The sequence below is a fragment of the Bradyrhizobium sp. 930_D9_N1_4 genome (assembly GCF_052076015.1).
GTDB lineage: Bacteria > Pseudomonadota > Alphaproteobacteria > Rhizobiales > Xanthobacteraceae > Bradyrhizobium.
The window spans coordinates 7089701-7320386 of the sequence record NZ_CP197236.1; the positions used below are offsets into that span (position 1 = coordinate 7089701).

The window sequence follows — 230686 nt, forward strand, 5'->3', positions numbered from 1 at the left end:
GCCTCGCCACCGCGATGGGTTTCGGACTGATCTGGTACATCTGGTGGCTCGCCGCCGTGAGCTTCATCGCGATGCTCGTCGTCGGAATCGGTCACACCTTCAACTATCACCGCGACTTCGACATTCCGGCCGACGACGTCGTCCGGGCCGAGGACGCGCGCACCAAACTGCTCGCCGGAGCCAAGTAAATGACTGTCGCCGTCAATCCCTCCCAGACCGGCGAGCCGGTCTTCTACCTCGCCGACGAGCATCCGCATCCGGAAGGCTACAGCACGTCGCTGGGCTTCTGGATCTACCTGATGAGCGACTGTCTCATCTTCGCGATCCTGTTCGCCACCTTCGGCGTGCTCGGCGGCAACTACGCCGCCGGTCCCGCGCCGAAGGATTTGTTCGAGCTGCCGCTGGTCGCGGTCAACACCTCGATGCTGCTGCTATCGTCGATCACCTACGGTTTCGCGATGCTGACGATGCAGCAGAACAAAATCGCGCAGACGCAGATGTGGCTGGCGATCACCGGCCTGTTCGGCCTTGCCTTCATCGGCATCGAGCTCTCCGAGTTCGCCCACATGATCCATGAGGGCGCGACGCCCCAGCGCAGCGCCTTCCTGTCCGCCTTCTTCACCCTGGTCGGCACCCACGGCCTGCACGTCTCCTGCGGCCTGATCTGGCTGGTGACGCTGATGGTGCAGGTCCAGAAGTTCGGCCTGATCGAAGCCAACCGCCGCCGCCTGATGTGCCTGTCGATGTTCTGGCACTTCCTCGACGTGGTCTGGATCGGCGTCTTCACCTTCGTCTATCTCCTGGGAGTTCTGCGATGAACACCGATACCCACACAGCTGGCGCGGGCGGCCATCACCACGACACCGGCCACGCCCACAGCACGTTCTCCGGCTACATGCTCGGATTCGTGCTCTCGGTCCTGCTGACCGCGATCCCGTTCTGGCTGGTGATGAGCGGCGTGCTGCCGAGCAAGCAGATCACCGCGCTGGTCATCATGGCCTTCGCGGTCGTGCAGATCGTCGTGCACATGATCTACTTCCTGCACATGAGCCCCAAATCGGAGAACGGCTGGACCATGATGGCGCTGATCTTCACGGTCGTCATGGTGGTGATCGCGCTGTCCGGTTCGCTGTGGGTGATGAACCACCTCAACAGCAACATGATGCCGATGCATCAGATGAGCGGCATGAAGTGAGCGACACCGGGACCGTGACGAGCATAGCGAAGGACGCGCGCCGCAAGGCCGTGCGTCCGCGCCTGTGGCTCACGGTCCTCTCGCTCGCGGCCTTCGTCGTTCTCATTGCACTCGGCGTCTGGCAGATCGAACGCCGCGCCTGGAAGCTGGCGCTGATCGACCGCGTCGAACAGCGCGTTCATGCCCCGGCACAACCGATCCCCTCCCCCGCGTCGTGGCCCGCGGTGTCCACTGCGAACGACGAATATCGGCATGTCAGCGTCACCGGCCGTTTCTTGCATGACCGCGAGACGCTGGTTCAGGCCGTCACCGAGGAAGGCCCGGGCTATTGGGTGTTGACGCCGCTTCAGCGCAGCGACGGCACACAGGTCCTGGTCAACCGTGGCTTCGTGCCCTCCGACAGGCGCGACGCATCGACGCGCCGGGACGGCAATCCGGACGGCCCGGTCGACATCACCGGCCTCCTGCGCATCACGGAGCCCAAAGGCGGCTTCCTCCGGAAAAACGTGCCCCAGCACAACCGCTGGTACTCGCGGGATGTCACCGCGATCGCGGCGGCGCGCGACCTCGACCACGTCGCCCCGTTCTTCGTCGACGCTGACGCCGGATCACAAACCGCGGGCGGGCCCATCGGCGGATTGACCGTGGTCCGCTTTCCCAATAACCACCTGATCTACGCGCTGACGTGGTTTGCCCTGGCTTTCATGCTGGCCGGCAGGCTTTTCGTCACATTCGGCGGCGGGCTGTTCCGCCGTAAACGCATCGTCCGCGAACCGGATGGCGATGTCGCCCGCAGGACGGGATCAGATGCTGGAACGATCGTCGAGCAGACCTGACGACGGAAAGAGCGAGCTGGCCGTCACGCTGCAATCGCAGGCGGACGCGCGCAGCGAGCTGATCGGCGCGGCGCCCACCGACGACGAGACCAATCGCAAGAACATGGCGCTGCTGATCCAGCTGCGCTGGACCGCGGTGGTCGGCCAGATCGTGACCATTGGCGGCGTGCATTTCGGGCTCGGCATTCCCCTGCCCCTGGAGCGGATGGGCGCTGTAATCGGCGCACTGATGCTGCTCAACGTCTCCAGCCTGATCTGGGTGCGCCACCGCGCCGCCGTCTCCAGCAACGAGCTGCTGGTCGCGCTGATGCTCGACGTTGCCGCGCTGACCGCGCAGCTCTACCTCAGCGGCGGCGCCACCAATCCCTTCACCTCGCTGTTCCTGCTCCAGGTGACGCTGGCCGCCGTGCTGCTCGATGCGCGCTCGACCTGGTCGCTGGTGGCGTTGACCTGCGCGTGCTTCGTCTGGCTGACACTGGCCTACCGGCCGCTCGAGCTGCCGCCGAACCCGCTCAGCGAGACCTACACGCTCACCGTTACCGGCATGCTCTTGGGCTTTGCGCTCAATGCCGTGCTGCTGGTGGTGTTCGTCACCCGCATCAACAGGAACTTGAGGGACCGCGACGCGCATCTGGCGGCGCTGCGTCAGCATGCGGCCGAGCAGGACCACATCGTCCGCATGGGCCTGCTCGCCTCCGGCGCGGCGCATGAGCTCGGCACGCCACTCGCCTCGTTGTCGGTGATCCTCAGCGACTGGCGCCGCATGCCGGATCTTGCCGCCGATCAGGAGCTCGCCGAGGACCTCTCGGAGATGGAAACCTCGCTGCAACGCTGCAAGACCATCGTCACCGGCATCCTGGTGTCGGCCGGCGAAGCGCGCGGTGAAGGCTCCTCGCCGACGACGGTGGCGGCCTTCGTCACCGCGCTGGTGGACGAATGGCGCGACGCCCGCTCGGCGCGGACGCTCTACTTCACCAACATTTTCGGCGAGGACGTCGCGATCGTCTCGGATATCGCGCTGAAGCAGGTGATCTTCAACGTGCTCGACAACGCCTACGAGGTCTCGCGCGGCTGGGTCGAGCTCGTGGCCGAGCGCGAGGGCGACAATCTGGTGCTGTCGATCAGCGACCGCGGGCCCGGCTTTGCGCCGGAGATGCTGACACAACTCGGCAAGCCCTATCAGTCGAGCAAGGGCCGCGCCGGCGGCGGGCTCGGCCTGTTCCTGGTGGTGAACGTGGTGCGCAAGTTAGGGGGCAGCGTGACCGCCGAGAACCACAGGAAGCGCGGCGCCACGGTGCGCCTGACGCTGCCGCTCGCCACGCTCGCGATCGGAGGCAATTTTGACGCCTGACCGTTCGCTCATCGTCGTCGAGGACGATGCCGGCTTTGCGCGCACGCTGAAGCGCTCGTTCGAGCGCCGCGGCTATGATGTCGTGCTGGCTGCATCAATCGAGGACGTGCGAAAAGTGCTGGAGGAGCGTTCCTTCAGCCACGCCGTGGTCGACCTCAAGCTTGGCGGCGCCTCTGGCCTTGCCTGCGTCGAGCTGCTGCACACGCACGACCCGGACATGCTGATCGTGGTGCTGACGGGCTTTGCCAGCATCTCGACCGCCGTGGAAGCCATCAAGCTCGGTGCCTGCCATTATCTGGCAAAACCGTCGAACACCGACGACATCGAGGCCGCCTTCAACAAGGCCGAAGGCAATGCCGAAGTCACGCTCGACGCCCGCCCGACATCGATCAAGACGCTGGAATGGGAGCGTATTCACCAGACCTTGATCGAGACGGATTTCAACATCTCGGAAGCCGCGCGGCGGCTGGGGATGCATCGGCGGACACTGGCAAGGAAGCTCGAGAAGCGGCCGGTGAAGTGAGCCGTCGCGCCGCCTACGCCGCGCCCCAATATTCCCTCGCCGTCTGCACCACCAGCGCCAGCTTGGCGCGCTGGTCGGATTCGGTGATCAGATTGCCCTCGACCACGCTGGCGAAGCCGCATTGCGGGCTGAGTGCGAGGAACGACGGATCGATCAGCTTGGCGGCCTCGTCGAGCCGGCGCTTCAGTGCATCCTTGTCCTCGAGCTGCGCATGCTTGGTCGTGACTAGGCCGAGCACCACCTGCTTTCCCTTCGGCATGAAACGCAGCGGTGCGAACGAGCCGCTGCGTTCGTCATCGTATTCGAGCAGGAAGCGGTCGACGTTGAGCAGCGCGAAGCAGGTATCGGCGAGACCTTCGTAGGTGCCCTCCGCCAGCCAGGTGCTGCGCGCGTTGCCGCGGCAGATATGGATGCCGATCGTCGTCGACGGCGACCGCTCCGAGATGCAGTCGTTGATCAGCCGGATGTAGCGCCGCAGCCGGGCATCAGGGTCGTCGCCGTCGGCGATGATCTCGGCGCGCAAATTGGGATCGAGGAAGTAGCTGAGCAAGGGATCATCGATCTGGATATAGCGACAGCCGGCCGCTTCCAGCGCGGCGATCTCGCGGCGGTAGACCGCGGCGACGTCGGCGAAGAAGGCCTCGATATCGGGATAGACTTCGGCCGAGACCGACTTCCGTCCGCCATGAAAGTGCAGCCGCGTCGGCGACGGCACCGCGATCTTGGCGATCGCCCTGGCGCTCTTCTGGACGAAGCGGAAGTCATCGACCAGGATGGGCCCGGCCGCGCCGACCTGCCCCGACACCCGCACCGATTTCGGCACGTAACGCGGCGCCTCATTGGTCGCAAAGGCCTGCCCTGCCCCCGCGGTGATCTCGACGCCTTCGAGCTTGCGGACGAAATCGATCCACCAGTTCTCGCGCCGGAACTCCCCGTCGGTGACGACGGGAAGCCCGAGCCCTTCCTGATACGAAATGACGTCGGCGATCGCGCGGTCCTCGATCGCGTGCAGCGCGGCTGCATCGATCTCGCCAAGCTCAAGGCGACGGCGTGCGGCGTGGAGGACGTCCGGGCGGAGCAGGCTGCCGACGGTGTCAGCGCGGATTGGAGCGTTGAAGGGGGCGTTCGTCATGTCACCTTGGCCGATCATTTCGCTTCCGACGCCCCGTGCGCCGGGTCCTTCACATTCGGAAAGGTCTCGAACTCCATGTTGTAGAGTTCGCCGTCGTGGCGCTCGACCTTCCGCATGTAGATGTTCTGGACGATGTCGCGCGTCGCGGGATCGATCGAGATCGGGCCGCGCGGGCTGTTCCAGCTCTGCCCCTTCATCGCCGCGATGAGCGCATCGCCGTTGGTGTCGCCCTTGGTCGCCTCCACGGCACGATAGATCAGCTCGAGCGCATCCCACGCACCGACAGCGACGACATTCGGGCGCATGCCGGGATTGGTCGCCTTGAACTGCGCAACGAAGGCCTTGTTTTCGGGCGAGTCGTGACTTGCGGAGTAGGGACCGCCGGTGACGGCACCGAGCGCCGCATCGCCCATGTTGTTGAGGAGATCGTCGTCGGTGAGGTCGGACATCGCGACCAGCTTCATTCCGGCCTTGTCGAGGCCACGCTCGACGAACTGCTTCATGAAATTGCCGCCAGCACCGGTCGGAACGAACACGAACAAGGCGTCCGGCTTGGCATCGGCCGCGCGCTGAAGGAACGGCGCGAAGTCAGGATTGGCAAGCGGGACCTTGAGCTTCTCGACGACGCGGCCGCCATGGGCCTCGACGGTCTTGGCGAACCATTCCTCGGCGTCCAGGCCCGGACCGTATTCGGAGACGATGCTCACAAAGGTCTTCGGGCCTGATTTCGGCGCCCACTGACCGATGACGCTGGCGATCTGCGGGATCGATTGCGAGGTCCGCACGATGTAGGGCGACTTCTCGACGATCGACGATGTCGCGGCGACCATGATCACCTGCGGCACCTTCGCCTTGGCGGCAAATGCCGCGGCCGAAAGTGCCGCCGGCGTGTTGCCGAACCCGGTCAGGATCGAGACGCGATCCTGCGCGAGCAATTCCTGGGCGAATCTGTTGGCGTTGTCGGGCGCGCCGCGATCGTCGCGAAGGATGAACTCGATCTTGCGGCCGGCGACCGTGTCACCCTTCGCCTGGGTGTAGGCCTTGATCGCAGCCTCGATCTGCCTGCCGTTCGACTGGAACGGTCCTGTCATCGGGATGATCACGCCGATCTTGACCGGATCCGCGGCATGCGCCGCTGCGACCGTTCCGAGAGCTGCGATCGTGACGATAGCCCAGATCTTCAATTGCTTCCTCATTCATTCCTCCCCTGCGTTGTCGTTTTTTGTCACCAGAGCTCGATGGCGTCGCGCTCAGCGCGCTTCCTTCGCTGACAGGCGATGCATGATGCGGCGCGCCATCAGGCCCGGCTTGTCGGGGGCAAAGCTCAGGTCGAACTGCGCTTCGCCATCGGTCCGCACCACCTCATTGATCCATTCCAGCGCCTCGACGTCCTCGTGATAGGCCTGGGAATGCGCCTCGAACATGAACCTGTCGATCTCCAGGTCGCCGGGGCGATAATCCCGCGAGTTGAACCACCAGTAATGGATGGAATTGTTGGTCTCCGGCGTGAAGACGTGGGTGATGTTGTAGCGGTAGAGCGCGGGCTGTCCCGGATCGGGCGCGCCGTCGCGCACGCTGGCAAAGGCGGTGTGAAGCGCCGGTGAGACGAAGCGCGCCTCGGAGGCGCGGTCGACGCGCTTATGCATGATGTTGGCCGGCTTGCCGTAGACGCCGGGCGGCGGCGCATCCTTCAGCTCGCGGCGGATCACGACCTGGTTGTTCTCCGTGGAGACGCTGAGTTTCGAGCGCGCGTATTCCGGCGTGCCCACCGTGCCCGGATGCAGGAACGGAAAGTGGGTCTGGTCGATGAGATTTTCGTGCATCGACACATAGTCGGACTTGATGTGGAAACTGCCTGTGACCGTGCCCCAGGCGGGATCGCCGAGCCATGAGGTGTCGGGGATCAGCGCCTCGTCGGCGAGATCGGGTGCACCCATCCAGATCCAGGTGAGCGGGCCGCGGTCGACGATCGGGTAGGTCTGGACGGTTGCGGTCGCAGGCGCCTGCGTCAGCGCCGGCATATGCGCACAGACACCATCAGGTCCGAACTCCATGCCATGATAGCCGCAGACCAGACGATCGCCGACCAGCTTGCCGCGGGCGAGCGGAAACGACCGGTGCGGGCAGCGATTGCGCATCGCGACGGGCCCGCCGGCCTCGGTCCGGAACAACGCGACGTCGACACCGAGCAGCTTTCGCGCCAGCGGCGTGCGGCCGATCTCGCTTCCACGCGCGCAGGCGTACCAGCAATTGCGGATCAGCGGCGTGGCATGGTTGGCGAAATCGCCAGGCTCCCGCGGCTCCATCGCAGCGAAGACGGCCTCGTCGGTCGGTCGGGGCAGGTCGATCGTATTCATCCGCTTTCAACCTTCCCTGGGATCGCTAGACGTTGAGCGCAATCGCGCGGCCGGTGATCCGCGAGCAGCAGATCGCGATCTGCCCGTTGGCGCGGTGTTCCTCGTCGCTGAAATAGCGGTCGCGATGATCGAGCTCGCCATCGCACCCCGCGACGTCGGTGATGCAGAGACCGCATTCGCCGCGACGGCAGCTCGACAACGTATCGACGCCGGCAAGCTCAAGCGCATCGAGGATCGTCGTTCCCGCCCCGACCCTGACGCGGCGACCGCTCGACAGCCGTACCTCGAAGTCCCCGTCATCGGGCCTGTGCGCGGCGTTGAACACTTCGAAGCGGACGCGCTCCTTCCGCCAGCCAAGCGCGGTAGCGGCATCTCGCAACGCTTCGATCATGGCTCCGGGGCCGCAGACATAGACCAATGTCTCGGCAGGTTGGCCGGACAGCAGGCTGACGAGATCGGGAATGCCGTCGCGGTCGCCCTCGTGGAGGGTCAGGCGATCACCGCACAGGCCTTCCAGCTCGTCGACATACGCCATCACGCAGCGCTTCTGCCCCGCATAGAGCATCGTGAAATCCACGTTTCGCATTCGCAGCGAACGCGCCATCGCAAGCATGGGCGTGACGCCGATGCCGCCGGCGACCAGCAGCGTGTTCGCCCGATGCCGCGACAGCCGGAAGGCATTGATCGGGCGCGAGACGGTCAAGGCCGTGCCGGGACGCAGATTGTCGTGAATGAATGCCGAGCCGCGCGCGCGGTCCTCGCGCTGCACGGCGATACGCCAGAACGGTTCGGGATCGTCGCGAAGCGTGAGGGGACCGACGATGGAATAGTGCCGGACGAAACGGTGCTCACCGCCACCGACATGCAGCTCGATATGGCTGCCGGATTCGGCCATCGGCAACGGGCGTCCGTCCGCGCGACCGATGCAGAATTCGGCGATGCGCCCGGTGAGGGCACGGCGCGCGAGCACGACAGCATCGATACCCTTGCCGGACATGGGGCCTCCCGGGCAACGCCGACAGTTCGGCGTCACGGTGATTATGGTCCCTAGCTAGCAGGATCATGCATCGGTCGATTATGCAGGTTTTGAAATAGACCTTGCAGAAACTGAATATTACAATCCCAGCCAGCATGCAGAGAACACCCGTCCTCACGATCAAGCAGGTGCGCGTCATCAGCGCGGTGGCGAGCTGCGCCAGCCTTGCTCGTGCGAGCGAGCAGCTCAACGCGAGCCAGAGCAGCCTGTCGCGGTCGATCGCCGAGGTCGAAGGCCGACTGCACCAGCAGCTGTTTGCGCGCGGCTGGACCGGCATGGAGCCGACCTCGCAGGGCGAGATCGTCATCGCGCGCTGCCGCCACATGATGTCGAGCATCCAGACCGCACAGGAGGCGCTCAAGGCGGCCGGCGCTCGTATTGCCGACCTCGGCCATCACCTCGCCTGGGACTTGCTCAGCGCTGTCAGCGCGATCAGGAAAACCGGCAGCGTGTCCACGGCCGCCCAGTATCTGGAGCGGTCGCAGCCCGACATCAGCCGTGCGCTCGCCAGGATCGCCGCGGCAACAGGCCGGCCACCGTTCGAGCGCACGCGTTCGGGCATGAAGGCGACCGCCGACGCTGCCATCCTTGCCGATCTCCACACAAAACTTCTGATGGACGTGATGACGCTGCCGGGGCAGCTTGAAGCGCTATCCGGCAAGGTCACGGGCCGCGTCGCCGTCGGACTGCTGCCGTTCTCGGAACAGGACATCGTCGTCAAGGTGTTCGGCGAGATGCTGAGCCGGCACCGGCATGTCCGCCTCCAGGCCGTTACCGGCAGCTACGCCGCCTTGATCGACGGATTGCGCCAGGGCGAGCTGGACTTCGTCATCGGTCCGCTGCGCGCGCCGCCGCCTTACGACGTCCTCGAGGAGCGACACCTCTACGACGAGTTCTTCGCCGTGATTGCTCGCGCTGATCACCGGCTGGCGAAGGGCCGCCGCAAGCTGAAAGACCTCGTCGGCGAGAACTGGGTGGTCGCGCCGCACGGCACGCCGACGCGGCGCTATTTCGAGGAGCTGCTGATCGGACAGGGTCTGGTGCCGCCGGCGCAGACCTGCGAGATCGTCACCTTCGCGCTTGCCGAGCAGATGGTCATGAACAGCGACGTCATCGCTCTGCTGACCTATTCGCCCGCAAAGCTGAAGACCATTGCGAAGGGGTTGAAGGCGCTTGCGGTCGAACTTCCTTCCAACTCACGCGCGATCGGGCTGACCTATCGCAGGGACCAGCCGCTGACTGCGGCGCAACAGACATTCCTGGACATCCTCGGCCAGAGAGCGGCGAAGCTTGCGCGCGCGAGGTGAAGCCCAGGAGGCGCACGGCTCGGGCACCGATTGGGCCACTGGTCGCGGAGCCTTCGATCTTGACCGCCCATTGGTGCTGATCAATGATCCCGGCGGCAAGCAGCGATGGATCGATACATCCTGAACGTGAATTGCACTGTGCTGCCGTGATTGCATGTCTGTGCGCATACGCACAGACGCCGGTTGTTTTTACCTGTCATTTTTTCGGAGGGTCAGATGTTACTGGCGCACGCACGATGGTGTCTGCTTCTTCTCACCGCAAGCCTGTCTCCCGCACTGGCGCAGAGCGCTGCGCCGCAGTTGCGCGGCAAGTCTGTGACGGCGGGATGGACCGAGGAGCGGCTTCAGCGCCTGGGCGGCATGGGCGAATTTGCGCCAAAGAGTTTTGCGCACACGCTCAGCGCTTACGTTTCGACGGAGGGCCGCGTGTTCGCGCGGCGGACGGTTTTTGGAGGCGGCAACAAGGGCAGGCCGAAAGCGGGCCAGGCCAGCAGTGTCGGATCGGACGGGCCGGGAGGCCAGCAGGCCCGGGTGAGCGGCCGGTCCCTGATCGTGACGACGCAGTTCGCCGGCGGCGTGCGGCTGGTGCGGATCGAGTTCAACGCGGATTTCTCCGGCTGCACTACCAATGTGGTTCTCGGCCGCGAGAACGGCACCGCGATCGCGCGGGGGCGGTCGCTGATCAATGGCGCGGCTCTCGAGATCAAGGAAGCCCATGTGAGCAACACCAGCTGCTCGATTCAGGCCGGCAATGCGTTCGAGCGCTAGGGCAAGATACCGGAACTGCATCCTGCGATTCCCGATCATAATGAGCACCGATCCATGACGACGTCGTACAATCTCACCATCGCGCTGGCCGCACTCGCGGTGCTTGCAGCCACTGCGTCGGGCCAGGCCGAACCGGCCGCACCCAATTGCGTCTATGCGAGCAGGAGCTACAGCGACGGTGCGTTCCTGTGCGTACAGAAATCGGTCGCACTGATCTGCCGCTCGGACGGAGGACGCTTCACCTGGACGACCGTCACCGACAAGGATCTGGCCGATCGCTGCACGGCTCCGGCTGCCGCACCCGCCGCCCGCCCGCGTCACGCACGAGTCCGGACGGCCTATCGCGTGCATTACCGCAATCCCGCGATCGGCGCCGCCAAGTGTTTCGACTTCAACGGAAAGCGATATTGCGAGTGAAGTCGCCCGCGGGTTGACCCGCGCTCGGCCGGACTGCCGCCAGGCCAAGCCCTGATCACCCCGCAAGAAAAAAGCCCGGCCAAACGGCCGGGCTCTTGATGGGTTGCAATCGACGCGACGAGAAGCTTACGCGGCCTCGTCGGCGACGGTGGTGTCGTCGCCATCGGTCTCGTCAGTATCGCCCTCGGCATCCGTCTCACCTTCGGCGGCTTCGGACTTGGCGCCGGTGCGACGCGGGCTCTTGGCGAGCTGGGCCTCGATCTCCTTGACCGCTTCGGTCTCGGTCGAGTGCTGCACCACCGCGATCTCGCGCGACAGACGGTCGAGCGCCGCTTCATAAAGCTGGCGTTCGCTGTACGACTGCTCCGGCTGCGACTCCGAGCGATAGAGATCGCGCACGACTTCCGCGATCGCGACGATATCGCCCGAGTTGATCTTCGCTTCGTATTCCTGGGCGCGACGCGACCACATGGTACGCTTGACGCGGGCACGGCCCTTGAGCGTCTCGAGCGCCTTCTTGACGAGGGCGGGCTCGGACAGCTTGCGCATGCCGACGTTGGCGACCTTGGCGGTCGGAACGCGCAACGTCATCTTGTCCTTGATGAAGTTGATGACGAACAGCTCGAGCTTCGCGCCGGCGATCTCCTGCTCCTCGATGGCCAGGATCTGGCCAACGCCGTGAGCGGGATAGACGACGAATTCGTTGGCCTTGAAGCCCTGACGCTGGGTCACGACCTTCTTTTCCTCGACCTTCGGCGCAGGCGCAGCAGCCTTCACGACCGGCTTGGCGGCAGCGACGGGAGCCTTGGCAGGAGCAGCAGCAACAACAGGAGCCTTCGGCGCGACGGGCTTGGCAGCGGGAGCTTTGGCGGCAGCAGGCTTGGCAACGGTCGCTTTCGCGGCCGGTTTGGCAGTCTTGTGAGGCATTGCGCTTCTTTTGTTCTTCGAGGACTTTGCAGCCGGCGGCGCCTTCGCAGCGGTCCGACCCTTGGATGCGCTACGGCTGGCCGTGGCGACTTTTTTGGCCTCCTTATGGGAAGCCCTCGCTGAAGTACTCTTTTTACGCGTTTTCTGTGACACAGCCTGCGCGCGGAAACTGCCACGCCCCTGTTCGACATTTGGTTTCACGGGAACCCAACGGGGCCAACTGGGCTGACCGGGGGTTCAGCTTAATGTGCCCAATATAGCACATTTCCCGCAAAAATCAATGGTTTAGGGGTCTTCAGGGCTGGTTTTCGGCGCTACGGACGGTATTAGGGTTAAGTTTGGGCGGGATTTAGTCCCCGGAGCCCGGGTTCGGAGAAAAATATTTCTCGAACTTCCCTTCCTGACCGTCGAATTCCTTCGCGTCGGGGGGTGATTCTTTCTTCTGGGTGATGTTCGGCCAGGTCTTGGCGTAGTCGGCGTTGAGCTGGAGCCACTTTTCGAGGCCCGGTTCCGTGTCCGGCTTGATGGCGTCGGCTGGGCATTCCGGCTCGCACACGCCGCAGTCGATGCACTCGTCCGGGTGGATGATGAGCATGTTGTCGCCCTCGTAGAAACAGTCGACCGGGCAGACCTCGACGCAGTCGGTGTACTTGCACTTGATGCAGTTTTCAGTGACGACGTAAGTCATCCAACGCTCCGAAAAGCTTATTCAAAAGTCGCGGCTTGCGTAGCGCGGATGGCCCGGCGCTGCAAGGTCGGGAAGCCTCGATCATGACGGCTTTATGTGATTGATCGACCAAGAAATGAATTCAAAGCGCAATTAATTGCGCAGAGACGTTTGATTGCCTTCACCGAGCTCCTCGTAGAGCACGCGCGCCGAGGCCGCATCGCCGCGGCGCTCGTTGAAGCCTGTGACTTTCAACACGCGCACGGTGCGATCGAGCGCGACGGTGATGACGTCACCGATCTTGATCGCATGGCCCGGCGATCTCTCGCGCTCACCGTTGACACGGACGTGGCCGGACCCGACGAGTTCGGCCGCGGAGGTGCGCGCCTTCACGACGCGCGCGTGCCACAGCCATTTGTCGATGCGCTGCCGCTCGGTCGTCGTGGGATTACTCCTTGCGCCCCGAGAGCTGCTCCTTCAGCGCGGCGAGCTTTGCGAAGGGCGAGTTCGGATCGGCGGGACGATCGCGCTCGCGCGGGTTCGCGCTCGATGCGTAAGGACGCAGCGACGGTCCGCCCTGACGATCACGGCCACCCTTGTCACGGTCGCGACCACGATTGTCGCGGCCCTTGTCACGATCGCCGCCGAACTTCTTGTTGTCGCGATTGCGATCCTTGTCGCGGTCCTTGCCCTGGAAGCTGCGATTGCGGTCGTCGCGACCCTCGGGGCGAGGTGCGCCTTCAGCACCACCTTCGCGCGGCTTGCGGAAGTCCTTGGCCCCATCGCGGCGATGACCGCCGCCGTGACGATGACGCTCATTGCGCTTCTCACCGTCGGCGGATTGCGCAGCTCCGCCCTCGGCGGGCGCGGCGCCTGCTTCGGCACTGGCCTGCGGACGCTGGTTGTTGTTGTGACGCTGGTGGCGATGGCGCTCGTGACGCGGCTTGCGGTCCTCATGACGACCGCCCGGACGCCAGACCTCGACGAGTTCGGGCTCGGCGGGCGCAGCGGCGGCCTCGACAGGCGCGGCGGCATCGGGCGATGCGGCGGCTTCTGTTGCGGCGGTCTCGGCCGGAGCGGTTTCAGCGGCAGCCTCTTCAACAGCAGCCTCGGCGGGCGCAGCAGCTTCTTCCGCCGGCGGCGCGATGCCGGGGGCGTCTTCGGGCGTCACGGGCGTTTCAACTGACGCTTCGAGCGCCGGCTCTTCCCTTGCGGGCTCGTCGTGCTGCTCCATGCCGGGTGCGTCTTCGACGGTCACAGGCTCGGCGGCGGCCTCGATCGCGGTTTCGGCGGGTGCGGCAGCGTCTTCGGTCGCAGTCTCTGCATTCGCTTCAGCAACCGGCGTCTCGGCAGCGGGCGCAGCCACCGGCTTCACCGGCAGCGGCGGACGCTTCTCCATGCGATAGCCGAGCGCACGCAGCACCGAGGCAAAATCCTCGCCGGCAGAGCCGGTGAGCGAGGTCATCGCCTGCGTCACGACAAAGCTGCGGCCGTCGAACGCACCGGCGGGCTTTTCGCCGGGCGAGTTGTCGCGCCAGGCCAGCGCCGGGCGGATCAGATCGGCAAGGCGCTCCAGGATGTCGACGCGGACGGCGCGCTCGCCGGCCTGCTTGTAGCCGAGCACGCGATAGGCATCGCGCGGCAGCTGCTTGTCGACCGGGAACGAGGTGCGGCCTGACGAGGCCAGATGCTGCGCGCCCGAGAGCGAGGACAGATCGACATTGTCCTGCTTCAGCGCCCAGAGCAGTGCGGCCAGCGCACGCCCGGCGGGTTTGAGCAGGCCCGGGAAATAGATGTGATAGGCGCCGAAGCGGACGCCGTATTTGCGCAGCACGGCGCGCGAGGGCTGGTCGAGATCCTTCAGCTCGTTGGCGATCTTCGGACGTTCGAGCACGCCGAGCGCCTCGACGAGCTGGTAGGCGATGCCGCGGGCAATGCCGGTGACGTCCTCGGCCTTGGACAGCTCGAACATCGGCCCGAGCAGCTTTTCGATATGCGTCTTGAGCCAGAGCTCGAGGCGGGCCTGCACCTTCTCACGCGGCGCACCCGTGAGGCGCTCGTCGGAGATGATGCGGACGCGCGGATGCAGCGCCTCCTCTGCGGCGGACAGCCGCGCCACGGCATCACCGGTCCAGCGGATGATGCCTTCCGAGGTCAGCACGAACTGGTCGTCCGGCGCGTTGCCTAGCTTTTCGGCGCGCGCGTTGATCTCGCCGGCGAGCACCGCTTGCGCTGCAGCCTGCAAGGCTTTCGCATCCGAGCCTGCTTCCGCAGCGTCCGGTGCAAAGGTGAAGCCATCGAGGCGGCCGATGACATGGCCTTCGACGATGACTTCGCCGGTCTTGCCGATTTCAGTATTCAAGCTCGTGTTCTCCCGCAGGCGGCGCATCAATACACTGGTCCGGCGATCAACGAAACGCTCAGTCAAGCGTTCATGGAGCGCATCCGATAATTTATTTTCGACCTCGCGGGCGATCCCCTGCCAGCGTTCGGGGTCTCGCAGCCAGTCCGGGCGGTTGGCGACGAAGGTCCAGGTGCGAATCTGCGCGATCCGGGCCGACAGCGTGTCGATATCGCCGTCCGTGCGGTCGGCCTGGTCGATCTGGGCCGCGAACCAGGAATCGGGGATGCAGCCCTTCTGCATCAGGAAGCCGTACAGCGTCGTCACCAGCTCGGCATGGGCCGCCGGCGACAGTTTTCGGTAGTCCGGGACCTGGCAGGCCTCCCAGAGGCGTTCCACGGCGTCCTTGCCATGTGCGACATCGCGCACCTCGGCGTCGCGGGCGGCGTGGTCGAGCACGCGCATGTCTTCCGCGATCGGCGCGCGGGTCAGCGCCTCATGGCCGGGGCCGAGGTTCAGGGACACCTGGAGCGCGCCGAGCGAGGAGAAATCCAGCTTCGAATTGCGCCATTGCAGCATCTTGACGTTGTCGAAGGTGTGGTTCTGCAGCGCGTTGACGAGCTCGGGCTCGAACGGGGCGCAGCGGCCGGTGGTGCCGAAGGTGCCGTTGCGGGTGGCGCGGCCGGCACGGCCGGCAATCTGCGCGAATTCGGCCGGCGTCAGGCGGCGGAACTGGTAGCCGTCGAACTTGCGGTCGGAGGCGAAGGCGACGTGGTCGACGTCGAGATTGAGCCCCATGCCGACGGCGTCGGTGGCAACGAGATAATCGACCTCGCCGTTCTGGAACATCTCGACCTGCGCATTGCGGGTGCGGGGCGAGAGCGAGCCGAGCACCACCGCAGCGCCGCCATGCTGGCGCTTGATCAGCTCGGCAATGGCGTAGACCTCGTCGGCCGAGAACGCGACGATCGCGGTGCGGCGCGGCTGGCGCGTGATCTTGCGGTCGCCGGCGAATTCCAGCTGCGACAGGCGCGGCCGCGTGATCATGGACACGCCTGGCAGCAGCCGCTCGATGATCGGGCGCATGGTGGCCGCGCCCAGCAGCAGCGTCTCGTCGCGGCCGCGGCGGTTGAGCATGCGGTCGGTGAAGACGTGGCCGCGTTCGAGATCCGAGGCGATCTGGACCTCGTCGACGGCGAGGAAGGAGACGTCGAGATCCCTGGGCATCGCCTCGACGGTGGACACCCAATAGCGCGGGTTTCTCGGCTTGATCTTCTCCTCGCCGGTCACCAGCGCGACGGCCTCGCTGCCGACCCGGGCTGCAATCTTGTTGTAGACCTCGCGCGCGAGCAGGCGCAGCGGCAGGCCGATCATCCCCGAGGGATGCGCCAGCATCCGCTCGATGGCGAGATGGGTCTTGCCGGTGTTGGTCGGCCCGAGCACCGCAGTGACGCCAGCGCCGGGGAGCCGCTCGGAAGCGAAGGGGGAGGAGGAAAAGGGCATCTGGGGGATTAGGTAGTGCCGATTTGGGCGAATGTCAGTGCCGGATGGGGCGGGGTGGAGGCTCTCTGTCAGTCATGTCCCCGAACGCGGCAGTGGAGCCCCTTGCTCCGCTGTCATGCCCCGGCTTGACCGGGGCATCCAGTACGCCGCGGTCCGTCCGCTCAACCACAACTGCCCCGGCGTACTGGATCGCCCGGTCAAGCCGGGCGATGACGCCGTGGGAGTAGGAGCGGCTTCCAAAAATCCCGCGCAACTGTCTCACTTTGCGACGCTTTTCCCTGTGACCTTAAGCTTCGGAACGAGTCTAGAACGAATCGCGGCCGAATCGCTGACTCCCCGTTGAGTCCCGTTCCGTTCACGCAACATGTCGCGGGAGTCTCATTTGCTCCGCACTAGATGGAGTTTCGCCCTGCCGTACAAGCGACGATTTGATGACGGAAAGCGTTAAGTTGGGGACGGCGCGGAGTCGAATCAGAATCGGGGAGGAGTCAAATGGATTCCCGGTTTGGGGCTGCCTCTAACTCAATTGTGCGAAAACAACCCCATGCACAGTAGAGAAGTCATTGATTTTGTTGCATTCCATTCGCAGCGTGAGAGGCAACCCGTTGATCCGTCATCCTGAGGTGCGAGCGGAGCGAGCCTCGAAGGATGCGCGGCCTGGATCGGGCGGCTGGCGCGATTATTCCCTGGCGGCATAAGCCGGGCTGTCGCCCTTCGAGGCTCGCCGAAGAGGCGAGCACCTCAGGGTGACGGTCTGATAGGGGACTACGCGGCGAAAGACTTACTGCGTCTTCGCGACCTTGGGCGGCTGGGCTGAGGTCAGGAAGCTCGTCGCTTCCAGCATCGCCGGCCCCAAGGGCGTCGGGACCTTGAGCCAGAACGGCACCAGGATGCGCGTGCCGGCGACCGGCGCGAAGGCGATCTCGATGTTGCGCTGGGCGGCGAGGTATTTGATCACGGGCCGGTCGGGGATGTAGCCGGCGACCGGCACGAAATACAGCGAGCAGACCACGACCGGGCCCTTGTAGCCCTTCTCGGCCTTCACGGTCTCCATGCGCTTGAAATCGAGCTTGAGCTCGTAGCGCATGCGGCCGTCGAACACGGCGGCGCTGCCGTGGCAGGCGTCCGGCGACACGGGGTCGCCGGTGCCGGGCGCGCGCACCAGCGAGGCCGTCATCGGATCCCAGACGCCGCGGCGATGCGCGTCGGTGACGACGATACGGTCGGCATCGACGGGCGGCTCCGGCACGATGCCGAACTCCTTCACATTGCCCTTCTCGAGGGTGATGTGGATCTCTTCGGTCTTCTTCGAGGTGGTGGTGGAGGCCTGGTAGCCGGTCGCGACCAGCGCGCCGTTGACGACGCGGCCCTGCGAGGCGCCGGTGCCGGACCCGCCCGCGAACGATTTCAGCAGCCCCGAGGTGCCGCCGGAGGCCGCGGCCGCGAACACGTCGTCGCCGATATCGATATTCCAGGCGCCCTTGCCGACCGGAATGCCCGCCAGCGTCGCCTCATATTGCGCCTCGAGCTTGCCTTGCGCCGCCACGGGATCGGCCCCCCACGCCACCGCGAGCCCGCACAGGGCCGCGAAAGCCAGCCGGCCGGCACGGGGACTGACAAAGCCCCTGGGCAGTTGGAGGGTGGATGCGAGCACGAAACAGTCCAATCGGGGCGCGAACGGTTGTTACTTAAGCCAAAAACCGGGGCAGACAATGTGTCCGGGCGTATCAGGCGCGGAACTCCACCGGACTTTTCAGGGGCGATTGCGCCCTTTATGTGATGGTAAGGCGCGCTAATCATTGCCGTTTTGGTGATCGGGCGCCGCGGGGCAGGACCGCGCACTCTCTCCACGCCCTCCACTGTCATGCCCCGGCTCGACCGGGGCTTCCAGTACGCCGCGGCCCCTCGACTCGAGCTCCGCTGGTGGAATACTGGATCGCCCGGTCAGGCCGGGCGATGACATTTGTCGCAGGGCATGACGCGAGCATGAAAACCGCCCCAAAACCTTGACGTCCCGCCGCATCCCCCCTATACGTCCGCCGCTCCCTGCAAGGACGAAAGAATTAGCCCCCGTGGCGCCCCGAATGGCGGCCGCACTCAATGGGGGTTCGAACCTGAGGATTTCTACCATGTCTCGCCGCTGCGAACTGACGGCCAAGGGCCCCCTCGTCGGCCACAAGGTCAGCCACTCCAACATCAAGACCAAGCGCCGCTTCCTGCCGAACCTGGTCAACGTGACCTTCATCAGCGAAGCCCTGGAGCGCAACGTGCGCCTGCGCGTCTCCACCAACGCGGTGAAGAGCGTCGACCACAATGGCGGCCTCGACGCCTTCCTGCTCAAGGCCAAGGCCGACGTCCTGTCGCCGCGCGCCCTTGATCTGAAGCGCGCCATCCAGAAGAAGGTCGGCCCGACGACCGCGCCGGCGAAGAAGGCCAGCTGAGACAAGTTTTCGAATTAGGGCGGGGCTTGCGTCGGGTGGCGTAGGCTTGGCCGAGTAGAGTTTTGTGAAGCGGCCGGATCGGAAGATCCGGTCGTTTTTGTTTGTGCGAGCGGCGGCATTATACCTCTGCCTACCTTGCCCTGAATTCATTGCCCGCTATGATCGTAAAAAACGATAATTCAACTAGGGGGGCAATTGGTTGGGGCTCAACGTTGATGAATTGCGGGCTATCGCGCAGCAACGCGACCGATATCAAACGCAGCTGTCTCGCCTGAAGGCGACAGGCAAGCAAACGTCCTGCATTGAAGCGGCCGTTACCAGCGCCTGTGAGACCCTGGGCAGTAAGACGACATCATTCGTAATCTACGGCGAGCCACAGAGCGGCAAAACCGAGATGATGATTTGTCTCACAGCGAAGCTCTTGGATGACGGGCATCGAGTTGTGGTGCACCTCCTGAACGACAGCGTGCAGCTTCTCCAGCAAAACCTAGATCGCTTCCAGCGATCGAAGCTTTCACCTGCAGCTCGCAACTTCTCGGAAATTATCGACCCAGACTACTCACTATCGACAGGGTATCACGTCATTTTTTGCAAGAAGAACGCAAGCGACCTTACAAAACTGAACCAAAAGCTGGAGAAAATTGGCAGCAAGGTCATTGTGGACGATGAGGCTGACTTCGCAACGCCGAACGCTCTGATCAACAAGAGTGACGTAACGCGCATAAATGCCTTGATCAAAAAACTGATCAGCCACGATGGAATATACATCGGGGTCACAGCAACGCCAGCGCGGTTAGATTTGAACAATACGTTCGACAACGACAACGAGAAATGGGTCAATTTCCCGCCTCACGACGCCTACACAGGCCAGGACATTTTCTTCCCACTAGAGGCGGACGTGCAATTCTCGCTCCATGCGCTGCCCGACACCGATGACAGCCCAAAGTATTTACGTGAAGCGATCTTTCGATTTCTTGTGCGGGTCGCTGCTCTAAACTTGGCAGCCAAGTCCGACGAGAACTTCTCAATGCTCATCCACACGAGCGGGAAGAAACTCGATCATAAGTCCGATAAGAAACCCATCGACGACGCGATGAATGCACTGACGGATGTCCACTCTAAAAAATTCGAGAACTACACGCACGAGATAGACAAGATCGCAACCAAGCTGTACGGCCCAGAACAAGCCAGCAGCATTGTCGCTTATATCGTGAAGAACTGCGACCAAACCAGCACTGTCATTATGAATAGCGAGAGGGACAAGAACGTCGACTTCAAGTCGGCGACATCGCCAGCTGCAATGTTCACATTCGTAATTGGCGGCAACATCGTCTCCCGAGGGGTCACGTTCGACAATTTGCTTTCAATGTTTTTCACAAGGGACTCAAAGCACAAGATCCAGCAAGACACCTACATTCAGCGCGCTCGAATGTTCGGATCGAGAAAGAAGCATCTCCCCTACTTTGAACTCACCATTCCTCAGCAACTTTATCTCGATTGGCAACGCTGCTTCGCTTTTCACAAACTAGCCCTCGAGGCGATCAAGACCAAGAAGGGCTCCCCCGTCTGGCTGGCCGATCAAAGGATCGCCGCCGTCGCATCGAACAGCATTGATAAGGCTAACGTGCTCCTTGATAAGGGAGAGATGACGTTCCCAATCTTTGATTACTCTCCCGACGTTGAACAAATTATTGCGGGCACTAATGACCCCATCAGCAGCCTAAAGAGACTGCAAGAAAAAATCGGCAGCGACGCATTGCCCGACTATCTCATTAGCTACGTGCAGAGAATTCTTCCTAAGGGACCCGCTTCCATAGCGCTTCACAGTTCGAGCAAAATTGAAGGAATGAAAGACGCGGATCACGAGAAAATTGAGCGAAAGAAGGGTCTATTTGGTCAGGTCAAACGTGAGTTTCCCGAAGCCGTTCACCACTTCAAGATATTTCGGAACGAGAAGAACAAGGCGCGAGTGATTTATAAATTCGACGGCAACATCAGCTTTTTGAAGAATGTAAAAAATGTTGGATGAATACGAATTCTATCAAGGCGTCGTTTTGCGGCAACTTGCTGTGGGAAACGATTACTCTATGTCAGTCTCGTTCCGGCCATTTGTTCGAGAAGGGCGCGTAAATGCATTCGTTATGAACGGGCGCGTTGGCGTTTACATGAAGCATTCATCCAAACGAATGTCACCATGGCGCTTTACTTTCAATATCGACCAAGCCGCCGACCTTCTTGATCTGGAACACAAGTTTCCTGACTCATTTGTGGTTTTCGTTTGCGGAACGGATGGTCTCGTGACGCTCTCGTTCGCTGATTTGCACAGCATCGTCAGCTTCCAAGAGAGCGAGAACGCATGGGTCAGCATATCAAGGCCCCCGCGAACACAGTACGAACTGGCCGGAAATCGTGGTGAGCTGAAATACAAGGTTGCCCGAGGAATAGGTCTAATTCCCGAGACCCTGAGGGCGCGGGTGCGTGAGCGCTACGCCGCCAGCTAGGGCTGATCGCCCGATTTGCCCGCCTAACGTCAAAAAGCTAGCCATCTCGCCCCTCGCAAGAATCGCATTTATGAGCAACGCTTACACAAAGACTATTCAGCAAGCGCTTGGGCGCAATCCTGTCCATCCATTTCCGGCACGCATGGCCCCCGGCATCGCCCTAGATATTTTATCTAGCGAGCCAGGACGAATTAGAGTGCTGGATCCAATGATGGGCTCTGGCACCGTGCTCGCAATGGCTCGCGCAAGTGGCCATTCAGCGATCGGGATAGATATCGACCCTCTAGCTGTTCTGCTTTCGCGCGTTTGGACTACGGCGGTAGATCCTCGCGAAGTACGGCGCATAGCGGCGGCCGTATTGACGCGAGCGACGAAGCTATCTGACGCACTCCCGGTTCGGGACTGCTACCCCCGAACAGCCGACCTCGAAACCCGGAGGTTTATTCGATATTGGTTCGACCCGTTGGCACGGCGTCAACTGACAGCCTTGGCCTTCTCAATTCATGGAGTCAGGGACAATAAAGTAAGGGACGCTTTGTGGTGTGCATTCTCGCGCCTTATCATTACAAAGCAGGCAGGCGCCTCGCTAGCTATGGACTTGTCTCACAGCAGACCGCACCGAGCGTTCGAGACCGCCCCGATCAGGGCTTTCGACAAATTTCTCTCTGCCGTCGAGCTCGTTCTAAAGAGCTCCATTTCGCAAAACCAGAAGGAGCGCGGCCCCGCTACGATTACATCACAGGGAGACGCCCGGAAGCTCCCGATCTCTAGTAGGACCATCGACCTTGTCCTGACCTCACCTCCCTACCTCAATGCAATTGACTACATGCGCTGCAGTAAATTTTCCTTGGTCTGGATGGGACACACAATCGGAGAGCTAGGGGATATTCGGACCGACAGCGTTGGCACCGAGTGCGGCGACCGCAATGCCGTCGGCGACAAGGAAATTGGAAAAATCATTTCTGACCTGCGCTTAACACCTAAATTGGCGCCCCGACATCAAGCAATACTCGCCCGTTACGTGGATGACATGATGGGAGCTGTACGCGAAGCCGCCCGGGTTCTGTCGCCGGGAGGGAGGGCCGTCTACGTTGTAGGAGAGAATACAATTCGCGGGACGTTCATCCCCAACGCCAAGATCGTCGCTGCGGTGGCCGAGCGATCGGGTTTGCAGACCGAACGACGCCATGCCCGCACGCTTCCTGCGAATAGACGATACCTCCCTCCTCCGGCGCCAAAACATCCAACCGATTCGATGGATGGCCGAATGCGCCGGGAGGTAATTCTTTCGTTCATTAAGCCATAGCCGCCCAAATGGACGCATTCGAACAAGTCGTTGCAGAAATCCTCTGGCTGCAGGGTGGGCGTTGGGGGTCCAATTGCTCTTTGTGAATAACAGCGACGATTGAACGACAGGTTATTCTTCGGTGACACTCCATTTTCCGCTATGGCAGCATCACCCGGAGGCACACCTCATGGACCACCCGTTCTGACCCGAGCCGAAACACCTCGTCTTCTGCTGTGATGCACCGGCAATGAGATTCGAAGAATATCTCCAACGTCCGAAGCTCTATCGCTGCCTGCGCAAGACTGACAAGTCTCGCTTCCCCGCCTCCCCTACCCCCGAAAATCAATGCTCCGCAGCACGATCCCCGGCGGGGTGCCCTCGAACTCCGTGGCCTGATACTTCCGGCCCGTGCAGGCTTCGATGCGCTCGCGCAGGCGGATGAACTGCTCTTCGCGCTCGCTCGGCCGCGCGCGCGGGCCGCGTTCGAGGTCGTCCATCGCGGAGGTCGAGATCGCGCAGGCGACCTCCCGCTCGCCGTCCTGCATCGAGAACTGGACGATGCCGCGGTCCTGGTCGTGGCCGATGAAGCGGCTGGTCGTGAGTGTCATGGGGTTACTCCTGGACTGCGCGCGCCGGCCCGGCCTGGTGCGCAATTGCGCACGGGGAGCTGGGACCCATTCCCCGGTCGGTTTGATTCAAGCACGCCGTGGCACGTGCAACTGCAACAACTCAATTCCGTGGCGATGGGTCCCGGATCTGCGCTTCGCTTGTCCGGGACGACACCGGTGCGGCGGCCGTCAGTCGTCCTGGTGCTCCCCCGAGAGCCGGACGAAATCGTCGAGCAGCGCCGCCACCAGCGCGCGGTGGCGGGTGTCCTCAGTGGGCAGGCTCGCGGCATAGAGGTTGAGCAGATGGCGCGCCTTCACCGCGGCCTCCGGCCACGACAGCGCGGGCACCGTCAGCATGCGATTTTCGAGCTCGGCCTCGCGCTCGCGCAACTCCCTGACCTGGGACTCGACGTCGGCCAGCGCGCGGCGCAGATCGGTCGCCTTCTGGGCGGCCATGCCGCGATGCTTGTCGAGCTCGACCGGGATGTCGGTCATTGGCGGTGCTCGCGGTCGGCGGTCTGCGCAGCGGCGAGGTCGACGGAGCCGATCGCGAGCCGCTCGGTGGCGCCGCGCACAGTTTCTGCCGGCACGGTGATCAAGGTGGCGACGCGGCGCCAGACCGGGAAGGACAGTCCCTCGATCGTCTCCTCGTCGGTGACGACCTCATAGCGGCCCGCGGGCAATTCGCGCCCGATGCCGCGGATGTGGAAGGGATGCATGAAGGTGACGGTTTCGTGCCGCGAACGGATGGACATGCGCGCCTGCCTTTTGTCGCAAGTGGCCCCCAACCGACGCCGACTGCCGCGACCATGCGCCCATTGCCCGGCAATAGCCAACGCTTTCTTCTGCCGCACCTGCGCATCGCCTGCTTTAGCGCTCGCTATTGCCCCGCCGTGGGCGCACGATGCGTGAAGGGATGCTGCCAGCGGACGAACCGAGCGAACTCGAACCCCGGAGGAGACCGACATCATGGCCAAGGGACAGCAACGCAGCAATCGCGAAACCAAGAAGCCGAAGAAGGACAAGGTCAAGACGAACGCCGCGGCACCGAGCCGCAAGGAGGCGGCGTGGCAGCCGGAGATCGGCTCGGGGAAGAAGAAGTAGGGGCTGCGTTTCCTTCTCCCCTTGCGGGAGAAGGTGCCTTGCCGAAGGCAAGGCGGATGAGGGGTTGTTTCCCGGAATTCCGACGCGCTGGATTCACCCGCGCAGAGAGACCCCTCACCCGTCTCAATCGCGCTGCGCGCGATTGATCCACCCTCTCCCCGGTCTGAACACCCGCAAGGGGAGAGGGAAAGGGGCCCGTCGTCTCTTCCCCGTCGCGCTTTTTTGCTATACTCGCCCCGGTAGCATCACCGGGAGGGGCTGACCTGTGGAGCACGACGACCCGCATCGACCTAAATCCGAGCCGAAGAACCTCGTCATCTGCTGTGACGGCACCGGCAACGAGATCTCCGAGAACATCTCCAACGTCCTGAAGCTCTATCGCTGCCTGCGCAAGACCGACAAGACGCAGCCGCGGCAGATGGTGTTTTACGATCCGGGCGTCGGCACGGTGACGGAGCCTTCGACGTGGCACCAGATCAAGGCCGACGTCAATCTGGTGCTGGGGCTCGCCACCGGCTACGGGCTCGACGACAACGTGCTGTCGGCCTATTGCTTCCTGGTCGAGCATTATGCGCCCGGCGACAGGATCTACCTGTTCGGCTTTTCGCGCGGCGCCTACACGGTGCGCGTGCTGGCGGGGCTGATCCACAAGATCGGCCTGATCTCGCCGGAGCAGGCGAACCTCGCAGGCTCCGGCCTCGTCGCCTACAAGCAATATTCCGGCACCGGGCGCGGCAACGACGTCGAGGACCTCAAAGACGTCGATTTCGACGAGCAGGGGCCGCTGCCGAAGGACGAATTCGACCTCGCCGCGCAATTCGCGCGCATCACCTCGACGCGCTGGGCGACTATCCATTTCATCGGCGTCTGGGACACGGTGGCGAGCGTGATCGTGCCGCGGCGCGACAATTTCTTCTTCGTGTTCAGCCTGGAGGAGCTCGCCTTCACGCTGCGCAATCCGAGCGTCAGGACCTTCCGGCAGGCGATCGCGATCGACGAGCAGCGCTGCATGTTCCGCCTGAAACAATACGAGGAGCCGCAGGATTATTGGAGCAACCGCTACGTGCCCGACGAGAAGAAAGTGCCGCAGGACATCCTGCAGGTGTGGTTCGCCGGCGTGCACAGCGACGTCGGCGGCGGCTATCCCGAGGCCGAGAGCGGCGAGTCCAAATATCCGCTGATCTGGATGATCGCCGAGGCGGAAAAGGCCGGGCTCAACTTCAACAAGCGCACCGTGAACCAGCTCGCCTGGGGCATCCAGCGCAAGAACTCGCCGTTCAAATACGTTCCGCCCGAATACACCGGGAAGGTGGGCCAGCTGCACGATTCGATGACGCCGGGCTGGCGCGTGCTGGAGTGCATTCCGAAGAGCGCGAAGTACAAGGAATGGCCGGAGCGGAAGGTGGTGCTGGGCTTCTACATCCCCTGCTGCGAGCCGCGCGTCATCCCCGAGGGCGCTCATGTGCATGAGAGCGTGGTGAAGCGGATGGCGGTGGAGCCGGGGTATCGGCCGGTGAATCTGCCGGCGCGGTATGAGACGGTGCCGATGCCGGTGCCGCCGGGGGTGGAGGGGGTGGAAGCCTCGTAGAGCGTACGCTCATCATGCGCGACAACATGTCTCGCCGCCGATCCGCCTGTTCGCGCAGAGATTGTGAACTGCTTCATGCGCATCGACGCACCGCGTTTCCTATCCTCCCGCTGCCCCCATCCGAGGGACATCACGCAGGGAGAGGTTCTCATGACGAAGTTCGCAGTTCCCATCGCACTCGGCATTGCCGCCGCGCTGCTGTGCACCGTCACGGCGGAGGCCGCCGGCAACAAGCATTACGGCGTGGTCTGCCTGAAGAACGACACCAGGGCCAACATCGCCTATTCGTTCAAGCTCGGAGACAGCGGCTGGACAAGTCGGTTCCTGGCGCCCGGCGACCGCTGGAAGTTCTCACATCGCTACGACATTTCGAACGAGAACTCATCGCCCTCGATCCATGTCCGCTACGACGCAGACGCCTCGGGCCGCAAATTCTCGCAATCCAAGAAGCTCGAGCGGCGCGCCGCCGTCGGAGACACCTGCCAGGAAGCGAACGTCTACGCCTTCCAGTACGAGGCCGCCAACCGCAGCTTCATCACACTGGAGCGGACGCCTTAGTGGGACGATCGCGTCCGCCACGTCAGGCAGGGCCGAGGTTGCGGCGGGCTACCCGGCTACCGCCGCATTCTCCATTCGCGGCAGCTTTTCATTAAAATTCTCTGCCTCGCCTTAGCCGGATCGCATCATCTGCATTCCATCATCGGGACCAACCAGCCGCCGCGAGACCTGCGGAAATTGGAGGAGAGTGCCAATGCATCCGCGCCGACATGCCCGCGTCAAACCCGCAGGCCTGGTGTCCCGCCAGGCCAAGATCATCACCGACCCGCGCGCGCCGGTGATTGTCTGCACGCTGATCGACTATTCGCCCGGCGGGGCCTGCGTCGATCTCGGCGGACAGGTGAAGATCCCCGATCGCTTCGAGCTGCTGCACGTCAACACGAAAAAGCGCTGCCGCATCGCGTGGAAGCGCGGGACGCGCGTGGGCGTGGTGTTCTGAGGGAAAGCGCCGCCCTATTTCCGCATTCTGGCCTTCGCACCCGCGACGATCTGCATGGCTACGCCGGCGACCCAGCCGAACAGCACGAGCCAGGCGAAGCCGGTGTCCGGCTCCAGCCGCAGCACGATGACGCCGACGGAGGCAAGTGCTGCGAGCGCGGCGCAGAGGGTGCCGGCGGAGCTCAGTAACTCCGCGGCGTCGATGGCGCTGTGTTCCTCGTCGAACGGAAGCTGCGGCGTGTCGATGCCGAGATAGAAGCCGATGGCGCCCAGCGCCATCATGAGCAGCAGAAAGCCCTGCGTCGTCAGGTGCGAGATCGCCGAGCCCACATAGGCGCCGACGAACAATCCGCACGCCGCCCCCGCCATCGCGAGGCCCACGCGCTCGAGCACATGGGCAGTCTTGCGAACGCGAAACCGCATGATCGGCCTCCGTGAAGCCCCGGATGCGCGGAGGTTAGGCCAGTTTTGCGGTGCGTGGAAGGTGTGGAGAGTTACGGATGCGTGAGGGGGCGCGACCTGGACGTGTGGCACACGCCTGCCTCCCCATCGTCATTGCGAGCGCAGCGAAGCAATCCAGAGTGTTTCCGCGGAGAAAATCTGGATTGCTTCGTCGCAAGGGCTCCTCGCAATGACGCGTGTGTGGCCATACCGTCGCGCCACACGCGCGCTCACCGCGCTCCGAACGTGGTCTTGCCGAACAGCGCCTTTTGCGTCGAGGGCTGCGAGCGCCAGAATTGCGGAGGCGCGTCGACCTCGCCGCCGAGCTCGGCGCCGGCGTGCCAGCCCCAGCGCGGGTCGTAGAGCATGCCGCGGGCGAGCGCGACCATGTCGGCCTTGCCGCTCGCGACGATCTCCTCGGCGTGCTTGCCTTCGGTGATCAGGCCGACGGCCATGGTGGGCAGGCCGGTCTCGCGCTTGATGGCTTCCGCGAACTGGACCTGGTAGCCGGGGCCGAGCGGAATCTTCTGCAGCGGCGAGACGCCGCCGGAGGAGGCATCGATCCAGTCGACGCCGCGCGCCTTCAGCGCCTTGGCGAATGCGATCGTCTGCGCCAGATCCCAGCCGCCCTCGACCCAGTCGGTCGACGACACCCGCATGCCGACCGGCCTGTCGGACGGGAACACGGCGCGCACCGCGTCGTAGACCTCCAGCGGAAAGCGCATGCGGTTCTCAAGCGAGCCGCCATATTCGTCGGTGCGTTTGTTGGAGATCGGCGACAGGAACTGATGCATGAGATAGCCGTGCGCGCCATGCAGCTCGATCGCGTCGATGCCGAGCCGCGCCGCGCGCTTCGCGCTGTCGACGAAGGCGTCGCGGATGCGCTTGAGGCCGGCTGCATCCAGCGCCAGCGGCGCGGCTTCGCCCTCCTTGTGCGGCAGCGCCGACGGCGCGACCGTCTGCCAGCCGCCTTCGCTGAGCGGAATCAGCTGGCCGCCGTCCCAGGGCCGCGCGCTGGAGGCTTTGCGGCCCGCATGCGCGAGCTGCATCGCGATCGCCGTGGTCGAATGCTTGCGCACGGAGGTGAGGATCTGCTTCAGCGCCGCTTCGGCGGCATCGCTGTAGAGCCCGAGGCAGCCCGGCGTGATGCGGCCGATCGCCTCGACATGGGTCGCCTCGATGCAGAACATCGACGCGCCCGACAGCGCCAGATTGTTGATGTGGGTGAAGTGCCAGTCGGTGGGAACGCCGTCGTCGGCCGAATACTGGCACATCGGCGACACGATGATGCGGTTCTTCAACGTCAGGCCGCGCAGCTTGATCGGGGAAAACAGGGCGCTCATGCGGGGAGTTCCGGAGGATGAGAGGAATGGAAGCAATTGCATGAAGTGTAGTCGCCCGACGGCGAATTGCCAGTTGCGTGGTCGGCATGGCCGCCCGAAGCGCCATGCATTGCGGTGAGGGTCTGGCGGGCCCTACTCCACCAGCGTGAACTGCAGCAGCAGCGTGCGCTGGAGCATCGAGAAATTGTCGTCGGAGACCAGCGTCAGCACGGTCTCGCCCTCCGCCGTCACATGGGCGTCGATGCCTTCCATGTTGTCGACCTCGTGGCCGAGATCGGCGGCGAACAGCGCGGGGCCGTCGACCAGCGCGTTCGGCGCGATCGACTTCAGCGGGATCGCGCGGATGCGGATGTTGATGCCGGTGAACCAGGAGAACTTGCGTTCGAGGATGAGAAGATCGCCGGAGGGCAGCAGCGTGGCGTCCGAGATGTCGAACTTGTCGGTGCGGCGCACGCTGAACTGGCCGGGCGACGGGCCGCCGATCAGGAAGGCTGTCAGATTGCCGTCGGCATCGAGCCCGCGCTCGGAGAACGCGATCAGCGTGCCCGCGAGCGGCTGGCCTTTGGGGACTGCGACCATCGCCTCGAGCCCCTTGTTGGTGGGCAGCTTGCGCAACGCCGGCGGCGTCGGCAGCAGCTCACCGCGGGCGCTGGTGCCGCCTTTGGCGAAGTCGTAGCGCATGATCTGGTTGACGCGCTCGAGCCCGACATAGACGAGGTTGCCGTCGCGCGCGAGCGACTCGGTATCGTACCAGAGCCGCTTTTCCGTGATCGGCCGCCCCTCGGCGTTGAGCATCGGCGCGGCCTCGACGTCGTCGAGCGCGACCATCTTGCCGCCGGCATAACGAATGCTGCCGGTGAACCAGCCGCCCTGGTCGGAGATCGCGAGGAAGCGCTCGCCCTTCGCATCGAGCCGGATGCCGGACAGGCCGCCGAAGCCGCGATAGGGCGAGGTTAAAACGAGACCGCTGCGATATTGCAACGAGCCGAAGCGCACCCGCGAGCGATCACGCGGTTCGAAACTGGGAATCTGGCGTGCGTTGACCTCGACGCCGGTCCGCTCGGCGACGCCGTGCTCCACCTGCAAGACGCGCGGCGGCGGCTCGGTCGTGGGCTGCGCCTGCGCGACGCGGGACAATGCGAAAGTGGAAAATCCCGCCGCCGCGTGGGCAATGAAGCTGCGGCGGGATCGATGGTTGCTCACGAATGCAGTTTGCGTCGCGGGCGACCGGCCGGCTGCGTGGGCGCGGTGTTGGTCTCGCTGAAGAGTTCAGCGAGCTTTTCGGTGATGGCGCCACCGAGCTCTTCGGCGTCCACGATCGTCACCGCGCGGCGGTAGTAGCGCGTCACGTCGTGGCCGATGCCGATCGCGATCAGCTCGACCGGCGAGCGGGTCTCGATTTCCTCGATGATGTGGCGCAGGTGCCGCTCGAGATAGTTGCCGGGATTGACCGACAGCGTGGAATCGTCGACCGGCGCACCGTCCGAGATCATCATCAGGATCTTGCGCTGCTCGGGCCGGCCGAGCAGACGCTTGTGCGCCCAGTCGAGCGCCTCACCGTCGATATTCTCTTTCAGCAGACCCTCGCGCATCATCAGGCCGAGGTTCTTTCGCGCACGGCGCCAGGGAGCGTCGGCGGATTTGTAGATGATGTGCCTGAGATCGTTGAGACGGCCGGGACTGGCCGGCTTGCCGGCGGCAAGCCACGCCTCACGCGATTGCCCGCCCTTCCAGGCGCGCGTGGTGAAGCCGAGAATCTCGACCTTGACGCCGCAACGCTCCAGTGTGCGCGCGAGAATGTCGGCGCAGGTCGCGGCGACCGTGATCGGGCGTCCGCGCATCGAGCCGGAATTGTCGAGCAGCAGCGTCACCACGGTGTCGCGGAACGTCGCCTCCTTCTCGTGCATGAAGGACAGCGGGTGATAGGGATCGGTCACCACGCGCGACAGGCGCGCGGGGTCGAGGATGCCCTCTTCGAGATCGAAATCCCAGGCGCGGTTCTGCTGCGCCATCAGGCGCCGCTGCAGCCGGTTGGCGAGGCGGGCGACGATGCCCTGCAGATGCGCGAGCTGCTTGTCGAGATAGGCGCGCAGGCGCTCCAGCTCGTCATGGTCGCAGAGATCCTCGGCGGCGATGACCTCGTCGAATTTCGGCGCGAAAGCGTGATATTCCGGCCCGCGCGGCTCGTTCTTGCCGTGCGAGTTCGGACGCGTCGCCTCGCCCGGCGTCTCGTCGTCACCGAGCTCGCCGTCGTCGAACGTGTCCGAGGTCGAGGCCTGCGCGCTTTCCATCGCGCTGTCACTCATCTCTTCCGAGGACGCCTGTGCCTGGTCGGCGCTCATCTCCTGCGCGGCATCGGAATCGGGGGACCCTTCCGCGCCGGACTGATCGTTGTCGCCGTCCTGGTTCTCGTCGTTATCGTCATTGTCTTCGCTGTCAGCGCCACGCTCGTCGCCGAGCTCGAGCGCGGTCAGCAGATCATGCACGGCGTCGCCGAACCTGGTCTGGTCCTCGACGAGGTTATCGAGCCGGTCGAGCCGCTTGCCGATCTTGTCTTCGAGAATCGGCCGCCAGAGATCGACCATCTTCTTCGCGGCCGCCGGCGGCGCCATGCCGGTCAGGCGCTCGCGCACCAGCATCGCCAGCGCGTCGGCCAGCGGCGCATCGGCGCGGTCGGTGATCTCGTCGAACTTGCCGCGATGGAAATGATCGTCGAGCATCGCGGTGAGGTTCTTGGCAACGCCCGCCATGCGGCGCGCGCCGATCGCCTCGACGCGGGCCTGCTCCACCGCCTCGAACACGCCGCGCGCCTGCGGATTGCCCGGCATCAGCTTGCGATGCAGCTTGGCGTCGTGACAGGCGATCTTGAGCGCGATGGAATCGGCATGGCCGCGCACGATCGCGGCGTCGCGCTTGGTCATCTTGCGCGCCGGCTCGGGCAGCCGCGCCTTGCCGGGCGCCAGGCCCGGGCGCTCGGCAGCAAAGCTGACGTCGAGCTCGGGCGCTTTCGCGATCGCCTTCAGGCAGGAGGCGACCGAGCGCTTGAACGGCTCGGTCGGCGCTTCCTTGGTGTTACGGAATTTGGAATTTGATGATGATGTGCTCATAGCGACTTCGTAAACGAGTGGCGCGTCACGCCGCCGGGATAGCCCTTGAGGGTGCCGAATTCCGCGTACCCTTGGGTACGATAGAAGCCCGGCGCCTGGAAACTCATCGTGTCGACATGGGCCTGGACCGCGCCCTGTCGTCTTGCCTCGTCCTCGATCGCCGCGATCAGCTTCGTGCCTAAACCCTTGCCGCGCTGTTTCTGGTCGATCCAGAAATACTGGATGAACAGAACCGTGGCCCAGAGATGCCCGACGATGCCGCCGACGATCTTGCGGCCGTCCTTCAAGGAGACCGCGATGCTTTTGACCCTCTGCTTGCCAAAGTGCTCGTCGTTATAGGCGCCGAGCCCGGCGAGCACAGCCTTCTTGGTGGTCCCAATGGTGCGCTCGACGGTGATGGTTGGCATGGTCTAGCTGAGCGCCACGTTGACTGCCGATTCCGGCAGCTCCGCATTGAAGCAGCGCTGATAGAACTCGGCGACCAGGGGACGCTCGAGCTCGTCGCACTTGTTGAGAAAGGTGACGCGGAACGCGAAGCCGATATCGCCGAAGATGTCGGCGTTTTCCGCCCAGGTGATCACCGTGCGCGGGCTCATCACCGTCGACAGATCGCCATTGGCGAAGGCGTTACGGGTGAGATCGGCAAGGCGAACCATCTTGTTGACGATGTCGCGGCCTTCCGGGGTGCGATAATGCTTGGCCTTGGCCAGCACGATCTCCACTTCCTCGTCATGGGCGAGATAGTTCAGCGTGGTGACGATCGACCAGCGGTCCATCTGACCCTGGTTGATCTGCTGGGTGCCGTGATAGAGGCCCGAGGTGTCGCCGAGACCGACCGTGTTGGCGGTCGAGAACATGCGAAACGCCGGGTGCGGCTTGATCACCTTGTTCTGGTCGAGCAGCGTCAGGCGACCGGAGACTTCCAGCACGCGCTGGATCACGAACATCACGTCCGGGCGGCCGGCGTCGTATTCGTCGAACACCAGCGCGATGTTGTGCTGGAGCGCCCAGGGCAGAATGCCATCACGGAATTCGGTGACCTGCTTGCCGTCGCGGACCACGATGGAGTCCTTGCCGACGAGATCGATACGGCTGATGTGGCTGTCGAGGTTGACGCGCACGCAGGGCCAGTTCAGGCGGGCGGCGACCTGCTCGATATGGGTGGATTTGCCGGTGCCGTGATAGCCGGTGACCATCACGCGGCGATTGCGGGCAAAGCCGGCGAGAATGGCGAGCGTGGTGGCGCGGTCGAAGCGGTAGTCGGAATCGACTTCGGGCACATGAGGATCGACGGCGGAATAAGCCGGCACTTCAAGATCACTGTCGATCCCGAACACCTGGCGCACCGACACCTTCATGTCGGGCAGACCGGAAACTTCCTCAACTTTGGACATGGCGGCGGTCGTCATCAATCCTCCGAGGTCCCGGGCGGTCCCGAGACCAGTTATTTGCACGTTGGCTGCGGCTGGGTGCGCCTGCGAACCTATCAGAGACAACGTGCGGGCAGAAGCCCGCGCCCCAATCAAAGTTCCGCTGTCTTTTCATTTAGATAGGCAAGGAACGCAGTTTTTGAAAGGCTGCTCTGCGAATCACGCGCGAATTTCGGGCAGGGTCACGGGCCTGCCCATGCGAATGGCACATTCACCGCCTCTCCTTATTTATGTAGGGTCTAAACCCCTTCAGGGCCTCCCTTTCAGGCCCGAACCCCTGACACCGCGCCGATACGAAAGACGTCGTGACATCCTTCCTTGATCCCCTCATCTCCTTCGTTTCGGCCCATGCGTGGCTGGCCTACCTGACCCTGTTCCTGGCAGCGCTTCTCGAAGCCGTTCCGGTAGTGGGATCGGTGATCCCCGGCTCGACCATCATCCTGGCCCTGAGCGCACTGGTTCCGGGCGGGGACCTGAAACTGCAATGGGTGCTGCTGGCCGCCGCGTTCGGCGCCGTGCTGGGTGACGGCTCGGCCTACTGGATCGGGCACCGGCGCCAGCGCGAGATCCTGAACACCTGGCCACTGACCAATTATCCGCGCGTGGTCGAGCAGAGCGAACGCTTCTTCCATCGCTTCGGCACCTGGGCCGTGTTCTTCGCCCGCTTCGTGCCGCCGATCCGCGCGTTCGTGCCTGTTACTGCCGGCGCGCTCGGCATGGCGCCGGCCAGGTTTTATGCGGTCAACATTCCGGCGATCCTGTTCTGGGCGCCGGCGCATGTGCTGCCGGGCGTGCTGGCCGTGTCGGCCCTGCATGAATATGCCGGGCCGCATCACGGGCATCCGTTCAAGCACATGTGGATTTTGACCGTGGCCGGCGTCGCGATCGTCGTGGGCGTAGCGGTCTGGATCTATCACCGGCGGAATGGCGGTACTGTCGCCGGTGCGAAGCCGCCAGCCTAGACCTGCTGCGTCCGAGCACTTCGACCTCAACCTCGCCGCCGCTAGCGTGGGAGGGCGGCTTCCGGCGGCACGACGACTGAACCAAGCGGCACATCCAGGGAATAGATGAATCCGGCCGGTTCGTAGGCGAGTTGCACCCGACCGCTCAGTTGCTGGCCGAGAGACTCCATCATGCGGGTGCCGAAGCTCCGCCGCGTTGGAGGCACGACCGCCGGCCCCCCTCTTTCCGTCCACACAAGGCGGAGCCGTTGCTTCGGCTCATCCATCGTCCATGCAATTTCGACCCGCCCGGTGGCGACCGACAAGGCCCCAAACTTGGTGGTGTTGGTGCACAGTTCGTTGAAGGTCATGGCAAGCGCGATGACCGCCGGGGAGGTAATCCTGATGTCGGGTCCGTTGAAATGAAAACGCCTGTCGCCCTGACCGTCATAGGGCTCCGTCGCGCTGCTCAGCGTGTGAGTCAGGCTGGCATCTGCCCAACTGACCCGCATCAGCAGATCGTGCGCTCGTCCCAATGCAATCAGCCTTCCCTCCATTGCCTTCTGTCCGTGCTCAATGCTGGGGGCTGCGCGGAAGCTCTGGGACGCGATAGCGCTGACCATCGACAGAGTATTCTTGACGCGATGGTGAAGTTCCCCGAGGATCAGTTTCTGCAATTTGTCTGCGGCTTCTCGCTGCTCGGCATCGATCCCGGCCTGGACAAGGAGGGTCTGCGCGTCAATCCCGGCCTGTTCAAGCAGCAGGCGAAGACTGTCGTTCTCCGCGGAAAGGACGGACTCCTGCGCGGAGCGGGCCGCGGAATCAGCCGTCGCCTCGGCGTGAAGCGCCTGATCCGCCGGCCAGTCCGTTGGTCGGGGAACAATCTTGAGCGCCCCCGCACCCACCATCTTCTGCAACTCGGCAATCATCTGCTCGACGCCAAGCGGTTTGCCGAAGAAGCGGCTGTTCTGCGGCCTTTCCGCATCAGATGGTTTCACTTGACCTGAAACCAGTATGATCTTGATCGAGGGCCAGCGGTCGTGCACCGCATGCGCGAGTTTCAAGCCGTCAATGCTTCCGGGCATCTGGATGTCCGTGAATAGCAGCGAGATGTCCGAGCGGGACTCAAGAATCGATATCGCCTCGTCGGCGTTGACGGCCTCGACTGGATGAAAGCCGGCATCCTCCACGATGTCCACTGCGCGCATGCGCAGGACCATTTCGTCCTCGACGATAAGCACGTTCGGCACCGAATCTGTATCTGCTGACATGGATGGCCTCACGCTTTTTCAAAGGAGCTGGATCGATCAGGAAAATTATTCGCGAACGGCGAAAGGACTTGCCCAGTTACTCAGCGGCTCGACGCGGTCCGTGATGAATGCGTTTGTCGCACGAGACGACAGGCATTCGCGGCTTCCTTCAGCGCGTCATCTCCGATGAACGGATGAGGGGAATCCGCCTTATCGGCGGGTGCTCACAAGACGAGCTTCCACGATTTTTCCGCCCAAGCCCATGTCTTGCAAACAAGCGGCGGAGAAATCGGGCCAGGTCTGTGTGGAGCAATTCGAAACTGCGGCCCGGACTTCAAGTCGGTCACCTTTGGTCATCGTGACGACCTCACTCGATTGCACCTGGGGGGTGAAACCCGGGAGGGCGATAACCAACGCCACGAGGAGCGAGAACATCGCCGCCGCCGAGAGTAATCTAACCATTTTGGGCTGCTGACTTTTTGATCTTCGGTCCCGCCGCTCTCGGGGACCATGTTGGCAACAACCTGATCGACAGCCGGTTCCACGAAAACAACTTGTATTTGTCCCGGCTTGCAACAGTGCCTGTACAATTAGCAGCCGGCCCAATTTCTATCCGCAAGCGCTAACTGGCCCAATTCGCTCTGGCGAATGAACTGGCACGGAGCTCCTTAGCTCTTGAGTGCGGTAACCGTCCCTCTTCGCCCCGGCGCCGGTCCCACATAACGCGCCCGCGGACGGATCAGCTTGCCGAACTGCAATTGCTCGCTAGCATGCGCGATCCAGCCGACGCTACGGGCCATCGCGAACAATGCGAGCTCGCTGCCGGCAGGCAGGCGCAGCGCGTGCACGAGGACCGCGAGCGCATAGTCGATGTTGACCAGCTCGCCGGTGGCCTCAATGATCCGCTCAGGCACTTCGCGCGTGAATTTTCGCGGCGCGCCGGCGCGGGTGAGCGCGTTGAGCAACGATTGCGCGCGGGGATCGCCGCGCTTGTAGACGCCGTGGCCGAAGCCGGCAAAGCGCTCGCCGAGCGCAACGCGCTCGCGCACCATCGGCGCGACATCGCGGTCAATCAGCGTCTTGACGAGCTGCGAGGCCAGCACGCCGGCGCCACCGTGTTTCGGACCTTTCAGCGCGGCGAGGCCGGCGATGACGGAGTCGTAGAGATTGAGACCGGTCGAGGCCGCACAGCGCGCAGTGAAGGTCGAGGCGTTCAATTCGTGATCCGCCAACAGCACCAGCGCGCGGCGGATCAGATCGGGGGCGTGCTTGTTGTCGGGCGCCCAGGCTTTTGCGATCTGCTGATGCAGCGGCTCGGATGAGGGCTCGGCGTTGAGCATGGTCGCGACCAGCAGCCGGACGATGCGGCCGCCAACCATGGCGCGGCCATCGGGCGCGCGGGTGAAGGCACGCGCGTCCGCGCTTGAAGCGAGCGCGAGCACCGCGATGGCGCGGTCGATCGGCGCGGCGCGGCGCGCGGCGTCCGCGATCGCGCGCATCTCCTCGGAGATCTCTGGCTGATTGTCCTGTGCGAACGGATCGACGTCGGAGACATCCCAGAGCAGCGTCGCCGTGTGCTCCAGCGTGTCGTTCTCGGCGAGGTCGACGCAGTTCACGCCGCGGTAGATCGCGCCCTCCTCGGTAATGGTCGAGATCTCGGTATCCATCACCGGCAGATCGGCATCGAAGCTGCGCAAGCCCCGCGGCTCCGGCGACGGCACCCGGCGCTCCTTCAGGGCGCGGACGTCCTCGGCGCGGTAGCGGTTTTTCCGCGAGTCGGGCGTCGGCTCTGAGCGGATCAGGCCGCGGCTGACATAGGCGTAGAGCGTGGCCGGCGAGATCGCGAGCTCGGCGGCGGCTTCCCGGGCGGAGAGGTAGAGGCCCTCGGAATTTTTCATATTGAATTATGTAATCAAGATTGATCAATCTGTCGAGAGGCCCGATTTTTCCCTGGTGCAGTTGCAAAGGAGATTGGGCCATGAACATCCACCTCACCAAAAGCCAGATCGGGCTGGACGGCATTCCCGCGGCCGAAACCGTGCTGAGCCATGTCGACGGCGAGCGCGGCGAGCTGATCATCGCCGGCGAGCATGTCGGCCGCCTCGCCGCTATCTCGAGCTTCGAGGGCGTCACCGCCCGGCTCTGGAACGGCGCCAGCAAGACCAGCTTGAGCGAAGCCAATGTGCGGGCGAGTCTCGGCGCTGCCCGTGAGCGAGCTTTCGCGCGACTGCCGGAGCTTTTGCCCGCGACCGGCGGCATGGGCATCGTCGACGGGTTCCGCGCCGCGGTCGCAGGACTTCGCGCCGAGCACGGCCTCGAACACCAGGCGACCATCGTCGGCGCGTTTCCGGTCATCGCGGGCGCACTGGTCCGGCGCGCCAAAGGGCTTGATCCGGTCGCGCCCGATCCGGACGCCAGCCATGCCGCCGATACGCTGCGCATGCTGCTTGGGCGTGTGCCTGAAACGCGGGAAGTCGCCGCGCTCGATGCCTATCTCGTCACCGCCAGCGACCACGGCATGAACGCCTCGACCTTCACCGCGCGCGTGGTGGCCTCGACGCAGGCCGATCTGTTCGCGGCCGTCACCGCGGGCTATTGCGCGCTGACAGGGCCGTTGCACGGCGGCGCGCCGGAGCCGGTGCTGGAGATGCTCGATGCGATCGGCTCGCGCGAGCGCATTCAGCCCTGGGTGGACGCGGCGCTGGCGCGCGGCGAGCGGATGATGGGTTTTGGCCATCGCGTCTATCGCGTGCGCGATCCGCGCGCCGACGTGCTCAAGACCGCGGTCGAAGCACTGGCGTCCAACGGCACCGATTTGCCGTTCGCCGGCGAGGTGGAGGCCTATATCCGCAGCGCGCTCCGCAAGAAGAATCCGGAGCGGCCGCTGGAGACCAATGTGGAATTCTTCACCGCGATCCTGCTCGACGCGCTGGCGATTCCACGGCAGGCGTTCACGCCGATCTTCGCGGTGGCGCGCAGCGCGGGGTGGACCGCGCATGCGCGCGAGCAGCAGCGGACGGGGCGGCTGATAAGGCCGAGCTCGTCGTATGTCGGGGCGATGCCGGAGTGAGGAAGTAGCGCGGATGGAGCGCAATCCGGGCTACGGAGCCGTGCTCCGCATTCAGGAATCGTAGGGTGGGCAAAGGCGCACTTGCGCCGTGCCCACCATCGATCCGAAATTGCAAAGAAAGTCGTGGGCACGCTTCCGCCGTCGCTCTGCGAGCTATGGCGGACAAGTCGCTTTGCCCACCTTACGGCACTTGCGCGAGGGGAGAGCCCTAGGCCTCCCGCACCACCGTCTTCAGATAATTATACGCCTTGATGATCTCGATCAGGCGGTCCTCGGTCGAGCGGTCGCCGCCATTGGCGTCGGGGTGGTGCTGCTTGACCAGCGCCTTGTACTTGGACTTGACGTCGGCGAGCGTGGCATCGGGGCCGAGGCCCATGACCTGGAGCGCCTTGCGCTCGGCGTTCATCACCTTGCGCGTCTCGGCCTTGGGCGGGGCCTGCGGGCCGCTGCGCGAGTTGGTGCGGCCATTGATCTCGGCGAACATGTTGAGCGGATCGAACGCGCCCTCGATCTCGACTTCCGCACCCTTCTTGCCGCCGTTGGCACCCATCTTCCAGGTCGGACGGTGACCGGTCAGCGCATCCTTCTGGTAGCGCGCGACGGCGTCGGCATTCATGCCGGAGAAGAAATTGTAGTTCTGGTTATATTCGCGCACGTGATTCAGGCAGAAGTGCCAGTACTCACGCTGGTTGTCGCGGCCCTTGGGCGCGCGATGGGCGCCCTTGTTCTGACACCCGGCCCATTCGCAATTGACCACGGCGTCGCGCGGCTTCACCTCCGGCTGCTTGCCTTTCGGCTTCACGCGGATGGAGTCGAAGAACTTTGATGAATCGATCGGCATGGCTGACTTTGACTACGCAATGCAAAAACCTTCAAGTCTTGACATTGCAATTAGGACAAAACCCCGTAGCACTTCGGCATTTTCAGGATGGCTGCCGGTGGGCGGCCTATGCAATTGACGGGGCCCTTGCGCACGCTTTAATGGCACTCATGGCCATGAAAGATACTATCAGCAACAAGTTGCAGGAAGCTTTCACGCCGGAAAGCCTGCAGGTCGTCGACGAGTCACATTTGCATGAGGGCCATGCCGGCCATCGGCCGAGCGGCGAGACGCACTTCCGCGTTTATATCGTGTCTGCCGCCTTCAAAGGGAAGAGCCGGGTCGACCGCCATCGCATGATAAATGCGGCGCTGGCCGCGGAACTCGCGGGCAGCGTCCACGCGCTGGCGATCCACGCGCAGGCGCCGGGGGAAGGCGGGACGTGACCAAGTCGGCGCTCCGACTGCGCTTTCTCACCTCATCCTGAGGAGCGCGCCCTTGCGCGCGTCTCGAAGGATAGAGGCCCCCGCTGCGGCATCTCGGCCTGCATGGTTCGAGACGGCGCTTGCGCGCCTCCTCGCCATGAGGGTTTAAAACGACGTTCCCGCCCGCCTCGGCTTCGTCTCTTCCACCTCCGCGTCGCGCGGCACCGGTGAAATACGGAGCGCGGTGATGCGGTTGCGTTCGCGGCGCAGGACGCGGAAGCGGAAGCCGTGGAAGGTAAAACTCTGGCCGCGGTCGGGGATCGAGCGCGCTTCGTGAATGACGAGGCCGGCCACCGTCGTGGCCTCTTCATCGGGCAGGTGCCAATCCATGGCGCGGTTGAGATCGCGGATCGGCACCGAGCCGTCGACCACGACCGAGCCGTCCGGCTGGGCGCGCACGCCGGCGACCACGACGTCGTGCTCGTCGGAGATGTCGCCGACGATTTCTTCCAGAATGTCTTCCAGCGTCACCAGACCTTCGACTTCGCCATACTCGTCGACGACGAGCGCGAAATGGGTTTTTCGGCGCCGGAACGCCTTCAACTGCTCGGACACGGGCCGCATCTCCGGCACGAACCAGGGCGGCAGCGCGATGGTGGAGACGTCGATGCGGGAGGTGTCGCCATCGGCGACACGGATCGCGCGCAACAAATCCTTGGCGTGGAGCACGCCAATGATGTTTTCCGGCTTCTCGCGCCACAGCGGAATGCGGGTGTATTCGGTCGCCAGCACCTCGCGCACCAGCTCTTCCGGCGGCAGATCGGCGTTGATCATCATCATCTCGGTGCGATGGATCATGACGTCGGAGACCTGGAGCTCGCGCAGGTCGAGCAAGCCACCGAGCATGTCGCGATCCTGCTTCTCGACCTTGCCCTCGTGATGCAAAAGGTCGACCGCGCCGCGCAGGCGTTCGGTCGGCGACAGGATCGCCTGGTGCTCGCCGGCAAGACCGAACAGGCGCAGCAACATGCGGACGATGACTTCGACGATCCCCAGCAGCGGCCCCAGCACATACATCGTGATCCGCATCGGGCGCGCGACCGCCAGCGCCATGCGGTCGGGCGCGTTGATGGCGATGGTCTTGGGCAGCACTTCGGCGAAGATCACCACCAGCACGGTCATCACGCCGGTCGCATAGAGCACGCCGACATCGCCGAACCAGGACGTGAAGATGCTGGTGGCGAGCGCGGATGCACTGATATTGGCGATGTTGTTGCCGAGCAGCAGCGCGCCGATCAGCCGCTCGCGCATGTCGAGCAGTTGCGAGACCACGTCGGCGTCGCGGTTGCCCTGCTTGGAGAGCCGCAACATGCTGGCGCGCGAGGCACCGATCAGCGCGGTCTCACTCGCGGCAAAGAAGCCCGAGACGAGAAGGCAGAGGACGACGATGGTGAAGCCGAGCCAGTCCATGCACCACTCGAGAAAAAAGTTCAGCCGCGCATCACGCCTTCTGCGCGAGCTTGTGTTGCAGGAAATCGCGCACCGGGGCCGGCTCGACGTCCTTGGCGATCACGGCGCGTCCCACGGCCTCCAGCAGGATGAAGGTGAGCTTGCCGCGCTTGACCTTCTTGTCCTGCGCCATCAGGGCCATCAGCGCGTCGGCGTCAGCGAGGCCTTCCTGGGCGAAACCCGCGATGTCCTGCAAGCGGGTCGGCAGGCCCGCTTCGATGAGATGCCGCTCGACGCGGGCCGCATCGCCCTCGCCGATCATGCCGAGTTTTGCGGAGAACTGCGCCGCCAGCGTCATGCCGATCGACACGCCCTCGCCGTGGAACAGGCGGTCGGAGAAGCCGGTCGCTGCTTCCAGCGCATGACCGAAGGTGTGGCCGAGATTGAGCAGCGCGCGCTCGCCGGTCTCGCGCTCGTCGCGCGAGACGACACCCGCCTTGGCGCGGCAGGAGGTCGCGATCGCATGCTCGCGGGCGGAGCCGCCCGTGAAGATGTCGGCGTGGTTCTTCTCGAGCCAGGCGAAGAAGGCTTCGTCGCCGAGCACGCCGTATTTGGCGACCTCGGCATAGCCGGCGCGGAACTGCCGCGGCGACAGCGTGTCGAGCACGGCGGTGTCGGCAATCACCAGCACCGGCTGGTGAAAGGCGCCGAGCAGGTTCTTGCCCTGCGGCGAGTTGATGCCGGTCTTGCCGCCGACGGAGGAATCGACCTGCGCCAGCAGCGAGGTCGGGACCTGCACGAAGTCGACGCCGCGGCGCAGGATCGCGGCTGCGAAGCCGGCGAGATCGCCGACCACGCCGCCACCGAGCGCGATGACGAGATCGTTGCGCTCGATCCTGGCGGCGATCAGGGCCTCGCTGACCTTTTCGAGGCCCGCATAGGTTTTGGAGATCTCGCCTTCCTCGACGACGATGCGCGAGGTCGGAATGCCGCTCGCCGCGAGCGATGCTTCGGTGGGCTCGAGCCAGTGCTTTGCCACCGTGCGATCCGTCACGATCGCGGTGCGCACGCCGGGGCGCAAGCGCGCGACCCGTTCGCCGAGCGAGGCCAGCACGCCGCGGCCGATGACGATGTCATAGGCGCGGTCGCCCAGCGCGACGTCGACATTGACTGGGGCGGAATGTTTCAGGGGCGCAGTCATCGTACGGCACTCGCGACGTCGGCAGGTGGTGGGGCGGCCTGTTCGCCGCAGAGATGGGCGCGCAGGGTCTCGATGGTCTCATCGACGATCCTGTCGTGCGGCACGTCGCGCGAAGCGATGGTGAGATCGGCATGGCCGTAGACGGGCTCGCGCTCGATGAGCAGGCGCGTCACGGTGCCTTCGGGATCGGCGGTCTGGAGCAGCGGGCGGTCCGCACGCCGGCGGACGCGGCGCATGATCACGTCAGGGTCGGCCTTGAGCCAGATCGAGATCGCCCTCGCCGCGATGCGGCCCCGCGTCTCCTCGCGCATGAAGGCACCGCCGCCGGTCGCCAGCACGACGGGTCCGCCGTCGAGCAGGCGCGCGATCACCCGGGCCTCGCCGTCGCGGAAATGCGGCTCGCCGTGGCGCTCGAAAATCTCGGGTATGGTCATGCCGGCCGCCGCCTCGATCTCGGTGTCGGCGTCGACGAAGGGCAGCTTGAGCCGGGTCGCCATGCGCCGGCCGATGGTGGATTTGCCCACCCCCATCATGCCGACGAGCACGATCGAGCGCGCCCCGAGCGCCGACAGGATGTCGGCCTCAGGCGAAGCTGGTATCGGCAACGCGGCGTCAGACATGGATCTCGCTCTGGATCTCGCTCTGGACCTTGCTCTGGGTCTCGCTCAGCCTGCCGCCAAAGACGGCATCCTTTGGCCACCTATACGACCCCAAAGGGGGGCTCGCCAGTGGACTCTTGCCACGAAACGGCGAACATGTTGGATGATTTCATTGGTTAATTTGCCACGCCTCGAGACCTCACCCGATGCCCAGCCTGTTCCGCTTCCTGACGGTCGTCGCCGTGCTCGCCGGCATCGTCTATGGCGTGGTGTTCGCGCTGGCGAATTTCGTGAGCCCGAAGTCGCGGGAAATGACGGTGACGATCCCGCCGGATAAGTTTCTCAAGAAATAGGAGCTAGCCTCCTGGGCATGCGTGCAAAGCCCTCTGACACCAAGCTCACCGGCCTGTTCCTCGACATGCTCGCGGCGGAACAGGGCGCCGGCCCCAATACGCTCGATGCCTATCGCCGCGACCTCACCGATTTCTCCGAGTTTCTCGGCCGCGTCGGCCATACATTCGCGGACGCCGGGACGCAGACACTGCGTGACTACCTCGCCGACCTCGACACCCGCGGCTTCAAATCCACCAGCGTCGCGCGACGACTGTCGGCGATGCGGCATCTCTATCGCTTCCTGCTGAACGAGCGGATTCGAGCTGAGGATCCCGCAGCGATCCTGTCCGGCCCCAAGCGCGGCCGGGGCCTGCCAAAAGTGCTGTCGATTGCGGATGTCGACCGCATGCTCCGTCGCGCGAAGGAATTGAGCGAGGCGGAGGATGCTTCGGCCGCGAAGCGGCTGCGCGCCTTGCGGCTCTATTGCCTGCTCGAGGTGCTCTACGCCACGGGCCTGCGTGTCTCCGAGCTGGTGGCGCTGCCGCGCACGGCAGCCAAGCGCGACGCGCGCATGATCGTGGTGCGCGGCAAGGGCAACAAGGAACGGCTGGTGCCGCTCAACGAGGCCTCGCGGCAGGCGATGGCGGATTATCTCGGCGCAACGGAAGCCGCGAAGACGGAGAAAAAGAAAGACAGTCTCGCCGCCTCGAAATGGCTGTTCCCTTCCTTCGGCGAGAGCGGACATCTGACGCGGCAGCATTTTGCCCGCGACCTCAAGGAGCTCGCGGTCGCCTCGGGGCTTCAAGCCCGGCTGGTCTCGCCGCATGTGCTGCGGCATGCGTTTGCCAGCCACCTGCTGCATAACGGTGCCGATCTGCGCATCGTGCAGACCCTGCTCGGCCACACCGATATCTCGACGACGCAGATCTACACCCATGTGGTGGAGGAGCGGCTGAAGAGCCTGGTGCGCGACCTGCACCCGCTGGCGGAGAAGTAGACCGGTCTCGTGCCCCCATGAAACCGCCTTGACTTCGGCCACATCTCCGCAGAAAGAGCCGGGGCTCACGATCGATTTGGCCGCTCCCGGGAGCGCACAGGCCAACTCATTGAAGAAGCTACACTTCTTTCCGCGACACCGAATCCGCTTCGACGCCTCGCCCCGTCCTCCCTATATTGAGTTGATGCCAGATCAGATGCGCAGCTATCTCGACTTCGAAAAGCCCGTCGCCGAGCTCGACTCCAAGGTCGACGAGCTCAGGACGCTGGCCGCCTCCGGCACCGACATCGCCGAGGAGATCGGGAAGATCGAGGACAAGGCGGCGCAGGCGCTGGCCGACCTCTATCTGAACCTGACGCCGTGGCAGAAGACGCTGGTCGCGCGGCATCCGCAGCGGCCGCATTTCAACGATTTCATCAAGGGCCTGATCACCGAATTCACCCCGCTCGCCGGCGACCGCAAGTTCGGCGAGGACGAGGCGCTGGTCGCCGGCTTCGGCCGTTTCCGCGGCGAAGCCATTTGCGTGATGGGCCAGGAAAAGGGCGATTCCACCGAGAGCCGCATCAAGCACAATTTCGGCATGGCCCGGCCCGAGGGCTATCGCAAATGCGTGCGGCTGATGGAGATGGCCGAGCGGTTCGGCCTTCCCGTGCTGTCGCTCGCCGACTCCGCCGGCGCCTATCCCGGCATCGGCGCCGAGGAGCGGGGACAGGCCGAGGCGATCGCGCGCTCGACCGATGCCTGCATGGCGCTGACCGTGCCGAACGTCGCCATCATCACCGGCGAGGGCATGTCGGGCGGCGCCATCGCCATCACCACCGCCAACAGGGTGCTGATGCTGGAGCACGCGATCTACAGCGTGATCTCCCCGGAGGCGGCGTCCTCGATCCTCTGGCGCGACGGCTCCAAGGCGCAGGAAGCCGCCAACAACATGAAGATCACCGCCCAGGACATGCTCCGCTTCGGGGTGATCGACAGCATCCTGAAAGAGCCGGTCGGCGGCGCCCACCGCGACCCCGCCGCCATGATCGCGACCACGGGCGACGCCATCGCCAAGGCCTTTGATGAGATGCGCGGCCTGGACGGCGACGCCATCCGCAAGCAGCGCCGGCAGAAATTCCTCGATATCGGCCGGAAACTGGGCTGATTCGGACGGTTTTGGTGCCGTAGGGTGGGTTAGCCGAAGGCGTAACCCACCACTGTTCGCGTCCGCAGGGACAAAAGAGGTGGGTTACGCTGCGCTAACTTTGGTCTCTCAGGAGGTTGTCCATCTGGTCTGAACCGAGGAAGCTGAGGTTGCGAAGCTTCAGTATTCCAAGGAAAGACCAGATGAACGTCCACAAGAATGCGCCTTTGACGCCCAAAGGTCGAGAGGCGATGGTGCGCAGCGTCGTCGAGGGCGGGCTGAGCCCAGCCGACGCGGCCCACCAGTTCAACACGACAGCGAAGACCGTTGCCAAATGGGTCAAGCGGTTCCGCGCGGAGGGTGTCGAAGGGTTGCGGGATCGCTCCTCGAGGCCTCTTTCATCGCCAAGCCAAACCCCGCCAGCCACGCGCGCCGCCGTCGAGACGTTGCGCCGGCAGCGCCACACCGGCAAGCAGATCGCAGCCGAGGTTAAGGTGTCGCCGGCCACTGTCAGCCGCATCCTTCGTCACTTGGGATTAAGCCGGATACGCGATCTGGAGCCCGCCGAACCGGTGCGCAGGTACGAACGCGAGCAGCCCGGCGAACTCATCCATATCGACATCAAGAAGCTCGGCAGGTTCGTCAGACCAGGCCACCGCATCACACACGATCGCCAGATGGGCGAAAGCCGTGGCGCCGGCCACGAGTTCGTCCACGTTGCCATCGACGATGCATCGCGCCTGGCCTTCTCCCAGATCCGGCAAGATCAAAAAAAGGAGAGCGCCATCGCCTTCCTCAAGGAGGCCGTCACCTACTACCGCAGCCTCGGCATGAAGGTCACCGGCATCATGACCGACAACGGCTCCTGCTACCGCGCCAAGGCCTTTGCCAGAGCGTGCAGCAAGCTCGGCCTCAAGCACATCTTCACCAGGCCCTACAGACCGCAAACAAACGGCAAGGCCGAGCGCTTCATCCAGACAGTGCTCCGTGAGTGGGCTTATGCTCGGGCCTACGACACCTCAGATCAGCGCGCCAAAAACCTGCCAATCTGGCTTCATCACTACAACTGGCATCGCCCGCACGGCAGTCTGCAAGCCAAACCACCCATCAGCCGCCTCGGCCTACCGATGGACGACCTCCTGAGATTCCACAGCTAACCCACCCTACAAGTCCGGTCGGCTACCCCCGGTAACCCCGCGTTAACCCTTTTTTTGCCCAAATCAGCGATCTGAGTCCCAATCGGGCCGGAAGGCCCAAGTAAGGCCCAAAGTCGCGTCCATTTAGTCTTCGTTGACCATGCCACTGGGCCAACGGGCTCGTGATCCCCGCTCGGGTTGCGACCACATGACCCAGAGGTTAGAATTTTAATCAATGGCTTCAGGGCATAAGCGCTGGAGCATGGTTGCGAAAAGCCCGTCACGGCGGGTCCGGATCTCCGGTCCGATCATGCTTCGAATTTGGGGTTTGCGCTCCTTGCCCGGCACGGTGTGGGGTCCATCTTGATTTCTCGTTCGCTTGCTCGCGCGCTTTTGGCTTCGGTTGCGCTGATGACGGCCAGTGTTCTGCTGGCCGGCTGCGACACCGACCAGGTTTCGCTCGCGACCAATGCCAAGGCCAATCAGCCGGTGCCGCCAAAGCTTCTCGCCGCGATGGTCGAGAAGAACATGGATCTGCAATCGCCGATCTTGGTCCGCCTGTTCAAGCAGGAGGCCGAGCTCGAGGTCTGGAAGCAGGCCCGCAACGGCCAGTTCGCGCTGCTCAAGACTTATCCGATCTGCCGTTGGTCGGGCGATCTCGGACCGAAGGTGCGCGAAGGCGACCGCCAGGCGCCGGAGGGGTTCTACTCGATCAATCCGAGCCAGATGAATCCGCAATCGGCCTACTACCTGTCGTTCAACACGGGCTATCCGAACGCGTTCGACAAGGCGCTGGGCCGTACCGGCTCGCAGCTGATGGTCCATGGCGACTGCTCGTCGCGCGGCTGCTACGCGATGACGGACGAGCAGATCGCGGAGATCTATTCGCTCGGCCGCGAGTCGTTCTTCGGCGGCCAGAAGGCGTTCCAGCTGCAGGCCTATCCGTTCAAGATGAATCCGGTGAACATGGCCAAGCACCGGAACAACCCGAACATGCCGTTCTGGAAGATGATCAAGGAAGGCTATGATCATTTCGAGGTGACGCGGCAGGAGCCGAAGGTCGATTTCTGCGAGCGCAAATACGTGTTCGACGCCGCAAAGCCGGCGGACGCCAAGCGCGATCCGGTGTTCGACGCGTCGGCCAAGTGCCCCGTCTATGTGATCCCCGAGGACATCGCCAGCGCCGTGCGCGAGAAGGACCAGCGCGACCAGGCCGAGACCAACAAGCTGGTGTCGCGCGGCACGCCGATGGCGCGCATGAACACCGGCATCGACGGCGGCATGAACAAGATCTTCGCCTCCAAGATTCCGGAAGGCTCGACCGGCCTGTCCGAGCGCGCCGAAGGCTCGACGCTGGAAATGCTGGCGATGTCGAAGGCACCGGGCACCATCCCCGGCCACGTCAATCCGCCCAAGCCCAATCTCGACGCGATCGCAGCCGCGCCGCAGGAAGAGCCGGTCGTCGCGGTCACCGCGCCCACCGCCAACACGCGCGTCGCCACAGCCGCACCGGCCGAAAAGTCCGGAGGCTTCTTCTCGAACCTAGGCCGCAAGATGGGCATGGGCGCCGCAGACACCACCGCGACCACGCCTCCGCCGCAGGCGACTGCATCCGTGGCCCCTGCCGCGACGACCACGACGCCGCCAACCGCAGCGTCGAGGCTGAAGGCCGCCGTGACCCGCATCATTCCCGGCCATGACAAGTCGAAGGACGCGCCGAAGCCGGCTGTCGCCGCCGCCAAGCCCGCCGAGCCGACGAAGCCCGATACCCGGCTTGCCGCAACGCGTCCCGCACTGAAGCCGTCGGTGGATGGTGGTGCGGGTGAAGCAGCGCAGATGATGGGATCGGCGCCGGTGGTGTCCTCGAACTCGTTCGAGAGCCGCTTTGGGGCGGTAAAGTAAGGGGCTCGCCCCGTCCGTAGTCTCTCAGGTCCATCCCAGCCTGCCGCCGTCATTCCCCGCGAAAGCGGGGAATCCAGTATTCCAGAGGCACCAGTTGTCGATCGAGAAGCCGCGGCGTACTGAATGCCCCGCCTTCGCGGGGCATGACAGTTGAGATGGGGTGAGAGCGCTGGACCTCATTTACAGAGGGTAGCGGGTCCTACGGCGCCAGATACCGCAACAACTCCGGATTGCCCTTCACATCCCCCGCCGCGCCTTGCAGCGCGACCCGTCCGCGGTCCAGCACGTAGGCATAGTCGGCGACGCGCAGCGCCAGATCGAGATGCTGCTCGACGATGATCACGGCGATGCTCTTGGCGAGCTCGATCAGGCGTTCGGTGATCTCCTCGATCACGCCGATCCAGACGCCTTCGGTCGGCTCGTCCAGCAGCAGCAGTTTTGGATCGCCGAGCATGGCGCGGCCGATGGCGAGCATCTTGCGTTCGCCGCCGGAGAGCGTGCCCGCGGGCTGGTCGAGGCGCTGGCCGAGTTTTGGGAAGATCGCAAGCACGTGGTCGACGGCGTCGGCCTTCTTGCTCGCGAGCGAGCCCACCGCGAGATTGTCGCGCACCGACAGGCGCGCGAACACCGAATGCTCCTGCGGGACGTAGCCGATGCCGGCGCGCACGCGCTCCTGCGTGGCGCGGCGGCTGATGTCGCGGCCGTCGAAGGCGACCTCGCCCTTCCACGCCGGCAGCTCGCCGACGATGGTCTTCATCAGCGTGGTCTTGCCGGCACCGTTGCGGCCGAGCACGGCGACACCGCCGCGCCAGGGGATGCCGAGGGTGACGTCGAACAGGACCTGGCTGCGGCCATAGCCGGCGTCGAGATGCTTGATGTCCAAAAATTCAGGCACGGCGCAGATAAATCTCCTGGACGGATTTGTTGGCCTGGATCTCGGACACGGTGCCTGACGCCAGCACCTTGCCCTGGTCGAGCACGGTGAGGCGATCGCAGATGTCGCGGATGAAATCGAGGTCGTGCTCGACGATGACGAGCGAGCAATGCTTCTTGATCGGCTGCAGCAATTCGCCGGTGACGCGGCGCTCCTCCAGGCTCATGCCGCCGGTGGGCTCGTCGAGCAAGAGAAGTTTGGGCTTGCCCGCGAGCGCCATCGCGATCTCCAGCCATTGCTGCTGACCGTGCGAGAGCGCCGCCGCCGCATCGAAGGCACGGTCGGCGAGGCGAAACTGCGTCAGCATGGTCATGACTTGGTCGTGCAGCGCGCCGCGCGTGCGCGAGAACACCAGGTCGAACAGCGAGGACTGCGCCTGCAGCGCGAGCAGGATGTTGTCGTACAGCGTCAGCGACGGCAACACGGAGGTGATCTGGAACTTCAGGCTCATGCCGGCGCGTGCCCGCTCGGTCGGCGTGAACGCGGTGATGTCGGTGTTGACGAAGGAGACTTTGCCTTGCGTCGGCACTTCGGCGCCCGCGATGCACTTCATCAGCGTGCTCTTGCCGGAGCCGTTCGGGCCAATCAGGCCGTGAAACTCGTTCTCGCCGACGCTGAGCGCAGCGCCGTCGAGCGCGGTGAGCTTGCCGAAGACTTTTTTGATGCCGGCGGCTTCAAGGAGCATTGCGCTTCTCCTTTTCGATCGCCTTGACGTTCTCTTTGGGCCTGGCACCAAAGCTGCCGACCCGCTCGCGCTCGCCCAGCACGAAGCTGATCAGGCCGAGCGGCCGGAACAGGATCACGAGCAGCAGCAGCAATCCCAGAATGATCGGCCAGATATCGCGGTAATTGTCCGACAGCCAGAAGCTGACGCCCTCGACGATGACGGCGCCGATGACCGCACCGATCAGCGTACCGGAGCCGCCGAACAGCACATAGAGCACCACTTGCGTCGAGACGACGACGCCGACCATGTTGGGCCAGACAAAACCTTCGTGGAAGGCGTAGAGGCTGCCAGCGAGGCCCGCGATGGCGCCGCCGATCGCGAAGATGATCGCTTTCAGATGCTGCGCCTTATAGCCGAAGAAGGCGATGCGCTGCTCGTTCTCGCGCAGGCCTGCGAGCGCAAGGCCGAATTGCGAGCGCACCAGGAAGCGGCAGAGCAGGTAAACGACGACGAGGATGCCGAGCACGAGATAGTAGAAGGGCGGGCCTTCCGAGAATTCGTAACCACCGAGCGACATCGGCGCGATCGAGGGAATGCCGTTCTGGCCGCCGAGATAGTACCAGCCGCGCGCAAGACGGTCCGCGGCGTAGGAGCCGGTCAACGTGCCCAGCGACACGAAGATCACGCTCGAGGGATGCCGCCCGAGCAGCAGGAAGCCGCCGAGCAGCAGCGCGAAGGTGAGGCCGATCAGCGTGCCCGCCGGCAGCACCAGGAAGATGTTGGTGATGTCCAGGTCGCGCGCCAGCAGCGCGACGCCATAGCCGGCCGAGCCGAAGAACAGGGCCTGGCCGAAGCTCATGATGCCGGCATAGCCCCAGACCAGGTCGAACGAGAGCGCGAACAGCGCGAGGATGATCACGCGCGTCGCGAACACCGTGAGGTAGTCCTGGAGCACCATTGGCGCGAGCAGCGCCGCGACGAGCACGATGCCTTCCACGATCGGCAGGACTTTTCGCCCCGAAGCAGTTTGCTTCGCTGGTCCGTGCTCAGCCATTGCGGCATCCGTCTCCCCGCCGATCCCGGCGGGGACTGCCTGCTTCATTGCGCCCATCGACTTCGGCATTCCGCTTTAGCACTCTTTGGGATCGACGAGACCGTTGCTGCGTTCAACGATCTCGTAATTCCCGGCCTTGGCGACCGCCGTGTACATCTTCATCTTGCAGTGCCGCTTGCCCGGCACCATTTCGGCGGGTCCGCCCGGACCTTCCGCGATCTTGGCATGATCGAGCGCCGCGGCAACCGAGTCGCGGTCGACCTTGCCGGCTTCCTTGACGGCGGCTTCCCACAGCTTGAGGCCGCGATAGGTACCGGTGGCGGCGCTGCCGGCCGCGAACAGGAAGTTGCCCGGAAAGTCCTTCTCGTAGGCCGCCTGGATCTTCGCGTCGAACGGGTTCTCCTTGGTCAGCACCTTGAAGTAATCGAGACAGCTCGCGAGCCCTTCGATCTCGGCCGCCTGATTGATGTTGAGCGTATTCTCGTCATAGTAGACGCAGGCCAGACGCCCACCGTTCTTGAGGAAGCCGGCTTCATAGAGCTGCTTGAAGAACGGGCCGACGCCCGGCGGGATGACGGTGTTGAAGACGACGTCGACCTTGTTGGAAATGATGCGGTTGACGGTCGCGGAGAAGTCGACCTGGTCGAGCGGATAATATTCCTCGAACACGACCTCGCCGCCGTTGGCCTCGATCACCTTGCGGGCGTAGACGTTGAGCGTGTGCGGCCAGACATAATTGGCGCTGGGCAGTGCGAACTTCTTGCCCCCGTTCTTGATCAGCCAGGGGATAAACTCGTCGCACTGCTGTGCCGGCGTCGGCCCGGTGCAGAACAGATAGGGCGTGCACTCCTTGCCTTCGTAGAGCTGGGGATAGATGTAGAGCGTTTTGCCGCGCGCCACGATCGGGTCCTTGATCGCATTGCGCATCGACGAGGTGATGCCGCCCAGCACCATGTCGACCTTGTCGCGCTGGATCAGCTTTCGCACGTTGCCCACCGCGACCGACTCGTTCGAGGCGGTGTCTTCGATGTAGAGCTCGAGCGGACGGCCGAGCAGGCCGCCGGCGGTGTTGATCTCCTTGATCACCATCTTGGCGACATTGGCGTCCGCGTTGCCCGCGTATGCAATCGGCCCGGTGAGGTCGGTGGCGATCCCGACCTTGATCGGGCCTTCCGCGGCATTGGCCCAGGGCGCGGGAATCACCCAGCTGCCGACACCGGTCGCGACCGCGCCGGTGGCAAAGGCAAAATTGGAAAGAAAGCGGCGGCGCGAAAGCTGAGTACGATCGAACATGACTAAACCCCTTTTCCAGCGATGAGGCCCTGCGGCCGGAATTTGATGAAGACAATGGCGAGAACGAAGACGAGGACGTCGGCGACGACGGGCGCCATCACCCATGGCAGCGCGGCACTGAGCGTGCCGATGACACCGGCGCCCGCGACCGGCCCGATGAAGGAGCCGACGCCGCCGACCATGACGGCGACAAAACCCTGGATCAGGAAGCGCAGGCCGAGATCGGCGTAGAGGCTGAACACCGGCACGATCAGCGCACCGGCGAGACCGGCGAGCGCGGAGCCGAACGCAAACGTGGCGCCGTACATCAGGGGCGTGGAGATGCCCGAGGCGCGCGCCAGCGAAGGATTCTCCAGCGTGGCGCGCATGCGCAGGCCGAAGCTCGTGCGCGACAGCAGGAGATAGCAGCCCGCCATCACCAGGAGTGTGATGACGATGATGGTGAAGCGCCAGGCCGAGATGTGCATGGCGCCGATGTCGATGGAGCCGCCGATCGGCTCCGGCACGGTGAGATAAAAGCCGCCGATCAGGCCGCGCACGGATTCGCGAATGATCAGCCCGAGCGCGTAGGTGCCGAGCATGGCGACGATGGGCGCTGCGTAGAAGCGGCGGATGATCAGCGCCTCCAGCACGAAGCCGAGCGCACCGACCACGAAGGGCGCGGCGACCATGCCGGCCCAGATCGGCAAGCCCTTTGCGTAGGCGAGATAGGTGATGTAGGCCCCGAGCAGGACGAACTCGCCCTGCGCGAAGTTGAAGATGCCCATCATGCTGGCGATGATCCCGAGCCCCAGCACGATCAGGACGATGATCGCGCCGAAACTCAGGATCTCGAACGCCGCGACGAACGCGTTAGCCATATGATGCTGTTCCGTCCGCCCGTATCAATGACCAGCTCACATCTTCTTCCAGTCGCCGATCTGCTCGAACGCATGGGCAGCGCGGTAGATGGTGGATTCCTCGAACATCCGTCCGACCAGCATCAGGCCGACCGGCAGGCCGTCGACCATGCCGCAGGGCAGCGACATCGCGGGATGATGGGTGATGTCGAATGGCGCGGTATTCGAGATCATCTCCAGCGCGCGGGCGACGTAGTCTTCGCGGCTGGCGGTCGGCTCCGGCAGCTTGGTTGCCTTCATCGGCGTGGTCGGCAGCAGCAGCAGATCGTAGTCCTTGAACGCCTTGTCGTAGGCCGCGGTCAGGCGCCGCGAGATGTTGAGCGCCTTGCCGTAATAGCGCGGACCGAAATTGTTGTTGATGTAGGTCCCGAGCAGCAGAAACAGCTTCGTCGTCTCGGACAGCGAGTCCGCCTGACGGCGCCAGCCGCGGTGGAAATCCATCAGCGTGGTCGAATAGAGGTCGGACCGGCTCAGGCCGTAGCCGTCGCCATACATCATGGTCTGGGTCATGCCCTCGGTGCCGATCGGCGTCCAGATCGCGGGACCGACGAGATGCATCGGGATCGAGACGATCTCGACGGTCGCGCCCAGATCCTTGAAGCGCTTTGCGGCTTCGCGAACGCTTTCGTTGACCGCGGCTTCCGCCGTCGCCTGCTCAAAACCTTCCTTCAAGATGCCGATCTTCATGCCCTTGACGCCCTGGCCGAGCGCCTTGGTGTACTCCTCGACCTTCGGGGCCTTGATGCGGGGATCGTAGCCGTCATCGCCGGCGAGCACTTCGAGCAGCAGCGCGTTGTCGGCGACGGTCGCGGTCATCGGGCCGGTGTGATCGACAAACACCTCGATCGGCATGATGCCGGTGTAGGGCACGAGGCCCCAGGTCGGCTTCATGCCGTAGGTGCCGCAGAACGAGGACGGCATGCGGATCGAGCCGCCCTGGTCGCCGCCGATGGCCATGTCGACCTCGCCGAGGGCTACGACGACGCCTGAGCCCGAAGACGAGCCGCCGGCCGAATAGCCCATCTTGTGCGGATTGTGCACGGCACCGACTGCGTTGGTGTGGCTGCCGCCGGACATGCAGAAAGATTCGCAATGCACTTTTCCGGCGATCTCGGCGCCGGCATCGAGCATACGCGTGACGATGGTGGCGTCGAAATCAGGGACGTAGCCTTCGAGCGTCGCCGAGCCGTTCATCATGGGAACGCCGGCAAGCATGATGTTGTCTTTCAGCGCGACAGTCTTGCCCTTGAGCTTGCCGCTAGCCGCACCCTTCACGGTCGATTTGCGGTACCAGGCGTTGCGCGGATTCTCTTCCGGCGAGGGCCGATAACCCGGCGTGCGCGGATATTTCACCTCGGGCACCTCGTCCGGCATCGCGCCGACGAGATTATAGGCTTCGATCGAGCCCTGCATCAGGCCGCGGAACGAGGTGACGTCATCATCGGTCAGTGAAAGGCCGCACTGGTCGGCGACATCGAGAAGTTGGGCGGGCGTTGGAAGAACAACAGTCACGGCACTCTCCTGAGGCTTCTTGATCCCTGGCGTTAACGGAAGCCGCTCAGCCTGCGCCTGCACGGCGCGGGCCAACCGGCTTCGCCTCGATATTACAGACGGAAATATTTTCCTTTTCAAGTATTATTTCGCAAATCGACTGCGACGGATGAACAGCCTGATATCAGAGCGTCTTGACCAGCCTGAAGTCGAGACCATCGGCTTCAGCGAGATACATCGGCATCTCGGCGCGACCATCGCGGATGGTGACGGGACCGCGGCCGGCCGAATAGACGGTGTTGCGCGCGGCTTTCAGCAGCGGACGAAAGGCGAGCGAGCCGGCGCGGTTGGCCACGGACTCCAGGAAGCGCAGCCCCTCATAGTTCGACTGACCGACCGAGCCGACCGGGGGAGCATGCGGGCCGAACATGGAATAATAGGCGCCGAGGAATTCGTCATTGGCGCGCGAGACCATGCCGTTGAAATAGCCGGAGGCGCAGAACAGATTCTCTGTGTTGTCGGCGCCGATGCCGAGCAGCACGGTCTCGTCCATCGCGCCCGCCAGCCGCAGCGTCGAGGTGGCAAGGCCGGCTTCCGCGAAGGCGCGGTTGAAGGTGATGCTGTCGGTGCCGATCAGCGAGATCAGCACCACGTCGGGCTTGGCGGCATGGATGCGCGCCAGATGCGCCTCGTGATTGTCTTCGCCGACGGGGACGAACTCCTCGCCGACGACCTGGCCGCCGGCCTCCTTGATGTAGCGTTTGACCGAACGATGCGACTGCCACGGCCAGACGTAATCGCTGCCGATCAGATACCAGCGCGCCGCCTTCTTGACGTCGGCCAGCCATTGGATCGCCGGCCGGCTCTGCCAGCGCGGCGTCTCGCCGATCGCCATCACGCCCGGCGTGCGCTCGCCGCCTTCATAGACCGGCGTGTAGATGTAGGGGATGCGGTTGCCGGTGACCTTGCGCAGCGCAACGCGGACCGCGCTGATATGCGAGCCCATGATGAGATCGACCTCGTCGAAGGCGATCGCCTGCTCGGCGCGGCGCACGACATCGTCGATCGGGCCGCCGGAATCATAGATCGAGAGCTCGAGCTCGCGGCCGAGAATGCCGCCGCGCTTGTTGATCTCGGCGACCGCGAGCATCGCGCTGTTGGTGGAGGTCGGCCCCCAGATTCCGGGCGAGCCGGTGAAGGTGAGGAAGTTGCCGATGCGGAGCTTGTTGCGCGCGCCGCGGCGCTTCATGAAATGGGAATCGAGCGGAGACAGGTCGAAATCAGCCGCCGAGGACGACAGATTCCTGAACAGCAAAGACGGCGGCAACGCCGGACCGCCTTGAGCCGGGAAGTTTACCGTCGCGCGCACGCCAACTCCTGTCCGGTATCAGACCTGAAAGCACATTGAGCAGGCGGCCGCGGCTTCCGCCCTTTTGTTAGGCAAACATCCTATTTTGAAAATATTGAATATTCAACAATTGAAGTGCATATAGAAGCAGCATCGATTGCAAGACATTCACTCATTTGGGTCAAGACGAAGTCTTAGCCGTGGCAAAACCGAACACTCCCATCACCGAACACCTCGCTTATCTGCTTGCGCAAGCTAACCGGGAGATCAACCGGCAGCTCGAACTCAGGTTGAGCAAAGAGGGCGTTCCCGTCGAGCAGTGGCGCATCCTGAAAGTGTTGTCGGACGGCGACGGCCATTCGATGGGCGAGCTCGCGGACGCCGTGCTGCTCAATCATCCGACGCTGACCAAGATGATCGACCGCATGGTCTCGGACACGCTAGTCTATCGCGTGCAGGATCCAAACGACCGCCGCAAGGTGCTGATGTTCATCTCCGACCGCGGCAAGGTGCTGTGCAAGAAGCTCAACTCACTCGCGGTCGACCAGGAGGAGCACATCCTGGAGAGCTACGGCGACAAGTCGACGAGCGAGCTCAAGCGGCTGCTGGAGAGCTTGATCGACAGCTCGAATTGACGCTGGGGTGAGACTTGGCTTTCACCACGCGCGCAACTGTCATCGCCCGATTTAATCGGGCGATCCAGTATTCCAGAGACAACTGTGATTGAACCGAGAGGCCGCGGCGTACTGGGTCGCCCGGTTAAACCGGGCGACGACAGCGGAGGATGAGGCGGGAGCGTCGCGCCTCACCCATCCATGTCAACGGCTAGCCGTACCGCCCGTGGCAGTGCTTGTACTTCTTGCCTGAGCCGCACGGGCAATCCTCGTTGCGGCCGATCTTGCCCCAGCTGGCCGGGTTCTTCGGATCGCGCAGCGCCGCGTCGGTGGCCTGTGCTCCCAGCGAGACGTTGGCGATGGCCATTTCGTCTTCGCCGGTGTTGGGGTCGAATTTGTGCGCTTCCATCGGCGGCAGCACGGGCGCTTCCTGCTCCGGCGGGACGATCTCGACACGCATCAGCTGCGCCGTGACGGCCTCGCGCAGATGCGCGCTCATCTCCTGGAAGAGATTGAAGGCTTCGGTCTTGTACTCCTGCAACGGATCGCGCTGGCCGTAGCCGCGCAGGCCGATGACCTGGCGCAGATGGTCGAGCATGATCAGATGCTCGCGCCAGAGATGGTCGAGCGTCTGCAGGAGAATGGTCTTTTCGACGTAACGCATCACGTCGGGACCCCACTGCCCGACCTTCGCCGCCATGTGCTCGTCGGCCTTGGTCTCGATGCGGGTGAGCAGCTCCTCGTCGGCGATGCCCTCTTCCTTGGCCCACTCCTCGACCGGCAGGTCGAGATCGAGCACGCGCTTGAGCTCTTCCTTCAGGCCGGCGACGTCCCACTGCTCGGCATAGGCATGCTCGGGCACGTGCTTGGCGACGAGGTCGTCGATGAAGGCGTGGCGCATGTCCGAGACGGTCTCGGCGACGCTCTCGTCCTTCATCAGATCGACGCGCTGGTCGAAGATCACCTTGCGCTGGTCGTTCTGGACGTTGTCGAACTTGAGCAGGTTCTTGCGGATGTCGAAGTTGCGGGCCTCGACCTTCTGCTGCGCCTTCTCCAGCGCCTTGTTGATCCAGGGATGGATGATCGCCTCGCCTTCCTTGAGGCCGAGACGCTGCAGCATGCTGTCGAGACGGTCCGAGCCGAAGATGCGCATCAGATCGTCTTCCAGCGACAGGAAGAACTTCGAGCGGCCGGGGTCGCCCTGACGGCCGGAACGGCCGCGCAGCTGGTTGTCGATGCGGCGGGATTCATGGCGCTCGGAGCCCATGATGTAGAGGCCGCCGGGCTTCTTCACGGTCTTGGCGGGCTTCGAACCCTTCGCCGGCTCGATCTCGACCTCTTCCTCGGCCTTCAGCACGATGTCGCGGAAGTGCTCGATGTCGGCCTTGATCTGCTCGATCTTCTTCGCCTTCTCGGCCTCGTCGGTGATGTCAGCAGTCTCCTGCTGGATGCGCATCTCGAGCGAGCCGCCGAGCTTGATGTCGGTACCGCGGCCGGCCATGTTGGTCGCGATCGTGATCGCGCCGGGCACGCCGGCTTCGGCGACGATATAGGCTTCCTGCTCGTGGAAGCGCGCGTTCAGCACCGCGAACAGTTTGGCAGGCTTGCCGGCGCGGGCGGCGGCGTACAGCTTCTGCATCGAATTTTCGTTGCCGAAATCGATCTGCCGGTAGCCGTGCTTCTTCAGATATTCGGCGATCACTTCCGATTTTTCGATCGAGGCGGTGCCGACCAGCACCGGCTGCAGCCGCGCATTGGCGCGCTCGATCTCGGCGAGGATCGCGGCGTATTTCTCGTTCTGGGTGCGATAGACCTCGTCGTCCTCGTCGAGGCGCCCCACCGGCACGTTGGTCGGGATCTCCACGACCTCGAGCTTGTAGATGTCGAACAGTTCGTCGGCTTCGGTCAACGCCGTACCGGTCATGCCGGCGAGCTTTTCGTACATCCGGAAGTAGTTCTGGAAGGTGATCGAGGCCAGCGTCTGGTTTTCGGGCTGAACCTGGACGTGCTCCTTGGCTTCCAGCGCCTGGTGCAGGCCTTCCGAATAACGCCGGCCCGCCATCATGCGTCCGGTGAATTCGTCGATGATCACGACCTCGTCGTCGCGGACGATGTAATCCTTGTCGCGCGTGAACAGCGTGTGGGCGCGCAGCGCCTGGTTGATGTGGTGCACGACGGAGACGTTCTCGACGTCGTAGAGCGACTCGCCCTTGAGCTGGCCGGCATCGCGCAGCAGCCCCTCGATCTTCTCCATGCCGCCTTCGGTGAGCGTCACCGTGCGCTGCTTCTCGTCGACGTCGTAGTCGGACTTGTCGAGCCTGGGCAGGAACGAGTCGATGGTGTTGTAGAAATCGGAGCGGTCGTCGAGCGGGCCGGAAATGATCAGCGGCGTGCGCGCTTCGTCGATCAGGATGGAGTCGACTTCATCGACGATGGCGTAGAAGTGCGGCCGCTGGACCATGTCCTCGAGCCGGTACTTCATGTTGTCGCGCAGATAGTCGAAGCCGTATTCGTTGTTGGTGCCGTAGGTGATGTCGCAGGCATAGGCTGCCTTGCGCTCGGCATCGTCGAGACCGTGAACGATGACGCCGGTGGTCAGGCCGAGGAAGCCGTAGATCTGGCCCATCCAGCCGGAGTCGCGGCGGGCGAGGTAGTCGTTGACGGTGACGACGTGGATGCCCTTGCCGGCGAGCGCGTTGAGGTAGACCGCGAGCGTTGCGACCAGCGTCTTGCCTTCGCCGGTCTTCATCTCGGCGATGTCGCCCTCGTGCAGCACAATGCCGCCGATCAGCTGGACGTCGAAATGGCGCTGGCCGAGCGTGCGCTTGGCGGCCTCGCGCACGGTGGCGAAAGCGGGAACCAGGAGGTCGTCGAGCGTCTTGCCCTCGGCAAGCTGCTGCCTGAACTCGGCGGTGCGGGCCTTGAGCGCCTCGTCGGAGAGTTTCGAGACCTCTCCCTCCAGCGCGTTGATCGCGTTGACGCGGGACTGATATCCCTTCACCCGCCGGTCGTTGGCGGAGCCGAAAAACTTGCGGGCGAGCGCGCCGATCATGCCTAGTTCCTGTGTTCGCGATTTAACCGCGTTGCAGCCAAGAAGTTGTCACCCGCCTGCCTATCAACTCACCGTGACGCCTGCTGGCGTCAGAGCCCGGACTGCGGGGGGTCATCCGCCATATGGGTGGGAGTTGGGCTAGTCTGGGTTCAACGGCCAAAAACGCAGCAAAATAAACGCCATCGCCATGGTCGCGACCGGGCAGAGATATGGCCCGGTCAGGGCCTTGTCAACGGCGGGTGCATTGCGGCTAATTCATCATTTTGACAGACTTTTCGCGTTGCCAAGCCCCCCTGAATTGGGCGAGTGTCCGCCCGCTTCGAGCAGCCCCCCTGCTTCAACAAAAGGATTTTCCATGACCACCTCGTTCCCGGTAACCAAAACCGGCCTGCGCTTCGGCCTCGCCACCGCCCTCGTGGGCTGCCTTGCGCTGGCGCTGATCGCGGGTCCCGGCCGGGCCGCCGACGATCCGGTGCTGGCGAAGGTCAATGGCGCTGAAATCAAGAAGAGCGACGTCGCCATGGCCGAAGAGGAACTCGGACCGAGCCTCGCCCAGATGGACCCGGCGACCAAGGACGAGAACGTCCTGTCCTTCCTGATTGACATGAAGATCGTCGGCAAGGCCGCCGAGGACAAGAAGGTCGCGGACGGCGAGGAGTTCAAGAAGCGCCTGGCGTTCGCCCGCAATCGCCTCCTGATGGACAGCCTGCTCGCCAACGAGGGCAAGGCCGCCACCACCCCGGACGCCATGAAGAAGGTCTACGAGGAGGCCTCCAAGCAGATCACCGGCGAGCAGGAAGTGCGCGCCCGCCACATCCTGGTCGAGACCGAGGACGAGGCCAAGGCGGTGAAGGCCGAACTCGACAAGGGGGCCGATTTCGCCGAGCTGGCCAAGAAGAAGTCCAAGGATCCGGGCTCGGCCGATGGCGGCGATCTCGGCTTCTTCACCAAGGAGCAGATGGTGCCGGAATTCTCGACGGTCGCCTTCGCACTCGAGCCGGGCAAGATCTCCGACCCCGTGAAGTCGCAATTCGGCTGGCACATCATCAAGGTCGAGGAAAAGCGCAGCCGCAAGGCGCCGGACTTCGAGCAGGTCAAGGCCCAGATCGAGCAGTACGTCACCCGCAAGGCCCAGGCCGACTACGTCGCCAAGCTGCGCGCGGAAGCCAAGGTCGAGCGGCTGGACCAGCCGGCGGCGGATGCCAAATCGGACGCGAAGCCGGCCGATGCGGCGAAGCCCTCCGACAGCAAGATGGCGCCGCCTGCGAAGAAGTAAGAATTCGCTGTCACTTCGATGACGTGAAGAGTATCTAAGCCTTTGTGATGCCCGGCCCCCGCGCCGGGCATCTGCATATCCAGATCCCACCAAGGCGCCCCAAGATGTCCTCAGCCGTCTCTCCCCTCGCCCCGACAAGCGTTCCCGACATGCCCACCATTGCGGGCGTCCGTCTTGCGACCGCCGAGGCCGGCATCCGCTACAAGAACCGTACCGACGTGCTGCTGGCGGTGATGGACAAGGGCACCGCGGTCGCCGGCGTCTTCACCAAGTCGAAGTGCCCCTCCGCACCGGTGGAATGGTGCCGCGCCAAGCTGAAGGGCGGCAAGGCCCGCGCACTGGTGGTCAATTCGGGCAACGCCAATGCTTTCACCGGCAAGACCGGCCGCAGTTCCACCGCGCTGACCGCGAAGATCGCGGCCAAGGCGGTCGGATGCAGCGAGGGCGAAATCTTCCTGGCCTCGACCGGCGTGATCGGCGAGCCGCTGGACGCAACCAAGTTCGATGGCGTGCTGGGCACGCTCGCCGAAACCGCCGAGGCTGGTGACTACCTCGCTGCTGCCAAGGCGATCATGACCACCGACACCTTCCCGAAGGTCGCGACCGCGACCGTCAAGCTCGGCAAGGCCAAGGTCACCATCAACGGCATGGCCAAGGGCGCCGGCATGATCGCGCCCGATATGGCGACGATGCTGTCCTTCATCTTCACCGACGCGCCGATCGCACCGGCCGCGTTGCAGGCGCTGCTCAAGGCCGGCGTCGAGGACACCTTCAATGCGGTGACGATCGACGGCGACACCTCGACCTCGGACACGCTGCTGGCCTTCGCCACCGGCGCTGCCGCCGAGCATGGCGCACCGAAGATCAGCCGCGCCAGCGATCCGCGCCTCAAGGCCTTCGTCAAGGCGTTCAACAAGGTGCTCGCCAATCTGTCCGAACAAGTCGCCCGCGACGGCGAAGGCGCGCGAAAACTGGTCGAGATCACCGTCGAGGGCGCCAAGACCAAGGCTTCCGCACGCAAGATCGCGATGTCGATCGCGAACTCGCCGCTGGTCAAGACCGCGATCGCCGGCGAGGACGCCAATTGGGGCCGCGTGGTGATGGCGGTCGGCAAGGCCGGCGAGCCGGCCGATCGCGACAAGCTCTCGATCTCCTTCAACGGCATCCGCGTCGCCAAGAGCGGCGCGCGCGATCCGTCCTATGACGAAGCGCAGGTGTCGGAAGCGATGAAGGCGCCGGAGATCGCGATCAAGGTCTCGCTCGGCCTCGGCAAGGGCCGTGATCGCGTGCTGACCTGCGACCTCACCAAGGAATATGTGGCGATCAACGGGGATTACAGGTCGTAAGCGGACGCCGATGGCCGATCTCAAACTGACACTGGTGGTGGCCTGCGCGCTCGTCGACGCCGACAAGCGCGTGCTGATCGCGCAGCGCCCCGAGGGCAAGACGCTCGCCGGCCTCTGGGAATTTCCCGGCGGCAAATGTGAGCCCGGCGAGCGGCCGGAGCAGAGCCTGATCCGCGAGCTCCACGAAGAGCTCGGCATCACCGTCGCCGAGCCCTGCCTGGCCCCGCTGACCTTCGCGAGCTACGGCTACGAGACGTTTCATTTGTTGATGCCGCTCTACATCTGCCGGCGTTGGGAGGGACAGGTCGCGCCGCGTGAAGGCCAGACTCTGGCCTGGGTCCGTGCCAACAAGCTGCGCGACTATCCGATGCCCCCCGCAGACATTCCGCTGATTCCGCATTTGATTGATTTGCTGATGTGAGCGCAGACCTCATCCTGAGAGCCTGACTCAAAATAAGTCATTGAGATATCAAGCTCTGGCCAGTCGACGAGAGAGCAGACGGATGCTTGCGATGAGGACCCATGCCTCCGCGCTGGCGATGGTTGCCTCGAAGTCCTTGGCAAGCCGTCGATTGCGACCGAACCAGGCGAACGTACGCTCAACGACCCATCGTCGGGGTTCGGCTTTGAACGTTCCAACGCTTTGCGAGCGGGTGACGATTTCAATGGTCCATTTGCCCAGGTCAGCGATGGCATCGAGCAGCTTTGGACCACGATAGACGCGATCGGCGAAGATGTGGCGCAGGCCGGGGAACAGGCGGCCGATGATTCGCAGCAGCGGAACTGCGCCGTGATTGTCTTGAAGATTGGCGGGATGCACCTGCACAGCTAGCAAGGAGCCCTCGGTATCGGTGACGATATGACGCTTGCGTCCTTTGACGCGCTTGGCCATGTCAAACCCGCTTGGACCGCCACTTTCCGTGGTCTTCACACTCTGGCTGTCGATAATCCCAGCCGTTGGCGTAGGTTCGCGTCCTTGCCGTTGCCGAACGCGTTGGACCAGCGTGTCATTGATCGTGCGCCACAAGCCAGACCCGCGCCACTTGTAAAAATAATACTGAACCGTCGAGCACGCCGGGAAGTCCTTGGGCAGTGCTCGCCACTGGCAGCCGCTAGCGCCAATGTAGAGAATTGCATTCATGATCACGCGGAGACTGATCTTTCGCGGACGGCCGAGCCGACAGCAGACAGGCATCAACGGCTCAAGCAAACTCCACTCCGCATCCGTCATGTCACTTGCGTAACGAAGTCCATCGCGCCGATATTGTTCGCGGGTGATTTCGGTCCAACACATGTTGTGCTCCCTCGAGTCTTCGCAAACACGAGAGAATCACAACGGGCTGAAATCACTCAATTTTCTTTTCCGGTCAGGCTCTGAGGAGCGCGGAACGCGCGTCTCGAAGGATGGCCGCACGGCAAGAGCGGGGCCTGCATGGTTCGAGACGGCGCTGGCGCGCCTCCTCACCATGAGGATTACTCCTTCCCCGCCTTCTTCACCGCCTCTGCCAGGCTCGCTTTCGCTGATCCCGGCTTGAGCGGCTGCTGCTGGCTCGCATGCGGGGCCCAGCCGGACAGCCAGATGATGTCGAACGTCGCCCGGATGCGGCCGTCGGAATCGGCAAAGCGTTCAGCGTAGATTTCGGCCATCCGCAGCAGCGTCGCGCGCCGGCTCGGTGTACGGCGCCGCTCGATCAGGACATTGGCCGCGCCCATCCTTCTAAGATCCTGCATCAGCGCGAAGGCATTGGCATAGCGCACCACGACACGGTCGACATCGGTGACCGGCAGCGCGAAACCGGCCCGCTGCAACAGCGCGCCGATGTCTCTGAGATCGGCGAACGGCGCCACGCGCGGCGACACGCCGCCCTCGCATTCGGCTTCCGCCGCAGCAAAGGCCTGTCGCAACTCGGTCAGGCTGTCGCCGCCGATCATCGCGGCGAGCAGCAGGCCGTCCGGCTTCAGCGCGCGGCGGATTTGCGCGAGCACCCCCGGCAGGTCGTTGACGAATTGCAGCGCCAGCGCTGAGACGACGAGGTCGAGACTCTCCGGCGCGAAGGGCAGTTTTTCCGCGCCCGCTTCGTCGAGCGCGATGTGCGCGATGGACGGAAACCCCGTGAGCCCCGCACCGGGCGTCCAGAGATCGGCCGCAGCACGAAACTCCCGCATCACGGCGGCCAGCCGGTCGGTCATGTCCTCTGCAACACGATCGAGCAGGAATGTCGCCTCGCCCTGCGCATGCGCACGCCGCTGCCGCGCATGCAGAAGAGCGCGATCGAACAATGCGGGCGGGGTTTGCGGGGGCTGGGCCATGCCGCTGGTTACGCTGATCCAAGTCGTTCTGGCAATCGCTCTCGTGTCCCGGGCGCGGTGCGGCACGCCCCGGCGACGCGAAGCGTCGTCCGGCGTGACGCTCCGCAGAACCGGGACCCATGCTTCTGCGCGCGCGGCTTTCTGGGCCCCGGCTCAGCAGTGCAGCGCTCCGCGCCGCACTGCGTCCGGGGCACGAGAGTGTTGCTTGAGCAGACAAGCGCAGAACGCTAGCCTGCCCGCATGGAAGCCGACGCTGCCACCTCCCGCTCCATCACCGCCCCTCTGCGTGCCGCGTGGACGGCCGGCCGCCACGTGCTGTCACGCGCCGCGCGGCTTGCGCTCGACGTTGCGCTGCCGACGCTGTGCGTGTCCTGCCGCGAGCCGGTCGATGGCGAGGGTGTTTGCGCGGCCTGCTGGGCAAAACTGTCGTTCATCGAGCGACCCTATTGCCCGCGGCTCGGCATCCCCTTTGTCTATGATCCCGGCCCCGACATGCTGTCGATGGAGGCCATCGCGAGCCCGCCGGCTTACCAGCGGGCGCGCGCGGCGGTGCGCTATGACGACGTCGCGCGCACGCTGGTGCATGCGCTGAAATACCAGGACCGGACCGATCTGGCGCCGGCCATGGGGCGCTGGATGGCGCGCGCCGGCGGCGAGCTGCTGGCGGGCGCCGACATGCTGGTGCCGGTGCCCCTGCATTGGCGGCGGGCTTGGCGACGCCGCTACAATCAGTCCGGGGCGCTGGCGCGGGTCATCGCGCGGCAGAGCGAGGTGGTGGTCCGGGGCGAGGTGCTGCGCCGGGTGCGCGCCACCGAGCAGCAGATCGGCCTGTCGCGAGCCCAGCGGGCCACCAATGTGCAGGGCGCATTCCAGGTATCTCCCGACCGTCAAACTGAGGTCCAGGGCCGCCGAATCCTCCTGATCGACGATGTCCTGACCACGGGCGCGACGCTGGACGCCTGCGCGCGGGCCCTGCTCCGCGCCAAGGCGGCCCAGGTGGACGTGCTGGTCTTCGCCCGGGTTGTCGAAAGCCGGTGAAGTCCCATATAATTCAATGAATTCATGACATGAGAGCGCCAGGCGACATGACCGCTGCTGTCGAGATCTACACCAGGCCGGGCTGCGGCTATTGTTCCGCCGCCAGATCGCTGCTGACCCGCAAGAAGGCGACTTTCACGGAGTTCGACGTCGCCAAGAACCCGTCCTGGCGCGACGAAATGTACGATCGCGCCGGCGAAGGCTCGACCTTCCCGCAGATCTGGATCGGCGGAACCCATATTGGCGGCTGCGACGACCTCTACGCGCTCGACCGCGAGGGCAAGCTCGACGGCATGCTCGAAGGCGTAAAGGCTGTGTCATGAGCGAGAACAGGACCTTCACCGCCGCGATGATTCAGATGCGCACCGGCCTGCTGCCCGAGCCGAGCCTCGCGCAGGCCACCAAGCTGATCCGGCAGGCTGCGGCCAATGGTGCCGACTATGTGCAGACGCCCGAAGTCAGCAACATGATGCAGCTGAACCGCACGGCGCTGTTCGAGCATCTCCAGAGCGAAGAGGACGATTCCTCGCTGAAGGCCTATCGGGCGCTCGCGGCGGAATTGAAGATCCATATCCATGTCGGCTCGCTGGCCCTGCGCTTCTCGGAAGAGAAGGCTGTCAACCGGTCCTTCCTGATCGGGCCCGAGGGCAATGTGCTCGCGAGCTACGACAAGATCCACATGTTCGACATCGTGCTGCCGGACGGCGAGACCTATCGCGAATCCGCCAACTACCAGCCGGGCGAAACCGCCGTGATCTCCGACCTGCCCTGGGGCCGCGTGGGTTTGACGATCTGCTACGACGTGCGCTTCCCCGCGCTCTACCGCGCGCTGGCCGAGAGCGGTGCGTCCTTCCTCACGGTGCCGTCGGCGTTCACCCGCAAGACCGGCGAGGCGCATTGGCACATCCTGCTGCGGTCGCGCGCGATCGAGACCGGCTGCTTCATCTTCGCCGCGGCCCAGGCAGGCACCCACGAGAACAAGCGCGAGACCTACGGCCATTCGCTGATCATCGACCCCTGGGGCGAGATCCTCGCCGAGGGCGATGTCGAGCCCGGCATCATCATGGCGAAGATCGATCCGGCCAAGGTCGAGACCGCGCGCCGCGCGATTCCCTCGCTCCAGCACGGCCGCCGATTCGGCGTCGCCGATCCCAAGGCCGGGCCGGACCATCTGCATCTCGTGCGGGGATCGGCATGATCCGCTACGCGCTTCACTGCGACCGACACCACGAATTCGAAAGCTGGTTCCAGAGTTCGTCGGCTTACGATTCGCAGGTGAAGCGCAAGCTGGTGACCTGTCCGATCTGCGGATCGGCCAAGGTCGACAAAGCGATCATGGCTCCGCGCATCGTCGGCAAGAAGGGCCGCGGCCCTGCAACGCCGCCGCCGGAGCCCGCCGCTACGCCTGTGCCCGAGGCTGTGCAGTCCGGACCGACCTCGCTGCTGATGGCGCAGGAGCGCGAGCTTCGCACCAAACTGAAAGAGCTGCGCGATCACATCGTCAAGAACGCCGACAATGTCGGCGAGAAGTTTGCGAACGAAGCCCGCGCCATGCATTACGGCGACAAGGAGCATCGCCCGATCTATGGCGAGGCCTCGCCGGACGAGGCGAAGTCGCTGATCGACGAAGGCATCGAGGTGTCGCCGCTGCCGACGTTGCCGGAAGATCGGAACTGACGCTCTCGCTTCTCGTCATGCCCGGGCTTGTCCCGGGCATCCACGTTCTTCGTGCCGTGGCATAGAAAGACGTGGATGGCCGGGTCAAGCCCGGCCATGACGGCGGATAGAGGTCAGACGCCCACCAGCAGCGCCACGCCGGCCACGATCAGCACGATGCCAAAAATCTCGCGCGGCGCGATCGGCTGCTTGAACGAGTAATAGGCCACGGCTTGAGCGAACAGCACCTCGATCAGCGCGAGCGTGCGGACATTGGCGGCGGCCGTCAGCGCAAAGGCCAGAAACCAGAACTGCGAGGCGAAGGCGCCCATGAAGCCGGCGAGCAGCGACGGCTTCCACAAGCCGAGGATCGCCTGAAGCACCTTCGGGGCGCGCCAGAGCAGGTAGATCGTCAGGATCAACGTCTGCACGAACAGGCCGAACACCAGCGTAAATGATGCCGACGTGACGAACGACACGCCGGGCACATTGATGATGGCGCCACGAAAACCGACCGCGGACAATGCGAAGGCCGCGGCCGCGACGAGGCCGGTGATGGTCGGCTTCAGCTCGGCAAAACTCTTCTCGCCGCCTGGCCGCAGCGCCGTAATGACGACGCCGATCGTCGCGATCATGATGGCCAGCACCTTCAGCCAGGTCAGGTGATCGCCGAGGAAGACGAAGCCGAAGATCGCGGTCTGGATCGCCTCGGTCTTCAGGTACGCCGTCGTCACCACGAAGGAGCGGTCGTTCATCGCGAGCAGCATCAAGCCGGTCGCCACGATCTGGCTGAGCGCCCCCAGCAGCAGCCATGGCCAGAATACGGTCGGCGGCATGCCGAGATGATCGCCGGTCGCAACCAGCACCACGCCCAGGAACAGCAGCGAAAACGGGAATCCGAACAGGAAGCGGATATTGGTCGCGCCCCAGGTCCCCAACGGCTTGGTCAGCGACCGCTGCATCGCATTGCGCGCGACCTGGCCGAGCGCCGCGACGACGGTGAAGGGAATCCAGAGGCTGGTGATGGTGAGCATGGGTGGGGATGATGGGAGGAAAAAGGCGCGGCCAACCTGCAAGCTGCCGCCTGCGCGGTCAACCATTTGGACGTCATGGGTGCGATGCCCGCGCTGACGATGGTTGGGTTGTCGCGACGCCTCCTTGCGCCCCCACCCGCACTACCTGCCATGCGCCCGCGTTCATGGACAAATAACCGCTGTCCCCGATAGTTTGCGCGCCTCCAGAGTTGAAACGGAACTGCAATGGTCGACGTTCTCGCCGCACCGCAACAAGGCAAGGCGGACAGCGCGCTACGCACCCTGACCGGGATCTCGATCGCGCATTGGGTCAGCCATTTCCATCTGCTGGTCCTGCCGATGCTGTTTCCGTTCCTGAAGAGCCAGCTCGGTGTCGGCTATGTCGAGCTTGGCTTCGCACTGACCGTATCTGCCGTCGTCTCCGGGCTGACGCAGGCACCGACCGGCTACCTCGTCGATCATTTTGGCGCGCGCAGGATCCTGCTGGCCGGGCTGGCGCTCGGCGGCTTCGCGCTGATCCTGCTCGGCCTGCATCTCAGCTACACCTCGCTGATCGCCTGCGCTGTGCTGCTCGGGCTCGCCAACAGCGTCTACCATCCCGCGGACTACGCGATCCTCGCCGAGCATATGGACGAAGCGCGGATGGGCCGCGCGTTCTCGATCCATACCTTTGCCGGTTATCTCGGCGGCGCAGTCGCGCCGGCCATCGTCGCCGCGCTCGTCACGGTGTCCGGCGGCACGGGTGCACTGATCGCATCGGGCACCATCGCCGTGCTGGTGGTGCTGCTGCTCGTCGTGATGAACATTCCCGATGCCGGCGCGCACAAGACGAAGCCGGGTGCGGCGAATGCACCGAAGCAGGCCGTGATCACGCCGGCGCTTGTCACCCTGACCGCGCTGTTCATGCTGCTCAGCCTGTCGGTCGCCGGCATCAACAATTTCGGCGTGGTCGCCTTGATGAGCGGCTATGGCACATCCTACTCCGCCGCCAATATCGCACTGACCGCATTCCTTGGCTCCAGTGCCGTGGGCGTGCTCGCAGGCGGCTTCCTCGCCGACCACACCGAACGCCACGGCTATGTCGCCGCCGCTTGCTTCGGCGCGAATGCGCTGATCGTGCTGTTGATCGCGCTCGTGACGCTGCCGGGCTGGGCTTTGACCGTGACGATGGCGAGTGCGGGCTTCCTCTCCGGCGTGATCGCGCCGTCGCGGGACATGCTGGTGCGCAATGCCGCCCCTCCCGGCGCCGCCGGCCGCGCTTTTGGCATCGTCTCGACCGGCTTCAATCTCGGCGGCATCGTCTCACCGCTGCTGTTCGGCTGGATCATGGACCAGAGCGCGCCGCACTGGGTGTTCGGGGCATCCGTGATCTTCATGCTGGCGACGGTGGTGCTGTCACCGTTCACGGAGCGGAAGCCGGTGAAGGCAAATTGAGCCGTCAGTATCGCCACAAATTCAACTGTCGTCCCCGCGAAAGCGGGGACCCATAGCCACAGGGAGGAGTCGTCGCGCGAAGCTGGACATTCCGAGTCTTCGCAAAACTGCTCCCTGTGGCTATGGGTCCCGGATCTTCGCTTCGCTCGTCCGGGACGACGGCCGAGAGAAATTCGCACAAGAACAAATCAAAACGGGAAGAGACACCATGAGCACCCCTGATCTCGTGATCCGCGGCGGCACCGTCGCGGATGGAAGCGGCGGCGAGCTGTTCGAGGCCGACGTCGCCATCACTAGCGGAAAGATCAGCGAAGTCGGGAAGATCTCTGCGAAAGGCAACGAAGAGATCGATGCACGCGGCAAGCTGGTCACGCCGGGCTTCGTCGACGTTCACACGCATTACGACGGGCAGGTCACCTGGAGCCAGGACATCACGCCGTCCTCGCAGAACGGCGTCACCACCGCCATCATGGGCAATTGCGGCGTCGGATTCGCACCTTGCAAGCCGGCCGATCACGTCCGCCTGATCCAGTTGATGGAAGGCGTCGAGGACATTCCCGAGCCTGTCCTGAGCGCCGGCATTCCCTGGGCATGGGAGAGCTTTCCGGATTACATGAACTGGCTAAGCAAGCGCGATTTCGACATCGACGTCGGCGCGCAGCTGCCGCATGCCGCGCTGCGTGTCTATGTCATGGGCGAGCGCGGCGCGCGCCGCGACCCTTCGACGGAGGAAGACAATGCGGCGATGGCCAAGCTTGCGGGCGAAGCGGTGCGCTCGGGCGCGCTCGGCTTCTCGACCTCGCGCACGCTCAACCATCGTACCTCCACCGGTGATTTCACGCCGACGCTGAAGGCGGGCGAGGACGAGCTCACCGCGATTGCCGGCGCGATGCACAGCCAGGGCCGCAGCGTGCTGCAATTCGTGCTGGATCTGTCGACCCTCCACGAAGATCTGCCGATGATGCTGCGGGTCGCCGAGGCCACCAAATGCCCGATCTCGTTCTCGATCACGCAGAACGACAAGGCGCCGAACCGCTGGCGGCAGACGCTGGACGAGATCAATGCGGCGGCCAGGCGCGGCCTTTCCATCACCGCACAGATCGCGGCACGCCCCGTTGGGCTCTTGCTCGGGTTAGAGCTTTCACGCAACCCGTTCCAAACCCATCCTAGCTACAAGGCGATCGCGCATCTGCCGCTGAAGGAGCGGCTGGCGGCGCTGCATCAGAGCGAGGTGCGCAAAGCAATCCTGAGCGAGACGGCGACCGCCACCGACGATCCGCTGTTCTTCCGGCCGAACTACGACAAGATGTTTCTGCTCGGCGATCCCCCTGATTACGAGCAGCCGCCGGAGAACGCGCTGGGGCCGCAGGCGCGCAGGCGGGGCCGGCAGCCGGAAGAGCTCGCCTACGAGGCGATGCTGTCGGACGAGGGCCGCGGCATGCTCTACGTGCCGTTCCTCAACTATGCCGACGGCAATCTCGATGCGACGCGCGAGATGCTGATCGATCCGCAATCGGTGCCCGGCCTCTCCGACGGCGGCGCGCATTGCGGCATCATCTGCGACGCCAGCTTCCCGACCTATCTGCTGACGCACTGGACCCGCGACCGCACGCGCGGCGAGAAGCTGACGATCCCGTTCGTGGTCGCGGCACAATCGCGCAAGACTGCGCTGTCGGTCGGCCTCACCGATCGCGGGCTGATTGCTCCCGGCTATAAGGCCGACGTCAATGTGATCGACTACGACCGCCTGCATCTGCATCCGCCGAAGGTGCATTACGATCCGCCGGTCGGCGGGCGGCGGCTGTTGCAGGATGTCGACGGCTACGAGGCGACGATCGTCTCGGGCGTGGTGACGCGGCGGCAGGGCGAGGCCACGGGACGCCGGCCGGGGAAGCTGGTTCGGGGTGCACAGGGATTGGCGAACTAGCGCTGTGAGATGCCATGAGGCGCGAAGGCCGCGCCTCACTCTCGCTGTCGTCCCCGCGAAGGCGCGGACCCATACGCCGCAGCAATCGTTTTGCGAAGGCTCGGAGTTACCTACTCACCCCAAACCACTCCCTGTGGTTATGGGTCCCGGATCTGCGCTTCGCTTGTCCGGGACGACAGTGTGCTTGGAGCAATAGCTCGCGCTTATGTCGGCGACACCGCGCCCTTCAGCGGCGCAGCCTGCGCCGCCGCGCCACGGGTCAGCCTGGCCTTTTCCGTGTTCGGCCAGAGCAGCAGCAGGCCGATGACACCGGAGCCGACCATCACCACAGCGTTGATGGTGAAGCCGGTCATGTAGCCTTCAAGCATGTTGCCGGCGCGCTGGATCACGGTACCCATCACGCTCGGCGCGATGATGCCGGAGAGCGTGTAGAGCGCACCGTAGATGGCGAGGACCGCACCGCGCTGCGACGCCGGGGTGAACTCACCGAGCATCGGCGGGCAGACGACATAGATCGCGCCGCACAGACCGGAGCCGACCACGAGCAGCGCGATCTGGAGACCAGCGCCCGTCGCATGCGGCATCGTCGCCAGGATCAGGCCGCCGAGGATCAGCGGCACCGAGCCGAGCACGCCGCGCGAGATGCGCGTGGTGTAGCCGCGCGCCATCATCACCTGGGAGATCCAGCCGGTGAGAATGACGATTGTCGCGCCGAACACCCAGGGCAGGATCGAGACGAAGCCGGCCTGGCTCTGCGAGAAGCCGAGGCCCTTGACGATGAACGGCGTGAACCAGGTGAGGCCGAGCGACAGCGCCCAATAGGCGCCGAAGGTCGCGATTACGCAGCCGAGGAAGGTGCGCGAGGTCAGAAGCTGCACATAGGGAATTTTCGGCTCATTGGCCGCGAGAGTCTGCGTATCCTCGAGCGGGCCTTCCTTGCCGAACGTCAGCCACGCACAGACCCACATCAGGCCGACGACACCGAGCGCGCCGAAGGCGTAGTGCCAAGAGTGATTGACGATGACCCAGTTCAGCGCGGGCACCGCGAGGATGACGCCGAAAGCCGAGCCTTGCGACAGGATCGCGGTCGGCAGCGTGCGCTTCTCGTCGGGGAACCATTTGTAGATCGCGTGCGCGGCGACCGAGAAGGCCGGGCCTTCACCCGCGCCGAGCACGATGCGGCAAATCAAGAGCGTGGTGAACGAGACGGTGCCGACCATCGGGAACTGCGCCAGCGCCCAGATCACCGCCAGCACCAGCAGCACCCAGCGCGTCGGCACCTTGTTGACGATGAAGCCGACCACGATGGCGGAGATCGAGAACAGGAAGAAGAACGAGGAGCCGAGCAGGCCGAATTGCTCGGCGTCGAGCTTCAGGTCGGTCATGATCGGCACGCCGGCGAGACCGACGACGATCTTGTCCGCGAAGTTCACGACCATGAAGAGAAAGAGGAGAAAAGTGACGGTCCAGGCGCCCTTCGGCGTTGGCTTTGCCGAATCCCCGGATACCCCTGCCGTCCTGCCCGCCGCACTGGGCGTTCCCTGAGCGCTCATCGTTCTCCCCGTATGTCTTCTTGTCGGCACTTTTTTTGATTTGGCCGTCTTGCGAGCTAACAACGGCTTGGAAGCCAACGCAACCCGGCATTTCCACGGCAAGTGTGCTACGCAACATTTCCATTAATTCCGTCCGGCGCACCGATCTTGCTGACCATCCGAAACCTCTCAAAGACCTTCGCCTCGGCCGGTGGGCCGGTCCATGTGTTGCGCGGTGTCGACCTCGATCTCAGGGCCGGCGAACGCGTCGCGCTGACGGGCGAGTCCGGCAGCGGCAAGAGCACGCTGCTGCACTTGATTGCCGGGCTCGATGCCGCCGATGGCGGCTCGATCCGGCTGGCGGAGACCGAGGTCACAGCGCTCTCCGATGCGGGGCGCGCTGGGCTTCGGCGCGACCGCATCGGCCTCGTGTTTCAGCAGTACAACCTGATCCCGAGCCTGTCGGTCGCGGACAATCTCGCCTTCCAGGCGCGGATCGCGGGCCGGCATGATGCGGCGTGGTCCAAGGAGCTGATCGAACGGCTCGGACTCGGCGATCTCCTGAAGCGTTATCCAGAACAATTATCAGGCGGCCAGCAGCAACGGGTCGCGGTCGGGAGGGCGCTGGCAGTAAAGCCCTCGCTGCTGCTCGCGGACGAGCCGACCGGCAATCTGGACGAAGACACTGCCGACGACGTGCTGGCGCTGACGCGCGATCTCGTCACGCGCACCGGCTGCGGCTTCCTGATGGTAACGCACAGCCTGCATCTGGCCGGCACGCTCGACCGCCACGTTACCTTGCATGCAGGACGGATCGCATGAGGCGCGCGCTGTGGGTCCTCGCCGTGCTCCTGAGCCATTGGCGGCGGCACAAGATGCAGTTCGCCACGCTCCTGATCGGACTGATCGCGGCAACGGCGCTGTGGAGCGGCGTGCAGGCCATCAACCAGCAGGCCCGCAACGCCTATGACCGCGCGGCGGCGACCTTCGGCGGCGTGCGCACGGCGATGCTGGTCGCGCCTACGGCGACGTTTTCGCAGGAGCTGTTCGTCAAGCTCCGGCGCGCGGGCTGGCCGGTCTCGCCGGTGCTGGAGGGCCGCGTCCAGATCAACGGCCGCTCGGTGCGGCTGCTCGGCATCGAGCCGGTGACGATGCCGGCCGATGTCGGCAATGCTCCTCGCCTCGGCGCCTCGGATCTCAGCAGCTTTGTCGCCGCTCCCGGCCAGACGCTGGTCGCGCGCGAGACGTTGGCTGACTTGCACGAACAGGAGGGCGCAGCGCCGCCGATCAGCAGCGGCGCAAAGCTGCCGCCGCTGCGCGTGCTGTCTCAGCTGGTGCCCGAAGTGCTGGTTGTCGATATCGGCGTGGCGCAGCTTCTGCTGAACAAGCCGGAGCAGGTGTCTCGGCTGCTGATCGGCAAGCCCAAGGGCAAGCCGGCGCCGTTGGCGAGTGTCGTCGGCGAACAGTTGCAGCGGGTCGAGCCGAATGCGGAGACGGAGCTGGAGCGCCTCACCGACAGCTTCCATCTCAACCTCACGGCGTTCGGGCTGCTGTCGTTCTTCGTCGGCCTGTTCATCGTCAACTCCGCCGTCGGCCTCGCCTTCGAGCAGCGGCTGCCGATGCTGCGGACATTACGGGCCTGCGGTGCCTCTGCACGGTTGGTGAATACAGTGCTGGTGATCGAGCTGGTGGCGCTGGCACTGGTCGCAGGCCTGATCGGGCTCGTCTGCGGCTATTTCATCGCAGCGGCGCTATTGCCCGATGTCGCGGCCTCGCTGCGCGGGCTTTATGGTGCGCAGATTCCGGGGCAGCTGACGCTGCGATCCGAATGGTGGCTGGCCGGAATCGGCATCAGCATTGCCGGTGCATTGGTGGCCGCCGCAACCAGCCTGATCAAGGCGATCAGGATGCCGGTGCTGGCGACCGCGCAGCCGTATGCCTGGCAGCAGCGGCAGCGCCGCTGGCTGATCCTGCAAAGCCTGGCGGCCTGCGCCGTGTTCGCAGTCGCGCTGCTGTTGCTTCACTACGGACAATCGCTGATCGCAGGCTTTGGTGTGCTGGCGGCACTGATGCTCGGCGCGGCGCTGATCCTGCCGGCCTTCCTGGAGATCATCCTGCTGGCAGGACAGCGTTTCGCGCGAAAGCCGCTCGCGCTGTGGTTCTGGGCGGACAGCCGGCAACAGCTCTCGGGACTGTCGCTCGCGCTGATGGCGCTGCTGCTCGCGCTCGCCGTCAATGTCGGGGTATCCACCATGGTGGAAACGTTCAGCCGCACCTTCATCGGCTGGCTCAACGGACGGCTCGCGGCCGACGTCTACATCAGCGCTTCCGACAATGCGCAAGGCACGGCGATCCGCAACTGGCTGAAGGAGCGCAGCGACGTTCAGGCGATCCTCTCGGGCGGGCGTGCCGAGTCGCAGGTTCAGGGCCAGCCGGTGGAGTTGCTCGGCCTGCCCGATCACGCGCTCTATCGCGAGCGGTGGCCGCTGCTGGAGACCGCGCCGCGCGGCTGGAGTCAGCTCGTGCCCGGCAATGCCGCCTTCATCAGCGAGCAGTTGAGCCGCCGGCTGAACGTCCGCGTCGGCGACGTCATCGAGGTGCCGACATCAGGCGGGAGCTGGGAGCTCGACATCGCCGGCATCTATGCGGACTATGGCAACCCGAAGGGACAACTGACCGTGAACGTCGCGGCACTGATCCGGCACTTTCCGCAGACGCCGCAGACACGGATCGGTCTCATTGTTGCGAAGGAGAACATCCCCGGGCTGATCGCGGCTTTACAGAAGCAGTTTTCGCTCGACGACCGCAGTGTGGCCGATCAGGCGACGGTGAAGGCGGAATCGATCCGCATTTTCAACCGCACCTTTGCGGTGACGTCAGCGCTCAATGCGTTCACGCTCGGTGTCGCCGGCATCGCGCTGCTGACGAGCCTGCTGACGCTGGCGAACTCGCGCCTGCCGCAACTGGCGCCGCTGTGGGCGATCGGAATCACGCGGCCGCGCCTCGCCGCGATCGAATTGACCAAGACGCTGTCGGTCGCGCTGTTCACGTCGCTGCTGGCCGTGCCGCTCGGGCTGCTGGTGGCGTGGTGCCTGATCGCGATCGTGAATGTGAAGGCGTTCGGCTGGCGGCTGCCGTTCCAAATGTTTCCGCTGCAATTGGTCGAGCTGGTCACGGTCGCGCTGATCGCTTCGCTGTTGGCCGCATTGCTGCCGATGATCCGGCTGGCGCGGATGCAGCCGGCGAGCCTCGTCAAGGTGTTTGCCAATGAGCGCTGAGAGGATATCGCGGCGCGCTTTTGCCGGCGGCATCGCCGCGCTCGCGCTCGCACGCCGCGCAAGCGCGCAAGGCTATGCCGGCCTCGGCGAGACCGCAGACGGCTTTGCGAAGGTGACGCCGGGAAAGACCTTTGCCTTTCCGGCCGATCACGGGCCGCATCCGGAGTTTCGTATCGAATGGTGGTATCTCACGGCGAACCTCACGGATAGCAGCGGCGCGGCATGCGGCCTGCAATGGACACTGTTCCGGCAGGCGGCGCAGCCGGGACCGCAGGGCGAAGGCTGGGCCAATCAGCAGATCTGGATGGCGCATGCCGCAGTGACGCGCGCCGATACCCACCGCTTCAACGAGGTGTTTTCGCGCGGGGGCGTGGGGCAGGCCAACGTCACGGCCGAGCCGTTTGCGGCCTGGATCGACGATTGGGAGATGAAAGGATCCGAGCGCACCGACGATCGCACTCTCGCCCCGCTGGCGCTCAAGGCCTCCGGCACCGACTTCAGCTACGCGCTGACGCTGGAGGCCGATCGTCCGGTCGTGCTTCAGGGCGATCGCGGCTACAGCCGCAAGTCGGAGCGCGGGCAAGCGTCGTATTATTACAGCCAACCATTCTACCGCGCGCGGGGCACGCTCGTCATCGACGACAAGCCTGTCGATGTGTCCGGCCAGGCCTGGATGGACCGCGAATGGAGCAGCCAGCCGCTCGACGCCGACCAGACCGGCTGGGACTGGCTGTCGCTGCATCTCGCATCCGGCGACAAGCTGATGCTGTACCGATTGCGCCAGAAGGATGGAAAGGACTACCCGTTCGGCAACTGGATCAGCGCCGCGGGCGATACGCAGATGATTGCGGGCAACGATATCCAGATGACACCGAAGGCGACGACGGAAGTTGCCGGACGCAAGCTGCCGGTGGAGTGGCAGATCGCGATTCCGTCGCGCTCGCTATCGATCTCCTGCAAGCCGCTCAACCCAAAAGCCTGGATGGGGACTGGCTTCTCCTATTGGGAGGGGCCGATCAGCTTTGCCGGCACACATGACGGCGTTGGCTATCTCGAGCTGACGGGCTATTGAACCCCGATCTGTCCGAGTTCTGGTTTGGACGCGTTTTCTTGACGCGAACCAGTATCCACTTCGCTCGAAAACGCTTTAGGGAAACCCGCGATGTATCATCTCACCGCCCTCGTCACGCTGTTGGCGATTGCATTTTATCTCTTCGTCACGATCAACGTCTCGCGGGCGCGGTCGAGGACCGGCGTCAAGGTGCCGGCGGCGTCAGGACATCCCGATTTCGAACGTGCCTTCCGGATCCAGGCGAACACGCTGGAATGGATGCCGATTGTCCTGCCGGCGCTGTGGCTGTTCGCGGTCTATATCGGCGACGCCATCGCAGCCGCGATCGGCGCGGTCTGGATCATCGGCCGCATCGTTTATTTCATCGGCTATTCGCAGGCGGCGGCGAAGCGCGGCCCGGGTTTTCTGATCCAGGCGCTCGCAGCGCTTGCGCTGTGGGCGGGGGCACTGGGCGCGGTGGTGTTGCGGCTGGTGTGAGGTGGGCCCGCCTCAATCTCAGTCGTCGTCCCGGACAAGCGAAGCGCTGATCCGGGACCCCATACCCACAGGGAGTGGTTTGACGACGACTCGGAGTGGGCATCTCGCCCCACACATCTCCCTGTGGTTATGGGTCCCCGCGTGCGCGGGGACGACACCGAGGGTGTGGTGCGAGCGCTGTGCTCCCTCCCGCTACTTCGTCAGCGGGCAGCCGCTGTCCTTGGCCGCGAAGAACGCCTTGTCGCCGGGGACGGTGGCGATCAGCTTGTAATAGTCCCAGGGCTTCTTCGATTCAGACGGCTTCTTGACCTCGAACAGATACATGTCGTGGACCATGCGGCCGTTCTCCAGCACCTTGCCGCCCTGCGCGAAGTCGTCGTCGACCGGGAGCTCCTTCAGCTTCTTGGCAACCGCGTCCGGATCCTTGCTGCCGGCAGCCTTGACCGCCTTGAGATAGCTCAGCGTCGCCGAATAGGTGCCGGCCTGGATCATGTTCGGCATCCGGCTGGTACGCTTGAAGAAGCGTTCGCCGAAATTGCGGGTGCGGTCGTTGAGATCCCAGTAATAGCCTTCGGTCAGCACCAGGCCTTGCGCAGCCTGCAAGCCGAGGCCGTTCACTTCCGCAAGGGTCATCAAGAGGCCCGCGAGCTTCTGGCCACCGGAGACGATGCCGAACTCGGCCGCCTGCTTGATCGAATTGGTGGTGTCGAGGCCGGCATTGGCCAGGCCGACGATCTTCGCCTTCGAGCTCTGCGCCTGCAGCAGGAAGGAGGAGAAGTCCGACGAGTTGAGCGGCACGCGCACCGAGCCGACCACCTTGCCACCATTGGCCGTAACGATCTCGCTGGTGTCTTTTTCCAGTGCGTAGCCGAAGGCATAATCCGCGGTGAGGAAGAACCAGCTGTCGCCGCCGGCTTTGGTCAGCGAGCCGCCGGTGCCGACGCCGAGCGCGCGGGTGTCATAGGCCCAGTGAAAGCCGTAGGGCTGGCAGGCATCGCCCGTGAGGCGCGAGGTCGCGGCGCCGACGACGATGTCGATCTTTTTCTTTTCCTTGGAGAGCTCGTGGATCGCGAGCGCGACCGAGGAGGTCGTCAGCTCGGTGATCATGTCGACATTCTCGACGTCATACCAGCGCCGTGCGATCGAGGCGGCGAGATCCGGCTTGTTCTGGTGGTCGGCGGTGACCATCTCGATCTTCTGACCCAGCACCTCGCCGCCGAAATCCTCGATCGCCATCTTGGCGGCTTCGACCGAGTATTTTCCGCCGTAATCGGCATAGACGCCGGACTGGTCGTTGAGGATGCCGATCTTGACGCCCTGAGCGGAGGCCGGCGCCGCCAGCAAAAGGGCAGAGGTGGCGACAGCGGCCAAAAGTGCTGATTTCATACGTTGGCTCCCAGCAGTTTTCTGTTTTGAAATCGCGCGGATACTAGTCAAGAACCCCGGGCCTGCCCATCCATTTCGGCGTAGGCCGTTAGTATGGAGGGCGCGTCACAAAATTGGTGTCGTCCCGGGGCGCGCGCAGCGCGAACCCGGGACCCATAACCACAGGGAGAGGTTTGACGAAGACTCGGAGTGACACTTCGCCCCAAACTTCTGCCTGGGGTTATGGGTCCCCGCCTGCGCGGGGACGACAGCGGAGGTGTGGATAGGCCTGTGGCCATCACCAACACTTAAGAAGCCACCACCTCCGGCTTTTTCCCCTCGTTCCGCCCCTCGGCCAGGTTCCGCACCACCACATAGAAGATCGGCGTGAACAGCAGGCCGAACAGGGTGACGCCGATCATGCCGAAGAACACGGCGACACCGACGGCCTGCCGCATCTCGGAGCCGGAGCCGGACGAAATCACCAACGGCAGCACGCCAAGGATAAAGGCGAAGGACGTCATCAGAATCGGCCGGAGCCGCAATCGGCAGGCATCGATCACGGCTTCGAGCCGTGGCTTGCCCTCCTTCTCGATGTCGCGCGCGAACTCGACGATCAGGATCGCGTTCTTCGCCGCCAGTCCCACCAGCACGACGAAGCCGATCTGGGTCAGGATGTTGACGTCCTGCCCCATGATGCGCACGCCGAGGGTGGCAGCGAGCAGGCACATCGGCACGATCAGAATCACTGCGAATGGCAACGTCCAGCTGCCATATTGCGCGGCGAGCACGAGATAGACGAACAGCACGCAGATCGGAAACACGTAGAGGCCCGCATTGCCGCCCGTGATCTGCTGATAGGACAGATCGGTCCATTCGAAAGTGAAGCCGCTCGGCAAGGTATCGTCGGCGAGCTTCTTGACGGTGTTGAGCGCGGTGGTCGAACTCACGCCCGGCGCCGGCTCACCCTGGAGCTCGGATGCTGCATAGAGGTTATAGCGCGCGACGCGGTCGGGGCCGGAAACATCCTTGAACTCGACCACGCTGCCGAGCATCACCATGTCGCCGTTGGCGTTGCGCGTGCGCAGGCGCGAGAGATCGCTCGGTTCCTTGCGGAACGGGAAATCCGCCTGCGCCGTGACGTGGTAGGTGCGGCCGAACAGATTGAAGTCGTTGACATAGGTCGATCCGAAATAGGTCTGGATCGTGTCGTTGATGTTGGCGATGGGCACGCCGAGCTTCTGCGCCTTGGTGCGGTCGATGTCGACAAAGAGCTGCGGCGTGTTGGCCGAGAACGGCGAGAACACCGTCGGAGCGAGCAGCAACGGCGATTTGCGCGCCGCGCCGACAAGTTCGTCAGTGGCCGCAGCGAGCAGCTCGGGCCCGCGGCCCTGGCGGTCCTGGATGCGGATGGTGAAGCCGCCGCCGGTGCCGATGCCGGGCACGGCCGGCGGCGGAATCACGATGATGAATGCACCCTGGATCGCGGAGAGCCGCTTGCGCAGCTCCGCCGTGATGGCGTTCGCGGACAACCCCTTCTTCATCCGCGCCTCCGGCTCGTCGAACACCGGAAACAGCGCGGCCGCATTGCCGGCCTGCGTGCGCGTGGCGCCGGAGAAGCCGGCGAACGCGGCGACGCGGATGATGCCCGGCGTATCCAGCGAGATGCGTTCGATCTCGCGTACGACCTCTGTGGTGCGCGCCAGCGAGGCCGCACCCGGCAATTGCACGGAGATGATGACGTAGCCGCGATCCTGCGCCGGAATGAAGCCCTGTGGCGTGGTCGCAATCAGCCAGCCGGCGCTGCCGATCAGCGCGACATAGATCAGGATCATCACCACCGAGTGCCGGATCACGAAATTGGCGAGGCCGGCATAGCCATGCGCGAGACGATCGAACACGCGGTTGAAGACGCCGGTGAAGGCATTCCAACCCCGCGCGACGAGATTCCAGGCGGCCGGCGGCCTTTTCTCCTCATGTGGGGTGAGGATCATCGAGGCCAGCGCCGGCGACAGCGTCAACGAGCAGAAGCAGGAGATCGCAGTCGCGACCGCGATGGTAACGGCGAATTGCTGGAAGAACTGCCCTGAAATGCCGCCAATGAACGCGGTCGGCACGAACACGGCGCAGAGCACCAGCGCAATCGAGACCAGCGCACCGCCGACCTCCTCCATGGTCTTGAGCGCGGCATCGCGTCGACTGAGGCCATGCTCGAGATGGCGCTCCACATTCTCGACCACGACGATCGCGTCGTCGACCACGATGCCGACGGCGAGCACGAGGCCGAACAAGGTGAGATTGTTGATGGAGAAACCGAGTGCCGCCATCACCGCGAAAGTGCCGACCAGCGAGACCGGGATCGCGATGATCGGAATGATCGCGGGACGCCAGCCCTGCAAGAACACCAGCACCACGATCACCACGAGCAGCATGGCCTCGTAGATGGTCTTGATGAGTTCGTGGACGGACTGCGCGATGAACTCGGTCGGGTTGTAACCGATGTTGTAGTCGAGACCTTTCGGGAAGCTCTCCTTGAGCTTCGTCATCGTGTCCGAGATGTTCTTTGCCGTCGCGAGCGCGTTCGATCCCGGCCGCTGGGTCACCAGCATGGCGACCGCCGATTTTCGCAGCAGGAAACTGTTGGTGGAGTAGGCGAGAGCACCGAGCTCGATGCGGGCGACGTCGCGCAGGCGCACGGTACGGCCGTCGGAGCTGGCCTTGATCAGGATATCCTCGAACTGCTTCTGGTCCTTCAGACGGCCCGTGAAGGTGAGGTTCGGCTGGAAGGCACGGTCCGAGATCGGCGGCTCCGCGATCTGGCCGCCCGCGATCTGCACGTTCTGCGCCCGGATCGCCGCCAGCACCTCGGTTGAGGTCAGACCGAGATTGGCGATGCGATCAGGATCGAGCCACAGCCGCATCGAATAATCGCGCGCGCCGAAGATCTGGATGTCGCCGACGCCGTCGATGCGCAGCAGTTGGTCGCGGACCTGGAGCAGCGCGTAATTGGAGATGTAGAGCTGGTCGAACGTATCGTCGGGCGACAGCATGAACACGACCATCAGGATGTCGGGCGAGTTCTTGCGCGTGGTGACGCCGTTGCGCTGGACCTCTTCAGGCAAGCGTGGCTGCGCGATCGCGACGCGGTTCTGCACCAGCACCTGGGCCTTGTCGAGATCGGTACCGAGCTTGAAGGTGACGGTGATGGTGAGCTGGCCGTTCGAGGTCGCCTGGCTGTAGAGATACAGCATGTCCTCTACGCCATTGATCTCCTGCTCTATGGGAGCTGCGACCGTGTCGGACAAGGTTTGCGCGGAGGCGCCGGGATATTGCGTGGTGACCACCACAGTCGGCGGCACCACTTGCGGATATTCGGACACCGGCAGCGTGGTGTAGGCAAGCGCGCCGACGATCAGCAGCACGATCGACAGCACCATCGCGAGGATGGGCTGGTTGATGGAGAGACGGCCGAGATTCATGATTTGCCACCGGCCGGCGCTGGAGCAGTCTGCGGGGCGACCTTGGCGCCGACGCGGGCGCGCTGGATGCCGTTGACGATGACGCGGTCGTCAGCCTTCAGCCCTTCGCGGATCACGCGCAGGCCGTCATCGAGCGGACCGAGCACCACGGGACGCGCCTCGACGGTGTCATCGGGCTTCACGACGAATACGATCTTGCGGGACTGGTCGGTCGCAACCGCGACGTCGGGAATCAGCAGCGCCTCATACGGCGCACTGCCGATCAGGCGGACGCGGCCGAACTGGCCCGGCAGGATCGAGAGATCGGTGTTCTTGACCACGGCGCGGCTGCGCAGCGTGCCAGTGGAAACATCGAGCCGGTTGTCGAGGAAGTTGATGGTGCCCTCATGCGAGGGCTTGGCCTCGCCGGCAAGCGTCACTTGCACCGGGTTCGCGGTGTCGCGCGAGCTCGGGCGCCGACCTTCGAACCACAGCTTGCTGTATTTGATGAAGGTCGCCTCATCCATGTCGAAATAGACGTAGATCGGGTCGAGCGCGACGATCGAGGTGAGCAATGTCGAGGTGCCGGTGTCGCTGCCCTGCACGAGATTGCCGGGGCTGACGAGATGGCGGCTGACGCGGCCGGTGAGCGGCGCGGTCACATGCGTGAACTCGATATTGAGCCGGGCGGCCTTCAGCGCACCCGCGGCCTGCGTCTCCGCGGCGTGCGCGGCCTGCAAGGCCTGGCGGCGCTGGTCGACGGCCTGCTCGGACACCGCGCTGCTCTGGACCAGGCTCAGGCCGCGGTCGAGCTCGCGCTTGGCCAGCTCCACTTTCGCGCGCGCGTCGGCCAATTGGCCGTCGGCCTGCTCGGCGACCGCCTCGAACGGGCGCGGGTCGATGACATAGAGCAGTTCGCCCTGACGCACGATCGCGCCGTCCTGGAATTCGACGGAGTTGACGAAGCCGCCGACACGGGGACGCACCTGCACCTCCTCGACCGCCTCGAAGCGGCCCGTGAACTCGTCCCAATCGGTGACGGTGCGCTTGACCGGCTGGGCGACGGTCACCGGTGCGGGTGGTGGGGCAGACGCTTGCGAAGCCGGCTTGTCGCAACCGGCGAGAGCGAATGCCACCACAAGAAGGCCGGCAACTGCGTAAGGCATTGCTTGGGCCTTGGACTGAACGAAATCGTGCGTTTTGACAAATGACTCGCGTCCGTCCGGTCCAGCCATCCCAGGTCCTCGCATAAAAACCGCGGAAAACACAGGTTACTCGCCTGCACGCGGGCGGCACAAGATGGGTGGCAATGATGAACTCTTCAAGACCAAAGCAAGTGCAATGCTTCGAAGCACGCCCTGGCCGGATGGCGGGTTGACAGGGAGAGAGGTGAGTGCGCGCGGCGACCTTCCTTCGCCTCTCCCCGCTTGCGGGGCGAGGGGGAAGAAGGGCCCAGCGCCTTCGCACATGACGGACGCGGCGGGCTCGGCTAGACTTCCCCCACAAAAACAAGACGAATTGTCTGGGGAGGACAGGCGTGCACCAGGGACGTGTCGTTTACGGCGCGATCGAGGAGGTCGTGTTCGGCCATCCGGCCGCTGAAGCCATCGTCGCGCAGATGGACCGGCTGGGAACGCGCCGCGCCTTCCTGATGGTCTCAGGCACCCTGAACCGTCAGACCGACGAAATCGAGAAGATCAAGCAGGCGCTCGGCGCACGCTGCGCGGGCCTGTTCGACGCCATGCCGGCACACACGCCGCGCGAGGCGGTGATCGCGGCCGCCAATGCGGCCCGCGAGGTGGGCGCCGACCTGATCGTCACCGTAGGCGGCGGCTCGATCACCGACGGCGCCAAAGCCGTGCAGCTCTGCCTTGCCAATGGCATCGACGATATCGAGGGCATCGAGCGTATCCGCGTGCACAAGGGCGTCGCACCCGAGATGACCGCGCCGACGGTGCGCCAGATCAGCGTTCCCACCACGATCGCCGGCGGCGAATTCAGTTCGATCGCGGGCGTCACCGACCGCAGCACCCATGTGAAGCAGATGCTACGGCATCCGCTGGCCGTGCCGCGTGCGACCATCCTCGACCCCGGCATCACCGTGCACACGCCGGAATGGCTGTTTCTGTCCACCGGCATCCGCGCCGTCGACCATTGCGTCGAGGCGATCTGCTCGCGCGAGACGCATCCTTATGCCGACGCGCAATCGGTCAAGGGCCTCGCCATGCTCGCCGACGCGCTGCCGCGGGTGAAGGCGCACCCCGCCGACCTCGATGCGCGGATGGACGCGCAGATCGGCACCTGGCTGTCGATGGGTGCGCTCGCGGCCGGCGTCCCCATGGGGGCGAGCCACGGCATCGGCTATGTGCTGGGAGCGGCCTTCGACGTGCCGCACGGCTACACCTCCTGCATCATGCTGCCCGCGGTGATGCGATGGAATGCGAGCGCCAATGCCGAGCAGCAGATGATCGTCGCGGCCGCGATGGGTTATCCCGGCCACGATGCCGCCGACGTGCTGGATGCCTTCATCCGCTCGCTCGGCATGCCGCGCAGCCTCTCGGACGTGCGCGTGTCGCCGGAGAATTTCGATGCCATCGCCGAACAGGCGATGCGCACGAACTGGATCCCGCGCAATCCGCGCAAGATCGACGGCCCGGCGCAGGTTCGCGAAATCCTGCTTCTCGCCGCATAGTTTTACAGCCGGAGGATTGATGTACCCAGGTCAGCATGCCCGCCTGCGCCCGCTCCAACCCGCCTTCATCATGGCGGGGACCGGCGAGGCCGTCACCTATCGCGAGCTCGATGCGCGCAGCAACCGGCTGGCACATCTGTTCCGCCAGCACGGATTGAGACGACTCGATCACTATTCGATCTTCATGGAGAACAATTCGCGCTACCTTGAAGCCTGCGGCGCGGGCGAGCGCTCCGGGCTCTATTACACCTGCATCAACTCGTTCCTGACGCCGGGCGAGCTCGCCTATCTTCTCGTCAATAGCCAGTCGAAAATCCTGATCACATCCGTTGCAAAACTCGACATCGCGCGCGAGGCGATCAACGCCTGCCCCGACATCAAGCTTTGCATCGTTGCCGACGGACCAGGCGAGAGCGACCGCATCGTCGGCCTTGCCGAGGTGACAGCCGGCCTGCCGGCGACACCCATCGCGGATGAGTGGCTCGGCACCGCCATGCTGTATTCATCGGGCACGACGGGCCGGCCGAAAGGAATTCTGCGGCCCCTGCCGGAGGAGCCGCCGAAACACAATCTGCCGCTGTTCGATTTCCTGACCAAGCTTTGGCACTATCGCGAGGGCATGGTCTATCTGTCGCCGGCGCCGCTCTATCACTCGGCGCCGCAAGCGGCCGTGAACCTCACGATCCGCATGGGCGGCACCGTGATCATCATGGAGACGTTCGATCCCGAGCGTTATCTCCAGCTTGTCGGGCAATGGGGCATCACCCACACCCAGCTGGTGCCGACGATGTTCTCGCGCATGCTGAAGCTGCCGGAAGAGGTGCGCAGCCGCTACGATTTGTCGTCGCTGGAGATCGCGATCCACGCCGCCGCGCCCTGCCCGGCGCTGGTGAAGGACGACATCATCAAATGGTGGGGCCCTATCATCCACGAATATTACGGCGCGACCGAGGGCCTCGGCTTCACCGCCTGCAACAGCGCGGAATGGCTTAGCCACCGCGGCACTGTCGGCAAGGTGCTGCTCGGCGACCTCCATATTCTCGACGAGAACCTGCAGCCGTGCCCGACCGGCACGCCGGGCCAGGTATGGTTCAAGACGGGATCGCCGTTCGAATATTTCAACGATCCGGAGAAGACGAAGGAGGCACGCTCGGCCGACGGCAGCATGAGCACGGTCGGCGACGTCGGCTATGTCGACGAGGATCGCTTCCTGTACCTGACCGACCGCGCGACCTTCATGATCATCTCCGGCGGCGTGAACATCTATCCGCAGGAATGCGAGAATCTGCTGATCACCCATCCGAAGGTCGCGGATGCCGCAGTGTTCGGCGTGCCCAATCCGGATCTCGGCGAAGAGGTGAAGGCGGTGGTGCAGCCGATGCCGGGCGTGATGCCGGGAGAGGCCCTTGCCGAGGAACTGATCGCCTTCTGCGGCGCCTCGCTGTCGCGGCAGAAGGTGCCGCGCTCGGTCGATTTCGAGAAGGAACTGCCGAGGTTGCCGACCGGGAAGCTTTACAAGCGGCTGCTGCGGGACCGGTATTGGGGAAACAAGACGTCGCGGATCGTGTGAGCCCCCGCTGTCGTCCCGGGGCGCGACGAAGTCGCGAACCCGGGACCCATAATCCCAGGGAGGAGTCGTCGCGCAAGACCGCAACTCCAAGTCTTCGCGAAACTACTCCCTGTGGCTATGGGTCCCTGTGTCTTGGAAGTCTGTCAGGATGGGGTTGGGCGGGAAGCCGTTGGGTCCTAGGCGCTTGACGCCGTGAGCCGGCTCGGTCTCCCGCCCGTTCCATTACCAACCTGAACAGTTGCACGAGGCTGCGCCAACAGACCTCGCATCACAGGGACAGGCACCATGATCATAACCCTTCGTTGCGTCGGAATCGACGTCTCCAAACAATATCTCGACATCTTCGATGAGGCCCTGGGCGTACCGGAGCGCATCGCCAACGCGACGCAGGCCATCATGCAGATCGCGGCGCGTTGGCGATGCGATGTGCTAGTCGTCTTCGAGGCGACGGGTGTCTATGACCTCGAGCTTCGCGAGGCACTGAGTCAGGCCGGCATCCGCTTCGCCCGGATCAATCCGGCCCGAGCCCGCGACTTCGCACGCGCCAGCGGTCAGCTCGCCAAGACCGATCCGATCGATGCGCGGATGCTGGCAGCCTTTGCCCGGGCCTTGCAGCCGGCAACCGAGCAGGCCGCCAATCCCGCTCGCAACGCTTTGGCGCGGCTTGCAAAACGGCGGGATCAGCTGGTTCTCATGCGCGCGCAGGAGAAGAACAGGCGTAGCGAGGCTGACGACCGTGCCATGGCCGAACGCATCAGCCGCCTTATCGAGGTTCTCGACAGCGAGATCGCCGAGATCGAGACCGATATCAAGGGACTGATCAAGGTCGAGCCAGAGATCGCGGAGGATGCGCGGTTGATGCGCTCACTACCTGGTGTGGGTCCCGTGGCTTGCATGCAGCTCATCGCGAAGATGCCGGAACTGGGAAGTGTTGGAGCTAAGCAGATCGCGGCGCTCGCAGGCCTCGCCCCCTTCAACGTCGACAGCGGAGCCTTCCGCGGCAAACGCAAGATCGCCGGCGGCCGAAAGCGCGTTCGCGACGCCCTCTACATGGCTGCGCTCAACGCGGTCCGCCGGGCCGATCCCTTCAAGGCCTTCTACGCACGGCTTCGGCAGGCCGGCAAACCGGCCAAGCTCGCCCTCATTGCCGTCGCCAGGAAGCTCCTGACCGTCCTCAACGCAATGATGCGCGACAGGAAACCCTACTTGAAGGCCTGCCCGACATAACACCCGACATAACAGTTGCCGGATCGGCGCTCCGCTCGTCCGGGACGACAACGGAGCTTGTTGAGACGATAGCGCGCTACAGCTGCACAGGACCTGCTCTTCGCACCCGCACTCTCACATTATGAGAGAATGAGGCCTGCGGCCTTCCGTCATCCGAAGTGTCGAGAGGATGAGCAGCCTTGCGGGTTGCCTCACTGCGCCAGCGTCGCTATCGTCCGACAAACAGGCCGGAAAGGCCGTTGTCCAGGGAGGATGAGCATGCGGAGCGTGTGGGCGCTCGCCGCGATGGCGGCGCTATCTGTGCTGACGGCCTCGACCGCCACGCTCGCCAGCGAGCCCAAGCAGGGCGGGATCCTGCGGATGTATCACCGCGACAGCCCCGGCAACGCCTCGATCCATGAAGGCGCGACCTACTCGCTCAATGTTCCCTTCATGCCCGTGTTCAACAACCTCGTCATCTACAAGCAGGACGAGGCCCAGAACAAAATGGAGAACATCGTGCCCGAGCTCGCCGAAAGCTGGGCCTGGGTGAACGACAACAAGACACTGACCTTCAAGCTGCGCCAGGGCGTGAAATGGCACGACGGCAAACCGTTCACGTCCGCCGACGTGAAATGCACCTTCGACATGCTGATGGGCAAGGCGCAGCAGAAGTTCCGGCAGAACCCACGCAAGACCTGGTACGAACAGGTCAACGACGTCTCCACCAACGGCGACCTCGAAGTCTCCTTCAACCTGAAGCGGCCGCAGCCTTCGCTGCTGGCCCTGCTCGCCTCCGGCTACACGCCGGTCTATCCCTGTCACGTTTCGCCCGGCGACATGCGCACGCACCCGGTCGGGACCGGCCCGTTCAAGTTCGTCGAGTTCAAGGCCAATGAATCCATCAAGCTGACGCGGAACACCGACTATTGGCGCAAGGGCCGGCCCTATCTCGACGGCATCGAGTTCACCATCATCCCGAACCGCTCGACCGCCATCCTCGCCTTCGTCGCCGGCAAGTTCGACATGGCCTTCCCCACCGAAGTGAGCATTCCGCTCCTCAAGGACGTCAAGTCGCAGGCGCCCAACGCGGTCTGCGTGGTCGAGCCCAACAATGTCGCGACCAACATCATCGTCAATTCGTCGGCACCGCCGTTCGACAATATCGACATTCGCCGCGCCATGGCGATGTCGCTCGACCGCAAGGCCTTCATCAGCATCATGTTCGAGGGGCAGGGCGACATCGGCGGCACCATGGAACCGGCTCCGGCTGGTCTCTGGGCAATGCCGAAGGAGATGCTCGAGAGCATTCCAGGCTACGGCCCCGACGTGAAGGCCAACCGCGAGGAAGCCAAGAAGCTGATGCAGAAGGCCGGCTACGGCCCGGACAAGCATCTCGCCGTCAAGGTCTCGACCCGCAACATCCCGGTCTACCGCGATCCCGCGGTGATCCTGATCGACCAGCTCAAGAGCATCTATATCGACGGCGAGCTCGACGTGGTCGAGACCGCGAACTGGTTCCCGAAGGTCGCGCGCAAGGATTACATGCTCGGGCTCAATTTGACCGGCAACGCGGTCGACGATCCCGACCAGTCGTTCTACGAGAACTATTCCTGCGGCTCCGAGCGCAACTACACCAATTACTGCAACAAGGAGATCGAAAAGCTGTTCGACGTGCAGTCGCAGGAGACCGACGTCGCCAAGCGCAAGAAGTTGGTGTGGGACATCGACAAGAAATTGCAGGAGGACGTCGCCCGCCCGATCATCTTCCACGCACGCACCGGGTCCTGCTGGCAGCCTTACGTCAAGGGCGTGACCGTGATGTCGAACAGCTCCTATAACGGCTACCGCTACGAGGATGTCTGGATGAACAAGTAGCGCGCTGACGGATCGACGGGAGGGCGCGAGATGTTTGCCTATCTGGTACGGCGCCTGTTCCTGATGCTCGTGACCCTGTTCGGGATCTCGGTCGTCATCTTCTTCCTGCTGCGCATCGTGCCCGGCAACATCGTCGATATCCTGTTTGCGGCGGCCGGCTATGTCGACCCCGCCGACAAGGCCAATCTGGAGAAGGAGCTCGGCATCGACCAGCCGCTGATCGTGCAGTACTGGCACTGGATCAGCGGTTTCCTGCGCGGCGACTTTGGTTACTCCTATGTCTCGGAGAAGCCGGCGCTCCAGGAGATCCTGCCACGGATTCCGATCACCGCGCGGCTCGCCGGCCTGGCGCTGTTGTTCTCTGCCTCGATCGGCATTCCCTTGGGCGTCATCAGCGCGGTGAAGCAGGGCACACGGCTCGACTACGCGCTCCGTGTCGTCAGCCTCAGCGGCTTGTCGCTGCCCTCGTTCTGGCTGGGGCTGCTCATCCTCACCGCGTCGGTAGCGATGTTCAACCAGATGCCGATCTTCAATCCCAATCCGGCGACCTGGCTCGAAGCGTTCGCAACCTATGCCGTGCCCGCCGCCGCCGTCGGCTTCCGCAGCGCCGCGCTGACCATGCGCATCACGCGCTCCTCGATGCTGGAGGTGCTGCGCCAGGACTATATCCGCACCGCCCGCGCCAAGGGCGCGTCGGATGCCGCGGTGAACTACCATCACGCACTGAAGAACGCGATCCTGCCGGTCATCACCGTGATCGGCATCGAGGCGGCGTTCCTGATCGGCGGCCTCATCGTCACCGAGACCGTGTTCAACATTCCCGGCGTCGCACGCTTCCTGGTCGAGGCGATCCGCTGGCGCGACTATCCGATCGTGCAGAACCTCGTGATGCTGATTGCGGTGGTGGTGGTGAGCGCGAACTTCATCGTCGACATGCTGTATGCGGTGTTCGATCCGCGCATCCGGTATACGGATTAGGAGATCAGCTTGGCCACGATTGACTATGATCTCGAATTGCGGCGCGCCGGGGCGCATGCGACCGGCGGTTGGCGGCGCGTGCTGTTTCTGATGCAGCGGCACGTGCTGGGCGCGGCCGGGCTCGTCATCATGACGCTGTTCGTGTTAACCGCGATCTTTGCCGACTTCATCGCGCGCTACGATCCCCTGACGATCGACGCGGCCCGTGCGTTGGCGCGCCCGAGCGCGGCGCACTGGATGGGCACGGATTCCTTCGGCCGCGACGTGTTCAGCCGTATCATCCACGGCGCGCGTATCTCGCTCGCCGTCGGCATCGGCTCGACCGCGCTCGGCGGCACGATCGGCGTGATCGTCGGACTGACGTCGGGATACCTCTCCGGCTGGGTCGATCTCGTATTCCAGCGCGTCTCCGACGTCCTGCAGGCGCTGCCGCTCCTGGTGCTCGCCCTGATCATGACGGCCGCGCTCGGACCATCACTGCCGAACGTCATCATCGCCATCGCCATCCCGCTGATCCCGACAGTGTCGCGGGTGATCCGCGCCAACACGCTGGCGCTGCGCGAGTTGCCGTTCATCGAGGCGGCCAAGTCGATCGGCATGAGCGAGGTGCGCATCGCAGTCCGCCATGTGCTGCCGAACACGATGGCGCCGCTGATCGTGCTCGCGACCGCCCAGCTCGGCTCGACGATTCTCACTGAGGCTTCCCTCTCCTTCCTCGGCCTCGGCATTCCCGAGCCTTATCCGTCCTGGGGCCGCATGCTGTCGGAATCCGCCGCCGAATATGTCCGCACGGCGCCGTGGCTGGTGATCTTCCCGGGCATCGCGATCAGCCTCGCCGTGTTCGGCGCCAATTTGTTCGGCGACGCCCTGCGCGACATCCTCGATCCCCGGCAGCGCGGCTGATGACGGAAAAATCCGATCTCGTGCTCGAGGTGAAGAACCTGAAGACGGTGTTCTTCACCAACTCCGGCCTGTTCAAGGCGGTTGACGACGTCTCCTTCACTGTGAAGCGGGGCGAGACGCTGGCGATCGTTGGCGAATCCGGTTGCGGCAAGAGCGTCACCGCGCTGTCGCTGATGCGGCTGGTGCCCGATCCTCCGGGCCGCATCGTCGGAGGCTCGATCTCACTCGAAGGCACCGATCTGTTGGCGCTTGATGAAGCGCAGATGCGCGCGGTCAGGGGAAATCGCATCTCCATGATCTTTCAGGAGCCGATGACCTCGCTCAACCCGGTGATGCGGATCGGCGACCAGATCGCCGAGGCGGTGCGGCTGCATCGGCGTCTATCGAATAGAGAGGCCCAGGACGTCGCGGTCGAGATGCTGCGGCTGGTGCGGATTCCCGAGCCGGTACGGCGTGCGAGGGAGTATCCGCATCAGCTCTCCGGCGGCATGCGCCAGCGCGCCATGATCGCGATGGCGCTGGCGTGCCGGCCGGCGCTGCTGATCGCGGACGAGCCGACCACCGCGCTCGACGTCACCATCCAGGCGCAGATCCTGGCGCTGATCCTCGACCTTCAGAAGGAGCTTGGCACGGGCCTCGTCCTGATCACGCATGATCTCGGCGTCGTCGCACAGACCGCGCAGCGCGTCATCGTGATGTATGCGGGGCGGAAGGTCGAGGAGGCCAGCGTCGAGGCGCTGTTTGCTGCACCAAAACATCCCTATACGCGCGGGCTGATGGCCTCGATCCCGGCGGTACCGGCATCCGGCGCCGCGGCGCAAGAGCGACTGAACGAAATTCCCGGCACCGTGCCGTCACTGGTCAGGTTACCGAAGGGCTGCGCATTCGCGCCGCGATGCACGCTCGCAGTGAAGCGCTGCGAAGCAGAATATCCGCCGCTCGCGGATTGGGGCGGCGGCCATCTCGCGGCCTGCTGGCGCGCAGCGGAAGTGGCGGAGGTGGCATGACCAAGGCTCTGCTCGAAGTCTCCGATCTCAGGAAGTATTACCCGGTGCGGGCCGGCGTGCTGCGCCGGCAGGTCGGCACCGTGCACTCGGTCGACGGCGTCTCGTTCTCGGTTCATGCCGGCGAGACGCTTGGTCTCGTCGGCGAATCCGGCTGCGGCAAGTCGACCGTGGCGCGCAGCGTGTTGCGGCTGGTCGAGCCGACCTCGGGCCAGATCCGCCTCGACGGCGAGGACATCACGTATCTGTCCAAGACCGCGCTGCGCCCGTACCGGCGCTCGATGCAGATCGTGTTCCAGGATCCGTTCGCCTCGCTCAATCCGCGCATGACCGCGGGCGACATCGTCGGCGAGCCGCTGGCCGTGCATGGCCTTGCCACCGGCAAAGAACTGGAGGCGCGCGTCGCAAAACTGTTCGAGCAGGTTGGATTGCGGCCCGACCAGATGCGCAATTTCCCGCATCAATTTTCGGGCGGCCAGCGGCAGCGCATCTGCATCGCGCGGGCACTGGCGCTGGGGCCCCGCCTGATCGTCTGCGACGAGCCGGTCTCCGCGCTCGACGTCTCGATCCAGGCGCAGGTGATCAATCTCCTGATCGACCTACAGAAGCAGCACGGCTTCTCCTATCTCTTCATCGCGCACGACCTCGCCGTGGTCGCCCATATCAGCCACCGCGTGGCCGTGATGTATCTCGGGCGGATCGTCGAGATCGCCGGCAAGGACGAGCTGTTCCGCAATCCCAGGCATCCTTACACGCAGGCCCTGCTCGCCTCCGTGCCGATCGCCAATCCGCTCGCGAAGCGGCTGACGCCGCTGGTAGACGGCGACGTACCGAGCCCGGTCAATCCGCCGCCCGGCTGCGCGTTTCACACCCGCTGCCGGTTCGCGATGGAGGGATGCAAGGTCGACCGGCCGGCGCTGATCGATGCGGGCGACGGCCATCAGGTGGCGTGTCTGCTCAATGACGGCACGGGGCGGGGACAGTAGATCCGCTCACGACTACGGCAATCAGAGCGAGAGTCGACAACTAGACGCGACCTGAGATACCTGTCTGGTCGCTCGTCGGTGCTCCATCCATGATTCGTCTCATTTCAGCTGTGGCGATCCTTCTCGTCGGAGGCGCGTTGGCCTCCGCTGTCTGGCTCGCGCCACGATACGCCGCATCCCGGTTCTCCTCCTTTCCTGGCGGCATCGAGCGCGCAAGGCTGCGCACTACGACCATGGCGTTCGTTCTCATGAGCGTTTTTGTCGTCTCCGGAGGTTTGGCTTTGGCCGGCGTTGAGCCGTGGATTGCCGTGATCATCCCTTTTTTCTCGCCGATCGGTCTCGTCGCCCTGTTCGCCGGAGTGTTCATCGAGGCGCACATTTGGGACGAGCGGCTTCGGGCCGCGGCGCGATCGCCCGATGCCTTGGCCAGGCTTGCGGCCGAACGAGAGGCAAGCCAGACGAGGCAGTGGCAAACGCAGATCGAGCGACTCAAGCTGGAGTTCACTATTATTCCAGGCGAAGGCATTGAAAAGCGTTTCGACGCACTCCAGCGCGAAGGCTACGCTGCGGGATTTTCTCCTCTGATTCTTTCCCCGGCCGCCTGGTTGCTACCCCAGGTGACACGCCGGGAATGGATCGGCGCCGCTCGCCAGACATTGAAGATGCGGCGTCCGGTCGAGGATTTCTTTGAGGACGCGTATCGCAATCTTGACGGGGAAAAGAGGGAGGCCCTGGACGAGCTATCGTCCCTGACTCCCGGCTCCGAACATAAATTGTCGCAGCCGGTCGTCGAGCAGATCGGGGCGATGTGGACGATCTTCGACCTCTCGAAGCAGCCGATCGAGCCGTTCAGGGAGGTGGCGGCCTTGCGCATTCCAACCACCAGGAGCTGGAGAATTCCGGTGTTTCTGCTCTACGGCGGCTGGAACGATGCCCCCTCGCCCGATGACATGATGGTCGTCGCACAACATTGGCACATGAGGTTTGGTGCCGACATCTGCGCGATCGGCAGCGGATCGCTCGAATTCAGGGTGAGCCGCCCGCCCGCCAGCTTCCAGGACGCGTTGGGTCTTCTGCGCGAACAATTGTTGTTCTGCCAGGAGACGCTTGAGAACTATCAGTTTTCGCGCGAGGCGATCGAGTCCGATGTGATTGCGCTGACAACGAGCAGGCATTGGGTGTTCTGGTGGGATTGACCGGCGAGCCCGTAGCGCGGGTCAGCGCTACGGGCTCCGCGAAACATCAGCAGCGCTCGTCCACCCTGCGGTCGCGTAACGCCCAGATCACGGGCAACGCCGCAAGCGCAGCCGAGAGATGCTTGAGGGTGTGGCCCGAGACAAGGTGGCCCGTCGCTTCGAAGATGGTCACGTCACCCAGCTCGAAAAGCTTGGCCAGCACATAAAAGACGATGACGCCACCCAGCGGCATGCCGAGCGCACCTGGCCTTGGCCGTGTCAGCGCCAGTCCCACGGCGAGCGCCATTCCGCCGAACTGCACGACCACCCACGGCGTGAGATTCTCGCGTGCCACCCAGGCCGCGAGCAGGCCCGCAATCATCATCAGCACCAGCACAGCCTCGCCGGCGCGCACGCTGACGCGCTCGCTCGCCGCGATGCCCAGAAAGCCCGCGAACGCCACCGCCATGCCGAGACGATCGGCCACGAGCCGTTGCGGCATGTCCGGGTCCAGATGATAGAAGCCCGAGCCCAGGCAGGTGAGGATCAATCCCACGAAGAACCAGCTTGCGCCCACGGGCGCGTCATGGCGGCGGCGCAGCCGCTCTGTGCCCCAGACGCCCAGCGCGAGGAAGGCGAGGTTGCTCAGGACATCGCCGGCGTTGGGCACGCCCAGCCAGGAGCGCATGTCGACGAAGTGCGGAATGTGCCAGCCGGCGGCCGGCAGCGCGGGCGCGAAGAGCGCCGCCAGTGCGAGCACAAGGAACGCGCCGATCAGGTATTTCTCGCGGAGTTGAAGTGCAGGGAATGGGTATCGGCGGGACACCGACGGGAGCAGGGCATTGGTCGCTTGGACTCGGCTATCGGCGCGCAGCATGCTTGGCCTCCACATAATATGAACATTGTTCAATGTTTGTAGCCTGAAATTGAACTATGCTCAATAGAAATGTCGTGGAAACGCATCCCTGTAAGATCGCATTGAAATCATTAGAGATTCAGACGATTCCTCTCCGTCCGTCATTGCGAGCGCAACGAAGCAATCCAGGCTGTCTCCAAGGATGCAGTCTGGATTGCTTCGTCGCTTCGCTTCTCGCAATGACGGCAGAGACGCTACCCGGCCCCGATCTCGGCAACGATCCTGCCGGTCGTCACCTGCTCGCCTTCGGCAACATCGATCCCGGCGACCACACCGTCGATGCCGGCCTTGTGGACGTGCTCCATCTTCATCGCCTCCAGCGTCAGCACCGGCTGGCCGGCGATGACGCGGTCGCCCGGCTTGACCAGCACAGCGACGACGCGGCCGTTCAGGGCGGCGCGGACTTTTCCATCGCCACCGTTGGCCGCCGCGGCCTTCGGCGCGGAGAGCGTGAGATCGGTGACCGCAAGCGGGATGCCGCGGTGCTGGACGTAGAGCCGGTCGCCGTCGCGCAGGAATTTTGCGCTGTCCATCACGCCGTCGTGGCGGAAGCGGATGGCGTCGGAATCGAGTTGGTCGATCTCAAACTTGTCTTGCCGGTCGTCGGTGGCGACGGTGTAGCTGCCGTCGCGCTCCCGCGTCACTTCGAGCTCGTGCGTATGGCCGGAGATATCGAATTTTGCAGGAAGCGGGAACGTTGCCGACAGGCTCCGGCCAACACGCCATGACGGCGCGCGCGGATTGGTGACATAGAGCAGCAGGCCCGCCAGCGCCGTATCGAAGGCGGCGTCCGCCCGGGGAGCCAACAGCTCGTCGCGATGCATGCCGATGAAGGCCGTCGTCGCCTCGCCTCTGGCAAAGCCGGGATGACGCAGGCAGGACATCAGGAACGCCTGATTGGTGGTCACGCCGAGCGCAGTGAGGTGCTCCAGCCCGACGATCAGCCGGCCCCTCGCCTCCTCGCGGCTCGCGCCGTGGCTGATCATTTTCGCGATCATGGAATCGTAGAACGGCGGAATCTCCGAGCCCGATTGCAAGGCGTGCTCGACACGGATGCCATCAGGCACCTGCCAGCGCGCCATGCGGCCGGACTGCGGCATGAAATCCTGCGCAGCATCTTCAGAGCACAGCCGGACCTCGATCGCATGGCCTGAGAACTTGATGTCCTGCTGCTTCACCGGCAACGGCTCGCCGCGCGCGACGCGCAATTGCAGCTCGACGAGATCGAGCCCGGTGATCGCCTCGGTGACCGGATGCTCGACCTGAAGACGCGTGTTCATCTCCATGAAGTAGAATGCGCCGCTGGCATCGAGCAGGAATTCCAGCGTGCCGGCGCCTTCGTAACGCAGCGCCTTCACTGCGGCGACCGCGACCTCGCCCATTTTCCCACGCAACTCCGGCGTGACCGCGGGCGACGGCGCCTCCTCGATCAGCTTCTGGTGCCGCCGCTGCACCGAACAGTCGCGCTCACCAAGATGGACGGCGTTGCCGTGGCTGTCGCCGAACACCTGGATCTCGATGTGGCGCGGGTTCTGGATGGCGCGTTCGAGGATCACGGTCGGATCGCCAAAGGCGGCTTTGGCTTCGGAGCGCGCGCTACGCAAAGCATCTGCGAAAGACACGGCATCCGTGACGAGCCGCATGCCGCGTCCGCCGCCGCCCGCGACCGCCTTGATCATGACGGGGAAGCCGATTTTTCTGGCCTCCGCGAGCATGACCTCGTCGCTTTGGTCGGCGCCCTGATAGCCGGGCACGCAGGGAACGCCGGCCTTCTTCATGATCTCCTTGGCGCCGGCCTTGTTGCCCATCGCCTCGATCGCCTGCGGCGACGGGCCGATGAAGACGAGACCCGCATCCTTGCAGGCTTGCGCAAAACCTTCGTTTTCGGCGAGGAAGCCGTAGCCGGGATGCACGGCATCGGCGCCGCTGGCTTTTGCGGCGGCGATGATCGCGGGAATGTTGAGATAGGATTGCGCCGGCAAGACTTCGCCGATGCGCACGGCCTGATCGGCCTCTCTCACGTGGAGCGCATCGCGATCGGCATCCGAATAGACCGCGACGACGCCGAGGCCGAGCTGCCGCGCGCTGCGCATCACGCGCAATGCGATCTCGCCGCGGTTGGCGACCAGAACCCTGAAGAACGGCCGGTGCTGCACTGATCCGTTCCTCATGGCCGAGCCACCGAGAATTGCATGCGCTGGGGTGTGTGCGAATCGCCCTCGCGACAGATTGCGAGCACTTCGGACAGGACCGCGCGCGTATCGCGCGGATCGATCACGCCGTCGTCGAGCACGCGCGCGCTGGTCGAGAACACGTCCATCTGGCCGTCGAACACGCCGATGATTTGCGCCTTCATGGCATCGAGCTTGTCTTTCTCGACCGGCTTGCCGCGGCGGGCGGCGGCGGCTTCCGTCACGATCGCCATGGTTTCGGCGGCCTGCTCGCCGCCCATCACGGCGGTCCTGGCGTTCGGCCAGGAGAAGCAGAAGCGCGGATGGAAGCCGCGGCCGCACATGCCGTAATTGCCGGCGCCGAACGAGGCACCGCAATAGATGGTGATCTGCGGCACCGTCGCCGAGGTTACGGCCTGGATCATCTTCGAGCCGTGCTTGATCATTCCGGCCTCTTCGTAGGCCTTGCCGACCATGTAGCCGGTGGTGTTGTTGAGATAGAGGATCGGCGTGCGGGTCTGGCAGCAAGCCTGGATGAAATGCGTCGCCTTGTTGGCGCCGGCGGGATCGAGCGGACCGTTATTGGTGATGATGCCGATCGCCTGGCCCTCGATGCGGGCATGGCCGCAGACGGTGGCCGGGCCGTAGTTCGGCGCCATCTCGGTGAAGTCGGAATCGTCGACGATCCGCGCGATCACCTGCTTCATGTCGACCGGGCGCTTGTGGTCCATCGGCATGATGCCGAGCAGCTCCTCCTGGTCGTAGCGCGGCAGCTTGAACTCCGACGCTGTCCTGCCCGGCCGCTGCCATTCCAGCGCCGCCATGATCTCGCGCGCAATGCGCAGCGCGTCGCGATCGTCCTCGGCGAGATAGTCGCCGAGGCCGGAGATTTGCGTGTGCATCTCGGCGCCGCCGAGCTCCTCTTCCGTGGCAATCTCGCCGGTAGCGGCCTTCAGCAGCGGCGGCCCGGCAAGGAAGGCGCGGGTGCGGCCGCGGACCATGACGATGTAGTCGGACAGGCCGGTCTGGTAGGCGCCGCCCGCCGTGGAGGAGCCGTGCGTGACGGTGACGACCGGCAGGCCCGCCGCCGAGAGCCGCGCGAGGTTGCGAAAGATGTTTCCCCCGCGGACAAAATCCTCAACGCGATAGCGCAGCAGATTGGCACCGGCGCTTTCGACGAGCTGGACGTAAGGCAGCTTGTTCTCCAGCGCCAGCTCCTGCACGCGGATCGTCTTGTCGAGGCCGTAGGGCTGGAGCGCGCCGGCATCGATGCCGGAATCGTTGGCGCTGACCATGCAGCGGATGCCCGAGACGAAGCCGATGCCAGCGATGACGCCGCCGCCCGGCACGCTCTTGGCCGCGTCCGGCACGTCGAACATGTAGCCGGCGAGTGTCGACAGTTCGATGAAGGGCGCACCGGGATCGAGCACCAGCGCCACGCGCTCACGCGGCAACAGCTGACCGCGTTTGTGGAAGCGATCCTTAGCCGCGGCCGACGCCGCCCGCGTACGCTCTTCCAGCGCGCGCATGCGGTCGATGACACCGAGCATGCCGTCGCGGTTGGCGTGGTAGGCGGCACTGCCGGGGGAGATAGTGTTTTCGAGAATGGACATGACTCTATCCTACCCGTCATTGCGAGGAGCGAAGCGACGAAGCAATCCAGTCTGTTTCCGCGGACGCACTCTGGATTGCTTCGCTTCGCTCGCAATGACGGCTGGGGCTGCGTTCAGCGATTGGTCCCAAAGATCTTCCGCGCCTCGGCGGGGCTTGCGATCTCGCGGCCGGCGCGACGGGCGCAGGCGGCGATGGCCTCGATCAGCTGGCCGTTCGACGTCACCTTCTTGCCGTCGGCGAGATAGAAGGCGTCCTCGAGACCGGTGCGGAGATGACCGCCGAGCTCGGCGCAACGCTGGTGCAACGGCCAGATCTCTTCGCGACCGATGGCGGTGACCTGGAAATGTGCCTCTGGGCGCTTCAGCTTGATCAGGATCGGCAACAGTTCGGGATCCGACGGCATGCCGGACGCTACGCCCATCACAAAATTATACTCAAGGGGGCCCTTGTACATGCCAACCTGGGTGTACATGCCGACGCAGCGGACGATGCCGACGTCGAAACATTCGAACTCGGGGATGGTGCCGACCGCGTTCATGACGTCGAGATAGTCCTTCACCTTCTCGACAGCATTGTCGAACATCATCGGCGGCCAGGCCCAGCTATTGTCGGCTTTCACCTTCAGGTAATTCAGCGAGCCGGCGTTGCAGGCCGCGATCTCCGGCCTGGTCTCGCGGATGCAATCCAGCGCGCCGCTGTAATTCGGGCCCGAGACCCCCGAGGTGTGATTGATGAGGACGCCGGGGCAGGCTTCGCGGATCGCCTGCTGGATCTCCTTGCTGACGCTCACCTCCCAGGACGGCAGGTGCCCCTTGCCGGGGGCCTGCTGGCGCAGATGGATGTGCATGACGGACGCGCCCGCATCGAACGCAGCCTTGGCTTCGCGCGCCATCTGCTCGGGCGTCACAGGCACGTTGTGCTGCTTGGGGTCGGTGAGCACGCCGTTCAGCGCGCAGGTGATGACGGCCTTGTCGCTCATGCCAACAATATCTCGCACGTTGGGAATTCAACGTTTGCGATCATGTGATGCGCGGCATGCGGCTTCTTGCGCGGAGAAGCTAGCTAAACACGAGCTCTCGTAGGGTGGGCAAAGCGAAGCGTGCCCACCATCTTTGCCAGTTGCCGAGAAGTGGTGGGCACGGCGCAAGGGCGCCTTTGCCCACCCTACGGGAGCGGCGACTAACTCGCCTCCGCCAGCCTGACCGTCTCGCTGCTGCGATAGATCGCGAGATCGCGCGAGCCGACGAAGATCGCGCGCGGCTTCAATCCGTAGAAGCGACGGATCGAATGGCTGAAATGGGTGCTATCGGGATAGCCGATGTCCTGCGCGAGATGGGCGAGGTTGAGGTCCTGGTTGGCGAAGTGCAGCAGATGCCGCGCGCGCTTCCAGGCACGGAAGGAGCGGAACGAGATGCCGGTCTCCTCCTTGAACAGGTGCAGGAAGCGCGAGGCCGAGAGACCCGCCTCGGCTGCACATGTATCCGCCGTCACCGGTTCACCGGAAAAGCGCTCGATACGCGCGACCGCACGCGTGACGCGCGGATCGAGCACACGGCGGGGCAGCGACTCGCCAAAGCACATCTCGTCGAATTCAGCGGTGGTGATGTCGTTATAGCGGCGCTGGCGCAGCAGCGTGTAGGCCGCAACAATCTTGCGAGCGTAGACGGCCCTGTCAGGTCCCATCAACCGCGCGGCCAGGTCCTCGATCACACCATCCGGCATGCTTTCCGGCTCCAGCGTCACGCTGATTGCAGTGCGATAGTCGCTGGCGATGGAATGAAGCTGGTTCGGCAGGGTGACGAACAGCTCGCCGGTCGCTAGAGCGTCGTCGATGGTGAGATGCAGGCTGCCCTTCACCGCAACGTAGACGTGGCAGCAGCCGGGGGTCCGCTTGCGGGGGCGTCCGAGCAGGCCGGCATAGAATACCCGCTCCGGCGTGATCAGCATGAGATGGTCGGATTCGCGACCGTTATCTTCCATTGGGTATCCTCCTCGCGCGGCTCTATGGCCGCTGCGGACGGAGGTCACCTTAGCGGAAATTAGGGCGCTGTCACGACGCGATAGCGCTGTCATTGCGCGCAAAACATCGCCAGCCCCGGACGGCCATTCACCGTCCGGAACCGTTGTGAGACAATAATCCCGGCCTTCGTCGACTTACGCCCTCACGCGCGGCGCAACATTCTGCTCGGCTCCGGCCTTTTGCTCCGCAGCAACCGCGCGCTTGAAACCATCGCGCTGTTGCAAACGCGCCCAATAGGCTGCGACATTTGGCCCAAAATCCTTGGCGAGTCCGATATTGTCGGCGAGGCGCAGCGCGTAGCCGATGACAATGTCAGCGGCGGTAAAGCGGCCCGCGCACAATGTTTCGGCACTGGCCGTCGCTGCCTCGACCGCGCGCAGGCGTCCCAGAAACCATTTGGCATAATCGCCGGCGACCTGCGGATTGCGGCGCTCTTCCGGCTCGAGCTGGGTGTATCGGAGCACCAGCGTTTGCGGGAAGGTTAACGTGGCGTCGCTGAAATACATCCAGTTCAGGAACGCGCCATAGGCGGGATCCGCGACGTCCACCATCAACGGCGTCGGGGCGTATTTGGAGCCGAGGTAATGGCAGATGCCGGAGGACTCCGTCATCTTGGCTTCGCCGTCGACCATGAAGGGAATCGTGCCGAGCGGATTGATCGCGAGATACTCTTTCGCGAAGACCCGCGGCGGGAACGGCAGCATCTTCAATTCGTACGGCAGCCCCATCTCCTCCAGCATCCAGAGCGGACGGAACGAGCGCGCGGCGTCGCAATGATAGAGCGTGATCATCAGGCGTTCCCTTTACTACCCGGCAGCGTACCCATCATCTTGCACAGGACCATCAGCATGACCTCGTCGGCGCCGCCGCCGATCGAGGTCAGACGGCTGTCGCGATAGGCGCGGCTGACCGGCGTCTCGTTGGTAAAGCCCATTCCGCCCCAATATTGCAAGCAGGCATCGGTGAGCTCGCGGCCGAGCCGGCCGGCTTTCAGTTTGGCCATGGTCGCAAGTTTCGTGACGTCCTCGCCGGCGACCAGCTGCTCGGCGGCGCGATAAATCAGCGCGCGCAGCAGTTCGACCTCGGTCTGCATCTCCGCGAGCTTGAAGTGCACCACCTGATTGTCGAGGATCGACTTCCCGAACGCCTTGCGGTTGCGCGTGTATTCAATGGTCTGATCGATGATGTATTCATGCGACTTAAGGCAGGCGGCCGCGCCCCAGAGCCGTTCCTCCTGGAACTGGATCATCTGATAGGTAAAACCCTTGCCCTCCTCGCCGATCCGGTTGCGCTTGGGCACGCGGACATCGTCGAAGAAGATCTGCGCGGTGTCCGACGAGCGCATGCCCATTTTGTCGAGCTTTCGCGCGACATTGACGCCCTTGCTCTTCATGGGCACGCATATCAGCGACTTGTTGCGATGGACGGGACCATCGCCGGTGTTGGCGAGCAGGCAGATCCAGTCGGCCTGGGTGCCGTTGGTGATCCACATCTTGCCGCCGTTGATGACGTAATCGTCGCCGTCCGAGCGCGCACTGGTCTTGATCGAGGCGACGTCGGAGCCTGCACCCGGCTCGGAGACGCCGATGCAGGCGACGTAATCGCCTGATATCGAGGGCGCCAGAAATTCGCGCCGCAACTCGTCAGAGCCGAACCGCGCCAGCGCAGGCGTCGCCATGTCGGTCTGCACCCCGATCGCCATCGGCACGCCGCCGCAGGTGATCGCACCCAGTTCCTCCGCCATCATCAGCGCATAGGAATAATCGAGCCCCGAGCCGCCGAACTCGACCGGCTTGTTCAGTCCGAGGAAGCCGAGGCTGCCCATTGTCTTGAACAGCTCGTGCGCCGGGAAGATGTCGGCCTTCTCCCACTCATCGACATGAGGATTGATCTCGTTGACGATGAATTTTTGCAGGGAACGGCGGATGTCGTCGTGGTCGGCGGTGAATAGCATTTTGTCAGCTCAACTCTCGGTCTCTCTCATGTGCTCGTCATGGCCGGGGACGCTCACAGCCCCATCTGCCTTGACGCCAGATCCTTCATGATCTCCTCGGTGCCGCCGCCGATGGCGTTGACCTTGACCTCGCGGTAGATGCGCTCGGCCTTGATGCCGCGCATGAAGCCGGCGCCACCAAAGATCTGCACGGCTTCCGAGGCGCAGAACGCCATGGTCTGCGTCGCCTGGTTCTTCATCATGCAGATTTCGGCCACCGGGCTCTCGCCCTGCTCCAACCGCCACGCCAGCAGCTCCAGCATCGATTGCGACGCCGCGACCTTTTGCGCCATGTCGACGATCTTGTGCCTGATGACCTGATGCTGGGCGAGCGGCTTTCCGAAAGTCTTGCGCTCCTTGGCGTAGGCAATCGCTTCGTCGAGGCAGACGCGCGCGAAGGCAGTGCAGCCTGCGGCCATGCCCATGCGCTCACTGTTGAAATTCCGCATGATGATCTTGAAGCCCTGGCCCTCCTCGCCGATCAGGTTTTCGGCCGGCACGCGGCATTCGTCAAAATGCAGCGTCGCCGTATCGGAGGCCCACCAGCCCATCTTCTTCAGTTTTGTCCTGGACAGGCCGGGCGTATCGCCCTCGATCAGGAGCAGGCTGACGCCGCCGGCGCCTTCGCCGCCGGTGCGCACCGCAACGGTCAGATAATCGGCGCGCACGCCCGAGGTGATGAAGGTCTTCTCGCCGCTCACGACGTAGTGATCGCCGTCGCGCCGCGCCTTGGTGCGGAGGTTGGCGACATCAGAGCCGCCACCCGGTTCGGTGATTGCCAGCGCGGAAATCTTCTCACCTGCCAGCACCTGCGGCAGCACGCGCGCCTTCACCTCCGGCCGGGCCGCCCGCGCGATCGGCGGGGAGCCGATGGTGTGGCTCATGAGGCTGGCGCTGACGCCGCCGGCACCTGCCCGCGCCAATTCCTGGCTCGCCACGATCTTCATGAACTGGTCGGCGGCGATCCCGCCATATTCCTCGGGGAATCCGAGCCCCAACAGGCCGATCTCGGCCGCCTTGCGATAGAGCGCGCGCGGGAATTCACCGGCCTCGTCCCATTCATGGGCGAACGGGGCAATCTCCTTGTCGACGAAGCGGCGCATCACATCGCGGAAAGCGTCATGCTCGGCGGTATAGAACGGGCTCTTCATCGCACTCTCGCTCGGAGACGGATTCGTCGCGTCAACCATGGCCGGAACCTCGGCGGCTCACTTGCGCGGAGTGGCTGATCCACGAGAGCCGCTCCAGACTGGCCCGGGCCTAGCAACTCAACGCAAGACGATTTTCGCCGCGCGCAGGCCAACTCCCGGGCAAAAAAGACGTGCTGCACAAACTCCGGCTGGCCCCAGGGCCACGCCGGGATTGGTGCGCGGCAACAGGGACGTGAGGCGGCAAAGACCGCCGAGGGAGGAACTTTTGGCCGTTCGTTACTACGACTGGATCGCCCATCATGGCCGCCGCACGCCCGGCAAGGTCGCGGTCATCGACCTCGCAAGCGAGCGCCGCTTTACCTATGCGCAGCTCGACGCGCGCATCTCCCGTCTGGCGGGATTCCTCCGTGACACGCACAAGATATCTCGCGGCGACCGCGTCGCCGTGCTGGCCCTGAACACGACCGACACGCTGGAAGTGCAATTCGCATGCGGTCGGTTAGGCGCGATCTTCGTACCGTTGAATACCCGCCTCACCGTTCCCGAGCTTCAGTTCATCACCGGCGACTGCGCGCCTGAGGTGATGATCCACGACACCGATCTCGCCGAGACTGCGCTGAGCGTCGCAAAGCTCTGCAACATCCCAACCAGCCTGCTGCTCGGACCCGGCGGCACCTATGAGGCCGGCATCGCGGCCGCAAAGCCGCTCGCCCGGCCCGAGGAGGTCACGCTCGATGATGTCTCGACCATCATGTACACGTCGGGCACCACGGGTCATCCGAAGGGCGCGACCATCACCCATGGCATGACCTTCTGGAACTGCGTCAATCTCGGTGGACCCGCCTGCATCGGACCGTCCTCGGTGCTGCTCACCGTGCTGCCGCTGTTCCACACCGGTGGACTGAATTGCTACACCAATCCCGTGCTGCATGCCGGCGGCACCGTGATGATCATGCGCGCCTTCGATCCCGGCACCGCGCTCGGCCTGATCAACGATCCCGCGCAGGGCATCAACGTGTTCTTCGGCGTGCCCGCGATCTACCAGTTCATGGCGCAGCATCCGGCCTTCGCGACCACCGAGCTCGGCCGGCTGATCGTCGGCGGCGTCGGCGGCGCACCGATGCCGGTGCCGCTGCTCAAGGTCTGGGAGGCGCGCGGCGTTGCGCTTCAGCAGGGCTACGGCATGACCGAGACTTCGCCGGCCGTGCTGGTGCTCGACCGCGAAGATGCCGCACGCAAGGCCGGCTCCGCCGGCAAACCGGTGCTTCATACCGAGGTGCGCATCGTGCGACCCGACGGCAGCGACGCCGATGTCGGAGAGCTCGGCGAGCTCTGGGTGAAGGGGCCGAACATCACGCCCGGCTACTGGAACAGGCCGGAGGCGAACAGGAATTCCTTCACCGACGGCTGGCTGCACACCGGCGATGCCACGCGCGTGGACGAAGAAGGCTTCTACTACATCGTCGACCGCTGGAAAGACATGTACATCTCCGGCGGCGAGAACGTCTATCCGGCGGAGGTCGAGAACGTCCTGCACCAGCTCACCGCAATCGCCGAAGCCGCCGTGATCGGCATTTCGGATCCGCAATGGGGCGAGGTAGGCCTTGCCATTGTTGCGGTCAAACCGGGACAAAGGCTGTCCGAGGCGGATGTCTTCGCCCACTGCGCCGCCAATCTGGCGCGCTTCAAATGCCCGCGGCAGGTGCGGTTCGTCGATGCGCTGCCCCGCAACGCCACCGGCAAGATCCACAAGCCGACCTTGCGGAAAGAATTCTCGGTGGCTTCCGAAGTCGACAAGAAAGTCGCCAACGCCTGATCAAAGCGCCCCTCTCGCGGGCGCTTCTTCTTTTGTGACGTGCCTGCTCGAACCAGAAGAAACCGAACCCAGAAGAAACCCCAAGGAATTTTCATGAACAAGAAACTCTCTTTGCTTGCCGCAGCAGCAGCGATGACGCTGCTTGCGACCCAGTCGGCCCATGCGCAGAAGGCGTACGACACCGGCGTCACCGACACCGAGATCAAGATCGGCAATGTCGAGGCCTATTCGGGTCCCGCGTCCGCCTACGGCGTCATCGGCAAGACCGAGGAAGCCTATTTCAAGATGATCAACGATCAGGGCGGCATCAACGGCCGCAAGATCAACTGGATTTCGTATGACGACGGTTATTCGCCGCCGAAGACCGTGGAGCAGATCCGCAAGCTGATCGAGAGCGACGAGGTGTTCCTGGTGTTCAACGCGCTGGGCACGCCGACCCAGACCGCCGTGCAGAAATATCACAATTCCAAGAAGGTACCGCAGCTCTTCCTCGCCACCGGCGCAAGCAAGTGGAACGACCCGAAGAACTTCCCCTGGACCATGGGCTTCCAGCCCAGCTATCGGGTCGAGGCGCAGATTTTCGCGAAATACATCCTGAAGGAGAAGCCGGACGCCAAGGTCGCGATCTTCTATGCCAACGACGATTTCGGCAAAGACTACCTCGCCGGCATCAAGGACGTGTTCGGTGACAAGGCCTCGAAGATGATCGTGGCCGAAGAGAGCTACGAGACGTCCGAGCCGTCGATCGATGCCCATATCGTCAAGCTCAAGGGCACCGGTGCCGATGTCTTCGTCAACATCGCGACCCCGAAATTCGCAGCTCAGGCCATCAAGAAGATCGCGGAGTTGGAGTGGAAGCCGATGCACCTGATGACTGATGTCTCGGTGTCGATCGGCGCAGTGATGAAGCCCGCCGGCCTCGAGGCATCCGAAGGCGTGCTGTCGGCCGGCTATCTGAAGGATGCGTCGGACCCGCAGTGGAAGGATGACGAGGGCATGAAGAAGTTCATGGTCTTCATCGACAAGTACATGCCCGGCGCGAACATCTCGGACGCCAATCTGGTTTACGCCTATGCCGCGGCGCAGACCATGGTGCAGGTGCTGAAGCAGTCGGGCGACAATCTGACCCGTGAGAACGTGATGAAGCAGGCCGCCAGCCTGAAGGATTTCGCCCCCGACACGCTGATCCCCGGCATCAAGATCAATACCTCGTCCACGGACTTCGCGCCGATCGAGCAGCTCAAGATGTGGCGGTTCAAGAAGGGCCAGTGGGAGCTGTTCGGCGACATCATCAGTGCCGAAACGGGCGGCTAGCTGACTGAAAGCATCAGCCTGCAAACACCGAATGGCGGCCGAAAGGCCGCTATTTTTTTTCGGCGCGGGCGACTTCGATGGCCGCAATAGATAGGCCAAGACGGCGCGAGTCGCCGACACCCCGCAACACGGGGCATACCCACGCAAGGGTGGCAATGCCCGACGGCGGCAGGTCAACCCGCAGTGTAAAGCTGTCGCGACCGACGACGATCGCGGTGGAATCGACGAGTGTGCCGTCGAGATAGAAGTACACCCCGATCTGATCGAGCGACGCACGAAGAGCCGGACCCAGGATGCGTACGATGTTGCGCCCCGAAGCTCCTGCGATGCGGACGGCAGCCTCCGGCTCACTCCAGCAAAACGCGCTGCCGGCTGACGATTCCATGCAGTGGAAGCCGATTTGAGCAAGAACACAATCGCCGAACAGTCTTCTCGGTGGGCCCGCGCGCGAGCAGATGCGGCGGATACAATCGAGCCTCTGAAACCGGATCAGCGATGCGATATACCGCTTCATCCATCTCCCGGTGGCCGCGCTTGCTCCGACCGCGCTCAACACGGTCAGGCTCGTGCGCGCATGCAGGACGGCGATCCGCGCGGCCAGGCGGGCGCGAACCTCGTTGAGCAGCGCAGGAGCGGCCCAGCGCCGGAAAGCCTGCAGCATTTCGTCGGGCCGCTTCCAGCCACGGCCCGCAAGGCTGTAGCGCACGAGCGCGTTCAGCGCATGGCGAGCGATCGCGAAGTCGAACTTGTCCCGTTCGCTCCATTCGATTGGAATTTCGATCAGCTCGCCGCCAGGATCGCGACGGGCCTCGCTGAGATAGCGAATCTCGCCCTGCACGAAATCGAGGGTAAATATTTCGAGCTCGTCGAGCTTGCCGACATAGTAGTGATGAACCCGGGCCTCATCCAGATATCCGACCATGTGTCCGCGCGCGTAGTAGCTGGCCGCAAGCACCCATTCCGCAAAATGGCCGAGATCCGTACGCAGGCCACCACATTCCTCATAGACGTCACGTCGCGTCACGAAACACTGGTCGAGCACCTTGAGCCAAGGATGCAGCTTCATGCCGAATTCGATGTCGGACTGATACATCGCAGCTTCAGCACGCGACAGAACGTTGTGGCAAATCGGGACCGACTTGCAGGAGAATCCCGACCAATCGGGATGGTCTTCGATGGCGCGGATGCACAGCGCGAGCACATCGGGCTCGGGACGACAATGCGATTCCGTGAAGAACAGGTAGCGGCCACGGGCCCTTGCCGCGCCGAGCGCGCTCAACTCGACGTCGTGAACAGACTCGCTGTATTCGAGGCGTGCCTCGGTCCCGGTCAGCGCCTCAATATCCGCACGAAGCAGCAGGTCAGGCGGTACGATCAGGATGATTTCGTACAGGCGTCGGTCGACATTTTGCGATGTCCAGCCGAGCCAGGATTGCCGCCACTGCCCGCGGTGGTCATCCAGCGGGATGATGATCGAGAACAGCGGAGATTCGCCGCCGTCGCGTGCGGGCGCGTCCTGCATGCCCTCTTATAGACGCAGGCGGCGCCGTTCCGGGCACTTTCTTGTGGACTATACCGACAGAAACAGCGCGAACGACTCTTCTACCGTACGGCGCAGATGCCGTTGATACACTTCATAGTTGGCATCGCCGGGCGCGACCCGTCCCAGCGAAGGCTTCGGGAAATTCCGGAGCGGGACATAGGCGATGGGCGCTGCAATCGGCGTCAGTTGCGAGCCGGGGCCGGCGCGGAGCGTCGAGATGATGCCGTACATCGCGCCGTCAACCGTCGGCCGCGACACCGTGATCACGCGGTGCTGACCGTGCTTGATGATGACGAGATAGATGAAGCCGGACTGATGCGGCACCGCGACCTCACCGGTGTGCTCATAGGCGGCATCTGTCCGTTCGCCCTCGCGGAAGACCAGCGCGGACACCTTCGGCTCCCAGACGATCTCGGTGCGGTAGGCGAAGATCGCATCCTTGTCGCCGAACGACGGCCGCAGCGTGACGTAGACGTCCTCGAGCCAGGTCACCGCGCGATGCGAATAGGAGCCGAGACTGTCAGGCGCGACATCGTTGGCGGCCACAGGCGTCGCCACGACGGCACTCTTGCGCAAGGAGACGCCGAGCGCCTGCTCCAGCCGCACGGTCGTCGCCAGCGTGAACGGCCGGCGACCGCCGAGCACCTTCTCCAATGTCGACAGGCTGAGCTTGGCCTGCTCGGCCAGCGCCTGCCGGGAGATCCGGCGCCGCGCAAGCTCCTCGCGAATGGTTTCCGCGATCTCGCGGCTCTGCTCGTCCGAAAGCTGCTTGTCGTCCTGCGTTTGCATCATCAGCCCTGCCTTGGGGCGCCAGTCTAGCAGGGCGGACAAGTCAGCACAAAACCGCACATGACCGCCTCGACGGCGGCCCGTCCGGGCCGGCCGGGGCGGAACATTGCCGATCGTTCTGCTCGCGAAGCCTGCCTTCCCGGCAGAAGCTGACAGCCAGCGAATATCCCTCGGGAGCAGGCGAAAATGGATACCTACGACGAAGCCGACAGTAACGAACACCCCATGCTGGGCCGGCTGATCCAGGTCGGATTGTTTCTGCTCGTGCAGGGCATCGCGGTGATGATCGTCGCGTTCGTCGCCCTGCTGGTGAGTTTTGAGCCCGGATGGTCGGCGACAACGGAGCCGACGCAGCAGGCGAGCCTGCTCCAACCCGGTGACGCCAGATCCGGCTCGCTGCTGCTGAAGGAAGATGGCGCCTATACCGAAGCGATCCGCCTCGGCATCGACGTCGACATCACGGTATCAGGCCCGACGCTGCGTGCCCGCGTCACCCAGATCTTCCGCAACCCGACCAAGGACTGGGTCGAGGCGACCTATGTCTATCCGGTGCCCAGCGGCGGCGCGGTCGATACGCTGAAGATGGTGGTCGGCGACCGCGTCATTATCGGCGACGTCAAGGAGCGGCAACAGGCGCGTGTGATCTACGAGCAGGCACGCCGCGACGGCCGCAAGGCCGCGCTCACCGAGCAGGAGCGGCCGAACATTTTCACCAATTCGGTCGCCAATATCGGCCCCGGCGAAACCGTGCTGGTGCAGATCGAATATCAGGAGCCGGTTCACCAGAGCGGCAACGAATATTCGCTGCGCCTGCCGATGGTGGTCGGGCCCCGCTACAATCCGGCGCCGATCGTGCAAAGCGTCGACTTCCGCAACGACGGCTCGGGCTGGGGGGCGACGAATTCGGACCCGGTGCCGGACCGGGACCGCATCTCGCCGCAGGTGGTGGATCCCGCCAGGAATGCGCCGGTCAATCCGACCAGCATTACGGTGCGCCTCAAGGCCGGCTTTGCGCTCGGCGAGGTCAAGAGTCCGCACCATAACGTCAAGATCGAGAGCCCTGATAACACGACGCGCGTGGTCACGCTCGCCGATGGCGCCGTGCCTGCCGACCGCGACTTCGAGCTGACCTGGAAACCGGCTGCCGAGAAGGCGCCGTCGGTCGGTCTGTTCCGTGAGCGTGTCGGCGATGCCGATTATCTGCTCGCCTTCGTCACCCCGCCCGGTGCCGAGCAGGCGACGCAAAAGCCGCTGCCGCGTGAGGTCGTGTTCGTCATCGACAATTCCGGCTCGATGGGCGGCACCTCGATCGTCCAGGCCAAGGCGAGCCTGACTTACGCCCTCTCCCGCCTCCAGCCGACCGACCGCTTCAACGTGATCCGTTTCGACGACACCATGGATGTGCTGTTCCCGACCTCCGTGCAGGCCGACGCCACGCATGTCAGGGACGCAACGTCGTTCGTCGAGGCGTTGCAGGCACGCGGCGGTACCGAGATGGTGCCGGCGATGCGGGCCGCGCTGACCGACAAGCTCGCTGACACGGGCATGGTACGCCAGGTGGTGTTCCTGACCGACGGCGCGATCGGCAACGAGCAGCAATTGTTCGAAACGATCACCGCGATGCGCGGCCGCTCGCGCGTGTTCATGGTCGGTATCGGATCCGCGCCCAACACCTATCTGATGACGCGCGCCTCCGAACTCGGCCGCGGCGCCTTCACCCATATCGGCTCCGTCGAGCAGGTCGAGGAGCGCATGCGCGGGCTGTTCGCCAAGCTGGAAAATCCGGCCGTGACCGGTCTCAGCGCAAAATTCTCCGACGCGAAAGCCGACGTGACGCCGGCGATCATTCCCGACGTCTATCGCGACGAACCGCTGGTGCTGGCGGCCAAGCTCGACAAGCTCGCGGGTTCGCTCGAGATCAAGGGCCGCGTCGGCGACCGCCCGTGGTCGGTGACGCTGCCGCTGCAAAACGCCGCCGAGGGCAAGGGCCTGTCGAAGCTTTGGGCCAAGCGCAAGATCGGTGACGCCGAAGTGGCGCGCACCTTGCGCGAGATGACGCCCGAGGACTCCGACAAGGCGATCCTGGCGCTGGCGCTCGACCATCAGATCGTCACGCGGCTCACGAGCCTCGTCGCTGTCGACAAGACGCCGAGCCGCCCCGAGGGCGAGCCGCTCAAGCTCAGCGAATTGCCGATCAATCTGCCGGCCGGCTGGGATTTCGCGAAGGTCTTTGGCGAACGGCAGCCGCTGCCGGCACAGCTCCGCGAGCGCCATGCCGACGCGCGCAACCAGCCGGCGACGCGACGGCCGACGCCCGCAGCGCCCGACGCGATCCGCCTGCCCAAGACTGCAACCTCGGCGGAGCTGAAGATGATCGGAGGCTTCATCCTGATCGTGCTCGCCCTGATCTTGTTCGTGTTCAACCGGCGTCAGACCTTGCTCACTGACGCTGCTTGAGAGAGGAGCCCCCCGAACTCCTCTGTTAGCGCGCGCGGTCGCCCGTCCCACACCAACGACCGCGCGCGCCTTTTTCCGGGATCGTCATTGCGAGGAGCGAAGCGACGAAGCAATCCAGGCTGCCGCCATGGAGACAGTCTGGATTGCTTCGCTTCGCTCGCAATGACGGGGAGAGACCTATTATGCCCCGCTTCTTCCCCGTAGCGCTTACACTCATCGGCACCCTCCTGTTCGGCGACGGCGCCTACATCCATGCCAAGGCCTGGCTCGCGCAGGTGCTGCTGGAGCGCGCGTTCGACAGGAGCATTACGACCGGCGCGGCGGTGAAACCCTGGTCATGGGCCGACACCTGGCCGGTCGCGCGGATCGAGGTGAAGCGGATCGGCGCCAGCGTCATCGTGCTGGAAGGCACCAGCGGCCAAGCCTTGGCTTTCGGACCCGGCCATGTCCACCAAACGGTTGATGCCGGCGAGCGCGGCATCGCGGTATATGCTGCACACCGCGATACACATTTCCGCTTCTTGCGGAATGTTGCCATGGGTGACGTGATCGATGTCACACGCAGTGACGGCAAACGCTTTCAATATCGCGCGGACTCCTCCGCGGTCGTTCGTTTCGATGAGTCAGGCATCGATGCCGCAACGCAAAATGCCGAGCTCGTGCTTGCGACCTGCTGGCCGTTCGACGCCCTCGCGTCCGGCCCGGAGCGATACATCCTGCATGCCACCTTGATCGAAACCGGTGAATAGCGGTTCGCAAGCGATGGAACCCCTGAACTGGCGCCTTCGGCCGCAGACCTATAAGAATGGCCAATTGTTTTGCCTCATTCTGCAATGAGCAGAAAGACGTAGTCGATGGACGACGAGCTCAAGCGGCGTCTCGAGCAGATTGAAAACCGCGTCGCGCTCCTGGAGAGAAATCAGGAGCTCATTGCCGCCGGGCAAAGACGCTCCTCGCTTCGCAGCCTGTGGCGGCGCCCGCCGATCTGGACCTTCGAGCAGTACCCGCCGCGTCTGCTCAATCTGAATGCCTTCAAAGCGACGCCTGCGGTTTCCGCCAATGCACCGCGAATTGCGATGGTCACGCCGAGCTACAATCACGCGCAATATCTGGGCGCCACGATCGAAAGCATCGTCAGCCAAAACTATCCGAACCTGACTTATCACGTGCAGGACGGCGCCTCGATCGACGGCACGATCGATCTGCTGAAGAGCCTCGGCGAGCGCGTCAGTTGGACGAGCGCACCGGACAAGGGGCAGTCGAACGCCATCAATCTCGGCTTCGCCGGCGCCGACTGCGAGATCATGGCCTATCTCAACAGCGACGACATGTTGCTGCCCGGAACGCTGGCCTATATCGCGAACTACTTCATGTCGCATCCCGATGTCGACGTCGTCTACGGTCATCGCGTCTTCGTCGACCGCGAGGGGCTCGAGGTCGGACGCGCCGTGTTGCCGCCGCATGACCGCAAGGCGCTGCAATATGCCGACTATATCCCGCAGGAGACGATGTTCTGGCGCAAGCGCGTGTGGGACAGGATCGGGCCCATCGACGAAAGCTTCCATTACGCGATGGACTGGGACTTCATCATGCGGGCGCAGGACGCGGGATTCAAATTCGTGCGCCTGCCGCGATTTCTCGCCTGCTTCCGAATCCACGATGCACAGAAGACGGCATCGACCTATGCCGTCGGCGTCCGGGAGATGGGTATCCTGCGGCGCCGCGTTCTCGGCTTCGATCCGACCCAGATGCAGATCCGGCGCGCCATCGCGCCCTATCTCGCGAAGCAACTGGCCTATCACTACGCCTACAAGCTGAGACTGATGCGCTACTGACCAGGCGACGATCAGCGGCGCTGTGAGGCGCGGACGGCGTGATCGAGCCAGATCCGTTCGAGGCCGATGCCGAGCGGACGCACATCGGTGCTCAACGCCAGATCAGCGGGAGAGCGCGGATCGGAGAGTGCGAGGCTGATGGTCAACGTCCCGTCGGCGGCAATCGCGGCTGGATCGAGCTTCAACCTGCGCAGCCCCGCGAAGGCATCCGTCGAGAACGTCAATTGCTGGAGTGCTCCATTGCCGACACGGCAGACGGCGCGCAGCTGCGGATTTCTTTCGGAGACAAAGGCCCGGCACGCCAGCACGATATCGACCGGTCGGGACGGAACGGAGCGAACCTCGAAGCGGAGCACGCAATTCCTCGCGACCGACCAGGTGCCCCATTCCTCCGGCTCACCCCATCCTGCGATCAGCGCGGCGACACCGGTCCCGTCGCGCACGAATTCAAGCTCGTCTCTGCCCAGGACCGGCTCGGACGCGGACACCTCCAGCGCGGCCGGATCGAACGACGTCTGCTCCGGGACGAACTGCGAGATCACACGCACCGCATCCGCAATCGAGGAGAGCCCGAGCGCAGAACCGTCCAGCTCGTAAACCACGTGGTTCGGTCCGGCGGCGCGGACGCCCCGGCCGGGCGGCGGACGATCCTCGAGGCGTGCCGGAATGACGATATCGGTCGCGTCGAAACCATGGGTGCGGGCGAGATCGCCGATCGTCTGCGCGGTCCGATCGTACAGCAGCGGCCGGTTGTTGATGTCGGTCGCAAGCGCCTGGGCCAACGCCTTGAAGTCGACCCGGACATCATCGTCATCCGCCAGCAGCAGGCGCTTGAGGGCGAGCATGTCCTTGGCGATGAAGAGCTGCAGCGCGTTGAGATCGGGAAGTCCTGGATCACCGTCAATGGCCCCGAAATCGCGGGCACCGCGCGGCGTCTCGAGCAGATCTGTCGTTTCAAAAAACAGCGCATGGCCGGTGCTGTGCCGCGAAAATCCGGCCATGCTCAAGGGGCGCGACAGGCGAACGAAACTGTCGGTCAGCGCGGCATTGGCGATGCCCGAGGCGACGTCCGGCGAGAGACCGATGAAATAGCGGCCAGCGGTCGCACGCATCCGATCGATGACGCTGCGACGGACGAACGAATTGTAGATCATCGGCAGATGCGCATAATGCGCTTGAAAACCGAAGATGCGCGCCAGCTCCCTCCGCGACGAGACTCTCCGCACGGACGACGTCAGGTCGATCTCCGCGAGCAGCCGATTGCGGAAAGCCGGATGGTAATAGGTGGGCCAGTAATAGCTGTAAGCACGCCAGCTCAACAGATCGATTGACCGGCGCGAGAGAATGCCCGCTGCGGTTGAGCAGGCATAGGGCATCAGGCCGTCGTCGTCGCCGATGAAGGTGACGTATTCGCCCGAGGCATGGCCGAGCGCGGCCTCCCAATTATCGGTCATGGTCAAAACGATGTCGCAGGCGAAATGCTTGAAGCGCTTGTCGCGAAGGCTTGCGACCATCTCCGCAATCTCGGGATTACCGCCATTGTTCTGGACGATGAACTCGCAATCGGCATTCGCAGCTTGGCACGCCATGGTCACGAGCGCGTGACGGAGCGTGTCGGGACGATCGAGCGTGGGCACGACGACAGACAGAAGCGGCATGATCACCATTGAGACAATGAGCGTCACGACGTCGTAGCACTTCGCCTCGCCGTTCGCACTTTCGCCAAAAGTCTGGTGATGCTAGCCTTTGTCGCGAAGCACCACCATTCCGCCACGCGGCATGGCGTGCGCTACAATCGGTCCCGCCGGAAGCCGGTGCGTGGCAGCGCGCTGCAACAAGAACAATAAATGAGGAAGCACCATGGAAGCTCAGGTATCTCCCGTTTCTCCGAGCCCGTGGTCTCCGTCGCCCGACGCGAGCGATGTCGTCAAGGGCATCCACGCCATGCTGCACCCGCACAACATCGTGCTGGTCGGCGCGACCGACAAGCCCGGCAACTATGCCGAGCGCATCTGGAACAATTTGGTCAAGTACGGCTATGAGGGCGGGCTCTATCCTGTCAACGCCAAGCGCGAGACCATCTGGGGCGTCCCCTGCTTCAAGGATTTTGCGAGCCTCCCCGAGAAGCCGGACCATGTGCTGGTGCTGGTGCCGGCGCGGTTTGCCGTGCAAGTGATCCGCGACGCCGCTGCCGCCGGCGCGCGGTCGGCCACCATCGTCACCTCCGGCTTCAGCGAGTTACAGGACGACGAGAGCCAGAAGCTCGCCGCCGAATTGCAGGCCGCGATCCGCGAGACGGGGCTGGCCGTCACCGGCCCGAACTGCCTCGGCAATCTAAGCGCCGGCGAAAAGCTCTTCACCAATATCGACGACCGCATCGTCACCATGGAACAGGGCGCCGTGGCGATCGCGGGGCAATCCGGCGCCATCGTGATGGCGATCCGGCAGGCGCTGGAAGATCGCGGCGTCGGGGTCGGCTATATGGTGACGACGGGCAACGAGGCCGGGCTCGAAACGCCGGACCTGATGCGCTACTTCGCCGAAGATCCGAGCATCAAGGTGATCGTGGTCTATCTCGAGGGCGTGCGCAACACCAAGGCGTTCCGCGACGCCTGCAAGGCGGCGCGAGCGGCGAGCAAGCCGGTGATCGCACTCAAGCTCGGCGCATCCGAAGGCGGCCGCGCGGCGGCGATGGCGCATACCGGTGCGCTCGCTGGCTCGATCGAGACCTTCGACGCCATTGCGACGCGCGAAGGCGTGATCCGCGTGGGAGGACTCGACGAGCTGATCGAGACGACCGAGTGCTTCGTTCACGCGGCCGTGCCCAAGGGCGACCGGCTCGCCGCGGTCACGCTCTCTGGCGGCAAGCGCGGCATGCTGCTTGACGCCTTCTACGCCGAAGGCCTGAACTTCGCGCCGCTGAGCCCGCATGTCGGCTCGGAGCTGGCGAAAATGCTCGGCCCGGGCTCGATCGTCGGCAATCCGCTCGATGCCGGCTTTGCCGCTGTGGTCGATCCCTCCGTCTACATGAAGTCGATCAAGCTGATGATCGACGACCCCGAGATCGACATCGTCATCATCGATGCCGAGTTGCCCAAGACGCCGCACGAATTGCGCGAGCGCAATCTGCGCATCGTCGACGAGATGGCGAGCCAGGCCGGCAAGCCCGTGATCTATGTCAGCGCGATGTCGATCGGCTTCACCGAGTTCACCAAGGATTTGCGCAAATCGCTGCCGCATCTGGCGGTCATGCAGGGCATGGATCGCGCCGTGACTGCGATCAAGTCGCTGCTTGCCTATGCCAGGCTGCGGAAGGAGGTGCCCGACATCGTCTCGAGCTCGAAGCCGGCCGCGCGCGCGGTGCTGGAAAAGGCGCTGAAATCGGCGAGCGGTGCCGCGCTCGACGAGGTCGCCTCGAAGAAGTTGCTGAAGGCCTATGGCATCCCGATTTCGAAGGAAGCCATCGCGCAGACGGCGGCCGAAGCCGCGAAGATCGCCAAGCAGATCGGCTTTCCGGTCGTGGCGAAACTCGTCAGCGCCGAGATCCTGCATAAATCCGACATCGGCGGCGTGGTTCTGAACCTCAACAACGCCGCCGAAGTGAAAAAGGCGTTCTCCGATATCACAGCGCGGGTGGCGAAGCTGAAAGGCAAACCGAAGCTCGACGGCATTTTGATCGCGCAGCAGGTCAAGGCCGATCTCGAGCTCGTGGTCGGCGCCTCGCTCGATGCCGAGATGGGTCCGGTCGTGCTGTTCGGCACCGGCGGCATCGATATCGAGCTGATGAAGGACGTCGCGCTTGCCGGCGCGCCGCTGGACGAGGCCGAGGCGCGGCTCCTGATCGGCCGCACCAAGGCCGGCGTCAAGATGCGCGGTTATCGCGGCAAGCCGGCCCTGCACGAGGCGTCCGCAGTCAAGGCCCTGGTCGGCCTCTCCAACCTGATCGCCGATGCCGGCGACCGGATCGCCTCGATCGACATCAACCCGTTCCTGATCAATGCCAGGACGGGCGTGGCCGTCGATGCGCTGATCGTGCTGAACAATGCTGCGGCAAAGCGCGCGGCCGGGCATTGATGCCGCGTAAGGCGGGTTCGCGCAGCGTAATCCGCCAATTTGCACGATGAACGCCGAGAGAAAGGCGGGTTACGCTTCGCTAACCCGCCCTACGTACCATTGCGACTCCTTCCAACTTCCCCGCTTTGGCCGTAGAATCCCATCTGATGGCACGCGCGAGCAATCTTGTGATCGGAACCGCGACGCTGGCGGTGATTGCCGTGGCGTTCGGCGGCGTGCTCGGCGTGCAGAAATGGCGTGCGCTTCAGAGCCGCAGCCAGTTGCGCGTGGTGTTCGAGGGCGGTTCTGCCAGCGGCCTGCGTCGCGGCGGGCCGGTCAATTTCGACGGCGTGCCCGCCGGCCAGATCCTGTCGATCAAGCTGGACAATCCGCGCAAGATCGTGGTGCTGGTGTTGCTCGATAATTCCGCGCCGATCCGCAAGGACACCGCCGCCGGCATCGAGTTCCAGGGCCTCACCGGCGTTGCAGCCGTCTCACTGATCGGGGGCGCGCCCTCGGCGCCGCCCGTGCCGCTGGATTCCGACGGCATCCCGGTGCTGACCGCCGATCTCAGCGACGCCGAATCCATCGTCGACACCCTGCACAGTGTGGATCGCACGATCGTCAGCAACGCCCCTGCGATCAAGGAGGGCCTGCGCACGTTCGAGGACACCACCGCCGGTCTCAGGAGCAAGGGCGGCGAAATCGATGCCGTCATGGCCAAGGTGGACACCGCCTTTGCCGGCTTCGACAAGGCCGTCACCAAGATCGAGGGCGTGGTGCCCGGCTTCGTCGACGGCAAGGCGGACGAGCTGTTCGAGAAGATCAGGGGATTGCACGAGCTCGCCGATACCATGAAGAAGAAATCGGCTGGCTACCTCGAGGATATCCGTCGCTCGCTGCTCGACGTCAGCGAGGCCGCCAACAAGATGGCCGGCATACCCACACCGGCCGCCGCTCCGCGCCCGCCGCGCAAGCCCCCGCAGAAGAAGCAGTAGAGCCTACCACGCGTAGCGCACGACGCCCTTGCCGGCGTAGGAGTTGGTGACGTTCGAGAACGCGCCCTCGAAGGTCGCCGACGCGGACCAGCCGTTCATCCAGCTCACCTGCACCGACGCCGTGGTCAATGCGGAATCGCGCGCCTGCGCCGCGCCGTTCACGACGAAGGCGGCGCCCGGCAGCGTCTGGAACACGGCACCGACGGTACGGTCCGGATTGTAATCATGGGCCCAGGCGAGGCGGCCGCGCAGGGTCATCAGACCGCCGGCCGCCGCGAACGATCTGTCCGCGCGCAGTCCGAGCTCGGTGCGGGTGCTGGTCACGTCCTTGGCGGCGTAGTTGAGCGCGAAATTGTTGTTGCCGACCACGGCGAACTCCGAATAGTTCGGCAGACTGAACATGGTGGCCTGCGCCGCAGCATAAGGCGTCAGGCCGATCCATTGCGTGGCGTAGCGGTAACCGCCCTCGACCCGGCCCGAGAAGGCGTTGGCGTTGAACTGCGCGCGCAGCTGATCGACGCCGGCAACCGTGACGATGCGGTTGGTGGTGACGTCCTGCCAGCCATAGGCGAGCGCAGCGGTGATATAGGCCGGTCCAACCGTATGACGCACGAAGGCGCCGGCCTGGAACAGGTCGGACCGGCCCCAGCCGAGCCCGTTGACGTTGAAGCCGGTACCGCCGCCGGCCAGCGCGAAGCCCGCGATGGTCGACGGCGAGAAGCGATAATCGAGGCCCACGGCGGTGCCGTAGACGCTGCTGCTGGTGTTGTTGGAACCAAGCGCAGTGTTGCCATCGGTGGTCTGCGAGCCGCCAAAGCCGGCCGCCCACACATCCCAGCGCTGCTCGAACGTCGCGGCCGGCGCCTTGCGGTAGATCGAGGCGAAAGCGTCGCGCGTGGTCTTGTCACGTGCGCCCTTGCCGGTCGCCGCATAGGCATTCGCGCCCATCTCGTCGGCATAAGGCGACGCACCGGGCGCACTGCTGCGCCCGGAACCAAACACGTCGGTCAGCAGGCTGATGAACAGGTTCATCGCATCGAACGTCGTTTGCTGCGATCCCGTCGCCGATTCGCCGGACGCCTGTGTCAGACCGGCGGGCGAGAGATTGGCGAGTGCCACGGGAAGGCTGCCGGTGCTGTTGAAGTAATTCGTCAGCGCATTGGCGACGTTCTGCTGATTGACGTTGAGGCCGCTGCCATAGCCGAGCGCGAGGTCGAGGTAGACGTCATTGAGGCCGTAGTTCAGCGTCGCATGCAGGTTCGACGACAGGCCCGCGACGACGGGATTGAACGTATCGGGTAACGTTCCTGCGGTGAGGATCGTGTAGTGCTTCGCAATCGAGCCGGTCGGAACGACGACGACGGTCGCGCCACCGAGCGTCGCCGTGCCGGTCACGACCGTGAGGCCGTTGCTGGCGCCCGAGATCTGAACCATGTAGCTCGACGCGCCGGTGAACGAGAGATCGCCGGACACGGAGAGCGTTCCGGTCGGATTGCCCGGCGCCAGCGTGCCGCCGTTCACGGCGATTGTGCCGACCGACCCGACGCCGCCGAAAGTGCCGCCGGCGGCGACGGACACGGTGCCGTTGATGGTGCCGGCGAGCATCAGCGTGCCGCCGAGCACGTTCCAGTCCTGATTGCCGGTACCCGTCACGGTCCAGGTCGAGCTGTCGATCTTGTTGAAGGTCGAGAAGCCGTCGTACTGGAGGCCGACGCCGATCAGGTCGAGATTGAACGTATCCTTGCCGACGCCGCCAAGCTGGAAGGTGTCGGTGCCGGATGCCAGCACCTGCCCCTTGATGACGCTGCCCGGGCCGAGTGTAAGCGTGTTGTTGCCGCAGCCGCAGAAGTCGATCGCCACCGCACCGGACGCGCTGGCGTCGATGGTGCCCGAGTTGAAGAGGCTGCCGCCGCCACTCACCATGATGCCCGTGCCGTTGTCGCCGACGGTGATGGTGCCGGTATTGACGATCTGGCTGGTGGTCGAGAACGCGGTTACGTCCATGCCGACGCCGAACGCACCAACGGTGATCGTGCCGCTGTTGGTGACGGTGTTGGAGTCACCGACCACGAAGATGCCCTCGGTAGCATCGGCGCCCGTGATCCGACCGCTGTTGGTGATCGAGGAGGACGAGCCGGTATAAAAGATACCCATGCCGGTCTGGTCAACATTCACCGTGCCGCTTTGGATGATCGTGGCCCGGTCACCCTGCAGCGAAATGCCGGCAGATCCGCTGCCCCCTACCGTGATCGTGCCGCCATTGGTGATCTTGGAATCATCTCCCTGCACGGCAATGCCGACACCGAAATCACCAGCCGTGATGGCGCCGAAATTGCTGGCGGTCTGGAAGTCGCCCTGCATGAAGATGCCGGCGGCGTTCTGCCCGACCGTGATCTTGCCGGTGGCCGTGTTGGTGACCGTATTGTTGTCGGCGATCGCCAGAATGCCACCGGAAAATCCGGGAGAATCGCCAACCGTGATCGTGCCGGCGTTGGTCACGGTCGCGCCTCCGAACGCGAGGATGCCGCTTGCACCGTCGCCCCCCGTAATCGTGCCCGTCGCGGTGTTCGTGATGGTGTTGTTCTGCACGGCAAAGACACCCACACCGGACACGCCGACCGACAACGCGCCGCTGTTGGTAACGGTGTTGCTGTCGCCGACCGTGATCGCGGCGCCGCTGTCGCCTGTCGTGATCGTTCCGGCATTGGTGATGACGTTGTGGTCGATCGCCTGGATGCCGAGGCCGTTGTCCAGCACCGTGATGGTGTTGTTGTTGGTCACGGTGTTGGAATTTCCAACGGCGATGCCGGTGAGGCCAGAGCCTGCCGACACGGTCCCGTTGTTGGTGACGGTGCTGGAATCGTTGACGCCGATCGAGACCGCGCCGTTGTCGTTCACGGTCGCGCCGGACAGCACGTTGACGTTGAGGCTGTTGACGCCTGCTCCGGCCTGGAAGCCGTCCGTATCGGTGCCGCTACAGGTGACGGTCTGGCCGCTCGTCGCCGGATCGGGTGTGCAGGCCGCGTTGGCCGGCGTCGCGCAAAGGCTACATCCCAAAAACAGCGCAGACGCGCTGACGAGCAACGCGGCACTGGACCGGCGCAGTCGATCATGCCGCCTCGATAGCCCTTCGCCCCGCACGTCGCGCTCCCCGCTTCCCCAGTTCCGCGGGGGAACTTAGGCCATGAGCACGCTCCGTAGAACTACGGCGCGACCGGAATGCGCCCGTTTGCCTCACAACCGGGGCAGAATCCGGCCACTATGTTGCAACCGAGACACGGTTTGCAGCGCCAAACTCCCATTTCGCGCACGAAGCGGCTTATTTCGGCAGCCACAGCGGCTCAGTAGTTACTGGCCGCCGCCTCGTTCGGGATGCCGTCGATCGGGCATTCCGCAGTCCCCGGCGTCGAGCGGGTCATCGCCTCGACCATATCGCGTGTGCCTTCGGGATCGGCGATCCAGTTCTTGTAGAAATCATAGGGGCAGGCCGCGACGCCGCGCGGGCTTTCGCCGGAATTGATCATGCCGGTGTAACCGCGGTGGACCAGCTTGTAGAGATGATTCTGCGACTGGCCGTTGCGGCGTGCATCGCGGATCAGGCTCTTGGAGAGTTGCGCGTACTGGATGCCGTAGTCTTCCTCGCCGCATTCACCGAGGGTGCGGCCGTCGAAGCCGATGATCGCGGAATGGCCGAAATATGAGTAGACGCCGTCGAAGCCGGCGGCATTGGCAACCGCCACATAGACGTTGTTGGCCCATGCCATCGCCTTGGAGATCATGACCTGCTGCTCCTTGGCCGGATACATGTAGCCCTGACAACGCACGATCAGCTCGGCACCCTTCATGGCGCAGTCGCGCCAGATCTCCGGAAAGTTGCCGTCATCGCAGATGATCAGGCTCACCTTCATGCCTTTCGGCCCTTCGGAGACGTAGGTGCAATTGCCGGGATACCAGCCCTCAATCGGCACCCAAGGCATGATCTTGCGGTATTTCTGGACGATCTCGCCCTTGTCGTTCATCAGGATCAAGGTGTTGTAGGGCGCCTTGTTTGGATGCTCCTCATGACGCTCGCCGGTCAGCGAAAACACACCCCACACTTTGGCCTTGCGGCAGGCTTCCGCGAAGATCGCGGTCTCTTCACCGGGCACAGAGCACGCCGTCTCATACATCTCCTTGGAATCGTACATGATGCCTTGCGTGGAGTATTCCGGGAAGATCACGAGGTCCATGCCGGGCAGGCCGGTCTTCATGCCCACCAGCATGTCGGCGATCTTGCGGGCGTTATCGAGCACCTCGGCCTTGGTGTGCAGGCGAGGCATCTTGTAATTGACCACCGCGACGCCGACGGTGTCGTTGCTGCTGGAAATGTCACCGTGAAGCATTGGACGCTCCTGTGTTTTGTTCGTGTGATGTTGGCGCGTGGCGTTAGTGGCTGATCATCCATGGCCGCGCTGTGGGAAAGCCCTTGGCGCCGCTCCTGGTCTTGGTCACCAGCCGCGCAGGCTTCTTCTTGTCCGACGCACTCTTGTCCTTCGCGGTTTTGCCCGTGGAGCAGCAGCCGCAACCGGGACCGTGCGAGGCCTTGTATTGGGCGAGCGTCTGCGGCGCGTGCGTGCTGCGCTCGTTGACGGCATGCGCCTTGCGCGTCTCCGCCGGCATGCAGAAGAAATTCGGCGCGGTCAGGATGACGCGCGGCGCCATCGTCTCGCAATGCGGACAGCTCTGCGGATCGTCGCATTCGGCCATCGGGCGCAGATCCTTAAACGGACCGCAATCGTCACAGAGATATTCATAGACCGGCATCTTGTTGTCCTTCGTGTTCTTTAATCCGTCATCCTTCGAGGCTCGCCTTGCCTTGCAAGGCGAGCACCTCAGGATGACGGGGATAGGACGCACCGATCATTTGTCCGGCGAAATCGGCATCTGGATATCGCCCTTGATGTGCTTGATGGGCCCCGCCGCCGACGGCATCACGTCGAAGTCGAAGATTTCGGTCGGCAGCCACAGCGTGGCGCAGGCGTTGGGCACATCGACCACGCCGGAGATGTGGCCCTGAACCGGTGCGGTGCCGAGGATCGAATAGGCCTGGGCGCCGGAGTAGCCGAACTTCTTGAGGTACTCGATCGCATTCAGGCAGGCCTGGCGATAGGCGATGGTGACGTCGAGATAGTGCTGCTTGCCGGCTTCGTCGACCGAGATGCCTTCGAAGATCAGGTAGTCCTTGTAGTTCGGCGTGATCGGCGACGGCTTGAAGATCGGATTCTTGACGCCGTACTTCGCCATGCCGTCCTTGATCACCTCGACCTTCAGATGCAGCCAGCCGGCCATCTCGATCGCGCCGCAGAAGGTGATCTCGCCGTCGCCCTGGCTGAAATGCAGGTCACCCATCGAGAGACCGGCGCCTGGCACGTAGACCGGGAAGTAGATCTTCGAGCCGCGGGAGAGATCCTTGATGTCGCAATTGCCGCCATGCTCACGCGGCGGCACGGTGCGCGCGCCTTCCGCGCCGATCTTGTCCTTGACGTCGCCCTTGGCGCGGCCGCCATGGGCGGTCGCCGCGAACGGCGGATTGGCCAAACCGGGCACGCGGGTCGGATTGGTCGAGATCAGCTCGGCCTCGCGCTTGTTCCAGGTGTCCAGCATCTTCGGATCGGGCAGACAGCCGATCAGCCCGGGATGGATCAGGCCGGCGAAATTGACGCCGGGGATGTGTCGCGACGAGGTATAGAGGCCCTTGATGTCCCAGATCGACTTCTGCGCCAGCGGGAAGTGGTCGGTCAGGAAGCCGCCGCCATTCTGCTTGGAGAAGAAGCCGTTGAAGCCCCACATGCTCTCCTTCATCGGGCCGACGTCGAGCAGATCGACGACGAGGAGATCGCCGGGCTCGGCGCCCTTGACGCCGATCGGGCCGGAGAGGAAGTGCACGATCGACAGGTCGATGTCGCGCACGTCATCGGCGGAATCGTTGTTCTTGATGAAGCCGCCGGTCCAGTCATAGGTCTCGATGATGAAATCATCGCCGGGATTGACCCAGGCCACGATCGGGATGTCGGGGTGCCAGCGGTTGTGCACCATGTCATTTTCGTAAGCCGACTTGGTGAGATCGACCTTGATCAGTGTCTCTGGCATCGAGAAGCTCCCCTTTTACACGGTTGGTTAGACGGACAGATATTTCGAGACCTGCGCGGCATCGACGGCGTCGCGCGGATCGTCACGCACGATCTCGCCGTTCTCGATCACCAGCACACGATCGGCGATCTCGAGCGCGAAACTGAGCACCTGCTCGGACACGACGATCGAGAGCCCTTTCTCGTCGCGGATGCGCTTCAACGTGCGCGCCATTTCCTTGATGATCGACGGCTGAATGCCTTCGGTGGGTTCGTCCAGCAGCAGCACCTTCGGCTTGGTCGCGAGCGCACGCGCAATCGCAAGCTGTTGTTGCTGGCCGCCGGAGAGATTGCCGCCGCGGCGGTCCTTCATCTCCAGCAGCACCGGAAACAGCTCGTAGATGTCGCCGGGCACCTCGGTCCCGCCGGAAACCACGAGCCCGGTTTCGATGTTCTCCTTCACCGTCATGGTGGAGAAGATCATGCGGCCCTGCGGCACATAAGCGAGGCCCTTGGCGACGCGCTCGTAGCTCGGCAGGCCGCCGAGTTCGGCACCGTCCATGCTTACCGAGCCGCTCTTGGCCGGCAGGATGCCCATCAGCGACTTCATCAGCGTGGTCTTGCCCATGCCGTTGCGGCCCATGATCGCCACGATCTCGTTGGGCGCGACCTTGACGTTGAGCCCGTGCAGCACCTCGCTCTGGCCGTAGGCGACGTGAAGATCTGAAATTGCCAGCATCGCCGCGCTCCTTATCTTTTGCGCATGATCTTGTCCGGAAACCGAACGCCACTTTCCGGGATCATGCGCTAATGCCCGAGATAGACTTCAATGACCTTGGGGTCGTTCTTCACCTTCTCCATGGTCCCTTCCGAGAGGATCTGACCCTGGTGGAGCACGGTGACCTTGTGCGCGATGTCCTCGACGAACTTCATGTCGTGCTCGATCACCAGCACCGAGCGGTTCTTGATGATGCGGTTGAGGAGTTCGGCAGTCTTGGCGCGCTCGGAGACGCTCATGCCGGCGACGGGTTCGTCCAGCATCAGGAGGTCCGGGTCCTGGATCAGCAGCATGCCGATCTCGAGCCATTGCTTTTGGCCGTGGCTAAGCTCGTCGGCATAGGTATTGAGCTTGTCCTTGAGGAAGATCATCTCCGCGACCTCCGCGACCCGATCCTTCACCTGTTGGTCGCGCTGAAAGGTCAGCGAACCCAGCACGGTGCGACCGCGCGGAAACGAGATCTCGAGATTTTCGAACACCGTGAGGTCCTCGAACACCGACGGCGTCTGGAACTTGCGCCCGACGCCGGTCTGCACGATCTCGTTCTCCTTCATTTTCGTGAGCTCCTTGCCACGAAACTGAATCGAGCCGGAGGTCGCCTTGGTCTTGCCGCAGATCAGATCGAGCACCGTGGTCTTGCCGGCGCCGTTGGGACCGATGATGACGCGGATTTCGTTCTCTTCGACGTAAAAGGAGAGATCGTTGACCGCCTTGAACCCGTCGAACGAGACGGTGAGTCCGGAGACCGCGAGCAGGAATTCCTTGGGCTGGTGTCCGACGAGCATGATGGTCTCCTCACTCTGCCGGCGCGCCGTCGGCGACCGAATTGTCCTTCCAGTCCGACTTCGATTTGCGCGAGGTGAACAGGCGGTCGATGCGCGGCTGCACGTAATCGGCCCAGAGCCCGGACAGACCGTTCGGAAAGGCGAGAACGACCGCGATGAACAATGCGCCGAGACCGAACAGCCAGAGCTGCGGGAAGGATTCCGACAGGCTGGTCTTGGCGAAATTCACCAGGATGGCGCCCCAGATCGCACCGAAGATCGACATCCGCCCGCCGACCGCGGTGTAGATCACCATCTCGATCGACGGCACGATGCCGACAAAGGACGGCGACATGAAACCGACATTGAGCGCAAACATCGCGCCGCCGATCGCGGCGAAGACCGCGGCCATGCAGAAGGCAAAGATCTTGAAGTTGGCGACGCTGTAGCCGGAGAAGCGGACGCGGTCTTCCTGTTCGCGCATCGCGACCAGGATGCGGCCGAGCTTGGTCAGGCGGATGAACTGCGCGATGCCGATGCAGGCGAACAGCAGCACGACTTCGACGAAGTACAGGATGACCTTGGCGTGGTCGGGCCGGATGTCCCACCCCTTGAGCGTGCGCAGATCGGTCATGCCGTTGATGCCGCCGGTATAGCCCTGCTGCCCGACGATCAGGATGGTCAGGATGGCGGCGACGGCCTGGGTGATGATCGCGAAATAGGTGCCGCCGACGCGGCGCTTGAACATCGCGGTGCCGATGATCAGGGCGAAAATGCCGGGGACCAGGATGATGGCGAGGATGGTGAAGGTGAGACTGTGAAACGGCTGCCAGAACAGCGGCAGTGACGTGATCTGGTTCCAGTCCATGAAGTCGGGGATGCCGGGCGTCGACTGGATCTTGGTGTTCTCGACGCTCGAGGCCTCGAGCTTGAGGAACATCGCCATGCAGTAGCCGCCGAGACCGAAGAATACGCCCTGCCCCAGGCTCAGGATGCCGCCATAGCCCCAGCACAGCACGAGGCCGAGCGCGACAAAGGCGTACGTCAGATATTTCGCCACCAGATTGAGACGGAACACATCGAGCGTCAGCGGCAGGATCACGAACAGCACGGCGGCCAGAGCAATGAAGCCCATCAGTTCGGAGCGATTGAAGAAGCGAGAGTTGATCATGACTTGCCTGCTTCCCGTTATTTGCGGACTTTGAGGGCGAAGAGGCCCTGCGGCCGCAGCATCAGGATGCCGACGACGGCGAGCAGCGTGAGCACCTTGGCCATCGAGCCCGACAGGAAGAATTCGAGCGTCGATTGCGTCTGCGAGATCGAGAATGCGGAAGCGATGGTACCGAGCAGGCTGGCGGCGCCGCCGAACACGACGACGAGGAATGTGTCCACGATATAGAGCTGGCCCGACGTCGGTCCGGTTGAGCCGATCATGGTGAAGGCGCTGCCGGCGACGCCGGCAATGCCGCAACCGAGCCCGAACGTGTAGCGATCGACCTTCTCGGTGTTGATGCCGACGGCGCCGGCCATGATGCGATTCTGCACGACGGCGCGGACCTGGCGGCCCCAGCGCGACTTGTACATGACGTAGGCGACGCCGACGGTGATCAGTACGGTGAGACACATCACGAAGACGCCGTTGATCGGCACCTCGATGCTCTCGGTGACGTGCAGCGAGCCTAGCATCCATTGCGGCAGCTCGACGCCGACCTCACGCGCGCCGAACACGGAGCGATAGGCCTGCTGCAGCATCAGGCTGAGGCCCCAGGTCGCGAGCAGCGTATCCAGTGGGCGTTTGTAGAGATGCCGTATCAGCACCCATTCCACCAGCATGCCCAGCGCACCGGATGCGACAAAGGCGAGGATCATTGCCAGGAAGAAGTAGCCGCTGAAGAGACCAGGCAAATAGGCCTGGAAGAGATTGGAGGTCATCCATGTGACGTAAGCCCCGAGGATCATGAACTCGCCGTGGGCCATGTTGATGACGCCCATCTGGCCGAAGATGATGGCAAGCCCGAGCGCCATCAGCACGTAGACCGAGAACAGGATCAGTCCCGCAAAGCCCTGCATGACGAAGATGGAGCCAAGATCACCAAGCGAGTAGTCGCCGAACATCGATGTCCTCCGTCAGGGATAAGGTCCCGCGTCGCGAGCAGGTTCGCGACGCGGGGGTCTTGGGCGTGGGTTTGCTGTCCACGCCAGGGAGAGGCTTGGTGCTGAGGAAAGGCGCGAGCGACGTCGCGACTTACTGGTAACCCTTCGGGAACGGATCCGGCTCGACGAGATCGGCGGTCTCGAAGATCAGCTCGAACTGACCATCGAGCTTGGCGCGTCCCACCCGGGTCTTCGACCAGAGGTGATGGTTTTCGTGGATGCGCACATAGCCTTCCGGCGCGCCCTTGAACTCGACGCCGGGCGAGGCCGCCGCGATCTTGTCGACGTCGAAGGAGCCGGCCTTCTCGACCGTCAACTTCCACAGCCACGGGCCGAGATAGGCAGCCTGGGTGACGTCTCCGATCACGGTCTTTTCGCCCCACATCTTCTTGAAGGCGGGCACGAACGTCTTGTTGTTGGGATTGTCGAGCGACTGGAAGTACTTCATGCAGGCATAGGCACCCGCGATGTTCTCGCCGCCGATGCCGTCGATTTCGTCTTCGGTGACCGAGATCGTCAGCAGCGCCTGCTTGGAGAGGTCGATGCCGGCCGCCTTGAGCTGCTTGTAGAACGCGACGTTGGAGCCGCCGACGACGTCGGTGAAGATAACGTCGGGCTTGGTCAGCTTGATCTTGTTGATGACCGAGTTGAACTGGGTCGAGCCGAGCGCATAGTACTCCTCGCCGACGACCTTGCCCTTCAGCACGTTCTCGACGTGCTTGCGCGCGATCTTGTTCGAGGTGCGCGGCCAGATGTAGTCGGAGCCGATGAAGAAGAACGACTTGGCGCCCTTTTCCTTGGCGATCCAGTTCAGGCCGGCGAGAATCTGCTGGGTCGCTTCCTGGCCGGTGTAGATCACGTTCTTGGACTGCTCGAGGCCTTCATAAAAGGTCGGGTAATAGAGCATGCCGTTGTACTGCTCCATCACCGGCAGCACCGCCTTGCGGGAGGCCGAGGTCCAGCAGCCCATGATCGCCGCGACCTTGTCGTTGACGAGCAGCTTCTTGGCTTTCTCGGCAAAAGTCGGCCAGTCGCTGGCGCCGTCTTCCTGGATGAACTTGATCTTACGGCCGAGCACGCCGCCCATGGCGTTGATCTGCTCGATGGCGAGCTTTTCGGCTTCGATCGAGCCGGTTTCGGAGATGGCCATGGTGCCGGTCGCCGAGTGCAGGATGCCGACCGTCACCTCGGTGTCAGTGACTGCGAGGCCGGTGGTGTTGACCACAGCGGTCGCCGGAGCTTGTGCAAACGACGCCTTCGGCAGCATCGTGATCGCCGGCAAGGCGGCCATTCCCATCAATAGTTTTCGCCGGAGCGGCGACAACAGGCCCTTGGTTTCTTCGTCCGACATGAGCACCCCACTGTTTGTTCGAGGACACGCGATTGGTGACGTGAGGATGGCTCGAATTTGTGCAGCGCAAGCATACGCAAGATCGCGTATACTGCACCGCAAAATACCGACGTAGGCTTTTGGTACGAGATTTGCGAGGGATCCAAGTCCGTATCGGGAGTGGGGTAAAGCGTGGCAGGGCGGCAGCGAATAGACCGCGTCAGGCGCCAGTACAATCAATGGGTCGCCAACCAGACGCTGGAAGACTACGCGCTGCGCTTCACCGCCAAGAGCGCGCGTCGCTGGTCCGCCGCCCGCGTCGCCAACACCGCGATCGGCGCCATTTCCTTCCTGGTGCTGGAGGCGATCGGCGGCACCATCACCCTGAATTACGGCGTCACCAATGCCACTGCCGCGATCCTCGTCGTCTCCACCATCATCTTCTGCTGCGGCGTCCCGATTGCCTATTATGCCGCCAAATGCGGCATCGACATTGATCTCCTCACCCGCGGTGCCGGCTTCGGCTATATCGGGTCCACCGTCACCTCGCTGATCTATGCCTCCTTCACCTTCATCTTCTTCGCGGTCGAGGCGGTGATCCTGGCCACCGCGCTGGAGATGTGCTTGGGCATCCCGCGCCCGATCGGCTACCTCATCAGCGCAGTCGCGATCATCCCGCTCGTGACCTACGGCATCACGCTGATCAGCCGCTTTCAGCTCTGGACGCAGCCGATCTGGGTCGTCCTGCACATCCTGCCCTTCGCCGCGATTGCGTGGGCCAACCCTCATTCCTTCACGGAGTGGCACAAATTCGCCGGCGAGCACGGTGACCTCGGCGGCCATTTCGATCTGCTGCTGTTCGGCGTGGCGTCGTCGGTGGTGTTCTCGCTGGTGGCGCAGATCGGCGAGCAGGTCGACTTCCTGCGCTTTTTGCCGCGCGACCGTCGTACCTCCAGGAGGTCATGGTGGATCGCGCTGATGAGCGCCGGGCCGGGCTGGATCGTGCTCGGCGCACTGAAGCTGCTGGCCGGCTCGTTTCTCGCCTTCTTCGCGCTGAGCCACGGCGTGCCGCCCGAAGAGGCCGCCGAGCCTGCGCATATGTATCTCGTGGCGTTTCGATACGTGCTGTCGGAGCCGGACCTCGCGCTGGCGTTGACCGGGATCTTCGTGATCCTGTCGCAGATCAAGATCAACGTCACCAACGCCTATGCCGGCTCGATCGCCTGGTCGAATTTCTTCTCGCGGCTGACGCATAGCCACCCCGGACGCGTGGTGTGGCTCGTGTTCAACGTGATGGTGGCGCTGCTGCTGATGGAGATCGGCGTCTACAAGGCGCTGGAGCAGACGCTGGCGCTCTACTCCAACGTTGCGATTGCCTGGGTCGGTGCGCTGGTGTCCGATCTCGTCATCAACAAGCCGCTCGGCTTGCGTCCGCCGCAGATGGAGTTCAAGCGCGCGCATCTCTACGACATCAACCCGGTCGGTGTCGGCGCCATGACGCTCGCGATCATCGTCTCGATCGCGGCATTTTACGGGCTGTTCGGCCCGACCATGAAAGCCCTCGCCGCCTTCGTCGCGTTGACGGTGGCCTTCGTCACTGCGCCTGTTATCGCCTGGTTGACCGACGGAAAATACTACATCGCACGCAAGCCGAAGCGGAGCTGGGCGAACATCGAATCGATCCAGTGCTGTATCTGCGAACATAGCTTCGAGCCGGAGGACATGACGTCCTGTCCCGCCTATGCGGGCCCGATCTGCTCGCTGTGCTGCTCACTCGACGCCCGCTGCCACGACCTCTGCAAGCCGCATGCGCGCGCGCAGGTGCAATTTGCCGAGGCGCTCGGCAGGATTTTGCCGCAGCCGATCTATCAGCGGATCAACTCGCAGTTCGGCCACTATATCGGGGTGTTCGTCGTCTCTGCGGGTCTCGTTGCGCTGGTGCTGGGGCTGATCTATCTCCAGACATCGGCGAGCGTGCATGGCGAGAACACGCTCGTCTCCAACGCGCTCTGGAAAGTGTTCTTTTCGCTCAGCATCATCATCGGCGTGGTGGCCTGGCTGTTCGTGCTGGCGCAGCAGAGCCGTCGCGCGGCGGAGGCCGAGACCAGGCGTCAGACGACGCTTCTGATCCAGGAGATCGACGCGCACAAGCGTACCGACGCCGAGCTCCAGCGCGCCAAGGAGGTCGCCGAATCCGCCAATCTCGCCAAGAGCCGTTACGTTGTCGGCCTGAGCCATGAATTGCGTTCGCCGCTGAATGCGATCAGCGGCTATGCCCAGCTCCTCGAGCAGGATGCGACGCTCAACACCAAGCCGCGTGACCAGGTCCGTGTCGTCCGCCGCAGCGCCGATCATCTCTCCGGCCTGATCGACGGCATTCTGGACATCTCCAAGATCGAGGCGGGCCGCCTGTATCTGTCGCGTGACGAGGTGCGGCTGAGCGAATTCCTCGATCAGCTCGTCGGCATGTTCCGCCTTCAGGCCGCGGCCAAGGGCATCGACTTCGTGTTCCGCCGGCCCTCGCATCTGCCGCTCGTCGTCTATGCCGACGAGAAGCGGCTGCGCCAGGTGCTGATCAATCTGCTCTCCAACGCGATCAAGTTCACCCAGACCGGCAGCGTGCAGTTCGTGGTGCATTATCGCAGCCCGGTCGCCGAGTTCGAAGTGATCGACACCGGCCCCGGCATCCAGGGCGACGATCTCGAACGCATCTTCGCGCCCTTCGAACGCGGTGCGCTCGGCGTGTCGCAGCCGCAGACCGGCACCGGGCTAGGACTCACCATCAGCCGGCTGCTCGCCGGCGTCATGGGTGGCGACATTAAGGTCTTGAGCACGGTCGGCGCCGGCAGCACTTTCAAGGTCAAGATCCTGCTGTCGGAGGTCACCAATCCGCAGCGCAACGCGCCGGTGGAGGCCCCGGTCTCCGGCTATCACGGCGCGCGCAAGACCATCCTGATCACCGACGACGACCCTGTTCATCGCGACCTCCTGCGCGAGGTGTTGACACCGCTCGGCTTCATCCTGCTCAGCGCTCCCGACGGCGCCGGTTGCCTCGCGCTGGCGCAGCATTGCCGGCCTGACCTGTTCCTGCTCGACATCTCGATGCCCGCCATGGACGGCTGGGCCGTGGCGGAGGCCTTGCGCGCCAACGGTCATCATCAGGCGCGCATCCTGATGGTGTCGGCAAGCGCGCTCGAAGCCCACGGCACGCCGCTGGCGCAGCCGTTCCATGACGGCTACCTGATGAAGCCGATCGACATCCCGCGTCTCCTGGAAAGCATTCGCCAGCTTCTCAAGATCGAGTGGCAATACGGCTCGAACGAGATTGCGGTGCCGCTGTGGCGGCCCGAGAGCGGCTCGCGCCCCCCGGTCCAACATATCGAGGCGCTGATCGGGCTCGGTCGGATCGGCTACGTTAAGGCTATCCAGTTGAAGCTGGACGAGATCGGCAGCGAGCACCCCGAGCATGCCGACTTCGTCGCGGAAATGCGGTCGCTGGTCGATCGCTTCGATCTCGACCAGTACATGGCCACATTGAAGACGTTGCATGCGTATGAACACTGAATCGAAGAAGCGCGATGTCGCGCTCGTTGTCGACGACTCTCCGGAGACGCTGCGGCTGCTCACCGACGCGCTCGACGGCGCCGGCATGACGGTGATGGTGGCGCTCGACGGCGCGGCCGCGATGCGCATCGTCGACCAGATCACGCCCGACATCGTGCTGCTCGATGCCGTGATGCCCGGCATGAACGGGTTCGAGACCTGCCGCCGCCTCAAGCGCGATGCGGGCCTTGCCAACGTACCCGTGATCTTCATGACGGGCCTTGCCGAAACCGAGCACATCGTGCGCGGGCTGGAGGCCGGCGGCGTCGACTATGTGACCAAGCCGATCGTGATCGAGGAGATGCTGGCGCGCATCCGGGTCCATCTCGGCAATGCCCGCCTGACCCAAAGCGCGCGCACCGCGCTCGATGTCTCCGGCCGCTTTCTGTTCGCGGTCAACCGGCAGGGCAACATCCTGTGGGCGACGCCGCAGGCGCAAAAGCTGCTGGCCGACCATCACGGCGCGCAGGCCGATGACTTCGTCCTGCCGCCGCCTTTGCTGCAATGGCTGGAACAGGCGAAGGGCAAAGGCAGCTCGAAATCGCAAGCCGCATCGCTGCCCGACAATCCACAACTCCGGCTCTATTACATGGGCGAAACCGCGCCGAACGAGTTCCTGTTGCGGCTCTCCAGGGAATCCGGCACCGCGCCGCCGCCGGAGTTCACCAGCGAGTTGGGCCTCACGACCCGCGAAGGCGAGGTGCTGGCCTGGCTCAGCAAGGGCAAGACCAACCGCGACATCGCGCAGATTTTGGGATTAAGCCCGCGCACCGTCGACAAACATCTGGAGCAGATCTACGCCAAGCTGGGCGTGGAGAACCGGACGGCCGCGGCGGCGATCGCGACGAATACGACGCGAAGGAATTCGTGAACGTACTGCGAATGAGTTGGTACGCCATTCGTCAACCAACAGCGTCGTCCCGGACAAGCGAAGCGCAGATCCGGGACCCATAGCCACAGGGAGACGGTTGGCGAAGACTCGGAGTGACCCGTTCGCTCTACGACCACTGCCTGGGAGTATGGGTCCCGGGTTCGCTTCGCGCCCCGGGACGACAGTGGGGTGCATGGCAGCGCTACCGCTCCTTACACAAACGGTCGTCTCACCCGTAAACGAACGCCTTGTCATCCAGATCCGTCTTCGGGATCTCGTCCTTTTCGGTCCAGTAGTCCTGGCTGTGCTGCCATTCCGGCTTGTCGCCACGCTTGGGCAGCAGGTTCATGTCGCGCATGATGTAGCCGGGGTTGAAGTTCTCCGGATCGATCCAGGGCATGATCGGCATATTGTGGTCTTCGGGACGCAACTCGACTCCGACCTTCTTCACACCCTTGGCCTTCATGTGCCGGAGCAGACGGCAGACGAAGTCCGCAACGAGGTCGACGCGCAGCGTCCAGCTGGCACGGAAATAGCCGAACACCCAGACCATGTTCGGAACGCCCGTGAACATCATGCCGCGATAGGTGACGGTGTCGCCGAAGGCGAGCGGCTTGCCGTCGATCTCGAAGGCGATGTCGCCCAGCGCTGAGAGATTGAAGCCGGTCGCGGTGACGATGACGTCTGCCTCGAGCAGCTTGCCGGATTTCAGCTGGATGCCGTTCTCGACGAAACACTCGATCTCGTCGGTGACGACGGAGGCCTTGCCGCTGGCAATGCCCTTGAACAGATCGGCATCCGGGACGAAGGCGATGCGCTGCCGCCACGGTCGGTAGGTCGGCGTGAAATGCGTCTCGACGTCGTAATCCGGACCGAGCACCGCGCTGATCTGGCCGATCAGCTCCTTCCTCACCTGCTCCGGCTTGGACAGGCAGAGTTTTGTGAACGCGTCCTGCTCGAACAGGATCTTGCGACGGACGATCTCGTGGATCCACTCCTCGTCGACCTGAAGCCGGCGTAACTCCTCGGCGATCTCGATGGCGTTGCGGCCGAGACGGAAATAGGTCGGCGAGCGCTGGAGCATGGTGACATGCGAACACTTGTCCGCGATGTTGGGCACCAGCGTCGCAGCGGTTGCGCCCGAACCGATCACGACGACCTTCTTGTTCGCGAGATCAATATCGTCGGGCCAGGTCTGCGGATGAACGATGCGGCCCTTGAAACGGTCCGTGCCCTTCCATTCCGGCGTGTAGCCTTCGGAATGGCGATAATAGCCCTGGCACATCCAGAGGAAGTTCGCGGTGAAGGTCCTTGCTTCACCGGTGTCGGTTACGACCGCCTCGATGGTCCAGAGGTTCTGCTCGCTCGACCAGCTCGCCGAGTTGATCTTGTGCTTGTAACGGATGTGGCGGGCGATATCGTTGTCGTCGATCACCTCGTTCATGTAAGCGAGGATTTCCTCGGCCGTTGCGATCGGCGGCCCAACCCAGGGCTTGAAACTATAGCCGAAGGTATGGAGATCGCTGTCCGACCGGATGCCGGGATAACGATGCGTGCTCCAGGTTCCGCCGAACGTCGCCTGCGTTTCCAGGATGACGTAGCTCGTGCCCGGAAGCTGCTTGTTGATGTGGTAGGCGCTGCCGATGCCGGAGATGCCGGCGCCGACGATCAGCACGTCGAAATGTTCAGAAGCCTGTTTGGCCGTGGCGTGACTGCGAACAGCGACATTCATTGTTGCTTTTTGCCTTGCTTGTTTTTGTGGCCGCCCTTGACCGGACAGCGCGTTTCCTCCGCGACGGGCATGGTGGCCCATCGCGCTTCCGCATTAAAATGACATAGATCAATTCGCGATCAAAGCGCCGCGCCCCAGCTTCGCGCGGTCTGCAATATCCAGTCGCGATAGAGCGTGAGCGGCGTGACGCCGGTCAATCCGCCGCAACCGTCGCCGGCGTTCGGGCCCGTCGCCCAGCTGATGACACCCACAAGCACGGCACCATTCGGCTTGTCCTCGAATACGGGACCGCCGGAATCACCGGTACAGGCGCCAATTCCCTCGCGAACTCCGTTGGTTACAGGATCGACCAACCTGATCTGAAGCGTGCCGGGCTGGCCCGTGGCGACGAGGCCGGCGACGCGCGTGGCGCCTCCGCTCCTGCCATCACCGCGCACGGTGACGCCGGTCCCGGCAATGACGAAGCGGCTGCCGACCTGGATCGGACTATTCGGCGCGCCGACCGGCACCGTCGATTTTCCCTTGAGTGGAATTTCCAGTTGCAATAACGCCACGTCCGCGCCGGCGCGATGCACCTGTGCCTTGTAGCCCGGATGAATCGCGATGGTGCGCACGTTCAGCAATTGTGGCGCACCGCCGCCGCTGCGATCGACGATCTTGTAGTCCGCGCCTGACGGCACGCAGTGGGCGCCCGTCAACACGACCTTCGGCGCAATCAGGCTGCCGGTGCAGGAATTTCCGCGCGAGCCGACAATGGTGACGACCGCGCGCGCGACACCATCGGTCTGCGGCGTGCCGCCACCGACGATGGCATGAGCCGGTGTCGCGAGCAGCAGCGCGGCTATGGCGAAAGTGGCAGGCTTCTTCATGGGAACACATTTCGGCATCGGTGACGGCGAGAATTTGCTTCAGACTGGCTCTTGCCGATAGCGCATGCTAGCGCTCTTGGAAAGGAATTGACGAGGGCGGAATAGTGGCAATCGAGGCTGTGATCTTTGATTTTGGCGGCGTGCTGACGAGTTCGCCGTTCGAGGCTTTCGCGCGGTATGAGACCGAACGCGGCCTGCCCGTCGACATCATCCGGCGTACCAATGCCGCCAATCATCTGGAAAATGCCTGGGCCAAATTCGAGCGCGCCGAGGTCGACATCGAAACTTTCGATAAGCTGTTCGCCGGGGAATCGCGCGCACTCGGCGCGGAGGTCCGCGGCCGCGACGTGCTGCCGCTACTCCGGGGCGATCTGCGGCCCGAGATGGTCGAGGCGCTGAAGCGCATCAAGGCGCAGTTCAAGACCGGCTGCATCACCAACAACCTGCCCGCCAACGCGATCGGCAGTGCGACCGGGCGCTCGCTTTATGTCGCCGAGGTGATGGTGCTGTTCGACCACGTCATCGAGTCCGCGAAGATCGGCCTGCGCAAGCCCGACCCGCGCATCTACCAGCTGATGGTCGAGACGCTGAAGGTCGATCCGAACAACTGCGTCTATCTCGACGATCTCGGCGTCAATTTGAAGCCCGCGCGCGAGATGGGCATGACCACGATCAAGGTGGCGAGCGGCGCGCAGGCGATCGCAGAGCTCGAGGCGGCGACTGGGTTGAAGCTGGGGTAGTCCATCCTTCGTCATTGCGAGCGCAGCGAAGCAATCCAGAGACTTTCCGCGGAGGGATTCTGGATTGCTTCGCTGCGCTCGCAATGACGGCTATGGAACGATCTTGCCTGGCTAGCTAACTACTCCGCCGCAGCGGCGATCCGCTCCGGAAACGCCGCCGCGAGCGAGGCACGATCCGGCTTCAACACACCACGCTCTGTGATGAGCCCCGTCACGAGCCGCGCCGGGGTGACATCGAACGCATAATTCGCGACCGGCGAGCCCTCGGGCACGATGCGCACCGTCTCCAGCCGGCCGTCCGCGGTGCGGCCGGTCATGTCGGTGACTTCAGTGCCGCTGCGCTGCTCGATCGGGATATCGCGGATGCCGTCATCCACGGCGAAATCGATCGTCGGCGACGGCAGCGCGACGTAGAACGGCACGCCGTTGTCGTGCGCGGCGAGCGCCTTCAGATACGTTCCGATCTTGTTGCAGACGTCGCCATTGGCCGCGACGCGATCGGTGCCGACGATGGCGAGGTCAACCATGCCGTGTTGCATCAGGTGTCCGCCGGTATTGTCGGGGATCACCGTGTGCGGCACGCCGTGATGGCCGAGCTCCCAGGCGGTGAGCGAGGCGCCCTGGTTGCGCGGCCGGGTCTCGTCGACCCAGACATGGACCTTGATGCCGCGCTCATGCGCCAGATAGATCGGCGCCGTCGCCGTGCCCCAGTCGACGGTCGCCAGCCAGCCGGCATTGCAATGGGTCAGTACGTTGACCGTCTCGCCCGGCTTCTTCTTCGCAACGATCGCCTCGATCAGCTTCAGGCCGTTGCCGGCGATGCCGCGGTTGATCTCGACGTCCTGCTCGACGATCTCGTCGGCGCGCGCATAGGCCGCCTCGGCGCGTTCAACGGGATCAACCGGGGTAAGCGCCGCGCGCATCTCGTCGAGCGCCCATTTCAGATTGATCGCGGTCGGCCGCGCCACGACAAGCGTGTCGTAAGCGCGCTTCAGGCCGGCGTCGGAGGCGTCCTCGCGCATCGCCAGCGCCATGCCGTAGGCCGCGGTCGCACCAATCAGCGGCGCGCCGCGCACCAGCATGTCGCGGATCGCGACCGCGGCGTCTTCGCACGAGGTCAGCTTCGCGACGACAAACTCGTGCGGCAGCCGGCGTTGGTCGATCGCGCCGACCGACCAGCCGTCACGCTCGCGCCAGATGCTGCGGAAATGCTTGCCATCGACCTTCATGCCATTCTGCCTTTCGTATCACGCCCGCAGGATGCGCCCGGCCACCGCATCGAGCTTCTTCAGAAGCTCGGGGTCGCGCGCGTCGGGCGCCGTGATCAGCGCGGTGTCGAGCGCACGGTCCGAGCCGATCGGGCACGGCTCGTGCTCGCGCGGAAAGTCCTTCGCCAGCCGCGCCACCAGCGCCTTGGCCTTGTCGGCGTTCGAGGTCAGCACGCGGATGATGTCCTGCACGGTGACGGCGTCATGATCAGGATGCCAGCAGTCGAAATCCGTCACCATCGCGACGGTCGCGTAACAGATCTCGGCCTCGCGCGCGAGTTTCGCCTCGGGCATGTTGGTCATGCCGATCACGGAATAGCCCAGCGTCTTGTAAGTCATGCTTTCCGCATAGGTGGAGAATTGCGGCCCCTCCATGCAGACATAGGTGCCGCCGCGCGCGATCGCGAGCCCTTCGGCTTCAGCCGCTGCCGCGAGATGAATGCGCAAGCGCGGCGAGACCGGATGCGCCATCGACACATGCGCAACGCATCCCCTGCCGAAGAACGAGCTCTCGCGCTTGTGGGTTCGGTCGACGAACTGATCGACGAGGACGAAGGTGCCAGGCGGAATCTCCTCCTTGAAGGAACCGCAGGCGGACAGCGAGATCAGGTCGGTGACCCCGGCCCGCTTCAAGACGTCGATATTGGCGCGATAATTGATGTCGGACGGCGATAGCCGATGACCCTTGTCGTGCCGCGGCAGGAACACGATCGGCAAGCCGGAGATGGAGCCGCGCCGCAACGGTGCCGACGGCTCACCCCAGGGGCTCTTGATCACCTCTTCGCGTGCGTCCTCGAGACCCGGCAGATCATAGATGCCGGAACCGCCGATGATGCCCAGTACCGCCTTCGCCATGCCTGCTCCAACCTGTCCGCCACGCGCGACATGGTTAAGCTATGCCAGTTTCAGAGCGGTTTTGGAACGGGGGTGGCGGCGCGATGCCGGTGCTGTGAGGAGCGTGACCTTCACACTCGATGTCGTCCCTGCCAACGCAGGGACTTGTGCCGCAGGTTCTATCGATCTGGTCGGTCGTAATCCCGAACGACCGATCTTCGCCAAATTCCTCCCCGGGATTATGGGTCACTGCGTTCGCAGGAACGACGCCCGGGAGGTTGTGGCGCTTGACTAAGCCGCGTTCGCCGGCTGGAGTTGGGTCGAGACCATCCGCTCCAGCGTCTCGACGGACTGGAAATTCTCCGGCGTGATCTGGGTTTGCGGAATGGTGAAGTCGAACTCGGCTTCGACGCCGAGCATCAGATTGACCATGTCCATCGAGGTCAGGCCGGCATCCACGAGCTTCGTCGACGGCGTGACATCGACAGTGAGCGAATTCTGCTCGAGGATGCCCTTGACCAGCTTGATGATGCGATTGCGCACGTCGGTATCGAAAGCTTGCATCGGCGGATTCCAATCTGTCTAACTAAAGGCCGGGCCGGTTGCCGGATACGATGGGCGCAGCTGGCCGATCCCACAATGGGCGCCACCATTACTTCACGTTTCTTAGTAAACGATGACTCAGATCGTCCGGAATTCACCCCTCTTCCAGAACCCTAACGCGATCGTGGAAATTCGGGTGATGCAAACAACCGGACCTTAACTGTCCATCCGGAATTGGACTTTGTTTACCCTCTATTTCATCGACGAATTTGAATTAAATCCGTAGCCTCATCTCATAAGCAAAGAGGGTCGGAGGATCGCTTCAGCGGCATCGCGAATGATGGCCGGCGATCCTGAACGACAAACCGGAGGCGGACGAGCATGAACGTGCGTGAAGCAGTCCTCACTGTCGACGAAACGCAGACGAGCTTTCTCGAACAGGGTCCCTCCCTCATCGAGCGTGCCGCCCGAACCGCCGCCGCGGCGGCCACCGACGCAGACGGGGTCGATCGCGACGCCCGCTTCCCCCACAAGGCTTTCGACATTGCGCGCGAGCAGAAACTGCTCGGCGTCATGATCCCCGTCGAGTTCGGCGGCTTCGGCGCCTCGATCTACGACGTCACCGACATCTGCTACACGCTCGGGCGCGCCTGTGCCTCGACCGCGATGATCTACGCGATGCACACGACAAAGGTCGCCTGCGTCGTCCGGCACGGCCACGGCATCCCCTGGATGGAAACCATGATGCGCCGGGTCGCACGCGACCAGTGGCTGCTCGCCTCCTCCACCACCGAGGGCCAGAACGGCGGCAACATCCGCGCCAGCGCGGCGGCGGTCGACGTTGCCGGCGACACCGTCTCGCTGGTGCGCGACGCCACCGTGATCTCCTACGGCGCCCAGGCTGATGGTCTTGTTACCATCGCCCGCCGCGCCACCAACGCCGCAGCCTCCGACCAGGTGCTGCTGGCGCTCGCCAAGGACGATTATTCGCTGAAGCAGACGCAGGGCTGGGAAACGCTCGGCATGCGCGGCACCTGCTCGACCGGTTTCGAGCTGAAGGTCGACTGCCCCGCAGACCGCGTCTTTCCTGAGGCCTATGACAAGATCCACGCCCAGACGATGGCGCCGTTCGCGCATCTGTGCTGGTCGTCGGCCTGGGCCGGTATTGCCGCTGCCTCGGTCACGCGCGCGCAAGCCTTCGTCCGCAAGGCGGCGCGCACTTCCGGCGGCCAGATGCCGCCCGCTGCCGCCCACTTCACCGCCGCGAAAATGTCGCTGGCAAAACTCCGCGCGCTGATCGCAGCCAATGTCGATACCTTCGCTCGCGCCGAGCACGACGAGCGCGCGCTGGCCTCGCTCGACTTCCAGTCCTCGATCACGCTGTTGAAGGTGCAGGCCTCCGAGCTCGCGGTCGAGACCGTGATGCACGCGATGCGCACCGCCGGCCTGTCCGGCTACCGTAACGACGGCGAGTTCACCATGGGCCGCCACCTCCGCGACGTGCTGTCGTCGCCGATCATGATCAACAACGACCGCATCCTCGCCAACGCCGCGACCGCGACACTAATGAGCGGCGTACCGACCAGCCTTCGTGACTAATCAACAAGAACAATTTTTCAGATAGCAGGACATCGAACCATGAACATTGCCGTCCTCCCCGAATCGCCCGAAACCGCCCCTGAGATCATCGACCCGCTCGATCATCTCGCCGACAAGCTGTTCCACCCGATGGGCTCGGACGGCGTCTACGCCCGCACCGCGCTCTATGAAGGCGTCGTCGAGAAGCTCGCCGCGCTGATCACGGGACATCGCGAAGCCGGCACCGAAGTGATGCGCTTTCCGCCGGTGATGAGCCGCGCCCAGTTGGAGAAATCCGGCTACCTCAAGAGCTTTCCGAACCTGCTCGGCTGCGTTTGCGGCCTGCACGGCACCGAACGCGAAATCAACGCCGCGGTGAGCCGCTTCGATGCCGGCGGCGACTGGACCACATCGCTGTCGCCGGCCGACCTCGTGCTGTCCCCGGCCGCCTGCTACCCTGTCTATCCGATCGCGGCGAGCCGCGGCCAGCTGCCGAAGGGCGGCCTGCGCTTCGACGTTGCCGCCGACTGCTTCCGCCGCGAGCCGTCAAAGCACCTCGACCGGCTGCAATCGTTCCGGATGCGCGAATATGTCTGCATCGGCACGGCCGACGACGTCGCCGATTTCCGCGACCGCTGGATGGTGCGCGCACAGGCGATCGCCCGGGATCTCGGCCTGACCTTCCGGGTCGACTATGCCAGCGACCCCTTCTTCGGCCGCGTCGGCCAGATGAAGGCGGTGAGCCAGAAGCAGCAGCAGCTCAAGTTCGAACTGCTGATCCCGCTGCGCTCGGAAGAGCAGCCCACCGCGTGCATGAGCTTCAACTATCACCGGGAACATTTCGGCACGACCTGGGGCATCCAGGACGCCCACGGCGAACCCGCGCACACCGGTTGCGTCGCCTTCGGCATGGACCGCCTGGCCGTCGCCATGTTCCACACCCACGGCACCGATCTTTCCGCCTGGCCTGCCAAGGTGCGGGAGCTCATGGGCCTGCAGCCGCAAATCGCGGCCGATGCCCATGGCGAAGGCTGGCGTTAACTGAACTCACGAGGCTTACCATTTCCACGGGCAAGACGAGCGTGATCCACACCAAGGTCCGATGCCGCGAGATCACCGAAGCCGACGTCGAGAAGGTCGCCGACCTCCTGACGCGCGGCTTCGTCGGCCGCTCGCGGAACTATTGGATGCAGGGCCTGCGCCGGCAGGCCTTCCGGCCCGTTCCGGAAGGCTATCCGCGCTTCGGCTACATGCTCGACAATGACGGCGAGCCCGTCGGCGTGCTGCTGCTGATCTACACCACGCGGAAGCATGGCGAGGAAACTGCCATCCAGTGCAATCTGTCGAGCTGGTATGTCGATCCGGCCTACCGCAACTACGCTCCGTTTCTGACCAAAGTCGCGCAGCGGCACAAGAACGTCACCTATCTCAACATCAGTCCGGCGCCGTGGACCTGGCCGATCATCGAGGCCCAGGGCTTCCGCAACTACTGCCGCGGCATTTTCTTCTCCGTGCCTGCGCTGGCGCGCGCCCCGCGCTGGAGCAAGATCGAGGTCATCTCGCAGCACACCAAGACGATCGAGGGGCTGACCGACGCCGAGACCGAACTGCTCACCCGGCATGCCCGCTACAATTGCCTCAGCCTGGTCTGCCGCACGCCGAAGGGAACCTTCCCCTTCGTCCTGCAACCGGTGCGCATCCGCCGTGGCTTCATCGCGCCACCCGCGATGAAGCTGATCTACTGCCGTAGCGCTGCCGAATACACGGAGTGTGCGGGCCGTATCGGCCGGCTGCTGCTGCGCCTCGGCAAGATCTCGGTGGCGATCGATTCCAACGGCCCGGTTCCCGGCCTGGTCGGTATTTATACCGAGCGCCGTGGCCGCAAATATTTCAAGGGCCCGCACCGGCCGCAGCTCGGCGACCTCACCGACACCGAGCTCGTGCTGTACGGGCCGTAGCCCCCACCAGCTCCGTCGCCCTTGGAGGCTCCGCTTCGCTCCGTCGCCTCAGGGGGGCGGTACAGGATAACCTGCATATTATTTGATGCGCGTGCCGGCACACGCGTCTCTGCATCGCCAGTCACCCTCCGTAAACTACTGCGCTTAAGGGAATTTTCCCGCCTCTTCGCTACACTCGGTGGCTGAATTACGCTGCGTTAAGTCTATTGCCCCCGAGACCCCGTCGATCCCATGACGTCGATCTGCGACAACGAATCTGGTGCACGCCACGACGAGGGCCCGCAGGCCCTGGTCGGGCTGAGCCAGCTCGCGCTCGACCACATGGAGCAGGGCGTCTGTGTCTATGACGCCTCGAACCGGATCGTGCTGGTCAACCAGCGTTACCTCACGCTGTTCAACATGTCGGCCGAACTCGTGCGGGTCGGCACGAGATATCGCGACGTGCTCGCTCACAGCGTAGCGCTCGGCAACATCCAGGCAGCGGAAGTCGACGCGCTCTACGCCTCGCGGATCGCATTGATCGCGGCCGGAAAACCATTCCGGACGCGGCAGACCCTAGCGGGCGGCCTTGTCATAACGCTCGAGCTGAAGCCGCTTCCCGACGGCGGCTGGATGACGATCTGCGACGACGTCAGCCGCCTTGCCCGCCTCGAGACGGAGCTGCAACTTCAGACCGAGCGCAGCCAGCATGCGCTTGCGCACATGTCGCACGGCCTCATCATGTATGACGCCAACAGTCGTGTCGTCGTCTGCAACGAGCGATTCCTCCACTTCTACGACCTCGATCCCGACATCGTGAAACCGGGCGTCGCGCATCAAGACGTCGTCGAACACTGGATGTCGCGCGGCAACCTGCCGGGCATGCCGGAGAACGAATTCCAGGACCTCCGGGTCAGCGACGTCCGCACCCGAAATCCGAGGCCCATCCTGGTGACGAGGTTTGACGGCCGGAAGGTGCAGGCCATCTCCCGTTTCATGCCCGACGGCGGCTGGGTGACGGTGCACGAGGACGTCACGGAGCGGCTTCAGTACGAAGAAATGCTGAGGCAGCAGAACTTCATGCTCGACGCGGCGCTGGAGAACATGGCGCACGGGCTCGCATTCTACGACAGCGACATGCGGCTTCGGGTCTGCAATACCACCTACCGCAAGATCTATCGGCTGTCCCTGGATGAGACCAGGCCCGGCACGCATCTCTCCGAGCTGGTCGAGCGGTCGATCGCGAACGGCGCCTTCGCCACGGAATACAGCCCGCAACAGATTTTGGAAGCGGCCCGCGCGCGGATCGCAAGCCGCGACGATTCACCGATGCGCCGGCGCATGGTCAACAACACCGTGATCTCGGTGCGCTACTGCGCGCTCGCCGAAGGCGGCTTCGTCGCCACCTATGAGGACATCACCGAGCGCGAGCACGCGGTCGAGGAGCTGAGCGAGCAATATCGGCGCTTCGACGCCGCCCTGAACAACATGAGCCAGGGCCTGTGCATGCTCGATTCGAGCCTGCACGTGATCGTCTGCAACCGCCGTTACATCGAGATGTTTGGCCTGTCGCCCGATGTCGCGAAGCCCGGCGTCTCGATGCGAGAGATCATGGAGCATAGCTGCGACATCGGTATCCACGTGAATACCACAGGCGCCAGGCTCTATGCCGACTATGTCGAAAGGCTGCGCGAGGGCGAACACACGCTGCATCGTCACCTCAGCGACGGCCGCATCGTCAAGCTCAATCACAAGCGGATGGAGCATGGCGGCTGGGTCGTCACCTATGAGGATGTCACCGAGCGCCACAAGGCCCAGGCCCGCGTCGCGCATATGGCGCAGCACGATTCGCTCACCGATCTGCCGAACCGGACGCTGTTCCGCGAGAAGATGGGCGAGGGACTGAACCAGGTCGCGATCGCCGGCGGCGCGATGGCCGTGCTGTGCTTCGACCTCGACAATTTCAAGACCGTCAACGACCGCCTCGGCCACGCCGCCGGCGACCGCCTGCTGCGCTGGGTGGCGGCACGGCTGAAGGAGAATGTCGGTGAGCACGACACCGTCGCTCGCCTCGGCGGCGACGAATTCGCCGTTCTTCAGCGCGGACCGCAGCCGCAATCGGCGGAACGGCTCGCCCGTCGCCTGGTCGAGATCATCGGCCACCCGCCGCCGCTGGAAAGCCAGTCGATCCATGTCGGCGTCTCCGTCGGCATCGCGGTCGCGCCCGATCACGGGCTCGATGCCGACGAGCTGATGAAGTGCGCCGACCTTGCGCTATACCAGGCCAAGGCCAGGGGCCGCGGTGCCTATCAGCTGTTCGAGCCCGGGATGGAGGAAGAGGCGCGCAGCCGCCACGCGCTCGAGCACGATCTGCGCGGCGCCCTGGAAGCCAACGAATTCCACCTCGTGTTCCAGCCGCAGGTGCGGCTCGACACCACCGAGCTGACCGGCTTCGAGGCGCTGCTGCGCTGGAAGCATCCGTCGCGCGGCCTCGTCTCCCCTGCGGAATTCATTCCGCTCGCGGAAGAGAACGGGCTGATCGTTCCGATCGGCGAATGGGTGCTGCGCTCGGCCTGCGCCACGGCCGCTTCGTGGCCCAACGTCACGATCGCGGTCAATCTGTCGCCGGTGCAATTCCGCGCGCGCGGGCTGGTGGCGATGGTCACGAGCGCGCTTGCGGAAGCCGGCCTGCCGCCGCAACGGCTCGAGCTCGAGGTCACCGAGACGGCCCTGCTCGACGACAGCGAGGCGACGATCGAGATCCTGCATCAGCTCCGCGCGCTCGGCGTGCGCGTCAGCCTCGACGATTTCGGCGTCGGCTACTCCTCGCTGAGCTATCTGCGCAAGTTTCCGTTCGACCGCATCAAGATCGACCGCTCCTTCGTCGGTACGCTCGGCGAAAGCCCGGAGAGCGTCGCCATCGTCCGCACCATCGCCAGCCTCGGCTCCGTGCTCGGCGTCGAGACCACGGCGGAAGGCGTCGAGACGATCGAGCAACTCGACTTCGTCCGCGAATGCGGTTGCACTGCGGTGCAGGGATATTATTTCGGCAAGCCCTGCCCGGCAGCCGAGGTCGGACGCACCATCGAGACCCTGAACGCGGTTCGACGCGTGGCGTAAGCGCCTCCAAATTCCGCCTCTCGGTACACGCCCAAACGACCAATTGTCGCACGTGCTTTTTCCGGCGGCATCGCTGTCTCGTCGCCTGCGGGCAGTCGACGCAATACGCTTTTCTTCTCCCCTGATTTCAGGGACAATCCCGTCATAACAACAAGAAACGGCGGTCCAACACGACCGCCGCGGGGGAGGAGTTTCAATGTCGCGATACGGGCTGAAGACGATTGCCTTTGCCGCCATGCATGTTGCGGGCGCGCTGCTCGCAAGTGCTGCCAGCGCACAGGACTACCCCATCAAACCGGTCACGCTGATCGTGCCATGGCCGGCCGGCGGATCGACCGACATCTCGATGCGCGCGATCGCCGACAGCGCCTCGAAGGTGCTGGGGCAGCCGATCGTGATCGACAACAAGGCCGGCGGCGGTGGCACGGTGGGACCTGCGACCATGGCCGCGGCCGCGAAGCCCGATGGCTATACCATCTCACAGCTCCCCATCACCGTTTTCCGCCTGCCCCTGATGCAGGAGGTGTCGTGGGATCCGGCCAAGGACTTTTCCTACATCATTCATCTCACCGGCTATACGTTCGGTGTGACCACCAGCGCGGAATCGCAATTCAAGTCCTGGAAGGACGTGGTCGATTTCGCCAAGGCCAATCCGGGCAAGGTGACCTACGCGACGCCGGGCACCGGCACCTCGCTGCATATCGGCATGGAGCAGATCGCGGCGATGTCCGGCATCAAGCTCACGCAGGTGCCGTTCAAGGGCGGCGCCGAGACCAATGCCGCGGTGCTCGGCCAGCACACCATGCTGCAAGCCGACTCCACCGGCTGGCGGCCGCTGGTCGATGCCGGCAAGCTGAAGCTGCTGATGGTGTGGACCGGCGCACGGTCGCCCAATTATCCTGACGTGCCGACCTTGAAGGAGCTCGGCTATCCCATGGTCTACGATTCCCCGTTCGGCATCGCCGGCCCGAAGGGCATGGATCCAAAAATCGTCGCCAAGCTGCACGACGCCTTCAAGAAGGCGGTCGAGGACCCCGCGGTGATCGCGACGCTCGCCAAATACGACATGGTGCCGAACTACAAGAACACCGAGGATTACAAGAAGTTCGTCGTCGAGGTCACGGAGTCCGAGCGCAAGGTCATCGACACGCTGGGACTTGCGAAGAAGTAGTCTGAGCCACTTTCGTGTCCCGGACGCGGTGCAGCGCTTCTTCAGCGGTGCACCGCAGAGCCGGGACCCACCCCTGCCACACATCTATGGGCCCCGGCTCTGCAGCGCACCGCTTCGCGCTGCGCAGCGTCCGGGGAACGACCGAGAGGACGTTGATGACCAACCAAACCAAACTCCGCCTCAACAACTCCGAACTCTGGGGCGGGTTGATCGGGCTCGGGCTCGGCGGCTTCGTGATCTGGCAGGGGCTGAAACTGAAGCTCGGCACCATCAACGATCCCGGCTCCGGCTATGTGCTGTTCTACACGGGCGTCCTGATGTGCGTGTTCGCGGCCTCCATCATCGTTTCGGCGATCACCGAGGGCGGGCCGACGCTGGCCTCGCGCTGGGAGAATGCGCGCTGGAGCAAGCCGCTTCTGGTCATCGCCTGCCTCACCGCGTTCTCCTTCGCTCTGGAGCCGCTGGGATTTCTGCTGTCGTCGATCCCGTTGATGCTGGTGCTGTTGCGCGTGATCGACCCCGTACGCTGGATGCTGGCGATCCCGGTCGCCGTGCTGGTGCCGACAGGCATGTGGTTGGTGCTCAAGCGGGTCCTGCTGATCCAGCTGCCCTCCGGCCTGTTCGGGATCGGCTGATCGCATGGATACGCTTCTCAACGTGGCGCATGGGTTTGGCGTCGCGCTGCTGCCGATCAACCTGCTCTATTGCTTCATCGGCGTCTTCATCGGCACGCTGGTCGGCGTTCTGCCCGGCATCGGGCCGATCTCGGCGATGTCGCTGCTGCTGCCGGTGACGCTGTCGGGCACGCCCGAGTCCGGCATCATCATGATGGCCGGCATCTACTATGGCTCGATGTATGGCGGCTCGACCACCTCGATCCTGGTCAACATCCCCGGCGAAGCCGCTTCCGTCGTCACCTGTATCGACGGCCACCAGATGGCGAAGCAGGGCCGCGCCGGCCCCGCGCTCGGCATCTCCGCCTTCGGCTCCTTCATCGCCGGTACGTTCGCGCTCATCGCCTTGATGCTGGTGGCGCCGAGACTTGCCAGCATCGCCATCGCGTTCGGCCCGGCCGAATATTTCAGCCTGATGGTGCTCGGCCTCGTGGTGCTGACCTTCCTCACCCAGGGATCGATGCCGAAAGCATTGCTGATGGCGTGCATCGGCGTCGTGCTCGGACTGATCGGGCTCGACAGCATCACGGCGCAGCCGCGGCTGACTTTCGGCCGCATGGAATTGATCGACGGCATCGGCCTCGTGCCCGTGGTGATGGGCCTGTTCGGCGTCGCCGAGGTGCTGCTCAACACCGAGCAGGCCATCAAGCGCGACATCATCAACGCGAAGATCACGCAGCTTTTTCCCACCAAGGCCGACTGGCAGGCGAGCACCGGGCCGGTGGCGCGCGGCACCCTGCTCGGCTTCCTGCTCGGCATTCTCCCGGGCGGCGGCGCGGTGGTGGCCTCGTTTGCGTCCTATGCGCTGGAGAAGCGGCTGTCGAAAACGCCGGAGCGGTTTGGCCATGGTGCGATCGAAGGCGTCGCAGGCCCCGAATCCGCCAACAACGCGGCGGCCGGCGGCGCGTTCATTCCGCTGATGACGTTGGGCATCCCGCCGAACGTGGTCATGGCGCTGCTGCTTGGCGCCTTTGTCATCCATGGACTGCAGCCGGGCCCGCTGCTGATCACGCAAAACCCCGGCCTGTTCTGGGGCATCGTCGCCAGCATGTATATCGGCAACGTCATGTTGCTGATCCTGAACCTGCCGATGATCGGCATGTGGGTGCAGCTCCTGAAGCTGCCCTACAACATCCTGTTCCCGCTGATCATCCTGTTCACGATCCTCGGCGTCTACTGCTCGAGCAACAACGTTTTCGACGTCTATGTGATGATCGCGTTCGGCATCATCGGCTATTTCATGCGCAAGCTCGGCTACGAGCCGGCGCCGCTGGTGCTGGCGTTCGTGCTCGGGCCGATGCTGGAGAACAATCTGCGCAAATCGCTGATCCTGTCGCAGGGCGATCTCTGGACCTTCGTGCAGCGACCGATCTCGGCGGCGTGCCTTGCGCTGGCAATGTTGCTGCTGATCGCGCCGCTGCTGCCCGCCTTGCGCAAGAAGCGCGAGCTGGTAGCGCTGGATGAAGGGGCGTGAATGTAGGGTGGGTTAGCTTTGGTCTCTCAGGAGGTTGTCCATCTGGTCTGAACCGAGGAAGCTGAGGTTGCGAAGCTTCAGTATTCCAAGGAAAGACCAGATGAACGTCCACAAGAATGCGCCTTTGACGCCCAAAGGTCGAGAGGCGATGGTGCGCAGCGTCGTCGAGGGCGGGCTGAGCCCAGCCGACGCGGCCCACCAGTTCAACACGACAGCGAAGACCGTTGCCAAATGGGTCAAGCGGTTCCGCGCGGAGGGTGTCGAAGGGTTGCGGGATCGCTCCTCGAGGCCTCTTTCATCGCCAAGCCAAACCCCGCCAGCCACGCGCGCCGCCGTCGAGACGTTGCGCCGGCAGCGCCACACCGGCAAGCAGATCGCAGCCGAGGTTAAGGTGTCGCCGGCCACTGTCAGCCGCATCCTTCGTCACTTGGGATTAAGCCGGATACGCGATCTGGAGCCCGCCGAACCGGTGCGCAGGTACGAACGCGAGCAGCCCGGCGAACTCATCCATATCGACATCAAGAAGCTCGGCAGGTTCGTCAGACCAGGCCACCGCATCACACACGATCGCCAGATGGGCGAAAGCCGTGGCGCCGGCCACGAGTTCGTCCACGTTGCCATCGACGATGCATCGCGCCTGGCCTTCTCCCAGATCCGGCAAGATCAAAAAAAGGAGAGCGCCATCGCCTTCCTCAAGGAGGCCGTCACCTACTACCGCAGCCTCGGCATGAAGGTCACCGGCATCATGACCGACAACGGCTCCTGCTACCGCGCCAAGGCCTTTGCCAGAGCGTGCAGCAAGCTCGGCCTCAAGCACATCTTCACCAGGCCCTACAGACCGCAAACAAACGGCAAGGCCGAGCGCTTCATCCAGACAGTGCTCCGTGAGTGGGCTTATGCTCGGGCCTACGACACCTCAGATCAGCGCGCCAAAAACCTGCCAATCTGGCTTCATCACTACAACTGGCATCGCCCGCACGGCAGTCTGCAAGCCAAACCACCCATCAGCCGCCTCGGCCTACCGATGGACGACCTCCTGAGATTCCACAGTTAGCGCAGCGTAACCCACCTCTTTTAACTTCCGCGGTGACAGAATTGGTGGGTTACGCCTTCGGCTAACCCACCCTACGCATCTCAGCTTGCCGCGGGCAGTGCATTGTCCGCCGCCACGCCCCATGGTCGCTCCGCCGAAGCCAGCCCGATCAACCGGCCCTGGATATAATCGCAGCCCCAGTCGCGCAGCATGTTGGCGGCCTCTTCGTCCTGCACCCATTCGGCCACCGTCTTGATGTCGAGGCGGCGGGCGAGATCGATCAGGGTCTGCACGAAAGCGCGGTCGTCGGCGGAGTGGGTGATATTCTGCACGAAAGCGCCGTCGATCTTGACGATATCGACGCCGAGCTTGCGCAAATTGCGGAACGAGGTGTAGCCGGCACCGAAATCGTCGATGGCGATGCGGCTGCCGAAATTCTTCAGCCGCGTGACGAAGCCGCGGACGTCGTCGAGGTCCTGGATCGCGACCGTCTCGGTGATCTCGACGATCAGCCGCTCGGCAACGCCGGGATGGGCCAGCATCAACGACTCGATTCCGGCCCACCAGTCCGGATCCATCGTCGTGTCCGGCGAGATGTTGAGGCTGAGGCAAATGTCGGGCGCGGCCGCGAGCTCGGCGACCACGAGCTCAAGCACGCGGTGATCGACGAGGCGAATGAGGCCGAGCCGTTCGGCGACCGGCACGATGTCGGGCGCGAGCAGCACCTGGCCGCCGCCCTGATCCATTCGCACCAGGCATTCATGGAAAGCGCGTTCGCGCGAGGCGGCCGCGACCACCGGCTCATAGGCGAGCTTGATGCGGCGTTCGTTCAGCGCCGTGACGATCTCGTCGGTGACGCGGATGTTGACGCGGCGCTGCGCGTCGCGCGCGGCATCCGGCCGCCAGGCCGAGAAAGAGCCGGCCCGGCGTTGTTTCGCGGCATCCAGCGTCTCGTGGGCGCGATTGACCGCCTCGTCGGTGTTGCGGGCATACCGCGGGAGGCTGACGGCGCCGATCGACGCGGTGACCGAGACCGGACCGGATTTGGTCGGCACCACCTCGTCGCGGATGCCCGCGAGGAAGCGCTCGGCGGCGACGTTCATGTCGTCGACGGTGCAGTTCTTCAGGATCAGGCCGAACTTGTTGCCGGAGAAACGCCCGAACACGTCGCCGCCGCGCAGCCGTGCGCGAATGCGCTTGGCCACGTCCAAGATCACGGCGTCGGCCACGTCGAAGCCGAAGGCGTCGTTGACGCGGGCGAGATGATCGATGTTGACCAGCATGAAGGCCGCGGTCGAGCGAAAGCGGGTCGTCTCCTCGATTGCTTCGGCTAGCGCCGCGATCAAATGAGAGCGGTTGAGTTCGCCGGTCAACGGATCGAGCCGCGCCAGCCTGGTCAATTCCTCGTCGCGGGCGTGCCGCTCGTTGTTGATGCGGACGGAGCCGATCGCACGTGTGGGGCGGCCGTCGGGGCCGGCAAACCAGCGGCCGGTCTCTTCAATCCAGATCACGGAATCGGCCGCGCTCATGCGCACGCCGTACTCGACCCGGTAGGGCGTGCCGTCGGCACCGTGCACGGGGGAGGTCTGCGCCAGTGCGGCGGTCCGGAGCGTTTGCGCGGGCTCGATCAACTTGGCGAATTCGGCGCCGGTCGAAAGCCGCTCAGGGGGGATGCCGGGGAAGACGGCACCGAGCTGCTCACCCCAGACGATGGCGTCACTGGCGATGTCCCAGGCGAAAACGGCCTGGCCGAGGGCGGCCAGGATGTCGGAGGCTTGCGGCAATGCAGGGGTCAAAATCGCCTCGTTTCGGGACAGCAGGGAGTCCTGAGCCGGCACAGAATACGGCCAGATTCGCCTCCGACCCTAGGCAAAGTTCATAAACAATTTGGAAACCACGTTTCGCAAGGCGCCGGAACCAAACCGGCCCTGCCGGCATAGGCCTTGCGAGTACATGACACGCACCGGCGCCAGCGTCCCGAAACGCGACAGGCTCCGCCGGATCAACGGTGATAGCGATGTTGAGTACTGATCGATCGGACGGGACGGACAACGGCACGGGCACGGCCCTGGTGACGCAGCTTCCCCTGCTGCAGTGGGTCCACAAGGCGCCGCTGCCGCGCCCCGATCCGAGCTTCGTCACCCAGCTCATCGCCAATGCCGAGCATTTGCCCCAGACCAGCCGGCTCCGCCGTGCCTCTTCCGAAGACGCGCAGGTGGCCTATGGCAGCAAGCGCCCGCTGCCCAGCGTTACCGCGCGGACGCGGCAGGTGGCTTGAAATAGATCAGCGCGGCGTATCCGGGGACGGCGGCGTGCCGTTGCCCGGCTGCAAATGCGGCGAGGGAATTTCCGGCGAGGGCGGGGTCACCGGCTTCGGCGCGGGATGGTCCATCAGCACGGATTCGGCGACCGATTGCGCGGAAGCCGCAGGTGGTGCGACCGGCGCAGTCACCGGCTCGAATTTGGGTTCGGCAGCAACTTCATCGGCCGGCGCTTCGACCTGACGCTTGGCCTTGCGTGGCGCCGGCACTGTCGTCTCGGCGACATAGGTCACGCGTCGGCGCGTGCGCTGGGCGATACCGCCGAGGAAATCGGCCATTGCGAGCAGCACCAGCAGAAAGAAAGTGGAGTTGCCGAACTTGGGCCACATCACGAATTCCGCCGCTGCGGCGCCGAACACGATCAGCGACAGCAGGTGATCCATCAGGAATTTCGAGCCGGGCCGCGCGCCTTTGACGACTTCGAGCAGCAGCAGCACGATACCGAGCGCCAGCATCACATCGGCGAGCGTAACCGGCCAGGCCTCCCCTGATATCATCGGCACCCTGAACAGCACGTCCGTGAAGGACACGCTGGGCATCAGGAAGGCGATGATGTTGTAGACCGCGAGCGGAATCAGGAGCAGCGGGAAACCGACCATCGGCGAAATGCCTTCTCGATCAAGATATCCAGACAGGACAATGCGGCGGCGAAACATTAGCTCCGCCGCCGTCACTGTCATATCTCATGGGTTGGCCGAAATCAGGCAGGCGAAATCACCTGCCCGGAGAAAGGTCCTGAAACTCAGGACTCTTTCTTCTTCAGGACCTGACGGCCCTTGTACATGCCGGTCTTGAGGTCGAGATGATGCGGACGACGGAGCTCGCCGGAGTCCTTGTCTTCCACATAGGTCGGCTTCTTGATGGCGTCTGCCGAGCGGCGCATGCCGCGGCGCGACGGCGAGGTTTTTCTTCTCGGAACGGCCATTTCAATATCCTCTAGGGATTGGTGTTTCAGGGCATCGTCCGCGAGGGGACGGCTCAGCACCCGCAAAACGAGGCGAGCTGAATGCCAGTCAAGGCCGGGCTTATAGAGGAAGGCCAACCTTAAATCTAGGGTTCTGGGCCGGAAAATGCGCCCGAAAAGGACCCGAAATCAGCGATTTTCCCGCCAGCAGGTCGAAAGCGACGAGGCCTGCCCCCTGGCCACATAGGTCCCGGCCAGCCGCCGGACGCCCGGTCCCGGGGTTCTGGCGCTGCGTTTGACCGGATTCGGCAGGATCGAGGCCAAAAGCGCCGCCTCCCGGGGGGAAAGGCTCGCGGCCGACTTGCCGAAGGCATAGGCGCTGGCCGCCTCGACCCCGAATTGGCCCTGCGGGCCGAGTTCGGCGATGTTGAGGTAGATTTCCAGGATTCGCGCCTTTGGCAGGACGAAGTCGATCCACAGCGCCAGCGGGAATTCCAGGGCCTTGCGGACGAAATCCCGCCCCTGCCAGAGGAACAGGTTTTTGGCCACCTGCTGGGTGATGGTGGAAGCGCCGCGGAATGGCGTCCCGTCCTCCTGCGCGTCGTCGATGGCCTCGCGCAGCGCGCCCCAGTCGATGCCGTGGTGCTTGCAGAAATGGGCGTCCTCGGCCGCCACCACCGAGCGCGGCAATGAGGGCGACATCGCCGCCAGATCGATCCATTCCCGATGCATCGGCGCGCCCCGCAAGGTGCGCCAGGCCATCAGCGTCGAAACCGGATGGCCGGCGCGGTAGAACGGCGCCATCACATAGGGCGCGAGAACCACGACCGCGAGCGCTACCAGCAGGATTTTGACGATGCGCAAATCGACCTTTCCGGCACAGAACGCGAAGCGGCCACGGATCCCGCCATTAAGTCTGTGATAATTCGGGCCTTTTCCAGCACTTTTTTAGGCCTTCCAAACGATTGACTGGGGCGGGCGCATAAAGGATTGTCCCGCCGAATTTTAGTTCTGGAGCCCTTCTTGATGACCGGCACGTCCCCGTCCGATTTCGCCAAACGTCTGGACAAGACCGCTGATGACACCGAGGCCCTGCTCGGCCGCCTGCTGTCGGACGACATCCTGCACGATGAGATCGCCCGGCCCAAGCGACTGATGGACGCAATGCGCTATTCGAGCCTGAATGGCGGCAAGCGCCTGCGGCCGTTCCTGGTGGTCGAGAGCGCCGCTGTGTTCGGCGTTCCCCGCGAAGCCGCGCTGCTTGTCGGTGCCGCGCTCGAGTGCATTCACTGCTATTCGCTGATCCATGACGATCTGCCGGCGATGGACAATTCGGATTTGCGCCGCGGCCGTCCTACCCTCCACAAGCAGACCGATGACGCGACCGCGATCCTGGCCGGCGACGGGCTGCTGACGCTCGCTTTCGACATCGTCACCCGCGACGAGATTCATCGCGACGCCAATGTACGGCTGCTGCTGACGCGCGCGCTGGCGCGCTGCGCCGGCATCGGCGGCATGGTCGGCGGCCAGATCCTCGATCTCGCCGGCGAAGGCCGCTTTGGCGGCAACGAACCGATCGACGTCGCCCGCATTCAGCAGATGAAGACCGGCGCGCTGCTGCGCTACGGCTGCATCGCCGGCGCCATCCTCGGCCAGGCCCCGCAAAAGGAATATCAGGCGCTCGACGATTACGGCCGCGCGCTCGGCGAGGCCTTCCAGATCGCGGACGATCTGCTCGATGTCGAAGGCGACGCGGCAGCCCTCGGCAAGCCGGCCGGCGCCGATGCCGCGCTCGGCAAGACCACCTTCGTCACCCAGCTCGGCATCGAAGGCGCCAAGCAGCGCGTGCGCGACCTGCTCGCGCGCGCCGACAGCGCCGTGTCGATCTTCGGCGACCGTGCCGCCGTGCTGCAAGCCGCCGCGCGCTTCGTGGCTGAACGCAAGAGCTAGGGCGCTCCGATGGCGGCCGGGAACAAGGAAGATCCCGCCCTCGCCCGCTTCCGCAAGATGTCGCGGCCGGTGCGGCTGATTTATGCGCGGCCGCGCACCTTCATTGCGCTCGCGGCCGGAATCCTCGTCTGTCTTCTCGTGCCGGGCTCGCACCGGCTGGTGACGCGGCTGTTGTTCGGCTGGGACGCGCTGATCGCGGTGTATCTCGTGCTCGTCTACGCGATGATGCTGTGCAACGACCACCAGCATATCCGTCGCGCTGCGGCGATGCAGGACGACGGCCGCTTCGTGATCCTGCTGGTGACGGCGATCGGCGCCTTCGCCAGCATCGCAGCGATCGTCTCCGAGCTCGGGACACCGAACCGCGGTGCCGTGGAGCTGACGATCGCGATCACCACCATTGCGCTATCCTGGGCCGCCGTGCACACGACCTTCGCGCTGCATTACGCCCATGAATATTACCGGGCGCCGCCGGGCGGATTGCAGTTTCCGAGCGGCGACAATGAAGACCACGCCGACTATTGGGACTTCATCTATTTCTCGTTCGTGATCGGGATGACCGCGCAGGTCTCCGACGTCGGCATCTCCGACAAGATCATCCGCCGCACCGCGACCGCGCACGGCATCGTCTCGTTCATCTACAACACGGCGTTGCTGGCGCTGACGGTGAACATCGCGGCGAGCGCGATCTCGAACTGAAATCGTCCCGGCAAAAGCCGGGACGACGGTATCGATGGCGCGATCCTAGTTGCACACCTCGGCATTGGCGTCGTTGCCGGGACCGCCACCGCCGCGATATTCGAGATGGCAGCCGCGGTTGACCGCACGGCAGCCGCCGCTGTTGCAGAACATCTGCCCGCCACCCGACGCGCGGCCGGCGCCAGCGGCAGCAATGCCGGCAGCAGCACCATAACCGCCAGCCGCGCCGCCGGCCTGACGACGCTGCCGTGCAGGACGCTCGTCGCCGTCGTCGCGCTTGGCGGTCGCGGGCTTGGCCGGCTTGGCGGCGCGCTGCTTCTCGCACTCATTGTCGTCGTTGATCGCATAGCCGTCACGGCAGACGATCCTGGTGCACTTGTCGCCGTCGGTCTTGAAGCCGTGCTCGCAAACCAGCGGGCAAACACGTGACTGCCTGGCCTTGACCGTGTCGAGCGCATCGGTGCTCGCCACCTTCACGTCGAGCTTGGTGCCGGCATAGCGGTTGAACTGCGTCAGCGAGCGCTGCGAGGACGTATTCCAATTGCCGTCGGCCTGCCCGGAATAGCAACCGACGCGGCCAAGCTCGGTTTGCACCGAGCGGCTGAGATCGGCCGGCGCCGTCGCCGGCGTTAGCGAGGCAACGTTGGTGCCGGCGGGGCTTGCCGTGCTGGCCGGCGCAGCACTCGGCGCCGCGGCGGCAAGATTGACGCGCTGTTGCTCGGCGGCGGCGGCCTGCTGCTGCGCCTGCTCCTTGGCTTTCTGCGCGGCAAGCTGCACCTGTTCGGCGGCTTTTGCATCGGCCGCAGCCTTGGCCTGCGCATCCTTCTGCGCGCCAAGCGCAGCGAGACGATCTCGCTCGGCTTCGGCCTGTTTCGCCTTCTCGGTCGCCAAAGCGTGGGCCTGCTCGGCCCCAATTTTCTCAAGCTGAAGCTTGGCAAGATTGGCATAGAAACCGTCGGGATGCTGGGCAAGAAACGCGTCCCATGCCGCCCTGTTGCCGACCTGGAGCGAGAGTTCGTAGTCGCGGCGGATATCAGCTTGGGGGTTCGCCACGGGTGCCGCAGCTGCCGCGGCCACCACCTTCACCGGTACCAACGGGACGTCCTCGCCGCCGAGCGAGCCGTACACGAACGGCTCCTGCTTGTTGCCGGTGGACTTGAGCACGTCGTCGCGCACGAAGCCGAAGGCGCGGCGGACGTCGAGGCCCGGCGTCGTCAAATGCTTCGACAATGCGACAGTAAAGGGGCTGTTGGCGCCGTCGCCGTCTTGCGCAGTGAACCCGGCCTTGGCCGAATAGGCGACCAGCGTGTTGGGGCTGGTCGGCTCGACCTGGGCCAGGCCGCGGCCGAGGCCGCGCGCGGCGACCGTGCGCTTCATGGTCTTGCCGAATGGATTGTCCCGGCACGCGTCGAGGATCACCAGGCGAAGCTGCTTGGCGGGCTCGACCGCAACCAGGACGCGATCGAGCGAGAGCGCCTCGTCATAGACGTCGGTGTCGCGCTCGAGCTTGGCGTCGACGGGGATCAGATAGTTGGAGCCTTCGACCTCGATGCCGTGGCCGGCATAGTAGACCACGGCGATGTCGGCATCGCGGGTTGCATCGGCGAATTCGCGGAGCACGCGCCGCGTCTCCAGCGCGGAGAGGTCGTGGCGGGAGTCGACGACATCGAAGCCGGCGTCCTTCAGCGTTTTGGCCATCACCGTACCGTCATTGACGGGATTCGTAAGCGAGGGCGCATGCCGATAGGCCGAGTTGGCGATCACCAGCGCCACGCGCTTTCCGGCAAAGGCAGGCTCGGCGCCGAACAGCAGCGCGGCAGCGAGAAGAAGCGGACAAAGTCTGAGCAAATTGCGCATGACACGACTTCCAAAATTCCGGGGCATCCGAGCCCCTTTGGGATCGCTTTAACAGGACTCGCCGCTGGCGCTTGTGATGGAGGTCACGAAGACCGCGCCGGCGACTGGCCGAAGACCCATCCTGTATGTCGCGCCAGCACCCCCGTGGTTCGCCGCCAGATGCGCGTTCCGAGCCAGATTCTCCTAGGCATCCCCGATGTGCCCCCGATATTGCGGCAGATCATCCGTAATCTCGTGCCAGGGCGCCTTCGAGCCCACGAAAATGTGGGCCGTCGGCCGGATCGAGGGCATATCGACCAGGGTTCCCATCGCCACATGGACCCATTTCCCCTCGCGCACCCGGGAATAAAGCAGCGAGCCGCAGCGGCCACAATGGGCGTCGTGGGTGGTGGCGTCGCCGTAGATGAGGCGCTGGTCCGCGCCATGGACGATACGGAGCTTGTCCTGCACGATCCCGGCGAATGGCTTGAACGCGGAGCCGGTGGTGCGGCGGCAGTTCGAGCAGTGGCAGTTCAGCGCATAGGAGAACGCGTCCGCGACCTCGTAGCGCACGGCGCGGCAGTAGCATTCGCCGGTGAGGATGCGAGCGTTCGAATTTTCTGATCCGGTCATGGCAACGCCTTCGCGCAAATGGCTGACACACCCATAGCGCATCCTGATGTCTACGACTAAGTTCGCCCACAGCCATCATCCAAAGGGACGACCCATGAGCCAGAACCGTTCGAGCGTCGAAGCCGTCGTGCAATCCTATTTCGACGGCCTTTACGAGGGCGATACCGAAAAGCTCGGCGCCATCTTCCATCCCTCAGCCGATTTGCGCTGGGTCGAGAAGGGCGAACTTCAGGTTCTGACCGTGCCCGACTGGCTCGACCGCGTGCGCAAGCGCCCCTCCGGCAAGGCCGAAGGCAAACCGCGCGAGGATTTCATCGTCACCATCGACCGCTCTGACGAGAAGACCGCCTTCATCAAGGTCCGCTGCCAGCTACCGCCGCGATTCTTCACAGACTATCTGGTGGCGATGAAGCTCGCGGACGGCTGGCAGATCGTGTCGAAGTCGTATCGGTATGATTTGAGGGAGTGAGGGCCGCCTCACCCTCGCAGTGCCCGAAATCCGGCACACTCGTCCCTCATGTTCCGTCATTGCGAGCGCAGCGAAGCAATCCAGAATCTGTCCGCGGAGTCAGACTGGATTGCTGCGCTCGCAATGACGATGTCTGAAAGTCCACGATGCTGCTCGACCGCCGTTCCTTGCTCGCCTCACTGTGTTGGATGGCCGCCTCCCCTGCGTTCGCCGCGGAGGCACTCCCCGAACTCGAATCCTACGAACGCGAGAGCGGCGGGCGGATCGGGCTCTACGCCGAAAACCTCACGACCGGCGCGAAGCTCGCATGGCGCGCCGACGAGCGCTTCGTCATGTGCTCGACCTTCAAGGCCTCGCTCGCGGCTTGCGTGCTGGGGCGGGTCGATCGCGGCGAGGAGCAGCTTGCAGCCATGATCCCCTATGGCAAGGCCGACCTGCTGGAATACGCCCCGGTCGCGAAGCAGAATCTTTCGGCTGGCGCGATGTCGATCACCGAGATGTGCAAGGCGATCGTCGAGCTCAGCGACAACACCTGCGCCAATCTGCTGCTGGCGCGGATCGGCGGCCCTGCCGTGCTCACCGCCTTCTGGCGATCGCTCGGCGACACCACCTCGCGGCTCGATCACAACGAGCCCGAGCTCAACCGCTCGCCGCCCGGCGATCCCCATGACACCACCACGCCCGCGGCGATGGCGGGCAATCTGAAGCGGCTGGTGACGGGCGATGCGCTGTCGGCGGCCTCACGTACCCAGCTCACCGAGTGGATGGTGGGCTGCAAGACTGGCGCGAACCGGCTGCGCGGCGGATTGCCGGCAAATTGGAAGATCGGCGACAAGACTGGCAACAACGGCAAGGACGCATCGGGCGATATCGCGGTCGTCTGGCCGAAACCGGATAGGCCGATCCTGATCGCGGCCTATACCCAGGGCGGCACGCCGACTGCCGCGCAGATCGAGGCCGTGTTCGCGCGCATCGGGCGTATGGTGGCCGAACGGCTGGCGTAAGCCGCGCCGCATTGACCTTCTGGCTGCTTCCGGGCCAAGACAGGTCATGATCGCCGCGAAATTCCAGACCTTTCTCATCCTGCTTGTCGTGCTCTCGGGCACTGTACTCGCCGCACGCCGCTTCAACGTCGCACCGGCCATTATGCTGATGCTGGCCGGCATCGGCCTCGCCTTCGTGCCGGGCATGCCGCCGGTGGAACTGCCGCCGGAACTGGTGCTGCTGATGGTGCTGCCGCCGCTGATCTACTCGGCGAGCGTCGCGATGAGCTGGCGCGAATTCAGGAAAAATTTGCGCCCGATCGTGCTGCTTGCCGTCGGCGCGGTGATCTTCACCGCAGCGCTCGTGGCAACCGCCACACATTATCTGATCGGCCTGCCCTGGACCGTCGGCTTCCTGCTCGGAGCCATCGTCGCGCCGCCCGACGTGGTGGCGCCGCTCGCGATCGCGCGACGGCTGAACTTGCCGCGCCGGCTCGTGGTCATCCTCGAAGGCGAAGGGCTCGCCAACGATGCCACGGCACTGATCCTCTACCGCTTCGCGCTCGCCGCCATCAGCGTCGGCCATTTCTCGCTGCCATTAGCGGCCGGCGAGTTCTCCCTGATCGTCGCCGGCGAAATCGCCTTCGGCATCGGCGTCGGCTGGCTCTCGCTTCGCGCCCGTAAATGGTCCAGGGATCCGCAGGTCGAGCTGACGCTGTCGCTGATCACGCCATACGTTTCCTACTGGCTGCCCGAGCATGTCGGCGGCTCCGGCGTGATTGCGACGGTGGCGTGCGGCCTCTATGTCAGCTGGAACGGGCCGCTGCTGATCTCAGCTTCGACGCGCCTGCAGGGGATCTTCTTCTGGGACCTTATCATCTACATGATCGAGGGCCTGCTGTTCCTGCTGACCGGCTTCCAGCTGCGGGCGCTCTACGAGAAATCGAAGGCGTTCCCGCTCGACGACATCTTGATCGCGACCGCATTGGTCCTGACGATCATCGTCATCGCGCGTTTCGCATGGCTCTATCCCGCGACCTATCTGCCGCGAATTTTCAGCAAGTCGCTGCGCGAGCGCGATCCATCGCCGCCATGGCAATGGCCGTTCGTGCTCGCCTTCACCGGCGTTCGCGGCGCCGTGTCGCTCGCAGCCGCACTGGCGCTGCCATTCACGCTGCCGGGTGGCGAGGCGTTCCCCTATCGCGACCTGATCCTGTTCGTCGCCTTCGGCGTCATCTTCGTCACGCTGATCGGCGTCGGCCTGACGCTGCCGCCCATCGTGCGCTGGCTCGGCGTCGCCGAGGCCGGCCGCAACGAGCATGTCGCCGAGCACGAGGCCGAGATTGCCGCACGCCGCCAGGCCCTCGACGCCGCGCTGAAATCGCTCGACGCATTGACTTCCGAAAAGGAAGTCTCCGACGAGGTGATGCGGCTGCTGCGCGCGCGCCACGAGATCCGCGTCAACCAGCTGCCTAACTCGCTCGATCCCACGCACCACGACGTCTCCGCCGCCGGCACCGCGCTGACCCGCAACCTGATCGACGCCGAGCGCAAGTTCATCCATGACCTCCTGCGCGACGGCCAGATCACCGACGAGACGAGGCGTCGGATCGAGCGCGATCTGGATCTGGAGGAAGCGAGCCTGGCGAACAGGGAGTATCGGGCAGGACCGCTATAGCTTCCTCGTCATTGCGAGCGGTTGGGGCAACTATCGCCTCTCGCAATACTCTCCCACCGCCGCTGCGACAGCCCCCGCAATCATCTCCTGCCGTTCCCCGGAATTCATCACCATCTCCTCGTCGCGGTTGATGATCGAGCCGGCCTCGAGCAGCACCGCGGCGCTCCTCGTCCGCGACAGCACGACGAGCCCGTCATAACGGTAGACGCCCACATCCTTGTCGAGCAATTGACGCCGGTAGCGGCCCATCACCGGCATTGTGTATTGTCTGGCGTAATGCAGGCCTTGCTCCTTCAACTGCCTGCCGATCATCCGCGCCAGCGTCAGGCTGGTGGTGAAGTGAGGATTCTGCTGTGACACGAACAACGAGTGACCGGAAAAGCGGTCACTGAAATAGCTCTTCGAGCCATCGAACTCCCAGGTCTCGAGCAATTTGTCCGGTACCGAATCGTGATGGATCGACAGGAAGAGGTCGGCCCGGCCGTCATTGGCGGCACTGACGCGCCTGAAGAGACTCGGCCGCGCCTTGCCGTCCGTGACCAGCAGGCGGGTTGCGGCAAAGCCTTCGGACTTGAGTTTTGCTGCGACAAGTCTTGCGAGAACGAAGTTGAAGCCGAATTCCGGATCGTTGCGCGCGCTCAACGCGCCGTAGGAGTCAGGCGTATGTCCGACATCCACGACGACGCGGAATTTTCGTGGCTCGCATTTCTCCGGTGTGGACGCCCTCGGTTTCGCCTTGGCAGCTTTCCGCGTGCCGGCCGCCTGGCCAGGGTCAACTGACGAGGGCAAAAGCAGGACGAGCGAAACAACGACACCGGCGATGGTGCGCCACGGCTTGCTCACACCGGCCGTTCCCCCTTCACCGTCACCCGCGTGCCCGAGCGCGTATGCGGCCAGTAGTCCCACATCGCGCGGTGCTGGGTGCAGCGGTTGTCCCAGAAGGCGATGGCGTTCTCGGTCCAGCGGAAGCGGCACTGGAATAGCGGGTTCTCGGCGTGCTGGTAGAGATAGGCGAGCATGGCATCACTCTCGTCGCGCGGCACGCCGTTGATGTGGCGGGTGAAGCCGCGGTTGACGTAGAGCGCCTTCTTGCCCGTGACCGGATGCGTGCGCACCACCGGATGTTCGGCGCTCGGATAGGACGGACGATCCGCGACGCCGTAGTTCGCATAGAGGCCGCGATAGATCGGCTCGCCGTCATGCAACGCGGTGAGACCGTCGAGATAGGTCTTCATCCGATCCGACAGCGCTTCGTAGGCGGCGTACATATTGGCGAACAGCGTGTCACCGCCGCGCGGCGGGCACTGCTTGATGTAGAGGATCGAGCCCATCGGCGGCTCGAGGTCGCACGAGACGTCCGAATGCCAGCCCTCGCCGTTGGCGCGCGGCGAGTTCTTGTCGGCATAGATCTTCATCAGCGCCGGATCTTCGTCCTCGTGGGGCGCGGCGGGATGAAAATGCAGGTCGCCGAACTTGCGGCCGAAGGCGAGGTGCTGCTTCGGCGTGATCTCCTGGCCGCGGAAGAAGATGACGAGATTTTCGGCCAGCGCGCGATGGATCTCGTCCATCTGCCGGTTGGAGCGGGTGTCGTCCGAGACGAGCCTGCCGATATCGACGCCGGAGATTTCCGCGCCGATGATCGGGGTGAGCTTTTCGACCGCGATGGTCTCGTATGGCGCGCCGTCTTCGGCGGTATGGCGATAGCGCGGGCCCTGCTTGCCGGCGAGTGAGCTCATGGGTGCTGCTCCCAATCATTGTTGATTGGAGCCATGGTAGCGCACGTTGACAGATACGCAATCTGGACCGCAAACACAGCCGTCGTCCCGGGGCGCGCAAAGCGCGAGCCCGGGACCCATAACCACAGGATTGAATTTAGCGAAGACTCGTAACGACTAGCTCGCGCCATAACCACTCCTTGTGGTTATGGGTCCCCGCCTTCGCGGGGACGACAGCGGAATGCGGGGAGCAAGCGGAGTGAAATCACTCCGCCGCGGTCACCGGGACCTTGGCGCCCTGGCCGTAGCGCTGCTCGATATAGTCGATCACCAGCGCCTTGAAGTCGGCCGAAATGGTCGGGCCGCGCAGCGTGCGGAACTTCTTGCCGTCGACGAAAACAGGCGCAGCAGGCGCTTCGCCGGTGCCGGGCAAGGAGATGCCGATATTGGCGTGCTTGGATTCGCCGGGGCCGTTGACGATGCAGCCCATCACCGCGACGTTGAGCTCTTCGACGCCGGGAAATTTCGTCTTCCAGGTCGGCATCTCGTCACGGATGAAACCCTGGATCGATTGGGCCAGCTCCTGGAACGTGGTCGAGGTGGTACGGCCGCAGCCGGGACAGGCCGCAACCAGCGGCACGAAGGTGCGGAAGCCCATCGTCTGCAACAGCTCCTGACCGACCTGCACCTCGCGGGTGCGGTCGCCGCCGGGCTCGGGCGTCAGCGAGATGCGGATGGTGTCGCCGATGCCCTGCTGCAAGAGAATGCCGAGCGCGGCGGAGGAGGCCACGATGCCCTTGGTGCCCATGCCGGCCTCGGTGAGGCCGAGATGAATGGCGTAATCGGAACGGCTGGCGAGAACCTCGTAGACCGCGATCAGATCCTGCACCGCCGAGACCTTGGCCGACAGGATGATGCGGTTCTTGGGCATGCCGAGCTCTTCGGCACGCGCAGCCGAGAGCAGCGCCGACTGCACCATGGCTTCGCGCATGACCGCGCGCGCATCGCGCGGATTGGGCGAGGCGGTGTTCTCGTCCATCAGCCTGGTCAGCAGCTCCTGGTCGAGCGAGCCCCAATTGGCGCCGATGCGCACCGGCTTGTTGTTCTTGTTCGCGATCTCGATGATGTCGCCGAACTGGGTATCGCGCTTGTCCTTGAAACCGACATTGCCCGGATTGATGCGGTACTTGGCGAGCGCTTCGGCGCAGGCCGGATAGGCCGCGAGCAGCTTGTGGCCGATATAGTGGAAGTCGCCGATCAGCGGCGTGGTGAGACCGAGCTTGGCCAGGCCGTCGCGGATGTGCGGAACGGCGGCGGCGGCCTCCTCGCGGTCGACCGTGATGCGGACCATTTCGGAGCCGGCGCGCGCGAGCGCTGCGACCTGGGCGATGGTGCCGTCGATATCGGCAGTGTCGGTGTTGGTCATCGACTGCACGACGATCGGCGCGCCGCCGCCGACGGCGACGTCGCCAACCTTCACCTGGGTGGTCTGGTGCCGGGGCGCCGGGCCCGCGACATCGGAATCGAGAGGGTTTTCGAACTTGTTCATGGGGTCCAAATATCAGGTTTTGGTGACGTTCAGCAATGCATCGCGCGGCGCCGCAGCCGTTTGGCTGGGACGGTTAACCAGAAAAAGCCCAGCAATTACAAGGACGGCTGCCGCCCCAAAGGCCAGGCTCAGGTGATCGTGCATGATGAAATAGCTACCCACCACGCCAAACAAAGGGGTGATGAAGGTAAAAGCCGACAATTTGCTGGCCGAATAAGCCTTCACCAGCGCGAACCAAAGCGTGAACGTGGTTCCAACCACCCAGATCGCCTGGAAGGCCATGAGGCCGAGCGACAGCGGCGACGGCGTGTGGGTGATGGTCTCGCCGAACAGATACGCCGCGGCGCCCAGGATCGGGATCGAGGTGGCAACCTGATAGCCCAGCGCCTTCTCCGGCGCGGCGAAGCGCAGCCGCGTGCCCTTGGCGACCAGCGTGGTCGCGGCCCACAGCGACGCGCCAAGCACAATCAGGAGATCGCCGAGCAGGACGGACGAGTCGACATTGGCCTGCGGCACGCCGATCGCCAGCGCGACGCCGGCAAAGCTCACCGCCAGGCCCAGCCATTGCGTGCTGCCAAGGCGCTCGCCAAGCACCTGGTAGGAGCCGAGCGCAACGAAAAACGGTGCGGTGTAGAGAAACACCACCGCACGCGAGGCCGAGGTCAGGCGCAGGCCCTGGAAGATCAGCACGAACTCGATGCCGAACATCAGCCCCGCGATCAGGCCCGGCTTCCACGTGCCGTCGCGCTCGAAAAATTTCACGCCGCGCAGGCTGCCGATGATGAACAACACCGGCAGCGCGCCCATCGAGCGAAACATCGCCTGGAGCATCGGCGGGATATCGGGCAGCACCAGCTTCACGGCGATCTGGTTGAAGGCCCAGGTCAGACACAGCATGAGCATGAGAGCGATGGCGCCGGCACTGAGGGGGCGACCGGCGGACGGGTTGGCTTGGGTTAAGGACATGTCTTCCCGGATACCGGCTTTGTGCCGTTGTTGCTTCAAGAACTCTTCTGACAATGGGTGCAGACGCCCGTGATCTCCACCACGGACAGCTTTGGCGCAAAGCCTGACGCGCGCGCCGCGGCGTTGAGGTCCTTGGCGAAGGACGCCGACGAGATCTCGCCGACCAGACCACAGCGCTCGCAGATCAGGAACGCCACCGCCGAAGTCGCATCATGGTCGTGGGCAGCGCAGGCGAGATAGGCGTTGCGGCTTTCGATGCGGTGCACGAGGCCGTTGGCCATCAAGAAATCGAGAGCGCGATAGACCGTGATCGGCGCCGGCCGCGGCATCGACTTGGCCAGCTCGTCGATGATCTCATAGGCGCCGAGCGGCTTATGGCTGGAGAGCAGCGCCCCCAGCACCTGACGGCGGATCGGCGTGAATTTCTGCGCCCGCTGCGCGCAAACCGCTTCCGCATGCGACAGCGCGTCCGCGGTGCAGCGGCCGTGATCGTGGTCAGGCGCGGGAAAGGCCGGCTTTGCGAGGGTCATTTGGCCTGCCTTCTAGCATTTCGGCGGTGGAACCCAAAGCGCCACCAGCGACCGGCTGCCAGCCATGCTCTTGCTGCGGGACAGCACCGCGTTACCCCGCCGTGAAATAATCATAAGCTTGCTTATTATATGCGAGCTTATTGGAGACCAAGCTTATGACCCGCGGGTCCGTCGACCAAAACTTCCTGTTCACGCTCGGTGAGCTCTACCGCCTGCTCCGCGTCTACGCCGACAAGGAGGCATCGCGCTTCGGCATCACCCGCGCGCAATGGGCGGTGCTGGCCAAGGTCGAGCGCAGCGAAGGCATGAAGCAGTCGGAACTCGCCGAGCTCCTGGAGATGCAGCCGATCACACTGACCCGGCTGATCGACAAGCTCTGCGACAGCGACTGGATCGAGCGCCGCAGCGACGCCTCGGACCGCCGGGTCAAGCGGCTTTACCTCAAGAAGGCCGGCCGCACCTTGCTCGGCAAGATGAGCGGCCTGAAGTCGGAGCTCACGGCGAACGCGCTCGACGGCATCAGTCCGGCGGATGCTCACCGTCTGCTCACCCAACTCGAATCCATCAAGGAAAACGTGCGTAACGCGATCCAGACATCCGGAGCGGAGCAGGCACGGAAGGAACAGCGCTATGGCTGATCAAGTCCTCAAATTCCAGCCCGAGCAGAAGAGCGACAGCGGCAAGCCCACCAAGAAGGCCCGCACCGACCCGCGCCGCCGCTTCGTCGCGGGTCTGCGGCGCTATCGCCGCTTCCTGCTGATGGTCGTGCTGCCCCTCGTTGTCGCCGTCGGCGGCGTGACCTTCTATCTCAACGGCGGCCGCTATGTCGGCACCGACGACGCCTTTGTCGGCGCGCAGAAGGTGCTGGTGACGCCCGACATTTCCGGCAAGATCGAGAAGGTCGTCGTGAAAGAAGGCCAGGTCGTCAAGCAGGGCGACGAGCTGTTCGAGATCGATCCCGTGCCGTTCCGCCTCGCGGTGGACGAGGCTCGGGCGCAGCTGATGCAGGCGCAGACGACCTATGACAATCTCCGCGCCAACATCAAGATCTACGGCCAGATGGCGGACCTTGCCCAGCAGGGCATGGACCTGAAGCAGCGCGACGTCGAACGCAAGCAGGCGCTGGTGAAGAACAATTTCGGTTCGCAGCTCGACCTCGACAACGCCTCCACGGCCTATGTCACGGCGGGCGCGCAGGCCCAGTTCGTCAAGCAACAGCTTTCCAATGCCAAGACGCAATTGCTCGGCGATGCGGATTTGCCGCGCGAGAAATTCCCGCCTTACGCGCAGGCGAAGGCCAAGCTCGACACTGCCGAGCGCAACCTGGACCACACCGTGTTGCGCGCCCCGATGGGCGGCGTGGCCACCCAGGTCGAGCAGATTCAGCTCGGCCGCTTCGTCACCGCCGGCATGCCGGTGTTTTCCATCATCGACGTCGCCCATCCCTGGGTCGACGCCAATCCGAAGGAAAGCGACCTCACCCACGTCACCGAAGGACAGCCCGTCACGCTCGAGGTCGACGCGTTCCCGAACCATGTCTTCAAGGGCAAGATCGGCTCGCTCTCGCCCGGCACTGGCGCGCAATTCGCGATCCTGCCGCCGCAGAACGCCACCGGCAATTTCGTCAAGGTGGTGCAGCGCGTGCCGATCCGCATCTATTTCGACGAGACCGACAAATACGTTCGGAAGCTGAAGGCGGGCATGAGCGTCTACGCCACCATCGACACCGGCCACAAGCGCTCGCTCGCTGGCCTGCTCGGCCTGTCGGCGACCGCGAGCCAGGATCAGGACAAGGACTGATCCGATGTCCGGTCCCAACGCCAGCCTGATGGTCCCCGGCCTGCGCCGGAACATGGTGACGATCTGCGCCATGACCGCGACCATCATGCAGGCGCTGGACACCACCATCGCCAACGTCGCGCTGCCCTACATGCAGGGCACGCTGTCGGCCTCGCAGGACCAGATCAACTGGGTGCTGACGTCCTACATCGTCGCCGCCGCGATCATGACGGCGCCCGTGGGCTGGATCTCCAACCGCTTTGGCCGCAAGCGCATCTTCATCGCCTGCGCGGCCGGCTTCACGTTCGCGTCCGTGCTGTGCGGACTTGCGCAGGACATCAACCAGATGGTGCTGTTCCGCCTGCTGCAGGGCGTGTTCGGCGCAGCATTGGTGCCGCTGTCGCAGTCGGTCATGCTCGACTACTACACGCTGCAGGAACGCGCCACCGCGATGTCGATCTGGGGCATGGGCGTGATGATGGGCCCGATCATGGGCCCGTCGCTGGGCGCCTGGCTGACCGAGAGCTATTCCTGGCACTGGGTGTTCTTCGTCAACCTGCCGTTCGGCGCGATCACCGTCCTCGGGCTCGCCGTCTTCCTGGACGAGACCGACAAGAATCTCAGCCTGAAATTCGACTGGTTCGGCTTTGCCGCGCTGGCGGTCGGGATCGGCGCGCTCCAGCTCGCACTCGACCGCGGCGAGCAGCTCGACTGGTTCGAGTCGGTCGAGATCGTGACCGAGTTCGTGATCTCCGGCGTCGCCTTCTATTATTTCTTCGCCCACTCCTTCACGACCTCGCGTCCCTTCATCCAGTTCGCGCTGTTCAAGGATCGCAACTTCCTCACCGGCTGCATCTTCATGACGGTGATGGGCCTCGTGCTGTACTCGACCATGGCGCTGGCCTCACCCTATCTTCAGAACGTCATCGGCTATCCCATCATGACCGCCGGCGGCCTGCTCGCAAGCCGCGGCTTCGGCACCTTCTTCGCGATGATGATGGTCGGCCGCATCATGCGCTGGATCGAGGCGCGCACGCTGATCATTGCCGGCCTGACGCTGACGGCGGCCTCGCTGTTCCAGATGACCGGCTGGACCGACCAGACCCAGGTGCCGGAGATCGTCATCGTCAGCGTCATCCAGGGCTTCGGCTTCGGCCTCGTCTTCGTGCCGCTCTCGACGGTGGCGTTCCTGACACTGCCGAACCACCTGCGCACCGACGGCACCTCGATGCTGACGCTGATGCGCAACGTGGCAAGCTCGGTCGGCATCTCCATCGTCGTCGCCGAGCTGACCCAGGGCACGCGCAAGACCTACGCAATCCTGTCGGAGTACATCAACCCGTTCAACCACGCGCTCCAGATGCCGAATGTGAGCGGCATGATCAACCTCTCCACCGACGCCGGCCGCGCCATGGCCGACCGGATGGTCAATGTGCAGGCCCAGATCATCGCGTTCGCGCACGATTACATGCTGGTGATGATCTTCATCCTCTGCACCATTCCGCTGGCGCTGATGATCGGCTCGACCAAGGCCACGCTGAGGAAGCAGGCAGCGGGGCCGGAACATGCGGTGATGGAGTAGGCCGAACAACGCGGCGGACCCTCATACTCCGTCGTCGTCCCGGACCAGCGAAGCGCAGATCCGGGACCCATACGCCGCAGCAACAGCTTTACGAAAACTCGGAGTCACCAGCTCGCTCCACAACCTTTCCCTGTGGTTATGGGTCCCCGCCTCCGCGGGGACGACATCGAGGTTGTTGAAGCGCCATCGCGCTCCACCAGCTTCTACAACAACTCCTCGCAGCCGAGATCCTCGACCGCCATCATCACCCGCTCCAGATTATTCCACCAGATCAGCGGCGGGATGTTCACGCTCCATTGCCAGACCGGCTTGGTGATGTGCCAGAGCACCGACCTGCGATAATCCTGGTCGAGCGCGCCGCGCGTGTAGCCGACCACACCGTGTGCGATCAGCGTCTCATGATAGCGGTTGAGCAGGGCGCGCTCGAGTGCCTGCCGTCGCTCCGGATACCATTGCACGGCCATCATATAAGCGAGGTCGCCGGTCGGCACGTTGATCCGCCATTGGTCGAAGTCGAAGATGCGCACGGTGTCGGCGACGCCCGCCCGCGGCAGCATGAAATTCCAGATATGCGCGTCGCCATGAGTGATGCTGAGATGGCGCCGTGAATGATAGCGCTCGGACAGTCGGGCCGACTGATCGATGAGGCGGCGATAGAGGATGCGGCGCTCCTCGCTGAGACGATCGCCGAGCAGATCGGCAAAACGGTCGTAGTGACCGGCGAAGGTCTCCATATGCTGCGCGCTATCGTCGGCGCTCACCCAGGTCCCGACGGCCTCGCCAAGGTCGGGATGATCCCACCAGGCCGCGTGCCAGCCTGCGAGTGTCGTGACGATCGCCATCGCTTGCTCGCGCGACGGCGGCAGTGGCCATTGCGTCGAGATCTCGTGGCTGTCGGTGAGATCCTCGAGCAGGAGATGCCAGGCAAGGCTCTCCTCATCGAAGTGCCCGTCGAAGCAGCGCGGCACCAGCCCCGGCGGCATTTTCGGCGCGAGCCCGGTGTAGAAGGCCACCTCATGCCTCCCACCATGCGCGAGCGTCTTTGCGTAGGCCGCATGGGCCGTCTTCAGGATCAGCGTCTGCGGTGCGCCCGTGGACTCCCCGACATAGCGCAGGCCGAGCCGGGCGATATGCGACACGAGGGTGTCGCGCTGGTGCAGCACCTTCACCTCGCGTACCGCGCCGGCGTCCAGCACGCCGCTCCGGCGTAGCGCAGCCGTCAATCGGGCGGGCTCAACGACCCCAGGCAGTTGTGGAGGTGTCATGACATTCACGATGCCCCTGTCCCGCGCCATACTGCACGATCACAACTCCACGCACCAGCCGCCGGCCTGATGTCGCGTTTCAGGCCGCCGCGGTTGAGTCACGCACGGTCCGGACCACGACCGACCGCAGCGATTCCAGATTGGCCGCCATGCCCGCGATCGCCTGCCTCACCTCGGTGGCGCGCTCATCGACCGAGGCGGCATCGCGGCTGACATTGCCGATCTTGGCCGAGACTTCCTTCGCAGCAGAAGCCGATTCGGATATCGACCGCGCGATCTCCCGCGTTGCGGCGTCCTGTTGTCCCATCGCGGCGGCAACCGAGGTCGCCACACCGTCGATCTCGGCGATGTGACCTCCCATCGTCTCGACGGCATCGACCGCGGCCTGCGTCGAGGCCTGAACCTCGGCAATCAGCCGTGTGATCTCCTCGGTGGATTTGGCGGTCTGGTCGGAGAGGGATTTCACTTCGGCGGCAACCACCGCGAAACCGCGGCCGGCCTCGCCTGCGCGCGCCGCCTCGATCGTGGCATTGAGCGCCAGCAGGTTGGTCTGGCCGGCGATGCCGCCGATCAGGTCGGAAACCTCGGCGATCTTCTTCACCGCACCCGCCAGCGCCTGGATGGTCGAACGCGCCTGCTCGCGGCCTGCGACCGCCGATTTGGTGACGGTACTGGTCCGCGCCACCTGCGTCGCGATGTCCCGGATCGAGGCGCTGAGTTCGTCGGCCGCGGCCGAGACGGTCTGCGAGCTGCCCAGCGCCTGGGTGGATGCCGAGGCTACCGCCTGCGACTCCGCGGACAGTGACCGGGCGATCTCGGACAGGCTGGAGGCGGCCCGTTCGACGCCCTGGCTTGCCATGCTCGCGGAATCGACGGAGCGGCCGGTCTCACGCTCGACGGTCTCGGCCATCTGGTGCAGAGCGCCGCGCTTGGCAGTCGCGGCCTCCTGATCCTTGCGCAACTGTTCCTCGCGCAGGCGCGAATTCTCGATCGCCCCCTGCTTGAACACCTCGAGCGCGCTCGCCATCGAACCGACCTCGTCCCGCCGATGGGCGAAGGGGATGTCGGCGGCGAGATCGCCGGTCGCGAGCTTCTGCATCGTATCCGTCATGCGCACGATCGGGCGCACCACGCCAAGCGCAACGCCGAGCAGGCCGGCGGCGATGAAGGCCAGCACGGCCGCGGAGACGCCGAGCAGAATGTAGAGCATGGCGCTGTCGCGCTCGGCCGCCAGCTTCTCCATGTCGGCATTCTGCTTGTTGGCGCTTTCGACGATGCTGTCGATGACCGCGCGATGTGCGGTGTAGGCGTCCTTGACCTGCGCATAGGCGCGTTCGGCGCTTGCCATGTCCTTGCCCTTCAACGCCGGAAGGAGCTGGTCGGACAGGAGCTTCCAGAATTTCTGCACCTCGGCGTCGGATTTCGATACCAGCGCCGTCTTCAGATCGGCGGTCAGGCTGGACGTGACCCAGAACGCCTTGCGCTCGTCGTAATCCTTGCGGAGCTGCACCAGGCGTTCGCCATGGGCAGCCAGCTGGTCCGGCTCGCGCATGGCGAGGGTGGCTTCGAGGTAGGCCTCGATGACATATTCCGGCGGCGGCAGGATGTCCGCGATCAGGTCGTTGCCGAGCTTGATGTCGGAATAAAGCGGTCCGCCGACCTTGAGCTCGCGCAGGGCGTAAAGGCTGGTCGAGACCACGGCCGTAAAACCGATGGCGAGAGCGATGCCGAAAGCAATGATCGCCGAAGACAGCGAGAGACGAATTTTCATGGGACAATCCGATAGGCGGCGCCGAATCGAAACGAAGCCTAAAGGACTGCGGTAAACACGGACTTTCTTCGCGCGGAAATTGCAGCGCAATGCCACCGGATAAATACGGGACATGCGGTGCTGTCCCGGTCAGCGATGCGCTCGGTGAGAAACGGGTGCCTGCGACCTGATATCGCCGGCACCCCTGATCCTCATACGTCGAAGAACACCGTCTCGTTATCGCCCTGGAGCCGCAGGTCGAGCCGGTAAACCGGCTTGCCGGCGTCACGTACCGCGGTCAGCGTAGCGCGGCGGTCGGCCGGCACCAGGGCCAGCACCGGGTCGGCCGCGTTGCCGGCCTCATCGCTGAAATAGATGCGGGTATAGAGATGCCGCAGCATGCCGCGCGCGAACACCGCGAGCACGATGTGCGGCGCCTGCGGCTTGCCGTCGGGATCGGGCACCGCGCCCGGCTTGATGGTGTCGAACGAATAATTGCCGTCCTTGTCGGTGCCGCAGCGGGCAAAGCCGCGGAAGCTGGCATTGGGCAGCGCGCGCTTGTCCTGCGGATCGGCGTAGCGCCCCTGCGCATCGGCCTGCCAGATCTCCAGCATGGCGTCAGGCACCGTGGCACCGTCGCCGTCGAACACCCGGCCTTCGATGCGGACGCGATCGCCGGAGACGTCAGGCGTCAGCGTCGAACTGGTGAACGCGTCGTTCCAGGCGTATTCGCCGGTCGGCGTCATGCCGTATTTGAAGAACGGACCGACCGTCTGCGATGGGGTGATCCCGTCGGGCTTCACAGAATCCTGCACGTTAGTGGTTCTCCATGGGCGTGGCGTTCTCGCCGCGCAGCACGATGTCAAAGCGATAGCAAAGCGCCCATTCGGGCTTCGTGTTCTCGAGGTCGAACGACGAGACCATCCGCGCCCGCGCCTTCTCGTCCGGCACCGAATTGAAGATCGGGTCGAACGGAAACAGCGGGTCTGCCGGGAAGTACATCTGCGTCACCAGACGCGTGACGAAGGAATGGCCGAACACGGAGAGATGGATGTGCGCCGGACGCCAGGCGTTGTGGTGGTTGCCCCAGGGGTAGGCACCGGGCTTGATCGTCACAAAACGATAGTAGCCGGCAGCATCGCTCACGGTGCGGCCCGCGCCGGTGAAATTCGGATCGAGCGGCGCCGGATGCTGATCGCGGACATGGACGTAACGGCCGCAGGCATTGGCCTGCCAGATCTCGACCAGCGAGTTCGGCACGCCACGGCCGTCCTCGTCGCGGACATGGCCGTGCACGATGATGCGCTCGCCGATCGGCTCGCCGCTATGCTGGGTGGTGAGATCGCTGTCGCCCTCGCGCACGGTCTCGTGGCCGTAAACCGGACCGGTCAATTCCGACAGCGTGTGGCGCATCGGAATCAGTGGCTTGTTCGGCGCGCGCTTGATCGAGCTCTTGTATTCGGGCGACAGCGGCAGCGGATGCGCCTTGTTGCTGTCAGGGGGATAGATGAATGTCATGGGCGAACTCCTCCCCGGCCATTTTCGGTCCGGCCGGACAACGCTTTCCCCGATCATTATAGAATATAACTAATCTAGGGAAGCGGGTTTCGAAGGGCGTGGCCTGCGTCCGGCAGAGGCGCCCTATTTGATCGGCGGCCGCGGCAGCACGGCCTCACCGGGCTCGAGACGGTAGGTGTGGTGGAGCGAATACCAGGGCGTTGCGGCATCGGGCGCGGCCGGATGCGGCACGTCGTGGCGCCGGAACTTGCCAATCAGCGCTTGCGTCACGCCGAACTGCACGTCGCTGTCGATATGGGGATCGTTGGGGTCGTAGACCTGCGAGATCAGCACCTTGAATCCGGGCTTGAAGATCAGGGCGTGCAGATGCGCCGGACGATAAGGATGCCGGCCCTGTGCCTTCAGAAGGCGGCCGACCACACCATCGGTTGGAATGGGATAGCCGATCATCATCACCGAACGAAAGGCGAAGTGCCCATCCTGGTCGGTCGTGAATTTTCCGCGCAGGTTCATGTCGGCCTGCTCGGGGTCCTGGTTCTCGTAGAGCCCGACGGGCGAGGCGTGCCAGACATCGATCTCCGCGCCCGCGACCGGACGGCCGTCCTTGTCGACGACGCGGCCATTGACGAACAGCGGCGCACCCGGGGTCTCCGAGCGCACGATCGATCCGCCATTCTCGACCCGCGGCGAGTTCAACCGCCAGAACGGTCCGAGCAGCGACTGATCGGTTTCCGTGTTGCCTTGATCGCCGTTATTCAGGAGGCACACCAGGGGCGAGACCCCGAGCGAGCCGGCCATCAGCACGACTTCGTTATGCGTGTCGGTGGTCAGCTTGCCGAGCTCGGCCACGATCGCCGTGGCGTCGCGAAACTCCTTCTCGGTCAGGCGCACGTCGCGGACGAAGCCGTGCAGGTGCTTGACCAGCGAGATCATGATCTGCCGCATCCGCGGATCGGAGGTCCGCTCCATCACCGCCAAAGCCGCGGCCGTGACATCCTGCTCGCGCTCGATCATGAGGGAATGGTCCCTGAAGGTCCTCTCCCCGCGAACGGGGAGAGGAGGAGGAAGCTTAATTCAGCTTCTCGATCGCAACCGCAACGCCCTGGCCGACGCCGACGCACATGGTGGCCAGCGCAAGCTTGCCGCCGCGCTTTTCCATGCCGTGGACGGCGGTGAGCGCAAGGCGCGCGCCGCTCATGCCGAGGGGATGGCCGAGCGCGATGGCGCCGCCGTGCGGATTGACGAAGTCGGCATCGTCGGCGACGCCGAGCTGGCGCATGCAGGCGATGCCCTGCGAGGCGAAGGCCTCGTTGAGCTCGATCAGGTCGAAATCACTGATCTTCTTGCCCAGCCGCTCCATCAGCTTGCGGGTCGCCGGCACCGGGCCAATGCCCATGATGCGCGGCGGCACACCGGCCGAGGCGAGGCCGAGGATGCGCGCACGCGGCGTCAGGCCATGCTTCTTCACGGCGGCTTCGGATGCGAGGATCATCGCCGCAGCGCCATCATTGACGCCCGAGGCATTGCCGGCGGTGACCGTGCCGGGGTTGCGCACGATCGGCTTCAGTTTTGCCAGGGCTTCGAGCGTGGTTTCGGGACGGGGATGCTCGTCCTTGTCGATCGTGATGGGGCCGGCCTTGCCGCCGGGAATGACGATCGGCGTGATTTCCTCGGCGAAATAGCCAGCTGCAATCGCAGCGCCGGCACGCTGCTGCGAGCGGATCGCGAAAGCGTCCTGGTCGGCGCGCGAGACCTGGAATTCCTCGGCGACGTTCTCGCCGGTCTCCGGCATCGCGTCGACGCCGTATTGCGCCTTGAGCAGCGGATTGATGAAGCGCCAGCCGATCGTGGTGTCGTAGATCTCTGCGGAGCGTGAGAACGCTTCCTGCGCTTTGCCCATCACGAAGGGTGCGCGGGTCATGGATTCGACGCCGCCGGCAATCGCAAGCTCGATCTCGCCGGAGCGGATGGCGCGGCCGGCAGCACCGACCGCATCGAGGCCGGAGGCGCAGAGCCTGTTCAGGGTCTGGCCGGGAACCGAATCCGGCAGACCCGCCAGCAGCAGCGCCATGCGCGCGACGTTGCGGTTGTCCTCGCCGGCCTGGTTGGCACAGCCGAAGAAGACTTCGTCCACCTGCGCCCAATCGAGATTGGGATGCTTGGCCATCAGCGCCTTGATCGGGGCCGCCGCGAGGTCGTCGGCGCGCACCTTGGCGAGTGAGCCGCCGAAACGGCCGATCGGGGTCCGCACGGCATCGCAGATAAAGACGTCACGCATCGTTGTTCTCCCTGATTGCCGCGATCCGGCCCAAATTCTTCAATGTCGCCGGAGTTTTAGGAGGGCGCCCGCGGCAGGTCAATTGACGGTTTCGCGCGCGTTCCGAAGGGCCCGCACGCCGCCGGCGCATGCCGCGCTGCGGACAACGTGGAAAACCTCCCCTTCCCGGCCAAACCGATAGGAGCGCGAGGTGAAATTTTGTAGGTTGCGCCGCCCATGACCATGCAACAGCCGATCCCTGTCCCGCCCCCCGACGACGTACCCGCACCGCCGGCGGAGGCCATCGCGCGTGTCACGCCGATGATGGAACAGTACCTTGAAATCAAGGCGGCGCATCAGGGCCTGCTGCTGTTCTACCGGATGGGCGATTTCTACGAGCTGTTCTTCGAGGACGCCGAGATCGCATCGAAAACGCTCGGCATCGTGCTGACCAAGCGCGGCAAGCATCAGGGCGCCGACATCCCGATGTGCGGCGTGCCGGTCGAGCGCTCCGAGGATTATCTGCATCGCTTGATCATGGCCGGGCACCGGGTCGCGGTATGCGAGCAGACCGAGGACCCGGCCGCCGCCAAGGCCCGCGGCAACAAGAGCGTGGTCCGCCGCGGCGTAGTGCGGCTGGTCACGCCGGGCACGTTGACCGAAGACACGCTGCTCGACGCGCGCGCCAACAATTACCTGCTGGCGATCGCGCGCGCCCGCGCCTCCGGTGGCGGTGACCGCTTCGGGCTTGCCTGGATCGACATCTCGACTGCCGAATTCACCGTGATGGAATGCTCCAGCGGCGAGCTCGCCGCGACGCTGGCGCGCATCAACCCGAACGAGGCCATCGTCACCGACGCGCTCTACAACGACAGCGAGCTCGGACAGACCTTGCGCGAGCTGCCGGCGGTGACGCCGCTGACCCGCGACGTCTTCGACGGCGCCACCGCCGAAAAGCGCCTGTGCGATTATTTCGCCGTCGCGACCATGGACGGGTTGGCGCAGCTGACGCGGTTAGAGGCCACGGCTGCCGCCGCCGCCGTCACCTATGTCGACCGCACCCAGGTCGGTAAGCATCCGCCGCTGTCGCCGCCGGCGCGCGAGGCCTCCGGCGCGACGATGGCGATCGATCCCGCCACCCGCGCCAATCTCGAACTGACGCGGACCCTCGCCGGCGAACGCCGCGGCTCGCTGCTCGATGCCATCGACTGCACCTTGACCTCGGCGGGCTCCCGCCTGCTGGCGCAGCGGCTGGCCGCGCCGCTGACCGACGCACCGGCGATCGCGCGACGGCTCGATGCCGTCAGCGCCTTCGTCGCGGACTCGGCTGCCCGCGAAGACATCCGCAGCATTTTGCGCGGCGCGCCCGACATGTCGCGGGCGCTGGCCCGTCTTTCGGTTGGCCGGGGCGGACCGCGCGACCTTGCGGGACTGCGCGACGGCATCATCGCCGCCGACCAGGTGCTGGCGCGGCTGTCCGAACTCGACCAGCCGCCACACGAGATCGCCGCGGTGATGGCGGCGCTGCAGAGGCCGTCGCGAGACCTCGCGGCGGAATTCGCCAGCGCCCTCGACGATCAACTGCCGCTGATCAAGCGTGACGGCGGCTTCGTGCGCCAGGGCTACGAGCCCGCGCTCGACGAAACGCGAAGCCTGCGCGACGCCTCACGTTTGGTCGTGGCCTCGATGCAGGCCCGCTACGCCGACCAGACCGGCGTCAAGGGCCTCAAGATCCGCCACAACAACGTGCTCGGCTATTTCGTCGAGGTCACCGCGCAGCACGGCGACAAGCTGATGTCGGCGCCGCTGAACGCGACCTTCATCCATCGCCAGACGCTGGCGGGCCAGGTGCGCTTCACCACCTCCGAACTGGGCGAGATCGAAGCCAAGATCGCCAATGCCGGTGATCGCGCGCTCGGGCTCGAGCTCGAAATCTTCGAGCGCCTTTCCGCGAAGGCACTCGATATCAGCGACGATCTGCGCGCCGCGGCCCACGCCTTTGCTCTGCTCGACGTCGCGACCTCGCTCGCAAAACTCGCGATCGACGACAATTATGTGCGGCCGGACGTGGATGACTCGCTCGGCTTTTCGATCGAAGCCGGCCGCCATCCCGTGGTCGAGCAGGCGCTCAAGCGCAATGGCGAGCCGTTCATCGCCAATGCCTGCGATCTCTCGCCAACGCCAGCGCAAAAGTCCGGCCAGCTCTGGCTGCTCACCGGCCCCAACATGGCCGGTAAGTCGACCTTCCTGCGACAGAACGCGCTGATTGCTCTTCTTGCTCAAATCGGAAGTTTCGTGCCGGCGACGCGCGCGCGGATCGGCATCATCGACCGCCTGTTCTCGCGCGTCGGCGCCGCCGACGATCTCGCACGCGGCCGCTCCACCTTCATGGTGGAGATGGTCGAGACCGCAGCGATCCTGAACCAGGCCGGCGAGCGCGCGCTCGTGATCCTCGACGAGATCGGCCGCGGCACCGCCACCTTCGACGGTCTCTCGATCGCCTGGGCCGCGATCGAGCATCTGCACGAGAGCAACCGCTGCCGCACGCTGTTCGCGACGCATTATCACGAGCTGACTGCGCTCTCGGCCAAGCTGCCGCGCATGTTCAACGCGACGGTACGTGTCAAGGAATGGCAGGGCAATGTCGTGTTCCTGCACGAAGTGCTGCCGGGCTCCGCTGACCGCTCCTACGGCATCCAGGTCGCCAAACTCGCCGGCCTGCCGCCGGCCGTGATCAATCGCGCCAAATCGGTGCTGGCCAAACTCGAAGCCCAGGACCGCGGCCAGACTGCGCGTGCTTTGGCCGACGATCTGCCGCTGTTCGCCGTGCCCTCGCGCGCCGCCGCCGAAGCGGTGCCGCCGAGCGAGGCCGAGCTGTTGATAGACGCGGTGAAGGCGCTGCATCCGGACGAGATGTCGCCGCGCGAGGCGCTGGATGCGTTGTATGCGTTGAAGGCCAAGCTGCCGAAGCAGTGAAAGGTGCCGTAGGGTGGGTTAGCCCCGCGGCTGCGCGAAGCGCAGTCCGCGCGGCGTAACCCACCAATTCTGTCACCGCAGAACCTAAAGAGGTGGGTTACGCTGCGCTAACCCACCCTACGCATCCGAGCGCTTGGCTTACGCCCTCGCCGCGATCGCGGCAGCTTCCGCCGCCGCGCGCTGCATGCTGGTCGACATTTCGTTCGTCACCGTGCTCTGCTCCTCGACGGCGGCAGCGGTCGACGTCACATATTCGCTGACGTTGTTGATCGCCTGCTTGATCGAGCCGAGCGCACTGACGACGTCGCCGGAGATACCGTTGAGGTTGCCGATCTCCTGGCCGATCTTGTCGGTCGCCTGTCTCGCCTGACCTGCGAGGCTCTTCACTTCGGAAGCGACCACCGCGAAGCCGCGGCCGGCCTCGCCGGCGCGTGCCGATTCGATCGTGGCATTGAGCGCGAGCAGATTGATCTGCCCGGTGATGCTGTTGATCATCTCGATGATGCCGCTCATCGCCTGCGCCGCCTCGGTCAGGCGCTGCGCCTGCGCATCGGCGGAAGCGACCTGGTCCACGGCGCTCATCGCGGTCTCGCGCGATTTGGTCATCGCCTCGGAGATCTCCCGCACCGAGGCGTTGAGCTCCTCGGAGCCCGCCGCAACCGATTCCATCATGCCGCGGACACGCTCGTTGCCCATGCGGACCAGCACCTGCCGCGTGGTGTCGGTGGCGTATTTAACGACCTTGAACGGCTTGCCGTTGAGATCGAGGATCGGGTTGTAGGAGGCCTGGATGTAGACCTCCCTGCCGCCCTTGCCGATCCGCTTGTATTCGGCCGCCTGGTACTGGCCCCGGTTGAGCGCGGCCCAGAACTCGCGATACTCGGCGCCGTCCCGCTCCGCAGGATCGACGAACATGCTGTGATGCTTGCCCTGGATCTCGGCCAGCGAATAACCGAGCGTGGCGAGGAAGTTGGGGTTGGCGGTGATGATCGTGCCGTCCATGTTGAATTCGATCACGGCCTGTGCCTTGTCGATCGCCGCGATCTGGCCCGCGCGATCGGCATTTTTCAACTTTTCCGCGGTGACGTCGGTCGCGAACTTGACGACGCCGAACGGCTTGCCGTTCTCGTCGAGCAGCGGATTGTAGGAGGCGAGAATCCAGACTTCATGGCCGCCCTTGCCGATGCGCTTGAACTCGCCGGCCTGGTATTCACCGCGGTTGAGCCTGGCCCAGAACTCGCGATAGGACGCGCTGTCACGCTCGGCCTGTTCCACGAACAGGCTGTGGTGCTTGCCCTGGATCTCGGCGAGCGAATAGCCGAGCGCCTGGCAGAAATTCTCGTTGGCGGTGACGATGGTGCCGTCGAGCCTGAACTCTATGACCGCCTGAGCGCGGCTGCTGGCGGCGATCTTCGAGGCGTCCGTCATGCTCCGGATCTTCTTCTCGCTGATGTCGGTCGCAATCTTGGCGACCATCACCGCCTTGCCGTCGCCGTCGAGCACCGGGTTGTAGGATGCTTCGATCCAGACCTCGCGGCCTCCCTTCGCGATCCGCTTGAACTCGCGCGCCTGATACTCGCCGCGGTTCAGTGCGGCCCAAAATGCCTTGTACTCGGCGTTGTCGCGCTGGTCGGCCGGCACGAATATCGAGTGATGCTTGCCCTGGATTTCGTCGAGCCGATAGCCGAGGGCGTCGAGAAAATTCTTGTTAGCCGTGATGATCGTCCCATCAAGGTTGAATTCGATCATCGCCTGCGAACGGCCGATGGCGGCGAGCTGTGCGTCCGCATCACCGCGGGACTTGCGACCAAACATATAAGGAAACTCCATCTCGAAATGACGTCGATGGGACACGCCCATCCAACCAGGGAATGCAAACGCGCGGCAGAGTCGCCGTATTCCGTATTCCAATCCACAAACCCGCGGATCCGGGGCGATCAAATCGCCAAATTCGTCATCATGACGCACGGATGGAAGCCGAGACGGGCACGCGATACAATTCGTAAAGGAAAAGATCGAATAAAGTTCTAATGGACGTATCGAAATTCAGCAGCGGGGGCGTCCGGAATTTCACGTCGCTTGCCGCGCCTTGTGCATCGCACGGCGGCCGATCCCCCACAGCGTCAGGTTCCAGCTGATGCAGGTTCCGAGCGCAAGACACAGACCGATGGCCGAGCCGAATTGCACCACTCCAACGTGCATCACGGCAATCGCCGTCCCGAAGCCCAGCAGGCCCCAGGCCGAGTTCGCGAGCACCGCGGCGGTCGGCGGCCCGCCGATGCGCGGATGCAGGATCACCATGATGCTGGTGAACACGACCGGGTACAGCGCGATGATGCCGCTGATCCTGGGGCCGACCCAGCCCGACGTCGAGACGACGATGGCGACGAGGGTCGCGACCAGCGAGGCCCGCATGGGGATGTCGTACCAGCGCCGCGTCACCAACGGCATCTTCACATGGCGATAGCCCGCCAGAAGTGGAATGCAGATGCCGAACGCGATCAGGTTCACAGCGAGGCCAGCCGTCAGGGTCCAGTCAAACATGCGGATGATCGAGGCGATGGCGATCCAGACCGCGAACGCGCTGCCGCAACTCACCACGAGACTATGCCGCTGCGCCAGCACGACATAGGTGAGGCCCATGAAGATCGTCGCTGCGTTGATCGGCAGGCTCGACAACGCGCCCTGCGCGATGAAGGCGGCGTCATGGTCAAGCGCGAGGAAGACGTAGGACGGACCTGCCGAAATCGGCAGGGTCGCCACCAGTCCGCCGATCACCGGCCCGGTGCGTTCGGCAATGAACGACGCCGACACGACGAACGCCGCGGCGATCGTCATGCGCAGGAGGAGGAAGAGGATGAAGTGGAGGTCGAGGGACATTTTCTTGTTTGTCATTCCGGGGCGCGCGAAGCGCGAGCCCGGAATCCATAACCACAGGCCATAGTGGTTTGAGAGACGGAGCGATGACCGCCCGAAATCACGACGGCCTGGGGTTTGGGTCCCGGGCTCGCGCCGAGTGGCGCGCCCCGGGACGACACCAATTCTTGCGGTTACGGCCTTCGCGTCACATCCGCTGCATCGACACCGACACCTTCGGGCCGTTCTTGATGGTCTGGTAGACCACGCAATAGCGCTCGGTGAGCTTCAGCAGCAAATCGAGCTTGTCCTGCGGCGCATCGGTATCGACCTCGAAGCGCAGGCGGATCTCGGCGAAGCCGACCGGGGTCTCCTTGTCGACGCCGAGCGTGCCGCGGAAATCGAGATCGCCTTCGGCATAGACGTTGCCGGTCTTCAGCGGAATCTCGACCGCGGTCGCAACCGATTTCAGCGTGACGCCGGCGCAGGCGACCAAGGCCTCCAGCAGCATGTCGCCGGAACAAAGCTCGAGGCCGGAGCCGCCGGTGGCCGGATGCAGGCCGGCCATCGCGATGGCGCGGCCGGTCTCGACCTTGCAGGCGATGCCTTCGCTGTCGGTCGAGCCCTTCGCCTTCAGCGTGATCATCGCTGTCTTGGGATCGGTCTTGTAGCGTTCCTTGATCGGGGCCTGCATCTGGCGCAGTGCTGCGGCGTCCATCTTGTTCTCTCCCGGAAAATTGCCCCTCGATTTACCGGCTCAGAGAGAGAATGTCACCACCACATGGCCTGACCGGGACCCTGGGTTGCGTCACGGTCGGGCACGTTGCGGTCGAGCGAGCGGTCGAGTGACGTCAGCACACTTCGCTTGAAATTCTCGAACAGCGGCGAATTGCGGTCGCGGGGCCGCCCCAGATTTATCTCGATCTGGTCGAACAGCCGGCCCGGCCGCGGCCGCATCACCAGCACGCGATCGGCCAGCACGACGGCTTCGTCGACGTCGTGTGTGACGAGGATGAGCGTCGGCCGGGTGTCGGCCCAGAGGTCGAGCAGATGATCCTGAAGGTCGCGGCGGGTGAAGGCGTCGAGCGCCGAGAACGGTTCGTCGAGCAGCAGCACTTCGGGCTGCGGCACCAGCGCCCGCGCAATCGCGACGCGTTGCGCCTGTCCGCCGGAGAGCTCGCGCGGCCAGGCCTGCGCCTTATCAGTGAGGCCGACGCGATCGAGCGCGCGCGCCACCTTCTCGCGGCGCTCAGCGGCGGGCAGATCGGCGAGGCCGAAACCGATGTTGTCGGCGACGCTGAGCCAGGGCAGCAGTCGCGGTTCCTGAAAGATGATGCCGATCTTGGCGTGCGGCGAAGCGATCGCCTCGCTGTCGAGGGTCACCGTACCCGAGCTCGCGCGATCGAGGCCGGCAATGGCGCGGAGCAGCGTGGACTTGCCGCAGCCGGAGCCGCCGATGATGGCGAGGATCTCACCCTGTTTGATCTCGGCGGAGAAGCGCGCCAGCGCCTGCACGCCGTTGGGATAGGTCTTGCTGACCCGGTCGAGCGCCAGCATCGCGTTACGCTCCCTTCGCGCGGCCAAAGGCGTCCTGCCAGCGCAGGAAAGGTGCGGCACCGACTTCGATCAGCCAGTCCGTGAGCTTGCCGAGGATGGCGAAGATCACGATCGCGGCCAAAATCTGCGCGGGCTTGCCGAGCTGCTGGCCGTCGAGCAGAAGATAGCCGAGGCCTTCGGAGGCGCCGATCAACTCCGCCGCGACCACGAACATCCAGCCGAGGCCAAGGCCGACGCGCAAGGAGACGACATAGGCCGGCAGCACCGCGGGCAAAAGGATGCGGCGGATCATGGCGAAGCCGGAGAGGCGGAAGGTGCGGCCGACCTCGACGATCTTGCGATCGACGGAGAGGATCGCGCCCATCACGCCGAGATAGACCGGGAAGAACACGCCGACCGCAATCAACGCGATCTTCGAGGTTTCGAAAATGCCAAGCCAGAGGATGAACAGCGGCACCCAGGCCAGCGACGGGATCGCGCGCAGCGCCTGCACGGTCGGATCGAGCAGCCGCCGCGCCAGCGACCAATAGCCTGAGATAGCGCCGAGCACGGTGCCTGCGATGACACCGAAGGCGAAGCCGAGCCCCACGCGCCATAGCGTCGCAGCGATGTGGCGAACCAGCTCGCCCGAGCGGGCAAGCTCGGTGATGGTGGCGAAGACGCGCGAGGGTGGCGGCACCAGCCGGCCGTTGGACCAGCCGGACCAAACCACCACCTCCCACCCGAGCGCGAGCGCGAGCGGCAACAGCACGCCCAGCAGAGGCCGCGCATAGCGCGCCAGCCGCCGCGAGGGCGCAGCAGTGCTCTCGGCCGGTTCCGAGGATTGTTGCAGGACTGGCGCGTCGGAGATCATGGCCGGTAGGAAGCGCGTCTCGTCAGGGAATGCAACACTACTATTGCCGCGCCCGAGCCTGTCGTCCCGGACAAGCGAAGCGCAGATCCGGCAACTGTTATGTCGGGTGTTATGTCGGGCAGGCCTTCAAGTAGGGTTTCCTGTCGCGCATCATTGCGTTGAGGACGGTCAGGAGCTTCCTGGCGACGGCAATGAGGGCGAGCTTGGCCGGTTTGCCGGCCTGCCGAAGCCGTGCGTAGAAGGCCTTGAAGGGATCGGCCCGGCGGACCGCGTTGAGCGCAGCCATGTAGAGGGCGTCGCGAACGCGCTTTCGGCCGCCGGCGATCTTGCGTTTGCCGCGGAAGGCTCCGCTGTCGACGTTGAAGGGGGCGAGGCCTGCGAGCGCCGCGATCTGCTTAGCTCCAACACTTCCCAGTTCCGGCATCTTCGCGATGAGCTGCATGCAAGCCACGGGACCCACACCAGGTAGTGAGCGCATCAACCGCGCATCCTCCGCGATCTCTGGCTCGACCTTGATCAGTCCCTTGATATCGGTCTCGATCTCGGCGATCTCGCTGTCGAGAACCTCGATAAGGCGGCTGATGCGTTCGGCCATGGCACGGTCGTCAGCCTCGCTACGCCTGTTCTTCTCCTGCGCGCGCATGAGAACCAGCTGATCCCGCCGTTTTGCAAGCCGCGCCAAAGCGTTGCGAGCGGGATTGGCGGCCTGCTCGGTTGCCGGCTGCAAGGCCCGGGCAAAGGCTGCCAGCATCCGCGCATCGATCGGATCGGTCTTGGCGAGCTGACCGCTGGCGCGTGCGAAGTCGCGGGCTCGGGCCGGATTGATCCGGGCGAAGCGGATGCCGGCCTGACTCAGTGCCTCGCGAAGCTCGAGGTCATAGACACCCGTCGCCTCGAAGACGACTAGCACATCGCATCGCCAACGCGCCGCGATCTGCATGATGGCCTGCGTCGCGTTGGCGATGCGCTCCGGTACGCCCAGGGCCTCATCGAAGATGTCGAGATATTGTTTGGAGACGTCGATTCCGACGCAACGAAGGGTTATGATCATGGTGCCTGTCCCTGTGATGCGAGGTCTGTTGGCGCAGCCTCGTGCAACTGTTCAGGTTGGTAATGGAACGGGCGGGAGACCGAGCCGGCTCACGGCGTCAAGCGCCTAGGACCCAACGGCTTCCCGCCCAACCCCATCCTGACAGACTTCCAAGACACAGGGACCCATAACCACAGGGAGCTGTGATTACGGGGACCCGGAGTGACCGCCTTCGCGCCAACCCACGGCCTGTGGTTATGGGTCCCGGGTTCGCTTCGCGCCCCGGGACGACGGCGGAGTTTGTTGCGCGCGCTTACCAACCTCAATTCGTCGGCAGCGGGACCTGGTCGTCGATCAGGGCATCGAGCGTCGCCTTCACGTCGACCTTGGCATCGACGACGCCGGCCTGCTGGAGCGCGAGGCCGGCGGCGAGGATCGACTCGCGCTGGGGTGCACCGATGCGGCTGTGCGTGAGTTCGGTGCGCTCCTTGAGCTGCTTGTCGACGACAGCTTCAGGGAGCTTCGTCACGGCGATGAAGGTCTTCTTCAGCTCGTCGTAATTGGCCAGCGAATATTTTCGCGCTTCCTCGTAAACCGCGAGCACGCGGCGGGCGGCGTCCGGATGGTCCTTCAGGAACTGCTCGCGCACATTGAGGATGCCCCAGGTGTTGGCGTCGGCCTTGCGGTAGAACAGTTTCGCGCCTTCCTCGACCTCGGCCTGCGCCATCATCGGATCAAGCCCGGCCCAGGCGTCGACGTCGCCGCGGACCAGCGCGGTCTTGCCGTCGGCGTGCTGGAGCAGCACCGGCGTGATGTCCTTTTCGGTGAGGCCGGCACTGAGCAGCGCGCGCACCAGGAAGATGTGCGGATCGGTGCCACGCGTCACCGCGACGCGCTTGCCCTTGAGATCGGCAACGCTCGCAATCTTGGAATCCTTTGATGTCACCAGCGCCGTCCATTCGGGACGCGAATAGACATAGATCGACTTGATCGGGTTGCCGTTGATGCGCGCGACCAGCGCCGCCGAGCCCGCGGTCGAGCCGAAATCGATCGAGCCGGCGTTAAGGAATTCGAGCGCCTTGTTGGAGCCCGCCGACTGCACCCAGGTGACGGTGATGCCGTCCTTGGCGAATTCCTTCTCGAGCAGGCCCTTCTGCTTCAGGACCATCGACACCGGGTTGTAGGTCGCCCAGTCGATACGGATTTCCTTGAGCGGATCCGCCGCCCGCGCCGCGGGGGTCATGGCGAGCGCCACCGCTCCCGCCAACAGAATGCGTCGTGTCATCTTAGTCATGCCCAGCCTCCTCAAAAACTTCATTGTTTTTCAATGAGTTATATCTAGAGGTCAACGAGAAAATACGCCCATTGAAAGCGCGCCGCCTGAGAACAATTTTGCTCCTGGCCGGCCTTTTCCAGCATGGAACGACTATTGCCAGAGAATGGCGGGTGACAGCGCCTGTCACCTCTTATATCCGGTGAGACATGGACAGCGTCGCGACTGAGCATAAGCCAGAGGTGGACGATCGCTTCGACACCGCGCGGATCACCGCCGCGGTCGACGCGCTTGCCGAAAAGCACGAGGGCCGCGAGGACGCGTTCCGCACGGCGATGGCGCAATTGCTCAAGGCCGAGCTGATCGCGGCCCGCGCCGCGGCGCAGGCGATCCTGCTGAAGGACCGTCACGGCCGCCGCTGCGCCGAGCGGCTGTGCCATGTGCAGGACGAGATCATCCGCATCCTCTATTCGGCCGCGACCCGGCATCTCTATCGCTCGCCGATCCCGAGCGGCGCGGAGCGCATGGCGGTGGTCGCGACCGGCGGCTATGGCCGCGGCCTGATGGCCCCCGAATCCGACATCGATCTGCTGTTCATCCTGCCCTACAAGCAGACCGCCTGGGGCGAGCAGGTCGCCGAAGCCATCCTCTATTGCCTCTGGGACATGGGCCTGAAGGTCGGCCACGCCACGCGCTCGGTCGACGAGTCGATCCGGCAGGCGCGCGGCGACATGACCATCCGCACCGCGATCCTGGAGACGCGCTTCCTCACCGGCGACCAGCCGCTTTACGACGAGTTGGTCGCACGCTTCGACAAGGACGTGGTGCAGGGCACCGCGTCCGAATTCGTCACCGCAAAGCTCGCCGAGCGCGAGGAGCGGCACCGCCGCGGCGGCCAATCGCGCTATCTGGTCGAGCCCAACGTCAAGGACGGCAAGGGCGCGCTGCGCGACCTGCACACGCTGTTCTGGATCGCCAAATACGTCTACCGCGTGCGCGACACCGACGAGCTGGTCGAGCGCGGCGTGTTCGACGCGCAGGAATACCGCACCTTCCGCCGCTGCGCCGATTTCCTCTGGTCGGTGCGCTGCAATCTGCACTTCTACTCCGGTCGCGCCGAAGAGCGCCTTTCCTTCGACCTCCAGCGCGAGATCGCGGTCCGGCTCGGCTATACCTCGCATCCCGGCATGCAGGACGTCGAGCGCTTCATGAAGCACTACTTCCTGGTCGCCAAGGAAGTCGGCAACCTCACCGCCATCCTGTGCGCCAAGCTCGAGGATCAGCAGGCCAAGCCCGCGCCGGTGCTGAGCCGGATGATGGCGCGGCTGCGCCCGACCGCCGTGAAGCGGCGCGTGCCCGATAGCGACGATTTCATCGTCGACAACAACCGCATCAACGTCGCCGCGCCCGACGTGTTCAAGCACGATCCGGTCAATCTGATCCGCATCTTCCGCCTGGCGCAGAAGAACAACCTCGCCTTCCATCCGGACGCGATGCGCGACGTGACGCGCTCGCTCGGCCTGATCAACGCGCAGATGCGCGAGAATCCGGACGCCAACCGGCTGTTCATGGAGATCCTGACCTCCGACAACGCGGAGATCGTGCTTCGGCGGATGAACGAGACCGGCGTGCTCGGCCATTTCATCCGCGCCTTCGGCAAGATCGTGTCGATGATGCAGTTCAACATGTATCATCATTACACCGTCGACGAGCATCTGATCCGCTGCGTCGGTTTCCTCCAGGACATCGAACGCGGCGGCCTCGACGAGTTCGTGCTCGCCAGCGACCTCATGCGCAAAATTCGCCCCGAGCACCGTGCAGTGATCTACATCACGACGTTGCTGCACGATATCGCCAAGGGCCGGCCCGAGGATCATTCGATCGCGGGCGCCAAGGTGGCGCGGCGGCTCTGCCCGCGGCTCGGCTTCAGCCCTGCTGACACCGAGCTCGTGGCCTGGCTGATCGAGGAGCATCTGACGATGTCCACGGTCGCGCAGTCGCGCGATCTGTCCGATCGCAAGACCATCGAGAATTTCGCTGCCGTAGTGCAGTCGGTCGAGCAGATGAAATTGCTCACGATCCTGACCACCGCCGACATCCGCGGCGTCGGCCCCGGCGTGTGGAACGGCTGGAAGGCGCAGCTGCTGCGTTCTCTTTATTACGAGACCGAGCCAGTGCTCACCGGCGGCTTCTCGGAAGTCGACCGCGGCAAACGCCTCACAGCCGCCTACGGCGAATTCCGCAACGCCTTCGCCGAATGGCCGGCGGACGAACTCGATGCCTATATCGGCCGGCATTATCCGGCCTACTGGCTCAAGGTCGAGCTGCCGCGAAAAATCCGCCACGCCCGCTTCGTCCGCTCCAGCGAGCAGGCTGGCCACAAGCTCGCGATCAATGTCGGCTTCGACGAGGTGCGCGGCGTCACCGAGTTGACGATCTTCGCGGCCGACCATCCCTGGCTGCTCTCGATCATCGCAGGCGCCTGCGCCTCAGCCGGCGCCAACATCGTGGACGCCCAGATCTACACCACGACCGACGGCCGCGCGCTCGACACCATCTCGATCTCCAGGGAATACGACCGCGACGAGGACGAGGGACGGCGCGCCACGCGCATCGGCGAGATGATCGAGGACGTGCTGGAAGGCAAGCTACGTCTGCCCGAAGTGGTGGCGCGGCGCACCGTGCGCAGCAAGGCACGGCCGTTCGTGATCGAGCCTGAGGTGACCATCAACAACCAATGGTCCGACCGCTACACCGTGATCGAGATGTCCGGCCTCGACCGCCCCGGCCTGCTCTACGAGCTGACCACCGCGATCTCGAAGCTCAACCTCAACATCGCCTCGGCTCACGTCGCGACCTTCGGCGAGCGCGCCCGCGACGTGTTCTACGTCACTGATTTGCTGGGCGCACAGATCAACGCCCCGACGCGCCAGTCCGCGATCAAGAGCGCGCTGACCCATGTGATGGCCGGCGACAAGGCGGTTGCGGCGCCGGCGGCGTGAGCTCTCCCGTCATTCCGGGCTCGCGGCTAGCGGGCTACGCACCCTGCCTATCATCGCGCCGGCTTTTGTTTGGAGTGTCGCAGCGCGTTCACCAGCGCGGACAGCGCGGCCGGTTGATGCTGACGACTGGGATAATACATGAAGAAGCCGGGAATTGGCGGCGTCCAATCCTCCAGCACCCGAACAAGGCGGCGCTTCGCGATATATCCGGCGACCTGCTCTTCGTAGGCCAGTCCAATGCCAACTCCAGCGAGCGCCGCCTGAATCACCAGGTGAGTATCGTCAATGATGAGCGGGCCATTGACGTTGATCGTGACCGACTTCCGTCCCTGCTCAAACTCCCACCGATATGGACCACCCGCAAGACGCAGGGTAATGCATCGATGATCGCTGAGGTCCTTTGGCTTTTCGGGAATGCGGCGTGAAGCGAAATAGTGGGGCGACCCTACGACCGCCAATCGCAGTTCGGGCGTGACACGAACCGCGATCATGTCCTTTTGAATGTACTCGCCAAGCTGGATACCGGCATCGAACTCGCCCGCCACAAGATCGACGGGGCCGGTGACGGTGACGACGTCCAGAACGATGTCAGGGTAGGCCTCGGCGAAAGCCTTGAGCCGCGGCAACAACACCATCACGGCAGCCGATCGCGACATGACAATGCGGAGGCGACCTTCGGGTCGGTGCCGAACGCTTCGGGCTTTGGCGAGGGCATGACGAATCTGCTCAAGTGCCGGAGACAAGTCCTGTAAAAGAGCGGCCCCCGCAGCGGTTGGCGCAACGCTCTTGGTCGTTCGCGCGAGCAGCTTCAGCTCAAGCCGTTGCTCGAGCCTGCGGATTGTGTGGCTCAAGGCCGACTGAGACACACCCAGCTTTATCGCAGCGCGCGTAAAGCTTCGTTCGCTGGCCACGATCGCAAACGTGGCGAGTTCGTTCATTTCGTTTGTCATCATGATGAATATCGCTCATGAGCCCATGCCACTCAAGCCGCCTAGTCTCATAAATCCCGTTGCCGTAGGTTTTGCGCGGGCACGGAGACGACCTGCGGCTTTCCTGCACGTGGGGCAGGCTGATGCTCGGCACAGCTAGCCGGGCCGCAGCAATGAGTTCAGTGCGATAACCCTGAGGATGACAATGGATACGGATGTTTCCGCCTTGCGCGCGCTTGCGCAGACCTATTTCGATGCCGCCTATGAAATGGATGCCGAGAAATTTTCGTCCATATTCCACCCATCGAGCTCCGTGACGAAAGTCGCCGAGGACGGCAAATTGGACGTGACGCCGATTGCGTCCTGGCTGGCGGCGGTCCGCAACATGAACGCTCCGAAGCAACAGGGCTTCGAGCGAGATGATCAGATCCTGTCAATCGATGTCGAAAGAGAGCTGGCGCTCGTGAAGGTGAAATTGCAGATTCCGCCGCGTTCCTTCACGGACCTGTTGTCATGTCTGAAGGTGAACGGGACCTGGAAGATCGCGCAGAAGGTGATGACGTCGAAAGTAAGCTGACAGATTCGGCTACGGCGCCGCCATCAGACCTCTCAAATCGCCACGCCCTCGTGCCTTAGCAGCCAGCGCTTGCGCTCCAGCCCTCCGCCGTATTTCACCAGCGAACCGTCGGCGCCGATCAGGCGATGGCACGGCAGCACGACGCTGATCGGGTTCGAGCCGTTGGCATGGCCGACGGCCCGGATGGCCTTTGGCATCTCGATCCTTGCGGCCATTGCGCCATAGCTCATCGTGGTGCCGGCTGGAATCTGCGCCAGCGCGGTCCAGACCTTTTGCTGGAACGGCGTGCCGGCAATGCGCCAGGCCACATTTGCGAGCTGGGCGAGATCGCCGTCGAAGTAGCGCGACAGCGCCGTCCGCATCGGTGTCGGCGCAGGCTGATCACTGAGATCCACCACACCATAATGCAGGCGCAGCAGCTCGCGCATGCGATGCTCGTAGTCCTCCCAGTCGAGCGCGCGCAGCGCGCCCCCGGCATCGGTGACGAGCAAGGCGATCCCGATCGGCGTCGTCAAGCGATCAAGGCCGAAGGTGGCGGGCGTTCTGGTTGATCGAGCGGGCATTGCGACACCAAGGCAATCGAAACACACCATCGCACTTGCCATGCGAACCGTGCTAACGTCCACCCGAAAGCTGACGCTTTTGGGGGAGCTCAACTTGATCCTGATCGGCAACGTCCTGGTGGCGCTGGTCGCCGCACTGCATGTCTTCTTCCTTGTCCTGGAGATGTTTCTCTGGGACAAGCCATTGGGTCTGAAGGTCTTTCGCAATACGCCCGAGAAGGCCGAGATCACGAAAGTGCTGGCCGCCAATCAGGGGCTCTATAACGGCTTCCTCGCCGCAGGCCTGATCTGGGGCTTGCTCCACGGCAATCCGGCCTTCGCATTCCAGATCAAGGCATTCTTCCTGCTCTGCGTGATCGTGGCCGGCGCCTATGGCGCGGCGACCGTGAGCTCGCGCATCCTGATCGTGCAGGCGCTGCCGGCAGCGATCGCGCTGGTTGTGCTGTATCTGGCCTGAGGCATTGGCCTGAGCCTTCTGACCTGAGGCGCTACAACGCAGCGCCGCGATCCTTGCGCGGCGGCTGACGTTCCTCCACAATCTTCGGCAGCGATGGCGACCGTTTCAATCAACGGGAAAAGACCGTCGACCGGAAAATTCCGTCAGGAGGAACATCTCAACATGAGCAATCGCAGAGTCTTTCTAGCTGCCACGGCGGCGCTCGCCTTCGCGTTCTCCGCCAACCAAGCTCTCGCCCAGAAAAAATACGATACCGGCGCGAGCGACACCGAGATCAAGATCGGCCAGACCGTGCCGTTCTCCGGCGCCTACTCCGTCTACGCCAATATCGGCAAGACCCAGGCCGCCTACTTCAAGATGATCAACGACCAGGGCGGCATCAACGGCCGCAAGATCAACCTGATCCAGTATGACGACGCCTATTCGCCGCCGAAGACCGTCGAACAGGTGCGCAAGCTCGTCGAAGGCGACGAAGTGCTCTTCACCTTCCAGATCATCGGCACCGCCGCCAACGCCGCCGTGCAGAAATATCTCAACGGCAAGAAGATCCCACAGCTGCTGGCGTCCACCGGCGCCGCGCGCTTCAACGATCCCCAGAACTATCCCTGGACCATCGCCTATAATCCCAACTACGTGTCCGAGGGACGGATCTACGCCAAATACATTCTCAAGGAGCATCCGAACGCCAAGATCGGCGTGCTCTACCAGAACGACGACATGGGCCGCGACTATCTCGCGGGCCTCAAGAGCGGCCTCGGCGACAAGGCGGCCAGCATGATCGTCGGCGAGGTCTCCTATGAAGTCACTGATCCGACGGTGGATTCGCAGGTGGTCAAGCTGAAGTCACTGGGCGCCGATCTTTTCTACGATGCCTCGACGCCGAAGTTCGCGGCGCAGGCCATCAAGAAGGTGGCCGAGCTCGGCTGGAACCCGGTGCACATCCTCGACATCAATGCGAGCCCGATCTCGGCGACGCTGAAGCCGGCCGGCCTCGACATCTCCAAGGGCATCATCTCGACTCAATACGGCAAGGAGCCGAGCGATCCGCAGTGGAAGGACGATCCGGGCGTGAAAGCGTTCTTCGCCTTCATGGACAAGTATTTCCCCGAAGGCGACAAGCTCAACACGGTCAACACCTATGCCTATTCGGTCGCCGAGCTGCTGACGCAAGTGCTGAAGCAGTGCGGTGACGACCTGTCGCGTGAGAACGTCATGAAGCAGGTCGCCAACATCAAGGACTTCACCCCGAGCTTCGCGCTGCCCGGCATCAAGATCAACACCGGGCCGAACGACTACCGCGTCAACAAGCAGATGCAGATGATGAAGTTCAACGGCGAGCGCTGGGAACTGTTCGGACCGATCATCGAGGACAACGGCCCGGCGGGTTAGCAGCTCTGTAGGGTGGGTTAACTTGGCGGATGTGCGAAGCGCGATCCGCCAAGCGTAACCCACCTTTCCCGCGGAGATGAACAGTGGTGGGTTACGCCTGCGGCTCACCCACCCTACAAAGGATGGGCGCGCCCCACCTTGCGTTGCAGCAATCGTTCCTCCAAACTCGCCCTCAGCGATGGCGTCGGGTGCGCAGCAGTGCGCCCGGCAGACCGTCGACAATAACAAGCTGAGGAAATTGCGAATGAGGAATGGAATTCTGCATCTGGCCACGGCAACGGCGCTGACCCTGGCGCTGTCGGTCTCCGCGGCCAATGCCCAAAAGAAGTATGATCCGGGCGCCAGCGACACCGAGATCAAGGTCGGCCAGACCATGCCGTTCTCGGGACCGGCGTCGGCCTATTCGTCGATCGGCAAGACCCAGGCCGCCTATTTCAAGATGATCAACGATCAGGGCGGCATCAACGGCCGCAAGATCAATCTGATCCAGTATGACGACGCCTATTCGCCGCCGAAAGCCGTGGAGCAAATCCGCAAGCTCGTCGAGAGCGACGAGGTGCTGCTGACCTTCCAGATCATCGGCACGCCCGTGAACGCAGCCGTGCAGAAATATCTCAACTCCAAGAAGGTGCCGCAGTTGTTCGCGGCGACCGGTGCCTCGCGGTTCACCGATCCGAAGAACTATCCGTGGACGATGGGCTTCAACCCGAACTATTTCGTCGAGGGCCGCATCTACGGACAGTACATCCTGAAGGAGCATCCGAACGCCAAGATCGGCGTGCTCTATCAGAACGACGACCTCGGCAAGGACTATCTGAACGGCATCAAGGCCGGCCTCGGCGACAAGGCCGCCAAGATGATCGTGACCGAAGCGTCCTACGAGGTGTCCGATCCGACGGTCGATTCGCAGGTCCTCAAGATCAAGGACGCCGGCGCCGATTTGTTCTTCAGCGCCACAACACCGAAGCAGGCCGCGCAGGCGATCAAGAAGATCGCCGAGATGGGCTGGCATCCGGTGCAGATCGTCGACATCAACGCCACCTCCGTCGGCGCGGTGCTGAAGCCCGCCGGCCTCGATGCCGCCAAGGGCCTGATCAGCGTCAATTACGGCAAGGAACCGCTCGACCCGACCTGGAAGGACGATGCCGGCATGAAGCGCTATTTCGACTTCATGGCCAAGTACTATCCCGATGGCGACAAGGACTCGAACTTCAACACGTACGGCTACAGCACGGCGCAGTTGCTGGCCCATGTGCTGAAGCAGTGCGGCGACGACCTGACGCGCGAGAACGTCATGAAGCAGGCGACCTCGCTGAAGGACGTCGTCAGCGACACCGCGCTGCCCGGCATCAAGGCCAACACCTCGCCGACCGACTACCGCGTCAACAAGCAGCTTCAGATGATGAAGTTCAACGGCGAGCGCTGGGAGCTGTTCGGCCCGATCCTGGAGGATTCGGGTCCGGCGGGTTAGTGGTTGCTTGAATTCCGGAATGCGATCGGCGGCCTGATGGGCCGCCGATTTTTTTGGGACGTCCCCTGATCTATCACCGTCACCCTGAGGTGGCCGCCCCTCGGCGGCCCTCGAAGGGCGACGGCCCGGCTGGTTGCCACACGGAAACATCCGGGCCGTGCATCCTTCGAGGCTCCCGGCGCGATGCTTTGCATCGCACCACTCGCACCTCAGGATGACGGGATAAGATGTTCGCGTTCGGCCTACTCCGGTATCTCTCCAAAACCCTTCCCCACCGGCAACACGGCGTGCCGGATCAACCGTGAATCCTCCACCGCGGCCTGCCGGTGCTTCACGGCTTCGCGATAGACGGGATCGCGGATCATCTCGACGAAGGTGCCGACGCTCGGATACTCCGCGATGAAGCAATGGTCCCAGCGCTCGTCTTGCGGGCCGATCAGCATCAGCTCGAACTTGCCCTGCCAGACGATGCGGCCGCCGAGGCGTTCGAACACCGGGCCGCTCTCGCGGCCATAGGCGGCATAGGCTTCCGCGCCGCTGGCCTTGCGGCCGTCGGGATAGGCGGCCTCCTTGCGCAGGCGCACCAGATTGAGCATGTGGATCGGGCCCGGGCGGTTATTGTCCCGGAACTGCGCGAAGATGTCCTTGGTCGGGTCGATGTGGCCCATGCGTGGTGTTCCCTCTCGTTTTCTGCCGGCGATCCTAGCCGCACCGCCCGGGAAGCGGAAATGCGGCAGGCGAATGCCGCATCTCCTAATCACGCGTTAACGTTCGCGTAACCGGGCCTTAAACAGCGACCGCTAGCGTGCGGCGGGGCGGGCTGACCGGGCGTTTGCGTATGGGGTTGGGAAAGAAAAAGGGTGGGCGGAAGGAGCCGTTGTTCGGCTTGCCTGCGGCACTCGCCGATCTGCGCCTGACGGCAGCGGATCGCATCCCCAACGCCGAGGACAAGCCGAAGAAGTCCGCGAAGTCATCCGCCAAGCGCAAGAACGAAACCTCCGACGACGAGCCGCCGCGCGAGCGCAAGGCGCAAGCCAGCCGCAGCGGCGCCAAGCGCCGGTCGAAATCACGCTTCGGTGCCGGGCTCGGCCGCCTGGTCTATTGGGGCGCGGTGCTGAGCCTGTGGGGCGTCATCGCGGTGATCGGCGTCGTGATCTATGTCGGCGCCCATCTGCCGCCGATCCAGTCGCTGGAGATTCCCAAACGTCCGCCGACCATCCAGATCGTCGGCATCGACGGCAGCATGCTGGCGCAACGCGGCGAGATGGCCGGCGCCAACGTCTCGCTGAAGGATTTGCCGCCTTATCTGCCGAAGGCGTTCATCGCCATCGAGGACCGCCGCTTCTATTCGCATTTCGGCATCGATCCCGTCGGCATCCTGCGCGCGCTCGTCACCAACGTCATGCATCGCGGCGTGTCGCAGGGCGGCTCGACCTTGACGCAGCAGCTTGCGAAAAACCTGTTCCTGACCCAGGAGCGCACCATGCAGCGCAAGCTGCAGGAGGTGGAGCTGGCGATCTGGCTGGAGCGCAAGCACTCCAAGGACGAGATCCTGGAGCTCTATCTCAATCGCGTCTATTTCGGCTCCGGCGCCTATGGCGTCGAAGCCGCCGCGCAGAAATATTTCGGCAAGTCGGCCAAGAGCGTCACCGTCGCGGAGGCCGCGATGCTGGCCGGCCTCGTCAAATCGCCCTCGCGCCTCGCGCCGAACCGCAATCCCGAAGGCGCGGAAGCGCGCGCGAAAATCGTGCTCGCGGCGATGGCGGATGCCAAGTTCATCACCGACGCGCAGGCGCAGGCCTCGATCGGCCATCCCTCCTACAACGTGAAGCCGGTCGGCGCCGGCACGGTCAATTACGTCGCTGATTGGATCGGCGAAGTTCTGGACGATCTGGTCGGCCAGATCGACGAGAGCATCAAGGTCGAGACCACGATCGATCCGAAGCTCCAGAGCGTGGCCGAAGCCGCCATCATCGACGAGCTTGCCGCCAAGAGCGTCAAGTTCAATGTCAGCCAGGGCGCGCTGGTGGCGATGACGCCCGACGGCGCGGTGCGCGCCATGGTGGGCGGCCGGAACTATTCCGAGAGCCAGTACAACCGCGCGGTCACGGCCAAGCGCCAGCCGGGCTCCTCGTTCAAGCCGTTCGTGTATCTGACCGCGCTCGAGCAGGGTCTGACGCCGGACACGATGCGCCAGGATGCGCCGATTGAGGTCAAGGGCTGGAGGCCTGAGAACTACACCCATGAATATTTCGGCGCGGTGACGCTGACACAGGCGCTGGCGATGTCGCTCAACACGGTCGCCATCCGCCTCGGCCTCGAGGTTGGACCGAAGAACGTGGTCCGCACCGCGCACCGGCTCGGCATCTCCTCGAAGCTCGAACCCAACGCGTCGATCGCGCTCGGCACGTCGGAAGTCTCGGTGGTCGAGCTGGTCGGCGCCTATGCGCCGTTCGCCAATGGCGGCCTCGCGGTGACGCCGCATGTTGTCACGCGGATCAGGACGCTCAGCGGCAAGCTGCTCTACATGCGCCAGCCCGAAGAGCGTAACCAGGTCGTCGACCCCCGCTATGTCGGCATGATGAACACGATGATGCGGGAGACGCTGGTCTCAGGCACCGCCAAGAAGGCGGAGATCCCCGGCTGGCCGGCCGCCGGCAAGACCGGCACCAGCCAGGATTACCGCGACGCCTGGTTCATCGGCTACACCGCCAGCCTCGTCACCGGCGTCTGGCTCGGCAATGACGACAACTCGCCGACCAAGAAGGCGACCGGCGGCGGCCTGCCGGTCGAAGTGTGGTCGCGCTTCATGAAGACGGCGCATGAGGGCGTGCCGGTGGCGGCCTTGCCGAGTTCACCAGGTGGCTGGGCCCTGTCCAACCTCGCGCAGGCAGCATCGCAGGTGTCGCCGCCGACGATGGCCGCGCCCGGACCCGCTCCGTCCAACAACAGCGGCTATCGGCCGCCGCCGACGCGCGCCAATGTGCGGCCGGAAGCAGCGGCAGGGCTGGATGGCTGGCTGATGGACCGGCTCTTCGGCGGTAATCGGTAGCCGCGAGTTGAGGCCGTCGAGGCCTCAAAACAAAAACTGCGAAAACAACCCCATGCACAGTAGGCGGCAGTTGCCGGAGTCGTGCGCGGTGGATGGTACGAAGGCGTTGATACGGCGGGGCTAATCGCGTGTCCCGCGCATCGTCGCGAAATGTGGCGAGAATCGAGCGAAGTACGCTGATGTGGCCCCGCTCTCAACTGTCATTCCCCGCGAAGGCGGGGAATCCAGTACGCCGCAGCCCATCGATTCAATCACTACGGCCTCTGGAATACTGGATCGCCCGCTTTCGCGGGCGATGACAGCGTCAGATGTAGCAGGAGCGCGCCCTACTCCTCGATCCCATACCGGTGCAGATCGTTGCCGTAGGTGTCGAGCCACTTCTTGGCGCGCTCCATCGACGGGCAGATCTTGCCGCAGACGCGCCAGAACCGCGCCGAGTGGTTCATCTCGACGAGATGGGCCACTTCATGTGCGGCGAGGTAGTCGAGCACGAAGGGCGGCGCCAGGATCAGGCGCCAGGAGAACGACAGCGAGCCGGCCGAGGTGCAGGAGCCCCAGCGGCTGGACTGATCTCGGATCGAGAGCCGCTTGACCTTGACGCCGAGCTCGGCGGCATGGATCTCCGCGGATCGCTGCAGATCCTTGCGCGCCTCGCGCTTGAGGAAGTCGCTGATGCGACGATCGACGTGATCGAGGCCGCCGGCGACGCAGAGAATCTTGTCACCGCTGTCGCGCGTCTCGGTCCACACCGTGCCGCGCGTGCCGGCGCGATGAACGATGCGATGGGGCGTGCCGCGAAGCGGTATCACTGTGCCAGGCTGGAACGGTGCCGCCTTCGGCAAACGCCCGAGACGCGCCGCGATCCAGGCACCGTGACGCGACGCAAAGTCTTTGGCTTCGGCCAGCGTGCCGCGCGGCGGGATGGTGAGGATGGCTTCGCGATCGCTCGGATGAATTCTGAGCGTGTAACGGCGCGCGCGGCGGTGTCTTCGCAGCCGAATCGCAAAGAATTGCGATCCATGGGTGATCACGAGGGTCTTCGGTTCGTGGGGCCGACGGTAGAGGAGCGCGCGAGTGGCCATGTCTGTCAGTCCGGGGAGCAAGAGTTCGCCCGGATTCTGCCATAACCGCCGCCAGGGAAAGCGCTCGGCGCAAAAACAAATCATTTGCCCAATATACAGGGGTCTGACGTCCGGGAGACCCTACAGACTGGGGTTGGAACCGGCTTTTTTCGCCCCCGCTGGACGCATGCGATACCCCCAAGAGGTGAGGGATGACTCACTCCTAGATCGCTACCTAATTACCTCGAATCTGGAGGGAACCAGGCCCTCCCGGAACTGCCAGCGGGGCCTGATTTGTCGGAGGAAAAGCCGAAATCCGCGATTATTCGGCCGCGAGTGCCTGCAACGAGCTCGGATTCGCAGCCGAAACCATGAAGTCGTGAATCCGCGGCACGATTTCCGACTTGAACCGCGATCCGTTGAACACACCGTAATGTCCGACGCCCTTCTGGACGTAATGAACGCGGCGATGATCCGGAATCGCGCTGCACAATGTGTGCGTTGCTTCGGTCTGACCGATACCGGAGATGTCGTCGTTCTCGCCTTCGACCGTCATCAGCGCAACGCGCGTGACCTTGGAGGGATCGACGCGTGTTCCACGATGGGTCATCTCGCCCTTCGGCAACGAGTGCTTCACGAACACGGTGTCGACGGTCTGGAGATAATACTCGGCCGAGAGATCCATCACCGCGAGATATTCGTCGTAGAAGTCGCGATGCTTGTCGACGAGGTCGCCGTCGCCCTTCACCAGATTGGCGAACAGACGCTTATGGGCGTCCATGTGGCGATCGAGGTTCATGCTGATGAACCCGTTGAGCTGCAAGAAGCCGGGATAGACGTCGCGCATCATGCCGGGATGCGGGAACGGCACCTTGGTGATGACGGTGTTGCGGAACCAGTCGATGCCGCGCTCCTGCGCGAGCTTGTTCACCGCGGTCGGATTGCGGCGGGTGTCGATCGGGCCGCCCATCAGCGTCATCGAGGTCGGCACGAAGGGATCGCGCCGCGCTTCCATGATCGAGACGGCGGCGACGACGGGCACGGAGGGCTGGCACACCGCCAGCACATGGGTGTTGCCGCCGAGGACGTGCAGCATCTCGATGACGTAGTCGATGTAGTCGTCGAGATCGAAGCGGCCATCGCTGAGCGGCACCATGCGGGCATCGGCCCAGTCGGTGATGTAGACCTCATGCGCGGGCAGGAAGGCTTCGACCGTGCCACGCAGCAGCGTCGCATAATGGCCGGACATCGGCGCCACGATCAGCACGCGCGGCTGCGGACTGCGCAGCGGGCGGGTGAACTTGCGATCGAAGTAGAGCAGCCTGCAGAAAGGCTTTTCCCAGACCGGGCGAACCTCGACGGGGACGCGGATGCCGTTGACCTCGGTGTCGTCGAGACCCCATTCCGGCTTGCCGTAGCGGCGCGTGGTGCGCTCGAACAATTCGCAGGCCGCGGCGACCGACTTGCCGACCTCGGTGCGCGCCCAGGGATTGAGGGGATTCTGAAACAGCAGCTTGGTCGCGTCGGTGATTGCCCGCGCCGGATTGAGAGAGGCCTGCCCCATCTCGTACATCCAGTACATCGGCGTCGTCAGGACCGGACTGCCTTCAGCCGACAAAGGCGGCGCACCAAACTCACCAATAGGCATCGCTATATTCCTCTTCGCATCGCAGCATACTGCCGAATGCGTAATATTGCGTCAATGCATGGTTCCGTACATCTACGTGGCCGAAGCCGCCAAACCACCCTGAATCCACGAGAAAGTGACGTTATTCGCCGCCCGAGAGCAGCGAGCCGTGTTTTCTGGCGCTGCGCAAAAGGGCAAGGAATGCCCAAAAAGATGCAACGAGAAGGCCGGCATTGATGACCAACGCCTCCAGCATCAGATCGATCCGGAAGGTGTTCTCGATCAGCAGCGCGCGCATCCCTTCGAACACGTAAGTCGGCGGCAGCGCCCAGGCGACGACTTGCAGCCAGGCCGGCAGCACGCTCACGGGATAGTAGATGCAGGCCAGCGGCATGATCGCGAACATCAGGGTCCAGACGATGCTCTCCGCACCGAGGCCGTTTCGCAGGACGAGACCCGACACGAAGATCCCGACCGACCAGCTCGTGAAGATCAGATTGCAGAAGAACGCGATCAACGGCAGGCCGAGCGCGTAGACGTTGAAGTGAAACAGGAACAGCGCGAGCAGCGTCATCGGGATGATTCCGATCGCGAGCCGGATCAGGCTCATGACCATCAGCGACAACAAGAACTCGATGGGCTTGAGCGGGCTCATCATGAGGTTGCCGAGGTTGCGCGCCCACATCTCTTCCAGGAACGAGATGGAGAAGCCGAGCTGGCCGCGGAACAGGATGTCCCAGAGGATGACGGCGCCGATCAGCGTGCCGCCGGCGCGCGCGAAGAAATTGGCGTTCTCGGCGATGTAGTGCTGGAGGAAGCCCCAGGTGATGATCTGGAGCGCCGGCCAGTACAGCAGCTCGAGCAGCCGCGGCCAGGACGACATCAAGAGATACCAGTAGCGCAGGATCATCGCGCCGATGCGGTGGGCAGAGATGCCGCGATGGAGGGTGATGTCGGTCATGGCGGTGGTCCGTGGCCTAGATGGACCCTGTCATCCCGGGGCGCGACGTAGTCGCGAGCCCGGGATCCATAACCACAGGCAGCGGTTGCGGGGCGAGTCTGGCAACTCCGAGTCATCGCCAAATTCGATCCTGGGGTTATGGATTCCGGGCTCGCGCTTCGCGCGCCCCGGAATGACGGGACTTCATTCGGGCTACGATCGAGACCCAAGAGCCCCCTCATCGCGCCGTCTCCTTCGCCCCGTTCGCCCGGCCGCGCGCGACGTCCAGAAACACCTCCTCCAGCGTGGTCCGGTTGTAGCGGGCCATGATGGCGTCGGGCGTGTCGTCGTCCTCGATGCGGCCGCGCTTCATGATGATGACGCGGTCGCAGAGCCGCTCGACCTCGAGCATGTTGTGCGAGGCCAGCAGGATGGTGGCGTTGTTCTCCCTGCGATAGCGCTCCATATGCGCCCGCACCCAGTCGGCGGTGTCAGGATCGAGCGAGGCGGTGGGCTCATCGAGCAACAAGAGTTCGGGCTGGTTGATCAGCGCCTTGGCCAGCGCGACGCGGGTCTTCTGGCCGGCGGAGAGCTTGCCGCTGGCGCGGTCGATGAATTCGACGAGATCGAGCTCGTCCGCGAGCTTCGCAATGCGGTCGGAGAGGTTCTTCACCGCATAGAGCTTGCCGAACACGGTGAGATTCTGCCGCACGGTGAGCCGCATCGGCATGTCGACATAGGGGCTCTCGAAATTCATCCGCCCCAGCACGGCGGCGCTCTCCTCGGGCATGCGATGCCCGAGCACCCTGACGCGGCCGGAGGTCGGCAGCACCAGGCCCATGATCATCGCGATGGTCGTGGTCTTGCCGGCACCGTTGCCGCCCAAAAGCCCGGTGATGCTGCCGCGCGACAGCGAAAAGGAGATATCGTCGACGGCGCGGGTCTGCTTGTAGACCTTGACCAGGCGATCGACCTCGATTGCCGCGGATGAAATGTTACCCGCGACAGTCGGCCGACTTGAAGCCTTGTCATTCCCGTTCATGCTGGGCCGTTCTTCTGCTATTGCAGCGGGGAGTGCAAGGCTTGTAATCCGGGTGGTTCCGCAAGCTCTGCGTCTGTGACGAGAAGGCACCGCCCCATTGGCCGACATGACCGAAATTGCCGCATCCGAATTTCGCCACGCGCAGCGGCATATCCGGCTGGACACGATCCTGCGGCTGCGCTGGCTCGCGGTGCTGGGCCAGCTCGCCGCGATCTTCATCGTCGCGCAGGGGCTGGAGTTCAACGTCGAGATCGTCCCCTGCGTCAGCATCATCGCCCTGTCGGCGACGCTCAATCTCGCGCTCCAGACCGTGTCCAATCCGATGCAGCGGTTGGAGCCGATGCAGGCCGCCGGCCTGCTCGCGCTGAACATCGTAGAGCTGGCGGGCCTGCTGTTCTTCACCGGCGGGCTGCAAAACCCGTTCTCGTTCCTGTTTCTCGCGCCGGTGCTGATCTCGGCCACCGCGTTGCCGGCCCGCTTCACCTTCGGCCTCGGCGTGCTCGCGGTGGCCTGCGCCTCGATCCTGTTCTTCTTCCATTTTCCGCTGCCCTGGGACTCCGACGATCCGCTGGTGCTGCCGCCGATCTATCTCGTCGGCGTCTGGCTCTCGATCGTGCTCGCGATCGGCGTCACCAGCCTCTATTCGTTCCAGGTCACCGAAGAGGCGCGCAAGCTCGCCGACGCGCTGGCCGCGACCGAGCTGGTGCTGACGCGCGAGCAGCATCTGACCCAGCTCGACGGTCTCGCCGCCGCCGCCGCGCATGAGCTCGGCACCCCGCTCGCGACCATCTTCCTGATCTCGCGCGAGCTTGAAAAGACGGTGAAGGACGTCAGTTTCGCCGCCGATCTGAAGACCCTGCGCGAGCAGACCCAGCGCTGTCGCGAGATTCTCAGCAAGATCACCCAATTGTCCTCCGAAGGCGCGCCGTTCGATCGCATGAAGATGTCGGAGCTGATCGAGGAGGTGGTGGCGCCGCATCGCGATTTCGGCGTCGACATCAAGGTGCGGATCGCGGTGGCCATCGCGGCGGAGCCGGTCGGCTCGCGCAACCCGGCGATCCTCTACGGCGTCGGCAACATCGTCGAGAACGCGGTCGATTTCGCCCACACCACGGTCGAGGTGAATGCCTGGTGGAACAAGGACAATATCGAGCTCGTGATCTCCGACGACGGCCCCGGCATTCCGCCCGACATCCTGAAGCGGATCGGCGAGCCCTATCTGTCGCGGCGGCGCACCCTGGATGATGGCGGCAGCGAACAGCGCGGGCTGGGCCTCGGCGTGTTCATCGCCCGCACCCTGCTGGAACGCACCGGCGCCAAGGTTTCGTTTACCAACCGGACCTTCCCGGAACATGGTGCAGTGGTACAGGTTACCTGGCCGCGGGAGCGTTTTGAGGCTATCGAGATGCTCGAAGAAACAATAGGATAGTCCGCGACCTTGCGTCGCACAGCACGGCCGATCGACTATTTGCGGCCTTGGCACCGCCCGATTGCGACGCCATATGTAGATGAGCTGGAGAGAGGAAAAACCTTGAACGCCATCGCCGAACTGAACGAACAGACCGACCGCTCGCTTCTCATCGTGGAGGACGACAAGCCGTTCCTGGAGCGCCTGTCGCGCGCGATGGAGACGCGCGGATTTGCGGTGACGTCATGTGACACGGTTTCGGATGGTCTTGCCCAGATCGGCAAGGCCGCGCCCGCATTCGCCGTGGTCGATCTCCGCCTCGGCGACGGCAACGGTCTCGACGTCGTCTCCGCGCTGAAGAAGAAGCGCCCCGAAGCCCGCGCCATCGTGCTGACCGGCTACGGCAACATCGCCACCGCCGTGACCGCGGTGAAGATGGGCGCGATCGATTATCTCTCGAAGCCCGCGGATGCCGACGACGTCGTCGCCGCGCTGCTGTCGACCAGCGCAGAAAAATCCGAGCTGCCGACCAACCCGATGTCGGCCGACCGCGTTCGCTGGGAACACATCCAGCGCATCTACGAGATGTGCAACCGCAACGTCTCGGAGACGGCGCGCCGGCTGAACATGCACCGCCGGACCTTGCAGCGGATTCTGGCGAAGCGCGCGCCAAGGTGACGGTCTCGTAGGGTGGATTAGCCGAAGGCGTAATCCACCAACTTCTTCGTCCACGTGGATAGTAAAGCGGTGGGTTACGCCTTCGGCTAACCCACCCTACGCATTCATTCCCAAAACTCCGCGTGGCCTTGCGGATCGACCAGGCGGTTGATCCGTAGCGCCGCCGTCATGCCGAACCGTACCGTCATCTGCTTGCGCGTCGCCGCCGCGATCTTGTGCTCGGGCGCCTCGCACTGCATGTGCGCGCCATAGGCGTCGGCGACGATCAGGCCGGTGTCTTGCGGAAAGATCTCGCAGGGCAGGTCCTGCGTGAAGGCGAAGAACAGCCGGTCGCAATGGGCGCGGTATTCGTGCCATTTCTGGTCGGCGCGCAAATCCTCGACCGACGATTTGATCTCGACGATCCAGATCTCGCCGCGCTCGTTCAGCGCCACGAGATCGGCACGCCGTCCCGACGGCAGCGGCAATTCGCTGATGCAGGTAAAGCCGAGCGAGCGCAGCAGCCTTGCGGTGCCGCGCGCGATGGCGAGCGCCGTTTCCGACTGGCGGCGGTCGGGCGGCGGCACGAGAGCGATGTTCCGGGCGGGGCTGTCCATGGGGGGAGAGTAGCCGATTCCGTTGCACCCGTCATTCCGGGGCGCGCCACTTGGCGCGAGCCCGGAATCCATAATCACAGGGAGGAGTTGCGGCGCGTAGCTGTAAACCCAAGTCTTCGCAAAACACGACCCTGTGGCTATGGGTCCCGGGCTCGCGACTTCGTCGCGCCCCGGGACGACAGCGAATACGGCCGGAACCTCCCCTCCCCCTCGCACTTATCACGCAGCCGCCGACGGTCGCGGGCGGACCGATGAAGGCTGCCCCGGCATGATCGACGATCTCTGGTACAAGAACGGCGTGATCTACTGCCTGTCCGTCGGCACCTATATGGATGCCAACGGCGACGGCGTCGGCGATTTCAAGGGGCTGCTGCGACGGCTCGATTATCTGCACGGGCTCGGCATCACCACGATCTGGCTGATGCCGTTCCAGACCTCGCCGGGCCGCGACGACGGTTACGATATCGCCGATTATTACAGCGTCGATTCCCGCTACGGCACGCTCGGCGATTTCGTCGAGTTCACCCATGGCTGCAAGCAGCGCGGCATCCGCATCATCATCGACCTCGTCGTCAACCACACCTCGGACCAGCATCAATGGTTCAAGGAGGCGCGTCGCGACAAGAACTCGCCCTATCGCGACTGGTATGTGTGGTCCGACAAGAAACCGGCCGGCGCCAACAAGGGCATGGTGTTTCCGGGCGTGCAGAAATCGACCTGGACGCGCGACAAGGAGGCCGGCGCGTACTACTTCCACCGCTTCTACGATTTCCAGCCCGACCTCAACACCTCGAACCCGCATGTGCAGGCCGAGATATTGAAGATCATGGGCTTCTGGATCCAGCTCGGCGTCTCCGGCTTTCGCATGGACGCCGTGCCCTTCGTGATCGCCACCAAGGGCGCGAAGGTGAAGAAGCCGGTCGAGCAATACGACATGCTGCGCGCGTTCCGCGAATTCCTGCAATGGCGCCAGGGCGACGCCATCATCCTCGCCGAAGCCAATGTGCTGCCGGAAACCGACATGCAATATTTCGGCAAGGATGCCGACCGCATGCACATGATGTTCAACTTCCACGTCAACCAGCATCTGTTCTATGCGCTGGCCTCCGGTGACTCACGACCGCTGGCGAAGGCGCTGAAAGCCACCAAGCCGCGGCCGGCCACGGCGCAATGGGGCCTGTTCCTGCGCAATCACGACGAGCTCGATCTCGGACGACTGAGCAAGGCGCAGCGCGACACCGTGTTCAGGAAATTCGGACCCGACAAGGACATGCAGCTCTACGATCGCGGCATCCGCCGGCGGCTGGCGCCGATGCTGGGCGGCGACCGAAGGCGGCTCGAGCTCGCCTACAGCCTGATGTGCACGCTGCCGGGGACGCCCGTGATCCGCTATGGCGACGAGATCGCGATGGGCGACGATCTGTCATTGCCCGAACGCAATTGCGCGCGCACGCCGATGCAATGGTCGACCGAGCCGCATGGCGGCTTCACCAAGAGCGACAAGCCCGCCTGCCCGGTCATCGACGAGGGCCCTTACGGCTTCCCGCACCTCAACGTCGCCAAGCAGCGGCGCGATGCCAATTCCATGCTGAACTGGACCGAACGCATCGTCCGCATGCGCAAGGAGGTGCCGGAGATCGGCTGGGGCGATTTCGCAATCATTCCGACGCGCGATCCCGCGGTGTTCATCATGCGCTACGACTGGCGCAACAATTCGGTGCTGTTCGTGCACAATCTCGACGAGACGCCGCGCGAGACCGCGTTCTCGGTGGGACTGCCGGGTGAAGCCGGCGAGCACCTGATCAATCTGCTCGCGGAGGATCACAGCCACGCCGACAAGCAGGGCCGGCATCGCATCGTGCTGGAGCCGTATGGGTATCGCTGGTATCGGGTCGGCGGGCTGGATTATCTGCTGAAGCGGAGTGATATCGACGAGAACACGACGGGCAACAAGCATCCGGGGTGATGTGGCCTCACATGTCATTCCGGGGCGCGCCACTTGGCGCGAGCCCGGAATCCATAACCACAGGCTGGAGTGTGGCGCGACAGGTCACTCCGAATCTTCGCAAAACCACTGCCTGGGGTATGGGTCCCCGGCTCGCGCTTCGCGCGCCCCGGGACGACATTTAGGCGGGTGGCTGCACGATCACGCCTTCGTTCCCGCGCAGATCCAGCACGCCCTCGAGCCGCTCTCCCTCGCGATCGAGAAAGGTCGACAACAGAATCTCGCTGCCGAACCTGATCGCGCTCGTCGTCACCGCGATCGGCTCGGGCCCGAGATTGAGCACCACGATCACGCCGTTGCCCTCGGCGTCGCGGCGATAGATCAGCAGATCGCCTTGCGCGGCGATCGGATGATAATCGCCCTCGATCAGCGCTGGCGATGCCTTGCGCAGTGCGATCAGGCGCTTGTAGAGGCTCAGGATCGAGCGCGTGTCGGCTTCGAGATTGACGACGTTCTCGTGGATATGGTCCTCCGGCAGCGGCAACCATGGCCTCACCTCCGAGAAGCCGCCGAACGGTGAAGAATCCCACTGCATCGGCGTGCGGCAGCCGTCGCGGCCGACGCCGATGCCGGGCACGTTCTTCTCGAACGGGTCCTGCACGTCCGCCGGCGCGATCGCGACCTGATGCATGCCGATCTCGTCGCCGTAATAGAGCGTCGGCGTGCCGCGCAGGGTCAGCAGCAGCATGGCGGCAACACGGGCCTGCTCGGGCCCGACACGGCTGGCGACGCGCGGCCGGTCGTGATTTCCGAGCACCCAGTTCGGCCACGCGCCGCGCGGCAGCGCCTTCTCGTAGTCGTCCACGATCTTCTCGATCGAGCGCGCGCTCCAGAAGGTCGAGAGCAGCGCGAAGTTGAACGGCATCTGCGCGCCGGTGAGGTCGTTGCCGTAATAGGCCATCAGCCGGTGCAGCGGCAGATAGATCTCGCCGATCAGCACGCGCGCGGAATACGCATCGGTCACGCGCCGCATCTCGGCGATGACGTCATGCACCTCCGCCTGATCGGTGGAATATTGGGTCAGGATCTTTTCGTTCGGCGGCCGTCCCTCGACGTAATGCGGGTTCGGCGGGTTGTCGCGAAACTCGGCATCCTTGATCAGGTGCCAGATCACGTCGACGCGAAAGCCGTCGACGCCCTTTTCCAGCCAGAACCGCATCACGTCGTAGATGGCGTTGCGGACATCGGGATTGCGCCAGTTGAGATCCGGCTGCTGGGCGAGGAAGGCGTGGTAATAATACTGGCCCGTCGTCTCGTCGAAAGCCCACGCGCTGCCGCCGAACTCGGACAGCCAGTTGTTCGGCACGCCGCCATCGGGCCCGGGATCGCGCCAGACGTACCAGTCGCGCTTGGGATTGTCGCGCGAGGACCGGCTCTCGACGAACCAGGGATGCTGATCGGAGGTGTGGTTCGGCACGAGGTCGAGGATCAGCTTGAGGCCGTTGTCGTGGGCCGCGGCGAGCAGCGCATCGAAATCCGCCATCGCGCCGAACAGCGGCTCGATACCGGTATAATCGGAGATGTCGTAACCGAAATCGGCCATCGGCGAGGGAAAGATCGGCGACAGCCAGATCGCATCGACGCCGAGCGACTTCACATAGGCGAGACGCCGCAGGATGCCGGCGAGATCGCCGACGCCGTCACCGTCGCTGTCCTGAAACGAGCGCGGATAGACCTGATAGAAGATGCCGTAGCGCCACCAGTTGTCGCCGCTGTGAGCCATGTTGGAGATACCACCCGGAATTGACCTTGCGCGAGAGAACGCGGAAGCAACGTCCCGGTTCAAACCAGCAAGCGAATTGGGACGGCCGTGTGACCGTCGCGGCGACCGTTCCCGGCTTCCGACACGAATCTTTTGCTTGGCGGCATGGCAAAAATCGGCATTGTGGCGCCATGACCGAGCAAAATGCCTCCCAAGACTCCTCGCAATCCAAGGCCGGCGCGATCATCGTCCCCGTGACGCTGTTCGAGCAGAACTGCACCATCATCTGGGACGAGCCGTCCAAGAAGGCCGTCGTCATCGATCCCGGCGGGGACGTGCCGAAGATTCTGGAAGCGATCAAGCAGACCGGCGTCACCGTCGAGAAGATCTGGCTGACCCACGGCCATATCGACCATGTCGGCGGCGCGGCGGAATTGCGCGATGCGCTGAAGGTGCCGATCGAGGGCCCGCATGCCGCGGACAAATTCCTGCTCGACAATGTGGTCGAGAGCGGCGCCCGCTTCGGCATGACCGGTGGCCGCAATTTCGAGCCAGACCGCTGGCTCGACGAAGGCGACACCGTGTCGATCGGCGACCTCACGTTCGACATCTATCACTGTCCGGGCCACTCGCCCGGCAGCGTGGTGTTCTTCAACAAGGATTTGCGCTTCGCCCATGTCGGCGACGTCTTGTTCGCAGGCTCGGTCGGGCGCACCGACCTGCCCGGCGGCAGTCACGCCACGCTGATCAACTCGATCATGACAAAATTGCTGCCGCTCGGCGACGATGTCGGCTTCATCTGCGGCCATGGCGCCGGCTCGAGCATCGGCCAGGAGCGGATGACCAATCCGTTCATCACCGGCGAGATGTGAGCTGCTATTCGCGGCGTCCATGCTGACAACGCCGCAACAAACTCCGCTGTCGTCCCGGACAAGCTCCGCTGTCATTCCGGGGCGCGCGATAGCGCGAGCCCGGAATCCATAGCCACAGGAAGGTGTGGTTACGGGCACTCGCAGTTGCCTATGCGCGCCAAACTTTGTCCTGTGGCTATGGGTCCCGGGCTCGCGACTTCGTCGCGCCCCGGGACGACAGCTGAGATCGTCGCGCTTACTGCAGCCACCAGCTACTTCATCAGCCCCGCGGCGGTCAGCGCGCGGGTGATGATCTGGCCGAGATCGAAGCCGCGGGCTTCCTCGGGCTTCGGCTCGGCCGGCTTCGCCACGGCGGCGCGGATCGAACGTGCGAGATGCGGCGCAGGAGACCGTCCCGGTGCGGGCTTTGCCTCCGTCTTCTTCGCCGCATCCGGAATCCAGCCGGTGAGGCCGAAGAATTTCGCGATGTGGTAGGACGACGAAATGCCGGCCTCGATCAGGAACGCACCTTCGATGCCGTAGCGCTGGTCGTTGTCGGCAAGGCCCAGCGGCGTGCCGTGGGCCATGCCGGTGACGGTGTAGGATTCCACCAGCGTCTCGCCGTTCTTGTTCCACCAGGCCTGGCGCGGATAGCCGTCGACGACAGTCTCCGCCATCGGCGCGAGCGGCAAATCGTGCAAGTCGAGCCACTGCTTGACGATCTCGTTGGCATTGCCGGGATTGACGGTGCGGTCGGCGCTGCCGTGCCACACCGACATCTTCGGCCAGGGCCCGCGATGATCCGACGCCCGCCGCACGAAATCGCCGAGCTCGCGCTCGGGCCGCTCCGGGGAATGAAACATGCCGTCGAGTGCCTCGCGCAAATTCGAGGCGATGCCGTAAGGAAGCCCGGCGATGACAGCGCCGGCCGCAAAGACCTCCGGATAGGTCGCAAGCATCACCGACGTCATGCCGCCGCCGGCGGACAGGCCCGTGATGAAGATGCGCCTGGGATCGATGCGATGCGCCTTGACCATATGCGCGATCATCTCGCGGATCGAACGCGCCTCGCCGCTGTCGCGCGCGGTGTCTTCCGGATTGAACCAGTTGAAGCAGGTGTTGCCGTTGTTGACGCGCTGCTGCTCGGGCATGACCAGCGCGAAACCGTAGTGCTGCGCGAGTGTCGACCAGCCTGCGCCGAGATCGTAACCCGCCGCGGTCTGCCCGCAGCCATGCAGCACGACGACGAGCGCGCGCGGCTTCTGGAGTTGCGCCGGCACGAATGCGTACATGCGCAAGGCCCCGGGATTGTCGCCGAAGCCCGTGACCTCTTCCAATGGACTGGACACATCCGCGCTGCGACCGAAGTCGCCGAGGCGCAGACCATCCACCTTGGGCAGATGCTTCAAGAGATCGAGATTTTTGGCGAGCGACACGGCAACTCCTGGCAGGCGACGTTCAACGTCCACCCAAACCAAATAGTTGCTGCAGTGCAAAATAAAAAGACCGTGTGCTGTCGATCAGCGCTAAATCGCTGAGAAACCCGCAGAAATCCGCATGTATTAACCGTACTGCCTCAACTTCGTGCAGATGCGCGGCGCATCCACGCCAGAAATGCGGCGCAGATCATGATTAATGTCACAAACAGCGCGAGCGAAACGAGAAACGCTGCGCGCGCTGATTGCAATGCTTCGATTGCGAAGAACACCGCGCCGATTGCGGCCACTCCGGCCGCATTCCCGATCTGAGCTGTGGTGCCGTACATGCCCGAGGCCGAGCCTGCGGCGACAGGTTTGACGGTCGAGAGCACCGCGCCTGATAGCGGCGCCATCACAAGACCCTGGCCGTAGCCGAAGATGCCCATGGTCAGCGCGAGCGCAAGCGGCGCCGGCGCATCGACGAAGCCTGCAAGACATGCGAGCGCGGCGAGACCCGCGATCTGCAACACGCAGCCCTCGATCAACACCTTGGTGCCACGATGCCTTGCGCGCGCGCCGCTGTGGCGTGAGGCCACGACGAAGGCAATGGCCAGTGGAATGCAGGCCATGCCGGCCGTGAGCGGCGGGATCTTCAGCCCTCGCTGCATGAACAGCGTCATCACCAGATAGAATGAGAGGTTGGCGACGAAGAAGAAGAACGCGGCACCGAGCCCACGCAGGAAGGCGGAGTCCGCCAGCAGCGTCAGATCGATCAGCGGCATCCCGCCGGCGCGCGCGACCGCATGCTCCAGCTTCAGGAATGCCGCGAGAATCACGCTGCCGAGCGCCATCACCGCCCACAGCCACGGTGCCCACGCAACATCGTGGCCGAACAGCAGCGGCCCGATCAGGCACAACAGGCCTGCGAACAGGGCGACGCTCCCTTTGATGTCGAGCTTCGTTCCGGCCCGGCGCGGCACCGACGGCATGATGCGCCAGGCGGCCATGGCGATGACGAGGCCAAAAGGAACATTGACGAAGAACACCGAGCGCCAACCGGTGTGTGCGAGGTCGATCGTGACAAGGAGCCCGCCGAGCAGGAAGCCTGCGGCACCCGCAAGCCCGAGCACGACGCCGTAAATCGCAAAGGCGCGGTTACGCGATTCATCGGTGAAGAGCAGATGCAGCGTCGCCAGCACCTGCGGCACCATCAGCGCCGCGGTCGCGCCCTGCGCCAGCCGTGCGACGATCAGCTCCGCGCCGGATTGAGCGAGACCGCACCAGAGCGAGGTCGCCGTAAAGCCGAGCACGCCGGCCAAAAAGACGCTCTTCGCGCCATGGATGTCGCCGAGGCGGCCGCCGGTGACGACCAGCGTGGCATAAGCGATCAGATAGATCGCGATGACGGATTCGATCTGCGCCGGCGTCGCGTTCAGGTCCACCGCGATGGTCGGGATGGCGACGTTCACGATGAAGGCGTCCACGCCGAACATGAACTGCGCTGCGACGACGATCGCCAGCACCCACCAGCGACGGGTCGAATCGATTTGTTTTGTGACGGTTTGATGCATTTTCGCGCGAGCCTTCAGGCATTTATTTGCAAGCAAAATTCGCAGATCGGCGTCATCCGCGCGATTACCTCCGAGGTAAGACTTGCTGCATTGGCCCGATTGCTGCATGGCAGTTCTCGCTGGTTTTGCGGGCTCGGAAGTCTTCCGGATGTACGACTACGACATGGTGGTGATCGGCTCGGGCCCGTCTGGACGCCGGGCCGCGGTGCAATGTGCCAAGCTCGGCAAGGCCGTGCTGGTGGTGGAGAAGGGCCGGCGGGTCGGCGGCGTCTCCGTTCACACCGGTACCATCCCCTCGAAGACCTTGCGCGAGACCGTGCTGAACCTGTCCGGCTGGCGCGAGCGCGGCTTTTACGGCCGTTCCTACAAGGTGAAGCAGGACATCGCGGCCAGCGACCTGATGATCCGGCTGCAGAAGACGCTCGACCACGAGGTCGAGGTGCTGGAGCATCAGTTCAGCCGCAACCTCGTCCGCACCGCCAATGGCGAGGCGCGGCTGGTCTCGCCGCACGAGGTCGAGATCACCAGCCTGATCGGCGAGGTGAAGGTGGTGTCGGCCGCCTTCATCCTGATCGCCTGCGGCACGCGCCCGTTCCGGCCGGACTACGTGCCGTTCGACGGTGCGACCGTGCTCGACAGCGACGAGATCATCGAGCTGCCGAAGCTGCCGCGCAGCCTTGCCGTGATCGGCGCCGGCGTGATCGGTGTCGAATATGCCACCATCTTCAGCGCGCTGGACGTGCCGGTGACGCTGATCGAGCCGCGGCCGACCTTCCTCGATTTCATCGACAAGGAATTGATCGACGAGTTCGTGCACGAGTTGCGCGACCGCAACGTCGCGCTGCGGTTAGGGGCCAAGGTCAACTCGATCGAGAAGACGGCGCAGGGCAGCATCGTCACGCATCTCGCTGACGGGCGGCACGTCACCACGGAGATGCTGCTGTTCGCGGCCGGCCGCGTCGGCGCCACCGACCGTCTCAACCTTGAGGCCGCCGGCATCGTGGTCGACCATCGTGGCCGGATCTCGGTCGACCCCGTGACCTTGCAAACCAGCGTGCCGCACATCTACGCCGCCGGCGACGTGATCGGCTTTCCGAGCCTTGCCTCGACGTCGATGGAGCAGGGCCGCGTCGCCGCCTGCCACGCGCTCGGCATGGAGCCTTTGGCGCCGCCGGAATTCTTTCCCTACGGCATCTATTCGGTGCCGGAGATCTCGACTGCCGGCCTCACCGAGGAAGAGGTGCGGACACGCGGCATTCCCTACGAGGTCGGCATCGCGCGCTTCCGCGAAACCTCGCGCGGCCACATCATGGGGCTGAACAGCGGCATGATGAAGATGATCTTCTCGACCAAGACTCGCCGCCTGCTCGGCGTGCATATTTTGGGCGAAGGCGCCACCGAGCTGATCCATATCGGCCAGGCCGTGCTGAACCTCAAAGGCACGATCGACTATTTCATCCAGAACACGTTCAACTATCCGACGCTGGCCGAGGCGTACAAGATCGCCGGGTTGGATGCGTGGAACAGGATGACAAGGTGATCTTGCTTCACCTCGCCCCGCTTGCGGGGAGAGGTCGGAATTCAAACGGAGTTTGAATTCCGGGTGAGGGGGACTCTCCGCGAGTCGCCTGTCCACTGGAACGACGCACTCTCACCACGTCATTGCGAGCGCAGCGAAGCAATCCAGAGTCTTTCCGCGGAGGGATTCTGGATTGCTTCGCTGCGCTCGCAATGACGGGTGTGGGCGCAGCTCGGAAACCCAACTCCGCTCCGTCCCCGCGGAGACTCCCCCTCACCCCAACCCTCTCCCCGCAAGCGGGGAGAGGGAGAAGAACGCATGCCTGCATTCCGCCGCGCGGGACATCGCGCGATTGCGTTCGCTTGTCTCAGCACGTAGCCTCACGGTCTCAACAAACAAAAAATCCAGCCGGAGAGAACGCCATGGCGCGCCTGAAATTCGGAGCTTTCCTTGCCCCGCATCACCCGATCGGGGAGCATCCGATGCTTCAGTTCCGGCGCGATCTCGATTTGGTCGAGCAGCTCGATGCACTCGGTTATGACGAGTTCTGGTGCGGCGAGCATCATTCCTCGGGCTGGGAGATGATCGCTTCACCCGAGATGTTCCTGGCCGCGGCCGGCGAACGCACCAAGCGGATCAAGCTCGGCACCGGCGTGGTGTCGCTGCCCTATCATCATCCGTTCAACGTCGCCCAGCGCATGGTGCAGCTCGACCACATGACCGGCGGCCGCGCCATCTTCGGCTCCGGACCCGGCGCGCTCGCGTCGGACGCGCACACGCTCGGCATCGACCCGATGACGCAGCGGGACCGCCAGGACGAGGCGATCGGCGTGATCCGCCGGCTGTTCAACGGCGAGCGCGTCACGGCGAAGACCGAATGGTTCACGATGAACGACGCCGCGCTCCAGCTCCTGCCGTTGCAGGAAGAGATGCCGTTCGTCGTGGCGTCGCAGATCTCGCCGTCGGGCATGACGCTTGCCGGCAAATACGGCTGCGGCATCATCTCGCTGGGCTCGATGACGACGCAGGGCCTGATGTCGCTGCAGCAGCAATGGCAGTTCGCCGAGGACGCCGCCAAGAAGCATGGCACCACCGTCGATCGCGCGAACTGGCGCGTGCTCCTGACCTTCCACATCGCCGAAACCCGCGAGCAGGCCCGCAAGGAGGCCGGCGCCGGGCTGATGCGCTGGCACAACGAGTATAATGTCGGCACCCTGCAACGGCCGGGCCTCACGGCGTTCTCTTCGCCTGACGAGGCCGTGGACAAGACCGCTTTCGTCGAGGGCGCGGCTTCGACCATCGGCACGCCCGACGATCTCGTCAAAACCATCAAGAACGTGATGCAGGTGTCCGGGGGCATCGGCGCCGTGATCGGCTTCGTGCACGACTGGGCCAATCCGGAAGCGACGCGTCGAAGCTGGGACATGGTGGCGCGCTATGTGGTCCCGGAGATCAACGGCTATATCGACGGCCTGCGCCGATCGCAGAAATTCGTGATCGAGAACCGCGCGATCTTCGAACGCGCGGGGGAAGCCGTGATGGCCAAGATCATGCAGAACGAGAAGGCCGCCGAAGCGCTGAAGGTGACCGGCGCCGGCCGCGTCGCCATTCCTGCCGTCAACGCGCCGGATTTGCAGAAGGAGGCGGCCAAGCGCTAGGCCTTATTGGCGTTACGCTCGTAACGCCGTTCTCAAGCAAGACATGTCGGCCTGTGCTATGCTGACTCCCATCAGTCTGGCGCAGGCCGCAATAATGTCGCAGTCGCGCGATTCCAGTTCGGTCAGCCAACCGGAGCAATCGTCATGTCGATGCAGAATGTGGCCACCCCTGCGCTTGGATTTACTGCGCCGAAGCGCAACGAGCTGACACACATCCCCGGCGACGAGGGCTGGCCGATCATCGGCAAGACCTTTCAGGTGCTGGCCGACCCCAAGGGACATATCGAGGCCAACGGCGCCAAATGGGGCCCGGTCTACCGCACCCATGTGTTCGGCGAGACCAACGTCGTGCTGCTCGGGCCGGAGGCGAACGAGCTCGTGATGTTCGACCAGCAGAAGCTGTTCTCGTCCACGCATGGCTGGAACAAGGTGCTCGGCCTGTTGTTTCCGCGCGGCCTGATGCTGCTCGATTTCGACGAGCACCGGCTGCACCGCAAGGCACTGTCGGTCGCGTTCAAGTCCGGGCCGATGAAATCCTATCTCAGCGATCTCGATCAGGGCATTTCAGCGCGCGTCGCGCAGTGGAAAGCCAATCCCGGCGAGATGCAGCTTTATCCGGCGATGAAGCAGCTGACGCTCGATCTCGCCGCAGCGTCGTTCCTCGGCGCCGATATCGGGCCGGAGGTGGACGAGATCAACCGCGCCTTCGTCGACATGGTCGCGGCCGCCGTCGCGCCGATCCGGCGCCCTCTGCCCGGCACCCAAATGGCCGCCGGCGTGAGGGGTCGCAAGCGCATCGTCGCCTATTTCCGTGAGCAGATTCCGCTGCGCCGTGGCAATCACGGTGGCGACGATCTGTTCTCGCAGCTCTGCCGCGCCACCCACGAGGACGGCGCGCTGCTCTCCGAACAGGACATCATCGACCACATGAGCTTCCTGATGATGGCCGCGCACGACACGCTGACCTCATCGCTGACGTCCTTCATCGGCGAACTTGCCGCCAATCCGGACTGGCAGGACAGGCTGCGCGCCGAGGTTCTCGCGCTCGGACTTGCGGCGGATCAGCCGAGCAGCTTCGACGACCTCGAAAAAATGCCGCTGACGGAAATGGCGTTCAAGGAGGCGCTGCGGATCAAGCCGCCGGTGCCATCGATGCCGCGCCGCGCGATGCGCGACTTCACCTTCAAGGGCTTTACGATTCCCGCCGGCACCGCGGTCGGCGTCAATCCGCTCTATACGCACCACATGAAGGACATCTGGCCGGAGCCGGACCGGTTCGATCCCTTGCGCTTCACCGAGGAAGCCCAGCGCAACCGGCATCGCTTCGCCTGGGTGCCGTTCGGCGGCGGTGCACATATGTGCCTCGGCCTGCACTTCGCCTACATGCAGGCCAAGTGCTTCGCGCGACACTTCCTGCAGAACATCGAGGTGTCGCTCGAGCCCGGCTACAAGCCGGACTGGCAGATGTGGCCGATCCCAAAGCCACGGGATGGGATGAAGGTCAGGGTGCGGGCGGTGTGAATTCGTAGGGTGGGTTAGCCGAAGGCGTAACCCACCACTTCTGTCACCGCGGACATCAAAGAGGTGGATTACGCCTTCGGCTAATCCACCCTACGGCACCTTCCCCCGGAGCCGCTACGCCCCCTGATCGAACGCGTTGCGCAAGGTTGCCAGGCCCTGCTGCTGCTGGCTCCAGTTGCGGCCGCTGGTCATGGCGCCGTCGATGACGAGGTCGTGGCCATTGATGAAGCTGGACTCGTCGCTTGCCAGGAACACCGCGGCGTAGGCGATATCGTCGGGGATGCCGGCGCGCGGGATCGGCTGCGCGGTCTTGTAGACATCGCGCATCACCGCCGGCGTCTTCTCGGCCGCCTCCGTCGACAACCCCAGCGCCTTGCCGAAAATGCCGGTCGCGATCGCGCCGGGCGAGATCGAGTTGACGCGGACATTGGACTCGCCGAGCTCCATCGCCACGCATTTGGTGAGATGAATCACCGCCGCCTTGGCCGCGCCATAGACGACGGACGAGGAGTATCCGGCGAGGCGGCCGGCGATGCTGCCATTGTTGATGATGCTGCCGGAGCCCTGCTTCTTCATGTGGGGCGCGGCATGCTTCATGCCGAGCATGACGCTGCGCACCAGGGTCGCCATCGCCGCATCGAAGCGCTCGACCTCGAGGCCTTCGATGCCGCCGGTCTGCGCCGGACCGCCGGCATTGTTGAACAGGCAGTCGATCCGGCCGAATTTTTCCACTGACAGCGCGATCAGCGCCTGCATCTGGTCTTCGACCGTCACATCCGTCTGGCGGAAGACGCAGGCGGCCCCGAGCCGCGATGCCAGCGCCTCGCCCTCGGCGATACGCCGCCCGGCGATCACAATTTTGGCACCTTCGGCAACGAAGACTTCAGCAGTCCGCAATCCGATCCCGCTCGTCGCGCCCGTAATCACCGCAACCTTGCCGTCCAGCCTGCCCATGGAATGTCCCTGCTCGCGAATGATTTGATGCCAAATGGCGGACACCGCTCGATGACGTCGCCGCGACAGTCGGCACTGCGACAGCCGGCGCCACGACGCTCACTATTCCCGCCGGCCCGTGACAAGGCAAGCTTTGCTTGCGCGTGCGACATGCGTAACATTCCCGCTTCTCTCTCGATTTTCGAACGCATCGCGCAACCGGGCTGGGCATGGAGAAGCTGATCGACGAATTCCGCAAGGGCTGGCAGGGGATGGCACCGCCATCGCTCGGCTTAAGCCTGTCGTTTGCGGTCGCCTGCCTGCTGGTTGCGACTCTGGCGCGCTGGGGGCTCGCGCATGTGCGGCCCGATGTCTATTTCACGCCGTACTTCCCGGCGGTGTTCTTTGCCGCCGCATTCGGCGGCCTGCGGATCGGCATTATCACCGCGCTGGTCGGCGGCGTGCTCGGTGTCGTCGTCAATTTCGGCGACGCCTTTGCCGATCGCTCCCGGTTCACCCTGCTGACCCTCTATTGGGGCGTCTCCGCGCTCACCATCTGGGGCGTCGAGCATTATCGCACGATGCTGATGGAGCAGCGCCGGATTTCCAAGCGCCTGATCGAGGAAGAGGACTACCGCAAGCTGCTGGTCGACGAGCTCCAGCACCGTCTCAAGAACAAGCTGTCGACGGTGCACGCGGTGCTGCACCAGGTGCTGCACGACCAGCCGCAGGTCTGGGCCAGGATCGATCCCCGGCTGCGCTCGCTGGCCACGACCGACGATCTGATCTCGCGGATCGACAGGGCCGGCTGCGACATCCGCGATCTCCTGATCGCGGAGCTTGGACCTTACGGCCATGTCCGCTTCACACTCAACGGCGACCGGCTGTTCCTGCCGCCGAAGCTCGCGGTGACGCTGTCGCTGATGTTCCACGAGCTTGCGACCAACGCCGGCAAATACGGCGCGTTCTCTGCGCCGCGCGGATTGCTGCACGTGTCATGGACCGTCAGTGGCGACCGCCTCAACGTCACTTGGGATGAAACCGAGGGCCCGAGCGTCGACAAGGTCTCCGAGCCCGGCTTCGGCACCAAGCTGCTGAAGTCGGCGCTGTCGGCCTTCGACGGCAAGACCGAGGTCTCGTATCTCAAGACCGGGCTGCATTGCACCATGCAATGCCGCATCCCCCAGAGCGGCTAGGACCAAAACAAACTCGATAAATCGAGCCGCTGAAGCTTCACCAGCGTCATGGCCGGGCTTGTCCCGGCCATCCACGATCTTTGTTTGCGGCAACCAAGAACGTGGATGCCCGGGACAAGCCCGGGCATGACGACCTCTGATCGCGAAACAAGACTCGATCCAAGCGAAAGGCAATCGCGCGCATGACGCGTAGTTTCGCATGCGCCGTTGACGCTCTGTTAATGACGATTTTCTGCACGCGTCGCATCGCCGCAAAACACCCCCGTATTTCTGCGGACCCCTTAACCAAACCTAAGAGGGAACCGCGCGAGATTGCGCCCATTGCAAAGACGCGCTGAACAAGAAGATTCATGACTTCTATGAACGACAACAGATATTCCGGCGCGAGTGAAGCCGAACTCGGATTTCTCAAGGAAATCGTTAGAATGCTGCCTGCCGGCCTGACCGTGCAGGACGCACAAGGCAAGCTTCTGCTGGTTAACGATGTCGCCGCCAGCCAGCTCGGCATGGACGGCAGCCGTCCTTCACCTGATCTCACCCAACGCCGGGAAGCCTGCCGCCGGGCCCTGAGCGCCGGCCAGCCGGTCGTCGCCGAGGAAGCGCTGCACGACGGCTCCGCACGCCAGGTACTGCTGACCACCCATCGCCCGATCAGCCTTGCCGGACGCGAGTTACTGATCTCGGCCTCCGTCGACATCACCGAACAGAAGAATTTCGAGGACCAGCTGTTCCGCTCGGCCTATTTCGACGAGCTGACCGGCCTGCCCTCCCGGCGCGTGATCGAGCATCGCGCCAACAGCCTGCTGGCGCGCGACCGCGCCGGCGAACGCTTCGCGCTGGCCTTTCTCGACGTCGACAATTTCAAGCACATCAACGACTATTACGGCCATGCCGTCGGCGACGCGCTGCTGGTCGAACTGTCGAAGCGGCTCGGGCGCGATCTGCGCGATTCCGACATGCTTTCGCGCATCTCCGGCGACGAATTCCTGCTGCTGCTCTCGCCGATCCAGAACCAGGAGGAAGTCGCCGAGTTCATGAAGTCGACGCTGGAGCGGCTGACCGCGCCGTTCTTCATCGACAATTCGGAGGTCTTCGCCTCCACCTCGGTCGGCGTCAGCCTCTATCCCGACCACGGGCGCAGCTTCGAGATACTGCGCCAGAACGCCGACATCGCGATGTATCGCATCAAGAACAACGGCAAGGGCACGGCCGCGTTCTTCGATTCCAGCATGGAGCGCGAAGCGCTGGCGCGGATGAAGATCGAGCAGTCGCTGCGGCTCGCCATCCTCGAAAAGCGCTTCTGCTGTGCGTTCCAGTCCAAGGTCGACATCCGCACCCAGGCCGTGACGGGCATCGAGGCGCTGGTGCGGCTGCGCGACGACGAGGGCGTGATCCAGGCGCCGGGCTCGTTCATCAACCTGGCCGGCGAGCTCGGGCTGATCGACGAATTGACGCATCTGGTGCTCGCCGAGATCGTCAAGTCGATCGACCTGATCAACGACACCTTTGGCGCGGAAGCGACCATCAGCATCAACGTCGCCGCCAAGCAGGCCGGCAATCCCGAGTTCATGCGCAATTTTGCGCGGGCGCTGGACGCGACCGGCTTTCCACAGCGCTTCATGATCGAGGTGACCGAAGACGCCTTCGTCGCCAAGAATCATTTCCAGTCCGAGATCCTGCCGATGTTCCGCAAGCTCGGTGTCGGCATCTCGATCGACGATTTCGGCACCGGCTATTCCTCGCTCTCGGCGCTCGCCGACATCACGGCCGACGAGATCAAGATCGACCGTTCCTTCATCACCGACATCCATAAGCGACCGCGCAGCCAGGGCATCCTGCGCGCGATCGAATCCCTGAGCGAAGCGCTCGGCATGACCGTGATCGCCGAAGGCCTCGAATCCTACGAGGAACTGGCCTATCTCCAGGCCGCGACCAAGATCCGCTATGCGCAGGGCTATTATTTCGCCCGGCCGATCTTCCTGGAGGAACTGAAGCTCGCAACGCCCGCCTCCAGCGAGTCCCGGGGCAGCGTGGCCAACCGTCCGGCACAGCAGAACCGCCAGGGCTATTCGCGCGCGAACGGGTATCGGCGGTAGGCCGACAGCCGCGCAACACATACAGCTGTCGTCCCGGGGCGCGCAAAGCGCGAACCCGGGACCCATACCCACAGGGAGAAGTTGGGGCACGAGGCTCCCACTCCGAGTCTTCGCCAAACTTCTCCCTGTGGGTATGGGTCTCGGATCTGCGCTTCGCTTGTCCGGGACGACGACCGAGAATGGCTCGCAATCCCAACGCCCATTTCCTCCTTTGAAATTACTGCCCTTTTGCTAATACACGGGCGGACTTCCCCGAGGTACGCCATGCCCTCCTCTTCCGACGTCAGCGATCCCGCCTATGTCCGCGCGCGGGCGATGGTGACGCTGTTCGAGCGGCTCGAGCATCTGTGCGAGGGTGCGATTGCGATCGATCGCGGCGGCCGGGTCATCTACGTCAACGAGAAATATCTGGCCTCGCTTGGCCTTGCGCATACCAGCGAAGCCCTGGGGCGGCCGATCGAGGAGATCATCCCGAACAGCCTGATGCGGAATGTCGCCGAGAGCGGCGAGCCGATCCTGCTCGACATCATGGAGCTCGGCGGCGAGCAGCTCGTGGTGACGCGGATGCCGATCGAGGACGAGGCGCGCAATGTCATCGGTGCGATCGGCTTCGTGCTTTACGACCACATCGAGAGCCTGAAGCCGCTGCTCGCGCGCGTCACCCAGCTCGAAAGCGATCTCCGGCTGGCGCGGCGGCAATTGTCCAACGCCCGCGCGGCGCGCTTCACCCTTGCCGATTTCGTCGGCACCACACAGGACATCGCGCAGGCCAAGGAATTCGCCAGGCGCGCCGCCCGGCAGAACGTGACCGTTCTGCTCACCGGCGAGACCGGCACCGGCAAGGAGTTGCTGGCACAGGCGATCCACAACGCGTCGTCGCGCGCGGAAAAGCCGTTCGTCAGCGTCAACGTCGCGGCGATCCCGGAGACGCTGATCGAGTCCGAATTCTTCGGCACCGCGCCGGGCGCCTATACCGGCGCCGACCGCAAGGGACGCGAGGGAAAATTCCGCCTCGCCGACGGCGGCACGCTGTTTCTCGACGAGATCGGCGAGATGCCGCTGCAACTTCAGGCAAAGCTCCTTCGCGTATTGCAGGAGCGCGAGATCGAGCCGCTCGGCTCGGACAAGATCACCAGGGTCGATTTGCGCGTCATCGCCGCGACCAATGTCGATCTGCGCAAGCGGGTCAGCGACGGTGCCTTCCGCGCCGATCTCTACTACCGTCTCAACGTGCTCTCGATCGATCTGCCGCCCTTGAGACGGTGCCTCGACGATCTTCCCGACATCTGCGCGCGGCTGATCGAGGACATCAGCGCCTCCGGCGACTTCGTCAATGCGAAGATCACGCCGAGCGGGCTTTCGGCGCTGGCGCGCTACGACTGGCCGGGCAACGTCCGCGAGCTGCGCAACATTCTGGAGCGCGCGCTGATCCTGAGCGATTCCGGACGGCTGACAAGCGACGATTTCGTTCACATCCTCCCCGTCGGCGCGGATGCGGGTCCGGCACCGGCGCAGCGGATGACCGGCTCGGTCGTGCCCTATGCGGAAGCGGAGGCCGAGTTCGAGAAGCAGACGCTCGAACACGCGCTCGCCGCCAGCAACGGCCAGATAACGGAAGCCGCGCGCATGCTGCGCATCTCGCGCGCGACGTTTTACAAGAAGCTCGCCAAGTTCGGGCTGGCATCGGGATCGCCGCCCGTCTGAATTTCGAGACTGGACATGTCTGAAGTCTCGGACTCCTGACACAGCTGCGCTGGCGCAGACCCGCAGCATCGTCAGCGTTTCTGCCGCATTTTCAGCCATTCCGCGCGGTGCCCCGCATCTGGCGCAGGGCTTGCTCTGGGTCGGCCAGAGGAAACGCATGGGCTGATGCAAGACGTGGCAACACGCGGCCTTGCCGTCGCGATCGACACGTGCACGTCAAGAGACTGTCACATGCGCCTCATGCAAGCTCCGCCGGAAGGTGGAATTGCAATGTCGGCACAGCTGTGCAAATCGCTGTGATCAAGGCAGTTCATTCAGGGAGGAACCACCGTGCGTCGATCGCTCATTCTGACAGCAGCCATCATCGGCTTCGCCGCGGGCAGCTCCGCGCGCGCGGACGACCTCAAGGTCGCGCTGATCTACGGCAAGACCGGACCGCTCGAGGCCTACGCCAAGCAGACCGAGACCGGCCTGCAAATGGGTTTTGAATACGCCACCAAGGGCACCATGATGCTCGACGGCCGGAAGATCGTCGTCATCACCAAGGACGACCAGGGCAAACCGGACCTGTCGAAGGCCGCGCTCGCGGAAGCCTATCAGGACGACAAGGCCGACATCGCGATCGGCACGACCTCGTCGGCGGCAGCGCTCGCGATTCTCCCGGTCGCCGAGGAGAACAAGAAGATCCTGATCGTCGAGCCCGCGGTCGCGGACCAGATTACCGGCGAGAAGTGGAATCGTTACATCTTCCGCACCGGGCGCAATTCATCGCAGGACGCGATCTCGAATGCGGTCGCAATCGGCAAGCAGGGCGTCACCGTCGCCACGCTGGCGCAGGACTACGCTTTCGGCCGCGACGGCGTCGCCGCCTTCAAGGAGGCGCTCGCCAAGACCGGCGCGACGCTCGGCGCAGAAGAATATGCTCCGACCAGCACCACGGACTTCACTGCCGTCGGCCAGCGCCTGTTCGACGCGCTGAAGGACAAGCCCGGCCGCAAGGTGATCTGGGTGATCTGGGCCGGCGCCGGCAATCCGCTAGCCAAGCTGCAGGACATGGATCCGAAGCGCTACGGCATCGAGCTCTCGACCGGCGGCAACATCCTGCCGGCACTCGCCGCCTACAAGAGCCTGCCGGGCATGGAAGGCGCGACCTATTACTATTACGACATCCCGAAGAACCCGGTGAACGACTGGTTCGTCGCCGAGCACCAGAAGCGCTTCAAAGCGCCGCCGGACTTCTTCACCGCGGGCGGCTTTGCCGCCGCGATATCCGTCGTCGCCGCCGTCACCAAGGCGAAGTCGACCGACACCGAGAAGCTCATCACGGCGATGGAAGGCCTGGAGTTCGACACGCCGAAGGGCAAGATGGTGTTCCGCAAGGAAGACCATCAGGCGCTGCAGAGCATGTATCACTTCAAGGTTAAGGTCGATCCGAACGTCGCCTGGGCCGTGCTCGAGCCGGTGCGCGAGCTGAAGATCGAGGACATGGACGTTCCGGTCAAGAACAAGCGCTGATCTTGCTTGCTTCACCTCTCCCGCTTGCGGGAGAGGCCGGGAGAGGGCTTTTTCCTCTTGGGGGCCGTCCCATCGCGGTGACACCCTCTCCCCTGCCCTCCCCCGCAAGCGGGGGAGGGGGCGCAGCATGATCCGCGGCCAGCTCCTCATCTCATCATTCGCCGGGCTTCCAATGACGTTGAGCTTAGAGACCCGCGACCTCACCATCCGCTTCGGCGGCCATGTCGCGGTCAACAACGTCACCTGTACGTTCCGTCCGGGCGAGCTCACCGCCATTGTCGGACCGAATGGCGCCGGCAAGACCACCTATTTCAATCTGATCTCGGGCCAGCTGCGCGCCTCCAACGGCAGCATCCTGTTCGACGGCACCGATATCACCCAGCATTCCGCACCGATGCGGACCCGTGCGGGTCTTGGACGCGCGTTCCAACTGACAAACCTCTTCCCGAATCTGTCGGTCGAAGAGAACGTCCGCCTCGCCGTGCAAGCGGCCAGCGGCACCCATTACGACATGCTGCGGCCCTGGATGGTCCGCCGCGATCTGATCGCGCGTGCCGACGCCATCCTCGAGCAGGTCGCGCTCGGCGACCGCCGCGGCGTCGCCGCGACCGCGCTGTCGCATGGCGATCAGCGCAAGCTCGAGGTCGCGCTGATGATCGCGCTCGAACCAAAGGTCTTCATGTTCGACGAGCCGACCGCCGGCATGAGCATCGACGAGGTGCCGGTCGTGCTGAACCTGATCGCGCAACTCAAGCAGGACAAGAGCAAGATCATCCTGCTGGTCGAGCACAAGATGGACGTGGTGCGCTCGCTCGCCGACCGCATCATCGTGCTGCATAACGGGCAACTCGTTGCGGACGGGCCGCCCGCCGAGGTGATCGCCTCGCCGATCGTGCAGGAAGCCTATCTCGGGGTCTCGCCCAAGAAGGTTGCGGGGGGTGCGGCATGACCGATCTGCTCAAACTCTCCGGCGTGCACACCCATATCGGCCGCTACCACATTCTCCAGGGCATCGACCTCGCGGTCCCGCGGGGACAGGTCACGATGCTGTTGGGGCGCAACGGCGCCGGCAAGACCACGACGCTGCGCACCATCATGGGTCTGTGGCAGGCGTCCTCCGGCGAGATCAGCCTCGCCGGCGAACGCATCGAGAGCCGCGCCACGCCCGATATCGCCCGGCTCGGCGTCGGCTATGTGCCGGAAAGCATGGCGGTGTTCTCCGACCTCACGGTGAAAGAGAATCTGGTGCTCGCCGCGCGCGACGGTCCGATGGACGACAAGCAGCTGGAGTGGATTTTCGGCTTCTTTCCGGCGCTGCGCCGGTTCTGGCTGTCGCGCGCGGGAAGCCTCTCGGGCGGGCAAAAGCAGATGCTGTCGATCGCGCGTGCCATCGTCGAGCCACGGAAACTCCTGCTGATCGACGAGCCGACCAAGGGCCTCGCGCCTGCGATCATCATGGCGCTGATCGAGTGCCTGAAGGAGATCAAGCGCAAGGGCGCGACGATCCTCCTCGTCGAACAGAACTTCTTCGCCGCCCGCGAGCTCGGCGACAACGTGCTGGTGATGGACAACGGCACCATCGTCCATCGCGGCGAGATGGCGACGCTCGCCGCCGACGTGCCGCTGCAGGAGCGGCTGCTCGGCCTGAGCCTGGAGGCGCATCAGTGACTGAACTCGCCGCAACCGATCCGCTGCCGAAGCCGAAGCGCGACCTCGCACCGGTCCTGCTGCCGATCGCGCTCGCCCTCGTCATGATCCCGCTGATCGGCTCTCCCAGCACCTGGCTGACCCTGACCGCCGCGAGCCTCGCCATGGGCATGATGATCTTCATCATGGCCTCCGGGCTCACGCTGGTGTTCGGCCTGATGGATGTGCTCAATTTCGGCCACGGCGCCTTCATTGCCGTCGGCGCCTATGTTGCGACCCTGGTGCTGGCGCCGTTCGCAGCCTCTGTTCAGGCGGATTCGCTCTGGGTGAACCTCGCGGTGCTGGCGCCGGCCGCGCTGCTGTCGATGGCGGTCTCAGGCGCGCTCGGCCTGATCGTCGAGCGCGTGCTGATCCTGCCGGTCTACGGCCAGCATCTGAAGCAGATCCTGATGACCACCGGTGGGCTGATCGTCGCCGAGCAGACGATGTACGCGCTGTGGGGACCGCAGATCATCCCGATGCCGCTGCCGACCTCGCTGCGAGGCTCGTTCATTTTCGGCGACGTTGCTATCGCCAAATACCGCGTGCTGGCGATGCTGATTGGGCTCGCCGTCTTCATCGCGATCCAGCTCGTGCTCAACCGCACCAAGCTCGGCCTTCTGATCCGCGCCGGCGTCGAGAACCGCGAAATGGTCGAGGCGCTCGGCTATCGCATTCGCCGGCTGTTCCTCGGCGTATTCATGACCGGATCGGCGCTGGCCGGCCTCGGCGGCGTGATGTGGGCGCTCTATCGCGAACAGGTCCATGCCTCCATGAGCGACGAACTCACCGTCCTGATTTTTATCGTCGTCATCATCGGCGGCCTCGGCTCGATCGGCGGCTGCTTCATCGGCGCGATCCTGGTGGCGATGGTCGCCAATTACGGCGGCTTCCTGGTGCCGAAGCTCGCCCTCGTCTCCAACATCCTGCTGATGGT

The 230686-nt window shown here is 64.1% G+C and carries 195 protein-coding genes (2 of these 195 cut by a window edge); 95 read left to right on the forward strand and 100 right to left on the reverse strand.

Annotated elements, in window-relative coordinates; translation table 11 throughout:
* The 6 genes in view from cyoB to AB7532_RS33725 are tightly spaced (each overlapping or abutting the next) and all read left to right on the forward strand, a layout consistent with a single transcriptional unit that may run on beyond the window.
* Positions 1–188, forward strand: partial view of a cytochrome o ubiquinol oxidase subunit I gene (gene cyoB / locus AB7532_RS33700; RefSeq protein ID WP_441238955.1) — the 3' end only. Its footprint begins 1810 nt before the window's first position; 188 of the gene's 1998 nt are visible here — the last part of the coding sequence; the start codon falls outside the window, past its left edge; it ends in the stop codon at positions 186–188.
* Complete coding sequence (cyoC, locus tag AB7532_RS33705; RefSeq protein ID WP_441238956.1) at positions 189–818, forward strand: cytochrome o ubiquinol oxidase subunit III; 630 nt, start codon at positions 189–191, stop codon at positions 816–818.
* A complete protein-coding gene (gene cyoD, locus AB7532_RS33710; RefSeq protein WP_441238957.1) occupies positions 815–1195 on the forward strand; it encodes a cytochrome o ubiquinol oxidase subunit IV in 381 nt (126 codons plus the stop codon). Before cyoC ends, cyoD begins: the two co-directional genes overlap by 4 nt.
* Positions 1192–2031 (forward strand): SURF1 family protein, encoded by an 840-nt coding sequence (locus AB7532_RS33715; RefSeq protein ID WP_441238958.1) that lies wholly within the window; start codon positions 1192–1194, stop codon positions 2029–2031. Before cyoD ends, AB7532_RS33715 begins: the two co-directional genes overlap by 4 nt.
* The gene (locus AB7532_RS33720) at positions 2003–3382 is read left to right on the forward strand and encodes an ATP-binding protein (RefSeq protein ID WP_441238959.1); all 1380 of its coding nucleotides are present in this window, start codon (positions 2003–2005) and stop codon (positions 3380–3382) included. Before AB7532_RS33715 ends, AB7532_RS33720 begins: the two co-directional genes overlap by 29 nt.
* Positions 3372–3905 (forward strand): response regulator transcription factor, encoded by a 534-nt coding sequence (locus AB7532_RS33725; RefSeq protein ID WP_441238960.1) that lies wholly within the window; start codon positions 3372–3374, stop codon positions 3903–3905. The genes AB7532_RS33720 and AB7532_RS33725 overlap by 11 nt, the downstream gene beginning before the upstream one ends.
* 13 nt (positions 3906–3918) lie before the next feature.
* On the opposite strand, the gene AB7532_RS33730 is transcribed toward AB7532_RS33725, so the two are convergent.
* From AB7532_RS33730 to AB7532_RS33745, 4 genes are read right to left on the reverse strand one after another with little or no spacing between them, the layout of a single operon-like run.
* Positions 3919–5037, reverse strand: a complete 1119-nt coding sequence (locus AB7532_RS33730) for a 5-methyltetrahydropteroyltriglutamate--homocysteine S-methyltransferase (protein WP_441238961.1) — start codon at positions 5035–5037, stop codon at positions 3919–3921.
* A 14-nt stretch (positions 5038–5051) separates the two neighbouring features.
* Positions 5052–6233, reverse strand: a complete 1182-nt coding sequence (locus tag AB7532_RS33735; RefSeq protein WP_441238962.1) for an ABC transporter substrate-binding protein — start codon at positions 6231–6233, stop codon at positions 5052–5054.
* Between the two features lie 54 nt (positions 6234–6287).
* Positions 6288–7394 (reverse strand): Rieske 2Fe-2S domain-containing protein, encoded by a 1107-nt coding sequence (locus AB7532_RS33740; protein WP_441238963.1) that lies wholly within the window; start codon positions 7392–7394, stop codon positions 6288–6290.
* A gap of 25 nt (positions 7395–7419) precedes the next feature.
* On the reverse strand, positions 7420–8391 hold the full coding sequence (locus AB7532_RS33745; protein ID WP_441238964.1) for a PDR/VanB family oxidoreductase: 972 nt from the start codon (positions 8389–8391) through the stop codon (positions 7420–7422).
* Positions 8392–8525: 134 nt separating this feature from the next.
* On the opposite strand from AB7532_RS33745, the gene AB7532_RS33750 reads away from it, so the two are divergent.
* From AB7532_RS33750 to AB7532_RS33760, 3 genes are all read left to right on the forward strand, one after another.
* On the forward strand, positions 8526–9737 hold the full coding sequence (locus tag AB7532_RS33750; RefSeq protein ID WP_441238965.1) for a LysR family transcriptional regulator: 1212 nt from the start codon (positions 8526–8528) through the stop codon (positions 9735–9737).
* 216 nt (positions 9738–9953) lie between these two features.
* The gene (locus tag AB7532_RS33755) at positions 9954–10505 is read left to right on the forward strand and encodes a hypothetical protein (RefSeq protein ID WP_441238966.1); all 552 of its coding nucleotides are present in this window, start codon (positions 9954–9956) and stop codon (positions 10503–10505) included.
* A gap of 54 nt (positions 10506–10559) precedes the next feature.
* Positions 10560–10922, forward strand: coding sequence for a DUF1496 domain-containing protein (locus AB7532_RS33760; protein WP_441238967.1), 363 nt, complete (start codon positions 10560–10562; stop codon positions 10920–10922).
* A 126-nt stretch (positions 10923–11048) separates the two neighbouring features.
* Here AB7532_RS33760 and AB7532_RS33765 read toward each other — a convergent pair whose 3' ends face one another.
* The 5 genes from AB7532_RS33765 to AB7532_RS33785 form a co-directional block, all read right to left on the reverse strand.
* A complete protein-coding gene (locus AB7532_RS33765) occupies positions 11049–11849 on the reverse strand; it encodes a CarD family transcriptional regulator (protein ID WP_441238968.1) in 801 nt (266 codons plus the stop codon).
* A 349-nt stretch (positions 11850–12198) separates the two neighbouring features.
* The gene (fdxA, locus tag AB7532_RS33770) at positions 12199–12537 is read right to left on the reverse strand and encodes a ferredoxin FdxA (protein WP_441238969.1); all 339 of its coding nucleotides are present in this window, start codon (positions 12535–12537) and stop codon (positions 12199–12201) included.
* Positions 12538–12669: 132 nt separating this feature from the next.
* Positions 12670–12939 (reverse strand): RNA-binding S4 domain-containing protein, encoded by a 270-nt coding sequence (locus tag AB7532_RS33775; protein WP_441239413.1) that lies wholly within the window; start codon positions 12937–12939, stop codon positions 12670–12672.
* 25 nt (positions 12940–12964) lie between these two features.
* Entirely contained in the window at positions 12965–16360 is a 3396-nt protein-coding gene (locus AB7532_RS33780) for a helicase-related protein (protein WP_441238970.1), read from the reverse strand.
* Between the two features lie 781 nt (positions 16361–17141).
* Positions 17142–17957 (reverse strand): DUF3108 domain-containing protein, encoded by an 816-nt coding sequence (locus AB7532_RS33785; protein ID WP_441239414.1) that lies wholly within the window; start codon positions 17955–17957, stop codon positions 17142–17144.
* A gap of 532 nt (positions 17958–18489) precedes the next feature.
* Here AB7532_RS33785 and rpmB point away from each other — a divergent pair.
* The 3 genes from rpmB to AB7532_RS33800 all read left to right on the forward strand — a co-directional run bounded on the left by rpmB (position 18490) and on the right by AB7532_RS33800 (position 21302).
* Complete coding sequence (rpmB, locus tag AB7532_RS33790) at positions 18490–18801, forward strand: 50S ribosomal protein L28 (RefSeq protein ID WP_441238971.1); 312 nt, start codon at positions 18490–18492, stop codon at positions 18799–18801.
* A gap of 199 nt (positions 18802–19000) precedes the next feature.
* Complete coding sequence (locus AB7532_RS33795) at positions 19001–20830, forward strand: Z1 domain-containing protein (protein WP_441238972.1); 1830 nt, start codon at positions 19001–19003, stop codon at positions 20828–20830.
* On the forward strand, positions 20820–21302 hold the full coding sequence (locus tag AB7532_RS33800; RefSeq protein ID WP_441238973.1) for a hypothetical protein: 483 nt from the start codon (positions 20820–20822) through the stop codon (positions 21300–21302). Before AB7532_RS33795 ends, AB7532_RS33800 begins: the two co-directional genes overlap by 11 nt.
* Before the next feature lie 1617 nt (positions 21303–22919).
* Here the strand turns inward: AB7532_RS33800 and AB7532_RS33805 are convergent.
* The 3 genes from AB7532_RS33805 to AB7532_RS33815 form a co-directional block, all read right to left on the reverse strand.
* On the reverse strand, positions 22920–23198 hold the full coding sequence (locus AB7532_RS33805) for a DUF1488 family protein (protein WP_441238974.1): 279 nt from the start codon (positions 23196–23198) through the stop codon (positions 22920–22922).
* 189 nt (positions 23199–23387) lie between these two features.
* Positions 23388–23693 (reverse strand): hypothetical protein, encoded by a 306-nt coding sequence (locus tag AB7532_RS33810; RefSeq protein ID WP_441238975.1) that lies wholly within the window; start codon positions 23691–23693, stop codon positions 23388–23390.
* Complete coding sequence (locus AB7532_RS33815; protein WP_441238976.1) at positions 23690–23953, reverse strand: hypothetical protein; 264 nt, start codon at positions 23951–23953, stop codon at positions 23690–23692. Before AB7532_RS33815 ends, AB7532_RS33810 begins: the two co-directional genes overlap by 4 nt.
* Positions 23954–24167: 214 nt before the next feature.
* On the opposite strand from AB7532_RS33815, the gene AB7532_RS33820 reads away from it, so the two are divergent.
* From AB7532_RS33820 to AB7532_RS33835, 4 genes are all read left to right on the forward strand, one after another.
* Positions 24168–24302 carry a hypothetical protein gene (locus AB7532_RS33820; protein ID WP_441238977.1) on the forward strand — a complete coding sequence of 45 codons (135 nt, stop codon included), beginning with the start codon at positions 24168–24170 and terminating at the stop codon, positions 24300–24302.
* A 265-nt stretch (positions 24303–24567) separates the two neighbouring features.
* Positions 24568–25890, forward strand: coding sequence for a DUF2235 domain-containing protein (locus AB7532_RS33825; protein ID WP_441238978.1), 1323 nt, complete (start codon positions 24568–24570; stop codon positions 25888–25890).
* Positions 25891–26040: 150 nt separating this feature from the next.
* Positions 26041–26448 carry a hypothetical protein gene (locus AB7532_RS33830; RefSeq protein WP_441238979.1) on the forward strand — a complete coding sequence of 136 codons (408 nt, stop codon included), beginning with the start codon at positions 26041–26043 and terminating at the stop codon, positions 26446–26448.
* Positions 26449–26641: 193 nt separating this feature from the next.
* Positions 26642–26887, forward strand: coding sequence for a PilZ domain-containing protein (locus AB7532_RS33835; RefSeq protein ID WP_164987974.1), 246 nt, complete (start codon positions 26642–26644; stop codon positions 26885–26887).
* Positions 26888–26901: 14 nt separating this feature from the next.
* On the opposite strand, the gene AB7532_RS33840 is transcribed toward AB7532_RS33835, so the two are convergent.
* The 6 genes from AB7532_RS33840 to cobS all read right to left on the reverse strand — a co-directional run bounded on the left by AB7532_RS33840 (position 26902) and on the right by cobS (position 33171).
* Positions 26902–27309 (reverse strand): hypothetical protein, encoded by a 408-nt coding sequence (locus AB7532_RS33840; RefSeq protein WP_441238980.1) that lies wholly within the window; start codon positions 27307–27309, stop codon positions 26902–26904.
* 248 nt (positions 27310–27557) lie between these two features.
* A complete protein-coding gene (locus AB7532_RS33845; protein ID WP_441238981.1) occupies positions 27558–28670 on the reverse strand; it encodes an NADH:flavin oxidoreductase/NADH oxidase in 1113 nt (370 codons plus the stop codon).
* A gap of 132 nt (positions 28671–28802) precedes the next feature.
* Positions 28803–29873, reverse strand: a complete 1071-nt coding sequence (locus AB7532_RS33850; protein WP_441238982.1) for an esterase-like activity of phytase family protein — start codon at positions 29871–29873, stop codon at positions 28803–28805.
* Complete coding sequence (gene cobT / locus AB7532_RS33855) at positions 29870–31777, reverse strand: cobaltochelatase subunit CobT (RefSeq protein ID WP_441238983.1); 1908 nt, start codon at positions 31775–31777, stop codon at positions 29870–29872. The genes AB7532_RS33850 and cobT overlap by 4 nt, the downstream gene beginning before the upstream one ends.
* On the reverse strand, positions 31774–32184 hold the full coding sequence (locus tag AB7532_RS33860; protein WP_441238984.1) for a GNAT family N-acetyltransferase: 411 nt from the start codon (positions 32182–32184) through the stop codon (positions 31774–31776). The genes cobT and AB7532_RS33860 overlap by 4 nt, the downstream gene beginning before the upstream one ends.
* A 3-nt stretch (positions 32185–32187) precedes the next feature.
* Positions 32188–33171 carry a cobaltochelatase subunit CobS gene (gene cobS, locus AB7532_RS33865; RefSeq protein WP_441238985.1) on the reverse strand — a complete coding sequence of 328 codons (984 nt, stop codon included), beginning with the start codon at positions 33169–33171 and terminating at the stop codon, positions 32188–32190.
* A 341-nt stretch (positions 33172–33512) separates the two neighbouring features.
* Here cobS and AB7532_RS33870 point away from each other — a divergent pair, with 341 nt between their 5' ends.
* Positions 33513–34169, forward strand: a complete 657-nt coding sequence (locus tag AB7532_RS33870) for a DedA family protein (RefSeq protein ID WP_441238986.1) — start codon at positions 33513–33515, stop codon at positions 34167–34169.
* Positions 34170–34210: 41 nt separating this feature from the next.
* Here AB7532_RS33870 and AB7532_RS33875 read toward each other — a convergent pair whose 3' ends face one another.
* Both AB7532_RS33875 and AB7532_RS33880 read right to left on the reverse strand, forming a co-directional pair.
* Complete coding sequence (locus AB7532_RS33875; RefSeq protein ID WP_441238987.1) at positions 34211–35419, reverse strand: sensor histidine kinase; 1209 nt, start codon at positions 35417–35419, stop codon at positions 34211–34213.
* A 647-nt stretch (positions 35420–36066) separates the two neighbouring features.
* Entirely contained in the window at positions 36067–37296 is a 1230-nt protein-coding gene (locus AB7532_RS33880; RefSeq protein WP_441238988.1) for a citrate/2-methylcitrate synthase, read from the reverse strand.
* Between the two features lie 80 nt (positions 37297–37376).
* Here AB7532_RS33880 and AB7532_RS33885 point away from each other — a divergent pair, with 80 nt between their 5' ends.
* Positions 37377–38468 carry a citrate synthase/methylcitrate synthase gene (locus AB7532_RS33885; protein ID WP_441238989.1) on the forward strand — a complete coding sequence of 364 codons (1092 nt, stop codon included), beginning with the start codon at positions 37377–37379 and terminating at the stop codon, positions 38466–38468.
* 208 nt (positions 38469–38676) lie between these two features.
* On the opposite strand, the gene AB7532_RS33890 is transcribed toward AB7532_RS33885, so the two are convergent.
* Positions 38677–39309 (reverse strand): J domain-containing protein, encoded by a 633-nt coding sequence (locus tag AB7532_RS33890; protein ID WP_441238990.1) that lies wholly within the window; start codon positions 39307–39309, stop codon positions 38677–38679.
* 149 nt (positions 39310–39458) lie between these two features.
* Between AB7532_RS33890 and AB7532_RS33895 the strand changes: the two genes are divergently transcribed.
* A complete protein-coding gene (locus tag AB7532_RS33895) occupies positions 39459–39734 on the forward strand; it encodes a BolA family protein (protein WP_441238991.1) in 276 nt (91 codons plus the stop codon).
* Between the two features lie 144 nt (positions 39735–39878).
* On the opposite strand, the gene AB7532_RS33900 is transcribed toward AB7532_RS33895, so the two are convergent.
* Genes AB7532_RS33900 through AB7532_RS33910 form a run of 3 tightly spaced genes read right to left on the reverse strand, consistent with a single transcriptional unit; the run spans position 39879 to position 42983 of the window.
* Positions 39879–41183 (reverse strand): HlyC/CorC family transporter, encoded by a 1305-nt coding sequence (locus AB7532_RS33900; RefSeq protein WP_441238992.1) that lies wholly within the window; start codon positions 41181–41183, stop codon positions 39879–39881.
* Between the two features lie 31 nt (positions 41184–41214).
* Complete coding sequence (gene aroB / locus AB7532_RS33905; protein ID WP_441238993.1) at positions 41215–42363, reverse strand: 3-dehydroquinate synthase; 1149 nt, start codon at positions 42361–42363, stop codon at positions 41215–41217.
* The gene (locus AB7532_RS33910) at positions 42360–42983 is read right to left on the reverse strand and encodes a shikimate kinase (protein WP_441238994.1); all 624 of its coding nucleotides are present in this window, start codon (positions 42981–42983) and stop codon (positions 42360–42362) included. The genes aroB and AB7532_RS33910 overlap by 4 nt, the downstream gene beginning before the upstream one ends.
* Before the next feature lie 185 nt (positions 42984–43168).
* On the opposite strand from AB7532_RS33910, the gene AB7532_RS33915 reads away from it, so the two are divergent.
* The 5 genes from AB7532_RS33915 (at position 43169) to AB7532_RS33935 (ending at position 48456) form a co-directional block, all read left to right on the forward strand.
* Complete coding sequence (locus AB7532_RS33915) at positions 43169–43315, forward strand: hypothetical protein (protein ID WP_035730492.1); 147 nt, start codon at positions 43169–43171, stop codon at positions 43313–43315.
* Between the two features lie 17 nt (positions 43316–43332).
* On the forward strand, positions 43333–44292 hold the full coding sequence (gene xerD / locus AB7532_RS33920) for a site-specific tyrosine recombinase XerD (protein WP_441238995.1): 960 nt from the start codon (positions 43333–43335) through the stop codon (positions 44290–44292).
* A 184-nt stretch (positions 44293–44476) separates the two neighbouring features.
* Entirely contained in the window at positions 44477–45439 is a 963-nt protein-coding gene (locus AB7532_RS33925) for an acetyl-CoA carboxylase carboxyltransferase subunit alpha (RefSeq protein ID WP_441238996.1), read from the forward strand.
* A 182-nt stretch (positions 45440–45621) separates the two neighbouring features.
* Positions 45622–46575 (forward strand): IS481 family transposase, encoded by a 954-nt coding sequence (locus AB7532_RS33930; protein ID WP_441232939.1) that lies wholly within the window; start codon positions 45622–45624, stop codon positions 46573–46575.
* Between the two features lie 390 nt (positions 46576–46965).
* Positions 46966–48456 carry a L,D-transpeptidase family protein gene (locus tag AB7532_RS33935; RefSeq protein ID WP_441238997.1) on the forward strand — a complete coding sequence of 497 codons (1491 nt, stop codon included), beginning with the start codon at positions 46966–46968 and terminating at the stop codon, positions 48454–48456.
* A gap of 199 nt (positions 48457–48655) precedes the next feature.
* Here the strand turns inward: AB7532_RS33935 and AB7532_RS33940 are convergent, their stop codons facing one another.
* From AB7532_RS33940 to AB7532_RS33970, 7 genes are all read right to left on the reverse strand, one after another.
* Positions 48656–49351: a branched-chain amino acid ABC transporter ATP-binding protein gene (locus AB7532_RS33940; protein ID WP_441238998.1), complete on the reverse strand. Its 696-nt coding sequence runs from the start codon at positions 49349–49351 to the stop codon at positions 48656–48658.
* A complete protein-coding gene (locus AB7532_RS33945; protein ID WP_441238999.1) occupies positions 49344–50075 on the reverse strand; it encodes an ABC transporter ATP-binding protein in 732 nt (243 codons plus the stop codon). The genes AB7532_RS33940 and AB7532_RS33945 overlap by 8 nt, the downstream gene beginning before the upstream one ends.
* Positions 50065–51180, reverse strand: coding sequence for a branched-chain amino acid ABC transporter permease (locus AB7532_RS33950; protein ID WP_441239000.1), 1116 nt, complete (start codon positions 51178–51180; stop codon positions 50065–50067). Before AB7532_RS33950 ends, AB7532_RS33945 begins: the two co-directional genes overlap by 11 nt.
* A 6-nt stretch (positions 51181–51186) precedes the next feature.
* The gene (locus AB7532_RS33955) at positions 51187–52404 is read right to left on the reverse strand and encodes a substrate-binding protein (protein ID WP_441239001.1); all 1218 of its coding nucleotides are present in this window, start codon (positions 52402–52404) and stop codon (positions 51187–51189) included.
* A gap of 2 nt (positions 52405–52406) precedes the next feature.
* Positions 52407–53264 carry a branched-chain amino acid ABC transporter permease gene (locus tag AB7532_RS33960; RefSeq protein ID WP_063980618.1) on the reverse strand — a complete coding sequence of 286 codons (858 nt, stop codon included), beginning with the start codon at positions 53262–53264 and terminating at the stop codon, positions 52407–52409.
* Between the two features lie 36 nt (positions 53265–53300).
* Positions 53301–54815 (reverse strand): amidase, encoded by a 1515-nt coding sequence (locus tag AB7532_RS33965; protein WP_441239002.1) that lies wholly within the window; start codon positions 54813–54815, stop codon positions 53301–53303.
* A 163-nt stretch (positions 54816–54978) separates the two neighbouring features.
* Positions 54979–56163, reverse strand: a complete 1185-nt coding sequence (locus AB7532_RS33970) for a substrate-binding domain-containing protein (RefSeq protein ID WP_441239003.1) — start codon at positions 56161–56163, stop codon at positions 54979–54981.
* Between the two features lie 179 nt (positions 56164–56342).
* Between AB7532_RS33970 and AB7532_RS33975 the strand changes: the two genes are divergently transcribed.
* On the forward strand, positions 56343–56777 hold the full coding sequence (locus AB7532_RS33975) for a MarR family winged helix-turn-helix transcriptional regulator (RefSeq protein ID WP_129274011.1): 435 nt from the start codon (positions 56343–56345) through the stop codon (positions 56775–56777).
* A gap of 190 nt (positions 56778–56967) precedes the next feature.
* Here AB7532_RS33975 and secA read toward each other — a convergent pair whose 3' ends face one another.
* Positions 56968–59808, reverse strand: coding sequence for a preprotein translocase subunit SecA (gene secA, locus AB7532_RS33980; protein ID WP_441239004.1), 2841 nt, complete (start codon positions 59806–59808; stop codon positions 56968–56970).
* Positions 59809–60163: 355 nt separating this feature from the next.
* Here secA and AB7532_RS33985 point away from each other — a divergent pair, with 355 nt between their 5' ends.
* The 3 genes from AB7532_RS33985 (at position 60164) to AB7532_RS33995 (ending at position 62851) form a co-directional block, all read left to right on the forward strand.
* Positions 60164–61084: a peptidylprolyl isomerase gene (locus AB7532_RS33985; protein WP_441239005.1), complete on the forward strand. Its 921-nt coding sequence runs from the start codon at positions 60164–60166 to the stop codon at positions 61082–61084.
* A 104-nt stretch (positions 61085–61188) separates the two neighbouring features.
* Positions 61189–62430, forward strand: coding sequence for a bifunctional glutamate N-acetyltransferase/amino-acid acetyltransferase ArgJ (gene argJ / locus AB7532_RS33990; protein ID WP_441239006.1), 1242 nt, complete (start codon positions 61189–61191; stop codon positions 62428–62430).
* A gap of 10 nt (positions 62431–62440) precedes the next feature.
* Positions 62441–62851 (forward strand): (deoxy)nucleoside triphosphate pyrophosphohydrolase, encoded by a 411-nt coding sequence (locus AB7532_RS33995; protein WP_441239007.1) that lies wholly within the window; start codon positions 62441–62443, stop codon positions 62849–62851.
* A 48-nt stretch (positions 62852–62899) separates the two neighbouring features.
* Here AB7532_RS33995 and AB7532_RS34000 read toward each other — a convergent pair whose 3' ends face one another.
* Entirely contained in the window at positions 62900–63724 is an 825-nt protein-coding gene (locus AB7532_RS34000; protein ID WP_441233133.1) for an IS5 family transposase, read from the reverse strand.
* A 179-nt stretch (positions 63725–63903) separates the two neighbouring features.
* Positions 63904–64740: a methyltransferase domain-containing protein gene (locus AB7532_RS34005; RefSeq protein WP_441239008.1), complete on the reverse strand. Its 837-nt coding sequence runs from the start codon at positions 64738–64740 to the stop codon at positions 63904–63906.
* A 240-nt stretch (positions 64741–64980) separates the two neighbouring features.
* On the opposite strand from AB7532_RS34005, the gene AB7532_RS34010 reads away from it, so the two are divergent.
* From AB7532_RS34010 to AB7532_RS34025, 4 genes are read left to right on the forward strand one after another with little or no spacing between them, the layout of a single operon-like run.
* A complete protein-coding gene (locus AB7532_RS34010) occupies positions 64981–65778 on the forward strand; it encodes a ComF family protein (RefSeq protein ID WP_441239009.1) in 798 nt (265 codons plus the stop codon).
* 47 nt (positions 65779–65825) lie between these two features.
* A complete protein-coding gene (grxC, locus tag AB7532_RS34015) occupies positions 65826–66101 on the forward strand; it encodes a glutaredoxin 3 (RefSeq protein ID WP_441239010.1) in 276 nt (91 codons plus the stop codon).
* A complete protein-coding gene (locus AB7532_RS34020; protein ID WP_441239011.1) occupies positions 66098–66976 on the forward strand; it encodes a carbon-nitrogen hydrolase family protein in 879 nt (292 codons plus the stop codon). The genes grxC and AB7532_RS34020 overlap by 4 nt, the downstream gene beginning before the upstream one ends.
* Positions 66973–67455, forward strand: coding sequence for a DUF1178 family protein (locus tag AB7532_RS34025; RefSeq protein WP_441239012.1), 483 nt, complete (start codon positions 66973–66975; stop codon positions 67453–67455). The genes AB7532_RS34020 and AB7532_RS34025 overlap by 4 nt, the downstream gene beginning before the upstream one ends.
* 113 nt (positions 67456–67568) lie before the next feature.
* Here AB7532_RS34025 and AB7532_RS34030 read toward each other — a convergent pair whose 3' ends face one another.
* On the reverse strand, positions 67569–68468 hold the full coding sequence (locus AB7532_RS34030; RefSeq protein WP_441239013.1) for an EamA family transporter: 900 nt from the start codon (positions 68466–68468) through the stop codon (positions 67569–67571).
* Positions 68469–68693: 225 nt separating this feature from the next.
* Between AB7532_RS34030 and AB7532_RS34035 the strand changes: the two genes are divergently transcribed.
* Complete coding sequence (locus AB7532_RS34035) at positions 68694–69902, forward strand: MFS transporter (RefSeq protein WP_441239014.1); 1209 nt, start codon at positions 68694–68696, stop codon at positions 69900–69902.
* A gap of 208 nt (positions 69903–70110) precedes the next feature.
* Positions 70111–71829, forward strand: coding sequence for an N-acyl-D-amino-acid deacylase family protein (locus AB7532_RS34040; RefSeq protein WP_441239015.1), 1719 nt, complete (start codon positions 70111–70113; stop codon positions 71827–71829).
* Between the two features lie 203 nt (positions 71830–72032).
* Here the strand turns inward: AB7532_RS34040 and AB7532_RS34045 are convergent, their stop codons facing one another.
* Positions 72033–73382 (reverse strand): MFS transporter, encoded by a 1350-nt coding sequence (locus AB7532_RS34045; protein ID WP_441239016.1) that lies wholly within the window; start codon positions 73380–73382, stop codon positions 72033–72035.
* 147 nt (positions 73383–73529) lie between these two features.
* On the opposite strand from AB7532_RS34045, the gene AB7532_RS34050 reads away from it, so the two are divergent.
* The 4 genes from AB7532_RS34050 (at position 73530) to AB7532_RS34065 (ending at position 78188) form a co-directional block, all read left to right on the forward strand.
* A complete protein-coding gene (locus AB7532_RS34050) occupies positions 73530–74183 on the forward strand; it encodes an ABC transporter ATP-binding protein (RefSeq protein ID WP_441239017.1) in 654 nt (217 codons plus the stop codon).
* Entirely contained in the window at positions 74180–76639 is a 2460-nt protein-coding gene (locus AB7532_RS34055) for an FtsX-like permease family protein (RefSeq protein WP_441239018.1), read from the forward strand. The genes AB7532_RS34050 and AB7532_RS34055 overlap by 4 nt, the downstream gene beginning before the upstream one ends.
* Positions 76629–77711: a lipocalin-like domain-containing protein gene (locus AB7532_RS34060; protein ID WP_441239019.1), complete on the forward strand. Its 1083-nt coding sequence runs from the start codon at positions 76629–76631 to the stop codon at positions 77709–77711. Before AB7532_RS34055 ends, AB7532_RS34060 begins: the two co-directional genes overlap by 11 nt.
* A gap of 90 nt (positions 77712–77801) precedes the next feature.
* Positions 77802–78188, forward strand: a complete 387-nt coding sequence (locus tag AB7532_RS34065) for an MAPEG family protein (protein WP_441239020.1) — start codon at positions 77802–77804, stop codon at positions 78186–78188.
* Positions 78189–78380: 192 nt separating this feature from the next.
* On the opposite strand, the gene AB7532_RS34070 is transcribed toward AB7532_RS34065, so the two are convergent.
* The 3 genes from AB7532_RS34070 to AB7532_RS34080 all read right to left on the reverse strand — a co-directional run bounded on the left by AB7532_RS34070 (position 78381) and on the right by AB7532_RS34080 (position 84246).
* Positions 78381–79574 (reverse strand): ABC transporter substrate-binding protein, encoded by a 1194-nt coding sequence (locus tag AB7532_RS34070; protein WP_441239021.1) that lies wholly within the window; start codon positions 79572–79574, stop codon positions 78381–78383.
* A 287-nt stretch (positions 79575–79861) separates the two neighbouring features.
* Complete coding sequence (locus AB7532_RS34075; RefSeq protein ID WP_441239022.1) at positions 79862–83032, reverse strand: efflux RND transporter permease subunit; 3171 nt, start codon at positions 83030–83032, stop codon at positions 79862–79864.
* Entirely contained in the window at positions 83029–84246 is a 1218-nt protein-coding gene (locus AB7532_RS34080; RefSeq protein WP_441239023.1) for an efflux RND transporter periplasmic adaptor subunit, read from the reverse strand. Before AB7532_RS34080 ends, AB7532_RS34075 begins: the two co-directional genes overlap by 4 nt.
* A 302-nt stretch (positions 84247–84548) precedes the next feature.
* On the opposite strand from AB7532_RS34080, the gene AB7532_RS34085 reads away from it, so the two are divergent.
* The 9 genes from AB7532_RS34085 (at position 84549) to AB7532_RS34125 (ending at position 95424) form a co-directional block, all read left to right on the forward strand.
* Positions 84549–85703 (forward strand): iron-containing alcohol dehydrogenase, encoded by a 1155-nt coding sequence (locus tag AB7532_RS34085; RefSeq protein ID WP_441239024.1) that lies wholly within the window; start codon positions 84549–84551, stop codon positions 85701–85703.
* A 19-nt stretch (positions 85704–85722) separates the two neighbouring features.
* Positions 85723–87273, forward strand: a complete 1551-nt coding sequence (locus tag AB7532_RS34090; RefSeq protein WP_441239025.1) for an AMP-binding protein — start codon at positions 85723–85725, stop codon at positions 87271–87273.
* A gap of 285 nt (positions 87274–87558) precedes the next feature.
* Positions 87559–88500, forward strand: a complete 942-nt coding sequence (locus tag AB7532_RS34095) for an IS110 family transposase (RefSeq protein WP_441233115.1) — start codon at positions 87559–87561, stop codon at positions 88498–88500.
* 258 nt (positions 88501–88758) lie between these two features.
* The gene (locus AB7532_RS34100) at positions 88759–90357 is read left to right on the forward strand and encodes an ABC transporter substrate-binding protein (protein WP_441239026.1); all 1599 of its coding nucleotides are present in this window, start codon (positions 88759–88761) and stop codon (positions 90355–90357) included.
* Between the two features lie 30 nt (positions 90358–90387).
* Positions 90388–91335, forward strand: coding sequence for an ABC transporter permease (locus AB7532_RS34105; RefSeq protein WP_441239027.1), 948 nt, complete (start codon positions 90388–90390; stop codon positions 91333–91335).
* Positions 91336–91344: 9 nt separating this feature from the next.
* Complete coding sequence (locus AB7532_RS34110) at positions 91345–92238, forward strand: ABC transporter permease (RefSeq protein WP_441239028.1); 894 nt, start codon at positions 91345–91347, stop codon at positions 92236–92238.
* A complete protein-coding gene (locus AB7532_RS34115) occupies positions 92238–93245 on the forward strand; it encodes an ABC transporter ATP-binding protein (protein WP_441239029.1) in 1008 nt (335 codons plus the stop codon). The genes AB7532_RS34110 and AB7532_RS34115 overlap by 1 nt, the downstream gene beginning before the upstream one ends.
* Entirely contained in the window at positions 93242–94228 is a 987-nt protein-coding gene (locus tag AB7532_RS34120) for an ABC transporter ATP-binding protein (protein ID WP_441239030.1), read from the forward strand. The genes AB7532_RS34115 and AB7532_RS34120 overlap by 4 nt, the downstream gene beginning before the upstream one ends.
* Before the next feature lie 89 nt (positions 94229–94317).
* A complete protein-coding gene (locus tag AB7532_RS34125) occupies positions 94318–95424 on the forward strand; it encodes a DUF4253 domain-containing protein (protein ID WP_441239031.1) in 1107 nt (368 codons plus the stop codon).
* A 46-nt stretch (positions 95425–95470) separates the two neighbouring features.
* Here the strand turns inward: AB7532_RS34125 and AB7532_RS34130 are convergent, their stop codons facing one another.
* The 8 genes from AB7532_RS34130 to AB7532_RS34165 form a co-directional block, all read right to left on the reverse strand.
* Positions 95471–96280 (reverse strand): hypothetical protein, encoded by an 810-nt coding sequence (locus AB7532_RS34130; protein WP_441239032.1) that lies wholly within the window; start codon positions 96278–96280, stop codon positions 95471–95473.
* A 233-nt stretch (positions 96281–96513) separates the two neighbouring features.
* Entirely contained in the window at positions 96514–98490 is a 1977-nt protein-coding gene (locus tag AB7532_RS34135) for an acetyl-CoA carboxylase biotin carboxylase subunit (protein WP_441239033.1), read from the reverse strand.
* Positions 98487–100103, reverse strand: coding sequence for an acyl-CoA carboxylase subunit beta (locus AB7532_RS34140; protein WP_441239034.1), 1617 nt, complete (start codon positions 100101–100103; stop codon positions 98487–98489). The genes AB7532_RS34135 and AB7532_RS34140 overlap by 4 nt, the downstream gene beginning before the upstream one ends.
* Positions 100104–100216: 113 nt before the next feature.
* Positions 100217–101083 (reverse strand): 3-keto-5-aminohexanoate cleavage protein, encoded by an 867-nt coding sequence (locus tag AB7532_RS34145; protein WP_441239035.1) that lies wholly within the window; start codon positions 101081–101083, stop codon positions 100217–100219.
* A gap of 200 nt (positions 101084–101283) precedes the next feature.
* Positions 101284–102084, reverse strand: coding sequence for a helix-turn-helix domain-containing protein (locus AB7532_RS34150; protein WP_441239036.1), 801 nt, complete (start codon positions 102082–102084; stop codon positions 101284–101286).
* Between the two features lie 174 nt (positions 102085–102258).
* Complete coding sequence (locus tag AB7532_RS34155) at positions 102259–102915, reverse strand: glutathione S-transferase family protein (protein WP_441239037.1); 657 nt, start codon at positions 102913–102915, stop codon at positions 102259–102261.
* Positions 102915–104078, reverse strand: coding sequence for an acyl-CoA dehydrogenase family protein (locus AB7532_RS34160; protein WP_441239038.1), 1164 nt, complete (start codon positions 104076–104078; stop codon positions 102915–102917). Before AB7532_RS34160 ends, AB7532_RS34155 begins: the two co-directional genes overlap by 1 nt.
* A 53-nt stretch (positions 104079–104131) precedes the next feature.
* The gene (locus tag AB7532_RS34165; RefSeq protein ID WP_441239415.1) at positions 104132–105268 is read right to left on the reverse strand and encodes an acyl-CoA dehydrogenase family protein; all 1137 of its coding nucleotides are present in this window, start codon (positions 105266–105268) and stop codon (positions 104132–104134) included.
* Positions 105269–105533: 265 nt separating this feature from the next.
* Here AB7532_RS34165 and AB7532_RS34170 point away from each other — a divergent pair, with 265 nt between their 5' ends.
* Complete coding sequence (locus AB7532_RS34170; RefSeq protein WP_441239039.1) at positions 105534–107084, forward strand: acyl-CoA synthetase; 1551 nt, start codon at positions 105534–105536, stop codon at positions 107082–107084.
* Between the two features lie 93 nt (positions 107085–107177).
* The gene (locus tag AB7532_RS34175) at positions 107178–108398 is read left to right on the forward strand and encodes an ABC transporter substrate-binding protein (RefSeq protein ID WP_441239040.1); all 1221 of its coding nucleotides are present in this window, start codon (positions 107178–107180) and stop codon (positions 108396–108398) included.
* Positions 108399–108447: 49 nt separating this feature from the next.
* On the opposite strand, the gene AB7532_RS34180 is transcribed toward AB7532_RS34175, so the two are convergent.
* Complete coding sequence (locus AB7532_RS34180; RefSeq protein WP_441239041.1) at positions 108448–109920, reverse strand: glycosyltransferase family 2 protein; 1473 nt, start codon at positions 109918–109920, stop codon at positions 108448–108450.
* Positions 109921–109968: 48 nt separating this feature from the next.
* Positions 109969–110730 (reverse strand): helix-turn-helix transcriptional regulator, encoded by a 762-nt coding sequence (locus AB7532_RS34185; RefSeq protein ID WP_441239416.1) that lies wholly within the window; start codon positions 110728–110730, stop codon positions 109969–109971.
* 186 nt (positions 110731–110916) lie between these two features.
* Between AB7532_RS34185 and AB7532_RS34190 the strand changes: the two genes are divergently transcribed.
* From AB7532_RS34190 to AB7532_RS34200, 3 genes are all read left to right on the forward strand, one after another.
* Positions 110917–113187, forward strand: coding sequence for a marine proteobacterial sortase target protein (locus tag AB7532_RS34190; protein WP_441239042.1), 2271 nt, complete (start codon positions 110917–110919; stop codon positions 113185–113187).
* 182 nt (positions 113188–113369) lie between these two features.
* Positions 113370–113936, forward strand: coding sequence for a class GN sortase (locus AB7532_RS34195; protein ID WP_441239043.1), 567 nt, complete (start codon positions 113370–113372; stop codon positions 113934–113936).
* Positions 113937–114041: 105 nt separating this feature from the next.
* Entirely contained in the window at positions 114042–115022 is a 981-nt protein-coding gene (locus AB7532_RS34200; protein ID WP_441239044.1) for a glycosyltransferase family 2 protein, read from the forward strand.
* Positions 115023–115033: 11 nt separating this feature from the next.
* On the opposite strand, the gene AB7532_RS34205 is transcribed toward AB7532_RS34200, so the two are convergent.
* Positions 115034–116680, reverse strand: a complete 1647-nt coding sequence (locus AB7532_RS34205; protein ID WP_441239045.1) for a glycosyltransferase family 2 protein — start codon at positions 116678–116680, stop codon at positions 115034–115036.
* 202 nt (positions 116681–116882) lie between these two features.
* Between AB7532_RS34205 and AB7532_RS34210 the strand changes: the two genes are divergently transcribed.
* A complete protein-coding gene (locus tag AB7532_RS34210; protein ID WP_441239046.1) occupies positions 116883–119096 on the forward strand; it encodes an acetate--CoA ligase family protein in 2214 nt (737 codons plus the stop codon).
* A gap of 146 nt (positions 119097–119242) precedes the next feature.
* Positions 119243–120073, forward strand: a complete 831-nt coding sequence (locus AB7532_RS34215; protein WP_441239047.1) for an MlaD family protein — start codon at positions 119243–119245, stop codon at positions 120071–120073.
* 3 nt (positions 120074–120076) lie between these two features.
* Here the strand turns inward: AB7532_RS34215 and AB7532_RS34220 are convergent, their stop codons facing one another.
* The 9 genes from AB7532_RS34220 to urtA form a co-directional block, all read right to left on the reverse strand.
* On the reverse strand, positions 120077–123214 hold the full coding sequence (locus tag AB7532_RS34220) for an autotransporter outer membrane beta-barrel domain-containing protein (protein ID WP_441239048.1): 3138 nt from the start codon (positions 123212–123214) through the stop codon (positions 120077–120079).
* 200 nt (positions 123215–123414) lie between these two features.
* The gene (locus AB7532_RS34225; protein ID WP_441239049.1) at positions 123415–124455 is read right to left on the reverse strand and encodes an aliphatic amidase; all 1041 of its coding nucleotides are present in this window, start codon (positions 124453–124455) and stop codon (positions 123415–123417) included.
* Positions 124456–124498: 43 nt separating this feature from the next.
* Positions 124499–124876 (reverse strand): FmdB family zinc ribbon protein, encoded by a 378-nt coding sequence (locus AB7532_RS34230; protein WP_441239050.1) that lies wholly within the window; start codon positions 124874–124876, stop codon positions 124499–124501.
* Positions 124877–124972: 96 nt separating this feature from the next.
* Positions 124973–126202, reverse strand: coding sequence for a formamidase (gene fmdA / locus AB7532_RS34235; RefSeq protein ID WP_441239051.1), 1230 nt, complete (start codon positions 126200–126202; stop codon positions 124973–124975).
* Positions 126203–126229: 27 nt separating this feature from the next.
* Positions 126230–126919 (reverse strand): urea ABC transporter ATP-binding subunit UrtE, encoded by a 690-nt coding sequence (urtE, locus tag AB7532_RS34240; protein WP_441239052.1) that lies wholly within the window; start codon positions 126917–126919, stop codon positions 126230–126232.
* A gap of 68 nt (positions 126920–126987) precedes the next feature.
* Complete coding sequence (gene urtD / locus AB7532_RS34245) at positions 126988–127743, reverse strand: urea ABC transporter ATP-binding protein UrtD (protein WP_441239053.1); 756 nt, start codon at positions 127741–127743, stop codon at positions 126988–126990.
* A gap of 10 nt (positions 127744–127753) precedes the next feature.
* Positions 127754–128893 carry an urea ABC transporter permease subunit UrtC gene (gene urtC / locus AB7532_RS34250; RefSeq protein WP_441239054.1) on the reverse strand — a complete coding sequence of 380 codons (1140 nt, stop codon included), beginning with the start codon at positions 128891–128893 and terminating at the stop codon, positions 127754–127756.
* Positions 128894–128910: 17 nt separating this feature from the next.
* Entirely contained in the window at positions 128911–129837 is a 927-nt protein-coding gene (gene urtB, locus AB7532_RS34255; protein WP_441239055.1) for an urea ABC transporter permease subunit UrtB, read from the reverse strand.
* A 130-nt stretch (positions 129838–129967) separates the two neighbouring features.
* Complete coding sequence (urtA, locus tag AB7532_RS34260) at positions 129968–131227, reverse strand: urea ABC transporter substrate-binding protein (protein ID WP_441239056.1); 1260 nt, start codon at positions 131225–131227, stop codon at positions 129968–129970.
* A 171-nt stretch (positions 131228–131398) separates the two neighbouring features.
* Here urtA and AB7532_RS34265 point away from each other — a divergent pair, with 171 nt between their 5' ends.
* Entirely contained in the window at positions 131399–134770 is a 3372-nt protein-coding gene (locus AB7532_RS34265; RefSeq protein ID WP_441239057.1) for a hybrid sensor histidine kinase/response regulator, read from the forward strand.
* The gene (locus AB7532_RS34270; protein ID WP_441239058.1) at positions 134754–135680 is read left to right on the forward strand and encodes a response regulator; all 927 of its coding nucleotides are present in this window, start codon (positions 134754–134756) and stop codon (positions 135678–135680) included. The genes AB7532_RS34265 and AB7532_RS34270 overlap by 17 nt, the downstream gene beginning before the upstream one ends.
* Before the next feature lie 229 nt (positions 135681–135909).
* Here the strand turns inward: AB7532_RS34270 and AB7532_RS34275 are convergent, their stop codons facing one another.
* Positions 135910–137412, reverse strand: coding sequence for a flavin-containing monooxygenase (locus AB7532_RS34275; RefSeq protein ID WP_441239059.1), 1503 nt, complete (start codon positions 137410–137412; stop codon positions 135910–135912).
* Positions 137413–137531: 119 nt separating this feature from the next.
* Positions 137532–138281: a S1 family peptidase gene (locus AB7532_RS34280; RefSeq protein ID WP_441239060.1), complete on the reverse strand. Its 750-nt coding sequence runs from the start codon at positions 138279–138281 to the stop codon at positions 137532–137534.
* Between the two features lie 104 nt (positions 138282–138385).
* Here AB7532_RS34280 and AB7532_RS34285 point away from each other — a divergent pair, with 104 nt between their 5' ends.
* On the forward strand, positions 138386–139021 hold the full coding sequence (locus AB7532_RS34285; protein ID WP_441239061.1) for an HAD-IA family hydrolase: 636 nt from the start codon (positions 138386–138388) through the stop codon (positions 139019–139021).
* A 119-nt stretch (positions 139022–139140) separates the two neighbouring features.
* On the opposite strand, the gene mtnA is transcribed toward AB7532_RS34285, so the two are convergent.
* The 3 genes from mtnA to AB7532_RS34300 all read right to left on the reverse strand — a co-directional run bounded on the left by mtnA (position 139141) and on the right by AB7532_RS34300 (position 141687).
* Complete coding sequence (gene mtnA, locus AB7532_RS34290; protein WP_441239062.1) at positions 139141–140250, reverse strand: S-methyl-5-thioribose-1-phosphate isomerase; 1110 nt, start codon at positions 140248–140250, stop codon at positions 139141–139143.
* An 18-nt stretch (positions 140251–140268) separates the two neighbouring features.
* Positions 140269–141144 carry an S-methyl-5'-thioadenosine phosphorylase gene (locus tag AB7532_RS34295; protein WP_441239063.1) on the reverse strand — a complete coding sequence of 292 codons (876 nt, stop codon included), beginning with the start codon at positions 141142–141144 and terminating at the stop codon, positions 140269–140271.
* Positions 141145–141414: 270 nt separating this feature from the next.
* A complete protein-coding gene (locus AB7532_RS34300; RefSeq protein WP_441239064.1) occupies positions 141415–141687 on the reverse strand; it encodes a phosphopantetheine-binding protein in 273 nt (90 codons plus the stop codon).
* A gap of 360 nt (positions 141688–142047) precedes the next feature.
* Between AB7532_RS34300 and AB7532_RS34305 the strand changes: the two genes are divergently transcribed.
* The 8 genes from AB7532_RS34305 to AB7532_RS34340 all read left to right on the forward strand — a co-directional run bounded on the left by AB7532_RS34305 (position 142048) and on the right by AB7532_RS34340 (position 152674).
* Positions 142048–143265, forward strand: coding sequence for an acyl-CoA dehydrogenase family protein (locus AB7532_RS34305; protein ID WP_441239065.1), 1218 nt, complete (start codon positions 142048–142050; stop codon positions 143263–143265).
* Between the two features lie 39 nt (positions 143266–143304).
* The gene (locus AB7532_RS34310) at positions 143305–144285 is read left to right on the forward strand and encodes an amino acid--[acyl-carrier-protein] ligase (RefSeq protein WP_441239066.1); all 981 of its coding nucleotides are present in this window, start codon (positions 143305–143307) and stop codon (positions 144283–144285) included.
* Positions 144286–144326: 41 nt separating this feature from the next.
* Positions 144327–145202, forward strand: a complete 876-nt coding sequence (locus AB7532_RS34315; RefSeq protein WP_441239067.1) for an acyl-CoA acyltransferase — start codon at positions 144327–144329, stop codon at positions 145200–145202.
* A gap of 231 nt (positions 145203–145433) precedes the next feature.
* Positions 145434–148301: a PAS-domain containing protein gene (locus AB7532_RS34320; protein ID WP_441239068.1), complete on the forward strand. Its 2868-nt coding sequence runs from the start codon at positions 145434–145436 to the stop codon at positions 148299–148301.
* A 196-nt stretch (positions 148302–148497) separates the two neighbouring features.
* A complete protein-coding gene (locus tag AB7532_RS34325) occupies positions 148498–149472 on the forward strand; it encodes a tripartite tricarboxylate transporter substrate binding protein (protein WP_441239069.1) in 975 nt (324 codons plus the stop codon).
* A 155-nt stretch (positions 149473–149627) separates the two neighbouring features.
* Positions 149628–150107 carry a tripartite tricarboxylate transporter TctB family protein gene (locus AB7532_RS34330; RefSeq protein WP_441239070.1) on the forward strand — a complete coding sequence of 160 codons (480 nt, stop codon included), beginning with the start codon at positions 149628–149630 and terminating at the stop codon, positions 150105–150107.
* Positions 150108–150111: 4 nt separating this feature from the next.
* Positions 150112–151620, forward strand: coding sequence for a tripartite tricarboxylate transporter permease (locus tag AB7532_RS34335; protein WP_441239071.1), 1509 nt, complete (start codon positions 150112–150114; stop codon positions 151618–151620).
* 100 nt (positions 151621–151720) lie between these two features.
* The gene (locus tag AB7532_RS34340; RefSeq protein WP_441232939.1) at positions 151721–152674 is read left to right on the forward strand and encodes an IS481 family transposase; all 954 of its coding nucleotides are present in this window, start codon (positions 151721–151723) and stop codon (positions 152672–152674) included.
* Positions 152675–152754: 80 nt separating this feature from the next.
* Here the strand turns inward: AB7532_RS34340 and AB7532_RS34345 are convergent, their stop codons facing one another.
* Positions 152755–154449 carry an EAL domain-containing protein gene (locus tag AB7532_RS34345; protein WP_441239072.1) on the reverse strand — a complete coding sequence of 565 codons (1695 nt, stop codon included), beginning with the start codon at positions 154447–154449 and terminating at the stop codon, positions 152755–152757.
* 221 nt (positions 154450–154670) lie between these two features.
* Between AB7532_RS34345 and AB7532_RS34350 the strand changes: the two genes are divergently transcribed.
* Positions 154671–154931 carry a hypothetical protein gene (locus tag AB7532_RS34350; protein WP_441239073.1) on the forward strand — a complete coding sequence of 87 codons (261 nt, stop codon included), beginning with the start codon at positions 154671–154673 and terminating at the stop codon, positions 154929–154931.
* 6 nt (positions 154932–154937) lie between these two features.
* Here AB7532_RS34350 and AB7532_RS34355 read toward each other — a convergent pair whose 3' ends face one another.
* The 3 genes from AB7532_RS34355 to mtgA all read right to left on the reverse strand — a co-directional run bounded on the left by AB7532_RS34355 (position 154938) and on the right by mtgA (position 156742).
* Positions 154938–155573, reverse strand: coding sequence for a hypothetical protein (locus AB7532_RS34355; RefSeq protein ID WP_441239074.1), 636 nt, complete (start codon positions 155571–155573; stop codon positions 154938–154940).
* Positions 155574–155716: 143 nt separating this feature from the next.
* Positions 155717–155899, reverse strand: a complete 183-nt coding sequence (gene rpmF, locus AB7532_RS34360; protein ID WP_007598106.1) for a 50S ribosomal protein L32 — start codon at positions 155897–155899, stop codon at positions 155717–155719.
* A 168-nt stretch (positions 155900–156067) separates the two neighbouring features.
* Positions 156068–156742, reverse strand: a complete 675-nt coding sequence (mtgA, locus tag AB7532_RS34365; RefSeq protein WP_441239075.1) for a monofunctional biosynthetic peptidoglycan transglycosylase — start codon at positions 156740–156742, stop codon at positions 156068–156070.
* 162 nt (positions 156743–156904) lie between these two features.
* On the opposite strand from mtgA, the gene AB7532_RS34370 reads away from it, so the two are divergent.
* Positions 156905–157828, forward strand: coding sequence for a polyprenyl synthetase family protein (locus tag AB7532_RS34370; RefSeq protein ID WP_441239076.1), 924 nt, complete (start codon positions 156905–156907; stop codon positions 157826–157828).
* A 9-nt stretch (positions 157829–157837) separates the two neighbouring features.
* A complete protein-coding gene (locus AB7532_RS34375) occupies positions 157838–158527 on the forward strand; it encodes a DUF1345 domain-containing protein (RefSeq protein WP_441239077.1) in 690 nt (229 codons plus the stop codon).
* Positions 158528–158572: 45 nt separating this feature from the next.
* On the opposite strand, the gene AB7532_RS34380 is transcribed toward AB7532_RS34375, so the two are convergent.
* Together AB7532_RS34380 and AB7532_RS34385 are read right to left on the reverse strand one after the other, a co-directional pair.
* The gene (locus AB7532_RS34380; RefSeq protein ID WP_441239078.1) at positions 158573–160384 is read right to left on the reverse strand and encodes a caspase family protein; all 1812 of its coding nucleotides are present in this window, start codon (positions 160382–160384) and stop codon (positions 158573–158575) included.
* A 183-nt stretch (positions 160385–160567) separates the two neighbouring features.
* The gene (locus AB7532_RS34385; RefSeq protein WP_441239079.1) at positions 160568–160996 is read right to left on the reverse strand and encodes a GFA family protein; all 429 of its coding nucleotides are present in this window, start codon (positions 160994–160996) and stop codon (positions 160568–160570) included.
* 94 nt (positions 160997–161090) lie between these two features.
* Here AB7532_RS34385 and AB7532_RS34390 point away from each other — a divergent pair, with 94 nt between their 5' ends.
* The 3 genes from AB7532_RS34390 to AB7532_RS34400 all read left to right on the forward strand — a co-directional run bounded on the left by AB7532_RS34390 (position 161091) and on the right by AB7532_RS34400 (position 164126).
* Positions 161091–161465 (forward strand): nuclear transport factor 2 family protein, encoded by a 375-nt coding sequence (locus AB7532_RS34390; RefSeq protein ID WP_441239080.1) that lies wholly within the window; start codon positions 161091–161093, stop codon positions 161463–161465.
* 146 nt (positions 161466–161611) lie between these two features.
* The gene (gene bla / locus AB7532_RS34395; RefSeq protein ID WP_441239081.1) at positions 161612–162469 is read left to right on the forward strand and encodes a class A beta-lactamase; all 858 of its coding nucleotides are present in this window, start codon (positions 161612–161614) and stop codon (positions 162467–162469) included.
* Positions 162470–162515: 46 nt separating this feature from the next.
* Positions 162516–164126 carry a Na+/H+ antiporter gene (locus AB7532_RS34400; protein WP_441239082.1) on the forward strand — a complete coding sequence of 537 codons (1611 nt, stop codon included), beginning with the start codon at positions 162516–162518 and terminating at the stop codon, positions 164124–164126.
* A gap of 30 nt (positions 164127–164156) precedes the next feature.
* On the opposite strand, the gene AB7532_RS34405 is transcribed toward AB7532_RS34400, so the two are convergent.
* The 5 genes from AB7532_RS34405 to AB7532_RS34425 form a co-directional block, all read right to left on the reverse strand.
* Positions 164157–164969, reverse strand: a complete 813-nt coding sequence (locus AB7532_RS34405; protein WP_441239417.1) for an N-acetylmuramoyl-L-alanine amidase — start codon at positions 164967–164969, stop codon at positions 164157–164159.
* On the reverse strand, positions 164966–165862 hold the full coding sequence (locus AB7532_RS34410) for a TauD/TfdA dioxygenase family protein (protein WP_441239083.1): 897 nt from the start codon (positions 165860–165862) through the stop codon (positions 164966–164968). The genes AB7532_RS34405 and AB7532_RS34410 overlap by 4 nt, the downstream gene beginning before the upstream one ends.
* A gap of 244 nt (positions 165863–166106) precedes the next feature.
* Positions 166107–167390, reverse strand: a complete 1284-nt coding sequence (ispG, locus tag AB7532_RS34415) for a flavodoxin-dependent (E)-4-hydroxy-3-methylbut-2-enyl-diphosphate synthase (protein ID WP_441239084.1) — start codon at positions 167388–167390, stop codon at positions 166107–166109.
* Between the two features lie 12 nt (positions 167391–167402).
* Positions 167403–168356, reverse strand: a complete 954-nt coding sequence (locus tag AB7532_RS34420; protein ID WP_441239418.1) for a DMT family transporter — start codon at positions 168354–168356, stop codon at positions 167403–167405.
* 35 nt (positions 168357–168391) lie between these two features.
* Positions 168392–168886, reverse strand: coding sequence for a Fur family transcriptional regulator (locus AB7532_RS34425; protein ID WP_441239085.1), 495 nt, complete (start codon positions 168884–168886; stop codon positions 168392–168394).
* 155 nt (positions 168887–169041) lie between these two features.
* Here AB7532_RS34425 and AB7532_RS34430 point away from each other — a divergent pair, with 155 nt between their 5' ends.
* The 3 genes from AB7532_RS34430 to AB7532_RS34440 are packed head-to-tail and all read left to right on the forward strand — an operon-like array spanning position 169042 to position 172247.
* Positions 169042–169524 (forward strand): MarR family winged helix-turn-helix transcriptional regulator, encoded by a 483-nt coding sequence (locus AB7532_RS34430; RefSeq protein WP_441239086.1) that lies wholly within the window; start codon positions 169042–169044, stop codon positions 169522–169524.
* Positions 169517–170686 carry an HlyD family secretion protein gene (locus AB7532_RS34435; RefSeq protein ID WP_441239087.1) on the forward strand — a complete coding sequence of 390 codons (1170 nt, stop codon included), beginning with the start codon at positions 169517–169519 and terminating at the stop codon, positions 170684–170686. Before AB7532_RS34430 ends, AB7532_RS34435 begins: the two co-directional genes overlap by 8 nt.
* A gap of 4 nt (positions 170687–170690) precedes the next feature.
* Complete coding sequence (locus AB7532_RS34440) at positions 170691–172247, forward strand: DHA2 family efflux MFS transporter permease subunit (RefSeq protein ID WP_441239088.1); 1557 nt, start codon at positions 170691–170693, stop codon at positions 172245–172247.
* A gap of 203 nt (positions 172248–172450) precedes the next feature.
* Here AB7532_RS34440 and AB7532_RS34445 read toward each other — a convergent pair whose 3' ends face one another.
* The 6 genes from AB7532_RS34445 to pcaF form a co-directional block, all read right to left on the reverse strand.
* Positions 172451–173542: a phosphotransferase gene (locus AB7532_RS34445; protein WP_441239089.1), complete on the reverse strand. Its 1092-nt coding sequence runs from the start codon at positions 173540–173542 to the stop codon at positions 172451–172453.
* Positions 173543–173591: 49 nt separating this feature from the next.
* Complete coding sequence (locus AB7532_RS34450) at positions 173592–175283, reverse strand: methyl-accepting chemotaxis protein (protein WP_441239090.1); 1692 nt, start codon at positions 175281–175283, stop codon at positions 173592–173594.
* Positions 175284–175474: 191 nt separating this feature from the next.
* Positions 175475–176077 (reverse strand): protocatechuate 3,4-dioxygenase subunit alpha, encoded by a 603-nt coding sequence (gene pcaG, locus AB7532_RS34455; protein ID WP_441239091.1) that lies wholly within the window; start codon positions 176075–176077, stop codon positions 175475–175477.
* Between the two features lies 1 nt (position 176078).
* On the reverse strand, positions 176079–176780 hold the full coding sequence (pcaH, locus tag AB7532_RS34460; RefSeq protein WP_441239092.1) for a protocatechuate 3,4-dioxygenase subunit beta: 702 nt from the start codon (positions 176778–176780) through the stop codon (positions 176079–176081).
* Positions 176781–176903: 123 nt separating this feature from the next.
* Positions 176904–177794 (reverse strand): dioxygenase family protein, encoded by an 891-nt coding sequence (locus AB7532_RS34465; RefSeq protein WP_441239093.1) that lies wholly within the window; start codon positions 177792–177794, stop codon positions 176904–176906.
* A 55-nt stretch (positions 177795–177849) separates the two neighbouring features.
* Positions 177850–179058: a 3-oxoadipyl-CoA thiolase gene (pcaF, locus tag AB7532_RS34470; RefSeq protein ID WP_441239094.1), complete on the reverse strand. Its 1209-nt coding sequence runs from the start codon at positions 179056–179058 to the stop codon at positions 177850–177852.
* A 216-nt stretch (positions 179059–179274) separates the two neighbouring features.
* Here pcaF and mutS point away from each other — a divergent pair, with 216 nt between their 5' ends.
* A complete protein-coding gene (gene mutS, locus AB7532_RS34475) occupies positions 179275–182013 on the forward strand; it encodes a DNA mismatch repair protein MutS (RefSeq protein WP_441239095.1) in 2739 nt (912 codons plus the stop codon).
* A 138-nt stretch (positions 182014–182151) separates the two neighbouring features.
* Here mutS and AB7532_RS34480 read toward each other — a convergent pair whose 3' ends face one another.
* From AB7532_RS34480 to AB7532_RS34510, 7 genes are all read right to left on the reverse strand, one after another.
* Positions 182152–183828: a PAS domain-containing protein gene (locus AB7532_RS34480; protein WP_441239096.1), complete on the reverse strand. Its 1677-nt coding sequence runs from the start codon at positions 183826–183828 to the stop codon at positions 182152–182154.
* A gap of 255 nt (positions 183829–184083) precedes the next feature.
* Positions 184084–184893 (reverse strand): hypothetical protein, encoded by an 810-nt coding sequence (locus tag AB7532_RS34485; protein WP_441239419.1) that lies wholly within the window; start codon positions 184891–184893, stop codon positions 184084–184086.
* Positions 184894–185077: 184 nt separating this feature from the next.
* Complete coding sequence (locus tag AB7532_RS34490; RefSeq protein ID WP_441239097.1) at positions 185078–185587, reverse strand: OsmC family protein; 510 nt, start codon at positions 185585–185587, stop codon at positions 185078–185080.
* A 53-nt stretch (positions 185588–185640) separates the two neighbouring features.
* Positions 185641–186426, reverse strand: coding sequence for an ABC transporter ATP-binding protein (locus AB7532_RS34495; protein ID WP_441239098.1), 786 nt, complete (start codon positions 186424–186426; stop codon positions 185641–185643).
* Positions 186427–186430: 4 nt separating this feature from the next.
* Positions 186431–187279 carry an ABC transporter permease gene (locus AB7532_RS34500; protein WP_441239099.1) on the reverse strand — a complete coding sequence of 283 codons (849 nt, stop codon included), beginning with the start codon at positions 187277–187279 and terminating at the stop codon, positions 186431–186433.
* A 109-nt stretch (positions 187280–187388) separates the two neighbouring features.
* On the reverse strand, positions 187389–188330 hold the full coding sequence (locus AB7532_RS34505; protein WP_441233115.1) for an IS110 family transposase: 942 nt from the start codon (positions 188328–188330) through the stop codon (positions 187389–187391).
* A gap of 301 nt (positions 188331–188631) precedes the next feature.
* Positions 188632–189603, reverse strand: coding sequence for an aliphatic sulfonate ABC transporter substrate-binding protein (locus tag AB7532_RS34510; protein WP_441239100.1), 972 nt, complete (start codon positions 189601–189603; stop codon positions 188632–188634).
* Between the two features lie 188 nt (positions 189604–189791).
* Between AB7532_RS34510 and AB7532_RS34515 the strand changes: the two genes are divergently transcribed.
* A complete protein-coding gene (locus AB7532_RS34515; RefSeq protein ID WP_441239101.1) occupies positions 189792–192584 on the forward strand; it encodes a [protein-PII] uridylyltransferase in 2793 nt (930 codons plus the stop codon).
* A 50-nt stretch (positions 192585–192634) separates the two neighbouring features.
* Here the strand turns inward: AB7532_RS34515 and AB7532_RS34520 are convergent, their stop codons facing one another.
* Complete coding sequence (locus tag AB7532_RS34520; protein ID WP_441239102.1) at positions 192635–193537, reverse strand: LysR family transcriptional regulator; 903 nt, start codon at positions 193535–193537, stop codon at positions 192635–192637.
* 202 nt (positions 193538–193739) lie between these two features.
* Between AB7532_RS34520 and AB7532_RS34525 the strand changes: the two genes are divergently transcribed.
* Complete coding sequence (locus AB7532_RS34525) at positions 193740–194090, forward strand: nuclear transport factor 2 family protein (protein ID WP_441239103.1); 351 nt, start codon at positions 193740–193742, stop codon at positions 194088–194090.
* A gap of 32 nt (positions 194091–194122) precedes the next feature.
* On the opposite strand, the gene AB7532_RS34530 is transcribed toward AB7532_RS34525, so the two are convergent.
* A complete protein-coding gene (locus tag AB7532_RS34530; protein WP_441239104.1) occupies positions 194123–194653 on the reverse strand; it encodes a methylated-DNA--[protein]-cysteine S-methyltransferase in 531 nt (176 codons plus the stop codon).
* 40 nt (positions 194654–194693) lie between these two features.
* On the opposite strand from AB7532_RS34530, the gene AB7532_RS34535 reads away from it, so the two are divergent.
* The 3 genes from AB7532_RS34535 (at position 194694) to AB7532_RS34545 (ending at position 197970) form a co-directional block, all read left to right on the forward strand.
* Positions 194694–195110, forward strand: a complete 417-nt coding sequence (locus AB7532_RS34535) for a DUF1304 domain-containing protein (RefSeq protein ID WP_441239105.1) — start codon at positions 194694–194696, stop codon at positions 195108–195110.
* Between the two features lie 162 nt (positions 195111–195272).
* Positions 195273–196499, forward strand: coding sequence for an ABC transporter substrate-binding protein (locus AB7532_RS34540; RefSeq protein WP_441239106.1), 1227 nt, complete (start codon positions 195273–195275; stop codon positions 196497–196499).
* A gap of 244 nt (positions 196500–196743) precedes the next feature.
* Positions 196744–197970 (forward strand): ABC transporter substrate-binding protein, encoded by a 1227-nt coding sequence (locus AB7532_RS34545; protein WP_441239107.1) that lies wholly within the window; start codon positions 196744–196746, stop codon positions 197968–197970.
* A gap of 242 nt (positions 197971–198212) precedes the next feature.
* On the opposite strand, the gene AB7532_RS34550 is transcribed toward AB7532_RS34545, so the two are convergent.
* Complete coding sequence (locus AB7532_RS34550) at positions 198213–198638, reverse strand: DUF1330 domain-containing protein (protein WP_441239108.1); 426 nt, start codon at positions 198636–198638, stop codon at positions 198213–198215.
* A 170-nt stretch (positions 198639–198808) separates the two neighbouring features.
* Between AB7532_RS34550 and AB7532_RS34555 the strand changes: the two genes are divergently transcribed.
* Complete coding sequence (locus AB7532_RS34555) at positions 198809–201022, forward strand: transglycosylase domain-containing protein (protein ID WP_441239109.1); 2214 nt, start codon at positions 198809–198811, stop codon at positions 201020–201022.
* A gap of 326 nt (positions 201023–201348) precedes the next feature.
* Here the strand turns inward: AB7532_RS34555 and AB7532_RS34560 are convergent, their stop codons facing one another.
* The 4 genes from AB7532_RS34560 to AB7532_RS34575 all read right to left on the reverse strand — a co-directional run bounded on the left by AB7532_RS34560 (position 201349) and on the right by AB7532_RS34575 (position 205692).
* Entirely contained in the window at positions 201349–202188 is an 840-nt protein-coding gene (locus AB7532_RS34560; RefSeq protein ID WP_441239110.1) for a M48 family metallopeptidase, read from the reverse strand.
* 217 nt (positions 202189–202405) lie between these two features.
* A complete protein-coding gene (locus AB7532_RS34565) occupies positions 202406–203731 on the reverse strand; it encodes a polyhydroxyalkanoate depolymerase (RefSeq protein ID WP_441239111.1) in 1326 nt (441 codons plus the stop codon).
* 121 nt (positions 203732–203852) lie between these two features.
* Complete coding sequence (locus AB7532_RS34570) at positions 203853–204671, reverse strand: ABC transporter permease (RefSeq protein ID WP_441239112.1); 819 nt, start codon at positions 204669–204671, stop codon at positions 203853–203855.
* A gap of 217 nt (positions 204672–204888) precedes the next feature.
* Positions 204889–205692 carry an ABC transporter ATP-binding protein gene (locus AB7532_RS34575; protein ID WP_441239113.1) on the reverse strand — a complete coding sequence of 268 codons (804 nt, stop codon included), beginning with the start codon at positions 205690–205692 and terminating at the stop codon, positions 204889–204891.
* A gap of 106 nt (positions 205693–205798) precedes the next feature.
* Here AB7532_RS34575 and AB7532_RS34580 point away from each other — a divergent pair, with 106 nt between their 5' ends.
* Entirely contained in the window at positions 205799–207121 is a 1323-nt protein-coding gene (locus AB7532_RS34580) for an ActS/PrrB/RegB family redox-sensitive histidine kinase (protein ID WP_441239114.1), read from the forward strand.
* Between the two features lie 102 nt (positions 207122–207223).
* The gene (locus AB7532_RS34585) at positions 207224–207778 is read left to right on the forward strand and encodes an ActR/PrrA/RegA family redox response regulator transcription factor (RefSeq protein WP_074122131.1); all 555 of its coding nucleotides are present in this window, start codon (positions 207224–207226) and stop codon (positions 207776–207778) included.
* Between the two features lie 104 nt (positions 207779–207882).
* Here AB7532_RS34585 and AB7532_RS34590 read toward each other — a convergent pair whose 3' ends face one another.
* A complete protein-coding gene (locus tag AB7532_RS34590) occupies positions 207883–208374 on the reverse strand; it encodes an MmcB family DNA repair protein (RefSeq protein ID WP_441239115.1) in 492 nt (163 codons plus the stop codon).
* A gap of 268 nt (positions 208375–208642) precedes the next feature.
* On the opposite strand from AB7532_RS34590, the gene AB7532_RS34595 reads away from it, so the two are divergent.
* Positions 208643–210340, forward strand: a complete 1698-nt coding sequence (locus AB7532_RS34595) for an alpha-amylase family protein (RefSeq protein WP_441239116.1) — start codon at positions 208643–208645, stop codon at positions 210338–210340.
* 160 nt (positions 210341–210500) lie between these two features.
* On the opposite strand, the gene AB7532_RS34600 is transcribed toward AB7532_RS34595, so the two are convergent.
* The gene (locus AB7532_RS34600) at positions 210501–212102 is read right to left on the reverse strand and encodes an alpha-amylase family glycosyl hydrolase (RefSeq protein WP_441239117.1); all 1602 of its coding nucleotides are present in this window, start codon (positions 212100–212102) and stop codon (positions 210501–210503) included.
* A 170-nt stretch (positions 212103–212272) separates the two neighbouring features.
* On the opposite strand from AB7532_RS34600, the gene AB7532_RS34605 reads away from it, so the two are divergent.
* Entirely contained in the window at positions 212273–212953 is a 681-nt protein-coding gene (locus AB7532_RS34605; RefSeq protein ID WP_441239118.1) for an MBL fold metallo-hydrolase, read from the forward strand.
* Positions 212954–213204: 251 nt separating this feature from the next.
* Here AB7532_RS34605 and AB7532_RS34610 read toward each other — a convergent pair whose 3' ends face one another.
* Together AB7532_RS34610 and AB7532_RS34615 are read right to left on the reverse strand one after the other, a co-directional pair.
* Positions 213205–214368, reverse strand: coding sequence for an extracellular catalytic domain type 1 short-chain-length polyhydroxyalkanoate depolymerase (locus tag AB7532_RS34610; RefSeq protein WP_441239119.1), 1164 nt, complete (start codon positions 214366–214368; stop codon positions 213205–213207).
* Between the two features lie 140 nt (positions 214369–214508).
* Positions 214509–215921 carry an MFS transporter gene (locus AB7532_RS34615; protein ID WP_441239120.1) on the reverse strand — a complete coding sequence of 471 codons (1413 nt, stop codon included), beginning with the start codon at positions 215919–215921 and terminating at the stop codon, positions 214509–214511.
* A gap of 148 nt (positions 215922–216069) precedes the next feature.
* On the opposite strand from AB7532_RS34615, the gene sthA reads away from it, so the two are divergent.
* From sthA to AB7532_RS34630, 3 genes are all read left to right on the forward strand, one after another.
* The gene (gene sthA / locus AB7532_RS34620) at positions 216070–217461 is read left to right on the forward strand and encodes a Si-specific NAD(P)(+) transhydrogenase (protein WP_441239420.1); all 1392 of its coding nucleotides are present in this window, start codon (positions 216070–216072) and stop codon (positions 217459–217461) included.
* Between the two features lie 401 nt (positions 217462–217862).
* Positions 217863–219098, forward strand: a complete 1236-nt coding sequence (locus tag AB7532_RS34625) for an LLM class flavin-dependent oxidoreductase (protein WP_441239121.1) — start codon at positions 217863–217865, stop codon at positions 219096–219098.
* Between the two features lie 144 nt (positions 219099–219242).
* Positions 219243–220619: a cytochrome P450 gene (locus tag AB7532_RS34630; RefSeq protein ID WP_441239122.1), complete on the forward strand. Its 1377-nt coding sequence runs from the start codon at positions 219243–219245 to the stop codon at positions 220617–220619.
* 114 nt (positions 220620–220733) lie between these two features.
* On the opposite strand, the gene AB7532_RS34635 is transcribed toward AB7532_RS34630, so the two are convergent.
* Positions 220734–221573, reverse strand: a complete 840-nt coding sequence (locus tag AB7532_RS34635; RefSeq protein WP_441239123.1) for an SDR family NAD(P)-dependent oxidoreductase — start codon at positions 221571–221573, stop codon at positions 220734–220736.
* A gap of 209 nt (positions 221574–221782) precedes the next feature.
* Here AB7532_RS34635 and AB7532_RS34640 point away from each other — a divergent pair, with 209 nt between their 5' ends.
* The 7 genes from AB7532_RS34640 to AB7532_RS34670 form a co-directional block, all read left to right on the forward strand.
* Positions 221783–222748 carry a sensor histidine kinase gene (locus AB7532_RS34640; protein WP_441239124.1) on the forward strand — a complete coding sequence of 322 codons (966 nt, stop codon included), beginning with the start codon at positions 221783–221785 and terminating at the stop codon, positions 222746–222748.
* Between the two features lie 359 nt (positions 222749–223107).
* Positions 223108–224844, forward strand: a complete 1737-nt coding sequence (locus tag AB7532_RS34645; RefSeq protein WP_441239421.1) for a putative bifunctional diguanylate cyclase/phosphodiesterase — start codon at positions 223108–223110, stop codon at positions 224842–224844.
* Positions 224845–225108: 264 nt separating this feature from the next.
* Positions 225109–226548 (forward strand): sigma-54 interaction domain-containing protein, encoded by a 1440-nt coding sequence (locus tag AB7532_RS34650; protein ID WP_441239125.1) that lies wholly within the window; start codon positions 225109–225111, stop codon positions 226546–226548.
* Between the two features lie 330 nt (positions 226549–226878).
* Complete coding sequence (locus tag AB7532_RS34655) at positions 226879–228063, forward strand: substrate-binding domain-containing protein (RefSeq protein WP_441239126.1); 1185 nt, start codon at positions 226879–226881, stop codon at positions 228061–228063.
* Between the two features lie 172 nt (positions 228064–228235).
* Positions 228236–229012, forward strand: coding sequence for an ABC transporter ATP-binding protein (locus AB7532_RS34660; protein WP_441239127.1), 777 nt, complete (start codon positions 228236–228238; stop codon positions 229010–229012).
* Positions 229009–229731: a branched-chain amino acid ABC transporter ATP-binding protein gene (locus AB7532_RS34665; RefSeq protein ID WP_441239128.1), complete on the forward strand. Its 723-nt coding sequence runs from the start codon at positions 229009–229011 to the stop codon at positions 229729–229731. The genes AB7532_RS34660 and AB7532_RS34665 overlap by 4 nt, the downstream gene beginning before the upstream one ends.
* Positions 229728–230686: the 5' portion of a branched-chain amino acid ABC transporter permease gene (locus AB7532_RS34670; RefSeq protein ID WP_441239129.1), read on the forward strand. It continues 52 nt past the right edge of the window; 959 of the gene's 1011 nt are visible here — the first part of the coding sequence; the start codon lies at positions 229728–229730; its stop codon lies off the right edge, out of view. Before AB7532_RS34665 ends, AB7532_RS34670 begins: the two co-directional genes overlap by 4 nt.

Bases quoted from the DNA above. Each gene is read 5' to 3' on its own strand.
- cyoC (WP_441238956.1), top strand. From the start codon at position 189: ATGACTGTCGCCGTCAATCCCTCCCAGACCGGCGAGCCGGTCTTCTAC.
- cyoD (WP_441238957.1), top strand. From the start codon at position 815: ATGAACACCGATACCCACACAGCTGGCGCGGGCGGCCATCACCACGAC.
- AB7532_RS33720 (WP_441238959.1), top strand. From the start codon at position 2,003: ATGCTGGAACGATCGTCGAGCAGACCTGACGACGGAAAGAGCGAGCTG.
- AB7532_RS33730 (WP_441238961.1), bottom strand. From the start codon at position 5,037: ATGACGAACGCCCCCTTCAACGCTCCAATCCGCGCTGACACCGTCGGC.
- AB7532_RS33735 (WP_441238962.1), bottom strand. From the start codon at position 6,233: ATGAGGAAGCAATTGAAGATCTGGGCTATCGTCACGATCGCAGCTCTC.
- AB7532_RS33740 (WP_441238963.1), bottom strand. From the start codon at position 7,394: ATGAATACGATCGACCTGCCCCGACCGACCGACGAGGCCGTCTTCGCT.
- AB7532_RS33745 (WP_441238964.1), bottom strand. From the start codon at position 8,391: ATGTCCGGCAAGGGTATCGATGCTGTCGTGCTCGCGCGCCGTGCCCTC.
- AB7532_RS33750 (WP_441238965.1), top strand. From the start codon at position 8,526: ATGCAGAGAACACCCGTCCTCACGATCAAGCAGGTGCGCGTCATCAGC.
- AB7532_RS33755 (WP_441238966.1), top strand. From the start codon at position 9,954: ATGTTACTGGCGCACGCACGATGGTGTCTGCTTCTTCTCACCGCAAGC.
- AB7532_RS33760 (WP_441238967.1), top strand. From the start codon at position 10,560: ATGACGACGTCGTACAATCTCACCATCGCGCTGGCCGCACTCGCGGTG.
- AB7532_RS33765 (WP_441238968.1), bottom strand. From the start codon at position 11,849: ATGCCTCACAAGACTGCCAAACCGGCCGCGAAAGCGACCGTTGCCAAG.
- fdxA (WP_441238969.1), bottom strand. From the start codon at position 12,537: ATGACTTACGTCGTCACTGAAAACTGCATCAAGTGCAAGTACACCGAC.
- AB7532_RS33780 (WP_441238970.1), bottom strand. From the start codon at position 16,360: ATGCCCTTTTCCTCCTCCCCCTTCGCTTCCGAGCGGCTCCCCGGCGCT.
- rpmB (WP_441238971.1), top strand. From the start codon at position 18,490: ATGTCTCGCCGCTGCGAACTGACGGCCAAGGGCCCCCTCGTCGGCCAC.
- AB7532_RS33800 (WP_441238973.1), top strand. From the start codon at position 20,820: ATGTTGGATGAATACGAATTCTATCAAGGCGTCGTTTTGCGGCAACTT.
- AB7532_RS33805 (WP_441238974.1), bottom strand. From the start codon at position 23,198: ATGACACTCACGACCAGCCGCTTCATCGGCCACGACCAGGACCGCGGC.
- AB7532_RS33810 (WP_441238975.1), bottom strand. From the start codon at position 23,693: ATGACCGACATCCCGGTCGAGCTCGACAAGCATCGCGGCATGGCCGCC.
- AB7532_RS33815 (WP_441238976.1), bottom strand. From the start codon at position 23,953: ATGTCCATCCGTTCGCGGCACGAAACCGTCACCTTCATGCATCCCTTC.
- AB7532_RS33820 (WP_441238977.1), top strand. From the start codon at position 24,168: ATGGCCAAGGGACAGCAACGCAGCAATCGCGAAACCAAGAAGCCGAAG.
- AB7532_RS33830 (WP_441238979.1), top strand. From the start codon at position 26,041: ATGACGAAGTTCGCAGTTCCCATCGCACTCGGCATTGCCGCCGCGCTG.
- AB7532_RS33835 (WP_164987974.1), top strand. From the start codon at position 26,642: ATGCATCCGCGCCGACATGCCCGCGTCAAACCCGCAGGCCTGGTGTCC.
- AB7532_RS33840 (WP_441238980.1), bottom strand. From the start codon at position 27,309: ATGCGGTTTCGCGTTCGCAAGACTGCCCATGTGCTCGAGCGCGTGGGC.
- AB7532_RS33845 (WP_441238981.1), bottom strand. From the start codon at position 28,670: ATGAGCGCCCTGTTTTCCCCGATCAAGCTGCGCGGCCTGACGTTGAAG.
- cobT (WP_441238983.1), bottom strand. From the start codon at position 31,777: ATGAGCACATCATCATCAAATTCCAAATTCCGTAACACCAAGGAAGCG.
- AB7532_RS33860 (WP_441238984.1), bottom strand. From the start codon at position 32,184: ATGCCAACCATCACCGTCGAGCGCACCATTGGGACCACCAAGAAGGCT.
- cobS (WP_441238985.1), bottom strand. From the start codon at position 33,171: ATGTCCAAAGTTGAGGAAGTTTCCGGTCTGCCCGACATGAAGGTGTCG.
- AB7532_RS33875 (WP_441238987.1), bottom strand. From the start codon at position 35,419: ATGTCAGCAGATACAGATTCGGTGCCGAACGTGCTTATCGTCGAGGAC.
- AB7532_RS33880 (WP_441238988.1), bottom strand. From the start codon at position 37,296: ATGAAAAATTCCGAGGGCCTCTACCTCTCCGCCCGGGAAGCCGCCGCC.
- AB7532_RS33885 (WP_441238989.1), top strand. From the start codon at position 37,377: ATGAACATCCACCTCACCAAAAGCCAGATCGGGCTGGACGGCATTCCC.
- AB7532_RS33890 (WP_441238990.1), bottom strand. From the start codon at position 39,309: ATGCCGATCGATTCATCAAAGTTCTTCGACTCCATCCGCGTGAAGCCG.
- AB7532_RS33895 (WP_441238991.1), top strand. From the start codon at position 39,459: ATGGCCATGAAAGATACTATCAGCAACAAGTTGCAGGAAGCTTTCACG.
- AB7532_RS33900 (WP_441238992.1), bottom strand. From the start codon at position 41,183: ATGGACTGGCTCGGCTTCACCATCGTCGTCCTCTGCCTTCTCGTCTCG.
- aroB (WP_441238993.1), bottom strand. From the start codon at position 42,363: ATGACTGCGCCCCTGAAACATTCCGCCCCAGTCAATGTCGACGTCGCG.
- AB7532_RS33910 (WP_441238994.1), bottom strand. From the start codon at position 42,983: ATGTCTGACGCCGCGTTGCCGATACCAGCTTCGCCTGAGGCCGACATC.
- AB7532_RS33915 (WP_035730492.1), top strand. From the start codon at position 43,169: ATGCCCAGCCTGTTCCGCTTCCTGACGGTCGTCGCCGTGCTCGCCGGC.
- xerD (WP_441238995.1), top strand. From the start codon at position 43,333: ATGCGTGCAAAGCCCTCTGACACCAAGCTCACCGGCCTGTTCCTCGAC.
- AB7532_RS33925 (WP_441238996.1), top strand. From the start codon at position 44,477: ATGCCAGATCAGATGCGCAGCTATCTCGACTTCGAAAAGCCCGTCGCC.
- AB7532_RS33930 (WP_441232939.1), top strand. From the start codon at position 45,622: ATGAACGTCCACAAGAATGCGCCTTTGACGCCCAAAGGTCGAGAGGCG.
- AB7532_RS33935 (WP_441238997.1), top strand. From the start codon at position 46,966: ATGACGGCCAGTGTTCTGCTGGCCGGCTGCGACACCGACCAGGTTTCG.
- AB7532_RS33945 (WP_441238999.1), bottom strand. From the start codon at position 50,075: ATGCTCCTTGAAGCCGCCGGCATCAAAAAAGTCTTCGGCAAGCTCACC.
- AB7532_RS33950 (WP_441239000.1), bottom strand. From the start codon at position 51,180: ATGCCGAAGTCGATGGGCGCAATGAAGCAGGCAGTCCCCGCCGGGATC.
- AB7532_RS33955 (WP_441239001.1), bottom strand. From the start codon at position 52,404: ATGTTCGATCGTACTCAGCTTTCGCGCCGCCGCTTTCTTTCCAATTTT.
- AB7532_RS33960 (WP_063980618.1), bottom strand. From the start codon at position 53,264: ATGGCTAACGCGTTCGTCGCGGCGTTCGAGATCCTGAGTTTCGGCGCG.
- secA (WP_441239004.1), bottom strand. From the start codon at position 59,808: ATGATCGGCGCGCTCGCCCGCAAGTTTTTCGGCTCCGCCAACGACCGG.
- AB7532_RS33985 (WP_441239005.1), top strand. From the start codon at position 60,164: ATGACCACCTCGTTCCCGGTAACCAAAACCGGCCTGCGCTTCGGCCTC.
- argJ (WP_441239006.1), top strand. From the start codon at position 61,189: ATGTCCTCAGCCGTCTCTCCCCTCGCCCCGACAAGCGTTCCCGACATG.
- AB7532_RS33995 (WP_441239007.1), top strand. From the start codon at position 62,441: ATGGCCGATCTCAAACTGACACTGGTGGTGGCCTGCGCGCTCGTCGAC.
- AB7532_RS34000 (WP_441233133.1), bottom strand. From the start codon at position 63,724: ATGTGTTGGACCGAAATCACCCGCGAACAATATCGGCGCGATGGACTT.
- AB7532_RS34005 (WP_441239008.1), bottom strand. From the start codon at position 64,740: ATGGCCCAGCCCCCGCAAACCCCGCCCGCATTGTTCGATCGCGCTCTT.
- AB7532_RS34010 (WP_441239009.1), top strand. From the start codon at position 64,981: ATGGAAGCCGACGCTGCCACCTCCCGCTCCATCACCGCCCCTCTGCGT.
- grxC (WP_441239010.1), top strand. From the start codon at position 65,826: ATGACCGCTGCTGTCGAGATCTACACCAGGCCGGGCTGCGGCTATTGT.
- AB7532_RS34020 (WP_441239011.1), top strand. From the start codon at position 66,098: ATGAGCGAGAACAGGACCTTCACCGCCGCGATGATTCAGATGCGCACC.
- AB7532_RS34025 (WP_441239012.1), top strand. From the start codon at position 66,973: ATGATCCGCTACGCGCTTCACTGCGACCGACACCACGAATTCGAAAGC.
- AB7532_RS34030 (WP_441239013.1), bottom strand. From the start codon at position 68,468: ATGCTCACCATCACCAGCCTCTGGATTCCCTTCACCGTCGTCGCGGCG.
- AB7532_RS34035 (WP_441239014.1), top strand. From the start codon at position 68,694: ATGGTCGACGTTCTCGCCGCACCGCAACAAGGCAAGGCGGACAGCGCG.
- AB7532_RS34040 (WP_441239015.1), top strand. From the start codon at position 70,111: ATGAGCACCCCTGATCTCGTGATCCGCGGCGGCACCGTCGCGGATGGA.
- AB7532_RS34045 (WP_441239016.1), bottom strand. From the start codon at position 73,382: ATGAGCGCTCAGGGAACGCCCAGTGCGGCGGGCAGGACGGCAGGGGTA.
- AB7532_RS34055 (WP_441239018.1), top strand. From the start codon at position 74,180: ATGAGGCGCGCGCTGTGGGTCCTCGCCGTGCTCCTGAGCCATTGGCGG.
- AB7532_RS34060 (WP_441239019.1), top strand. From the start codon at position 76,629: ATGAGCGCTGAGAGGATATCGCGGCGCGCTTTTGCCGGCGGCATCGCC.
- AB7532_RS34065 (WP_441239020.1), top strand. From the start codon at position 77,802: ATGTATCATCTCACCGCCCTCGTCACGCTGTTGGCGATTGCATTTTAT.
- AB7532_RS34070 (WP_441239021.1), bottom strand. From the start codon at position 79,574: ATGAAATCAGCACTTTTGGCCGCTGTCGCCACCTCTGCCCTTTTGCTG.
- AB7532_RS34075 (WP_441239022.1), bottom strand. From the start codon at position 83,032: ATGAATCTCGGCCGTCTCTCCATCAACCAGCCCATCCTCGCGATGGTG.
- AB7532_RS34080 (WP_441239023.1), bottom strand. From the start codon at position 84,246: ATGGCTGGACCGGACGGACGCGAGTCATTTGTCAAAACGCACGATTTC.
- AB7532_RS34090 (WP_441239025.1), top strand. From the start codon at position 85,723: ATGTACCCAGGTCAGCATGCCCGCCTGCGCCCGCTCCAACCCGCCTTC.
- AB7532_RS34095 (WP_441233115.1), top strand. From the start codon at position 87,559: ATGATCATAACCCTTCGTTGCGTCGGAATCGACGTCTCCAAACAATAT.
- AB7532_RS34100 (WP_441239026.1), top strand. From the start codon at position 88,759: ATGCGGAGCGTGTGGGCGCTCGCCGCGATGGCGGCGCTATCTGTGCTG.
- AB7532_RS34105 (WP_441239027.1), top strand. From the start codon at position 90,388: ATGTTTGCCTATCTGGTACGGCGCCTGTTCCTGATGCTCGTGACCCTG.
- AB7532_RS34115 (WP_441239029.1), top strand. From the start codon at position 92,238: ATGACGGAAAAATCCGATCTCGTGCTCGAGGTGAAGAACCTGAAGACG.
- AB7532_RS34120 (WP_441239030.1), top strand. From the start codon at position 93,242: ATGACCAAGGCTCTGCTCGAAGTCTCCGATCTCAGGAAGTATTACCCG.
- AB7532_RS34125 (WP_441239031.1), top strand. From the start codon at position 94,318: ATGATTCGTCTCATTTCAGCTGTGGCGATCCTTCTCGTCGGAGGCGCG.
- AB7532_RS34130 (WP_441239032.1), bottom strand. From the start codon at position 96,280: ATGCTGCGCGCCGATAGCCGAGTCCAAGCGACCAATGCCCTGCTCCCG.
- AB7532_RS34135 (WP_441239033.1), bottom strand. From the start codon at position 98,490: ATGAGGAACGGATCAGTGCAGCACCGGCCGTTCTTCAGGGTTCTGGTC.
- AB7532_RS34140 (WP_441239034.1), bottom strand. From the start codon at position 100,103: ATGTCCATTCTCGAAAACACTATCTCCCCCGGCAGTGCCGCCTACCAC.
- AB7532_RS34145 (WP_441239035.1), bottom strand. From the start codon at position 101,083: ATGAGCGACAAGGCCGTCATCACCTGCGCGCTGAACGGCGTGCTCACC.
- AB7532_RS34150 (WP_441239036.1), bottom strand. From the start codon at position 102,084: ATGGAAGATAACGGTCGCGAATCCGACCATCTCATGCTGATCACGCCG.
- AB7532_RS34155 (WP_441239037.1), bottom strand. From the start codon at position 102,915: ATGATCACGCTCTATCATTGCGACGCCGCGCGCTCGTTCCGTCCGCTC.
- AB7532_RS34160 (WP_441239038.1), bottom strand. From the start codon at position 104,078: ATGCTATTCACCGCCGACCACGACGACATCCGCCGTTCCCTGCAAAAA.
- AB7532_RS34165 (WP_441239415.1), bottom strand. From the start codon at position 105,268: ATGAAGAGCCCGTTCTATACCGCCGAGCATGACGCTTTCCGCGATGTG.
- AB7532_RS34175 (WP_441239040.1), top strand. From the start codon at position 107,178: ATGAACAAGAAACTCTCTTTGCTTGCCGCAGCAGCAGCGATGACGCTG.
- AB7532_RS34180 (WP_441239041.1), bottom strand. From the start codon at position 109,920: ATGCAGGACGCGCCCGCACGCGACGGCGGCGAATCTCCGCTGTTCTCG.
- AB7532_RS34185 (WP_441239416.1), bottom strand. From the start codon at position 110,730: ATGCAAACGCAGGACGACAAGCAGCTTTCGGACGAGCAGAGCCGCGAG.
- AB7532_RS34190 (WP_441239042.1), top strand. From the start codon at position 110,917: ATGGATACCTACGACGAAGCCGACAGTAACGAACACCCCATGCTGGGC.
- AB7532_RS34195 (WP_441239043.1), top strand. From the start codon at position 113,370: ATGCCCCGCTTCTTCCCCGTAGCGCTTACACTCATCGGCACCCTCCTG.
- AB7532_RS34200 (WP_441239044.1), top strand. From the start codon at position 114,042: ATGGACGACGAGCTCAAGCGGCGTCTCGAGCAGATTGAAAACCGCGTC.
- AB7532_RS34205 (WP_441239045.1), bottom strand. From the start codon at position 116,680: ATGCCGCTTCTGTCTGTCGTCGTGCCCACGCTCGATCGTCCCGACACG.
- AB7532_RS34210 (WP_441239046.1), top strand. From the start codon at position 116,883: ATGGAAGCTCAGGTATCTCCCGTTTCTCCGAGCCCGTGGTCTCCGTCG.
- AB7532_RS34215 (WP_441239047.1), top strand. From the start codon at position 119,243: ATGGCACGCGCGAGCAATCTTGTGATCGGAACCGCGACGCTGGCGGTG.
- AB7532_RS34225 (WP_441239049.1), bottom strand. From the start codon at position 124,455: ATGCTTCACGGTGACATTTCCAGCAGCAACGACACCGTCGGCGTCGCG.
- AB7532_RS34230 (WP_441239050.1), bottom strand. From the start codon at position 124,876: ATGCCGGTCTATGAATATCTCTGTGACGATTGCGGTCCGTTTAAGGAT.
- fmdA (WP_441239051.1), bottom strand. From the start codon at position 126,202: ATGCCAGAGACACTGATCAAGGTCGATCTCACCAAGTCGGCTTACGAA.
- urtE (WP_441239052.1), bottom strand. From the start codon at position 126,919: ATGCTGGCAATTTCAGATCTTCACGTCGCCTACGGCCAGAGCGAGGTG.
- urtD (WP_441239053.1), bottom strand. From the start codon at position 127,743: ATGCTCGTCGGACACCAGCCCAAGGAATTCCTGCTCGCGGTCTCCGGA.
- urtC (WP_441239054.1), bottom strand. From the start codon at position 128,893: ATGATCAACTCTCGCTTCTTCAATCGCTCCGAACTGATGGGCTTCATT.
- urtB (WP_441239055.1), bottom strand. From the start codon at position 129,837: ATGTTCGGCGACTACTCGCTTGGTGATCTTGGCTCCATCTTCGTCATG.
- urtA (WP_441239056.1), bottom strand. From the start codon at position 131,227: ATGTCGGACGAAGAAACCAAGGGCCTGTTGTCGCCGCTCCGGCGAAAA.
- AB7532_RS34270 (WP_441239058.1), top strand. From the start codon at position 134,754: ATGCGTATGAACACTGAATCGAAGAAGCGCGATGTCGCGCTCGTTGTC.
- AB7532_RS34275 (WP_441239059.1), bottom strand. From the start codon at position 137,412: ATGAATGTCGCTGTTCGCAGTCACGCCACGGCCAAACAGGCTTCTGAA.
- AB7532_RS34280 (WP_441239060.1), bottom strand. From the start codon at position 138,281: ATGAAGAAGCCTGCCACTTTCGCCATAGCCGCGCTGCTGCTCGCGACA.
- mtnA (WP_441239062.1), bottom strand. From the start codon at position 140,250: ATGAAGGTCGATGGCAAGCATTTCCGCAGCATCTGGCGCGAGCGTGAC.
- AB7532_RS34295 (WP_441239063.1), bottom strand. From the start codon at position 141,144: ATGGCGAAGGCGGTACTGGGCATCATCGGCGGTTCCGGCATCTATGAT.
- AB7532_RS34300 (WP_441239064.1), bottom strand. From the start codon at position 141,687: ATGCAAGCTTTCGATACCGACGTGCGCAATCGCATCATCAAGCTGGTC.
- AB7532_RS34305 (WP_441239065.1), top strand. From the start codon at position 142,048: ATGAACGTGCGTGAAGCAGTCCTCACTGTCGACGAAACGCAGACGAGC.
- AB7532_RS34310 (WP_441239066.1), top strand. From the start codon at position 143,305: ATGAACATTGCCGTCCTCCCCGAATCGCCCGAAACCGCCCCTGAGATC.
- AB7532_RS34320 (WP_441239068.1), top strand. From the start codon at position 145,434: ATGACGTCGATCTGCGACAACGAATCTGGTGCACGCCACGACGAGGGC.
- AB7532_RS34325 (WP_441239069.1), top strand. From the start codon at position 148,498: ATGTCGCGATACGGGCTGAAGACGATTGCCTTTGCCGCCATGCATGTT.
- AB7532_RS34330 (WP_441239070.1), top strand. From the start codon at position 149,628: ATGACCAACCAAACCAAACTCCGCCTCAACAACTCCGAACTCTGGGGC.
- AB7532_RS34335 (WP_441239071.1), top strand. From the start codon at position 150,112: ATGGATACGCTTCTCAACGTGGCGCATGGGTTTGGCGTCGCGCTGCTG.
- AB7532_RS34340 (WP_441232939.1), top strand. From the start codon at position 151,721: ATGAACGTCCACAAGAATGCGCCTTTGACGCCCAAAGGTCGAGAGGCG.
- AB7532_RS34350 (WP_441239073.1), top strand. From the start codon at position 154,671: ATGTTGAGTACTGATCGATCGGACGGGACGGACAACGGCACGGGCACG.
- AB7532_RS34355 (WP_441239074.1), bottom strand. From the start codon at position 155,573: ATGGTCGGTTTCCCGCTGCTCCTGATTCCGCTCGCGGTCTACAACATC.
- rpmF (WP_007598106.1), bottom strand. From the start codon at position 155,899: ATGGCCGTTCCGAGAAGAAAAACCTCGCCGTCGCGCCGCGGCATGCGC.
- AB7532_RS34370 (WP_441239076.1), top strand. From the start codon at position 156,905: ATGACCGGCACGTCCCCGTCCGATTTCGCCAAACGTCTGGACAAGACC.
- AB7532_RS34375 (WP_441239077.1), top strand. From the start codon at position 157,838: ATGGCGGCCGGGAACAAGGAAGATCCCGCCCTCGCCCGCTTCCGCAAG.
- AB7532_RS34380 (WP_441239078.1), bottom strand. From the start codon at position 160,384: ATGCGCAATTTGCTCAGACTTTGTCCGCTTCTTCTCGCTGCCGCGCTG.
- AB7532_RS34385 (WP_441239079.1), bottom strand. From the start codon at position 160,996: ATGACCGGATCAGAAAATTCGAACGCTCGCATCCTCACCGGCGAATGC.
- AB7532_RS34390 (WP_441239080.1), top strand. From the start codon at position 161,091: ATGAGCCAGAACCGTTCGAGCGTCGAAGCCGTCGTGCAATCCTATTTC.
- bla (WP_441239081.1), top strand. From the start codon at position 161,612: ATGCTGCTCGACCGCCGTTCCTTGCTCGCCTCACTGTGTTGGATGGCC.
- AB7532_RS34400 (WP_441239082.1), top strand. From the start codon at position 162,516: ATGATCGCCGCGAAATTCCAGACCTTTCTCATCCTGCTTGTCGTGCTC.
- AB7532_RS34410 (WP_441239083.1), bottom strand. From the start codon at position 165,862: ATGAGCTCACTCGCCGGCAAGCAGGGCCCGCGCTATCGCCATACCGCC.
- ispG (WP_441239084.1), bottom strand. From the start codon at position 167,390: ATGAACAAGTTCGAAAACCCTCTCGATTCCGATGTCGCGGGCCCGGCG.
- AB7532_RS34420 (WP_441239418.1), bottom strand. From the start codon at position 168,356: ATGTCCTTAACCCAAGCCAACCCGTCCGCCGGTCGCCCCCTCAGTGCC.
- AB7532_RS34425 (WP_441239085.1), bottom strand. From the start codon at position 168,886: ATGACCCTCGCAAAGCCGGCCTTTCCCGCGCCTGACCACGATCACGGC.
- AB7532_RS34430 (WP_441239086.1), top strand. From the start codon at position 169,042: ATGACCCGCGGGTCCGTCGACCAAAACTTCCTGTTCACGCTCGGTGAG.
- AB7532_RS34435 (WP_441239087.1), top strand. From the start codon at position 169,517: ATGGCTGATCAAGTCCTCAAATTCCAGCCCGAGCAGAAGAGCGACAGC.
- AB7532_RS34440 (WP_441239088.1), top strand. From the start codon at position 170,691: ATGTCCGGTCCCAACGCCAGCCTGATGGTCCCCGGCCTGCGCCGGAAC.
- AB7532_RS34445 (WP_441239089.1), bottom strand. From the start codon at position 173,542: ATGGCGCGGGACAGGGGCATCGTGAATGTCATGACACCTCCACAACTG.
- AB7532_RS34450 (WP_441239090.1), bottom strand. From the start codon at position 175,283: ATGAAAATTCGTCTCTCGCTGTCTTCGGCGATCATTGCTTTCGGCATC.
- pcaH (WP_441239092.1), bottom strand. From the start codon at position 176,780: ATGACATTCATCTATCCCCCTGACAGCAACAAGGCGCATCCGCTGCCG.
- AB7532_RS34465 (WP_441239093.1), bottom strand. From the start codon at position 177,794: ATGATCGAGCGCGAGCAGGATGTCACGGCCGCGGCTTTGGCGGTGATG.
- pcaF (WP_441239094.1), bottom strand. From the start codon at position 179,058: ATGCGTGACGTCTTTATCTGCGATGCCGTGCGGACCCCGATCGGCCGT.
- mutS (WP_441239095.1), top strand. From the start codon at position 179,275: ATGACCATGCAACAGCCGATCCCTGTCCCGCCCCCCGACGACGTACCC.
- AB7532_RS34480 (WP_441239096.1), bottom strand. From the start codon at position 183,828: ATGTTTGGTCGCAAGTCCCGCGGTGATGCGGACGCACAGCTCGCCGCC.
- AB7532_RS34485 (WP_441239419.1), bottom strand. From the start codon at position 184,893: ATGTCCCTCGACCTCCACTTCATCCTCTTCCTCCTCCTGCGCATGACG.
- AB7532_RS34490 (WP_441239097.1), bottom strand. From the start codon at position 185,587: ATGGACGCCGCAGCACTGCGCCAGATGCAGGCCCCGATCAAGGAACGC.
- AB7532_RS34495 (WP_441239098.1), bottom strand. From the start codon at position 186,426: ATGCTGGCGCTCGACCGGGTCAGCAAGACCTATCCCAACGGCGTGCAG.
- AB7532_RS34500 (WP_441239099.1), bottom strand. From the start codon at position 187,279: ATGATCTCCGACGCGCCAGTCCTGCAACAATCCTCGGAACCGGCCGAG.
- AB7532_RS34505 (WP_441233115.1), bottom strand. From the start codon at position 188,330: ATGATCATAACCCTTCGTTGCGTCGGAATCGACGTCTCCAAACAATAT.
- AB7532_RS34510 (WP_441239100.1), bottom strand. From the start codon at position 189,603: ATGACTAAGATGACACGACGCATTCTGTTGGCGGGAGCGGTGGCGCTC.
- AB7532_RS34515 (WP_441239101.1), top strand. From the start codon at position 189,792: ATGGACAGCGTCGCGACTGAGCATAAGCCAGAGGTGGACGATCGCTTC.
- AB7532_RS34520 (WP_441239102.1), bottom strand. From the start codon at position 193,537: ATGATGACAAACGAAATGAACGAACTCGCCACGTTTGCGATCGTGGCC.
- AB7532_RS34530 (WP_441239104.1), bottom strand. From the start codon at position 194,653: ATGCCCGCTCGATCAACCAGAACGCCCGCCACCTTCGGCCTTGATCGC.
- AB7532_RS34535 (WP_441239105.1), top strand. From the start codon at position 194,694: ATGCGAACCGTGCTAACGTCCACCCGAAAGCTGACGCTTTTGGGGGAG.
- AB7532_RS34540 (WP_441239106.1), top strand. From the start codon at position 195,273: ATGAGCAATCGCAGAGTCTTTCTAGCTGCCACGGCGGCGCTCGCCTTC.
- AB7532_RS34545 (WP_441239107.1), top strand. From the start codon at position 196,744: ATGAGGAATGGAATTCTGCATCTGGCCACGGCAACGGCGCTGACCCTG.
- AB7532_RS34550 (WP_441239108.1), bottom strand. From the start codon at position 198,638: ATGGGCCACATCGACCCGACCAAGGACATCTTCGCGCAGTTCCGGGAC.
- AB7532_RS34555 (WP_441239109.1), top strand. From the start codon at position 198,809: ATGGGGTTGGGAAAGAAAAAGGGTGGGCGGAAGGAGCCGTTGTTCGGC.
- AB7532_RS34560 (WP_441239110.1), bottom strand. From the start codon at position 202,188: ATGATTTGTTTTTGCGCCGAGCGCTTTCCCTGGCGGCGGTTATGGCAG.
- AB7532_RS34565 (WP_441239111.1), bottom strand. From the start codon at position 203,731: ATGCCTATTGGTGAGTTTGGTGCGCCGCCTTTGTCGGCTGAAGGCAGT.
- AB7532_RS34570 (WP_441239112.1), bottom strand. From the start codon at position 204,671: ATGACCGACATCACCCTCCATCGCGGCATCTCTGCCCACCGCATCGGC.
- AB7532_RS34575 (WP_441239113.1), bottom strand. From the start codon at position 205,692: ATGAACGGGAATGACAAGGCTTCAAGTCGGCCGACTGTCGCGGGTAAC.
- AB7532_RS34580 (WP_441239114.1), top strand. From the start codon at position 205,799: ATGACCGAAATTGCCGCATCCGAATTTCGCCACGCGCAGCGGCATATC.
- AB7532_RS34590 (WP_441239115.1), bottom strand. From the start codon at position 208,374: ATGGACAGCCCCGCCCGGAACATCGCTCTCGTGCCGCCGCCCGACCGC.
- AB7532_RS34595 (WP_441239116.1), top strand. From the start codon at position 208,643: ATGATCGACGATCTCTGGTACAAGAACGGCGTGATCTACTGCCTGTCC.
- AB7532_RS34600 (WP_441239117.1), bottom strand. From the start codon at position 212,102: ATGGCTCACAGCGGCGACAACTGGTGGCGCTACGGCATCTTCTATCAG.
- AB7532_RS34605 (WP_441239118.1), top strand. From the start codon at position 212,273: ATGACCGAGCAAAATGCCTCCCAAGACTCCTCGCAATCCAAGGCCGGC.
- AB7532_RS34615 (WP_441239120.1), bottom strand. From the start codon at position 215,921: ATGCATCAAACCGTCACAAAACAAATCGATTCGACCCGTCGCTGGTGG.
- sthA (WP_441239420.1), top strand. From the start codon at position 216,070: ATGTACGACTACGACATGGTGGTGATCGGCTCGGGCCCGTCTGGACGC.
- AB7532_RS34625 (WP_441239121.1), top strand. From the start codon at position 217,863: ATGGCGCGCCTGAAATTCGGAGCTTTCCTTGCCCCGCATCACCCGATC.
- AB7532_RS34630 (WP_441239122.1), top strand. From the start codon at position 219,243: ATGTCGATGCAGAATGTGGCCACCCCTGCGCTTGGATTTACTGCGCCG.
- AB7532_RS34635 (WP_441239123.1), bottom strand. From the start codon at position 221,573: ATGGGCAGGCTGGACGGCAAGGTTGCGGTGATTACGGGCGCGACGAGC.
- AB7532_RS34640 (WP_441239124.1), top strand. From the start codon at position 221,783: ATGGAGAAGCTGATCGACGAATTCCGCAAGGGCTGGCAGGGGATGGCA.
- AB7532_RS34645 (WP_441239421.1), top strand. From the start codon at position 223,108: ATGAACGACAACAGATATTCCGGCGCGAGTGAAGCCGAACTCGGATTT.
- AB7532_RS34650 (WP_441239125.1), top strand. From the start codon at position 225,109: ATGCCCTCCTCTTCCGACGTCAGCGATCCCGCCTATGTCCGCGCGCGG.
- AB7532_RS34660 (WP_441239127.1), top strand. From the start codon at position 228,236: ATGACGTTGAGCTTAGAGACCCGCGACCTCACCATCCGCTTCGGCGGC.
- AB7532_RS34665 (WP_441239128.1), top strand. From the start codon at position 229,009: ATGACCGATCTGCTCAAACTCTCCGGCGTGCACACCCATATCGGCCGC.